Here is a 230686-nt window from a genome sequence, read left to right on the forward strand (position 1 = left end):
CTGACGCCGGTAGAGTACCGACGCCAGTTTGCTTGATGGGGCTTTTTTAACTGTCTACAAAATAGGGGCTTGACCACGAAGTAGACAGGCTTTTTGCTGCAGCATTATTTTACTGTCGAAACACTATATAATGTATCTTGCAGCAGCAGCGCAATGATGGATCGTACAATAATATGAACCAACTACAATACGATATTGATCCAGCCAGCCTTCCATTCATTAAGAGAGCTGGCATCCGAACGAGCTCTGTGCAGACTTGCGAAGTACAGACAGATCAGGAAGTTCGTGCAGGTGAGGCCAACATCTGCTGCACAGGCACAGCACCTGTCAGGGCAAGTTCCAGAATAAGCGGCCATGGTCCGTGGCCGGAAGCGGTATTGATATGCCCCATATGGGGAAGCAGCAGTACAGGCACGCCAAGCTGCTGATAGAACAATGTCTGTACAGGCGAGCAATATTCATCATTGGATGACTGGATAATTAGCGCATCCTCTGCAGCCAGAGTGATCTGCTCCGCTGGAGGCAGCGGGAAAAAGCTGCTGATTTCTTCCAGTGTGGTATCCGCAGCAGGAGGGCAGACAAGCACAGCCTGGCGAACACGGCGAACGGATTCATTTGCAGCGTAATGAAGCCACAGCAGGCAGCCAAGGCTATGGGTAAGTACGATTAATTCCTCTTCCTGCGGAATTGAGGCCATCAGTTCATTCAATTCGCCAAGCCATACTTCCTTGGATGGCAGATCATGATCGGGAAAGCGCGGATAATATACTCTATGACCGCGTTCGATCAGCTGCTGACACAACCAGGTCTGCCAGTGCTCCGGACCACTGCCCCCCAGACCATGCAGTAAAAGATAACTTGTACTCAAATCCATCCACTCCATTTCATTACCAAAAGTATCGATACAGTAGGATTGCAACATGGCTTATTATATTCAACTGGACTGCCTCAAGTCTAATTTAGATCAACAGATAGTTGGAATCTGTTCCTGTATTTGGTAGAATGGTCTTGTCGGCTGCCCAAGTGAGTAACAGCTGAACAACTCCGCAGAAATGAGAGGTAACCAATTGTCTGATGAAGTAATAATGCGAACGTCCCTATTAACTGCAGATGGCAAGCGCAGGCAGACAGCTAATGCGGCTGATGCAACGGGGTTCGTATGTCTTTCTTCATATAGCTATAATGACAATTGGGTGGTTCCATACGGAGTATATGTGATCGATACCTGATATCTCTACAGGGATCGATGAAATGCCGGGTTAACAGGGCATTTATGAACATCCGTACTTTCTTTCGGCTTTTGCGTCTGACAGCCCGATCATTTTGCATACACAGCGATGATATCCGTTTGGCGGAGAACTACACTGTGACAGCAGCATACAGGCTGATACCGGGCATGAGCCGGAAATGGATCATTATAGATATGAATAACAGTACATCTTCTCCTGTATATCAACCGCGAGGCTTCTGCCGTCGCGGTTTTTTTATTGGATTCCGGATGGTTTTCCGGCATATGGAGAGGATGATGACGAATGACGACAATAGCACGCGTACGTAATCTGGCCAAGGATTGGAATGGCAAGATGATTTTTGAACAGGTGAATCTGCAGGTGGAGAGCGAGGAACGTCTCGCTCTGATCGGTCTTAACGGCAGCGGCAAGACGACATTGATTCGCATTCTGATGGGTGAAGAGTATCCGACAGAGGGAACGGTGGAACGCATGCTGCCCCTGGAACACTGGGATTGGATGCGCCAGCAGGAAGATGAGGAAGATATGCAGCAGGAGCGGACCGTCTTGGAAGTGGCCCGGCAGGGCAAGCGGGAGCTGTGGTCGCTGCGTACGGTGCTGGATCACTACGAGCAGCAGCTGAATGATCCAGATATTCTGCAATTTCCCGACCGATATAACGAAGTGCTGGAGCAGTATGGCATGCGGATGGAGCAGTATGAACAGCTGCAGGGATTCCAATGGGAAGTCGAGGTCGAGAAGCAGCTCACACAGATTGGTATCGGCGAGGAACTGTGGACCATGCCGTATAGCAGCCTGAGCGGCGGACAGAAAACAAGGGTACGTCTGGCGGCAGTACTGACGCGGGATACCCGGCTGCTGATTCTCGATGAGCCGACCAATCATCTGGATATCGAGACGATGGAATGGCTGGAGCAGCGTCTTCGTGAATATACCGGCGCCCTGCTGTTTGTCTCGCATGACAGGGAGTTTGTCGATCGTCTGGCGACCTCGGTCTGTGAGCTGACACCTGCCGGGATGACCACTTACAGAGGTGGATACCGTGAATACCGTGCACACAAGGAACAGGAGCTGCGCACCCAGGAAGCGATGTACAAAAAGCAGGAACAGCAGCGCAAGGCACTCGAACAATCGATCCGCCGCTACCGTGATTGGTTCAACAAAGCCCATGATGCCGCTGGTGAACAAAGTGAAGTGAAGATTACGACGAGTTATTACAAAGCCAAAGCCAAGAAAAACATTTCCCGTTATCATGCCAAAGAAAAGGAGCTGGAGCGGTTGGAAGCAGAGCGGGTGGACAAGCCGCGTGAAGGCGATCGGCTGCATTTTGAACTGGAGGCTGGTGAGTTCAAGGGTCATACATTACTGGAGTTCCATGATGTTCATTTTCGTTATTCTTTATCTGGAGAGACTGGTGACGCTCCATCCATTTCCACTGGAGAACCTGAATTATTCGAAGAAACCAAAGCCACACAAGCCAATCCGGCAAAGGATGATCTGCCGCTGAATGCGAATCGTCATCAGGCAGCACAGCTATTTGCAGGGATCAACTTCAGCGTGGAACGTGGTGATCGGCTCGCTGTCACCGGAGCCAATGGCACGGGCAAGACCACGCTGCTGCGGCTAATGTTGGGACAGCTGGAACCGCAGCAGGGAGAGATCCGTCGTCATCCAGCTCTGCAGATTGGCTACTTTTCACAGGAGCTGGAAGATCTGCCGCTGGAGCTGACACTGCTGGATAGCCTGCTGCTTCTGCCTGGCATGACGCGAACAGAGGCACAGACCATTCTGGGCTGCTTTTTGTTTCGACGGGAAGATGTACACAAGGTCATCGGCACACTGAGCATGGGCGAACAATGCCGTGCCGCTTTGATCCGGCTGTATTTTGGAGGAGCCAATCTGCTGATTCTGGATGAGCCGACCAATTATCTGGATATTGCTGCCCAGGAAGTGATCGAGTCGGTACTTCAGAGCTACAGCGGTACGATTGTACTGGTCTCCCATGACCGTATGCTTGTGCGCAAGCTGGCCAATCGCCTGCTCCTATTGGATGGAAAAGGGCAAGGCACTCTTTTCGAGGGCAATATGGAGGAGTATGAACAGTCGATCCGGCGCAGGCAGCAGGAGCAGAATTCCGGCGGCAAGGAGGCCAATGATGAACGGCTGCTGCTGGAGTTCAAGCTGGCGCAGTTAATCGCTTCGGCAGAACAGAATCATCCGGCATCAGCGGCTGCAGACAGAGCCCCTACTATACAGTCGGCACCTCAATCGGACACAGACGCAGCAGATCCATCTGCCGCAGCGACGCAGCGTTCTTCCTCACCGGGTGCCATCACGCCGCTGGAGCAGGAAATCAGGCAGCTGCGGCGTGAGTTGGAACGCTTTAACCGTTGACGGGAGAGAGTGAAGTTTGTACAATAATGAGTATCTATTAGTATCTATTAGTATCTATTAGTATCTATTAGTATCTATTAGTATCTATTAGTATCTATTAGTATCTATTAGTATCTATTAGCATCTATTAGTATCTGTACATGTACATGCATGCAACAATGACATCTGCAACGATGGAGACCAGTAGACAGTACTGCCCTACAGGGAGAGAATGCCATGGATTGAGAGCATTTTCCGGGAACAAGACTGTTGAAATTCACTCCGGAGCAGCTTCCTGAACCGTCTGCCTGTGAACACGATTCCTTTGTCGACTGACAGAGCCTTTATCATGATCATAAGCACAAGGCACAGTAGGGATAGCCGGTCTAACGATCCGTTATCATCGTTTTGAGCGAGAAATGGTAATGATGCCACAGGGCACAGGAGCAAGCTGACGGTTATTGATGTTCAGCTGTATTCCCGTCTGCTGGCTGCATTATGTATTTCTAACAAGGGTGGTACCACGGTCTTTTCGTCCCTTACGGGAGAGAAGGCCTTTTTTTGTTGGTTACAGAGCAAAAGATGGATACAACGAAAGGGGAAAATGGCAATGAGCGAAACGGTTCAAATGAAAGAGCATTTGCTTGCTTTGCAGAAGGAAGCGCTGGAGGTGCTGGAGCAGGTAGCCACACCCAAGGAGCTGGACGAGCTGCGCGTCAAATATTCCGGTAAAAAGGGAGCACTGACCGAGATTTTGCGCGGTATGGGTAAACTGAGTGCGGAAGAGCGTCCGGTTGTCGGACAAATCGCCAACGAAGTACGCGAATCCATTGAGGAAGTGATCAGCCGCAAACAGGCGGAATTCGTCAGAGCAGAGACCAATCAGCGCCTGCAGGCAGAAAAGGTAGACGTTACCCTGCCGGGGCGCCCGATGACACAGGGCAGCATCCATCCGCTGAACAAGGTCATTGAAGAGCTGGAAGATATCTTTATCGGCATGGGCTACCGTGTAGCCGAAGGTCCTCAGGTCGAGACGGATTATTATAACTTTGAAGCGTTGAACCTGCCGCAGAACCATCCGGCACGTGATATGCAGGATTCTTTTTACCTGACGGAAGATCTGCTGATGCGTACACAGACTTCACCGATCCAGATCCGCGCCATGGAAGCCGCCAAAGGCCAGGCGCCGCTGAAAGTGATCTGCCCGGGTGCCGTATATCGCCGCGATGATGACGATGCTACGCATTCCTTCCAGTTCCACCAGATCGAAGGACTGGTGATTGATAAAGGCATTCGTATGAGTGACCTCAAGGGAACACTGCTGCAGTTTGCCCGCGAGATGTTCGGCGAACAGACCGAGATTCGTCTGCGTCCAAGCTTCTTCCCGTTCACAGAGCCGAGTGTCGAGGTCGATGTAACCTTTACCAAAAAGAACGGCGAGCGCATCTGGATCGAGATTCTGGGCTGCGGTATGGTCCATCCGAAAGTACTGGAAATGGGCGGATTTGATCCGGAAGTATACAGTGGATTTGCTTTTGGTATGGGCGTAGAGCGTATCGCTATCCTGAAATACGGTATCGATGATATCCGTCATTTCTACAGCAATGATATGCGTTTCCTGAGCCAGTTCTCCCATCTGTAAGCCTGAAGGTTGAAAGTGCCTGAACAGCAGAGCAGCCGAGTATAATTGCATCGGAGCGCACAATGATTCCATGGATCATGCAAAATTCATGGATCTGCAAAAGGCAGCATGGCGTCGCTAAAAGAATATCAAGCAGCAAACGAATACACATGAAACAAAGCATATAATGTTAAAGGAGTGGACGGACTGTGAAAGTATCAACACAATGGCTGTCTCAGTATGTGTCTCTGGAAGGAGTACACGCAGAGGACCTCGCTGAGCAAATTACCCGTGCCGGGATCGAGATCGACAGTGTGGAACAGCGTAATCAGGGGATTACCGGCGTCGTGGTCGGTTATGTAAAAAGCAAGGAAAAACACCCGGATGCGGATAAACTGAATGTATGTATCGTGGATGCCGGACAGGAAGAAGATCTGCAGATCGTCTGCGGCGCCAAAAACGTCGATGCCGGACAAAAAGTACCTGTAGCGCTGATCGGCGCGAAGCTGCCGGGCGATTTTCATATCAAAAAAGCCAAGCTGCGCGGCGTGCTCTCCCAGGGCATGATCTGTTCTGCCAAAGAGCTGGGTATCAACGACAAGCTGCTGCCCAAGGAACAGCAGGAAGGCATTCTCGTACTGCCGGAACAGACCGAGATCGGTACTCCGGTGGTCGAACTGCTCGGACTGAATGATGAAGTATTAGACTTTGACCTGACACCGAACCGTTCGGACTGCCTGAGCATGATCGGTGCCGCTTATGAAGTAGGGGCGATTCTCGGACGCGAAGTGAGACTGCCGGAAGTGAATGTGGTGGAAGGCGGCGACGCGGCGAGCGATCATATCTCTGTAAGCATCGAAGCCCAGCAGGAATGCAGTCATTTCTCGGCGCGTTATATTAGCGGTATTCAGGTAGCTCCATCCCCGCTGTGGATGCAGAATCGCCTGATCGCTGCCGGCGTTCGCCCGATTAATAACGTGGTCGATATTACCAACTTTGTCATGCTGGAATACGGTCAGCCGCTGCACGCCTACGATGCCGATACATTGAGCGGCGGCGCGATTGAAGTGCGTATGGGTCGTGAAGGCGAAGTACTCAAGACGCTGGATGATCAAGAGCGCAAGCTGGATGAGCGCATGCTCGTTATCGCAAGCGGCGGCAAGGCTGTGGGCCTGGCTGGCGTCATGGGTGGAGCGGATACCGAAGTGACTTCGGGTACTGTGAACATCCTGCTGGAATCGGCTCGCTTCGATGGTGGTACGGTGCGTAAGACTTCCCGTCGTCTGGGACTGCGTTCCGAAGCAAGCCTTCGTTTTGAGAAAGAAGTGGACCCTGCCGCAGTCGTTCCTGCACTGAACCGTGCAGCCGAATTGATCGCCCGTTATGCGCATGGCATGATCCATGAAGGTGTAGTGGAGCAGGTCGTGAAGCAGCCGGAAGAAAAAACGCTTATTTTGTCCCTCAGTAAGGTCAACCGTTACCTCGGTACCGAGCTGTCCATGCTGGAAGTGAAAACGATCTTTGGCCGTCTGCATTTCGCCTGTGGCGATTATGCCCAGGATCAGCTGGAAATCCGTATTCCGACACGCCGCGGCGATATCGAGCGCGATGTGGATCTGATCGAGGAAGTGGCTCGTCTGTACGGCTATGACAATATCCCGACGACAGCGATCGAAGGCGCCACCACACCGGGTGCATTGACCCGTCCGCAGCGTCTGCGCCGTACGATTCGTCGTCTGCTCGTGCATGGTGGCTATAATGAAGTGATCAGCTATTCCTTTACCCATCCGGACAAAAATAAGCTGTTCCCTCAGCTGCGTGGCAGCAACCACGATGTAGCGCTGGCGATGCCGATGAGCGAGGAACGCAGCGTACTGCGTACCGGACTCGTATCCAATATGCTGGAGATTGCTTCGTATAACCGCAATCGCAAGCAGGAGAATCTGGCACTGTTCGAACTCGGCATGGCCTTCTTCAGTGATGAAGAGAAGCTGACCCGCCAGCCGCAGGAAGTGCCGCTGCTCGGACTGCTGCTGACAGGACGCCGTCAGCAGGCACAATGGAATACGGCCAATGATCGCGTCGATTTCTTTGATATCAAAGGGGCATTGGATGGACTGTTTGGCTATCTCGGTCTGCAGGCATCCGTCTCCTATCGTGCCGACCAGCCGGAAGGCTATCATCCGGGACGTTCTGCATCTGTCTATCTGCATACCGGCACACAGGAGCTGCGCATCGGAACGATCGGTCAGATTCATCCGGATATCCAGCGTGAAGCCGATCTGGAAGATACCTATGTGGCCGAGATCGAACTGGCACCACTGTATGACCAGGTGAGTGAGCAGATTACGTACAGTGAACTGCCTCGTTATCCTTCCGTACAGCGCGATATCGCTGTTGTCGTAAACGATGAAGTTCCAGCAGGTGATCTGCTGAATACGATTCGTGAGTCAGCCGGCGAACTGCTGGAATCGGTACAGGTATTCGATGTCTTCAAAGGCGAGCGTCTAGGTGAAGGCAAGAAGAGTGTCGCGATCGCACTGGTCTATCGTCACCAGGAGCATACACTGACCGATGAGGAAGTTACCGGCGTTCATGAGCAGGTGATTGCCCGTCTGGCTGAACAGTTCCAGGCCGAACTTCGCAAATAAGCGAATTCTTCAATAATTGATTTGTAAAATAAAGAATCATCTTACTGTAAAGTAGCAGGAATAATGGAAAGCCACATCGAATTACACGTCGATGTGGCTTTTTTGTTCATACACCTCTAGAATATACACAGGAGCATTTTGCAAATTCATAGATACTGCTTGTACTCACCGCGCTGCACAGCTAAAATGGATGTGCGCAGTTTATGACAGGCAGTGGCTGATCTGTTCTGCCGCACCGCATCATTCCCGGCAGAAGGACGCAGGCTGAGTATACAGCTGCAAAATGTTGACGAGGATGTTCCAGTATCGTCAGCCTTTTTGTGCTTATACCGAATATGGCGATGAATACATGCAATATATTTTGATAATAAAATTGGCGTAAATACGTTAAAATAAACGATAATCAACGTGGACGATGAACCGTCCGGCAAGCAAAGGAGGGCACGACTGTGACAACAAACGACCGAATTCGAGTCACCGTTAACATTTATGGGACTTCATATAAATTAGTTGGCAGCAGTGCCGACTACATGAAATCAGTGGCTCAGTATGTCGATGAGCACATGCACAGCATATCCAAGGCGCACAGCCATCTCGATACGACCAAGCTGGCGATTCTGTCAGCCGTACATATGGCAGAGGAAGCGATCCAGTCCACAACCGACCGTGCCGAACTGGATACGGCGATTGCGGAGCAGCAGCGTCTGGCACACGAGGTGGAGCGTCTGCAGGCTGTCCAGCAGGAGCAGCAGGAGATGATCCGCAAGCTGCAGGAAGAGGCCAGCCAGCAGCAGGCCGAGCGTAAGCAGCTGACTACCAATCTGACGACAGCCGAAAAGGAACTAGCGCAGACCCGCGAGCAGCTGAGCGGCATGCAGCAGCAGAACAAGCAGCTGGATGAACAGAACAAGAAGTATCAGCAATCCGGCCAGGAGCTGCGTCAGCAGCTGGAACAGGCGCAAAAAGCTGCGCAGACCGCCGAAGATCAATACCGTACGATAGAGAAAACCATGCAGGACAAAGTGGAAGAACTGCAGATCGAGATCATGCAGCTGACCGAAAATGAAGAACAGCTCCGGCTGCGCAGTGCAGAGCTCGAAGAGCAGCTGTTCACCCTGCAGCAGGAGCATGATCAGGCGCAGCAGCGCAAAATTGCACTGGAGGAAGATAACGACTTTTTACATGCCCAGCTGGAAGAAGTGCGCTCCAAAAACAGCCAGATGGAAAAAGGAATGGCCGAAGTTCGCGAAGAATCCGAGACCTGGCGTGAGCTGTCCCAGCAGCAGGAAGACGAGCTGAACCAGATTCGCAGCGAATACAAAGTACTCCGACAGCAGCAGGAGGAAGCGGCAGGGCAGCTGACCGAACTAAGCGGACAGCTGGATACCGCACGGGAAGAAGCCGGACAGGTGAAGTCCGAGATCGAATCCTGGCAGCAGCGCTATCAGGAGCTGGAACAGAGCGCCGAACAGATTCGTACCGAATTGTCTGGTCAGTACGAGGATCAGCTGGGCGAGCTGCGTATGCAGCTTACCGAAGCCGAGCAGCGTCGTCAGGAACTGGACGATCAGCTAGCAGCCTATATGCAGCAGCTGGAAGAAGCACGCATTTCACTGACAGAGGCACAGGAAGAAGTATCCACCTGGGAGCAGATGTCCGGCCAGCATGAGCAGGAGATGCAGCAGCTGCAGGTGGAGCTGTCCTCCATCCGTCAGCAGTATGAGGAGCTCCAGGATCAGTTAAATGCACGTGAGCAGCAGCTGGAACAGCTGAACCTGACTACGGCGGAAGTGCGGGAAGAAGCAGCAGTATGGCAGCGCCTGTCCGAGCAGCATGAGGATCAACTGACCCAGCTGAAATTGGAACTGGAGCTGGCACAGCAGCAGCGGGATGAACAGATCAGCCAGCTGGAGGACCAGCTGACCCAGCTGACATTGCAGCGGGATGACCTTGCCGGACAGATCGAACTGCTGCATCTGCAGGTCGAGGAACTGACCACGTCTGCGACCCAATCGCACGAAGAAGCCGATCACTGGCAGCAGAGCTCGGTTCAGCTGGAAGCACAGGTCAACCGACTGACCGAACAGGAACAGCAGCTTCAGCAGCAGTTCACCGCTGCAGGAGAGCAGATTCGCGCGCTGGAAGACCAACTGTCCGGATTGCAAGCCGAATCGGCGCAATATCAGGAAGAGATGAATACATGGCGCGAGCTGTCGACCCAGCAGGAAGAAGAAGTTCGCCATTATCAGCGTGAACTGTCCATGCAGCAGCAGCGGCATACGACATTGTCCGGTCAAATGGCCGAGCAGGAACAGCAGCTGGAGCAGCTGCGCCAGGACACTGCAGATCAACTGGAGCAGCATCGTCAGGAAGCCGCGGAACAGTTGGAGCGGCAGCAGCGGGAAGCTGCAGATCAGCTGGCGGTCGCACGTCAGGAGAACGAACAGTACCAGCAGGAGCTGGAGACCTGGCGCGAGCTGTCCGGACAGCAGGAGCAGCAGACCAAGCAGTTACAATCCGAGCTGGAACACAGCCGTCAGCAGTCCGCAGAGCATATTGCGGTACTGAACGAACGAATTGCAGGGCTGCAGCAGGAGTATCAGCAGCAGGCAGCCCTGCTGGATGAGACCCAGCAGGATGTGGACAGCTGGAACCAGCGATATGCACGTCTGGAAGAAGATTACCGTGCAGCTGTGTTAAATGAGCAGGGCTATATGGAGGAAATCGGACGACTGGAGCAGCAGAGCCAGCAGCTGCGTACCCAGCTGCAGGAATGGCAGTCACGCATGGAGCAGATGGCCGAGCAGCAGCGTCAGCAGGAACAGCAGCTGCATGAACTGGAAGCCAGCGAACAGAGATGGCGCGGCGAGTGTGAACAGCTGCAGACCTCCCAGGAGCAGAAGAGTCAGGAGACGCAGGAAATGATGGATCAGTATGAAATGATGACCCATCAGCTGCGGTTAATTCATGTGGAGCGGGATGCCCAGCTGGAAGAAAAGGAACGGATTCAGCGTGAGCTGGATGTCCTGCGTGAGCAGCATCTGCAGCTTCAGGTAGAGCATAATGAATGGCTGGAACTGATCGAACAGGATCAGAACTAGAATCAGCCCTAGCAGCAAAATAAAACCCCTTGTCTGATTACCGGTCACAATTGGCATTGTGCTGGGTCAGACAAGGGGTTTTGGTGTATTTTCATCGTATGTGCATTATCAGAACAGTCAGTGGAATCTGATCAAGCTTCGTCGACAATCAGCTTGGCTACCATGCTGCTGTGACCGGAGCCGCACATGATGGAGCAGGCCATATCAAATGTGCCGGCTTCCTGCGGAGTTACTGTGATGGAAGAATCACGTGCGTTAAGATTCACATTCAGGGCAGGAATCATCAGACCATGATTCCCCTGTACATTATCAAATACGATCGTGACCGGTTCCCCTTTTTTGACATGGTATTCCGGCTGGTCAAATTGATAGTTGGTCGCTTTGACGACCAGCTGTGCGCCCTGGGCAGTACCGGATGTATTATCGGATGTAGCAACTCCTGTATCAGTAACACCGCTTTGCTGGTGGTTCGCATGTTCGGATGTCTCGCTTTGGCTGCCGCAGGCAGAGGTTAGCAGCATCATCGCGATGGTCATACTGGCAACGATGTATTTTTTCATAAATAATCCCTCCTCATCCTTTCTATCATAGCGCATTCTTCCATGATTTGTCATGCGATGATTTTGTGAAAATTCAGTCACGGTGTATAATAGAATGGAAGCGGATTTTTCGGCAAAGAGCTGGGAATAGCGCTTTGTGAAAGAAGATCGATAGACCGATTATGTTTGTTACAGAGGAGTGTCACCACGTTGAATAATAAAATATTCCATACGATGCAGTATGGTCAAATTTTAGATATGCTGGCCGGTTATGCGGCTACTTCCATCGGCAAGCAGACCGCTCTGTCGCTGGAGCCGGATACCGACCTGGAGTACGTCAAAAAGCTGCTTCAGGCTACCGATGAAGCGGCCACCGTTGATCGGCTCAAAGGAACACCGCCTTTTGGCGGAATTGTAGATATACGTCCTGCAGTCAGCCGTGCCCGGATCGCGGGAACATTAAGCCCGTCCGAGCTGCTCGGCATTGCCAATACGATCATGGGCGGGCGCCGTGCTGCCCGTCATGTGGAAAGTGTCCATGAAGAGAACCCGGTGCCATGGCTGGCAGATCTGATTGAACTGTTATCCGATCAGCGCCCGCTGGAAAAAGCCATTCGTGCCTGTATCGATGACTCGGCTCATGTTATGGATTCAGCGAGCAGCGAGCTGGCGGCGATCCGTCGTGAACTTCGTTCCGGCGAAGTCCGTATCCGGGAGAAACTCGATGGCATGATCCGCTCCCAGACGGTAGCCAAGATGCTGCAGGATCAGCTCGTGACGATCCGTGGCGACCGATTCGTGATTCCGGTCAAAGCCGAGTATCGTTCTTACTTTGGCGGTATCGTACATGACCAATCCGGTTCAGGAGCAACTCTGTTTATCGAGCCCGAAGCTATTGTGGCGATGAACAACAAGCTGCGTGAAGCTCGTCTGCGGGAAGAGCGCGAGATTGAAGTCATTTTGCAGAAGCTTACCGCGCAGGTCGCAGATCAGGCCGAGCTGCTGGGCTATGATGTCGAGACGCTCGCCCAGCTGGATTTTGTTTTTGCCAAAGCGAGACTGGCTCACGCCATGAAATCCAGCCGCCCGATCATGAACGATCGCGGATTCCTCAAACTGAAAAAGGCACGTCACCCGCTCATTCCGATCGAGTATGTGGTACCGACTGATCTCGAGCTGGGCAACACCTATTCCAGCATCATCGTCACCGGTCCCAATACCGGCGGTAAGACAGTTACCCTCAAAACGGTAGGCCTGCTCAGCCTGATGGCCATGTCCGGTCTGTTCATCCCTGCCGACGAAGGCAGCCAGCTCTGCGTATTCGATGCGATCTATGCGGATATTGGAGACGAGCAGAGTATTGAGCAGAACCTCAGTACTTTTTCCAGCCATATGACCAATATTATCTCTATCCTGAAGCAGATGACTCCGAAAAGTCTGGTGCTGTTCGATGAGCTGGGGGCAGGTACAGACCCGGCAGAGGGGTCTGCACTGGCGATCGCTATTCTGGAGCATATTCATGCCCAGGGCTGCCGGATGATTGCGACTACGCATTACAGCGAACTCAAGGCCTATGCCTATGACCGCAAGGGCGTCATCAATGCGAGCATGGAGTTTGACGTGAATACACTGAGTCCGACCTACCGGCTGCTGATTGGTGTACCGGGACGCAGCAATGCGTTTGCGATTGCCGAGCGTCTGGGACTGCCGGGAGCGATACTCGAGCGTGCCCGCGGTGAAGTCGGAGAAGAAGACCAGCGTGTCGAGCAGATGATCGCTTCCCTCGAAACGAATCGTCTGAGCGCCGAAGCGGACCGCAACGAAGCCGCCAAGCTGCGTCAGCAGATGGAGGAGCTGCGTACACGCTATGAACGCGATCTTGCCCGTCTGGAAGAGCAGCGTGACAAGCGTCTCGACAAAGCCGAAGAAGAAGCCCGCCAGATTCTGGCCAAAGCGCGTGCGGAAGCGGATGAAGTGATCAGCTCACTTCGCAAGATGGCGCAGGAAGAAGGCGCTTCGGTCAAGGAGCACCGCCTGATTGCTGCCCGCAGACAGCTCGATGAAGCTGCCCCTGCACAGCGGATCAAGAAGAAAAGTACCGCCAAGCCGGATAAGAAAAACAAACCGATCGGTCCCGGTGATGAAGTCATGGTACACAGCTTCAATCAGCGGGGACATGTGGTGGAGCTGTCCGGTTCCAAGGAAGCAACCGTACAGATGGGCATCATGAAAATGAAGGTGGCGCTGAGCGATCTGGAACTGATCGAATCCGCCAAAGCTGCTGCTCCTCAGCGCAAACAGGTGACTACCGTACAGCGCTCGCGGGACGACAATACACGTTCCGAACTGGATCTGCGCGGTGCCAATGTGGAAGAAGCACTGATCGATGTGGACCGCTTCCTGGATGAGGCATTTCTCGCCAATCTGGGTCAGGTATACATTATTCACGGAAAAGGAACGGGTGTGCTGCGCACCGGGATTCAGGATTACCTGCGTCGTCACAAGCATGTCAAAAGCTTCCGTACCGGTAACTACGGCGAAGGTGGCACAGGTGTCACTGTTGCTGAATTGAAATGATCCGATCTGAAACCATTGTAGATCTCGCACGTATTGACTACGATGATTTGTGGATGATTTCATAACCGGAAGGAGTTACGAAGTGACGTGAAGGATTATATTGATCCCCTGCTGGCACATCCGGTCGGAATGATGATAGGTTATTTTTCTGTCGCGGTGCTGCAGCTAATCGTATTTTTGTGGTGCTTTGAACTAGTGACCCGATATAAATGCTGGGATGAGATCAAGCGCGGCAATATGGCCGCAGCGATGGCTACCGGCGGTAAAATATTCGGTATTTGCAATATTATGCGGTTCTCGATAGAAGCGCACAGTACGGTGTACGAAAGCCTGGGATGGTCACTGATCGGCTTCATGCTGCTGCTGGCAGCGTACTTCTTATTCGAGTTTTTGACCCCAGTATTTAATATCGACCGCGAAATTGCTTCCGATAACCGGGCTATTGGTTTTATTTCCATGATCATATCGATTTCATTATCGTATGTTATCGGAGCGGCAATCTACAATTAATACGGGAATGAACAGGACAGTAAGTCTATCCTCTGTTCGAAATAATAACCAAATGCATAGATGAGGGGAATAAAATAATGGATACAACAGTATGCCCATGGTGTCACAGCGAGATCGTATGGGACCCGGAATTCGGACCGGAAGAGTCCTGCCCCCATTGCGGTAATGAATTGAACGGTTACCGCACGCTGAATATTGACCTGGACGAAGGCGAAGAAGAGGAACAACAATACGAAGCAGCTGTTCGTGCAGCCCAGCAAGAGCAGAAGCCCGAGCGCGAAAGTTCTATCGCTTCCCGGGCGACTACCCTGCTGGATGAAGCGGAGCTGTTCCACCAGCCGAATCTCTCTTCCCTGAAAACGATCGAAAAGTACGGCGATGAGAATTTCAAGATGGTCGATTATGAAGAAAACGTCGAGCGGCTGCTGGACAAGCAGGAAGAGATTCCGCAGTGTCCGCATTGTCAGGAATACATGCTGCTGGCGGGTACGCAGGAGCACGGAGCAAGCGGATTCACACCGAATCAGTCCGCCGGCAAGGAACTGGCTTTCCTGCAGGCTCCGTTCAAGGTGAATGTGTATGTATGCCCGAGCTGCTTCCACGTGCATCAGAGTCTGGGCGAAGAAGAGCGTCTGCGCATGATTGACCATCTGACTCGTCACCAGGACAACAAGTAATCATTTATATTGATAAAAAGTATGAATTAGCCAAACGGCGCCTGCGGCAGCTGATCAGAGGAGATCAGTTAGCCGCAGGTGCCTTTCTATTTGCAGATATGATCAGAGCATCGGTTGATGAAGAGGGCGAAAGTTTGGAAATATGGGTCAGGCTGAACAGCTCCAGCTCTGGCCGGTGAATACCGATAAGCTCACCCGCGTGCAGCAGCGCGGCAATCGGGCTGTAGATGGTACCGTTAAGGCCATAGTTCCACAAAGTAACAATGAAGCATCTACACTCTTTTTATAACGTGCAGATGGTCATATACAGGAGTGGCAGGCGGTCCGGGGGTTGCAGAAGTATACGTTTCGTGTAATATTTAATATTAATCTTTCGCACTTGGAGGCCATACATTTATGAAGGAACTGAGCGAGCTTAAGCTGCAGGTACTTGATCTGTTAAAAGAAGATGCACGGCGCACACCACAGCTGATTTCGACGCTGCTGGGTGTAGAGGAAGCCGAGATTAAACAGGCAATTCAGGAATTGGAAGATGACCATGTTATCGTCAAGTATGCCACTGTCGTCAACTGGAGCAAAGTCGATGAAGAGACCGTTACCGCACTGATCGAAGTACAGATCACACCGGAGCGCGGCCGTGGATTCGAAGGAATTGCAGAGCGCATTTATCTGTATCCGCAGGTGAAATCCGTCTACCTGATGTCCGGCGCCTATGACCTATTGGTCGAAGTGGAAGGCCAGAACCTCAAAGAGGTAGCCAGCTTCGTGTCCGAACGGCTGTCTCCCATTGAGTCCGTACTGTCAACGAAAACTCATTTCATTCTTAAAAAATACAAACAGGATGGCATTATTTTCGAAGAGAATGAAGATGACCAGCGCCTGATTATTTCCCCGTAAAGGAAGAGGACTACTATGATTGTCAACCGTGAACAGCCAGCCGGAGAGCCCAGGTCGATGAATTCGTATCTGTCACCGCTTGTACGTGAAATAAAGCCTTCCGGTATCCGCAAGTTTTTTGATCTGGTAAGTGCCAGCAAGGATATTATTACACTTGGCGTCGGAGAGCCGGATTTCACCACACCATGGCATGTGCGCGAAGCCTGTGTCTACTCGTTGGAGCGCGGGTATACGCGCTATACGTCCAATGCCGGTATGCCGGAGCTGCGTGAAGCGATTGCCGGTTATCTGGAAAATGAATTCAAAACCTCCTATGATCCACAAGACGAGATCCTCGTCACCGTCGGCGGCAGTGAAGCGATTGATCTGGCTTTGCGCGCATTGATCGCACCGGGAGATGAGATTCTGATTCCGGAGCCGTGTTACATTTCCTATTCACCGATCACAGCGATCGGCGGGGGTGTGCCGGTAGGTATCGAAACCTTTGCCAGCGATAACTTCAAGCTGACTGCCGAAGCGCTGGAGAAAAGCATTACACCGCGTTCCAAAATTCTGATTCTCTGTTATCCGAGCAATCCGACAGGAGCGATCATGACGTATGAAGACTGGCTGCCGATTGCCAAAGTGGTGGAAAAGCACGATCTGATCGTTATTTCCGATGAGATTTATGCCGAACTGACCTATGGCACCAAGCATGTCAGCTTTGCTTCTATTCCGGGGATGAAAGACCGCACCATTCTGGTGAGCGGCTTCTCCAAAGCATTTGCCATGACCGGATGGCGGATGGGCTACGCCTGCGGACATCCGGATCTGATCTCGGCCATGCTCAAAATTCACCAGTATACCGTCATGTGTGCACCGGTGATGGGTCAGGTCGCTGCGCTCGAAGCGCTGACGAACGGACTCGGTGAAAAGGACAAGATGGTGGAGTCGTACAACCGGCGCAGACGCTTGATTGTCGAGGGATTCCGTCAGATCGGTCTGGAATGCCATGAGCCGCAGGGAGCCTTTTATGCGTTCCCGAGCATTCAATCCACCGGACTTACTTCGGAGGAATTTGCTCAGCAGCTGCTGTTGGAAGGCCGCGTAGCAGCCGTACCCGGCACCGTATTCGGGCTTGGCGGCGAAGGCTTTATTCGCTGCTCTTATGCTACCTCTGTTGCCCAGCTGAGTGAGGCACTGGAACGGATCGGTTCCTTTGTTGCCAAAATTAAATAATTTCCAGTAATACCAATTGTCACAAAAATATCTTATTATCTCCTTTAGACCAAATTTCTGCTTCCATTTCAGATCACCTGTGCTATAATAGGTCTTCGGAAGCAGGAATTTTATTTTGAAGGAGGTAATTATTTGTATTGTACGGAATATCCGGGTCCGATCTACCGCGGGCTGATGCTCTCGGAAAATCAGACTGTCTGGCCGCAGCAGCCGGAGTCAATCAGAGCCAGACAATTACTTTCCCTGGAAAATGAGATTCGTGTACTCCGCAGCCAGATGGAACAATTATTCATCGAACAGCAGTCGTTCATCGCAGATGATGTACTGGAAGTCAGCATGATGCTGGATCTCAAAATCAATGAATATATGCGACTTACGAATAAGAAACCTTCATTATAGAATCATGTAGAAAGCATAGAAATGGTATAGACCAAGTTATTGCTGATACATACGCAGTTATATTCGAACATATGCCGAAGATCCTGATGCAGGGTCTTCTTTTTTTACGCCGGAAAGCTATGGTATGATGAATTGTAGCTAAGTTGAAGGGGGAACACCCGTGAAGGCATGGACAAAAGGAATCATACTGGCAATCTGTTTGCTTCTGGTCGGCCTGCTGGCTGGTTGTGGAGGCAATCAGCAAAAAGATCCGAACCAGGTCAAAGTGTTCATTATGGGAACAGAAGGATTTCCGCAGGAAATGGCCCAACAGATTCAACAGAAAATCCAGCAGAAGCTGGGCAGCAGCCTGACGGTAACGGTGAGCACGACACCGGTGTATTCACCGGAGAAGCTGGTACTGGAATATGTAGACCATATGGATGATATTATTATTCTGCCGGAAAACGATATGAAATCATATGCGGCAAGTGGAGGGCATCTGGTACTGGATCAGGATTTTGATGCCAAAACCTATGCCAAGGGAGTCACCAAAGGGGCTGCCAATGAAGAAGATACCGATCCAGCCAAGCAAAAAGAGCATCTGTTTGCCATTCCGGTGAATCAGATGGCGGTATTCAAGGAGATCGGTTACACCAAGGATGATCTGTATGCGACCATACCGCTTTTTGCCAATCATGATAATGCAGTCAAAGTACTGAAGGCAATGATTGAATAAGAATAATGATGATACCCTGACGCTGGGATCGTATCGGGTTATTATGCACTCTTCCTGGGAGAATACATTTCCGGGGAAGAGTAGGTTAAATGATGGAACAGGGAGGAACGCTGATGGGCATCTATACACGAACAGGTGATGAAGGGCAGACCTCTGTTATTGGCGGAAGAGTGAGCAAGGATGATATCCGTGTCGAGGCCTATGGTACGATCGACGAATTGAACAGCTTTGTCGGACAGGCGGCTGCACTATCAGAGGGCGAGATATTCGCGGATCTGCGTGAAGATCTGCTGCTGATTCAGCAGGAGCTGTTTGACTGCGGCTCGGATCTGGCCTTTGTCAAACTGAGTGAGAACAAATACAAAGTCCATGAAGAGATGGCGGTACGTCTGGAAGAATGGATCGACCGGTACGAAGTGGAGAATCCGCAGCTGGAGCGTTTTATTTTGCCGGGCGGTCATGCGCTGGCTGCAGCGCTGCATGTATGCCGTACCGTCTGCCGCCGTGCGGAACGGCGTACCGTTACACTTGGTGCAGCCGAGGAAATTAATCCGGCAGTTCGCCAGTATCTGAACAGGCTGTCCGATTATTTCTTTGTCGTAGCCCGTACAGCCAATGTGCGTACCGGTGTAGCCGATATCGAATATGTACGCAGTCAAAAAGTATTTCGCCGCAGCTGAGAGGAACGTGTCACAGGAATGAACAGTGAACAGGAAATACAGAAAATCTATTATGATCCGATCATCTACCGGGTCGAACCGCAGGATGAAGGCATGCTGCTGAAGACCATACTGAATCGGCGCATGGGCGTCTCCCGCAAGCTGACGTCCCGGATCAAGCTGACCGAGCATGGCGTCAAGTTGAATGGAGAGCGTGTCTATGTCGATCATAAGGTCATCGCCGGCGATACGGTCGAGGTGCGCATGGAGCGGGAATCCTCGGATGATATCCTGCCTCAGCCGATGGATTTGGATATTATTTATGAAGATGAGCATCTGCTGATCGTGAATAAAAAGGCGGGTATTATCGTTCATCCGACACATGGTCATTATACGGATACGCTCGCCAATGGAGTCGTCCATTACTGGCAGCAAAAGGGCGAGCAGTTTCGTTTCCGTCCGGTGCATCGTCTTGATCAGGATACGTCGGGTGTGCTGGCAATCGCCAAAAATCCGTACGTACACCAGCATATCTCCGAGCAGATGATCAATGATCAGGTATTCAAGTCGTATCTGGCCTATGTGCATCATCTGCCGCAGCCTGCCGAAGGTCGAATCGAAGGGGCAATTGATCGCGATCCGGATCAGCCGCATGTGCGGATTGTGACGCCGGATGGCTATCACGCGGCTACCCGTTACCGCGTAGTAGAAGCATTTGCGGGGCATGATGCCTCACTTGTCTCTCTGCAGCTGGAGACCGGCCGCACCCACCAGATCCGTGTGCATATGAAGCATATCGGCTGTCCGCTGATTGGCGACCGGATGTACGGGTATGCACCGCCTTTGCCTGCTGCCGAATCAACGACATCCGCAAATGATGAACAATCGATTCCGCTGAAAATAATAGCCGATGCCTCTGCCAATATGGAAGCCGAGCAGGTCGTACCCTCTCAAGCTATACGCAAGCTGGATCAGCTCGCAGGTCGTCAGGCACTGCATGCGTATGAGCTGGGCTTTATTCACCCGGCAAATGGGGAGTATATGACTTTTCAGGCACCACTGCCCGAAGATCTGGCTCTGCTGGATGCCGCTTTGCGTCAATTGGGCTGACCATGTATGGACAGGGTGACCATTTCGTAAAATAAAGATCGGCCTTACAGATATCAAGTTTACGATCAAAGGAGAATTCGTTGTTATGAGTAAATTAACCGTATATCAGTACCCACAGTGCAGCACCTGCCGCAACGCCATTAAATGGCTGCGTGAACAGGGGCATGAACTGAATCTGGTGCATATCGTTGAATCCCCGCCGAGTGCAGAGCATCTGCGCGAACTGGTGGAGCACAGTGAGCTGGAACTGAAAAAGTTCTTCAATACCAGCGGTGAAGTGTACAAATCGATGAGCCTCAAGGACAAATTGCCTGACATGAGTCCCGAGGAGCAGCTGGAACTGCTGTCCCAGAATGGCAAGCTGATCAAGCGTCCGATCGTTACGGATGGCGACCGGGTTACTGTCGGCTTCAAAGCAGACATGTATGAATCCGCCTGGAAAGCATAATTTGGAATAAATATACGGAAAATCTCATACAGAATATCTGTATAAAGATTACGCAGAAGATTTTCCATTTACATGGTTTTCCCAACCAAAAGCTCCTTTCTTTTCTGGAAGGGAGCTTTTGGTTATGTTCGTATTTTAATCGTGAGAGGAGCTAATCCACTGTCCATATTAGCCGAGTACCGGCACGACATGAGAATCCGGAAATTCAGCCGAACAATTGGTTGCTGTGAACAGTTGTACAGTCAGCTGGATATTCGGTATGATATAGTCAAACTGGTTTCATATGTATAGGAGAGAAGACACAATTGACAGAACTTAAAGAACGTAAAATGATGTTAGTCGACGGTATGGCACTGCTGTTCCGCGCGTATTATGCTACTGCCCAGACGGGTTATATCCGCCGCACCCAATCCGGCATTCCGACCAATGCGGTCTATGGATTTGTACGTTATCTGTGGGATGCGGTTCGTCTGTATGAACCGACCCATATCGCCTGCTGCTGGGATCTGGGTACCCAGACTTTTCGCCGTGAGGAATTCGCCGCTTACAAGGGTAACCGGACAGCTGCGCCGGATGATCTGATTCCGCAGTTTGACCTCATTTTGGAAGTGACTGAGAGCATGGGCATTCCGAATCTGAGTGCACCGGGATATGAAGCGGATGATTGCATCGGCACCATTTCCCGCGAGTTGGAGCAGGATATGGAAGTGCTCATCCTGACCGGAGATCATGATATGCTGCAGCTGGTTGATCACCGTACCAGCGTTATTATTATGAAAAAAGGCTACGGCAACTACAGAGTCTACACCCCCGAATCACTGCTGGAAGAAAAGGAACTCACACCCGCACAGATTATCGATATGAAAGCCTTGATGGGCGATGCGAGCGATAACTATCCAGGTGTCAAAGGCATCGGGGAGAAAACGGCCGTGAAGCTCGTCAAGGAATACGGAACAATTGAGGGCATTCTGGAGAATCTGGAGCACCTGACCCCTTCGGTTCGCAAAAAGATCGAAGCGGATCTGGACATGCTGCATCTGTCCCGCCGACTCGCCACGATTCATCGTCATGTCCCGGTCGTCTGCACGCTGGACGAGTGTCTGCTGCTGCTGGATGATGATGCGATTACGACCAAATTCGAAGAGCTGGAGATCAAGAGTCTCTGTTCGATGCTGGGAGTGGGTGTGTTTTAAATGAAAAAGACGCCCGTACTTCTTCCATTCACTCGCAGTACTGTAATGCTGCTCTGTATGGCGCTCATCCTGTCGGTACTGCCATCCGCCTCAACGACTGCGGTCGCTGCCGGATCGTCGACGTTTAAGACATCTGTGCAAAAAGTAACGGCAGCCGGCCGTACGTTTACCGTGCAGACTGTACGTATTCCCAAAGGCACCGCTACAGCCGTCGGACTGGCGGACCGCCAGGTTGGTCGTACCGCTTCGCTGACCTCGATAGCCCGCTCCTATGGAGCCGGCGCTGCAATCAACGGTGCCTTTTTCGAAGCGTACGGTGGTCCGCCGGACCCTTATGGCACGCTGATCTCCGGTGGACGTCTGATCCATCTAGGCCGCTATGGGACAACGATTGGATTTACCAAAGATGGCACGGCGATGATGGACAGTCTGCGCCTCTCGGTCACCGGTACGGTCACTCCGGTACAGGGCAGAAGCTCCAGCTGGTATGCAACCTGGTTTAACCGTACGCCGGGAGCTTCGGCCAGTACGTCGATCGTCTATACGCCGGATCGCGGAGCAACAACCGGATTCAGCGGAGGGGTAGCCGTTACTGTCGTGCAGGGGAAAGTCACCCGTAAAGCGAATAATAAAAATACAGCTATTCCCACAAATGGATATGTCATCGTCTATACCGGCAGTGAGAAGTCGACCGCCGACCGCTTTCAGCCGGGAGCCCGTGTAGAGATGAATATCGAATATCAGGATATGCATGGCAAGGATATTCCATGGCAGGATGTAGTAACAGCTGTCGGCGCAGGTCCACGTCTTGTGGATAATGGCAAGATTACGCTTAACGCTGCAGCCGAAGGATTTCAGGACCCTAAAATTCTGAATGCTTCCGGTGCACGCAGTGGGATCGCCATTATGGCGGACGGTTCCGTTATGATCGCTACGGTGCCGGGAGCAACGATGAAGCAGTGGGCTGCTGTCATGCAGAAGCTCGGTGCCCGGGATGCGATGAATCTTGACGGTGGTGCTTCCTCCGGCATGTATGCCAATGGTCGCACGATCACTGCTGCCGGACGACTGCTCAGCAATACGCTTGTATTTGGCGGCAGCCGCTCGTAACCCATACCGCCCATTAATTGGAATGGTTATTTATAAAAATCGTTATCGATCCAGTCGTGAAACCTACATTCATGACAAGGCTGCCTATCTACCCTGAATATGTAACCTCTAAAAGGTAAAGAAGTAAAGCTCTGCATCGTCTCTGGCTCATACAGCCCCACATGGATCTGACATTTGTCCGACACAGAAAAGGCGTATGATCAGAGACGGACGCAGGCTCATCACAGATGATCCCAAAGGATAAGCAAAGGAGACGCATGAATTTATGAGAAAACTCGGAGCAATCGAAGCAGGCGGTACCAAATTTGTATGCGGTATTGGAACAGAGGATGGACAGATTCTCGAACGTGCCAGCTTCCCTACAGAGACACCGGAGATCACGATGCAGAATGTGGTTTCATTTTTTGAAGGAAAAGGCATTGAAGCGCTGGGGATTGGATCATTCGGTCCGATCGACCCGATTCCGGGCAGCCCGACTTACGGATACATAACAACCACTCCCAAGCCGCACTGGGGACAATTTGATATCGTGGGACATATGAAGCAGCATTTCCCGGTTCCGATGAGCTTTGATACCGATGTAAACGGTGCAGCGCTCGGGGAATATACCTGGGGAGCAGCCAGAGGACTGGACAGCTGCATGTATATTACCGTTGGTACAGGTATCGGTGCAGGTGCAGTAGTGGACGGCAAAATGCTGCATGGACTGTCTCATCCGGAAATGGGACATATTCTCGTTCGCCGTCATCCGGAAGATACCTTTGAAGGCTTCTGTCCGTACCATGGCGACTGCCTGGAAGGCATGGCTGCAGGCCCTGCTATTGAGAAACGCTGGCAAGTCAAAGGTTCCGAATTGACGCCTGATCATCCGGCATGGGAAATGGAAGCCTATTATCTGGCACAGGCGCTGATGAGCTATGTACTGATCCTGTCCCCACAGAAAATCATTATGGGCGGCGGTGTGATGAAGCAGGAGCAGCTGTTCCCTCTGATCCGCCAGAAGCTCCAGAAGCTGCTGAACGGTTATGTGCAGCATCCGAGCCTGCAGGAGAATCTGGATCAGTATATCGTCTCTCCAGGGCTTGGAGACAATGCCGGACTGTGCGGTGCGATAGCACTGGCGAAGCTGGCTCTTGAAGGAGAGGAAGGTGCAGCCGTTGTCTAATTCCAAACCAGGCAAGAAAAAGATGAATCCGGAAATCAAGCGTCAGAAAAATCAGGAACGTCTGGAAAAAGAACGTGTACGCCAGCGGAAAACGATGCGGAATCTGATTATCGGTACAATCGCGGTAATCGCGGTTGTGGTGCTGCTGATCGTTCTGATTCCCAATAACAAAGACACTGCCGGTACGAATGGCAAAGCTCCGACGACATTTGATTATGCCCAGCTTCCGGTCAAAGGCAAAGCCGAGGCTCCGGTCAAAATTGTGGAATTTGGCGATTTCAAATGCCCGATCTGCAAGCAGTATAACGAGCAGATTATTCCCCAGATCGAAAAAGATTACATCAATACCGGTACAGCAGCACTGTACTTCTCTAACTTCCCGTTTATAGCTGAAGATTCCAAGACAGCAGCTCTGGCGGTAGAATCGGTCCATCAGCAGAAGAGCGAAGCATTCTGGCCTTATCTGGATGCAGTCTATGCAAATCAAAAAGACGAGAATACCGAATGGGCAACAACCGATTATCTGGTCGAATTGGCGGAAAAAGCGAATCTTGGTATCGATACGGCCAAGCTGCGTGAAGATATCGAGAAAGAGACTTATGCCAAACAAGTCCAGGCCCAGTATGACAAGGGAGAGGCGCTGCAGATTCCCGGCACGCCGTCGATCTTTATCAATGGTGTACCATACACCGGCGATCTGGGAGACTACAATGCACTCAAGCAGGCGATTGAGCAGGCGAAGACCGCTGCCGGATCGGAGGGATAATCCTGATGCAGACAAGTGGCTTCAAGCCATTTCTGGCAACGTATTATCTCTTTCTCGCCTGGATTATAGCGATTTTGGCGACCGGTGGCAGTCTCTATCTGAGCGATGTACTCAAGTTTGAACCGTGCAAATTATGCTGGTTCCAGCGCATTTTCATGTATCCACAGGTTATCCTGCTGGGGATTGCCGCTTACCGCAGCGATCGCCGCATTGTAAGCTATGCCATGCCGCTGAGCATTATAGGTGGTCTGATTGCTCTGTATCATTATGCAGAAGAACGCATTCCCGCACTGGCCCGTGTGACTCCGTGTACGACAGGAGTTCCCTGCAACCAGTCCTATTTTGAACTGCTCGGCTTTATTACGATTCCATTTATGGCGCTGGTCGCTTTTCTAATCATCACACTGCTGCTGTGGCGCGGCGGTCGCGCTTATGATGAAGTGACTGATCAGGAGCTGGAGTATGATGAGGAATAAAGATATGCGCATTCCGAGCATTGACTGCAGCAGCTTTGAAATCAAACATGTGATTCTCGCATAAGTTGTAAATAGGCAGGTCCCTTTCTATAATCTTAAGTAGAAAGGGACCTTTTTATATATACAGAAATGATATGGAGATATTCCGTAAGGCTGCCATATTTCTGGCTGACAGAATTTATTTTTAGTTTAAATTCTTTGTAAGAGCTTTCAAGATTGAAATATGGTTAATTATTTTAGAGGGTATGTTTATGCAATCCAATGCTGCATGAATATATGAAAGGTATGGCATAACCATCGGAACCAGCATAATCTGAAGCAGCAGTCCAAATCAGAAAGGAGCCAACGGAATGAGAGAAGGAACAACGATCTATACAGTAGAACCATGGACAATTCGTGAGACTTCATATAATCCGCAGTATAACCGCAGAAGTGAGACGGTTTTCACCGTGGCTAACGGATACATTGGAATGAGAGGCCACTTTGAGGAAGGTATGGATGTACCGGAAGTGGATGCACTGAACGGTACATATCTAAATGGATTTTATGATTCGGCGGATATCATCTATGGTGAGGAAGCCTATGGTTACGCACGCAAACGGCAGACGATGCTGAATGTAACCGACAGCAAGATTATCGAGCTGTGGATCGAGGGAGAGCGCTTCAACCTGCTGGCCGGGCGTCTGATCGATTATGAGCGCACCCTGGATATGCAGACCGGCATACTGACTCGCCAGATTACATGGGAGAGCGGGACAGGCAAATGTATCTCCATCCGGATCGAGCGTCTGGTTTCCTTTGCCAACAAGCATGTGGCAATGATTCGTTATACCGTCAAACCGCTGAATTTCTCCGGAGAGATTACACTGGTATCCGCATTGAACGGAGAAGTGCATAATGAAATCTCCGAAGGTGATCCGCGTGCCGGGGCCGCCTTTACCGGACAGGTGCTGAATACAATTGGCAAGCATGAAGAGAGTACCTATATGGCGCTGGAGCAGCGCACGACAGAGACCGAATTCCATCTCTGGTGTGCAGCCGATCACCGGACGAATCGCAAATACAAACTCAAGAGCGAGCAGCAGGAACAGCGTCTGGAGAAGCATTTCACCTTTACACTCAAGCAGGACACGGAAGCGGTGCTGGAGAAAGGGATCGTCTATTACACTTCCAAGGATTATGAGATAGCGCATCTGCCGATTCTGGCAGAGTCCACACTTAAGGATGTGATGAGAGACGGCTTCAAAGCGCTGGCAGAACTGCAAAGACAGCGTCTGGATGAATTCTGGGAAACCGCGGATATTCAGGTGGAAGGCGATGAGATGCTGCAGCAGGGGCTGCGTTTCAATGCTTTCCATCTGTTCCAGTCGGTCGGCCGGGACGGACGTACCAATATCGGTGCCAAAGGGATTACCGGGGAAGGTTATGAAGGTCACTATTTCTGGGATACCGAGACGTACATCATGCCGTTCTTCCTGTATACCCAGCCGGATCTGGCGCATCAGCTGCTGGAATTCCGCTATCATACCCTGCCCAAAGCAAGGGAACGTGCTGTCGAGATGGCCGGCTCGGGTGCACTCTATCCGTGGCGTACAATCGGCGGGGAAGAAGTGTCTGCCTATTATCCGGGCGGAACCGCACAGTATCACATCAATGCGGATGTGGCCCATGCGATCATCCAGTATACCGAAGCGCTGGACGATCAGGAATTCCTGCGTACCAAAGGGTTAGAGATGCTCGTGGAGACCTGCCGATTCTTCATGTCTGCCGGCGACTGGATTCCGGGAAAAGGCTTCTGCATTAACGGAGTCACTGGTCCCGATGAGTATACGGCGATGGTGAACAATAATACCTATACGAACATTATGGTCAAGGACCAGCTGGAATTTACGGCTCGGGAATTGAAGAAATGGTGTGATACTGATCCCGACTCTTATGAAGCGATGATCTGCAGCCCGATGGGACTGACCAATGAAGAGATCGACGTATGGGAACGCGCGGCAGAGTCCATGTACATTCACCGCCAGAGTGGTCTGATCGGGCAGGATGATTCTTTCCTGGACAAAGGGATCTGGGACTTTGAAAATACGCCGCCCGAAAAATATCCACTGCTGCTGCATTTCCATCCGCTCGTTATTTATCGTCATCAGGTGCTCAAGCAGGCCGATCTGATTCTGGCGATGTATCTGATGGGTCACCGGTTTACCAAAATGGAAAAAGTGCGCAACTACGCTTATTACGAGCCGCTGACGACGCATGATTCCTCGCTGTCTGCTGCGATTCATGCGATCATGGCAGCAGAGCTCGGCACAATGGACCCGGCTTATGATTTCTTTATCCAGTCGGCACGGATGGATCTGGATGATTTCCATAGCAATGTCAAAGACGGGATTCACGCCGCTTCCATGGCAGGCAGCTGGCTGACGATTGTTGGCGGGTTTGCCGGGATGCGGCAGTATGGAGGAAGGCTTCATTTTGAACCGAAATTGCCGCCGGGCTGGACACGCTACAGCTTCCGCGTACAGTTCCAGAAGCGTCTGCTGGAGATTACCATAGATGGCAATCTGACGACCTACCGGTTGATTCGCGGAGAACCGCTGATCATTGAGCATTACGGACATGAACGGCTTGTCGCCCTGACCCAGCCGCTCGTTATCAAAAACCGTGCCCTTCGGGCGGTGATCTTTGGTCTGGAAGGGGTGCTGATGCCGATGCCAGAGAAGCAGGATATCTACTTTGGCGGTACACCTGCCCATTCCCTGGAATATGCACCGGAGCCGCTGCCAACGGTAGAACATGAGGAGAATGGAGTACTGGGCAGTGCCGGCAGTCCGTCTTCGGAAGGTAACGGTAAATCAGAGTCCGAGGCAGTGGAGGAGCTGGCCCAATCGGCACCGGATAACGAAGCGGATACCAGCACCGATACGGAAGCGGCAGGCACTTCTGCTCGTTCTTCGGATGAACAGGCATCTATGCATATGGCTGCCGAGCCGTCCCAAGAACAGAACAAGCCGTCCGCGAAGCAGAGCAAATCTGCTCAGCAACCCGCTGAAGAACCGGCGCCTGTACAAGGCGATGATGGTGAGGATAGCGCAATGGATGCCAAGCCGCAGGCAGAATGGGATCCTAATGTACTCAGCAATCCGCTGTCCCATGAATACATTTACCGTGAATATCTGATGCCTGGTGTAGTGGAACTGCTGCAGCAACTCAAGGAGCAAAATGTCACTATTCTGCTGGCGACAGATCGTCCGGACGCCCGGGAGATTATGGATCGCCTCGGTATTGATGACTACTTTGCCTCCATTATTCAGGCACAGGATATTGAACATCCGAAGCCCGATCCGGAAGTATTCGTACTCGCCGCCGAATCCGTCAATATTCATCCGTACCACTGTATGGTAATTGAGGACTCGGCAGACTGCCTGCGCTCGGTTCGTGAAGTGGGTATGAAGACGATTGGTGTCAGCATCCAGCACGTTATTGACCATGCGCATTTCACCGTTGCCAGCCTGACTCACCTGAATGCCGAGACGATGGAGAGATGGATGGAGATTCCATGATCGGCCATACCTTATCCATTTTGCCAATTCATTATATATAACAGGTTACCACTGCGATGTAATCACAATGTAACAACAAAAAAGCTGTCCTGATCCCCGTTAACCGATGGGGCAGGACAGCTTTATTCATTTCAGATCCAGTCTTTTTTGCGGAAAGTGAAGAACATGGTCAGACCGAGAATGATCATGATGCCGATCACCATCGGATAACCGAAATGCCATTTCAGTTCCGGCATGTATTCAAAGTTCATTCCGTATATACCGGTAATCACCGTCAGCGGCATGAATATGGTCGTAATCGCTGTAAACACACGCATAATTTCATTCGCCCGGTTGGCGATACTGGACTGGTAGGCTTCTCGCAAGTTACCCATCAGATCGCGGAAGGTGTCAAACATCTCGGATACTTTGACCGCATTCTCGTAGACGTCACTGAAGTATTTTTGCAGCTGATCGTCGATCAGACGCAGGTCTTTTTTGTTAAGCGTGTTAATGACCTCACGCTGTGGACCGAGCACGCGCTTAAGCCAGAGAATCTCGCCGCGCAGACCGATAATTTCATTCAGATGCGACTTTTTGGTGTTCATCAGGATATTTTCTTCCAGACGCTCGATCTGATCCTCGATTCGGTCACCGACGGTAAAGTAGTTATCCACCACCAGATCGACCAGCAGGTACATGAATTTATCCGGACGGCTGACTTCCTCTTCCCACAAAATCGGCTTAAGTGTCCGCAGTTCGCTGATTTTCTGCCGGGTCACTGTAATAATAAAATGACGCCCCAGGAAGATGTTCAAAGCGCGCAGGAAAATCTCTTCATCATCGAAACGGATGCTGTTAACCACGATAAAGTAATGACTCTCGTAGATTTCAATTTTTGGACGCTGCTCTTCATCGCCCATCATGTCCTCGACCGCCAGATCATGCAGCATAAACAGCGGTTGAAGCAGGATCAGGTCATCAAGACCGGCGTCAATCCAGTAAAATCCTTCGTCAGGAGCCACCAGCGCTTCGTTAATATCTTCAATGAGTGTAAAGTTACCAGCATTCACGTGCCGAATTTTCATATTCCTCTACTCCTTTTTTGGTTAAAGTGAGCAGGAAAATACACGGCAATCATACATACTTATTTAAAGCTTCGCTGTATATGAAAAAAATGCATTTTCAAAAATGGCGCGCTCCTCCGGTATCGTATTGTCGTTCATTTCCTGCAGTTGTGACTTCCTGTACTGCCAGCTCGGCCTCGGGTCGCCTTCCATCTTGAAATTCACCTCTTTGGATTCAAATACTTTTATGAAAAACATGAAAATACGTCAAATACTTGTTAAGTATACCGTGGGGACAGCAGGCTTTCAAGCTTTAAAAACAATCATGCCTGATAACTTATTTATCGGACCAATTCACCCTTGACGATAGATACAAAATTAGTATAAATTATGATATAAGTAATTCGGCTTAACACAATTGAATAAAGCGAATCTTATCAAGAGCAGGTGGAGGGACTAGCCCTATGAAGCCCGGCAACCGGCGGTCATATACCGTACGGTGCTAATTCTAGCAGAGATACAGGTACATCCTACGATGAAGTATCTGGTATCTGCTGACAGATGAGAGAGGCGCTTATAGACGTGAATTCTACGGATATGACCTTTCTCAGTGTGCAAGACAGAGAAAGGTCTTTTTTGCGTATATGGCGCTGATTTCTCAACCCTGCACCTACCCTCATACTACTTACACTGACCCCAAGGAGTGAATCAACATGCCGATCAAAATCCCTGACAGCCTGCCCGCCAAGGAAGTACTGGCCGGAGAAAATATTTTCGTGATGGATGAATCCCATGCGTACCATCAGGATATTCGTCCGCTTAAAATAGCGCTGCTCAATCTGATGCCAACCAAGGAGACGACCGAGACCCAGCTGCTGCGTCTGCTCGGGAACAGTCCGCTGCAGGTAGACATCTATCTGCTGCATACCGAATCCCATACTTCCAAAAATACATCTGCCGAGTACCTGAACACCTTTTACAAAACGTTCCAGGAAGTGAAGCATCTGCGGTTTGACGGATTGATCGTTACCGGTGCGCCGGTAGAGACGCTGGACTTTGAAGATGTGAACTACTGGGAAGAGATTCAGGAGATCTTTGATTGGAGCAAGACCAATGTCACTTCGACCATGCATATCTGTTGGGCCTCGCAGGCGGGATTGTACCACCATTTCGGTATTCCCAAAGTGGACCTGCCGGAGAAATGTTTTGGCGTATTCCCGCATACGCTCAACAAGACCAATGTCAAACTGCTGCGTGGATTCGACGAGTTATACTATGCGCCGCATTCCCGCCATACCGAAGTGCGGCATGAAGATATCGCCAAAGTCGAAGAGCTGGAGATTCTGTCCGAATCCGAAGAAGCCGGTGTGTACATCGTAGCGACGCGCGACGGCAAGCAGATCTTTGTCACCGGTCATTCCGAATACGATCCGCTGTCCCTGAAATGGGAATATGACCGTGATATCGCCAGAGGCATGGATATCGCCGTTCCGAAAAATTATTATCCGAATGATGATCCAACCCGTACTCCGCCGTCCACCTGGCGTGCACATGCCAATCTGCTGTTTGCCAACTGGCTGAATTATTATGTGTACCAGGAGACTCCATATGATCTGGGTAACGAGAAGGCGCAAGTAGGGCAGTATTCCATTTGACGCTGACCTGTTCCCCGGAATAAAAGATATAACCTTTTGGAAATGTTAACTCAATTGGACTTTCCGCATCTACACATTCCTGGGAACTCCAATAACCAATCGCAGTACAGTTATTCATGGCTCATATACCCCAGAGGAGGAAATTACGAATGACGGACCATAATGCAAAGGATTCATCCCTTAATATCGAAAGCCGGCTGGCACAGATCGGCTCTGTGCAGGAGCCGGTAACCGGAGCGATCAACTTTCCCATTTATCAATCTACCGCTTTCCGTCATCCGGCACTCGGCAAGAGTACAGGCTTTGATTATATCCGTACGACCAATCCGACGCGGGCGGTACTGGAACAGGCAGCTGCCGAGCTGGAGTCAGGTGATGCCGGATTTGCCTGTAGTTCCGGTATGGCCGCCTTGCAGACTATTTTCTCCCTGTTCGGACAGGGCGATCATCTGATTGTCTCGCTGGATCTGTATGGAGGAACGTATCGTCTGCTGGAGCGCATTCTGTCCAAGTTCGGCATTACCGCCTCCTACGTGGATACCAATGATCTGGAAGCCATGGATAAGATCCGTCAGGACAATACCCGGGCCGTATTTATCGAGACACCGACCAATCCGCTCATGATGATTACCGATATAGCGGCAGTAGCCGGCTGGGCCAAGCAGCATAATCTGCTGACTGTAGTGGATAATACGCTGCTGTCACCATTTTTCCAGCGTCCGATTGAGCTGGGAGCGGATATCGTTATCCATAGTGCGACCAAGTATCTGGGCGGACACAACGATGTACTGGCCGGTCTGATCATTACCAAAGGCAAGGAATTGTCCGAAGAGATGGCTTTCCTGCACAATTCCATCGGCGCAGTGCTGTCGCCGACAGACTCCTACCAGCTGATGCGCGGAATGAAGACACTGGCTCTGCGTATGGAGCGTCACGAATACAATGCCACAGCGATTGCCACTCACCTGCAGCAGCATCCGCAGATTGCCCAGGTGTACTATCCTGCGCTGCCGGACCACCCGGGCCATGATGTACAGAATCGACAATCGAGCGGCAATACCGGTATTTTCTCTTTTAAAGTGACCGATGCCCGTTATGTGGAACCACTGCTGCGTCATATCAAGCTGATCGCTTTTGCCGAAAGTCTGGGCGGGGTAGAGTCGCTGATGACGTATCCGGCGATCCAGACGCATGCGGATATTCCGCTGGAAATACGTGATGCGATTGGTGTGGATGACCGTCTGCTGCGTTTCTCCGTCGGCATCGAGCATGTGGATGATCTGATCGCGGATCTGGATCAGGCGCTGGAAGCTGCACGTCTTGAAGTGGAAGGAAGGAGCGTGAGCGGATGAGTGGAAATGGGCAGCATAACCATAACCAGCCTGCGTCCTCCGGTCATCCTGCTGCCGGAGCGCAGCAGGCACGCGGATTCGATACGAAGCTGATTCATTTTGGCGGAGAAATCGACCGGGCGACAGGGGCGTCGAGTGTGCCAATTTACCAGGCATCGACCTTTCACCAGGAAGATATTCTGAATCCGCCGCAGCATGATTACAGCCGTTCCGGCAATCCGACACGTCAGGCGCTGGAAGATTACATCGCCCTGCTGGAAGGAGGGACGAACGGATTTGCCTTTGCATCGGGAATGGCAGCGATATCGACCGCATTTTTCCTGCTGTCTGCGGGTGAGCATGTCATCGTCACCGAGGATGTATACGGAGGAACGTATCGTCTGCTGACGACGATTCTCAACCGGATGAATATCGAGATTTCCTTTGTCGATATGACCAATCTGGAACAGGTCAAAGGAGCGCTGCGTCCGAATACGCGCGCCGTCTATATGGAGACCCCTTCCAACCCGACGCTGAAAATTACCGATATTCATGCGGTAACCGAATGGGCGAGAGAGCATCATCTGCTGACGCTGCTGGATAATACGTTTATGACTCCGTATTACCAGCGGCCGATCGAGCTGGGCGTAGATATTGTCCTGCACAGTGCGACCAAGTTCCTCGGTGGTCACAGTGATGTGCTGGCCGGACTCGCCGTGACCCGTACCGAGCAGCTGGGCAAACAGCTCAAGCAGCTGCAGAACAGCTTTGGCAGTGTACTCGGACCGCAGGACTGTTGGCTGCTGATGCGCGGGATGAAGACGCTGGGCGCGAGAATGACCCATTCGGAGAAAAGCACAGCCCGGCTGGCCGAGTGGCTGAGCAAGCGCAGCGATATTACCCGTATCTATTATCCGGGATTGCCGGATCATCCGGGGCATGAAGTGCATGTGAGCCAGTCGACAGGCTTCGGCTCGGTCATTTCCTTTGATGTCGGTTCCGGCGAGCGTGCCAAGCAGGTACTGGACCGGGTGCAGCTGCCGCTCGTAGCAGTGAGTCTGGGGGCCGTCGAGAGCATTCTCTCCTATCCGCCAACGATGTCCCACGCCGCCATGGGTGCAGGTGTCCGGGCAGAACGAGGGATTACCGATGGACTGCTGCGTTTCTCGGTGGGGCTGGAGGATGTGGAAGATTTGATCGCCGATCTGGAGCAGGCGCTGGCGTAGGAGCAGGATGATTCGCAGAATCTTTCTTTAGTGCTACACAGCTTTTTACAGATAAAGAAAGCAGCTATAGGCTGAATGGATAGATGAGTGAATAGATAGATGGTTTACGACAACTCCTGTTGCATACGGGAGTTTTTTCTTTATTGTAGAAACATTTCCGGGAATTTAGATGATGTTTAAATCAGGTGGCAAAGTGCTTACGTATACTTGTGAGCTTACACAATCGCAGTAAGCCTGCTGCTCTGATGATCGGAATTCATATCCAGAGAGCAAGTCAATATGAACATACCGATTTTTAATGTGACAGTCGGTTTCTGGCCTGTACATTCATTTCTCTCATGTATACGCTACCATCGTTTATATTTTATTTCAGCGGGTAATGACCATACGTGAGAACGTTGAATTTGATTAGTAAATACGGAGGGAACTGCATATGACACAGAACAAATATCCTTTTGACGGCTCGATTGTATTGATTACTGGCGCAAGCACAGGGATTGGACGTGCTGTAGCTGTTGCATTTCTGGAGAATGGCGCGAATGTGGTACTCGCTGCGCGCAGTGAAGATAAAATGAAAGAAATCGTGAAAGGTTACAGCGATGACCGATACCTGATCGTACCGACCGATGTGCGCAAGCGTACCGAGGTCGACGCGCTTGTTCAACAAACGGTGGATCATTTTGGTAAGCTGGATGTCGTGATCAGCAACGCCGGTGTATCGGTAGCCGGTCCGATCGAAGAATTGACCGACGAAGACTGGGAAAATATGCGTACGACGAATGTGGATTCACAGGTATATCTGGCACGGGCAGTCGTACCGCATCTGGAAAAATCCCAAGGATCCATTATTGCAACGTCTTCCGTCTCCGGTCTGGCCGGCGATTGGCCGCACCCGGCCTACAATGCGACCAAGGGTGCCATCAGTCTATTTGTACAATCGCTGGCACTGCAGCTCGGTGAGAAAGGCATACGCGTCAATGCGATTGCTCCAGCCTTTACCGTAACTGAAATGACCAAGCCGATGATGGAAGAGGGCGGACAGGAGCTGGTCGAGAAATTCAAGTCCCGTGTGCCGCTGCAGCGAATCGCCGATGCCGAAGATGTGGCACCTGCCTATCTGTTCCTGGCCAGCCCGGATGCACAGTACATTACCGGTGTGATTCTGCCGGTCGATGGCGGTACCATTGCTTCGAACGGCCAGGGCAACTCGCCGCGTGAATTTGGCAATTGATCGGCTGGTGTACGAAATAGATTCTGTTCCTTGTAATAGCAGATCATACCGTTTGAATGAAGCAGGCTGCGCTATAATGATCCAATAGCAGATGCAGCTGCGTATAGCAGGAAGACGCCTTTATTGTGCAGGCGTCTTCCTTTTTTATATAAATAGCAGGTGTATGGCAATCGAAGGCGGAGTATATATGCAAAAAGGATGCCGATGAGTTGGAATCAGACCCTTCCGATTTTGATCCGGTTGCTAGTAGGAAGAAAGCTTCTGTAATATGTTGCGGAAATTGTATTTTTATCGCAAAAATCACCGGACTGTCATTTCCATGCCTATTTTTCAAATGTGAAATATGTTACGATAAGTCATGTCGCTATCGAAATTATTTTAATTTTTAGATATAGCGGGTATATGACATTACTGGAATATGAACAGAACAACATCCAATTTACTTTTCGACATCATACCTTGATGCCTGAAATAGGTTATAGGGAGGCTATAATATGAATACAGTAGATCATATCCTGGAAAAAGCCCTGCAAGGTGGACGTCTGGACCTGGAAGATACTATTGCACTATATGAATCCGATCAGATCGAGAAAATGGGCCATACCGCGAACCAGCTGATGATTCGCAAAAACCCTGATCCGATCACCACTTTTGTTATCGGACGTAACGTCAATTACACCAATGTATGCGACGTATTTTGCCGTTTCTGTGCGTTTTACCGTCGTCCCGGTTCTGCCGAAGGGTATGTACTGCCTGACGAAGTGATCCTGCAAAAGATTCAGGAAACCGAAGATGTAGGCGGCACAGAGATTCTGATGCAGGGCGGCGTGAACCCTGACCTGCCTTTCGAATACTACCTGAATATCCTGCGCAAAATCAAAGAACATTTCCCGAATATCACCATGCATTCCTTCTCCCCGGCAGAGATTATGAAAATGCAGCAGCTGTCCGGCATGTCGATGGAAGATACGATCCGCGCGATTCACGAAGCAGGCCTTGATTCCCTGCCAGGTGGCGGCGGCGAGATTCTGGATGACCGTACCCGCCGCAAAATCAGTCGCCTCAAAGGATCATGGCGCGACTGGATGGACGTGATGCAGACAGCACACAAAGTAGGCATGAATACGACTGCGACGATGGTTATCGGCTTTGGCGAATCCATGGAAGAGCGCGCGCTGCATCTGCTGCGTGTTCGCGAAGCCCAGGATGAATGTATCCAGAACGGCTACGATTCCGAAGGCTTCCTGGCGTTTATCTCCTGGACATTCCAGCCGGATAACACCAATATGAAGGCAGAGAAACAGACGCCGGAGCAGTATCTCAAAAACGTGGCGATCAGCCGCATCGTGCTGGATAACATCAAGCACTTCCAGTCTTCCTGGGTAACAATGGGACCGGAAGTTGGCAAATTGTCGCTGAGCTATGGCTGCGATGACTTTGGCAGCACGATGATGGAAGAAAACGTCGTATCCGCTGCAGGTACAACGCATAAGGTCAATATTGAGCAGACATTGGACATCATTCGTGCAGCAGGCAAAATTCCTGCACAGCGCGATACCAAGTACAATATTCTTAGAGTATTTGACGATGAGAGCCAAAAAATCCAGCGTGATTTTATTATGCAGAACTAATCAGGGAGCAGCTTGATTTCCCTTTCATACAGACAAGACAAAGGCTCTGTAATCCATAATCGGGTTACAGAGCCTTTTTGATAGGGTCCTTAGTTCATTTCATGACATTGTGCTACATTATATATGAAGAACCACCTACTATATAATAGCTGCTCGAAAAGTCCATATGCACATGCGTTTCAAAATTCATCCATCCCGAGGAGGTATAGTAATGAAAATTATGTTCATCTCCGATATCCATGGTTCCCTGTACTGGCTGAACCGTGCGATCGAGAAAGTGGAGCAGGAGAAGCCGGGACAGATCGTTCTGCTCGGCGATTATATGTACCACGGTCCCCGCAATCCGTTGCCTCATGAGTACAATCCGGCCGAAGTGGCCAATACGCTCAATCGCTACCGGCATCAGGTAATTGCCGTGCGGGGCAACTGCGATGCAGAGGTCGATCAGATGCTGCTGCAGTTCCCGATGATGGGCGATTATGTTATCCTTTATCATGAATCCCGCAAAATCTATGTCACTCACGGACATGGCTACAGCATGGAACATCTGCCGCAGCTAAAGCCGGGAGATGTGTTTATCCAGGGGCATACCCATATCCCGGTAGCCGAGCAGCGGGATGGCATCTATTTGCTTAATCCGGGTTCGATCGCTCTGCCCAAAGAAGACTACCCGCATTCCTACGGCATCCTGGAAGGCAGCACATTTACCGTCCGCAGCTTTGAGGAAAAGGTAGTCAAGCAGATTACTTTTGAATAGGAATATCCACTATTCTGTATCCATACACATTCTCTTATCCCCATGTAAAGTAACAATTCGTGCAGAATGCTTGACGCGTATGGATCACACTTTTATAATGATTGAAGCACAGCAATCAAAATGAATACATGAGCAATGACGAAGACACGAGGCATGGAACCGTCCGGTTAGAGAGAGGGAAATCAACACGCTGCAATTTCCTCCCGTGACAGCTATGACCTTACCACTTCCGAGCTATGATGTTGAACCCGGCGATCGATGCTACATAAGTCCGGCAGTAAGCTCCATCGGTTCATCACCGTTACCCGATGCAATGAAGGATTCTGTCCAGCAGCCGCTAGTTTGTTCCTCCAATCATCCCTTTTACATTCCAAAGGAACCGGAGCCGATCAGACGCATACAGCACTGTTACCAGAATCAAATCAGGGTGGAACCACGGGCATATATACTACAACGCTCGTCCCTTTACCGGGACGGGCGTTTTTTGTTGTTTTAATGAATCAAAGAAGTAACTTTCACAAGGAGGAACACTTACCATGGCTATTGAAATCAAATTGCCTGACGGCTCTGTTCGTCAGTATGAAGAAGGAAACAATATCGGAGATGTCGCATCTTCGATCAGCAAAAGTCTGTTCAAAAACGCGGTGGCAGGTAAGCTCGACGGTATCGTCGTTGACCTGAACACTCCTCTGCACAACGGTGCACTGGTCGAGATCGTAACGGCGGACAGCCCGGACGGCCTGGAAGTGATCCGTCACAGTACGGCCCACCTGACAGCACAGGCGGTTAAGCGTCTGTTCGGTGCCAAAGAAGTGAAGCTGGGCGTAGGCCCGGTTATCGAAGATGGCTTCTATTACGATATGGATCTGGAGCATTCCCTGAACCCGGAAGATCTGCAAAAGATCGAGAAGGAAATGGAACGCATCGTAAACGAGAATCTGCCGATCACACGCCGTGAAGTGAGCCGTGCGGAAGCGCTGGAGATTTTCCGTGGACTCGAAGATCCTTACAAAATCGAACTGATCGAGGCACTGCCGGAAGACAGCATCATTACCCTGTATGACCAGGGTGAATTCTTCGACCTGTGCCGTGGACCGCACGTACCTTCCACAGGCAAGCTGAAAGTATTCAAACTGCTGAGCGTAGCCGGTGCTTACTGGCGCGGTGACAGCAAAAATAAAATGCTGCAGCGTATCTACGGAACAGCTTTTAACAAAAAGCCGGAACTGGAACAGCATCTGCATTTCCTGGAAGAAGCCAAGAAACGCGATCACCGCAAACTTGGTAAAGAGCTGGAGATGTTCACATTCTCCTCACTCGTAGGTCAGGGTCTGCCGATCTGGCTGCCAAACGGTGCCAAGCTGCGTCGTACACTCGAACGTTACATCGTCGATCTGGAAGAAAAACTGGGCTACAGCCACGTCTATACGCCGGTACTCGGTAATGTCGAGTTATACAAAACTTCCGGTCACTGGGAGCATTACCAGGAAGATATGTTCCCGGTCATGTCCATGGACAACGAAGAACTCGTACTGCGCCCGATGAACTGCCCGCATCACATGATGGTGTATAAGAGCGATCTGCGCAGCTACCGTGATCTGCCGATCCGTATTGCCGAGCTGGGCATGATGCACCGCTACGAAATGTCCGGCGCGCTGACAGGACTTCATCGTGTACGTGCGATGACACTGAATGATGCGCATCTGTTCGTACGTCCGGATCAGATCAAGGACGAATTCGCCCGTGTTATCCAGCTGATCCAGCAGGTATACAAAGACTTCGGTATCGAAGAATACCGCTTCCGTCTGTCCTACCGCGATCCGCAGGATACCGAGAAATATTTCCCGAACGACGAAATGTGGGAAATGTCTCAGCGTATGCTGCGTGAAGTTGTGGAAGAACTGGAACTGCCGTTCTTCGAAGCCGAAGGCGAAGCGGCATTCTATGGTCCGAAGCTGGACGTGCAGATCCGTACCGCACTGGGCAAAGAAGAGACGCTGTCTACCGTACAGCTGGACTTCCTGCTGCCGGAACGCTTTGAACTGGAATATATCGGAGATGATGGACAGAAACATCGTCCGGTCGTTATTCACCGTGGTGTAATCAGTACAATGGAGCGCTTCACAGCCTTCCTGCTGGAGAACTTTATCGGTGCGCTGCCGCTGTGGCTGTCCCCTGTACAGGCCAAAGTCATTCCGGTATCGACCGCATTTGACGATTATGCACGCAAAGTCGAAGATCAGCTGCGTCTGAGCGGCATTACGGTTGAAGCCGATCTGCGCAACGAGAAGCTTGGCTACAAGATCCGTGAAGCCCAGCTGGAGAAAATCCCTTATATGTTCGTTATTGGTGAGAACGAGATGAACGCAAACAGCGTCTCGGTCCGCAAACGCGGCGAAGGCGATATCGGCACCATGCCACTGGAAGAAGCAGCCAAGCTGCTGAGCCAGCAGATCGCAGACCGTACCATTTTCTAAAATCATTCCTCTTGGTAGTTATCGGTTCGGTTGTGCATTGATTGCCAACAGAGCGGATATACAGTGGGTAGAGAGTCTACGCAACCCCGATCCTGTTATACAGGAATCGGGGTTTTTGCTATGCCGTATCCCCGGTTGCCCTGCAGCAAATTTATCGCACAGCTGTATAACCCATCAGCAGCTGCCAGGCGTCTCGGTCTGCAGACCGAGTACACTTTCATCCTGCTGCCGCTATGATGAAGACGAATTTGCAGGTACACTACGTATAAGACATACAGATTGAGCTGGAATACAGGAAAGTGAGGAACGGATATGAACAGATATATGTTTCGTAAAACCTTCTGGGGATTGTCCCTGATCGGGGTCGGCATTGTTTTCCTCCTGAATCGGATGAATATGATCGAATGGGGTCTCAGTGATGTACTTTACCTGTTATGGCCGTTGATTCTGCTGGAGATCGGCCTGAATGAGCTGCTGTTCAAATGCAAAAAAGACGTCGGCGGCTGGATCATGACCATTCTGGGTGGATATTTCCTCGGACGCAATCTTGGATTTTACGATTACTCGATGGGCGAGATGATCCGCTTCCTGCTGCCGGTATTCCTCGTGGCTGCCGGTGTGAAAATATTGTTTGGCAAAAAGGAAAAGCGTCGTCGCCATGATCAGCATCAGCCGCCGGAGACACCGGAGCCTTCCTACAGCGCACCGCCGCCTCCGCCTGTATCTTCTCCGCTGGACGATCTGTTTAACGAGAAAATGGGCACACCGACACCGCCGGACGCAGAGCCGCGGCAGGGATTCGGACAGCAGTATCAGGAGCCATCCGAGCGGGCATATCGGCACGATCCGGCTTTTCAGGACAAAGGGCCTTATGAACAGAGTACGCCACCGCCTGCATCTTACTATGATTATCCATCTACAGGTGACTGGAAAGAGGATAAGCGCCGTTTCAAAAAGCAGCTCAAACAGCAGATCAGACAGCAAATGAATGGAGCCCGCCAAAATAAGCAGTGGCATCATGAGCAATGGAAGCAGTATCATAAAGGAAGAAGCTGCAGCTCCAGACACCGTCATGCAGAGCAGCGGTCGGGATTTATCGGAGATGTGCATATCGGCAAAGAGTACTTTGAACTCAAACCGCTGAATATCTCGCATTTTATCGGGGATACCATGTTGGACCTGACAAGAGCCCAGATTCCTTATGGCGTGACCCCGGTGACCATTTCCGCTTTTATCGGAGATGTTAAAGTATTTATTCCGAGTGGTGTGGAAGTGGCTTTCAAGGCACAGGGTAATTCCTTTATCGGAGACATGAATATTCTCAGCGATATGACCGAAGGATTTATGAGTCATATCAACAAGGAAACAGCAGATTACGAGTCGGTCGGCAAGCGTGTGGAGATTACAGTGAGTGTATTTATTGGAGATATTGTAATCAGTCGGGTGGGATGATAAGCGATGAGAACAAAATGGTTCAATAACCTGAAATGGGAATTGATTGGATTTTTCGGAATGTTTGGCATTCTGATGTCCAGCATGATCTATCTGGCGCTGAGCCGGAGTTCCAATCTGCAGTATCTGCCGGATAATTCCTTCTATTATTTTGGCGGACTGATCGTGGTCTCGCTTGTCGCCGGATATGTGGCCGGTCAGCGGGTACAGCGGCGAATCGATTATATGCATCTCAAGATGACCCAGGTGGCCAAAGGCAACTTTAACACTCGTATGGGACCGAGTGAAGATGCCTCATTTAACCGTGTACATCAGGAGTTCAATGAGATGATGGGCACGGTTGAACGCAAAATGCATATTTTGCAGCAGCTCGGTGAGCGGGATGTAATGGAGCGTACACGGGAGACAGAGACTGCCGTACTGGAAGAAAGACGGAGAATGGCCAGAGATTTGCATGATTCGGTCAGCCAGCAGCTGTTTGCCATTCATATGTCGGCGTCCTCTCTGCCCAAAGTGCTGGAGCGCAATGAGCAGCAGGCCCGCGCTGTAATGGAGCAGCTGATCCAGATGTCCCAGCTGGCCCAGAAGCAGATGCGTGCGCTGATTACCCAGCTGCGCCCGATGGAACTGGAAGGACGATCCCTGCCCGAAGCGCTGGATGTCTGGTTTCCGGATTACTGCCGTCACAATGGACTCAAGGGCATGCAGGATATTGAACTAAGTGGGGAATTGACTGAGGCCAAGGAGCGTCAGCTTTTTCTCATTATTCAGGAGGCACTCGCCAACATCGTCAAACATGCGGATGCTACGATTGTCAGTCTGTCGCTGCAGGAAGAGCCTCATCATATCGCCCTTCATATTAGTGATGATGGCAAAGGGTTTGATCTGGGCATACACAAGCAGGGTTCCTATGGACTGACCATCATGTCGGAGCGTGCGGAGAAGCTGGGCGGGCAGGCGGAGATTATCAGTACGCCTGGAGCGGGAACGACCATCCGTATCCATATTCCCAAGTTTGATACCAATTCCAGGGGAGTGAATGAGCGTGAACAAGATCAAAATATTGTTGGCTGACGATCATGATATGGTGCGGATGGGGCTGAAAACATATCTGATGCTGGAGGAACAATTTGAAGTAATCGCCGAAGCGGCCAACGGCCAGCAGGTGATCGATCTGCTGGATCAGTATGCAGATACAGAGATGCCGGATCTGATTCTGATGGATATGATGATGCCGGTGATGAATGGTGTTGAAGCGACCCGATGCATTCTCAAGAGCTATCCGCATCTAAAAATCGTCATTTTAACGAGCTTTTTGGAAGACGACATGGTCGTGGAGGCGATTGAAGCGGGAGCAGTTAGTTACATTCTGAAGACCGTCTCTGCCGAAGAGCTGATCTATGCTCTTCAGGGAGCGAGCCGCGGAATGCCAGTCATGACAGGAGACATTTCCCAGGCGCTCACCCGCGGTATTCGCCAGCGCAGTTCTGTGCAGGAAGAAGCTTCCGACCTGACCGGCCGTGAACGTGAAGTGCTTATGCTGATCGCCGAAGGACTCAGCAATAAGGAAATCGCGGAAGAATTACATATCAGCATCAAAACGGTCAAAACGCATGTCAGCAACCTGCTGATGAAGTGCGAACTGGAAGATCGTACCCAGCTGGCCATCTATGCCCATCGCAAAGGATGGGTGACCCAATATTAATAATGCGCCCGTATAATGAAGCATAACAGCCTCTGATCGCGCAAATCGCAGGTATTCCCTCTTTTCCATGAAAATTCAATTATTGACCTTGGATTTATTATCTTTTTAATTGTTTTTAATGTGCAATTAAGGTTAATAAGCGAATATAAGAATGTACCAAGTGAGACATACACGCGGCATTCATATCATGGGAATTTGGGAGGTTATCTTCATGGAAGACAAGAACAGAAATGAATTGAATAACGGCTCGGAATCTGGCAGCCAAAACCAAAATACAGCAAATTCGAACGAAGCGGGCACTAACAATGGACAATCACACTATTATTCCTACGGTCCATTCCAATCCTTTAACAAAGACAAAGAACAGCCGACAGAATCCTATCAGGAATCGGTGCCGGCAGCAAGAGATGTAGAGGTAACTCCTCCTCAGCCTGTACAACCAATCTACAGCTCCGCCCCCGGAAGCAATCATCGCAGCGACAATACAGATCCACTGAACAACATCCATAACAACTACAATGGCAATGGCTACAATGGCAGCGGCGGAGATGCCGGCGGTCGCAAGCCAGCCCAGTTCCAATACAACAAACCGAAAAGCCCCGTAAAAACAGTAGTGGCTTCCGTGCTGGCAGGCATGATCGTCATGACAGCAGGAATGTATGGTGCAGATCGTGCAAATCTGTTCACCCCGGATGCTCCAGCTGTAAGCAGCGCTGCTACAACAACAGCAACGACTCCACCCAGCAGTGGAATTACACAAGCTGCTCTTCCGGCAGGTTCTGCAGATGTGGCGGATGTAGCCAAAACAGCGAGTCCGGCAGTCGTCAAAATCGAGACCTACTCCAATTCCCGCTCCAGCAGTGGGGGCAGCGGCAGTAACCCGTACAGTGATCCGATGTTCCGTTTCTTCTTCGGTGATCAGGGAGAAGGCGGCGGTGGCAATGGTGGAGGCTACGGCGGCAGTGGAAATGGTAGTGGCAGTGGTAACGGCTCATCCAGTTCACTAACACCGCTCGGTATCGGTTCCGGGTTTATTTTCGATAAAACCGGTTATATTCTGACTAATGCCCACGTCGTAGGTGAAGCGAATGTTATTCAGGTAACGCTGGAAAATAACAAAACACCTTATGAAGCCAAACTGATGGGTAAAAGCGATGACCTCGATCTGGCCGTTCTGAAAATTGAACCGACCGAAGGCGAGACCGACTTCCCTTATATCTCCCTCGGCAATTCCGATAATATGACAATCGGCAGCTGGGTAGTGGCAATTGGTAACCCACAGGGATTCGATCATACGGTGACCGCAGGTGTACTGAGTGCAAAAGAACGTGAAATCACTGCCTCCGATGCATCCAATGGTCAGTCAACAAACTACCAACATCTGCTGCAAACCGATGCTTCCATCAACCCTGGTAACTCCGGTGGACCGCTGCTCAATATGAACGGCCAGGTTATCGGTATCAATACTGCGGTGAGCGAGGGAGCACAGGGTATCGGATTTGCGATCCCATCCAATGTAGTATCCCAGGTAGTGGACAAACTCAAAAATGGCAAGGAAATTCCGGCTACACCAGTTCCATTTATCGGAGCTTCTCTGATGACGCTGACTCCGGAGATTTCCCAGCAGCTGGGCATTGATACAACCAGCGGCTCTGTCGTGACCGAAGTACTGTACAGATCTCCTGCCTACCAGGCAGATCTGCGCTCTTATGATGTCATCACCGGAATCAACGGCACCAATTACTCCAACAGCCAGGATCTGATTGCAGCGATCCAGAAGCTGTCGGTAGGGGATACCGTGACCCTGAATATTATTCGTGACGGCAAATCGTCGCAGGTCAAAGTGAAAATCGGCGACCGCAATAACTATGAGAACACCATGAACGGCTCCGGTAGCGGACAATAAGATCAGGGCTTCATACCAAGCAAGCAGGCATATAAACAGGCATTTTGCAGTACCTCATATTTCATGATCCGGATCAATGACTGCATCCGGTAACTATAGATTGGAGGCGGAAGGGATATTCCTTTCCGCCTTTTGTGCGGCTATAGTGTATTTATCCATTCATTGATACAATGGAACTAACTATCGAATAACACAGGATATGCTGCTATAGCCCATAAACCTGTCCGAAGGAGAACAAGCCATGAGACCGACTATTCTAATTATTGATGACGATGAGAAAATTATATCCATGCTCCGCCGGGGCCTGGCTTTTGAAGGGTACGAAGTGCTGACCGCATCCAATGGTGCGGAAGGGTTGAATCAAATGCTGGAAAATGATCCGGCGCTAATGGTATTGGATGTCATGATGCCGCAGGTGGATGGATTCGAAGTGTGCCGCCGCGTACGGGAAGCCGGCAGTTCGGTGCCGATCCTGATGCTGACCGCCAAGGACGAAGTGGAGAACCGGGTCAAGGGACTGGATGCCGGGGCTGATGATTATCTGGTCAAACCGTTCGCACTGGAGGAACTGCTGGCTCGGGTGCGCGCTCTGCTGCGCCGCAAACCGGATACGAACAATCCGAGCAGCAGCCGTCTGACGTTTGAAGATCTGAGTCTCGATCCGGATGCACGCGAAGTGATGCGAGACGGACAACGGCTGGAGCTGACAGCCAAGGAATTTGAACTGCTGCATCTGTTTATGCAGAATCCGAAGCGGGTGCTGTCGCGAGATCTGATTATGGATAAAATATGGGGATATGACTACAGCGGAGAGTCCAATGTGCTGGAAGTCTATATTGCCATGCTCCGCCAGAAAACAGAAGAGCACGGCGGCAAGCGGCTGATTCAGACGATTCGGGGCGCCGGTTATATTCTGAGAAGCAACAGCTGAAGAAAGGACTAACAGTATGTCAATACGCTTAAGACTGACAGTATGGTATTCCGGCATATTAGCGGTGACGTTGATGCTGTTCAGTGTTGCTATATATACCTTTGTTTACTTCAATACGTATCAGGAGCTGCGCAATCGGCTGAATGATCAGATCAGCCGCATACAGGTAGCGGTCAGTATGCCGGATAGCGAGGGGCATGTCGATATGGCCCCTTCGCGCAAAGATTATAACCGCCTGCTGGAGTCGGGGTTCCGAATCAAGCTCGGAAATTATACGGACAGCAGTAAGGATATTTCATATAACGGGGGCTTCCTGGAGATTCCGGCAGCCAACAAAATCCCGGATGACCTCAGACAAATTGACTACAACGGACGTTCCTATCTGGTAGCCTATGCAGGTATTCCCGGTGCGATCGATGACGACGGAAAGGCACAGCTGCTCGGTGTATTGATCATCGCAGCAGACATGACGGATGCTCATCAGCTGTTTGACGACCTGCGGGTGACTCTGATCGTCGGGTCTCTGGCAACGTTGTTTATCGCCTTTACGCTCGGTCTGTTCCTCGCCCGCAAATCGATGGCGCCGATCGGCAAAGTGATCAAGGCAGCCAATCAGATCCAGAACGGCAGAGACCTCAGTGTCCGTATTGATTATGATGGTCCCAACGATGAGATCGGTCAGCTGATCAGCACGGTCAACGGCATGCTCAGCCGGACAGAGACCTTTTACAAAGATCTGGCCGAAGCGTATACCGCGCAGCGCCGGTTCGTATCGGATGCATCGCATGAACTGCGTACACCGCTCACGACGATCCGTGGCAATGTCGATCTGCTGCAAAAGGCATGGAACAAAAAGCCGCATGAAGCGCCTCATCTGGATGAAGAGAGTCTCAAACAAATGTCTATGGAAGCGATCAATGATATTGCAGACGAATCCAAGCGCATGAGCCGGCTCGTAAATGATATGCTGTCCCTGGCGAGAGCCGATGCCGGACAGATGATTGCCAAGGAGAGCTTGCCTGCAGCCGAACTGGTGGAAGAAGTCGTGCGCCGTGCACAGTTTATACCTCATCGTGCCGACTGGCAGCCTGCCGATACGTCGAGCCTGCAGGAATACTTTATTTATGGCAACAAGGACTATTTGCAGCAGATGCTGTTTATCTTTATTGAAAATGCGTTTAAATACACACCTGAGGGTATCGTATCGCTGGATACCGTGTTATACGAAGATCAGATTGGTATCCGTATTACCGACTCCGGGATCGGGATGGATCAGGAAGAAGTACCGCATATTTTTGAACGCTTCTACCGGGCGGATGAGTCGCGCGGTGTAACGCCGGGAACCGGACTGGGATTATCGATCGCCAAATGGATTATCGATGAGCATGAAGGTTCGGTGGAAGTGATCACCGCTAAAGGCAAAGGAACCACATTCGTCATCTGGCTTCCGCTTGCGGCAGTACCGGTGGACGGACAGATTCTCCCGCGTACATTGGCACCGGAAGAAGAGATACTGGAAATACCGGAAATAAACAAGGAAGAAAAGAAATCTTCCAAAAGGGAATTCAGACGCAAGCCGTCGAAACCTGCCAAACCGGAAAAGCCGGAGTAGACATCTTTACCAACTGCAGGGAAGATGCCGATTGGAAGACGGTTCACCTTTCCTGCATACCTATTTATGGAGTATAATGGTGGTATTGCTTGAAGTGAAGCAAACCCCAGAAAGCAGGTGTTAAGCTCATATGGAAATTGTGAAAATTGCGCCACGTGGATACTGTTATGGTGTCGTTGACGCTATGGTGATTGCACAGCAGGCCGCACAGAACCTTGATCTGCCGCGACCGATTTATATACTGGGCATGATTGTGCATAACAGTCATGTGACCAAAGCATTTGAGGATCAGGGCATTATCACACTGGATGGTCCCAACCGGGTAGAGATTCTGGAGCAGGTGGATACCGGTACGGTGATCTTTACCGCCCATGGTGTATCTCCCGAAGTGCGTCGCCTGGCTCGTGAGAAAGGCCTGACAACGGTCGATGCTACCTGTCCGGACGTAACACGTACCCATGATCTGATTCGTGACAAGACAGCTGAAGGCTATCAGGTTATCTATATCGGCAAAAAAGGACACCCCGAACCGGAAGGTGCAATTGGTGTCGCACCGAATGATGTATTCCTGATCGAAAAGGAAGAAGAGATTGAGCAGTTGAATATTTCCGGCGAGCGTATTCTGATTACCAATCAGACAACGATGAGCCAGTGGGATATTCGCATTATTATGAAGAAACTGCTGGAGAAGTTCCCGGGAGCCGAAGTTCATAATGAAATCTGTCTGGCGACTCAGGTCCGTCAGGAAGCGGTCGCCGAGCAGGCAGGACAGGCAGAACTGGTCATCGTCGTCGGTGACCCGCGCAGTAATAACTCCAACCGTCTGGCTCAGGTATCCGAGCAGATCGCCGGTGTAACCGCGTACCGCATCTCCGATATTACCGAGCTGAATCTGGAATGGCTCAAAGGCAAGTCTCGTGTAGCGGTAACGGCAGGAGCTTCCACCCCGACGCCGATCACCAAGGAAGTGATCAGTTATCTGGAGCAGTACGATAATAATGATCCATCGACCTGGGAGATTGTGCGTACGGTGAATCCGAACCGTCTGCTTCCGCCGGTACGCGAGAAAAAAGGCAGAACAACCAATCAGCCGGTACGTCATTAATCGCGGATCGTCCGTTATGAAGTTCATTAATTTGTAAGAAAGAAGTGTCTGTTCTGCAAAAGAACAGGCACTTTTCTTTTATTTTCGGGGCAATTATGTTTAGATAATACGTATAAGTTTTTGCATTATGTAACAGCGTTACTTCTATTTAAATAGGGAATATACCGACTTGACATGAAGGGTAATCTCTTGTATATTTGCTTTAGTGATTAAAAGCTAAAAAGCTTAAAAGCGAACAAGTGTTAAAGTTAGGTGTGAAAGTCTGTCATTAAAGTTATGACAGCCCGCCCGCAGAGCGCTTTAGGCTGTATCTGCGACCTGTCTTACAAGCTGGAGGATTCTATCATAAGCTGTACTTTAGAAGTATCCAGATTATTCAAGTTAGCAAAGAGTCGAAGATATCCGGCTGACTGTCCTGCCGGATCATAGAGCTTGGCCCATCATTAATTTCAAACGAGAAAGGAAGAATATATATGATCGCTATCGTATCCAAACAGGCTGCACGTGAGCAGCTGAATCGCATTGTCGAAGTTATTGAGCAGGAGGGTGTACAGGCGCATGTGTCCCATGCATCCGATCATACGGTGGTCGGCATGATCGGCACGGTCAAGCCTGCGCTGGTAGAGCGTCTGCAGCAGCTACCCGGTGTGGAAAAGGTAGAGAAAGTATCCAAATCGTACAAACTGGCCAGCCGTGAATTTCATCCGGAAAACACGGTAATCCAGATAGGTGATGTCAAAATCGGCGGCGGTGAACTCGTGGTCATGGGCGGTCCGTGCGCAGTCGAATCCGCAGAACAGATCGATGAAATTGCAAGGCTCGTCAAGGCGGCAGGAGGACAGGTGCTGCGCGGCGGTGCGTTTAAACCACGTACCGGACCATACAGCTTCCAGGGAGTCGGCGTTGAAGGATTGATCATGATGGCTGAAGCAGGCAAAAAGCACGGCCTACTGACCATTACGGAAGTGATGACACCGGAATACGTGGATATCTGCGCCGAATACGCCGATATTCTGCAGGTGGGTACACGTAATATGCAGAATTTTGATCTGCTGCGCAAGCTGGGCGAAGTCCGCAAACCGGTACTGCTCAAGCGCGGGTTCAGTGCGACCTATGATGAGCTGCTGAATGCGGCCGAATACATTCTTGCCGGCGGCAATCCGGACGTAATGCTGTGCGAGCGTGGCATACGTACGTTTGAGTCCTACACACGCAATACGCTGGATCTGTCGGCTATCCCTGTCCTGCAGCATCTCAGCCATCTGCCGGTCATTTCCGATCCAAGTCATGGCACCGGACGGCGCGAGCTGGTGGAGCCGATGACCCGCGCTTCCGTAGCTGCCGGCGCAGATGGTCTGATTATTGAGATGCATACGGACCCGGACAACTCCATGACCGGTGACGGTGTGCAGTCCCTTTTCCCGGATCAATTCGCTCGTCTGCTGCGTGAACTGGAACGGCTGTCTCCGATCATTGGCAAGAGCTTTGCCACGCCCAAAGCACCGGCAGAATCGTTTATTCCGCAGCTGCAGCCTTAATCGATAGCTGCATCTATTTCTGTAAGATAAATTAATTGTAAATCAACTCATTTTTAAAAGGCCGGTATCCATCAGGAATCGGTCTTTTTGGCATGGATCTCTCCAGGATTGAGCAGGTGGGAAACGCATGGATTCACCGGCAGCAGCAGAAAATTTAGACGCTGTTGCCAAGTATGATAAAGCCGTGCTGCTGCTGGGGGCAGCGTCGATTGAACCGGAAAATATTAAAAAGCGGTACTTGTAGTTTCCGTGCAGATGAAGTATGATGCCTTTTAAACATTGATTCGACGCGTTAAAGCATGGTGGTAATACAGTATTTCTGGAGCAGAATTGACGAGCCGAATTCTTTTTTGGTAAGCTGTAATGTGTAAGTATATCTTACATTGAATCCAGAAATATCTGACATGGCTATTGACGATGTCAGGTTTTAAGTTTTATAATGACGAAAGAAAAAAAACGAGAAAATGAACATTGTACATCAGAAAAAGTTGTAATGTTCGGAAATTTGGGGAGGAAAGTACAAATGCCGGTAGAAAATGTATTGAAACTCGCACAAGAAAACAATATTGAGTGGTTTGATTTCCGTTTTGTGGATTTGTCTGGACGTGCACACCATATCTCTTTGCCAGCTTCTGAAGTGGATGAGGAGACTTTTGTAAATGGTGTAGCTTTTGATGGTTCTTCCATTCCTGGTTTCCGCGGAATCGAAGAATCGGATATGGTCATGATGCCAGATCCCGAATCCGTATTCGTTGATCCGTTTACCGCTCACCCAACACTGAACGTAATGTGCAATATCTACACACCGGACGGAGATCGCTATGAGCGTGACCCTCGCGGCATTGCTGAGAAAGCAGAAGAGTATCTGCAATCCAGCGGTGTAGGTACGGCGGCGTTCTTTGCCCCTGAATCCGAATTTTTCATCTTCGACGATGTTCGTTATCATAGCGGCATGAATCAATCTACATACTCTGTAGATTCCAACGAAGCTTTCTGGAACAGCAACCGCACTGAAGAAGGCGGCAACATGGGCTTCAAAATCCGTAAAAAAGGCGGATATGTACCTGTAGCTCCGGTAGACTCCCAGCAGGATATCCGCAGTGAAATGTGTCGTCTGCTTGAAGAAGCGGGCCTCAAAATCGAGCGTCATCACCACGAAGTGGCGACTGCCGGCCAGGCGGAGATCAACTTCCGCTTTGACACACTGCGCTGCACAGCAGACAACCTGCTGAAATACAAATACATCGTGCATAACACCGCACAACAATACGGCAAAACAGCAACATTCATGCCGAAGCCGCTGTTTGGCGACAACGGTAGCGGAATGCACGTTCACCAATCGATCTTTGACGGTGACAAGCCGCTGTTCTTCGAAAAAGGCGGCTATGCCAACCTGAGCGAAATGGCACTGCATTACCTGGGCGGTATCCTGTACCATGCTCCGGCCTTGATCGCACTGACCAACCCGAGCACCAACTCGTTCAAACGTCTCGTTCCTGGTTACGAAGCACCGGTTAACCTCGTATTCTCCAAAGGTAACCGTTCTGCAGCGGTGCGTATCCCTATCGCTTCCGTTACACCAAAAGGCTGTCGTATCGAATTCCGTACACCGGATTCCACGGCTAACCCTTACCTGGCCTTCTCCGCGATGCTGATGGCAGGTCTGGATGGCATTAAGAAGAAAATGGACCCTCGTGAACTCGGATACGGTCCTTTTGACAAAAACATCTACGAGCTGTCTGATGAAGACAAAGCAGGCATTCGCAGTGTACCGGCTTCCCTGGAGGAAGCACTGGACGAACTCGAGAAAAACCACGAGTTCCTGACAGAAGGTGGCGTATTCACCAAAGACTTCATCGTCAACTACATTGCCTTCAAACGTGCTGAAGCCAAAGATGTAGCCATCCGTGTACATCCACACGAATTCAGCCTGTACTACGATTGCTAATTCGCTGATTCAATCTATTTCAACTAAACCTTCTGGTTTTAGAATCCTCCGGAACTGCTGCTCCGGAGGATTTTTTAAATGAAATAAATATATGGTCCTACAAAGTACCATAGTGACAAAAGCACTTGCCCGCCCCGGGAATTGCTGATATCATATCGATAATTATCACAAACCTGACATCATCATATTAACGGATTAAAGGTGCAACGCTGAATTGAAAGGGTGGAGAAAAGAGATGACCAAGAGAGCTTATAATTTTAATGCCGGACCGGCTGCGCTGCCGCTGGAAGTGCTGGAACGCGCGCAGAAAGAGTTTGTAGACTATCAGGGTACCGGAATGTCCATCATGGAGATGTCTCACCGTGGTGCCGTCTATGAGGCCGTACATAATGAAGCACAGCAGCGTCTGTTATCTCTGCTGGGTAATCCGGAAGGGTTCAAAGTGTTGTTCTTGCAGGGCGGCGCAAGCACGCAGTTTGCCATGCTGCCGATGAACCTGCTCGGTGAAGGTCAGACAGCCAGCTATGTTGCTACAGGCAGCTGGGCGGACAAGGCGATCAGCGAAGCCAAGCTGATCGGTGAGACGCATGTGGCGGCTTCCTCGGAAGCGCAGAACTATATGCAGATCCCTGCATTGGAAGATATTCAAATCCCCGATAATGCGGCATACCTGCATGTTACTTCCAATGAGACGATCGGCGGTATCCAGTACAAGCAGTTCCCGGATACCGGTAATGTGCCGCTGATCGTGGATATGTCCAGCGATATCTTGAGCCGTCCGCTTGATATGAGTCAGTTCGGTATGATCTATGCCGGTGCTCAGAAGAATCTGGGACCTTCCGGGGTGACTGTTGTGATAGCAAGAGAAGAACTTCTCTCCGATTCACCGAAAAGTATTCCGACCATTATGCGCTACAGCACACATCTCAAAAACAATTCCCTCTATAATACACCGCCTTCCTTTGCCATCTATATGGTCAACGAAGTGCTCAAGTGGATCGAGGAGCAGGGCGGCCTGGAAGGCGTAGCCCGCAATAACAAGCGCAAGGCTTCGCTGATCTATGATGCGATCGATCAGAGCGGCAGCTTCTACAAGGGAGCGGCAGAGACGTCCAGCCGCTCGAATATGAACATTACATTCCGTCTGCCTTCCGAGGAGCTGGACAAGGCGTTTGCCAAGGCTTCGGAACAGGCCGGATTTGTCGGTCTCAAAGGTCACCGCAGCGTTGGCGGTCTGCGTGCCTCGATCTATAATGCGGTTCCATACGCGAGCTGTGAGGCACTGGTGGAATTCATGAAAGATTTCCAAGCGAAAAATAGTTAAGCGGAGCAACTTTTACCTCTATATTTGCGTAAATTAGGTAAAGCCTTCCCGTAAGGGAAGGCTTTTTTAAAAAAAATTCAACTATTTTTTGTCAAAAGCTGTCGCAATTTACCGAGATAGGTTATAATCAAAAAGTACTATGAAATAAGGTGGAAACAGAACTATGGCACTACACATTGTATTGGTGGAACCAGAGATACCAGCTAACACCGGAAATATTGCCAGAACATGCGCAGCTACAGGAATTTACCTGCATCTTGTACGTCCTTTAGGCTTCAGAACAGACGATGCTACTCTAAAAAGAGCAGGTCTCGATTACTGGCATGCTGTCAATATTGAGTATCATGACTCATTTGAAGAAGTACAAAAGACCTATAAAGGACATCGCTTTTTCTATGCAACTACAAAAGCTAAAAACAGATACTCTGATTTTAAGTTTCAAGATGGTGACTTTTTTGTATTTGGCAAAGAAACCAAGGGATTGCCGCCCGAGCTAATCGCAGCTAATCCGGATACTGCCATGAAAATGCCGATGACCGATAATGTACGCTCGCTGAATCTTTCGAATTCGGCAGCCATTATTGTGTATGAGGCGCTTCGTCAACTGGACTTCCCGGGGATGAAGTAATCATAGCTTCCCGGTGAGAAAAGCATGGTTTCTAAAAGAAGTAATAGAAATTAGTAAAAGTTAGCAGGATTCTAGAAGTAAGTGGAGAATATTAAGAAAAGCGAAATTTAGTGAATATATAGCTGATATTCCAAATTTTGTGATTCTTTTATTTTCCCGTTACTTCTGCAACCGGCATTAGCAATAATGCTACAGAATGAATAACAGAGAGGTGTATACTAGTATGAAACCGGCAGGCGTTGTACGTAAAGTAGATCAGTTGGGAAGAATCGTGTTACCAAAATCGCTGCGTAAAAGATATCAGATGAACGAGGGAGATCCGGTCGAGATTCTGGTACAGGGCGATCATATTATTTTGGAGAGATACCGTCCAAAATGTGTATTCTGCGGGTCCATGGAAGAAGTCAGTGAATTCAAAGAGCGCTATATCTGTGCACAGTGCGTGACAGAGATGAATTTGATTCCCAAAAATGCCTAATTCATTTAATGAGTAACATTTATTGTCAGACAGGTTCGGTTAATGGGTCAGACAATAGATACTGACAATCAATGAATAATCATACGGAATAATATAACAGCCCCTGACTTCCTTGATCTGCTGGTGCGCAACCAGTAGATGGGAAGCAGGGGCTGTTGTTATGAACATACATTATTTGAAAAATAAAAAGTTAGTGGCTACCGGACGCAGACTGCCATCGGAAGGACGGTTAACGACTCGCCCGTTCATTATAAGTGAAGTCGAGCCTCCGCCATCCAGGTTGTAGGCATCGGTGACGCCCATCTTGTACAGCTTATCCTGCAGTTCCTTGAGGGTGGCGCCGGAGCTGCCGTTTTCGTTATAACCATCTGCAGCGATGATAATAATCTGATCATCTTTGTATCTGCCGATCACCGTACGAGGGGCACGCAGCGGTGTTTTTTGCCATTTGGCGGGAATAGGGATTTTCTTGCCGTCCTGAATCAGTACAGGCACGAATGATGCGCCAAAGGAAGGGCTGAGTGCATCGAGTTTGGCTTTGCTTGTAAATTTGCCGCCAATCAGCTTGCCTGAATCATTCAGTCCGACAAAAAACAGATCCTTGAAAGTTGCTTCAAAGCCGTTCAGATATCTGCCGTTCAATACGGTCGTACTGAGCGGGTAGCGCTTGCCGCCTGCATCTGCGAATCCTCCGGCATTAACGCCGGCGATTGCACCATACCGCTGTACGGCCGTCAGCGTTGTCTCGGCGCCGCCGTAGGCATCCTTGCCGAGCGTCATTTTCATCGCTTGCGGGTCCTTCAGCTTGACTTTCATGGCGTAGGCTTTGTATGTGCCGGGATTGAGGCGGTACAGTTCAATATTAATTCTATCGCTGTTCACCCGTTCACTTGCGGCTCCCAGTTTGGACGTGATGCGGCGGTTATAGATTTGCTCCGGCCGGGCGGCCTGTTTGGAAGCGGCCTGCACGATGGAGGACATCGCTGTAGTCGTCTTGTTATACAGCCGGGTTGTTTTCTCTATGGAAGCGGAAGTCTGTACAGCGACCTTTTCCGCTTGATCCAGCGTGTTCAGAATGTTGCTGGATTGTTCACTGAGACTGGCCGAAGGCTGGTAGGGCTTTAGGTCCAGTGGAACGGTGACCGATTTGGACTGCAGCAGCATCACGATCAGCATTCCGATAAAGGGAGCAGCTGCCAGCATGAAGAAACGGTTGATGATTTTGACGTTCCGGTTCATTTGAGCAGCTCCATTTTCTTTTGCAGGGTATTGAGCTGCTTTTGTACTTCATTGAGCTGGGTGTACAGTTTATTGCTGTTGTCCGTCTTGCTGCTGGCATTGTCCTTGGTAAAGGTCAGCAGCTCGTTAAAGGACTCCACTTTGCTCTGCAGGGCGTTCATGTCCTTGGACATGTCTTTGAACCGGGCATCATAGTCCTGATGCAGAGCAGCGATCTGGCGCTCGGTGTCCGCTTTGATGGCCGTGATCATCTGCTGCTTCATATGATTGCTGTATAGGTAGGCTGCGGTGGCACCGAGCACGATAATCAATATCCAGAACAACAAAAACCATTTGGCAGAGGACCCTTTTGGCGGCTGGAAACGCGATGATGCACGTGGTCTGCTCTCTGCTTTGGTATCCATTTGAAATCACCTCAATAATACGATTATTTTCAGAACAGAATACATTCTAACATGTACGTTACGACCCGTCTATTTTGCAAAAGAACAGAATATTATGCTCTTTTGTAGAACTTATCGGCGGTATTTACGGCTTTTTTATACTTTAAAAGGAAATAACGAAATATAACTTTATTTGGACATTTCTACCACAGAATGACTGAATAAATGCAAAATATGGCATAAAAAATTATTGTCTGCCAACCGATATGTAACTATACGGTAATAAAAGAAACAAGCATGATGAACAGGAAGGAAGTGTCCAAGTGGAGAGCATTTGGAAGGTTATCATCATCGATAATCATCCGGCATTAATGCTGGGTACCAAACTAATACTGGAAGAAACGGCCGATCTCAGTGTTGTGGCAACGGCCAGTTCCGTTCAGGAGGGTGTAAAGCTTGCAGCACGCATCAAGCCGGATCTGATCCTGCTCGATGACTCGCTGCCCGAGGGTAATGCCGAGCATTATTTGCGTCAGGTCAAGCGCAGCAGTACGGAGAGTCATGTCATTGTACTGACAGGCGATAATAATTTATCCTTATTTGCCGGTCTGATGAGTATGGGCGCAAGCGGCGTATTATCCAAAGAATCTTCACCTGCCCAGCTGCTCCATCTGATTAACGGGCTGAGACAGGGACTGACGGTTATCCCTTTATCCTGGCTGCATCAGGGCGTTGTACCGGTACCGGCCGAAATTCCGACAGACGGTTATTTTGAGCTGTCCCAGATTGAGCATTCCATCATGATTCAAATTACACAAGGGTTTACATACGATAAGATCGCAGAAGTGATCCGTGTAAGCCGGCGTTCTGTCGATAATTATTTGCGTAAAATCTATGATAAGCTCGGCGTAAGCAGCCGTGCACAGGCGATTGAGAAGTATACGCTGTATTCCCATACGGCTTCATTCAAGGGAGCGCTGGAGTCCCATCCAAGTATTGTGGCTGTCGAATCCACCATAACTGTCGAACCGGTGATCAAAGTCGAACGTCCGGGTCCGGTAAAAAAGGTTGCTCTGGATTGAAGTTCGGGTGTATGATCTTGAAAAAGCATCGTACAGGAGGCTGGAACGGTGAAATTCTTATTTGCATCAAGGGTCAGCAATATGCCTTCCTTCTCGGTTCGTTCAGAGGACAGTCGGCAGCGGCGTGAATCATGGATATCCCTCGCCGAAGAACTGCCGGCTGAAGAACTGTTCCCGCTCTCCCAGCTGGGAGAAGCCGCAGGGACGGTATTTTCGGCCGGACCGCGTGTATTGCAGTATGGAGAGGTCGCAGGCTCGCTTGCGCTGCGTGAGTGGCTGCATGCCCGCTGGAAGCATGATCAGCGGTTGACCGTTGATCCGGCCAATATTTTGTTAACGTCAGGAAGTCAGCAGACGATTGATTTGCTGGTACGCATCTATGTGAATAGCGGAGAGACTGTGCTGGTGGAATCTCCGGCGCCGCCCGGCTGTCTGCAGGTACTCCATTTGCAGGGAGCGCGGGTTATTCATGTTGCCTGTGATGAGCAGGGGATGATTCCCGAGAGTCTCGATGAGATGATCCGTATACATCGTCCCAAGCTGCTATTTGTCTCGCCAAACTTTGGCAACCCAACAGGCCGGGTATGGAGTCTGGAACGAAGACAGGCCGTGCTGGCGCTCTGTATGCAGCATGAGCTGTTGATCGCCGAGGATGATGCGTATGGCGATCTGCATTTTGGTTCGGAGCCGGTGAGTTCGTTTCGTCAGCGGTATCCGACCTTGTTCAAGCTGGATCGCGATCAGGGTGGCAACCATGTGCTATATATCGGTTCCTTTAGCAAAACGATTGTGCCGGCTCTGCGGATCGGGTGGGCTGCCGGTGATGAACATCTGATCCAGGTCATGTCTGCGGCCAAGCAGACGGCTGACTGGCAGTCCAGTACGATGAACCAGGCGATCCTGCTGCGTCTGCTGCAGTCCCAGCGCTTTGACTGGGGCAGTCATATTACGATGCTCAACCGCGAATACGATATCCGGCTCAAGCTGATGCTGGAACTGCTCAAGCGTCCCAACTGGCGCGGAACCGAGGTGGAAGTTCCGATCGGTGGCATGTTCCTATGGGCACAGCTGCCGGATCATCTGGATGGCGAAGCATTGCTGAGCCGGGCACTTGAGAAAGGGGTCTCTTTCCTGCCAGGCGCGCGCTGTTATGCCAGCGGCGAAGGCAGCAGTGCGATCCGGCTGAATTTTACCCATCCCGGACGTGATGAACTGCTGCTTGGTATGAATCTGATCTCCGAAGTGATCGCAGAGATGCGGCAGGAGAAGGGGGAAATCGGGTAGCGGATCAGTATGGCCTTGATAAGAGGAGCTTGCACCCTATTCTTCTGTAAATGTGGTTGGATAAACCGGTGATGCAGGGTCAGGTGGCTGCAGAACATGGGCATAATCGAGCAGTGCTTGTCGGCCTGCAGCAGTCAGCCGGTATTGTCCACGGGAAACACGTTCGAACCAAAGGTAATGGTTGTCCTGCAGAATTGCTGCTGCTGTGCCGATACCCGTCGCATCACGCAGCTGGCGCGGCGACAGGGTATCCTGTTCCCCAAAGGCATGCGCTATGCGCAGTGCCTTTTCGCGGTAGGCGGTAATAAGCGGTACGCGTGTGCTGCCGCCCAGATTATAATCTCCGCTGCGCTCGGACAGCTCTTTGAGCAGCCGCTGTTTTCGGCTGCCTTTGCGCGGTGCACGTGTTGTCACTTCCAGGCGTGCAGGCTCACATAAAATTTCGATAAATGGAGATTTGGTTTTATATAACGTTACGGTCAGCAGCCCCAGCCCCAGACGGCGGCAGAGATCAGTCAGATCGCCCCAGCGCTGATTATGCGCTCCTTTTTTGGCGCGGTTGCGCTCGACAGCTACATACACATTGCTACTAAGCTTGAGACGTTCAACTCCCTGCAGCAGCAGCGGAAGGTTGAACGTTTTTTTGATTTCGATAATGAGCGGCTCGGTATCGCCTTCCCGCAGACCTACGAGGTCACAGTGGCGGACTTCACTCTTAATATCATAGCCCTGACGGGCAAAAAAGTCCTTGATCGGTAAATACAATTCGGTCTCGTGCCGTACAGCCATGGTTCCAGTTCTCCTTCGGTTATGCTGCTGAAAGTATACCATATTTAACATACTCTACACTAAGCAGGTCCATTATCCGACGTGAATGACATGTCATATGTTAGTAAATAGAAGATAAAGAAATATTCACACTAAAATCCACTATAATTATACACAGCCCGGAAGTTCGCAGGAACTGGCTGCTTTTGCCCAGATGATTGAACAGGTAGCCCGTGAGCTGGAAGAGCTTCAGCAGACGGAACGCGGTGCCTGATTATCCCGTAATTCCTGCCTAAATAAAGGCCAAAAAAAAGTTTGAGAAAAAAACAGAAGTTCTTTGACTTTTTAAGGTATGAGTGTATAATAGGAAGAGCGTGATTAATTTTATGAACGAAGGTGATTACTCATGAAAAAAGAAGGACATCCTAAATTCCAACAGGCTATTTTCTTGGATCCAAGCTGCGGATATAAGTTCCTGAGTGGAACAACTAAAACTTCCGGCGAAACAATGGAATGGGAAGACGGCAACACTTATCAAGTAATTCGTGTTGATACCAGCTCTGCTTCTCATCCGTTCTACACTGGTAAACAAAGAAACGCAGACGTTGGTGGCCGCGTAGACAAGTTCAACAAAAAATACGGCTTGAAAAACTAAGACGTATTCATTGTGAGCTTATCTTCACAACCATTTGCGTTGTGAACCGTCATAAAAAGCGTACCGATTGCATAATTATTATGCATACCGGTACGCTTTTTTTGTGCTTTTCTTTTATAAATCGTAAACCGGGTGTACATAATTGTCTGCGTATGATTAAAACGAACACCGGCGTATCGCATAAAAGTTTATACTGCGTTTACATTAACCATATACTGTATACAAATTAGACAGATATACTGATCAAGAAACCATTGTATCGTCTTAGATCAGAGGAAAAGTAAATACGGTTTGAAACCGCTTCTGCTGAAAAATGGTCAAAACAGGTGGAGTGAATATCATGATGGAGCTTACTATTCTCGGTGGAGCAGGCGAGCAGAGCCGTTCCAGTTATCTGCTCCGGCAGGAAGATCAGTATTTGCTGCTGGATTGCGGAATGGATATAGCAGAGGAGACCGGTAATTCACCAGATAGACTGAGGCATATAATGTCCAGGCTTCAGGCTGTCTTTTTGTCACATGCTCATGAGGATCATAGCATCGGACTGCCACTGCTGGAGCGTTATGGGTATACCGGTGAAGTATGGACAACACGGGCGACAGTGAGGCAGCTGCCCGTCTGTCTCAAAGCGCTGGAGGAACATCAATATGCGATTGCTGATGGTGGAACGGTATCTCCGCCAGCAGAACAGGAGACGATTGGCAATATTCGTTTCCGCTATCTCGAAGATATCGCGCCCAGAGGCGAATGGACGTGGGTGCATCCGAATATGGAAGTGTGCTGGGGAAGAGCCGGCCATCTGCCTGGTTCCATCTGGGTCGCGGTCAGCTGGTATGGCAAAATGATTCTCTATACCGGTGATTACAGCGCCGAATCCAGACTGCTGGAAGCGGACCGCCCGCTGCATCACTCCCGTATTCTGTCACGCGCCTATCCGGCTCCAGGCAAGATTCCGGATCTGGATCTGGCGATTGTCGATGCGGCGTATGGGGTGGACACGGACCGTCAGGGCAACAAGCTCTCCCAGCTGAATCGTTATATGAAAGAAACACTCAAGCAGGGTGGAGCCATTCTGCTGCCGGTACCTGTGTATGGCAGAGGGCAGGAGCTGATGCTCTGGGCGAGTGAACAGTTTGCCGATATCCCGATTCTGGTCGAATCGGATCTGCTGGATGCGCTGAAGCTGTTCGCTGCCGAGCCGCACTGGCTGAGAGCCGACGGCACAGCACGGATCGAGCAGCTGCTGCGTCATCCTCGCATTTACCGGATGCATGATGATCCTTCCAGGGAAGAGCTGTTTCTGCGCTATCCCCGGTCGATTTTATTTACCGATGATGGCATGATGCAGTCGGTCAAAGCCCAGCAGCATTATACCCGCATCGCCGCAGGACGGGAGAATCGGGTGATTTTTACCGGTGATCTGGCATATGGATCATTCGGCCGGTCACTGCTCATGGACATGGAGCGCAGAGGCTGCCAGATTCATCATGTGCGGTACAAGGTGCATCAGGGACTGCCGGATGTGCGCCAGATGCTGCTGGATCTCAAAAGCCCGCGTACCCTGCTTGTACACGCGACCCGGCCCCGTACGGACGGTCTGGCCCTGCGGCTGCAGCAGGAAGGGTTCCAGCAGGTACATGCGCTGCAGCCGGAAGACCAGCTTTATTTTTAGAAAGTGTATATTAGGGAATGATTAATATTATCCAAAAGACGCATCCTATCTAAATCATGAACATTATCCAAATGGCGCATGCTGTCCGAATGATCAACATTATGCAAATGACGAGTTATACCCAACCGATAAAAGCGTACTGCAGGAATCTTCATCCGTGCAGTACGCTTTTGTTTTGTACAGCGATAATCCCATGTATTATTCATCGTCAGTCAGACAGGCGGCGAATCGGTGGATCAGTCCGGAGTAGTGACGCTCCTTGTTGTAGGCATAATACAGATACCGGCGCTGTTCCAATCCCGGCAGAGCCCGCATCTGCAGACGCTGCTGGCGTACTTCCTCCTCGACGGCCATACGGGAGAGAAAGGCGGCGTAACCGCCGAGCATGACCGAGCGCTTGATCGCTTCGGCCGAATCAAGCTCCAGATACTGCCGGGGCTGCAGGCCGATATCGTTCATCCAGCGATCGCTCAGCTGACGTGTGCTGGACTCGCCGCTGTGCAGTACGAGCCGGCTCTGCTGCAGTACCTGCAGATTCAATTCTTCTTCCCGTGCCAGCGGATGATCCGGGGAGAAGATGGCGACGAGCTGGTCTTCCCCGATCAGTCCCTTGACGAGAGCCGGATGTTCAAAAGGCTCGGTCAGCATAATGCCCAGATCAATCTCGTGATTGATCAGCATCTCGCGAGTGACCGGTGACGTCTGCACTGCAATTGAGACATTCACGCCCGGATGCTGCTGGCTGAACCGGTGGATGACTTCGGGCAGCAGATAAGTAGCCGGTACATAGCTGGCTCCGATCCGCAGCTGTCCCCGTTCGAGCGTGCCGAATTCCTGTACGACTCTTCTGGATTCGGCGGCGAGTGCATTGATTTTGATCGCGTAATGCAGCAGGGCTTTGCCGGGTTCACGCAGCAGTACCTTGCCGCCGCGCGATTCGAAGAGACTCACGCCAAGCTCCTTTTCCAGACTCTTCATATGAAAAGTTACTGTCGGCTGCTTGAGACCCAGCTCATCCGCGACAGCCGTGATTTTCTGGTGCCTGTTCAGCAGTTCCACGATTTGCAGCTTGATCAGATTCATCTTCGTTATCCTCCACTACCCGCCAATCGATTGGACGGGGCGCTATTTTCGCTTCTGTCTCCAATCTAGCATAGATTTATTCGATGACTGTCAAAACGCAGCATAGTTAAAATTGATACTTCGTTTACATTATCCGCATATAATGCGTAAACTACATGGCTATACTGGGTTCAGAGAGCAGTTGTCTGACCATACTGACGGGCTTTATGTACAGTTACGGATACCGTGGACAATGATTCAGAAGGGGAATACATCAATGACAGAAATTACGCTTCAGGGAGTAAGCAAGAGTTATGGCAGCGTGCAGGCGCTGCAGCCAGTAGATTTGACGATTCTTTCCGGTAAATTTACAACGCTGCTCGGACCATCCGGCTGCGGCAAAACAACATTGCTGCGTCTGATTGCCGGATTGGAGACACCGGATACCGGCGAGGTGCTGGTAGATGGCAAACCGATCTTCTCGCAGCAAAAACGGATTAACATGCCTTCTCATCGCCGGGAGTTTGGGATGGTATTTCAGGAGTTTGCCTTGTGGCCGCATATGACAGTCTATGAAAATGTAGCCTTCAGCCTGAAAGCTTCCGGCCGCAAAAAGCAGATCCGTGAATCGGTAGAACGGGCGCTGGAGCAGGTCCGACTGACGGGAATGCAGCAACGGCAACCTCATCAGCTGTCCGGCGGACAGCAGCAGCGGGTCGCCTTTGCCAGAGCGATTGTGATGCAGCCCGGACTGATCCTGTTCGACGAGCCGCTCAGTGCACTGGATGCCCTGCTGAGGGAAGAGATGCGTCATGAGCTGATGGGTCTGGTGCGCGAGCTGGGAATTACGGCTCTGTATGTCACCCATGACCAGACCGAAGCGATGTCGATGTCGGATGAAATTATCGTTATGCAGAGCGGCACCATCCTGCAGCGCGGTACACCGGAAGACATTTACCGGCAGCCTGCCGACCCGTTCGTCGCCCGGTTCATCGGACGATCGAACTGGATCGAGCCTGGACAGTCACTGTTCCGGCCGGAACACGGATGCTGGGAATCGACCCGGGAAGCGGGCGAACATACATACAGCGCCATCATCCGCAGAGTCAGTTATATGGGAGATCGGTACGAGATAGAGATGGACGCCGGACAGGAACGGATCTGGACCGGCTATCATACACAGCGTATGCAGCCCGGCGACGAAGTGCAGATCCATATTGCCCCTCATCATGTATGCAGGGTGAACCATGCAGAGGACGATATCAAGCTGCACAGCGGCCGGCAGCATATTTCCTGAGATGAATATACATTGCTGGTGGTGTTCATACACCAATCATACAGTTGATACATGAAATAAAAGAAAGTAATAACACATGAATTATCACTATTTATTATTCGGGAGGAATCATTCAGATGAAATGGAATCAAACGTGGAAAAAAGCAGGTCTGCTCGCCATCACGGCAGTTATGGGTACAACGCTGGCAGGCTGCGGCGCAGCAGGCAACAGTGTCAGTCAGGCTGCTGACGGCCAAGCAAAAGATAGCGGTACACTGGTCGTGTACAGCGCCGGACCGGAAGGACTCGCCAAAAAGATCGAAGAAGGATTTGAAGCGAAGACCGGCATTCAGGTAGAGATGTTCCAGGGAACGACAGGCAAGATTTTATCCAGAATGGAAGCGGAGAAATCCAATCCGGTTGTTGACGTGGTTGTGCTGGCGTCCCTGCCGTCCATGCAGTCGATGGCCAAGGATGGACTCACCCTTCCTTATGCCGATGCCCCAAACAGCGACAAGCTGGTAAAAGACTGGTCTGATCCAAACGGCAATTATTTTAGCTACAGCGCCTCTGCGCTCGGCATCGTATACAACACCAGCCAGGTGAAAACTCCGCCAACTTCCTGGGCAGATCTCACCAAGCCGGAATGGAAAGACAAAGTCAATATTCCCGATCCATCGCTGTCCGGCTCTGCACTGGACTTTATTACTGGTTATCTGAGTGCCAAAGGGGATAGCGGCTGGTCACTGTTCGAGCAGTACAAACAAAATGGAGTTGCCATGGCAGGAGCCAACCAGGAAGCGCTTGATCCGGTAATTACCGGAGCCAAAGATGTAGTGGCCGCAGGCGTCGACTATATGGCGTACAAAGCCAAAGCGGACGGTGAACCGGTCGATATCGTCTATCCGGCGGAAGGCACGGTAATCAGCCCGCGTCCGGCAGCCATTATCAAGACGACCCAGCATGAGCAGCAGGCCAAGCAGTTTATCGATTATCTGCTGTCCGATGATGCCCAGAAGCTGGTAGCCGGTGCCTATCTGCTGCCTGGACGAACCGATATTCAGGCGGAAAATCGTACGAATCTGGCAGACATTCCAGCCTATCCGGTGAAATGGGACTGGATGGATGAGCATGGTGAGGAAGTCGCGAGCCGTTTTACCGGACTGTATCAATAACACTTATTAATTAATCAACCTGAGGGTGAATAGAATGATCCATTATCGCAAATGGAGTACGGCTGCAGCATTTCTGCTGCTCGCCGTACTCATTGTTTTTCCACTGCTGCTGATTTTCTATACGGCAGTAGAGCGGGACGGGCATATTGATCCCGCTGCTCCGCTGCAGATGTTCGCCAGCAGTAATCTGGCTTCTGTCCTGTTCAACTCACTCTGGCTTGGCGTGCTCGTTATTGTCGTTACGACAATACTGGCGCTGCCGCTCGCCTGGATCATGGCACGTTCGCCGCTCGGCCGGCAGCGCTGGCTGGATGTGGTGCTGCTCATTCCATTTATGACACCGCCTTACATCGGCTCGATGGGCTGGATGCTGTTTATGCAGAAAAATGGGTATATGGAACAGCTGCTGCCTGCATCTGCTGCATGGACGCCTGCCTTTTTCAGTCTGGGTGGCATGGTCATGATTATGAGTCTGCATCTGTTTCCGTTCCTGTATCTGATTCTGCGCAATACGCTGCTGCAGATCAGCGGCAGTATGGAAGAAGCGGCTACCGTGCATGGAGGTTCGCCAGGCTATCGGTTTCGCCGTATTATTTTGCCGCTGCTGCTGTCCAGCTATGCCATGGGCGTACTGCTCATTTTTGTCAAAACGATTGCCGAATTCGGTACACCTGCGACATTCGGACGCCGGATCGGTTACTATGTCATGACTTCGGAGATTCACAAATACATTTCCAGCTGGCCGATCGATTTTGGTAAAGCGACTGCACTGGCTTCCCTGCTGCTGAGTGCCTGTCTGGTCATGTGGTACATACAGAGCATACTGAGCAGCCGATATTCCTACCGGTTAACCGGAGGCAAAGGCTCCCGCCAAAAAGGCTATACCCTGACCGGATGGAAAGGATGGCTGAGCGGGCTGTATATTGCCCTACTGCTGGTCGTCTCGATCGGCATTCCCTATTTCTCGGTAATCACCGCTTCGCTGCTGAAACTGCGCGGTGCAGGCATCGCCGCCGGCAACTGGACGTTCAAGCATTATGCCGAGCTGCTGCAGCCGGGTTCGGACAGCATGGAAGCACTGCTGAACAGCTTCACCCTTTCGCTGGCCGCTTCGACGATTGCTGTTGTACTCGGTACCTTCTTTGCCTTAAAAGTGGACCGCGGACAGCGGGTATCGCAGAAGTGGATCGATCTGTTCAGCCTGATGCCCAATACGGTGCCGGGTATCGTGATTGTCGTCGGTCTGATCCTGTTCTGGAATTCACCCTGGATGCCGGTACCGCTGTACAATTCCTATGGCATGGTCGTGCTGACGTATGTGATTCTGTTCCTTCCGTATACGGTCCAGTATGTCAAAGCCAACTACGGACAGATTGATTCGATTCTGCTGCAGGCAGGAGCGATGTCCGGAGGCAGACCGCTGTATGTATTCCGGCGGATTCTGCTGCCGCTGCTGATCCCCGGCATTATCGCCGGCTGGATGATGACATTTACTATTTCCAATCGTGAGCTGGTCGCTTCCCTATTGATTCTCCCGCCGTCGATGCAGACGTCAGCCACGTATATTTTTGCCCAGTTTGAACAAGGGGCGGTCTCTATGGGGATGGCGATGGCTGTCGTCTCTGTCGGCATTACCACTGTGCTGCTGCTCATTTTGAATGCACTGCCTTCGACACGCGGAGGGCGGCAGGCCTGATGGAACTGACAGTACTCGGCGGTGCGGGAGAACATGGCAGATCGAGTTATCTGCTGACACACGAGCAGCAGCATCTGCTGTTGGATTATGGTGTCAAAAAAGAAGGCGGCGGTGTCTATCCGCTGATGGATCATATGGAGGAGTGGATTGGCGGGCTGCAGGCTGTATTTCTGTCCCATGCGCATGAAGATCACTGTATTGCGCTGCCTGTGCTGTATCGACATGGCTACAAGGGAGACGTATGGACGACCAGAGCGACGGTCAACCAGCTGCCGGTTTATTTTGAAGCCTGGAAGAGATACACCGATAAATGTGCGGCTCCGCGTCCCTATGACGATCAGGACGAGCAGCGCATCCGGTATCGCTATCTGGAGGATGTTATTCCGGCCGGACGCTGGGGTACGCTCCTGCCCGGTCTGGACGTATGCTGGGGGCGATCCGGACACCTGCCGGGTTCCATCTGGATTGCCCTGTCGTGGAAAGGAAAGCGGATCTTTTTCTCCGGCGATTATACGAGTGAATCGCAGCTGCTGGATGCCGATCGCCCGCTGCATCAGGCTCGCAGATTATCCGGAACTCCGTCCGTCCAGGGCATTTTACCGGATCTGGATCTGGCGATTATGGATGCAGCGTATGGAGCCGATCCTGAGCTGCAGCTGAACAAGCTCGCTCAATTAAAAGCGCATATGGATGCAGCCTTAAGCCAGGGAGGTTCGGTATTGCTGCCTGTTCCTCTCTATGGAAGAGGACAGGAGCTGATGCTGTGGGCAAGCGAGCAGTATCCGGATATACCGGTGCTGGTGGAATCGGTCCTGCTGAAAGGCATTGAGCTGTTCGCAGATTACAGCGGCTGGCTGCATCAGGATGCACTGGCCCGGATGGAGCGGGCACTCCATTATCCGAATCTGCACCGGATCGGCAGCGATGAATCGCCTGCCCGGTTGTATAAGCATTACGGTCAGGCCATTGTGCTTGTCACTGACGGGATGATGCAGTCATCGATCGCCCGGCAGCATTATGACTGGCTCGCGGAGGAGGAGCGCAACACCGTTATTCTGACCGGCCATCTGGCTGCGGGTTCCTTTGGCCGCCGGATGCTGGAGCAGTACAGGATGAACCAGAGCGGCTGCGCTGTACATTATGTACGGTACAAAGTACATCAGGGACTGCCGGATGTACGCCAGATGCTGAGTGATCTGAATGATCCGCCCACCGTGCTTGTCCATGCGCCCAAGCCGAGAACGGACAGTCTAGCGCTGCGACTGCAGCAGGAAGGATTCCGGCATATCCATTCGCTGACCCCGTCGGCCAAGCTGAATATTTGAATACAGATGCAGTGCAATGAAGAGAAAAGAGAGAAGAGAAAACCGGAATGGTGCATCAGCGCCGTTTCGGTATTTTTTTGATCTCGTTGTTGCTACCTGTAGTTATAAGGATATTCACCGTAGAATGATAGAACGGTATTGAATAATTGATGGCTGGCATATAGAGATTATGTGGATAATTAATCATTTGGCATAGAAATAATGAATTCCCTTTAATTCGCAGCGGCTACAATGAATTTGCAGGACATGTGTGACACCAATCCATGGACAAGGGGAGAAGAACAACGTGAACAATAATGGGGTACAGGGCTGGAAAAAGACGGTTGCAATATGGGTAAGCAGTACGGTAATGGCAGGCTCATTCATGATGGTACAGCCTTCAGCTCCGGTTGAAGCGGCAGCCAATATGACGCCGGGTTATGAAGTGAAGTTTGTATTGAATCAGAACGTATTAGACCCTGATTCCACCCCGGACGCGGAACTGAGCAGTGCATTTGGACTGCCGGGCAGCGGCCAAAAGATCGCAGTCGAATACTTTGATACGGATGGACAGAACCTGAATGAACAGGGCTGGAATGTGCGCCTGCGCAAAAAAGAAGACAAAAAGAATTATGAAATCACATACAAAAAGCGCTATCCCGTTACCAATGGCGATATTAACGCTGCGCTGACGCTTGCCAATAAAGAAGGCTTTGACGCTGGTGATACCAATTATGAAGCCGAGATCGATTGGGGCTATGGCAAGCAGACGCTGAGCCTGTCCAACGACAAAGATATCAAAACGTCCGACACCAAAGCGACCCTGCCTTCGGAATCCAAAGCACTGGATATGATCCTGGACAAGCTGCCCGGCAAACTGGATGACTGGAAAGGCCAATCTCACTGGGGCAAGCAGCAGCTGGAAGATTCCCGTGCCTATGGTCCGGTAATGGCCAGCAAATACAAAGGCACCTGGAATGGCATCGAAGTTGATGTGGAAGTATGGCCGATCCGCACTGCAGATGGTTCCAGCACAGAGCCAATCGTTGAAATCTCCTTCAAAGCGGATGAGTATGCCGATGCAGCAGCCAACCGCCAGAAATTGATGAATTACCTGAATCAGGAAGGCTGGCTCGTACCGCAGGATTCACTCAAAACCCAGCTTGTCCTGGATCGTTACTGATCAACCAGCGATTGTTCGCAGTACAGATTACTGATGTGACAGCAATCTGTATTGATGGTAATAGGGTTCAACCGATTCATCATGGATTTATATCCAGTTGGATACAGGAAGATAGGCACACAGGAAGATATGGAAAAGCAGGTAGGAATCCCTCAAAAAGGTACCCTGCCTGCTTTTTGCCAATATAACCATATATCTTCCTACTGCTCGGTATACAATTCCCGGGAACCGACAGACTGCACCGGCCGGTGATTGTCAGGGAAAATGGTGGCAAAACGCTGAATCTGTTCGGCGGACAGCTCAATCGGCTGCTCCAGCACGGTCCAGCTCACATGCTCGGTGCAAGGAGGCGTGGTCAGTGAGCCGGTGTAATGAACCGCATGGCGATCCGCTGGCAGCAGCTTGGACAGCTGAATGGGGTCAGCCAAAGGAACTTCCTGCTCGCTTTCATGATCCGGTAGATGACTCCACAGCTGGTCAAAGGCATGGTTATCGCTGCCCGGATGAATGAGGATGCCGAGCACAGCACTTTGTCCGTCTGCGCTTTTATGAACAAGATGCAGTTCCATTTCGGCGTTTTTGCCATCGATCTGATGCTCGCTCGGATGATGGAAATGGAACTGGGCCAACGTATATTTCCGGCCTTCAATCATAATATAGTTATCCTTGTTCTGCACATTGACCTGAATCGTATGTCCGTTATTAATGACGGTCACCGGGGTGGTGCTGTAGTGGATATCAACCGGATGCACGGTGGGGGAAGGCACCAGCCGGGCGTGTTCGATATCAATCGGAGACTGTTCCTGACCGGTACGGCAGGCGGAGAATCCGGTCTCCAGTTCGGCCCAGTGAGCAGGTCCATGTTCCTGATCATACGACCAGTGGGCTGCGGGTGCTGCTGTAGTGGAATCAGCCGCCTGACCCGCAGACTCGGCAGGTACAGATGCAGGAGCAGGATTGGCCTGTCCACAGCCTGCGAGCAGCAGCAGAGCAGCGGATAAAGCAGTGAATTGCCATGTTCGGTTCATTATAATCCTTCTTTCAGCTAAAATAGTCACTATTATATTGTAAAATAATACATATTATGTATCAAATGAGAACAATCACATTTTAGCTTGCAGATATAACAATACCTGCACGATTGGGTATGAAGCCGCGTAACATGCGAATGGAATATGAAATAGAGTAGAGGGAATTACCAGATAGAGATGGAAAATGGTATAAAAAAAGAAGCTCCTCTGCGGAAGGAGCTTCTTTTTGGTGCTTACGGATTAGTAACCGGAGCCTGTAGATGAATTGATCGCACTCATGAATGCTGCACCAAAAATGACAATGAGCAGTACATACAGCACGATACCGATAGCCATCCATACAAGCGCTGCTTTGGCATAGTTGGCTTTGGATGGGTTGGTGCTGCCGCTGAAGCCCCATACAAACAGCATAACAATGTTTACAATTGGAATAGCCATCAGCAGAATCGTGATCATCCAATCCTTGAAGCTTATTACTCCAGTGTTATATCCTGGTTGACCTGGTGGATAGTTGTCTTGTGGCAAATTACTCATGAAAAATACCCCTCTCAATTATGTATATTTTGAAATAAATAATGAGTGATTTATCATAAAAAATGATCTATTCTTGTTGGTTATCTTATTTTACTTAATCGTGTTCTCTCTCTATTGCCAAACTATTCTTTACAAAATGAAAAGGGTAAGCGATACTATAACTAAGTTTGTTGATCGGAATTAAAAGAAAAAAACTGTTAGCTGTACAACCTGTATAAAAACTATTGCAAGTTACTAAAAGTATCTTTATAATGAGACATATTGAAAGATTAACCCATGGAAATTTCAAAGTGAGTTTTCAAGGTTAATAGGAATTTCAAGGCTAATAAGAATGATGATAATTACTAATCGAATAGAGATCTTCGGGGTAAGGTGAAATTCCTGACCGGCGGTGAATGTTGACTATAGTCAGCAGCAGCCCGCGACTCACTGCTGTGTCACACAGCAGCTGACTGATCTGGTGTAAATCCAGAGCCGACGGTAAAGTCCGGATGGGAGAAGATCAATAAATAGGCTTATGCCGGTTTCTTTACTGATGCCGCATACGTTTATTTGATCAAGCCCCCGACTGTCGACTTCTCGATATCGGGGGCTTTCCGCATTAAGATCTCCTATTCAAATTCTAATCATACGAGGAGTTTGAATTATGGAAAATGCCAACGCACGTATTCAATCTGCATCATCTGCCAAACAACGTCATATCAAAAGCGGGTTCTGGCTTGTCTTTATCGGAGCAGCCCTATGGGGGATTGATCCACTGTTCCGTATTATCCTGCTGGATTCCTTTACATCTACCCAGATCGTTCTGCTGGAGCATCTGGTGGCACTGCTGTTCGCCGCACCCATCCTGTGGATCAATCGTCAGGAGCTGCGCGGCCTGAAATGGCAGCATGTCGGTGCGCTGCTGTTCCTGTCGTGGGGCGGCTCGGCGCTGGCGACGGTTCTGTTCACGATGGGACTGGCCCATGGGGATCTGAACGCCGTACTGCTGCTGCAAAAGCTGCAGCCGATCTTTGCCATCGTATTGGCCCGTCTGCTGCTCAAGGAAATGCTGCCGCGAGGATTTGGCTGGCTGTTCGTGCTGGCACTGGGCGGTACGTATCTGCTTACCTTCGGTTTTACAATTCCGATTGGTCATATGGGTGACTTTGCCCAGGTTGGTTCCTTGCTGGCATTGGGCGCGGCTGCACTATGGGGCGGTTCCACCGTTATGGGACGTCTAATGGTCGGTAAAATGAAATACGAAACCGTTACTTCGCTGCGGTTCATTCTGGCGATTCCGCTGCTGCTGTTCATGACGCTGAACGAAAATGCTGCCTGGAGCCTGCCGGCGGGGGCGATTCCAGTGACACTGGTCGTCGTTAATCTGCTTGGTCAGGCGCTGCTGCCCGGTCTGCTCAGTCTGCTCATGTATTACAAAGGGCTGTCGACCACTAAAGCTTCGGTCGCTACACTGGCCGAGCTGAGCTTCCCGATGGTGGGTGTACTGATCAACTGGATCGTCTACCAGCAGCTTGTCACCTGGTCCCAGCTGCTTGGATTCCTGCTCATCTGGGGTGTATTGTTCGTCATCTCCAGACAGCAGCAGCCTTCCGAAGCGAAAAATTCCGTGCCTATGGCTTCCTGATCGGAAAGCTGACCCGTACGAATACTCTGATTCTTATATGAATTACGAATGGATATGATCACCATGCAAAAAGCTCCTGCCTATTCACTGATCCGCATAACGGATAGTGGATGGACAGGAGCTTTTTTTGTTACACAGATCGCTTATTTGCGGCCGTCGGCCGGTACGATATCGAAGAAATCGATCTCGCCGTAGCCGTCTCCTTTGGAGAAGCGGATCGTATGCTTGCCGCGACTCAGCTCAAGCAGCTGGGTGGAGAGTCCCCAGTTTTCCCAGCCTTTATTGGTAATATAAAAAGGCGTCGGTGCAGCGCCATCCACGGACAGCATCAGTGTAGACCAGTCCATTCCTGTCGTGCCGTTGGCGGTACGGGCGGAGAGAATATATTTGCCGTCTGCCGGAATTTTGATCGTGTATTCGGCGTAGCTGTCCGGAAGATCGATATGTCCGGCTTTGGAACCTTTGGAGCCATTTTCGCTGGACGAAGCATAAGCACCGCCGCCAAAGACAGCATTTTCCGCTTCATAGCGGGTATGCTTCGGTTCACCGGAAGGCAGGCTGACCGGGCGGTTGGCGGCTGCAGGCTCGTCCAGATCGGGAGTGCCGTCTCTGTTCCAGTCGAATTCCTGGGCGCGGATCTCCCGGTTCCAGCCGGAGCCATCGAATTTGGCGGCATGATAGATAATCCAGTCTTCACGGCCATCCGGGGAAGTCGTGAGGGAAGCGTGCCCCGGTCCATAGATGCCATTCGCCGAAGCGAATACAGGCTTCTCCCGTTTGGTCCAGGAAGCAGGATTCATCAGATCCTTGCGGGTATCGGCTGTGATGAGGCCGAGGGAATAATCATTGGTCCAGCTGCCGCTGGCTGAGTAGAGCAGGTTGATGGTGCGGCCTTTGATATAGACCTGTGGACCTTCATTGACATTGGGCTGATGATTGGTCTCCCAGTCGTATGTGGGCCGGGCAATCTCTACCCGTTCCGAGCTGATCGTCCATGGGTCGCTCATACGGGCGATGTACAGATGCTGGCTGACATTTTCGGTGCCTTCCCAGCCGGACCAGATATAATACAGCTGATCGCCGATGGCGAACGGGGTACCGTCAATGCCCCAGCGATTGGTCGAATCGGTGAGCTGGCCCTTGTCTGTCCAGGTACCCTGCATCGGATCGGCCGCTGTATTTTCCATAACATACATCCGGTGATTGGCATTGTCGCCGTCATCCTTGGCGTAATACACGTACCAGGCGCCATTCAGATAATGAATCTCAGGCGCCCATACATTTTGTCCACCGGTCGTAATCTCGCGCTTCTCGGCAGCATCCACACCGGTAATGGTGGAGGACTTCCAGATGGTCACGTTATTGCCGGTTGTTTTGGTAAAATAGTAAAATCCGTCGGTATGCTTGTACATCCATGGATCCGCGCCATCCTGCATAATGACAGAGTAGAATTTCTTGGTGGAACTGGATTTGCTGGTATGTTCTCTGTCAGCGGATGCGATTCCGGCGGAACTGCTGCTAAGTATCAATACAGCCATAATAAATAGGAATCCCCCTTTAATAATAAGTCGATACGGTTTCATTCAACAGACCCCTCTCTTCAATTATTAAAACGCTTACATTTAGAACTGTACAGCAGACATTCCTTCTGGAACAGGACAATATTTTGGAAGGATGGACATTCCATTGGAGATTCATGCCTGCTGGATTCCTAAAGCTAGCGGAAACGGTTATACTTCCTTGCCAGCAGGTAGATATGGTGTAGGGGAACAGAGGGCTTTGGACAGAGAGTAGTGAGAAACAAGCAGAGAGAACAGTGGAAAATACCAGCAAGAAAAATGGCGGCAGTGAAGTGCAGTGAAGGAAAAGTGAGGCAGTAATTCACATATTGCAGTAGAGGGAGGGAGCCTATGCGGCAGCAATGGAAAAATTATAAAAATCCCGGCCGCAAGCTGTGGGTACTGGCGGTTGCGGTCGTTGTGCTGCTACTGTTGGCTTACAGTATGTATGCCCTGGAGTCCAACCGCAGGCAGGACACGGTCAGCCAGCTGGCGCTGAAAGGGAATGTTGGAGAGGCCAATGATACGATCCAGATTCATTTCTGGACACCATTTAGCGGCGGGGATATCTCATTTATGCAGGAGCTGGTCCGGCAGTATAACGAGCAGAATACCGACCATATTCAAGTCACGATGAAAAATAACAAGCTGGACGATTATTACACCAAGCTGTCTACAGCGATCGTGACCGAGGAGGCGCCGGATGTGGCTGTAGTCCACGCTTCGATGTATGCACAGTACATTCCGGCCCAATTTATTACGGATATCAGTACGGTATCTACGCAGAGCGGAGTACAGTGGAACCGTTTTAATCCGGCGATACTGAAGCGTACCGTAACGGATGGCAGGCATTATGGTCTTCCGCTGGATACCCATTTCAGCGTACTGTATTACAACAAGAAATGGCTGGAACAGGCTGGCGTATACAAGGATGGTCAGGTCATCATCAAGCCGGGAGAGGAGGGATTTATGGAATTTCTGCAGACGATTCAGCGCAAAGTGCCGGCGGATGTCGCACCGCTGGCTGTGCCCAATGTACGCATTGACTCGCTGTGGCTGTGGTGGTCGCTCTATGCGCAGATGGAAGGTGGAGGAATGCTGTATACGCCGGACGGCAGCAGGGCTTTGCTGAATATGCCGGCTGCACGGCAGTCGCTAGAGCAGGTCGCTTCCCTGTACGATCAGCAGCTGATTCCGCCGGATATCAACAATGCGACGATTCAGTTTGCCCAGGGTAAGGCGGCGCTGCTGTTTTTGGGAGTGTGGTCGATAGGTTCTTTTGAGCAGGTGGAGGGATTGGACTTTGGCGTGATGCCGTTTCCGCAAATTTATGACAAACCGGGTTCCTGGGGAGATGCGCATACGCTCGCTTTTCCGGTGCATAGCGATCAGGACCCACGTCGTCTCGCCGCAGCAGTCAAATTTGCCGAATGGCTGGCCAATCATGGAGCGGTCTGGGGCAAGGCTGGACATGTACCGGCTGTGCGTGATCAGGCGGCATCGGAGTCCTATCTCTCGCTGCCGTACCGCCGGGAATATGCCGGAGCGGCGGATGATGTGGAGTATTTCCCGGAGCATCCCAAGCAGAGTGAAGTGAACGATGCCCTGGTCAATGAACTGGAGAAGCTCTGGTACGGCAAGCAGACGGTCGATCAGATGCTGGATCGTCTGGAGCCTTTGATTAATGGCATTTTAAAGGAGTAAGCGATGAAAAAGTGGCTGGAACGATGGAAAAATATGCGACTCGTCAATCGCCTCATTCTGATGAACACGGTTCTGATCTCGATTCCGCTCATTATCTCTTCCTGGATCAGCAGTATCGGGTATTCCAATTCGATTCAGGCGAATGTGGGCAGATATCAGGCCGATGTGGTACGGGAATTTACAGCAAATACGGATGTCTTTATGAATGAGCTGGTGCTGCTGTCCGTGACACCCTATCAGTCGCCGGAGCTGCTGAATTATCTGGAACAGAGTGGATCGCACAGCCGGGAGATGGATATCTATGAGCAGCGTCTGCTGCTGGAAAGCTTTGTCCGGCGGATTCTGGTCAATGGACGCGTCGATGTAACCGGGGTGTCGCTGTTATCCGATCATGCCCGTTCCTATGTGGAGCTGCCGGACAGTCCCGGACGTTTTGCGGAAGCAGCCGACGAGGAGCGTGTGCTTCCTGTCGGCACAAAGCTGTCGGGCAAAGGATACTTTGCCGCTCCGCATGCGCTGCTGTCGGACAATGGTTCGACATATGAAGTATTCTCGATTATTCGCCAGATCCGCAGTCTGGAAAATGGTCGTCCGCTCGGTACGCTGGTCATCAATGTACCGGAGGAAGCGCTGATTCAGCGGATTCGCAATCTGGAGAGTTCGCAGACCTCCGCATTTGCGATGGTGGATCAGCAGGGGAACTACATTTATCGCAGCAGCGCCTTTGTGCTGACGGATCAGGTGCTTACCGGCTACCGGGGAGAAGGGACGCTGACACTGGACAATGACGGCCAGCCTGTACTGCTGACCTATCAGACCTCTCCGGTAACCGGCTGGACGGTGCTGCAGGCAGTACCGCTGTCCGTACTGCTGCAGGATGCGAGCCGGATCAATCAGCAGATGATCTGGCTGGGCGGTCTCTGTCTGCTATTGTCGGTGCTGCTGTCTGTCATTCACTCGATGCGGATCACCCGTCCGCTCAGCCGGCTGCGTGATTCGATGAAGCTGGTGGAGCGGGGGCAGTTCGATATCGAGCTGCCTGCCCGAAATATGGACGAGATCGGGCATCTGAGCCGGGCTTTTAATATGATGGTCTCTCGTCTCGGACGCCTGACCTACCGGCTGTACGAGACGGAGATCAGGGAAAAGAATGCACAGATTGCTTCGCTGCAGAGCCAGATCAATCCGCATTTTCTGTATAATACGCTCGGTTCAATCAGCATGTATGCCGAGCTGGAGGACAATCGGGAAATTGTACAGATGACCGGTCATCTGAGCGCCCTGCTGCGCTACAGCATCGGCGGTGAGCATACCGACGTGACGATCGCTCAGGAGCTGGAGCATGTACGTGGCTATCTGGCGATCCAGCAGATCCGCTATGGAGAGCGGCTGTCCTATGAAGTGGATGCCCCCGAACAGTGGCTGAACTGTCCTATGATCCGTCTGACCCTGCAGCCGGTAGTGGAAAATGCGATCGTGCATGGACTGGAGCGCGGACGCGGAAATGTGCACATTGTGATCCGTGTATGTCAGGAAGCTGGCAGCGTCAAGATGATGGTACAGGACAACGGACCGGGCATGGAAGAGCATGAGCTTGCCGAGCAGAATGACAAAATGAACAAAGGAGTGCTCCCCGAAGGGCCCGGCGGGCATGGACTGGTCAATGTACATCGCCGTATCGTACTCAAATACGGACAGGCCTATGGCCTGCGTCTGCATAATCTGGAGGAAGGCGGTCTGCAAGTGAGTATTATTGTGCCTGCTGCCCTGCAGATACCGGATGCCAGACAGGCATGAAATCAGTTTCGAATCATCATCAAACCAAAATCGAACAAAATAATTCCATACACGAGGACATGATCATCAAAGAAAGAAAGGGGTACAAAACATGCATAAAGTGCTGGTCGTGGACGACGAGATGATTTTCCGCAAAGGACTTCGCCATCTGATCCAGGGGTTCAATCTGAACTGGGAAGTGTGCGGCGAAGCGAGAGATGGCATGGAGGCGCTGGAGATGATCCGGGAGCAGCAGCCTGATCTGGTCATTACCGATATTCGAATGCCTCGCATGGATGGCATACAGCTGCAGGCAGCGGTGGCCGAGCAGTATCCGGATATCCGCTGTGTGGTGCTCAGCGGATATAATGATTTTGAATATGCGCGCAGCTCCATTCGCAGTGGAGCCCGTGATTATTTATTGAAGCCGGTACAAAAGGATGAACTGTACGCGGCGCTAACCCGGATCGAGGCGGAGCTGGATACCCGTGAAGCGGTCCGCCCGATCAGCAGGCCGTCCGAACAGCTGATGAGGCAGCAGCTGCTGTCCGGTATCGTACACGGACGAATCGCTTATGATGCGGCAGAGCTGCTGGAAGAAGCCGGATTATCCTTTGACGGGAAAAAGGTATACTGTCTAATCGCCCAGCTGGACCGTAGCTCTGTCGCCGAACAACGGTATCATCAGACCGACCCGGAGCTGTTCCTGCTGTATATTCAGCAGTTTGTACGCGAGGTCATTCTGACCGACTGGCCCGGTTATACCTTTATGGAACAGCAGCGGGTCGTGACATTGATCCAGGCCGAGCAGGATGAAGATGCCGAAGTCCGCATCCGTCAGCAGGCCGGTCAGCTGGTTCGTACGATCAAGCGGATGTCCCAGCTGACCATTACGGTCGGTATCGGGCGGGGTGCGATCGATCTGGAATCTGTCCCCCGTTCCTATCGGGAAGCGGAGGTGGCACTGCTGTACCGCCTGACGACCGGAGGGGATCGGGTACTGGTCTATCCCTCCCAGCCGATAGCCGGGCAGTCGGATCATCCGGTACGTCTGCCTGCAGCGGACAGGCACTTTCTGGAGCAGCTGCTGTCCCAGGCGGATGGCGGTCAGCTAAACCGGCAGGTACAGGAATTTATCGATCGGCTCTGCCGCCAGATCAGTCAGCCCCAGATCGTACAGCAGCAGATCAGCCGGATCATGATGGAATGTTACGAGATTGCGCTCGACTACGGTATTGTGGATAGCTGGCTGCAGGGCGGGGATATCGGACAGACACTGCAGGAAGTATGGATGATCAATGACCGGCAGGAGCTGGCGGATTACTGTAGCAGCCAGCTGCAGGCGCTGTATGAACTGATCCGGCACCGGGAAGGTCATGTCACCCATGCGGTGGATCAGGTGGTGCAGTATATGGAGGAGCACTATGCCGAGCCGATTACGCTGGGCCTGATGGCTGAAAAGGTCTATCTGAATGCTTCTTATTTAAGCAGCCTGTTCAAAGCCAGGCTGGGCAAATCCTTTATCGAGGTACTGACGGAAATACGCATTCGCGAGGCGATCCGCAGACTGGTGCATACGGATGAGAAAATATCCGGAATTGCCGTCGAGACGGGCTTTGTGAATATCCGGCATTTTAACCGTGTATTCAAGGCGGAGACGCAGATGACACCCAAGCAGTACCGCGAGCACAGGCGCAGTCTATCCAATCCGGTGTAACCAACAGCAGCTGGAGAGGGAGGATGGCACAGTCTATTTTTCTCACGGGATAGCGGATATATGGATCTGCTGCTCTGAAGGGATATACCCAAATATATGTCCATACCATCGAAAAAAGCGTCATGGTTCAGGACCTCCCTGTATTTTAAGATAGGTAATGTAAGCGCTAGCAATTAGAGAGCGGCGCATCACCCATCTTAAAACATACAGGGAGGTCTTGTAATGAGAAGAAATAAATTCCTATCGACCGGCATGCTGCTGCTGGCGATTATGCTGGTATTATCTGCCTGTGCAGGAGGCAGTCAGCCTTCACAGAGCGCAGAGGGCGGAGAGACCGGCGGCAAGACAAAGATTACGTTCTGGACACCGTTCAGCGGTGGCGATGGTGAGTTCATGACGGCCATGATTGACAAGTTCAATCAGGAAAATAAAGAGATTCAGGTCGAACAGCTGAGCAACCGCTCGGAAGATTATTATACCAAGCTGCAGACTTCCCTGGCGTCGGATCAGGCTCCTGATCTGGCTGTACTGCACTCCTCCCGGATGCCGCAGTTTGTGCCATCCGGCTATGTGACACCGCTGGACGATCTGGCTTCATCCGCCGGCGTCAATTGGGATGAATTTAACCCGACGATTCTGGAGTCGACCATTTATGATAATCAGCATTATTCGATTCCACTCGATACGCATGCGATTGTTATGTATTACAACAAGAAATATCTGGAGCAGGCCGGTGTACTCAAGGACGGCAAGCCCGTATTTGAACAGTCTCCGGAAGGATTCACCGAGTTCCTGACCAAAATCAAAAATGCCGTTCCGGCAGACGTGGCACCGCTCGCTCAGCCAAGTGTACGGATTGACGCCTACTGGATGTTCTGGGGCTTCTACAACCAGCTGACCGGTGGAGGCAAGTTCTACGATGCCAATGGCAAAGCTGAGCTGAATAACCCGCAGGCGCTGGAAGCACTGGAATACGTGAACAGCCTGTATACATCCAAGCTGATTCCGCCCAATGTCAATGATGCCGTCAAACTGTTCCAGGATCAGAAAGCCGCAATAGTCATTACTGGTGTATGGAGTACCGGTGCATTTGAGAATATCAAAGGTCTGGACTTTGGCGTCGTACCGATGCCGCAAATCTATGATCAGCCGGCAACATGGGGTGATTCCCATACTCTGGCACTGCCGAAGCACAGCAAGGAAGACCCTGCCAAGCAGCAGGCCGCACTGACTTTCGCCAACTGGCTCGCCCAGCATGGGGACATGTGGGCCAAAGCCGGTCATATCCCGAGCGTAACCAAGGTGCTGGATTCGCAGGAATTCAAGGATCTGCCATACCGCAGTGACTATGCGAAGTCCGCTGATTTCGTCAAATACTGGCCTCGTAACGAGAAACAGGGTCAGGTCAACGATAATGTAATCAAGGAATTCGAGAAAATGATGGCAGGCAAACAGGACCCGGCGACCACGCTGGAAAAATCCAATGCCGTGATCGATAAAACGACAGGCCAGTAAGGATGCAAAAGGCATAGAGCGGAAAAGGCAGTCGCCGATTCCGCTCTCTCCGCCTGTGCAGCCGTCTCCCTGGCACATAAATCGGATTGGCCCTGACTCGTCATGTCATGGCTGCACCGGATGAACGACAACAGAAAGGGGAATTATAATGGCTGTCAAATCCATTGCACATAAAAAAAGCATAACGAGGGGCAGCAGAGGACTGGCCCGTCAGGGCTGGGTAACCGGTGTGATGATGGTACTGCCGTATACGATATTTTTTCTGCTGTTCTCGTTGTTCCCGATCCTGTACGGGCTGCGGGTCAGCTTTTACGACTGGTCGCTGCTGGGAGACAAGGAGTTTATCGGCTTCCTCAACTATACGACCCTGCTTCAGGATGAAGAGTTTCGCAATAATCTGCTGCACACGGTGCTGTTCACTATTGTCAGCGTACCGCTAATTTGCGGAATCGGGTTGCTGCTGGCTGTGCTGATCCATGGTATCCGGCGGGGACAGGCTTTTTTTCGGGCTGCGGTATTTATGCCGTATGTATTGTCCGTCTCCGTTATTTCCAGCATATGGGTGATTTTCCTTCAGCCATACAGTGGATTGTTCAACCAGATTCTGCGCACACTCGGTCTGATCAACAGTGAAATATTCTGGCTGTCCGAGCCGCTGCTGGCCTGGGCTTCGATTATTATGTCTACAATCTGGTGGACGGTCGGTTTTGTATTTGTACTGTTTCTGGCGGGGCTGCAGGATATTCCGGCGTCCTTTTACGAAGCTGGACAGATCGAAGGGGCGAACCGCTGGCAGACCTTCTGGCATATTACGTTCCCGTCATTGTCGCGTATTACCATTCTGGTCGTGGTTCTGCAGACGATTGCTTCCTTCAAAATATTCGGGCAATCCAAACTGATCACTGGCGGCGGACCGGCAGGCGCGACCAAAACCGTCGTGTTTTCCATTTATGAAAACGGATTCCAGACATTCCAGATGGGTTATGCATCAGCGATTGCCTTTGTGCTGATGATTGTCATTCTGGTCATCTCTGTACTGCAGACACTGGTGCTGCGCAAATTTGAATCATAAGGAGGGAACAGGCAGATGACAACAATGGACCGGGCGTATATGTATGTGAGCCGGATTGTAGCTGTACTGCTGGCAATCTTTTTCCTGATCCCGATTATATGGATGCTGCTGCTGTCATTTACACCCGAAGGTCAGCCGATCTTCGGTGATGGATTTCATTTTTCGTTTACCAACTATGCCAAGGTGCTCAGTCAGGCACCCATCTTTGGCTGGATGGGCAACAGTCTGATCGTCTCGGTCGTTACGACCGCACTCGTGCTGCTGCTGTCTTCCATGGCGGCCTATGCATTCTCACGGATTCGCTTTCCGGGCAGTAAAGTACTGTTTTTCCTGTTTCTGTCTGCGATGATGATCCCGGCGGAAGCGACGCTGATTCCGCTGTACCTGTTCATGAGAGACATCGGTCTGCTCGGTACACGTACTTCGCTGATTCTGCCGGCTGTTGCCGGACCGATGGGGATCTTCATTATGAAGCAGTTCTTCGACGGACTGCCCAAGGATCTGGAAGAAGCCGCCCGTATCGATGGCGCCGGTTTCTTCAAAATCTGGTATCGCATCTTCCTGCCGCTGTCCCGTCCGGCTCTGGCCGCACTCGGCATTTTTACTTTTATCGGGGCATGGAATGATTATGTATGGCCGCTGATCTCGATCTCGGACAAGGCATTCATGACCATCACGCTCGGTCTGCCGATGTTCCAGAGCTCCTATGTGCAGCAGTATGCACTGCCGATGACGGCCAATGCACTGGCTGCCATTCCGGTACTGCTCATATTCCTGCTATTCCAGAAGCAGATCATCAAGGGGATCGCTTTTACAGGCGGCAAAGAAATGTAGCAGGGGCGTGCGGGGGGCAGACTTGTTCTTTCCGCAGCAGATGAACTCAGCAAGAGATTCAGTAAGACACTACCAACTATCCAATTTATAAGGAGGCTGTATGTAATGAACGTATCTGCCGAACAATCCACTGGAAATAACCACTCTGCACCTGCCATACCGAGGCCGGAGTATCCAAGACCGCAGCTAGTACGCGAACAGTGGCTCAATCTGAACGGAGCCTGGGAATTTGCGTTTGATGATCAGCGCAGAGGAGATCGGGAGCGCTGGTATATGTCCGGTCAGGGAGCGTTTGATCGGGAGATTCAGGTGCCGTTTACGTTTCAGAGTGAGCTGAGCGGGATCGGAGAGACCGGTTTTCATGATCTGGTATGGTATCGCAGGCAGCTGGATATTCCGACAGACTGGACGGGGAAAAGAGTGCTGCTGCATTTTGGTGCTGTCGATTACAAGGCGACCGTGTGGGTCAATGGCAAATGGGCAGTATCGCATGAAGGCGGACATACGCCTTTTCAGGCGGATATTACCGATCTGCTGGACGCGCACAATGAAGTGGTCGTGCGGGTGGAGGATTACAGCAAGGACGTTACCCTGCCGAGAGGCAAGCAGTACTGGAAAGAAGACTCTGCCAGCATTTTCTATACCCGGACAACCGGGATCTGGCAGACGGTATGGCTGGAGCCGGTGGAGGAGTGTCATTTGCATCAGGTAAAGTTCACGCCGGATATCGACCGCAATGAGATCGGCATCCGCCTGTTTTACCCGGAAACTTCGCTGCAGCAGATGATTGCTGCCGGCACTTCCCTCACTGCGCGTCTAACGGTATCTTTTGCAGGGGAGATGGTGACGCAGGATGAGTTCCTGGTGACTCATCCCGAGCAGATCCGCTCGATCGGACTGAATGATTTTAACGATCATGGATTGGGACGCTGGTGGACGCCCGAATCGCCGAATCTGTACGATATCCGTCTGGAGCTGCTGCGGGATCAGGTCGTGGTGGACCGGGTGGACAGTTATTTTGGCATGCGCAAGATCTCGATCGAGAATGGCAAGCTGAATCTGAACAATCGTCCGTATTTCCTGCGTCTCGTACTGGATCAAGGGTATTTCCCGGATGGTATCCTGACTGCGCCAACCGACGAGGCGCTGCTGCGGGATATCGAGCTGACCCAGGCGATGGGATTCAACGGGGTGCGCAAGCATCAGAAGATGGAGGACCCGCGCTTTCTGTACTGGTGTGATCGCAAAGGTCTGCTCGTCTGGGGCGAGGCGGCCAATGCTTACAGCTATTCCGAGCAGTATGTCCGCCGCTTCCTCCATGAATGGCAGGAAATTATCGAGCGGGATTACAATCATCCGTCCATTATCGTGTGGGTGCCGATGAATGAGAGCTGGGGCATTCCGAATGTGCAGGTCGATCAGCGTCAGCAGCAGCATGGACTAACGCTGTATCATCTGACCCGTTCCCTCGATCCGACCCGTCCGGTCATTTATAATGACGGCTGGGAGATGATGGATACCGATCTGGTCGCGATTCATGATTATGAATGGCGGGAAGAGGTGCTCACCGAGCGGTATGCGGATGTAAATACGGCTGTAAATGCCATGCCGGGCAGCCGCCGCATCTTCGTAGGCGGTGCCGGTTATAAGGGACAGCCTGTACTGGTGACCGAATTTGGCGGTATTGCCTACAAGAAGAGCGAGTGGGAAGGTTGGGGGTATTCCGGCGCTGATAATGATGAGGATTATCTCAGCCGGCTGCAGGCAGTGATCCGTCCGATGCATCTGTCACCGATTGTGCAGGGTTTCTGCTATACCCAGCTGACCGATGTAGAGCAGGAGATCAATGGCCTGCTGACCTATGATCGTGCACCGAAGGTCCCGCTGGAACAAATCCGGGCGATTGTGATGAACAAGCCAGTTGAACAATAAGGGATGCGAAATGGAAAGACCTGCAGTACCTGTATGATCAGGTGCTGCAGGTCTTTTGCCTTTTCGATTCGGCAAGGAAGAGCGATGACAGATCATTGCGTGAACATGGATACCGGTAAAATGAATCTGCGCAACTTTTATTCTCCCAGCAGAGTATGTACTACCGGAAGCAAATTCATGACAAAGAAGGGATAAGATTGAAAAAGCTCATTGCTGCCTCGATTGCAGCAGGATTGCTGCTCAGCTCCACACCTACATACGCATCACCCGTTAGCATTACCACGCCCGATCAGCAGACGATAAAAGGATCGGATGCACAAATTCGCGAAGGAAGAAAACTGATACCGATCCGCGATCTTGCCAGAGCGATCGATGCCACTCTTGCTGTAGATTCGGTGCATCACAAGGTCACTCTGAAAAAGTGGGGAGAAGTATATACTTTTACAATTGGCAAAGCCAGATATCGCGTAAATAAGGATAACGATCCAACCTCGGAGCTTACTGTACCGTTTCAGCAGATCAAGGGACGTACGTATATCCCTGTCAATTTCCTAATGCCATTGGGGTACCAAATTAGTACCAAAGGCAGTCAGCTGAGTATCCATTCCCCGCTCAGTGAAAAGGACAGACAGACACTGTATCACGGCGATCTTGCTTCAGCCCGGCAGCTGGCGACTGGACTGCTGAGTCAAATACCAAAGCATGGAGAGAAAAAGCTGCTGCAATTGCATTATGACCAAGAATCCGAGAGCGTGGAAAATCATTGTCTCTTTCCTGCTGGAAAAGCACTGCAGTTCTATCACATCACTGCAGACACAGTATCCTTTATCGAGTTTAAAGAAGATTTCCCTGTCATTACATGGCAGGCTCATCTTCCTCAAAATTCCTCCGATGCATTAAAAGATTTTCTGAATTTTAAATTGAAGGATAAATGGGGAAGTGTACCTGTGAAAAATACAGATTATTTGTACAATATGTATAGTTATCTTGGTGACAGCAGTATGTCCATCACCGGAATTGTGAATGCTGATGGAGGTTACAACCGGACCGGATACGAATATGAGGTAGGTGGGGGCGTGACAGATGCGGGTGGGAAACTCTCTTTTGTTATGCCGGGAGAGCAGCGTACGGATTAAGTATCGGATGCACAGACGAAAGTGTGAATAATTTTTATTTTCGATATAAAAAATGGAAGGATATTGGTCCATAGACTTTACGATCAAAGTTCCACCGTCCTAACCAAATACAATCTCTCCAAAAGCCCGGATTACATGCTCCTATAGCATCCGGGCTTTTTCCCTGTTACCCAAAATTTATTTTGATTAAAAAAGGAAATTACAGGGATATTTTGGTAAAATATAAGTAGCCCAGCTATCCCTTTTCAGAGCAAATCATGGGCTGACTACAAACTCAATGTTCACACGGCATACCCGGCAACCAACTCATTCAAAGGAATGGTGAACACATGAATATTAACGCACCGGATCATCCGGTATACCGCCTGGCTGCCATGGAGACGACCGCCGAAGCACTGGAGCAGATGGGTCTGTCCTTTTTTACCGTACGCAAGCAAAAAGAGGCAGATCACTACTATCGTGCCCGGGAAAGTGCCATATCGGCTGATGTGCAAAATTGGCTAAAAAAGCAAGTTGTATACGCTTTCCGTTCATTTCGGCAGGAAAACAGCCGGGAGGAGAGCGAATTTATGGTAAGCGATTATAATTTTGAAGTTCAGAAAAATGATACGCTGGCGATGCTGGAGCTGGATTCCTCCGAAGGAACGGTGGCTGAACGCAAGGAAGGTCTGATCTTTGCGCTGGAGCACCCGGATAGCGGGCTGGAAGATTCCAGCACTCATTTCCAGATGATTCAGATCCAGCTGGAAGACGAGAACATATACTGCTGCTTCTACCGCAAGCCCAAGCGCAGTATCGGTAAAAAGAAATTCGCTTTCAAAAACTCCGGAGAGCTGCAGTTTGCGGACAGTGAACTGCTGGAGATCGGTGGTCCGATCGACTTTTTTATCGTTGAAGATACGATTTTTATATCCAACTTGCGTCCGTTCGAGTATGCTTTTGATTATCAGGATCATATTAACGAGCTGCGGGATGAGAATCTGGAGCGGATCACGGCGCTGCCTTTCTTTGATGGAGAGGAATCCAACCGGGAAGAGTTCGAGGACAGCTGCCGCCAGTACTTCTATTCACGCAGCCTGGCGCAGATTCAGCCGGAGACAATTGAAGTGCTGCAGCGCAATTTTGAAGACCGGTGTGAAGAGCTCAAGCTGATCCGGCGCAAAATGCCGCGTCAGCCCGAACGGGCGGAGGCTTACCGGCGAAAGTACCGTGCATTGTGGGAACTGTATGACTTTATCGATCTGGACAAGCGCAAAATCCGGTTCCATAAGGATCAGGAGCCCAAGACGCTGATCCAGTTCTTTTCCGATAAGATTGTCCAGTCTTTCCTGACCGGAGAATATGGAGTGGCTGTGAGTTACGAGAATTCGGCAGATGAGCCGACTGCATGAGTGATGAGAAGGGGGCCGTATGATGTGGACCAAAAGAGAGCAGGTACTAATGTGGATCACCGCGTATATACCGCTCCTGATCGTCATGTTCAGCGGATTTATTTACCATAACGACCTGCTGCCTGCCGGACTGACCAAGGACAAGCTCGAAGACATGTTCACCCGCTGGTGGGTTGTGGAACTGGTCTTTCTCGTGACCGTCCTGCTCATCTCGCTGGGATTGTACCGGCTGGTCATCTGGTGGCTGCTGCGTGGACTGGAGGAACGGCTCGCCACCCGCACCATCGGCCGGGAAGTGTCGATCCGCCAGTATGAGAAGATTAGCGTCAATGACTATACCTTTTTCCTGCTGACCTTGCTGCTGCCGCAGATTGTTGTCGACTACTCCTCGGTGGTCAATCTGACGGTGTCGATGTTTATCATTATTTTTATTATTACGGTGTATGTAAAGACAGACAGCATCGCGACCTGCCCGCTGTTCTTCGTATCCGGGAGGCAGGTGTATCAGGGAATCATCTCCAATCGGACCCGGGATGAGGAAGAGATCAATCCGGATGTACGCCGCAGCGCCGTACTGATCGTCCGCGAGAAAGACATGAATCTGGATGTCAAATACCGCGCTCAGGTGCTGGTCAGCAATGTCTACATGATCCAACCGTCTGAAAAAGAGCAGGAAGACGTATAGTCTCCTGCTCTTTTTTGATGTAAATGGCCAATCTAGCGTACTTCAATGGCAAATGCTGCGGAAGTATCGCCAAGTGTGTATTCGGTATTTTCCTTGATCCATGAAGCGCTTAAGGCATAGTAATAAGTACCTTTGGCTGCTGGTGCAGCGAAACTGCCATTTTGGAGAGGGATATTTACCGGCTGGTTATTGACGAACTGCTGAACGATTAGCTCATTCGGTGCAGGATCATAAGGATAGCCAACATGGATTATGGTGTTTGCAGGCACAATAGCAGGTTCTTTCCCTGTCATTGCGTCTTGGCCTCCTACACTATCGGCACAGCCCTGGTTCCAGCAGTAAGTGGTCTGCACCCAGGGAATTGCTGTCTTACCGGCTGTGATCGTTGGCGCAGGCGGCTTGTCAGCACTCCAGTCAACCGGAGGATGGCCAGCAGCAGGAGCGATAGCCGGAGGAATAGTAGACTCAAAAAGTCGCGGTACCATAAGCACAGATACAACCACAATAATGGCGGTAATCAGCCAACCTCTTTTTCTCATAGCAACCACCTCAAAGCAATAGACGATACAAATGGAAAAAAGTTACATACACCCGTTCCAACCACATAATGCCATACGCACAGAACGGGGGAAAGGAAATAAAGACAAAGGACGACATTGGAGCCGGGGAATCTACATTTCCTACTAATTCGTAGATTCCCCGGCTCCGCGGGAAGACGTGTCCTTATTCCTTTTCGAAGTGGATGCTGCTCAATCAGGAAATATTATCCACCTGTTATCACTTCATCATGCCTGACTTGATGCGCATAATCAGGCTTTCTGCCCCACCTGCGCCAGATATCGCTCAAAATCAGGCAGCTGATGCTCAATCATCTCTTCCAGAATCTCCACCTGCACCGCCTGATAATCATGCATCGCAATATTGCGGAATCCGACCATGGCTTTGAGATTGCGATTCAGCTCCCGGTCGATCCAGCCGCTCCGATGCAGCAGGTCAAAGGCATCCCGGCTGCTCTGGGGTACGCCCAGCTGCTGTTCTGCGATAATGTGCATCGCCAGATCCAGACAGGCTTCACAGGCACGCTGCAGGTTCAGAATAATCGAATCCTGCCGGGTAAAGTTATACAGATTCTCCGCGTTTCCTGCATACTCTTCATGAATACGCTGAATACAGCGCCGGATTGTGGCGCTTTTGTTCAGATAAATATCCTGGTTCACAGTCATTCCTCCAGATGTATAGTATTGGATCACCGGCTGCCGCCGATCGTTCAGCAGGGCATATTCCGTATAGGCTCTCATCCAGGCCAGCTGCCGTGGCAGCGGTTGTTCTTCATATATCATTTTTCCGGTCGAAGCGATCTGCAGTTGGAACACCGTACTCGCTTCCCTGAAATCGATCAGATCCACATCCCGTCCCAGTTCATCCGCCAGTTCCTGAGCGAGCATGAACCGCTGATAGACAGACAGAGCTGTCCCGGACAGATAGGCGATATCCACATCGCTGTCCGGCCGCATCTGGCTGCGTGCAGCAGAGCCGAGCAGAATAATGGTATCCGCTGCGCACTGCTGCCGGAGGAAGGCGACAATCGATTGCTGCTGGTCATCTGTCAGCCGGGTGGTCATCATGCTTCCTCCTTTGCTGTTGTGCTAATTATCGCAGCAATCAGGCTAATCCATCTCATTGCAGTACGGAGTAGTCCGGCCCGGCAAAAGGTAGATCAGCCACCTGCATATTCTGTGACAATATACCATGAAGCCAGCTTTTATCACAAATGAACCCCGTACCGGCCATCTACAGCTCTCTACTCACGAGCATTGTCAGAAACGGCAATCTATCCTATACTACAGAGTTGTTACTTTGTAACTCCTATGAAATTTTCAGAATATACCGGAATTGCTGTATTTTTCAAATTATAATCCATATCCATCATTCCGGATCAAGACCGATAAAGGAGGAATAGAGTTGCCCGATGAAGTAAGCCCGCCCTCTTCCGGCAGAAGACGTGACAAAGGAAATCAGGCACGGGAGCTCGCCCTGCGTCTGGTAGAACTGTCCGGTGGTGCCGATAATGTGCTCGAAGTGATGCACTGCACTACCCGTATCCGGTTTAAATTAAAAAATCATGATGCCATCCATGAATCTGAGCTTCATCAATTGAAAGAAGTGCAAAATATCAACCGTCAGGCCGGACAGCTGCAAATTATTGTCGGGCCGGAGCTTGTCTACAAAGTACACCGGCAGATCACCCGTCTGCTTCAGGAGCACGAACAGAGCCGCTTGGAACAGCCAGTTGTCGAAGTGCAGCCAAAATCGGAAATCTCCGAACCGCCTACATCGACGGGTGCCCAGCAGGCACATCCGGTTACCAGTCGTCTGATGCAGGCAGCAGCTGTCTTTTCGGATATTCTGCTGCCGATTTTGCCGCTGTTTATCGCAGCGGGTATTTTGCTGGGACTGGTGAGCATTTTGCAGTCTTCCGGCTCGGTGGCACCGGATGCGGTCTGGTTCAGGTTGCTGCAACTGCTGACCAGTTCCGCTTTTCAGGTGATCAGTGTACTGTTTGGCTATCATGCAGCCAAGAGATTTGGCGGTACACCGGCAATCGGTGCGGTGCTTGGTATTGCCATGTCCCGCCCCGATCTGGCGCTGCTGGTCAGTTCCTATGGAACAACGGTGCAGACGGCCGGTACACTGGCGGATCCGCAGTTTAGCTACCAGGGATCAATGATCCCGATTATTCTGGCCGTGCTGGTCATGTCCTGGATCGAGAAGGGACTGCGCCGGATACTGCCGGCATCGGCAGCTACCCTGCTGGCACCGGGCATCAGTCTGGTTGCCGGTGGTGCGCTGGCGATTCTCGCGATTGGTCCGGCAGCGGTCTGGCTTGGCGAATGGGTCGGCCAGCTGCTGAAATACCTGTTTATCTATGGAGGAACATTCTTCGGACTGATCCTGGGCGGCATCTACAGTACGATTGTATTGACCGGTCTGCATCAGGGGATACAGGCAATAGAGGTCGGATTGATCTCCGATCCGCATGTAGGCGTGAACTTCTTGCTGCCGATCTGGTCGATGGCCAATATGGCCCAGGGTGGTGCAGGACTGGCCGTCTACCTGGTCACCCGCAGCAGTGAGCTGCGCAAGGTAGCCCTGTCCGGTTCGATCACGGCTTTTCTCGGGATTACCGAACCGATTGCGCTGGGTGTTAATCTCAAGCTGGGCCGGCCTTTCCTCGGAGCGGCGATCGGGGGAGCGGTAGGCGGCGCCTATGTAGGCTTCCACCACGTCGTGGCCAATTCTTTTGGGCTGACCGGTATTCCGATGCTGGCGTATATTATTCCTTTTGGCGAAGCCAACTTTGTTCATTATATGATCGGTTTTCTGCTGGCCGCAGGAACAGCCTTTGTGGCTGCTCTGCTGCTGGGCGTAGAGAAACCGGCTTTTCGGTACAATATTTCACACTTCATTCGTAAAGTCACAGGAGGACCTTATGAAAATTAAAAAGATTCTCAACAATAATGCCGTGGTCGTCGATGATCATGGCCAGGAAAAGATTGTAATGGGCGGCGGTATCTCTTTTGAAAAAGGGAAAAACGATATCGTGGACACCCAGCGGATCGAGAAAGTATTTATTCTGGAAGATCAGGAGCGCTATGGTTATCTGCAGGAAATGCTGCAAAAGCTGCCTGAAGAAGAGATTGCCGTCTCCGAAAGTATTATTTCCCATGCCGAGCAGGAACTGCAGGTTACCTTTAACGAGCATATTCATATTGCGCTCACCGACCATCTGTCCTTTGCACTGGAGCGGCTGCGCAGCGGTATGGTCATTCACAACACTCTGCTGGAAGAGATCCGGCTGCTGTATCCGGCAGAATTCCGTATTGGCCTGCATGCGAGGGAGTTGATCTCTCGCCGTCTGCAGGTTGATATCCCCGAAGATGAAGTCGGCTATATTGCGATGCATATTCATACGGCCCGTATGAATGCCGGTGCGCAGGCGACGGCGGCAGGCATGGCGGCGATCATGAAGGATATTGTGGAAGAGATTGAGTATATCGTGAATCAGCGACTTGACCGCAAGTCAGCTGCCTATGAACGATTGATGAGCCAGTTGAAAAGTATCCTGCAGGAACATCAGCAGGATCTGGACCCTGAGATTATCCGGATTGCGATCGAGCGGTATGGCACTGTCTATGAGCAGGTGCAGGAGCTGTCCGAACAGATTGACGAGGAATACGGCTATACATTTACAGAGAGTCAGCGTGTATTGATCGCTATTGAAGTAAATCGTCTGCTGGAGAGACTGGGTCATAACACCCGCTAAATGGATAATGTCATGGAAGAGAGATCCATTTTATCAGTGTTATTGGATGGTTAGATCAGATATTTGAAGGTGGAAAGCAAAGGACACAGGTCTATTGCCCCATGCGAATAGTGCAATACACCACCCTGATTTCACCATAATATGGATAAATAGTAGCTGGCGACCAGCCTTGATTACAAAAATGTAAACTTTGAAACAGTGAAAATAAGACCAATAATCGCAGAAAATAATGAAAATTTACAGAAATATCCTTTTGTGTCGGTTTGTAAATTGGTTAATTCAGTCTATAGTGTTCCAATGATTCGCCCTATAGAATAAGTGTCAGCAACAGCATATCCGGGTGTGTTACTGGTAAAGCAGGCAAGACCTAAAAAACTCCGTGAGGAATCCGTGCGGCAATCGCCGTCCGTTCCTTATAGGGATTTTTAGGTCTTTTTTGTGCGCCGACGCAGCCATATTCTCGAATTCAGAAAGGGAGAAGGAACATGAAAATCAAGAATTTTTCCAGAAAAGCAGCTGCCGCTACGATCGCAGCCGCCATGCTTGCAGGGGGGACATCCGCTTTTGCGAGCGGATCAGAACAGGATTACAATGGAGGCGTACAGCCGGCTCCGTCGACACCTGTGATCGAACCGGCATCCGCTGTATTTGAAGATACGTACGGATTCACTCACCTTACACGCTTTGATGCACTGAAAATCGCCAGCCAGCAAGGTCAATCCCAATTTGAGGTACCTGGCTTTGATGTCACCAAGATTCGCAATATCCCTTCCGCCAAAGGCAAGGATGCAAACGGCAATACGATTGATCTGGACGTATGGGACACCTGGCCGCTGCAAAATGCGGACGGCACGGTAGCCAACTATAACGGTTATGAAGTGGTCTTCGGACTGGCGGGCGATCCGAAAGTGTCTTCCGACACCTTCATTTACCTGTTCTACAAAAAAGCAGGCGACCAATCTCTGGATGCCTGGAAAAATGCAGGTCGTGTCTTCAAGGATACCGACAAAATGGTACCGAACGATTCGATCCTGAATAACCAGTCCGAAGAATGGTCCGGTTCGGCGACACTGACCAAAGGAGGCAAAGTCCGCCTGTTCTACACCAACCGTCAGCCATGGGATGCAGACAAAGGATTCTTCGGTAAACAGACCCTGACTACCGCTCAGGTCAATGTATCCGAACCTTCCAATGGAACGCTGCAGGTAAATGGCGTCGAAGATTTCAAATCGATCTTTGATGGCGACGGCAAAATGTACCAAACTGTAGATCAGGCATTCCGTGCAGGAGATTACTCCGATAACCATACTCTCAGAGATCCGCACTATGTAGAAGATAACGGTCATAAATATCTGGTGTTTGAAGCCAATACCGGCTCCGAGACCGGTTACCAGGGCCAATCGATGCTGTCCAACAAAGCCTACTATGGCGGAGATGACAAATTCTTTGAAAGCGAACGGGAGAAGCTCCTGAACAGCCCGGACCGCAACTATATTACAATCGCGAACGGTGCTCTTGGCATCATCGAATTGAATGACGATTATTCCCTCAAAAAAGTCATGAAGCCGCTCATCGCGTCCAACACGGTTACCGATGAGATCGAACGTGCCAACATTTTCAAAATGAAAGGCAAATGGTACCTGTTCACCGATACACGCGGTGCCAAAATGTTCGTCGATGGCGTGGATGACGAAGACATCTACATGCTCGGTTATGTAGCGGATTCCATCGATGGTCCTTACAAGCCGCTCAACGGCAGCGGGCTGGTACTGCACCAGGATCTGAACAAGCGTGATATTACGTGGAACTATGCTCACTTTGCGATTCCACAGGTCAAAGGCAACAAAGTGGTAATTACCAGCTACATGACCAACAGAGGATTCTATACCGATCACCATTCTACGTTTGCACCAAGCTTTGAAGTGATGATCAACGGCAGCCGCACCAAAGTAATGCCAAACAGTACGCTGGAACAGGGTCAGATCACATCCAAATAGGATATGGATTCCATAACCTGACAGAACGATAAGATTGTAAAGTAAGGCAGAGAAGTAAGGCAGAAAAGTCAGCAAACAAAGTTAGAGGGGAAAAGAAAATGTCCGGGTAGGAGCGGCATTTTCTTTTCCTTTATTCATTTTGTTGGAAGCAAGTTAGCCAGCGCATTACGGAACAACAGGGGGAAGATAACCAACACAAGGAGGTGCCGATTTGAACAACAGCAGAACAACATCCAGACGCCGCCGAACACTGGTCATTCTCGGTGTGGTTGGGCTCATTATAGTAGGTGCATTACTCTATTATTTCACACAAAACCGTGCCGCAGGCAGCAGACAGGACAGCCCGCCCGGCACTACACAGCTGACGAACCAGCGAGCCCATTATCATTTTACCGTTCCGGACAAGTGGAAGAATGATCCACAGCGTCCCGTTTATTTCAAAGGAAAATATCATTACTATTATCTCTATAACAAAGACTATCCGAATGGCAATGGCACCGAGTGGCGCCATGCGACCTCTACCGATCTGATCCACTGGAAAGATCAGGGGGTAGCCATTCCCAAATATACGAATAAAAATGGTGATCCATGGTCAGGCTCTGTCGTAGTGGACACCCATAACACAGCCGGCTTTGGCAAAAATGCATTTATCGCAATTCTGACCCAGCCGTCTGCCAATGGCGGAGCACAGGAACAGTATCTGTGGTACAGCAAGAATGGAGGCAAGACATTCACCTCCTACAGCAAAAAGCCGGTTCTCGCGAACCCCGGCAACGCCGACTTCCGCGATCCGAAGATCATCTGGGATTCCCAGTCGAGGCACTGGGTCATGCTGATGGCAGAAGGCAATAAAATCGGCTTTTACACGTCCACCAATCTGAAGAAGTGGAAGTATACGAGCGGATTCCTCACTGAAAATGTCGGTACGCTCGAATGTCCTGACCTGTACCGGATGCAGGCCACGAATGGAGCATACAAATGGGTACTCGGCGCCAGTGCCAACGGCCGCGGAGCAGGGAATCCGAATACGTATGCCTACTGGACCGGCAGTTTTAACGGCAAGAAATTTATTGCCGACCGGCAGGAGCCGAAATGGCTGGATCACGGGTTTGACTGGTATGCCGCAGTAACCTTTGATATCGCCGGCGCTTCCAATCCGTATGAGCAGCGTTATGCACTTGGCTGGATGAACAACTGGGATTATGCCAACAATACGCCTACCTTGAAAGAAGGATTCAACGGCATGGATTCGATCGTCCGCAAAATACGGCTTCGTTTCAACGGTCAATCGTATGATCTGTCTTCCCAGCCGATCGGGGCGATCAGCCAGCTGCCCGCCTCTACCCAGACGTTTCAGCGGATGGAGGTCGAAGGTTCCCGCATACTCAATGCCAGCGGAGCTTCGTATCAGTTGGATGCGGACATCTCCTGGTCCCAGCTGAAGAATGCAGGCCTGCGTCTGCGGGAGTCCGGAGACAAGAGTCGTCATGTTGATGTGGGAGTATTTGTGGAAGGCGCGTATACGTACGTCAACAGAACGTACACCGGTCATCCGGATACGAACGGTACAAGTCTGGAGAGCAGAGCACCGTTCAATACCGACAAGAAAAAAGTCCATTTGAAAGTGCTTGTCGACAAGAACAGTATCGAAGTATTTGTGGATGATGGCACGGTCGCCTACTCCAGCCTTATTTTCCCGAACAAAGATGATCAGGGCATTACCCTGTTCGCAGATGGTGGCAGGGCGATGTTCGAAAATGTAGTGATTCGTCATTTTGATAAGTAATAATGAAAAAGGATGACCCAAACCAGTGAATACATGGTAAGGGTCATCCTTTTTTACTGTTTTATCTGTCGGTAAGATCCGTACAGTCCAATCGCCAGCCTGCTATTTCAGTTCCCTGACCATACGCAGATGAGGAATACCGTCTTCCATAAATTCCTCTGAATCGGCGATGTACCCGAGTCGTTCATAGAATCCACGTGCCTGGGTCTGTCCATGCAGCTTGGCCCGGGTTAATCCATGGCTTAAAGCGATGTTTTCCAGCTCGCGGACGAGCTTTTGACCGATGCCGTATTTGCGGTGGGTATCGACGATGCAGATCCGCTCCAGCTTGGCGATGCCATCCACTTCGCGCAGGCGGGCAGTGCCGACCGGCTGCTCTTTGTCATAAGCGATAATATGCGGAATACCCGCATGGTAGTTATCCCATTCATCGTATTCGTCTGCCAGCGGTACACCCTGTTCATTTACAAATACCATTTTGCGGATAAACAGGCAGTGGTCCAGTTCATATTCGTTTTCTATCTGCTTGATCTGTATATCGGGCATCTTATTCACCTGTCCTTGTTCATTCAAAATAAAATGATGATTCATATTCAATGCTACCATTATATCTAACCGGTACGCATAATTTCTAACCTGTACACGCCTATTCAAACCGAAGAACAGCCGAGGGTCTGAATCAGCAAGCAGTTCCCAATGGTCCCTACCGTTCAAAATGCGGATTCTTTTTTTGCTTGTTTTGGCTTATATTGAGTATAGTGATACATACGCAGTTAAGTCGATTGATGAAGACAGGAAGGTGTGGAATGATGGAAATTATGCTTCAGGAAGCGACGATTCGCCAGCTGCAGCAGGCGATGGAAGCAGGAGAACAGACTTCCGTATCGCTGACAGAATGGTATATGCAGCGCATAGCGGAGATTGATCAGGACGGGCCGATGCTGCGCTCCGTGATCGAGTTGAATCCGGATGCGATCTATATTGCGATGCAGATGGATCAGGAACGGGCGCAGGGACAGATACGCAGTGAACTGCACGGTATCCCGGTTCTCATCAAGGATAATATCAATACCGGAGATCACATGCATACAACCGCCGGCTCGCTGGCATTGTCGGATTCCTTTGCACCGGAAGATGCCTTTCTGGTGAAGAAGCTGCGCGCCGCCGGAGCGGTTATTCTCGGCAAGACCAATCTGACCGAGATGGCCAACTTTATGGCGATCGATATGAAGAACGGTTACAGCTCACGTGGAGGACAGACATTGAATCCCTACGGTCCCGGTCAGCTTGATGTGGGCGGCTCCAGTTCGGGTTCGGGGGCAGCGGTAGCAGCCAATCTGTGCGCAGTCGCTGTCGGTACGGAGACGTCCGGTTCGATTATGAGTCCGTCTGCGAATAACAGTCTGGTCGGAATCAAGCCAACCCTCGGATTGATCAGCCGCACCGGTATTATTCCAATCACCTATACCCAGGACACGGCAGGGCCAATGGCTCGTACCGTAACCGATGCCGCTATCCTGCTCGGCATTCTGGCAGGACAGGATGAACAGGATGCGGCCACCCGCACATCACCTGCGGAAGTGACGGATTACACAGCCAGTCTGGACCCGGAGGGTCTGCATGGTGCGCGGATCGGTATTAACCGGTTCTATGTCAAAGACCTCACTGAAGAAGAACGTACGATTATGGATGCTTCGATCGAAGCAATGCGCCATGCCGGAGCAATCATCATAGAGGATACCAATCTTTCCGAGAGTGCCGAGGAGCCGACCGTGCTGCTGTATGAGTTCAAGTCGGCGCTGAACCGCTATTTGTCGACACTGGGTCCCGGCGCCCCGGTCCGTACACTCAAGGAAATGATCGATTACAATCACCTGCATCACCGGGAGACACTGAAATACGGACAGCAGATTCTGCTATCCGCGGAATACGAGACATCCGGCAGAATGACCGAACCCAAGTATATTCAGCACCGTCTGCAGTACCTGCAAAATGCCCGTGAAAATGGAATCGACCGACTGCTTCGTGAATATCAGCTGGACGCCATTTTCAGTCCGGGATTTACCGATACGCCTGCGGTGGCTGGCTATCCATGTATTATCGTCCCTGCCGGTTACCGCCGCGACGGTATGCCATTTGGTGTTAGCTTTATGGGTACTGCCTACAGTGAATCGGTACTGCTGCGCATCGCTTATGGTTTTGAGCAGGTGGTTCCTGCACGGCGCAGTCCTGTTTTATAAATGAATAATTAATCTTTGTTGTGCATGCTGGCCTGCATAATCTATAACAAATCTATACAACTTATAGCAGCCTGTATAATCTATAATAGTCATACCTAATCTGTATCAGCATATGCAGTTTTGGAGGAAGTGCGTACAATCCTATATGCAAATATGTCGGGACTGGCCTTTACGGGTCAGTCTTTTTTTGTGCTGGAATTCAGACTGGAATTTGTTTTGGAAATTATGCTGGAAATGGGCAAGCGGGATGCAGGCAATAATCATTCGGTGTTCAGGGGATGACTTCATTTCAAATATATTTTTACCAATAAATACAAAAAAATATACGCTTCTATCCGATATGTTAGTTAGGACTGTATATCTCGGCAAACGTTATGAGCGGATTACATTTTCATCAGTATCCACGCATAATTATACAAATCATCGCAGCTATAACCATTTTTATTGGCTTTGCCGAAAAAGTAATATAGTTATTTAGCTAAAATCAAAGAGAACAGACATCAAGGAGGTACTATGAATTTATCCACAGACACACCCGAAAAAATCCACGCTGATCCCTACGAGAAGCTGGCATCCAAGCTCCTTTTGTATACATTGCTCGGTATTCTGATATCCTGTGTGCCGATCTTTATCGGTATCTATGTAACCGGACTGGCGTCACTGGGCATTCTGGTGGGCATGCTGGCGATTGTTGCCGTGATGTGTCCGACGCTTGTATTGTTGTACCGGAAGCTTCATCACTTATCGGTCGGAAAATATTGGATTTCCGGATTTTCATTTATCGTTATTTTCTGTATTCTATGGGTTATTCCATCGGAAGTGGGCTGGGCGGCCATCTATATTTATATCGCGCTGTCCCTGCTGTATCTGGATCGCAAGACGAGCATACTGAGCATTATTTATGCGATTGTTATTGAGATTATCCATGTCATTTTCAATCCGTTCATCAGTTCTTCTTCGCCGATGGATCTGGTCGTTATGTTCGCAGTTACTCTGATGGTGGGTGCGGTAGTGGTAGCGATCTGTATCGTCGGGGAGAAGATGACCAACCATCTGGAAGAACAGCGCGGTCAGCTTGATGAGCTGCTGCAGGAGATTGAGCAGTCTGCTGAGAAGTTGACTGCATTTGGTACCCAGCTGCAGCGCAATGTGCAAGATACAGACCGGATCGGCCGCGAGCTGACAACCGGATTTGGCGAGATTGCCAGCGGTATCGAATCCCAGGCAGGCAGTATCAGTGAGATCAATACTTCCATTCAGCAGTCCGAGAGCTTTATCGATCGGATCGGACAGACAGCCGGAGATATGACAGAACTGGCGGAACGGGCAGCTTCCCTGACCCGTACCGGTAGTGATCAGGTCGAGAATCTGCGCGGCAGTGTAGCTGAAGTCGGCAGTGTGATCGACAACACGTACAGTGCAATGGGCACACTGCGGACGTATGCGGAAGAGATCTCCAATGTATTGCAATCGATTGAGAATATCGCCAGACAGACCAATATGCTGTCCTTTAACGCCGGGATCGAAGCCGCCCGCGCTGGTGAACACGGCAGAGGATTCGCTGTGGTCGCCGAAGAGATTCGCAAGCTGGCGAGTGACTCGCAGCAGGCGACTGTGGACATTACCGATATTCTGACCCGGATTCATCAGCAGACCGAGATTGTATCCGGCGGTATCGGCCAGGGCAAAGATGCCATCGGCAGCATTCGCGTAGCCGCCGAACAGACCGAGAAGCTGTTCAGCAGCATTCTCGATGAGACTGTCGTGGTCTCCAGACGTTCCGTGGATATCGGTTCATCGATCAAGGAATTGATCGAAGCTACCCGCCATTCCGTGATGGAAATGGGTACAATCTCCGCCGTGACCGAACAGTCCAGTGCAGCAGCGAGACAGATTTCGTCCAGCCTGGAGCAGCAAACCGGACGTGTCACCACAATTGCAGACAGCTTCGGTGAGCTGCAGCGCCTGATTGATGCGCTTAATGCTTCACTGGAAAGAACCGTACAGATGGAACAGCATATGACGATTGTGGCAGACGAAGCATAACGCTCGACAGCCAGTTATCCATTCGCATCATTACGAGTTTCTTACGCGTATCTACCATCCTGTGCATAGACAGGTATGGGAAAAAGAAAAATTTTCGACAGGTTTAGATGTATTTCGAATCGTAATCTGCAAAGTACAGAAATAACAAAGACACAAATCTCCAATCAAAAGGCCAAGATCATTGAATGTTCGGATGATCTTGGCCTTTTTGCATTCCTGGAAGTTGAATTTCCAATTTTGGGTCTTTTGTCCAGTTTCTCAACTGGAGGATTGACTAAATATCAATCATGAATGAAGATGAATATACATCCACTCAATACCATTATATGGTTATTATTTACATATGATGGTTCCTCAATTGATGGTTTTGCCAAAGTAGAACGCTTGTCTGAACTGATTCTCTGCCGTATGGTCAACCAATCCAAAGGAGGAATTAGCATGCAGCAATCCGGTGTTTCTGTCGAGCAAATCATTGCCATGATCAGCGAAGTAAAGGAAGATCCTGCCTGTCTGACCCGTCTTAACAGCGATTCCGATATCATTCACGATGCCGGTCTCGACTCTCTCCAGCTTATCCATTTCATCCTGCGTGTAGAAGAGAATTTCGATGTGGAAATTGATTTTGAAGAATTCGATATGGACCATCTCGGTTCCATTGCCATGTTCTGTGATTTTGTAAATAAGGCCCAGTCGGACGAAACGGTGCATCCGATGGAAGCTTGACCCTACATAGCTGTAGGGATGGGGATACAGCATTAGCTGATATCATAAGCAAAAATTAAAACGCTATTACTTTGGAACAGACGTTAGATTTCTGTTATGTATACGCTATCTTTAGGCATGCCCTGATTGATCTACGTTGAAAAAAGAATAGAATTGTCTCTTGGCATCTGGCATCTGGCATCTGGCACCCGGTAACAACGAATCCCATGGAAGAGGTGTTTTCCGTGCAACCAAGAAGTGAAGTGACGATTGACCGCGAAGCCTTTAAGCTGATCAAGCGAACCGTTCGTAATGCCGCCGTATCCTACCGTAACAAGGTCAAGGACCCCACCTACAAGATGCCTATTCCCCAGTCACTCGGCATCAAGCTGACCAACCGCTGCAACCTTCGATGTACGCATTGTTTCCAGTGGAATGAAGACGGCTACCATCACAATATGGAGAAAGCTGAGCAAAATATGGATCTCGATCCGGCGATTTTCAAGCAGCTGCTCGATGATACGAAAAGCGTCAAATCACGCCTTTACTTATGGGGCGGGGAGCCGATGTTCCACCGCCAATTCAGCGAGATTCTCGGACATATACAAAATGACCGGCGTGAAATGACCATCTGTACCAACGGTCTGCTCATCAGCAAGCATCTGGATCAGATTCTGGATCTGTCCGAGAATCTGGAACTGCTGATTGCGGTCGAAGGATTCGAGCGGGAGCATGATCTGATTCGCGGCAAGGGAACGTTCCAGAAGACGATGAAGGAAATCGATCGGCTCGTGGAACTGCGCGACCAGGGCATCTACAAAGGCCGGATTTCTGTCCATGCCGTAATCAACGACAATATGATCGGCCGTATGGCAGAGCTGCTGGAATTTTTTGAATCGAAAAAGCTGGATCTCGTGATGCTCTGCTTCCCTTGGTACATTTCCCGCGAAACGTCTGTCAAAATGGATCATTACTTTGCCGAGAACTTCAGCTGGCTGCGTCAGCTCGATGAGCGTCATATCAGCAGCTGGCATGCGTTTAAATACAAAATCAATCCGGACAAAATGGAAGCGCTGATGGATGATCTGCATCAGATCAATGAACGCGTCTGGAAAATCCGTGTTCGCTACCAGCCTGGACTGGATTATGATGAGATCGACAAGTTTATCCATGGTGAAGAGATGACCAGTCGTTGTTCCAACAACTGTCTGGCGCTTACTTCCCGGACCGATATTACCCCGGATGGCAGCGTGATGCCTTGCAAATTTTTTGCCGAATTTACCGCCGGCAATCTCAAGGAGAAGAGTCTCAAGGAAATATGGGATTCCGAAGAATATGAACAGATCCGCAAAACGATCAACGAAGGCGGTCTGACGCCTGCCTGTTCCAAGTGCAGTGTGCTCTACCTTCATGGTGCGGGTGCCTTGCAGTCGCTCAATTATATCTGACCGGACAGGAGGCAAGAACATGAGCATAAGTGATAAGACGATTCTGCCCCTGCTGAGTGAAGTCCATAATATGCAGCCGGAGCATCTGGAGTTGATGCTCGGCTCCGAACCGTCCGAGGCGGGAGCAGCGACTACAGCCGGCATACTGACGCGGGCGGATAATCATTTTGTAATCAACCACTGCTATTATGGTGCCAAACGGGCCATGCTGAAACAGCGCAATATTCATATGGATGAGACGGATGTGTATTTTCTCAGTAACGGTATTTCCTTTGGCTATAATGGGGATATTCATACCTTTGGTCTGCGTCCGATCCGTGAGATGCTGGCGGAATGGATCTCGCATACCGGGATTGAGCTGGTCTGTATTGATACGGAGTCGGTGCAGCAGGATCAGGCGGATATCCTGCAGGAATGGCACCGCGTATTAAGCCTTGGCAATACCGTGCTGCTGCATGTGAAGACCGAGAATCTGGTCTATAACCCGCTGTATACCGATAATCCGGGCAAAACGCATATGGTACAGCTGTATGGACTGCATCCACAGGAGAATCTCGCTTATGTAGGTGATCATTTCCTGCTCGATTCATCCGGCGCGGTGCTGGGCTACAGCGGTTCGACAAGTCTGTCGGAACTGCTGGAAGGTACCGTCGAATATGCCTATATGAATAATGAAGAAAAAATAACGATGGAGGAGCAGCAGATTGTATCGATCTGCGCGGATCATCTGACAGAATTCCTGAACGGTGAGGATCATGGTTCGCAGGGAGCATGGGGCATCGCCGCTTATCGAAGACTGATCAGGGATATGGAAGAGGTCGCTTTGCTGGATGGTGAAGCTTTTACCGAAGCCTGTGATACGATCTATTATCATTTGCGGATCGAGAGCCTGAGTCATCTGATGCGTTATACCGATCATTTTATCGGCAAGTATCAGCATCTGCTGGGTGATCAGGGACCTCTGCTCCAGCAGGAAATTACCGCACTCAACCAGGATACCAAGCGCCATCTGCTCCAATTGTACAAAATGGGTCTGCAAAAAAGTTCGCACCGGATGGCCGCCTATATTCAGCGCAGTACGGAGCTGATGGACCGGGTCGTTCTGCATCTGTCCAAGCTGCAGCAGGCTGCATCCCGTGTAACAGTCTGATGTATCCATAAATGTAATAGTCGTATCCATGTTATTCATACAGCCTGCTTCCGGAATCACACCTTTTGCCGCGTTCAGCGTCACCGGTGGCCGGAAGCGGGCTGTCTATTCCAAGTGACCGGAAAGGAAGGGATAAGGATGCCGGAACAGAGATCAGCTGCCTCGGGATCACCTGTACTGCATATGGGCACCTTCGAAGCGGAGCTGCACTGGAGGGAGCATAATCTGGCAATTTTGCCAGCGCTGCCCGACAGGGAAGCGGAGAAAATTGTCACAGCGATGGATGAGCTGCTGTTCAGCTTTTGCAAGCCGGGAGATCTGCTGTTGACCCGTTATGCAATGGACTCGGCCCAGCGTGATTATACACGCAGGCTTGGCTTTGATTTTCAGAGCAATACGACGAATCTGCAGCCTGATGAGACGGTACTGCGTACGCCGATTGCTGCCGCTGCGGGTGCTGCGCAGACGATCCGTCCGCAGCAAAGTGCCAGGGAGACATCCCATCCGGTATCGGTATTCCAGCTGCTCTACGAACATGGCAGTGAACTGGCAGATCAGCTGCCGCTGGCATCAGCCAGTCTGTCGCCATTTGCCTGGGTGCCGTATATCAGGGAGGCCAGCCGCCGGTTTGGCATTGACAGCCAGCATCCGCCGCTGGAAATTGTCCGTAAAGTCAATACCAAACGCTATTCCGCCGAAGTCAAACAGCGGCTCGGTCTGGCGAATCCGGGCATTTACGTGACGAGTACCGATCAGCTGGAAGCAGTTGGTCGGGAGCTGCTGGAACAGGGTACCTTTATGATCAAAGATAATTACGGCGTATCGGGCAAAGGCAATATTCATATCGAGTCTCCGGCAATGCTGGCACGTATCGCAGGCAGCATCCGCAAGCAGGAAGGCAAGGGGCGTAATGTGGAGTTTGTACTGGAGCGCTATCTGGCGAAGGAGCGCGATTTCTCCTGCCAGTTTCATATTACCGAGCAGGGGGATATCGAGATTCTGTCGGTGCAGTGGCTGGCCAATTCACAGTTTGCCTACCGGGAATCGCTGTCGCCGGATGCGGATTTTATGGATCTGCTGGAACGGCATCAGTACTTTGAGACGATGGAACAGATCAGCCGGGAATTGTATCAGGACGGCTACTACGGACATGTATGTATCGACTCCATGCTGCTGCAGGATGGCTCTCTCGAGCCGATGGTGGAGATCAATGCCCGCAAGTCCATGAGTCTGATCAAAAACAGTGTTGACCAGTATTTGCGCCAGCATGGACTGCAGGGCAATATGACCAACTACACCGTCTCTCATGACAGCTCATTGTCCCATGAACAGCTGCTGGACGAGCTGCAGCGCAGTCATCTGCTGTTCTACCCGGAAAAGGGACAGGGCATCCTGCCGCTGACCTCGGCCGCTCTATCGGTCAACCAGCCACCGGAACCGGATGGCAAAAAGCACAAAGGCCGTCTCTACCTATCTGTTGTCACCGCTCAGCAGGACACCAAGCAGCAGCTGCTGTATGATCTGGAACAGCTGCTGACCGAGAATGGTCTGCAGATTCTGAATTAGATCGCCGGCAGTACGAGTGCTGCGGTGCTCCCGATATAAATTTTTGGATCGGCAAAAGATCTTGTCAATTACTTCATTGTATTTAAATATTTCATCGAACAGCCTAAGCGTATAGATGCGATCGGAATTTCAATGCAAAGGATGATTCCTATGACAGTAACCATTTTGTGCTCGGGCTTCGGGCTGGGTTTCTATACTCCCGGATTGCTCGTAGAGGCAGGATTCAGACGCCGGGACATTCCGGCGGAAGTGCTTGTTTTTGAAAATGTAATGAACAGCGATCAGCGGGACAAGGTCGACAACAGCCGCAGAGCCTATCATCAAGACTTCTCGGTGGCTCTGATGTCACAGCGGATTCCTCAGGATATCCGCAAAAGCATGGATGAACAGCAGATGGAGCATCTGCTGCACAGCTGGGAGGCGGAGGGGAGGCAGCATTTTATATGCCTGTCCGGACACTGGATCTACCTGCTGGATATGTACAGAGAACGTGTTGGAGCAGACCGGATGCAGGTCGATCTGCTGTATCTGGACGTATCCGACTCGCCATCGTGGCGAAATGTCAAAAAGCGCCTCGGCCAGCTGCATGACAGCTACCGGGAAGTATGGCTGTTCGGCGAACCACAGCAGCCGATGCAGACCTATATCGATATTGCGGACTCCGATCCGGTACTACCATATGAACAGCGGGAACGCAGGCTGCTCGTACATGGCGGCGGCTGGGGAATGGGTACATACCGGGAGCACCTGGATCATCTGGAGCAGGCAGGATATGCGCTGGATATCGTGCTGTACGAAGGCGATGAACTTGGCAATAGTGACCGGGGCCAGCGGTATTACCGGATGGACCCGCAGTGGCGGACATGGAACCGGGATGAGCAGGGCAGACATACCTTTCCCCCGTTTGCCGAATGTACGTCCGGTGAACCGGTAACGTACCGGATTCATGACGATTATCATCTGCTCTGTGAAGTGGAGCGCCGCGTGCTGGCGATTGTGAGCAAGCCGGGCGGCGGGACGCTGGCGGATTCATTTGCTTCCGGGACACCGGTTATCTTTTTGGACCCGTTCGGAGAGCATGAACGTCATAATGCGGAACAGTGGGAGCAGTATGGATACGGGATGACCTACCAGCGCTGGATGAGTGAGTATGGCGGCGATCATCGGATTCTGGAGCAGCTGCATCAGCGCCTGCGTCGTGACCGCAGCCGGCTGCCCGGTTATGTGGATCAATATATCGAACGCTGCACCCTCGAGCCCGCCGGGATAAGGGAGACATCATGATCGACAATCATAATGTGATTCAGCTGCCGGTGCGTACCGATGAATACCTGATGTCCCTGCATTCCCGGCAACAGCAGGAATCATCGGTCCGTCTGGGCATTTTGGGCTGTTCGGGCATCGTCCCGCGCGCAGTGCTGGAGCCGGCTGCCCATGTCTCTGCCATCGAGATTGCCGGAGCCGCCAACCGTACCTATGACAAGGCCCGACAGATGGCGGATCAGTATGGCATCCCGGCTGTGTATGGCACCCTTGACGAACTACTGGACGATGAGCAGCTGGATGCGGTCTATATCGGTCTCAGCAACCGGCTGCACGCCCCCTGGATCAAGCGTGCGCTTGCTGCCGGCAAGCATGTGCTGGTAGAGAAGCCGCTCTGTCTGGACCCCGGTGAACTGGATAATCTGGAAGAAGCATCCGTCCGGTATGGCGTTCATCTGACCGAGGGAGTTATGACCGCCCACCATCCATGGCAGACAGAGCTGCTTCACTTGATACAATCCGGCGCTTATGGAGCGCTGCAGCGTATCCGGACACGCATTACCATTCCTGCCCGGGATGGCCATACCGGTAATTACCGCAGCCAGCCGGAGCAGGGAGGTGGCTGCTTCTGGGATCTGGGCTGCTACTGGCTGCAATTTCTGCAGGCGGTCACCGGAATCGGGGGAGCATCGTTCGATGGAAGATCGGATTTTCAGGGTCCCCATGGCTGTGACTGGACGTTTGAGGCCGAGGCAAAGCTGGCCAACGGTGTTATCGCCGAGGCTTTATTTTCCTTTGAACAGCCTTATGCATCCAGACATATTCTGTACTTTGAACATGCCATCCTGACGATCAATGATTTCTTCCGCTGCAATCTGGGATTCTACCGGTTGAAGTTCAAAGTGATCATGCTCGAGAACGGCGTCGAGACAGGCGAAGTGCGTCAGCATGTATTCGATCCGGTCAATTATTACGTTAATCAGCTGCGCTTTTTCAGTGATGTGGTTCGTGGTCATCAGCCCAATCTTCCATTCACCGACTCCGCAGAACGGATCAGACTGCTGTCGAGCATCTACTCCACAGCCCGCAGTCGGGTCATGATGCCGGAGCTATAGCCATTCGATAGGCAGATGCTCCATGCAGTCAGCAATTCCATAGCCAACACGCAACTGCATATCCATTCGAAGTCAACTGTTTGCGGATAGTGCAGGTGGTACAACAGCAACACGTAACAGGATCGATATATAAATTTATATCAGTTGTTCTTTTCCTATAAAAAAACCGCCTGCTGGCTTCCCGTTTGGAAAGCTGACAGGCGGTTTTGCAAATGAAAGGCAAATATCAGTGATACGGCCCAAGCTCCTGCCAGTTCAGCATCACGAGCGGCTTAGGTCCGAGGGCTTCGGCCGCACAAATCGCCAGCTGATAGTTGGCATCGATCATGATTTTACGGAAATAGCAGATCTGACCGGCATGATCTTCCCAGCTGCCGGAGGAATCCTCTTCCGGCCGTGGGGGACACAGTGTTGCCGTTCCGTTGTCGGCAATCGTGATCGCAAATGAATCGAGCGGTACAGATAGTCCTTTGCCTATATATTTGATGTAGCTTTCTTTCAATGTCCACAACGTGTAAAATAATTGAAGCTGTTGCTGTGGAGGAGCCTTCATCAGCTGCTTGTACTCGGAAGCGGTGAAGAAGCGCTCGGCGATCGTAAAATCAATCGGACGCACCTGTTCAATATCAATGCCGACAGGAACAGTACCATCCGCACAGACAATCCAGTCTCCGGCATGTGAAATATTAAAATAAATATCCGGATACTCTTCCAGATAGGGCTTGCCATAAGCATTTTTGGCGATGGAGACGGAGCCGGCGGACAGATGGTAACGTTCGCGCAAAATATGCAGCAGCAGAGCTTCGCCAATCAAACTGCGCTGGGCATCTTGCTGTCTGTGGAACTTAAGGGAAGCTTGCTTTCTCTCCTCGGATACAGCTTGACGCAGACGTTCCATGCCATCTTCCGGAATCAAGTCGGGCACATATACACCAGTAACGGTAATCAATAGGAGATCCTCACTTTCGGTCAAGCGATTACATATTCCAATCTGCAGGCCCCATAAGGTTTACCGTATTGGGATAGCCTGCTGCAAAATACGTATAACCATATATTGACGAATAATCCAGTCAGCGTCAATATACGCAAAATTGCGATCAAGACAAGCGACGAAAGAATGTTACTTACATACATCTGTTTTAATTAAAATTTAAATGTATTAAGATGAGAATGATTGCTAGGAAGCAACCCGCCCATTTGGGAAAAAGCAGCGAAAGCGATTATGATAGAAACAGTTGATAGGCATAGATGATTCAGGAATAAGGAGGAAATACCGTGTCAGAGATCAAACATTTACCTTACCAGAGTGAAGATAATTATTTCGTACAACTGATTCCCGATGTGCAGTTCACCCGATTCCCGAATGGTTCATCCCTCAAAATGAACATTCTGCGGCCGGTGTCCCATATTCCTCTGCCCCTGATTGTATGGGTAGTAGGAGGCTCATGGGTCGACGTGGATAACTACAAGCATGTGCCTGTATTGTCCGAGCTGGCTGCACAGGGTTATGTCATTGCCTGCATCCAGTACCGGACCGTCAACCGGGCCCCTTTCCCGGCACAGCTGGAAGATGTAAAGACCGCAATCCGCTTCCTGCGCACCCATGCGGAAGAGTATGGTATTGATGCAGAGCATGTTGGCGTATGGGGTCATTCAGCTGGCGGTCATCTGGCTGCACTGGCTGGCGTTACCGGCAGCCAGCCGGAATGGGATGAGCGTGGAGACTGGCAGGGCGTATCCAGTCAGGTGACGGCTGTGGTCGACTTTTGCGGACCGATCGATGTGCAAGCGGATTTCCAGACCGAGTATGAGCTGCCGGTCATCTCTCTGCTGATGGGCGGACCGATCCGGCATATGGCCGATAATGCAGCGCAATCCAATCCGGTGACCCATATTCAGGCAGGAGATGCTGCAGGACTGCCGCCGTTTCTGATCATGCACGGCGATCAGGACGAGATGGTACCGCTGCGGCAGAGCCGTTTCCTGTATGATGCCTTGCTGGAAGCAGGCGCAGAGACGGACATGTATGTGCTGGAAGGTGCACGGCATTCCTCGACCGTGCTGATGGCGCGTCAGGATGTCATGGAGGCGGTCAGCCGCTTTTTCGCAGTTCATCTCAAAGGCTCCTGAGTGAAATTACACAAACATGTCACAAATGACGATATAAGACCATGGCATATGAAAGATTGAGAGGGATCATTAATTGGATAATCACGAATATGACGTTCTCCAAAATTTAATTGCAGAAAATGGAGTATACCGTCCTCTGTTTGAACATCATCCCGATGCTATCTATGTAATGGATCTGGACGGTAATTATATTTATACAAATCCTGCAGTTCTGCGCATCAGCGGATATTCTCTGGAAGAACTGCGCTATATTGATAAAAGGCTGATTTTCGGAGAGGCACGGCTTCATTTCCGTTCACCGTATTTTCAGCAGGTGCTCAAAGGCGGGTCTGTTCAGTATGAGACCGAAATTTATCATAAAGAAGGACATGTGATCATCCTGGATATTACCTATGCCCCGGTAGTCAAAGAAGACCGGGTCATCGGCATATTTGGTGCGGCCAAGGATATTACGTCCCGCAAGCGGGCTGCCGAACAGCTCAAGGCGAGTGAAGAACGTCTCGCCCTGGCTCAGGATATTGCAGGCTTTGGCTGCTGGGACTGGAATCTGGATACACAGCAGCTGACCTGTACGGACAAGTTTTTTGAAATTCTGCGCCTGAATCATCATTCGCCGCAGCTAATGTACCGGCGCTTTCTGGCCAATGTGCATGTGGAAGACCGCAGTGAGGTGAGCGAAGCTTTCCGGCAGGCGATGGAGGAAGGGCAGATTCATGTGGAATGCCGCCTGACCGGACAGTATCACGAAGTTCGCAATGTCTCGATTCGGGGACGCCGGGTCCCTTCGAGGTCCGGCGAATCCCAGCGTATACTCGGCACCATTCAGGATATTACCGAGCAGCGTCTGATGGAGAATCTGATCCGCGAGAGCGAACGACAGTACCGGATGTTGTCCGATACGACGATGGATCTGATCTCTACCCATACGGCAGATGAACAGCTTAACTTTCTGTTCGCTTCTCCTGCCCTGAAAAAGCTGCTCGGGTACGAGGTGGAAGAAATACTCGGGATGAGTGCCAGCAGCTATTATCATCCAGAAGATTATGAAGTGGTGCAGGTGTATCTGCAGTCGATCCTGTATTCACAGGAGCAGCATACGGTAACGTTCCGTTTCCGGCACAAGCAGGGGCATTATATATGGCTGGAGACGAGCGGTACCTACACGCCCAGCAGGATGGACGGGTTCAGCGGTACGGTGGTAGCCGTCTCGAGGGATGTATCGGACCGCAAGTTTGCGGAGCAGCAATTGCTGGAGAGTGAACAGCGGTATAAATCACTGGTGGAGTATAATCCATCCGGGGTCTATTCCTTTGATCTGGAAGGACGGTTATTCAATCTGAATCCGGTCGCCGAAATTCAGAGCGGTTATACGACTGGCATACTGCCACAGATTCACTTTACCGAGCTGATCGATGGAGACAATCAGTCCGCAGCACGGGAACATTTTAACAAGGCCCGCATGGGCATGCCGCAAAATTATGATACTACCCTTGTGCATTCCTCCGGCAACCGGATGGAAGTGAACTTTACCAATGTGCCGATTATTGTCGGCGGTCAAGTGACGGGGGTGTTCGGCATTGCGACGGATGTCACGGAGAACAAGCGATATCTGGAGCAGATCCAGAATATTAGTGAAGAATATAATTTGATTCTGAGCTCTGTATCGGAAGGAATCTTTGGCGTTGATACACAGGGAAGAGGCATCTTTATCAATGCGGCGGCAGCGAGAATGCTGCAGCTTCCGAGAGAGCAATTTATCGGTGTGCCGGTACAGCAATCGCTTGTACAGGCTCGTGCAGACGGGGAAGCCTATGCCTCTGACCAGAATCCGGTAGGGCTGACGATGAGTGATGGTATCTCCCGCCGGGTCACAGAGGACGTCTTTTTCCGGCGAGACGGTTCGAGCTTCTTTGTCTCCTATCAGACCAATGCGCTGTATGACCGTGAGCAGATTATCGGGGTGGTCGTTGTATTCAGTGACCGTACGAATGAGAAAGCCATTATGGAGGCCAAGGAGTCTGCCGAACGGGCAGCTTATGCCAAATCGCAGTTTATCTCCATGATCAGCCACGAGCTGCGTACACCGATGAATGCGATTATCGGCATGTCCGAGCTGGTACAGGATTCGCCGCTGAGTGAAGAGCAGCGGTTCTATATGGATATTATTCGCCAGAACAGCGAAGAACTGATGAGAATGATGGATGATGTGACCGATGTGCATCGGCTGGAGAACGGTAATATCAGACTGGAAGAGCGAGCTTTTAATCTGCATGAACTGGTGGAATCGGTGTATGAGTTCTTTTTGCCGGTGGCGCAGGAGAAGCAGCTGATACTGGAGAAACATATTGATCAGGAAGTACCGCGTCAGGCGCGTGGAGATATGGTGCGCATCAAGCAGGTGCTTGTCAATATTATTGGCAATGCGCTCAAATTTACAGACCGGGGAACGGTCGAGATCTTGGTGGGGGTATCCCATATTTCGAGAGAACATGGCATGCTGGTCAATTTCCGGATTATCGATACCGGGATCGGCATTCCTGCAGACCGCCTTGGAGATCTGTTCCAGTCCTTCTCCCAGGTACATCAGGTAATGAATCGGCAGTATGGCGGTACAGGGCTCGGTTTGTTTATCAGCAAAAATCTGATTGAGCTGATGAACGGCACGATTGGAGTGGAGAGCAGGGAACATGTCGGCTCTACGTTTTATTTTACCCTTCCGCTCAAACTGGTCGAAGACGGAGAATAATCGGATAGGAAGCTACCATGACAGCTGGGCTTCTGACAGCTATGCTAAATTAAAACGGATCTGTGTAAAAGCATAAATCATTACCCGCCGCCGAGAGATACAGTGATGAAGCTGCCGATACGATATACAACAGAAGCAGACAACATCAAAAGGCGCTTATACAGATCACGAGATGATCTGCATAAGCGCCTTTTGGCGTATAATCTGCTGCCGAGAATACGGGTTCAAACAGCGATCAGGCCCGTGTAGCATACATGATGGCGATCGTCTGTGGACCGCAGTGACTGGAAATGACGCAGCCTGCTTCAGTAATGATCACCTGGCGTGCATTGGTCTGTTCCTGCAGTACCGCTTGCATGGTCTTGGCTTCTTCCTCGGCAAAGGAATGAACAACAAAAATCACTTCTTCATCCAGCCGGTCTGCATTGGCAATCGTATTGCGCAGCAGCTGCTCTACCGCCTTGTCCCGCTTACCGCGCACTTTGTAAGCCGGCACCAGCGTTCCCTGAGGCGTCACTTCGATCACCGGCCGGATTTTGAGCAGGCTGCCAATGAGATTCTGCATGCCCGAACAGCGTCCGCCCTTGTACAGATATTCCAGCGAATCAATGGCAAATTCGGTCTCGATGCGTCCTCGCACCTCGGTCAATAGCGTGATAATTTCGGATACGGATGCACCCGACGATGCGGCGCGAACCCCTTTCATGACGAGCAGTCCGATCGAGCTCGACAGATTCAGCGAATCGAGTACGGTGACCCGGCCTTCGTCAAATTCGTCGGCAGCGATACGCGCATTGGCATACGTCGACGACAGGGCAGAGGAGAGGCTGATATAGATAATATCCTGTCCGGATTCGATGACAGGTGTAAAAGCATGTATAAAATCAGCTGGTGAGGGAGCGGACGTCTTGGGCAGCTGACCCTGCTGCTGAACGCGTTGATACAATTCGGCAGGCTTGATATCCACGCCATCACGGTAGACCTGCTCACCGAAAGTCACATAGAGCGGCACAATGCCCACCTGATGTTCCTCCAGCCAGGAAGCTGGCAGATCGCAGGTACTGTCTGCAAAAATACGAATGGAATTCATAACATTCTCCTGTCTTCATGGTTCATAGGCATATTAAAATGCACTGTGAGTTATCACAGCTTGGGCTATTATACCATGACTTGCAGTCTGTCAAAATATGCAGCATGATTCGGACAGAACCTTGCCGGGACAGGCATTCATGATTTCCTCACAAAATAATGATTGCGGATAGGCTATAATAAAACAGATTCCCGTATACTTGCGCGATATGCGATATGCGATATGCGATATGCGATATGCGATGGACATACTTATACGGGATAAATCGGAATTAATCTTACAGGAGGATGAACATGCAGCGTACGTATATTATTACGGGCTCTATTTTGGGCATGATTGGTGTAGGGATAGGAGCTTTTGGTTCTCACATATTGGAGCCGATAATCGGAGCGAGAATAGAGACTTTCCGTACCGGAGTCGAATATCACTTTGTCCATGCGATAGCCATACTGATTACCGCCCTGCTCGCCGGATCGTTCGGTGAATCGGCACTGCTGCGCTGGGCCGCGCGACTGTTTACGGTCGGTGTGATTCTGTTCTCGGGCAGTCTCTATATACTGTGCATCACCGGTGTCAAAGTACTCGGCGCTGTTACGCCGCTGGGCGGCTTGTGCTTTATCGCAGGCTGGATATTACTGGCTGTCGCCGGTGCCAAATACGGCAAAAAAACAGCCTGATTTCTGCCGGCAGACGATAGCAGCAGCCGGGATACACTCGGAAATGGAAAAAAGACATACAGCGTGATGCACATTTGCACTACTGTACCGGTTTCTGCTTCTGCCACGTCCTGTTATTTCATAAATATGCAATGCATCTTAAAAAATCAAAAAGCGCCTAACGGTTTTTTGCCGTAGGCGCTTTTTTGCATTTCTTCCGCTCATTATGCTGATTTATACATGCTGGAAATCATCAATCTCATTCAGTTTGAACGTGTATACCTGTTTCTCATCCACATGATATACGCTGATGGTCTGATCTTCATTATCGAACTTCAGGATGCGGCAGGGGATAGAAAAACGTTCTCCACGGCGGTTAATCGTCAGCCGGATCAGCTGATTTCCCTGAATATAGAGAGACAGCCAACTGGTCATGTCATTCTCGATTTTTTGCTGAAGAACGGCAGCCGATTCGGCATCGGTGCGCTGGACTGGCTTGGCAGGAGGTTCCTGCTGGCGCAAGGCGGTTCTCATCTGTTCTTTCTGTGCTATGGCAACATTAACAGGAGTACTCTGTCTACCCGGTATCTGCGCAGCGGCGTCGATTTTTTTTCCCAATTTGATGCCGGAGACAATTCGGAAGTCTGCCAGTTCCTCCTGATTATTAAGGATTTCCAGCAGCTTTTGAAGAGCAACCGCATTGCTTGGTCCGGTAATCATGAGGTCGACATTGAATATAAACTCGGTGTCATCATTAGTCTGCTGTTTCGTCATATTTCTCCCATCTCGCTTACTTTATCAGATTGGTATTGCCATTCCCCAATAAACTATATCATTTAAATTAAAATATTAATAGGTCTTAAGAGTTAGTTCTTAGGACTAGGAGAATGCGTTGATAATTCTGGTTGTAGGATTGAATGTCCTGTCAGCTACTCACTATATTTATCGGTCAAGTGTCGAAAAATGTTAGATAAATCACAGGGTCAGAAACAAAAATACCGGGGTCTGCTCGGACCCCGGCACTAATGCATACGATGATGAAAATTCCGTTTTATCTCACTCAAATATCTTCATCTAACAACGAATTTCAGTCCTGAAAAAGCTTCGGCAGGTTTTCGGTATAAGAAGGGTATACCAGACCTTTTTCTGTAATAATGGCAGTAACATATTCATTTGGCGTTACATCAAATGCAGGATTGAATACCTTGATATCTTCTGGAGCGGTACGTTTGCCGAATCCTTGGGTAACTTCTTCGGCCGAACGTTCTTCAATCGGAATCTCGGCTCCTGTGGATGTAGACAGATCAATTGTCGACAGCGGGCAGGCTACATAAAAAGGAATATTATGCGCTTTGGCGAGTACCGCCACGCTGTAAGTACCGATTTTGTTGGCAACATCACCGTTGGCTGCAACGCGGTCTGCGCCGACGATAACCGCCTGAATCCAGCCTTTGGACATGACCATGCCTGCCATATTGTCGCACAGCAGCGTCACGTCAATACCTGCCTGCTGAAGCTCAAATGCCGTCAACCTCGCACCCTGCAGTACAGGACGGGTCTCATCGGCATACACTTTCAGCTGAATGCCCTGTTCATGAGCCAGATACATCGGCGCCAGTGCGGTACCGTATTTGGCAGTCGCCAGTCCACCGGCGTTGCAGTGAGTCAGTACACCCATGCCATCTTCGAACAGCGGCAGGGCATGCACTCCGATCATACGGCAGACTTCTTCGTCTTCTTCATGAATGGCGATGGCTTCGGCGAGCAGTCCGGCATGGCGGGACTCGGTTGTTCCTTCCTGCTCGGCGAGCTGGTGGGCACGCTTGTTCATGCGATCCAATGCCCAGAACAGATTGACGGCGGTTGGACGGGACTCCGCCAGATAAGCCGCAGTTTTGAGTACATGCTTGAGCCATGCATCCGCGTCTTCGCCTTTGTACTCCCAGGCGCCCAGTACAACACCATAAGCGGCGGAGATGCCGATCGCCGGTGCTCCGCGTACTTTCATGGAACGAATCCCTTCAAATACCTGCTCCGCAGTGAACAGCTCCAGCATCACAATCTCGTCCGGAAGCAGACGCTGATCCAGCATCAGCAGTTTGTCATCCGCCCAGCGAAGGGACAGCAGCGGTTCAAATGGAGCTTTAACCGGAACATCATTGGATGGAACCTGATTATTCATAATAGAGAATCACTCCCTTGGATAATTAAAAACATTAGAATATAGGATATCGGAAAAGTAGGCTTTTGCACAGTCTTTTTTCTGCTATATTCCATTATAAAACAGAAGCTGCGCCTGCGTTTAAACGATCTTCATCAGTACCCTGTTTCCGGTACCGATTGTTTCGTCCAATGCTCGCACGGGTAAGATGTATGCAGATGAGCCTGACATGTTTATCAATTTCACCAAATTCATAAAAGTGAGGGATAATGATTATGTCTAACATTACAAACGAAAACTCTACTCAAACCAAACGTATTGAAGAACTGTTGAATCTGCAGGTGGCTAACCTGAATGTACTATATGTGAAAATCCACAACTTCCACTGGTATGTCAAAGGCGAGAACTTCTACACGCTGCATATCAAGTTCGAAGAATTGTATAACGAAGTTACCCTGAAAATGGACGAAATCGCTGAGCGTCTGCTGACACTCAAAGGTTCCCCGGCTGCTACAATGAAAGAGTATCTGGAACTGTCCAGTATCCAGGAAGCGAACGGCAGCGAAGATGCACGTACAATGGTACAAACGATCATTGAAGACTTTGCTACTGTATGTGAGCAGTTCCAGGAAACGATCGAACTGGCTGACGAGTCCGGTGACCAACCGACAGCAGATATGCTGATCGCGTTCAAAGCGGATCTGGAGAAACACATGTGGATGCTGCGCTCTTTCTTGGGCTGAGTTCTCTTATAACTAATCATTCAATCAAGAGGATTGAAACAAACCGCAATCTGTCCTATGACAGGTTGCGGTTTTATTTATGGAAATTGTATACATAGTTATTATATAAAAAGGAAATACTATTAAATACATAAAAGTAAAAATATGGTAGTATTTAATAAGGAAAGCTTTTGTATCAAAGAAAGGAGGTAAATAAGGGCCAAGGATCAAGTCAAAAGAAAAATGTAAGCGTAATCATTTGGCGGAAGAATTTTTTATCTCACAATAGTACAAAGGAGAAATGAAAATGAGAGTAAAGGGCTGGTTAAAAAGCATGTCGTTTATACTCCTCTTACCTTTGTTCTTCAGTGTTATGTTACCTTTTGGAGCTGCAAGCGTCAAAGCCTCGATCTCACCTCAGACCGAACCACCACCGGAAGATTTGCACCATAACTGGGTCGAATACCTTAATCTCAGAGGTGGCGGACAGGATACATCTGCACAATGGTCAACGAATAACCAGGCAGATGTATCTTTCTCGTTTGTCATGCAAGGACAGGGTGAATTGACTGTTTCTTATGAAGTTTATGGTTACTATAAACAATGGGTTCCCATGCACTCTGTAACCTTTACAAAATCCGGTAAGTATGATTATAAGATGGGCTATTATCCTAGGTTTCCGGAAGATGTGAGCGACTATCGTGTTACCTACCGACTCAAGGAAACGGATGGACCGGTTAGAGTGTATGGTAATACGACGTTTGATTATTATGACCGTTGGATTCCAACAGGCGGTGGCTGGTAATCGATATTGCCTGTCTGGAATTCCCCGGTCTGCACATGAATTGCTGCTGATCCTTAGGCTGGGGTCAGATCATTGGCTGGCGGAACATAATATACTGTAGATAGGCTGTAAATTATTCTCCAGTGCATACTACATCCAAGCCACTGTTTGCATAAACTGCAAATAGTGGCTTTCATTTGTAACGGAATGCAGTCATTTGTCTTTATTTCTTTTATAATAAAGAAAGATAGGGTAATGGAAAGCTATAGGCGACAGGAGGCTTGCAAAAGATGTATCTGGATAACGGACGTTTTATTGTAGAGGACCAAGACATTTCTGCAATCTATTGTTACCGGGATCGGGATGGTATTTCTTTTGAAGATGGATTTCGCTTCGAAATGCAGATGCAGGATATTGTTATCTATCCAGGCAGCATACATGCTGTCGAACTTCCTGTCGCATTGATCTTCTCTGCGGACGAAAGAATCGAAGAACTGATTCGGGCTGCCATTTACCAAAGTGTTGGATTTATAGAGGAGGAGACTATTTGATGAACAAAAAGGTGATTGCCCTCAAGGAATGGGCATCCGCTATTCGCGCACTGGAAGAAGGCAGACAGATTCTATTGATGCGTAAAGGCGGCATTGTGGAAGAAACACGCCATTTTGAGTTGAAAGAAAATGCTTTTTATCTGTATCCGACCTATGAGCATCAGCGCCGGGAACTGCTTAAGCCGGAATATCAGCATCTGGTCGACGAGTCAATGGCAGACTGGTCGCCGGAGCAGAATACTGCGACCATACGCCTGTATGCCGAAGTAACGGATGATCTGGAAATCTATGATCAGGAGCAGTTAAATCGGCTGCGGGAGACGCATATCTGGACCGATACTTTTGCCGAAGAACGCCTACGCTGGAAAAAGAAAAACCCGCTTCATCTGCTAATCCTGCGGGTATATATAATTGAACGACCGGTGGACATCCCTATAGAGGAGCAGTATATCGGCTGCAAATCGTGGATATCCATACCAAGTGGTTCGGTGACGAGCGAATTGACGCCGGTGCTGGACGCTGCGGAGTTTGAGAGAATGCGATCTGTTGTATTGCAATCGCTGCAGGAACAGAACATTCCAACACATAAAGCTTGACTGAGGCGATCGGTCAGGCTTTTTATTATGGGTTGGGGTGATGCGGGGGAAAGAAGGGTTGAGGGGGCAGGGGCCGCTGCGGGAAGGGATTGTCCGGCTGTCCTCCGGTTAAGAATGGATATTCTGAAATGGGTACAGCGGGAATATCCATTCTTAAATGTCGGCCTGCCGGACAATTCCCTCCCCTCCGCTCCGTGCTCCCTCAAACAATTTTCCTCCGCACAGGGGGATGGGGCAATTTGGAAGAGATTAAAGATTTAAAAGCTTAAAGAAGTAAAGGCTTGTAAAGAATAATTGGTTTGGGATGGATTAACTTGAATTGGGTTGAGAGATTTAATCATGCCCAATAAATATGAATACTTGAGAATTTGTCTTGCAGATTTGCAAATTTCTTTACTATAAAAAGTAAAATGACCAATCTGCACCTAGCGGAGCAATTGGAATCGGACTTCAGCAGCGGAGCGGCCTCATTTAAGAATTGGATATCTCGCGGTAGCGGAAATTCAGGATATCCGATTCTTAATGGAGGGCAGAAGACCGATCCAATTGTGCAGCGAGGTTCCCCGGGAGCGTCGTAGTTTTTCCAACACATGCAGCAACAAAGTCATCGCACACTTTTCCCCACATAATACCTCATGCTGCTCTGGCATGTTCCTGATATTCACGTTAAGATAAGGTGAAAGATATCTGTAGTTCATTGCGGCTATATTGAAATTATTATAAAATACTTGAGAATCGTTGAGAATCAGTTTAGAATAGTTCTAAGGAAGATTTATTCTTAGACTTTATCTAAATGGATGGAATGCTGGGCATTTGATATGCGTGGTTCTGTAGAAAAGGATTTTTGCACAGCAAAAAATCTGGCTATCGGACAATGAGGGGTTTTTCCCTGTTAAGATAAATGTGTGCAGATCAGGTTGCAAATCAGCCTGATGTCCGCAGGAAAAGTCAATCATATGCAGCTTGTTGGCCATGATGCCGGGAAGAGGAGAGCCGCTGTAGAAGAAGGCAACTTACTAATTTGTTGCTTATATTTTTTTGCGGTCAACACCGTTTTACTGGTATGATTTAACAAGTGAACATGGTATTACGATCATTTTTATGAAGCATGCCGATAGACGATACATCAAAATTGATCTATTTGGCTGCTTACTTACTTATTTGGAGGGACGACTATTATGGCAACAAATTTCGTCATTGAAGGTCTGAAAGCAACAATCGAGAACAAGGAAATCCTCAAAGGTGTTAACCTGTCGATGAAAGGCGGAGAAATCCACGCGATCATGGGACCTAACGGTACCGGTAAAAGTACGCTGGCATCCGCACTGATGGGACATCCCAAATATGAAGTGACCGAAGGTACTGTAACACTTGACGGTGAAGATGTACTGGAGATGGAAGTGGACGAGCGCGCACGCGCAGGTCTGTTCCTGGCTATGCAATATCCAAGTGAAATCACGGGTGTAACCAACTCCGACTTCCTGCGCAGTGCAATCAACGCACGCCGTGAAGAAGGTAAAGAAATTTCCCTGATCAAATTCATCCGCCAGATGGAAGGCAGCATGAAAGAACTGGAAATGAACCCTGAGTTCGCTCACCGTTACTTGAACGAAGGTTTCTCCGGTGGTGAGAAAAAACGTAACGAAATCCTGCAAATGATGATGCTGGATCCAAAACTCGTTATTCTTGATGAAATCGACTCCGGTCTGGATATCGATGCTCTGCGTATCGTAGCAGACGGTGTAAATAAAATGCGCAGTGAAGATCGTGGTTTCCTGATCATTACTCACTACCAGCGTCTCCTGAACTACATCACGCCTGACCATGTACACGTTATGATGCAGGGCCGTATTGTGAAATCCGGCGGTCCGGAACTGGCAGCCCGTCTGGAAGCAGAAGGCTATGACTGGGTTAAAGAAGAACTCGGCATCACTGACGAAACTGTAGGTCAAGAAGCGTAAATTACTGTACGGAAGGAGGAGCTACACAATGACATTGCAGACGATACTTCCGCTCAATACGGAAGCTCTCAAATCACTATCCCAACAAAAAAACGAACCGGCCTGGCTGACGGACAGCCGCCTGGGCGCTCTGGAACTCGCTTCCCGGCTCGAACTGCCCAAACCGGAAAAAACGAAAATCGATAAATGGAATCTTGCAGACTATGGTACGTATCAGCCTGTAAGTCCGGTTGCTTCTCTGCAGGAACTGCCTGTAGTGGTAAGCCAGCTGGTCAACGAAGAAGAATCGGCGAACCTGCTCGTTCAAAAAGATTCCGGCGTCATCTACTCCGTTCTGTCGGATGAATTGAAAGCCCAGGGCGTTATTTTCACCGATCTGGAGACAGCAGCACGTGAGCATGGTGACCTGGTACAGGCGCATCTGTCCACCGTTGTCAAAAACGATGAAAACCAGCTGACTGCACTGAGTGCAGCACTGTGGAATGGTGGAGCATTCCTCTATGTTCCTAGAAACGTAGAAGTATCCATCCCGCTGCAGGCTGTATTTGTAACGGAAAATGCAGCAGCAACATTTGCACCGCGCGTGCTTGTAGTTGCCGACACCAACAGCTCTGTAACCTATGTGGACAACTATGTATCCACTGGCGATGCGAGCCGTGTGCATAACGGTATCGTCGAGATCGTAGCCAAAGATGGAGCTAAAGTTCGTTATGCGACGGTTCACCAGCTCGGTCTGAACGTAACGGATATGAGCTACCGTCGTGCAGTAACCGGCAACGATGCATCCATCGAATGGATTATCGGAGAAATGAACGATGGCAACACCGTAACCGATACGGCGACGATTCTCAAAGGCAACGGCTCCACTTCAGATGCAAAAGTTATCGCTGTAGGCTCTGGCGCGCAGCGTCTGAACTACACGACCAAAGCGGTTCACTTTGGCAAAGACTCCACCAGCCAGATGACGACCCGTGCGGTTATGCGTGAAGAAGCCAATGCGATCATTAACGGAATTACCAAGATCGAGAAAGGCGCTACCCGTTCCAACGGTGAGCAGGCAGAGAAAGTGCTGATGCTCAGCCCGAAAGCACGTGGTGACGCCAACCCGATCCTGCTGATTGATGAAGATGATGTTATGGCAGGCCACGCGGCATCGGTAGGTCAGGTTAACCCTGAACAGGTTCATTACCTGATGTCACGCGGTATCTCTCGTGCACAGGCAGAACGACTGATTATTTATGGCTTCCTGGCTCCGGTCGTATCTGATATTCCACTGGAACAGCTGCGTGTTCGTCTGCAGGAACTGGTGGAAAGGAAAGTCGGACAGTGAACGAGCTCATCCGCGAGCAGTTTCCGATTTTACACCAGGAAGTAAACGGACATCCGCTTGTGTATCTGGATAATGCGGCGACTTCACAGAAGCCGCGTGTCGTTCTGGATGCATTGCGTCACTATTATGAATGGGATAATTCCAATGTACACCGTGGTGTGCATACACTGGGAACACGTGCAACCGACGCTTATGAAGGTGCACGCGAGAAGATTGCCCGTTTCATCAATGCTGAACGCAGTGAAGAGATTGTGTTTACCCGTGGTACAACAACAGCGCTCAACCTGGTCGCTTCCTCGTATGGCGGTCCGCGTCTCCAGCCTGGAGACGAGATCGTCGTTACCCCGATGGAGCACCACAGCAACCTGATTCCGTGGCAGCAGCTCGCGCTGCGGACAGGAGCGACGCTGAAATATATCCCACTGCAGCCGGATGGCAATATTGATCTGGCTGATGTGGAAAAAGTCATCAACGATAACACCAAGATTGTCTCGATCGTCTATGTATCCAACGTACTCGGTGTGGTCAATCCGGTGAAGGAAATTGCCGAGATTGCCCACCGTCACGGTGCGATTATGGTCGTGGACGGCGCACAGAGCACACCGCATATGAAAGTGGATATGCAGGATCTGGATTGCGACTTCTACGCATTATCCAGTCATAAAATGTGCGGACCGACCGGATTCGGTGCCTTGTACGGCAAGCGCAAGCTGCTGGCACAGATGGAACCGATCGAATTCGGCGGCGAGATGATCAATGACGTAGGACTGTATGAATCCGACTGGAAAGATGCTCCCTGGAAATTTGAAGGCGGTACGCCGATCATTTCCGGTGCGGTAGGTCTGGGCGCAGCGATCGATTTCCTGTCCGAGATCGGTATGGACAAGATTGAAGAGCATGAAGCCCATCTGGCCAATTATGCAATGGAGCGTATGTCCAAGATTGAGGGTATTAAAATATATGGTCCAGCCAAGCGTAAAGTGGGTATTGTTACTTTCAACCTCGAAGGTGTACATCCTCACGATCTGGCGACGGTCCTGGACACTTACGGGGTAGCCATTCGTGCCGGACATCACTGCTGTCAGCCATTAATGAGATGGCTGGAAGCAAGTTCTACGGCACGCGCAAGCTTTTACCTGTATAATAATGAACAAGACGTGGATAGACTCATTGAAGCGTTGGTTCAGACAAAGGAGTACTTTGGCGATGCAACTTGATGATCTTTACCGCCGCGTGATTATGGATCACTACAAAAATCAACGCAACCGCGGTACATTTGAAGATGGAGCGATGACGGTTGAACTGAATAACCCGACCTGTGGTGACCGCATAACCCTGCAGCTTCAGGTGGAAGACAACAAGGTAGTGGACGCCAAATTCTCGGGAGATGGCTGTTCAATCAGTATGTCATCCGCCTCCATGATGACGGAAGCGATTAAAGGCAAGACGTATGAAGAAGCACTTGAGCTGGCAGACCGTTTCTCCGCCCTCATGAAAGGCGAAGAAGTGGAATTTGCAGAATACGAAGAGATCGAAGCCCTATCCGGAGTCAATAAATTCCCTGCTCGCATTAAGTGTGCCACTCTGGCCTGGAATGCCCTGCGCAAAGGAATCGGCGAAGACAGCTTGAACAATTAAGATAGGGAGGCTACAACAATGGCTAAAAAAGCACCAGAAATGGAAGAATATAAATATGGTTTCCGCGATGAGCACAAATCCATTTTCCAGTCCGGTAAAGGTCTGAACAAGGAAATCGTAATGGAGATTTCCCGCATGAAGAACGAGCCGCAATGGATGCTGGATTTCCGTCTCAAATCACTGGAACAATTCGAGAAAATGCCTATGCCTGAATGGGGCGGCGATCTGAGTGGACTGGACTTCAACGATATCCAGTACTATGTAAAGCCATCCGAAGGACAAGGTAAAACATGGGAAGAAGTACCGACAGAGATCAAGGAAACCTTTGACAAACTCGGTATCCCGGAAGCAGAACAAAAATTCCTGGCTGGTGTATCCGCTCAGTACGAATCTGAAGTTGTATACCACAGCATGCAAAAAGAACTGGAAGACCAGGGCGTAATTTTCATGGATACGGATACTGCACTGCGCGAGCATCCGGAGATCCTGAAAGAATACTTCTCTACGGTTATTCCACCGACAGACAACAAATTCGCAGCACTGAACAGTGCCGTATGGTCCGGCGGAAGCTTCATCTATGTGCCGCCAGGCGTACAATGCGACGTGCCTCTGCAGGCGTACTTCCGCATTAACTCCGAGAACATGGGTCAGTTCGAGCGTACGCTGATCATCGCGGACGAAGGCAGCTTTGTACACTATGTAGAAGGCTGTACAGCCCCGATCTACAGCACCAACTCCCTGCACAGTGCGGTAGTTGAGATCATCTGTAAGAAGGATGCTCGTGTGCGTTATACAACGATCCAGAACTGGGCGCCAAACATCTACAACCTCGTTACCAAACGTGCAGTTGCAGAAGAGAACGCGACTATGGAATGGGTCGATGGTAACATCGGTTCCAAACTGACTATGAAATACCCGGCTGTTGTACTGAAAGGTCGCGGTGCCAAAGGTTCCGTACTGTCGATCGCTGTAGCCGGTAAAGGCCAGCTGCAGGATGCAGGCGCGAAAATGATTCACCTGGCTCCAGATACTACGTCTACAATCGTATCCAAATCGATCAGTAAACATGGCGGTAAAGTAACGTACCGTGGTCTGGCATCATTTGGACGCAACTCCGAAGGTTCCAAGTCCAACATCAAGTGCGATACGCTGATCCTGGACAACGAGTCCACTTCTGATACCATTCCGTACAACGAGATCAAGAATGATAACATTACGCTTGAGCACGAAGCAACGGTATCCAAAGTATCCGAAGATCAGCTGTTCTACCTGATGAGCCGCGGTCTGACTGAAGACGAAGCGACTCAGATGATCGTAATGGGCTTTATCGAGCCATTTACGAAAGAACTGCCGATGGAGTATGCAGTTGAGATGAATAGATTGATCAAGTTCGAGATGGAAGGCAGTATCGGCTAAAACTTTTCAAACCTTGCCGTTAAAAGGGGAATTGTTACTTTTCGGTTAAGAATGTGGAAGTTCGTACCGGTTTTATGCCATTTTAATATTGTTGATTCATGTAGAAGGCGAACTTTTAAGTTCGTCTTCTTTTTTGTTGTAATAAAAGGTAATGACCGGCAAAGTCCTATTCTAAGAATTCAAGTTCAATATTGCTAATGAATAATTCTTTGCAATGTAGATCATCAGTATTTGATACATAAACTCCAATATAATTCTCTGGATATGTAATGATAAATACATTATATGAAAAATTCGAATGAGATAGACTACAAACTTAAAACAAAAATGCCTATAATCCTATTTAGCTCTATGAAGCAAAATAAAAGCTGACTGATCGAAATCAGCCAGCCGAGTTATTACCAAGGTAGTGCGCAACCTTGGTTATATGGAGGACACTTAGGCGGTGTTGCGGCAGAAGTAACAGCAGAGACGGATAATGCCAAGATAGCGGTCAGACCTAAAACGGCTAAATACTTTTTCATATGTAACACCTCTTTCGTTAGATTGGAAATACTATATCAAATAAATATATTTAATGGAAGTATATGTAACTTATGTGTAAGAGAAAATTTCAGTTTTATTGTATTGAGAAAGTATACAGGCATACGTACTAAATATAAGACTCACGAAGCATAGCCATTTCCTCTTCTTTTTTAAGTTGTCAGCTTAGGCAGCACCTGTAGGTAAGTACATGTACTTCAAATGCTGTTTTTATTCTCTTCTTATCCTCCTCATAACACCCGATCCAATAAATTCCCTACCACCGGCATAAAATACTGCAAAACCACCCCTCCCAAGCCTACGGTCAGCACCGTCCCTACACCAATCGGACCACCCAGCATCAATCCCATTATCAGAAACACCATATACACCACCGTCCTCGCCACTAGCATATTTGTCCGAAGCAGCTGCTGCAGCACCAGTGACAACCGGTCAATCGGGATCGCTGCAAAGTTGGTATACAAATACACAGCCGTTCCCAACCCGGTAGTAACCAGCCCCATGCCAAAACAGAGCCAACGGCTGTACCATAATTCAGGCGTCAGTCCATGCTGCAGGATCATCAGCCACATATCTATACCTGCACCGGTCAGCAGTGCAGTGATCATGCCTAGCCATTCGGGTTTTTGTCTCTGAACAACGGCATTCAGGCCAATCAGCATCAGCGCGATGATGATCTCCCAGCTGCCTACCGTTAGTCCTACACGTACAGACAACCCTACCAGCAGCGCATCAAATGGCGATGTGCCAATTTTCGACTGGATCATCAGGGAGATGCCCAGCGCGAGTATCCCTATTCCGAGTACATAAAATATATATTTCAAAGCAATCTGCTCCTTTATCATTAATTTGCTTTGTCATTCATCAATTTTTATTGCAAATGCAACATAAATGAGTTAGATTTAAACTATCTTATTTTTGTTGTATTTGCAATAAAATATTGTATGAACGATGGATAAAGGAGTACAGGATGAGAGAGATTCTACGGGAAATCGGCATGATCGCGCGAGCGCTGGATTCGATCAGTAATATCGAATTCAAGGAATACGACTTGACCAAAGGGCAATATCTGTATCTCGTGCGGATCTGCGAGCAGCCAGGCATTATTCAGGAAAAGCTGGCCGAGATGATCAAGGTGGATCGGACGACCGCTTCGCGAGCGATCCAGAAGCTGGAGACCAGCGGCTTTATCGAGAAAAGAGAAGATCTGCATAACAAAAAGGTCAAAAAGCTGTTCCCCACCGCCAAAGGAGAGCAGGTCTATCCTTTTATCAAGCGGGAAAATGACTATTCCAATTCTGTAGCTCTGGAGGGTTTGTCCGAAGAGGAAACCGAGATGATTCATGAACTTCTCCGAAAAGTCAGACACAACGTGGAGAAAGACTGGGAGTCTGTCAAAAAAGGCCATAAACGAAACTATTAATGCGTCAGTTATTCAACAAGCCAGAGGAGTGTAAAAGGTAACATGAATATCAGTATCAGAAAATGTACAGTGGAAGACGCACAGCAGCTGCAGCAGATCGGTTATGAGACATTTGACGAGACATTCCGGGATCAGAATTCACCCGAAAATATGAATGCCTATCTGGAGAAAGCCTTTGATCTGAATCAGGTACAGCAGGAGCTGTCCAATGCGCTGTCACAGTTCTTTTTTGTATATGTGGGGGATAATCTTGCCGGTTACCTCAAAGTGAACACCGGCGATGCCCAATCCGAGCAGATGGGGGATGAGGCACTGGAGATCGAGCGAATCTATGTACGAAGTTCTTTTCAGAAGCAGGGGATTGGCAAATATCTGTTCGATAAAGCGATAGATATTGCAGTACAGAATGGCAAGCCTACAGTCTGGCTGGGCGTATGGGAGAAAAATGAAAATGCAATTGCCTTTTACCTGCGGCAGGGATTTGTGCAGACAGGGGCGCATTCCTTTTATATGGGAGATGAGGAACAGACCGATTTTATTATGGTCAAAGATCTGTCTGCAGCTGACCATTGAACAGCTGACAGTTAACAGAACAAATAACTAACATAAGCACATGACCAAACAACCCCGTACTTTGCTGCCATGGTGGCCAGGTACGGGGTTGCTGTGTTTGGATTTGCTAATTGGTGCTATGAATGCAGGGAAGAACGTTCTAATCCGATTTTCTAATCAGATTTTGAATTTGGCAATTAATTCATTTAATTCTTCTGCCATAATCCGCAGGTCTTCGGAAGAAGCGGATATGCCGCCGAGGGCTTCACGTTGTCGATGGGATGTCTCGGTTACTTCCGTGGCGCCTTTTCTGGAGACGCCTGCAATCTCGGCCAGTTCGGATACAGAAGAAGAGACTTCTTCGGAGCTGGCAGACATTTGCTCGGTCACAGCCGACATATCTTCGGTCTGGGAAGATACATCACTGATCGCTGTTTCGATTTGCTGGAAAGCTTCACCCGTCTGCTGTGAGAGCTTGATGCCGGCTTCCACTTCACGGATACCATCTTCCATCAGGGATACGGCTTCATCGGTATCCTTTCTCATCAGTCCCAGCGTTCCGGAGATTTGACCGGCTGACTGGGCTGACTGATCGGCCAGCTTGCGCACTTCTTCAGCCACGACCGCAAATCCTCTGCCTTGTTCACCGGCACGAGCCGCTTCAATGGCGGCATTCAATGCCAGCAGGTTGGTCTGGGAAGCAATACCCGAAATCAATTCGGCCATACCTTCCACTTCACGGGAGCGCTGCTGCAGCTGCCGGATACATGTCGCCGAACGATCTACTGCCGCACTGATAGCGGTCATCTGGGTGCCGATCTGGTTGATAGTGCTGCCGCCACCGCCTGCTTTATTTTTCATCTCGGCAGCAGCTTCGGACACTTGATAAGCGGTCTGGGCAATTTCCTGAATGGCTCTGGACATCTCATCCATTACTCTTGCCGTTTCGGCCGCTGCCTGCTCCTGATTCTGGGCGCCACGACTAACCTGTTCAGCGGTATGCAGTACTTCTTCTTGCATACGAACGTTTTGTTCAACATTGCTGGTGAGCGAAGAGGAAGCTTCGGCAGCCTGCTGGGCTTTGCGCTGCACTCCAGCGATGACATTTTTGAGTTCATCGGCCATCTCGGCAAAATTACGGTTCAGTTCGCCAAAATCATCTGTGCGGTCTGCACGGAGCTGCACATTCAGATCTCCTGTACTCATCTGTTTGATGGCGGCAAACAGATCCCGGACCGGCTGCATCATGCGCCGCATAACGAAAAATTGAATAAGCAGGACAACAACGACACAACATATCAAAATAAGCAGGGAGGTGCGCAGTACGGTAGCTGAATTATTTTCAATATCAGCGGCACTGATATCCAGACCCAGTACGGCAATGACTTTACCGGAGTTATCCTTGATCGGCTGCAGAACGCTGGACCAGCTTCCATATATATCGGTGTACACATCGGTACCCATCGGTTCGCCGCTATCGGCGACCTGCTGCATGGCGGCATACATAATCGGAGGGTTCTCGTACAGGGTTCCCGTCCCCATACCCGCTTCGGACAGATGGGTAGGAGAGGCGATAACTGTCTGTTGATTATTTACGATGGCCGCGCTAAATACATAGGCCTGTGCTATATTCGGATTCGTCTTTGAGATTTCATCAAGCAGGGCAGTCATTTCCTTATCAATAGTGCTGCCTGCAACAGGATTTTCGGCAGCTTTTAGAATAAGCGGTGTTCCGATCTGCTCTCTCATGTAAGCCGACACACCAATATACTGTTTGTGCAGATCATTCAAAGCCATCCGTTCCTGAGCAATGACATTGAAAATAGTAAGCATAACACCGACCAACAAGATACCAATCGACATCAGAATGATATTTTTAGCAAAAAAAGTAAGTCTTGTTTTCTTTTTCATTGGTCTCTCCCTTAGTCTGAATGTAGGTTTAACTTATATCCGTATATAATTCTTTCGACAGAATAAACCAATATGTAAATAGAAAATTGAAAATGAATGGATAATATGGAAAAGAAAAAGACCCGCTCATTTCGCGGGTCGGTGTGTGTAAATGATGAATCCCTGACAGTTAAGGGTCAGACAGGAGACGAATCATCTTTATTACAGTGCTGCTGTTCGGTGGCTTATTCAGCTGTAACGGCCCAAGCTGCTCTTTTTCCAGCTGCCTGGCTTTTTCGTTTTGGAAGCGGCTGCGGAGAAAGCGGTATATCCGCCAGAATAAAGGGTACCGGGCTTATAGCCAAAAGCGGCGGACAGTTCTGCGGGGGTGAACTGCTGCTTGCGTTCCATCAGCTGGAGCAGTACAAGGGCAGCGGCACGGGCATCTTCCAGTGCATCGTGATGGTTCAGCTCAATGCCAAAATAGGCTGCCAGATTGTTCAGCCGGTGGGAAGGCAGCTCGTTCAGTATCTTTTTGCTGAGCAGATAGGTACAGTAATACTGAAATGCCGGATAACCGGCACTGGCGGCATCCAGACTGTGACGCAGTACACTCATATCAAAGGCCGCATTGTGGGCGACCACATGTTTATTTTCCAAATAAGGCAGCAGCTCCGGCCACAGTTCGCCAAAGGTCGGTGCATCCTGTACCATGGAGGGGGTAATGTTATGAATGCTAATATTCATGGCATCAAAATGCTGCTGCGGGTTGATCAGCCAGGAGCGTTCGGCCGTGATTACGCCGCCGATGATTTCCACGACCCCGATCGAGCAGGCACTAGCACGGCTGGAGTTGGCGGTCTCAAAGTCAATTGTTACAAAATCCATTCTTTTGTTCATCCTTTCGGAGTCGGTAACCCGGTATCTATTCGAATCGTTACAAAACCGTTGTTGACGAAGACAGGTGTCGACCTGTACCCTTTGATAGGGACAGGATAACCTCTCCCGGAAATTTTACAGCTTCACTGGTATAACCTGCGGCTATCCGGCTCATCTGCCCGGACGAAATGTACTGCCTTACAGACAGTAACAGAAGTTCCCTGAACTATCTATTTTAGTACATATGCATTCCCTATACCAGTCAGTTACAGACAATTTACAAGCAAGGTGGTTAACGGCACATTGAAAAGCAGAAGAAGTGAGACACACAGCAGAAGAAAACGTCGATCCAGTCGTATTCCGATCCTGACCGCCATTATAGCGCTGGTCATCGTAGTAGCGGGAGCGGTCTGGTATATGCAGCATCAGGCTGTCCAGAATGCTGCACAATCCACGGCAGTATCCGGCAAGGGCAGCAATCAGGCAGGAGCGAACAATCCAGCACAGAGCGGCAGTGGCGCAGCAGCGGACAGCAGCGGTCAGATGGGAGACATCCCCGCTCCGGTGGTCGATGAACATTATGATCTGGTGCTCGTCGGCAGTGAGATCGAAGGTATTCTGATGGCCAAGGCTGCTCATGATGAAGGATTGAATGTACTGATTATCGATCCCCGTGACAAGCCTGGCGGTCAGCTGATTCAAGGACAGATGCTAGTACTGGATGAACCGAATAACAACAAAAAGATCAGCCTCGTCCAGGGCGAGATGAAAAAGCTTTACAATGCCTACAACAGCGGCGAGATTCGCAAGGAGTCCGATTTTATCCAATACTATAACCGTTTGATCGAAGGCATTCCGCTCAAAAGCGGCATCACCATCAAGCATATCCAGCAGGCGGAAGTAAGTAACAGGCAGTCCATCGCCAGTCTGACCTACACGGAAAAGGACGGCACCGAGCATACAGTGGACGCCAACTATTTCGTGGAAAATACCGATTATGCCGCGCTATCCTCCCAGTTGGGGGTTACCCGGATTCCGGGAGTAGAATCCATCTTTGGAGGTGGTGACAAGCCAGAGTATATGGCTGCCACCTATATGCTGAAGTTCAAAAATGTGGACTGGCTCGCTCTGCACAGTGCAACGTTGCGGGATTACCCGCTGTCCAATCTGGAAGCCAAATACGGTCCCAACACGTATGTCGATTATGACTTTGGCACCGGATACAGCAAGGTGACGGATACATTCAAGATCAGCGATTCCCAGCTCAAGCTGCGCGGTATCAATTCGACCTACCAGAAGGATGGGGAGGTTATTATCAATGCGCTGCTGATCTATGATGTCGATCCGGCAGACCCCGAATCCGTACGCACTGCTATCGCCAAAGGCAAAGCCGAAGCGCCGCATGTGCTGGAGTTCCTGCGTGAGAATATTCCGGGCTACCGGAATGCCGAGCTGAACGGTTATCCGGAATACCTATATATCCGCGACTACAACCGTTATGAGACGGATTATGTGCTGCAGGCGGAAGATCTGAACAGCAGCAGGATGTTCTGGGACAATGTCAGCATCGGCGGCTACCCGATGGATATCCAGGGAACGAGAGAAGTACCAACCGGCAAGGGCTACGGCAAGCCGGATGCGTACGGTATTCCGCTGCGTTCCTTTGAATTGAAAAATTACGATAATGTATTGGTCGCCGGCAAAAATATCGGAGCATCCATCAAAGCCTACGGCAGCGCCAGAATCACACCGACGACTGCACTTGCAGCCGAGGTAATGGGCATTATCCTTGGCCACGAGAAAGACGGAAAGCGGCTCCGTGAGCTGACCGAGGATGATTTCCGCAGTATCCATGCCTATCTGAAAAAAGATTACCATATTTCACTGAACTGACCCGGTGCAGCCAATGAATCTGCATAGCTGTTCTGCCTAAAAGCAGATTCAAAAGCATCTGTTCAGTTCGGGAACTCAAGAATGTCCCTTATAAATATAAACGCAAAAAAGCTGGCCCTCTTCCGCAGAGAAGCCAGCTTTTTGCAATACCATATGTTCACCAAAATAGATAAATTCATTCCACTTCTCATCGATTCGCACAAAAGCCCATATCGAAAAATAGCTGATAATTTACGGCTATCCTGTCAGGATCAAATAAAGATTTCTTCAATCTCCAGTGTAGACTGAATGGACAGATCCTTGAACCCGTGGTTCGTCTCAATCAGCGGGCGGAAATAGTCTGTCGGATTGGTCATGATGATTCTGCCGGTCTCACCGGAATTAAGACGTACCTTTTTGCCGATCATATTGGGCAGCATGTTGCGAATAAAGGTATGGGCGGCCTCGGCATACAGCTGTCCAAAGCTCATACGGTGAATTTCTTTGAGCACACGCAGCAGCTCCTGCTTGGACTGATAGACCCGGTGGGTCGTCATCGCACTGTATATATCAGCGACTGCTGTAATCCGTGCGTACGGATGAATCTGATCGAGCGTAAGGCCGTTTGGATAACCTTTTCCATCTGCCCGTTCATGGTGCTGCAGGGCGACGATCGCGCTCAATTCATCCCCGGTCGATTCCATAATGATGTCATAACCGTACTGGGCATGTTTTTTCATAATCTCGTATTCTTCAGGTGTCAGCTTGCCCGGTTTGTTGAGAATCTCGGATGGTACTTTGGCTTTGCCGACATCATGCAGGTATCCGGCCCGACCCGCTGCATAGGCTTCTTCCTCGGTATATCCCATCCAGATGGCCAGGTAATAAGATAGCATGCCGACTTGAAGGGAGTGGGTGTACGTATAGTTGTTCGTATCATTCAACACAAACAGGACGGAGACAACATCCTTTTGTGTATGAAGTTCATCCATCAGCGGTTCCAGTACCGCATCCACCTGACTTCCGTCAAATTCGCCGCGGGAAGCAGCATTTAGGAACAGGTTCTGAAATCCTACCAGTGCGGTATCGAACTGCACTTTGGCTTCCGTCAGGGAATGATGGGTTTCGTTATTGTGGGCAATTACAGTTTCTTCAATATCTACATAATCCAGACCATGCTTAAGCAGCTTGCTAATATCATCGGGTTGGAGAATGTGGCCCTTTTGCATCATATGAATACCGAATGTATTGAACGTATCACTGGAAAGCGTGTCCCCCGGCTTCAAATCTGTAACATGCACTCTCAATATGGGCACCTCCATAATCTAAAAATTTAAATTTATCATAACAGGAAAAAAACTTCTCAACAATCCTAATATAGGTAATTTAGCTCAGGATTTAGGTTGAATGGGGTTCCAAGGACCCGTCTGTACGCCTTTCCATTCCGATCCGTCTGCCCAAACTTCCTTTTTCCAGATCGGTACGGTTTCTTTGAGCCGTTCAATAGCAAATCGGCTTGCCGCATAGGCATCATCACGATGAGCGGACGAGACAGCGATAATTACGCTGGTCTCTGCGATACCTACGCTGCCGATTCGATGGCTGATGGCGCAGCGTGCACCGGGCCAGGTGACAGAGATGTGGCTGCCAATCCTTTGAAGCTGTGATAGTGCCATGGGAATATAGGCCTCATACTCCAGATATACGGTCTGCATCTCACCGGTCATTTCGCGGGTGGTACCGATAAAGGCTATCGTTGCTCCATGATTGTTATCGGTCACTTTGGCAATAACTTCTTCTGCCGAGAGAGGATCACTGGTGATAACGTAGAGACCATCGGGGGTCTGTTCGGATGTAGTCGGTCCGGAACCTCCGGACACGGGAGGGATCAGAGCCAGTTCATCGCTTTCCTTAATAATAGTATCGACAGTTGCGTACTCCTGATTAACAGCTGCGAACGAATGACGAATGAAATTTTCCGCATCCGGGTATAGTGTAGATAAAATATCCTTAAGCTGCTGTACAGTGACAGAGGTGCTGCCCTGCGTGGTATCGGTATCCGATGCTGGCGGCACCTCTACAGTAATCTGGGATTCACCGATTTTTTCGGCAAGCCCGGCAAATAATTTAATGGTATACTGCATAAAATAAGCCCTCCATATAGGTATTATTAAAGTCTGGTACAGGCAAGTAAACACAAACTGCTTGATCATCATGGACGATACAGACACATGGGACCCGCCGCTGTGACAGCCGGAAGGTCTCCTGTCTTCATCCTTTTAATATACCAGTATTCAAGCAAAATCCAAACGGTTTGTTAAAGCAATACATCGTACAGCTTACGAAGACACAAGAGGAGGAAGACGAACATGAATACAGAAGCATCCAACGACGTACTGACCATACTGCATACCAATGATATTCACAGCCATTTCGAAAATATGGGCATTCTCGCCGCGATAGCCGGCGATTATACCGACAGACTGGGACGCGATCATGTGCTGCTCGTTGATATCGGCGATCATATGGACCGGATGGCCCTGGAGACCGAAGGCTCGGAAGGTGGGGCCAATATCGATATTATCAATATGACCGGGTATGATGCAGTGACAATTGGCAACAATGAAGGACTTACGTACACTTCGTCGATACTCAATCAGACCTATGCAGGTATTATCTGCCCGGTCGTATGCAGCAATGTGATCGAACATGGGACCGGTATCCCGCCGGTATGGATGAAGACGCATCAGATTATTGAGAAAGGCAGCTGGAAAATTGGCCTGATCGGTGCCACAGCGCCCTATGGAGACTTTTATGATCTGCTGGGCTGGGATGTGAGTGATCCTGCGGCCAGTCTGCGTCCTTTGGTACAGCAGCTGCGTGGCGAAGTCGATCTGCTCGTGATGCTGTCCCATCTGGGATTGTCGGCGGATCAGCGGCTGGCCGAGCAGCTGCCGGATATCGATGTCATTCTGGGCGGTCATAGTCATCATGTACTGGATCGCCCGCTCTGGGTAGGCTCTACGGTGCTCGGCGCAGCCGGCAAGTTCGGCCAGTACATGGGACAGATGACCTGGCAAAAGGATACACTCGGCGGACGTGCCCATCTGCTGGACGGCGGCCTCATCACCATCACGGAGAATATGCCACGCGAGGAGACGGTAGAGGCGGCTATTGTGCTGCATCGCCAGCGTGCAGAGGAACGGATGAGTCGTACGGTAGCGATGCTGGAAGCTCCGCTGGAAATTGATTATGAGCACGAGTCTCCTCTGGGCAATCTGCTCGCTCAGGCGGTACGACGTTATACAGGGGCCGAGCTATCAATCGTTAATGCCGGACAGCTGCTGGATGAACTGCCTGCCGGCGAGATTACAGAGTCGCTCTTGCATCGTCTGTGCCCGTCTCCGATCAATCCGTGCATCACACTGCTGCGGGGCAGCAGTATCCGGCGGGCGCTGGAACAGTCGCTGCTGTCCGAATTTACGCACAAGGCCATTATGGGCTATGGCTTCCGCGGTAAGATTCTGGGCTGTCTCTGCGTGGACGGACTCCGAATCACCTGTGACCTGTCCAGACCGGCATACCAGCGCATCACAGCTCTGGAGCTCCATGGAGATCCGCTGCAGGATGATCGGGAATACAGTGTCGGCTCGCTCGATATGTTTACTTTCCGGATCGGCTATGAATCGCTCAGTGAGAGTGCGGGCGTCACTTATATGCTGTCGGAATTTATCCGGGACCTGCTGCGCAGTGAACTGCAGACGCCGGGAGCAGTGCAGTCCTGTGCCGGACCGCGCTGGTTTATGGTATGATAAACAGGATCTTGTATCGACAATTAGAGCCTGCCTGTACGGCAGCGTTATGATGATACCGATTCAGGGTTAATACATGAGATAAGGTGAAGAACAAATGACAGTAATACACAGAAGTGAATGGCCGCTGAAAGAATTATCCCCGAGTTATGACCCGTGGGACCCGCTGCTGTCGCTTCGCCAGTATGGCAAACATACGCTCACCAGCGTAGAGATGACCGTCACCAATCTGTGCAATATGCGCTGTGAACATTGTGCGGTAGGCGATTCCCTGGTGATGCGTGAGCCGGACATGATTCCGCTGCCGCTGATGCTCAAGCGGCTGGATGAAGTAGAGAATCTCCAGACGATCAGCATTACCGGAGGAGAGCCTACATTCCGCAAGCAGACTGTGGATGAAGTCATTGTACCTTTGCTTCGATATGCGCGTGAGCGTGGAATCCGTTCACAGATCAACTCCAATCTGACGCTGGATATCGGCCGCTACGAGAAGCTGCTGCCGTATCTGGATGTAATGCATATTTCGTTTAACTACACGTCACCCGATGATTTCCATGAAGTGGGATTTGCCAACAGCGGGCATCCGGTTCCGCGCGAGGCTGCTGTGCGCATGTATGACAAAATGATGGAAAACACCCGCCGTTTGAGCGAAGCGGGAATGTTTATTTCCGCAGAATCGATGATTAATTACCGCACTCATCGCAAGCTCCCGGAGATTCATCGTATTATCGGTGAAATGGGCTGCAAGCGTCATGAAGTGCATCCGATGTACGCGGCTGATTTTGCCGCAAGCCTGCCTGTACTGTCCCTGGAAGACTTCCGTGCAGCGATCCATGATCTGCTGGATCACCGGGATCAGGAGATGTGGATGCTGTTTGGCACACTGCCATTCTTCAGCTGCAATCCGGAGACTGCCGATCGTGAGCTCGTCTCCCGCCTGTACCGTGAACGCAATGTAACAGTGCGCAATGATCCGGACGGACGCAACCGGGTTAATGTGAACATGTTTACCGGCGACGTATTTGTCACGGATTTTGCGGCCATTCCTGCCTTTGGCAATATCCATGATCGCAAGCTGGATGATGTGTTTGGCGAATGGAGCAACAATCATCCGCTGAATCAGCAGGTCAACTGTCACTGTGATGCGGCAGCCTGCTGTGGACCGAATCTGCTGGTAGCGGATATGTATTACAAGAACACGGATTTCAAATCACGCAAGGCATTTTTGTAAAGCTGCCGTCTGCCGGTGATGTGAAACTGCTCTCTTAGGTTATACGACCCGGCGAAGGTACCATATATCCGAGAAAAGGGGCGTTCCGGTTGGGGCATGAGTTGGACTTAGGTAATTTATTACTCAATTTAGCATTGGTATTTGTGCTTGTATTTCTGAATGGCTTCTTCGTGGCCGCTGAATTCTCGCTGGTAAAGGTGAGGCATTCCCGACTGACCCAGCTGCAGAGCGAAGGGAACCGACTGGCAGGGTATGCGCTCAAGGTAAACAGCAAGCTGGATGCCTATCTGTCCGCTACCCAGTTCGGGATTACTCTCGCATCTCTCGGTCTCGGATGGATCGGGGAACCGGCCATTTCGGATCTGCTGGTGGAGCCGATCATGTACAAGCTGGGCTTTGCCGATTCGACGATCATTTCAACGGTATCGGTCGTTATCGGCTTTGCCGTGATCACCTTCCTGCATATCGTGCTGGGCGAGCTGGCACCAAAATCGCTGGCGATCCAGCGGACAGATGGAGTATCACTGGCGCTGTCAGGCCCGCTGCTGTTCTTTTACCGTGTATTCTTCCCATTCATCTGGCTGCTCAATATGGCTGCCAACGCAGTGCTGCGTCTGGTGGGCATTGAACCTGCCAGTGAAGCAGATGGAGCCCATTCGGAGGAAGAGATCCGTATCCTGATGAACCAGAGTGCCAAAAGCGGCGTAATGGACGAAGGCGAGATTGAGCTGGTCAACAATATTTTTGAATTTTCCGACCGACTGGCCCGCGAGGTCATGCTGCCCCGTACGGATATGACCTGTCTCTATACGAATCTGTCCCATGAAGAGAATCTGGCGATCATTAATGACACCAAGCATTCGCGCTATCCGGTAGCCGTCGAGGACAAGGACCGAATTATCGGGTTCGTACATATTACGGATGTGCTGCTGTCGCCGGTTAATCAGCCGTATGATCTGGCAGCAATGGCCCGGCCAATCCTGAATGTCCCGGAATCAATGGAGATCAGCCATGTGCTGCAACTGATGCAGAAAAATCATGCCCAGCTGACGCTCGTGGTGGACGAATACGGCGGAACAGCCGGTCTGCTGACAGCTGAAGAGATTCTCGAAGAAATCGTCGGCGATCTGTATGACGAATTCGAGGATGAGCGTCCGGATGTGGAGATGCTGGGTGATATCATTTCCGTAGATGGCCGCATGCTGATTGAGGATGTCAACGAGCTGGCCGGAGTGGAGATCGACGATGATGAGGTCGATTCCATCGGAGGCTGGATGTTCAAGGAACTCGAAGGCGTACCGGAAGTAGGCAAGACGGTCGAAGTGGATGGCGTTATCTTTGAAGTCGCCGAATCGGAGCGTCTGCGTATTATGCGGGTGCATGTGCATCCGCTGCCGAAGACAGAAGATGAAGAATCCGATGAAGAACATAAGGATGATGAGGAGTCCCGTTCCTGAGTGAACCGGAGTACTGCCATAACGGCAGCCGCAGGGTGAAAGTGCAGAATGCTGTCAGCATAATCACACATGGCGGCTGCCGTTAAATTTACATACAGATAAGGGGTATTGGATAATGACGGATGCAACTGCACTGAAAAGGCCGCAAGCGATGATGTTTGATATGGATGGAACGCTGTTTGAGACAGAGACGGTGCTGCTTCCTGCTTATCACAATACGTTTGAGATACTGAGAGAGGAAGGGCTGTACCACGGAGAGACGCCGCCCGATGAGATCATTCTGGGCTGTCTGGGCATGCTGCTGGAGGATATCTGGGCCCGTGTTATGCCGGGGGCGGAGCCGCGTACTATAGCTAGAGCGAACCAGCTGCTGCTGGATCTCCAGCTGGACGGTATGAGAGCTGGTACTTCCCGCCTATATCCGCACGTCATGGAGACGCTCACCTATCTGCATGAACAGGGGGTACGCCTGTTTATCGCCAGCAATGGTCTGGAAGGTTATGTCAAAGGCATTGTGGAAGTGCATGAGATAGGTTCCCTGCTGGAAGGCGTGTACAGTGCCGGAGAATACCAGACAGCCTCCAAAGTCGATCTGGTAGGACTGCTGCTGGACAACCATACTATTGATTCCGCGTGGATGGTCGGTGACCGTTCCTCGGATGTGGAAGCCGGTCTCAAAAATGGGCAGACCGTTATTGGCTGTAATTACGCGGACTTTGGCGATACGAGCGAGCTGGAGGGGGCCGATGTGATTATTACTTCATTTGACCAGCTGCGCCAGCTCTATGACGAAGCCCGATAAGCACAGATCGACCACCTATTTTACATCAGCGCCCAAATCAGTTACCCTGTATAGGACGTGTTTAAGTAATCCTGCCAGAGACCATGTTCTCATGGGCAGACAGGCAAGACAATAATGATTCGGAAAGTGGGAATATACCAATGAATATCTATGACAAAGCACATGAGCTATCCACAGCCATTCGTGACAGCAAAGAAGTATCCGATATTACCGCAGCACTGAAACTGATCGAGAACGATCCGGAAAGCCAGCGCATGCTGGACGACTTCCGTACACGTCAGATGGAAGTACAGCAGCGCATGATGTCCGGCGATATGCCGAACCCGGAAGAGATGGAGCAAATGGAGAAACTGTTCGAGGTGCTGAACCTGAACCTGAATATCCGCCGCCTGTTTGACGCCGAGCAGCGTCTGAGCACCATCATCGAAGACATCAACAAAATTATTACCGACAGCCTGAGCCATCTGTATGGTGGAGCAGCCGAGTAATCTGTTGTAATCTGTCGACAGATAAAGGTATAACAGTGATCTGGTGAATGACCCGGGAGCGGCAGAGAAACATAGCTGAAGATGGAGAGCCATCGAATCTATTAAAGGCAAACCAAAGAACGAGCGTGATCGCCATAAGTGTATGGTGAGATACGCTCGTTTTTTGTGTTATAATAAATGCACATTGATACAGATGCTGGAAGGTGGTGTTACAGTTGCAGGAACATGAGGAATCGATTACAAAGCATGAACAGCTTTTGCAGCATATTGAGAAGCTCAAAATTGGCTCCAAAATCTCTGTCCGCAAGCTGGCCCGGCAGATGGGCGTCAGCGAAGGTACTGCCTATCGTGCAGTCAAGGAAGCGGAGAACATGGGAATTGTCGTAACCCGCGAACGGATCGGTACGGTACGGATCGAGAAGCGTCCGCGCGGAATCTCCGATCAGCTGACCTTTGCCGATGTGGCGGAGATCGTCGAGGGCAAAGTGCTCGGCGGCGGCAGCGGTCTGGACAAGACGCTCGTCAAATATGCGATAGGTGCAATGAAGATGGACGCGATGATGCGTTATGTGGAAGCGGGCAGCCTGCTGATCGTCGGTAACCGTGAGGATGCTCATTCTCTTGCACTGGAACACGGAGCAGCGGTGCTGATTACCGGCGGCTTTGGCACAAGTGTGGAAGTCAAAACACTTGCCGATGAGCGCGGACTGCCGATTATTTCGTCCAGACATGATACATTTACCGTTGCTTCGATGATCAACCGGGCTTTGTTCGACCGGATGATCAAAAAGAAGATCATGCTGGTAGAGGATATTATCGCCGGCAAACCCAAACCCGGTGTGCTCAAGGCATCCAGTACGGCAGCGGACTTTTACGAAGTGGCGGAGAAGACAGGTTATCTGCGCCTTGCCGTCGTCGACGAATGGAACCGTGTCATCGGAATCGTCGGACGCAAGGAGATCGAAGAGCTGCAGGAAGACCAGCCGATCGAGAAAGTGCTGATCCGCAGACCGATTACCGCAACACTCCAGACGTCGTTGGCATCGGCAGCCCAGACAATGATGTGGGAAGGCATTGATTTCCTGCCTATCGTGGACCGAAATCGCAAGCTGATCGGTACGGTCACCCGGCGTGAAGTGCTGCAGGCGATGCGTGATGCCCAGCAGGAGCCGCAGGCGGGCAATGTGGAGACCTTTGACCATCTGATCTGGAACGGATTTGCCGAGGAACGGGATGAAGACGGAGGCATCGTCTATCATGGATTTATCACGCCGCAGATGGCGACCGATCTCGGTAACATTTCGGAAGGCATTCTGATCTCGGTGATGATTCAGGCGGCAGTGCGTACGGCCCGGCTGCTAAGCGGTCATGATTATGTGATCGATAATATTTCGACCTATTTTCTGCGACCGGTGCAGATCGAGGATGCGATCGTGATTCGTCCGATCGTGCTGGAGTCGAGCCGTCGTACCTACAAGCTGGAGATTGAGATCATTTATGAAAATATGCCTGTATCCAAATCGGTGCTGACCCTGCAATCAATCGACCACGGATAAAAAGCGCTGCGCGGAGTAGATATCCGCACAGCGTTTTTGGTTTCATTCTTGGATTCTCCCGTAGAAGACTGTGGATAACGGGCAATTTTTTTTGTGAACACTGCCGGTCCATGGACGGGATATGATAAAATAGTATAGATGAGAATGTATGTTCATTGGTTACTCTACATCAAACGAAGAAAGCAGGGAAGCGTATGACCCCATTTGTGCATTTGCATGTGCATAGTGAATACAGTCTGCTGGACGGGGCTGCGCGTATCCAGGATCTGGTCGCCAGCGCAGCGGCGGCAGGCATGACTTCGCTGGCATTGACGGATCATGGCGTCATGTACGGTGCCATTCCGTTCTACAAAGCCTGCCTGCAGCATGGCATCAAGCCGATTATCGGCTGCGAAGTCTATTACACGGCCGGCTCGCGCAAGGAAAAGGCTGCACGCAAAGATCAGCCGATTCACCATTTGTTATTGCTAGCCAAAAATGAAACAGGCTACCGGAATCTGATGAAGCTCTGCTCGATCGGACATCTGGAAGGCTTTCACTATAAACCGCGTATCGATGCGGAAGTACTGCAGCAGTATCACGAAGGCATCATCTGCCTGAGCGCCTGTCTCGGCGGCGAGATTCCGCAGCATCTGCTGCATGGACAGCCGGACGAAGCGAGAAAGGCGGCTCTTCGCTATCAGCAGATTTTTGGCGAGGACTTTTATATCGAGCTGCAGGATCACGGTCTGGCAGAGCAGAAAAAGGTCACTCCGCTGCTGATCGAACTGGCACGCGAACTGAATATACCGCTCGTCGCTACCAACGATGTGCATTATCTGACCGAAGAGGATGCCAAGACACAGGATGTACTGATCTGTATCGGTACAGGCAAGACGGTCGATGACGAGAGTCGTCTGCGCATCCCGACCAATCAGCTGTATCTCAAAAATGGCGAGCAGATGGCATCGCTGTTCCGCTATGTACCCGAAGCCGTCGAGAATACGGTCGCTATCGCGGACAAATGTCATCTGGAGCTGACCTTTGGCACGTCGCTGCTGCCTTCCTATCATCCGCTGCCGGAAGGCATGAATGCCGGTACCTACCTGGCCCAGCTGTGCCGGGAAGGACTGATTCAGCGTTATGAAGGAACAGAGCTGTGGAACAATCCCGAAGAGCGTCAGCTGCTGGAACAGCGGCTGTCCTACGAACTCTCGGTTATCGGCAATATGGGCTTTGACGATTATTTCCTGATCGTATGGGATTTCATGAATTATGCGCATCGCCAGAATATCGCTACCGGTCCTGGACGGGGATCGTCCGCAGGCAGTCTGGTTGCCTATGTGCTGCATATTACGAATGTCGATCCGATCCGGTACAAGCTGCTGTTTGAACGTTTCCTGAATCCGGACCGGGTGTCCATGCCGGATATCGATATCGATTTCAGCGATCTGCGCCGGGACGAGATGATCGATTATGTCGTCGATAAATATGGTCGTGACCGGGTCGCCCAGATTATTACCTTTGGTACGCTGGCAGCACGGGCAGCCGTACGTGATGTCGGCCGGGCGCTCAATGTGCCTTATGCCGATACCGACCGGGCGGCCAAGCTGATCCCGGCACAGATTGGTGTAACGATCCAGCGTGCACTCGATCAGGTACCGGAACTGAAAGAAAGATATGCCAAATCCGCACCGGTACGCGAGATGATCGATACCGCGCTCAAGGTCGAAGGCATGCCGCGTCATGCATCCACCCATGCTGCCGGTGTCGTCATTTCCAGCGGCCCGCTAACCGATGTGGTGCCTCTGCAGGAAGGCAGCGAACATGCGGTACTGACCCAGTACACGATGGAAAATTTGGAAGCGATCGGCATGCTCAAAATGGACTTTCTCGGTCTGCGGACCTTATCGATTATCGAACGTTGTCTGCAGTGGATCGAAGAACAGACCGGAGAGCAAATAGACTTCAACCGGATTCCATTTGATGATGCGGACACGTACCGAATGCTCAGCCAGGGCGATACAATGGGCGTCTTCCAGCTGGAGTCGCCGGGGATTCGCAGAGTGCTGCGTGATCTGAAGCCAACCGAATTTGAAGATATCGTCTCGGTCAATGCGCTGTACCGTCCGGGTCCGATGGACTTTATCCCCAGATATATCGAAGCCAAGCATGGTCGTGCCGTGCCGGAATATCCGCATGCCGATCTACAGCCGATATTGCAGGATACGTACGGCATTATCGTCTATCAGGAACAGATTATGCAGATTGCTTCGACCATGGCCGGTTTCTCTCTCGGAGAAGCGGATCTGCTGCGCAGAGCCGTGTCCAAGAAGAAGAGAGAGGTGCTCGACCAGGAGCGGGAGCATTTTGTACAGGGCAGTCTCAAGCAGGGTTATACCGAGCAGGATGCCAATGCGGTCTATGATATGATCGTACGATTTGCCGATTATGGCTTCCCGCGTGCCCATGCGACCGCCTATGGTGTACTGGCTTTCCAGACGGCCTATCTGAAGGCGCATTATCCGGTACAGTTTATCGCTTCCATGCTGACTGCCGTTATGGGAACGCATCGTAAAGTAGCGGAATACGTACTGGAATGCCAGCGGGTCGGTGTCGAGGTGCTGCCGCCGGATGTGAATACGAGCGGAATTACCTTTACCCCGGTGTTGGAAGCTGTACCGTCATCGGATGCAGCAGCCGACCACCGACCGGATGATCAGCTGTCACCTGAACGAGCAGAGATGCCGGAAGGCGCACAGCATGCCGGTGGTAAAGTTCTTACAGAAGCCGCGCAGGCAGAACAGCCAGCCGGACATATCCGCTTCGGTCTTGGTGCAGTCAAAAATGTAGGTACCCAGGCGATTAACAGCATCATCAAAGAGCGAGCGGACCGTCCGTTTGACAGCCTGATTGATTTCTGCCGCCGGGTCGATCCCAAGGCCTGCAACAAACGCGTGATTGAGTCGCTGATTCAGGCCGGTGCGTTTGATAATCTGCCGGGGCATCGTGCCCAGCTGCTGCAGATGCTGGACGAGACGATCAAGGAAGCGGCCAAATGGCGCAAGGAGCGCGAGGAGCTGCAGATCGAGATGTTTGACTTTGATCTCGGAGAGAAGCCCAACTGGGAAGTCTCCTATCCGGATGTACCACCATTCACAGCAGGGGAACAGCTGGAATTTGAGCGCGAGCTGCTCGGTCTGTACTTGTCCGGCCATCCCTTGGATGATTACGAACGGGCGATTGAGGAGTCGGGGCTGTCCCGGCTAATGAATCTGCATGAAGCCGAGGATGACAGCATGGTGGCCGTTGCTGGTATGGTCGTCTCGCTCAAGGCAATTACGACCAAGCAGGGCAAAGCGATGGCCTTTATAGAAATGGAAGATCAGATCGAGAAATGCGAGGTTGTCATGTTCCCGGAAGTATGGCGCAAATACCGCGAACTTGTGGACAAAGGCGTTCTGCTCATCGTCCGGGGCCGTCTTCAGCAGCAGGAGGAAGAAAGCTTCAAGCTGCTCGCCGAAGAAGCCGTACCGCTTACTCCGGCAGCAGCCGCAGAGATGGCGGAGAAATCACGCCAGCGGCGCAGCAAGGGATCGGGCAGCAGTACGACTGCCGCACGGCGTCCGGCAGCCACCGCTGCAGACACCGGCAAATCGTCTGCTGCTCCATCATCCCGTCCGCCGTCCCGATCTGCATCCGCAGCCAAAGACGGAGCCGATCCCTCTAGCAGTGGCAAGCCAAGCCAGACCGTATATATCAAAATCACCCGTGAGGCCCAGCAGGCAGGGCGGCTGGAACAGCTCAAGGAACTGCTGTCGAGTCATCCCGGCCAGCTCGGTACGGTACTTTTTTACGAAGAAAGCCAGAAGCTGCTCGATCTGAGCGACAGCTATCGGATCAAGCCTTCACCTGCATTGTTCCAGGAAATGGAACAAATGCTCGGAGAAGGCACCGTAAAAGTCAAGTAGGAAAGTGTCCTGAGGTCCACCGGTTGTGATCGACCGGTGGATTGATTTATTATCTGCGCTCTTTGTTGCGGCAAAAAAGTGTGGTATGGTATCATTATCCCATTATGTGGGCTTAAGTATGTCTATTTTGTGTATTCACTGAGTCCAGCTTGTGTTCGGTATAAATAATAATCATTTATTCAATAAGCAGGGGAATAAGTATACGTCTGAAGAGGTGTAGTTGTGTTTAGAGATTTATTCCAGAAGAAAAAAAAATATGCGACCATTCCTTCACAGCGTTGGAGCAATGAGTCCGCATCAGATGAGCCGTCGCAGGAACGCCCGAAACGGGAAATTCCGGAAGGGTTGATGAACAAGTGCAGCAAGTGCGGCACGATTCATTACAGCAAGGAACTGGAAAAGAACCTGAAAGTCTGCAGCAGCTGCGGCTACCATATGCGCCTGAATGCGATTGAACGAATCGTAATGACGGTTGATGAAGGCAAGTTTACGGAAATGGATGCGGGAATGGAGTCGATCGATCCGCTGAACTTCCCGGGCTATGCCAAAAAGCTGGAGCAGCAAAAGATGAACTCCGGCCTGCGCGATGCTGTTATTACAGGCGAAGGCATGATCGAAGGGCATCCGGTGATGCTCGCGGTGATGAGCTTTGACTTTTTCAGCGGCAGCATGGGTTCGGTAGTCGGGGAGAAAATCACCCGTGTGATCGAAGCAGCGGATGAACGCAATCTGCCGCTGATCATGTTCTCCACTTCCGGGGGTGCCCGTATGCAGGAGAGCATTATTAGTCTGATGCAGATGGCCAAGACGAGTGCGGCACTGTCGCGCTTCCAGGAAAATGGCGGGCTGTACATTTCCGTCATTACCGATCCGACGATGGGCGGCGTGTCGGCGAGCTTCGCCACACTGGGCGATATTATTATCGCTGAGCCGGGAGCCTTGTTTGGCTTTGCCGGACGGATCGTTATTGAACAGACGATCCGCCAGAAGCTGCCGGACAATTTCCAGACTGCAGAGTTCAACCTGGAACATGGACAGCTGGATATGGTTGTTCACCGCAAAGACATGAAGACTATGTTGTCCGATCTGCTGGACTATCATAGCGGGAAAGGGGGATTTTAAGTGGCAGGAGAGATGCCTTTTGAAATGCCTCTCGTTGAATTGCGCAAAAAGATCGACGAGCTGAAGCAGTTCGGTCAGGAAAAAGGAATTGATTTCGCCGATGAAATTAACCGCCTGGAAGAGCGTTACCGCCAGATGGAGAGCGAGATCTATACACATATCAGCCCGGCGCAGAAAATGCACCTGGCTCGCAATCAGCAGCGTCCAACGACGCTGGATCTGATTCCGCTGATTTTTACGGACTTTATTGAGCTGCACGGTGACCGCATGTTCGGCGACGATCTCGCGATTGTCGGCGGACTGGCGCGCCTGGAAGGCAAGCCGGTGACGGTAATCGGCCATCAGCGCGGTAAGGATACCAAGGATAATATCGCCCGTTTCTTCGGCAGTCCTCACCCTGAGGGCTACCGTAAATCGATCCGTCTCATGAAGCAGGCGGAGAAATTTGGCCGTCCAATTATTACGTTTATTGATACCAAGGGTGCGTATCCGGGTAATACAGCAGAAGAGCGCGGTCAGTCTGAAGCGATCGCCCGCAGCCTGTGGGAGATGGCCAGATTGCGTGTGCCTGTCATCTGTGTGGTTATTGGCGAAGGCGGAAGCGGCGGTGCGCTGGCGATCGGCGTAGGTAACCGTGTACTTATGATGGAAAATGCAATCTATTCGGCGATCTCGCCAAATGGTGCAGCCTCCATCCTGTGGAAAGATGCGTCCAAAGCCGATCAGGCTGCCGAAGCGATGAAGATTACAGCAGATGATCTGCTGCTTATGGAAATCATTGAAGGCATTATACCTGAACCGCGCGGCGGCGCTCACAAGGATTACGAAGCGACCGGAGCAGCTCTCAAGGAACATTTGCTGATCCATCTGCAGGAGCTGTCCGGTATGGACGGCGAAGCACTGGTGGAGCAACGCTATCAGAAGTTCCGCAAGATCGGTGAATTTGCGGAAAAACGAGTAAGCAGCACGTTCTTTGGCAATCCGGATGAAAGCGAACGTCTGAACGCCAAGCCGGCAGCAGATGAATTGATGGAGCCGATTGATCATACGACCAAGCAGCTGTCTTCACTGGCAGAACGCCCGGGCGATGAGGAAGCTCCACGCGCTCCGCATCATTAATACAGGCAGTCCAGGCGGAATTTATATGTAATTTACACAGGCATCGTATAATTTACTACAGAGTCTCGAAGATGGCTTATGATGATCCCGGCAGCATCCGCCGACCGGCTTCTTCAACAAGCTGTATACAAAAGCGAGAATTTGTAGTAAATTTGTTTGTTGGGGCTTGTTGTTTCTAACCAGCAGGCTATGTTGGAAAGAGAAAAATAGAGAGACCTTGAAAACGGAGGAAATCGATTATGCGCAAAACGAAGATTGTATGTACGATTGGACCGGCAAGTGAGTCCCTGGAGAACACGAAAAAACTGATCATGGCAGGTATGAACGTATCCCGCCTGAACTTCTCCCACGGTGATTTCGAAGAGCACGGCAACCGTATCAAAAACATCAAGCAAGCCAGTAAGGAACTGGGTAAAACCGTAGCAATCCTGCTGGATACCAAAGGTCCGGAAATCCGTATCGGCAAACTGAAAGAAGAGCCGATTGATCTGGTTCAGGATGAGTACATCACGCTGACTACCGAAGAAATCCTCGGTGACCAGCATCGTCTGACTGTATCTTACCAGGATCTGCCGGGAGACGTGGAAGTAGGTTCCACAATTCTGATCGACGATGGTCTGATCGGTCTGAGTGTAGTACAGGTTCTGGGTACTGAAATCAAGTGCCGTATCGTTAACGGCGGACAAATCAAAGGCCGCAAAGGCGTTAACGTACCGGGCGTGAACATTTCCCTGCCAGGTATTACTGAAAAAGATGCGAACGATATTATTTTCGGTATTGAGCAGGGTGTAGACTTCATCGCTGCTTCCTTCGTACGTAAAGCAAGTGACGTACTGGAAATCCGTAAACTGCTCGAAGAAAAAGGTGCTCCGCACATCCAAATCATCTCCAAAATCGAGAACCAGCAGGGTGTTGACAACCTGGATGAAATCCTGGAAGTATCCGACGGTCTGATGGTAGCCCGTGGTGACCTTGGTGTGGAAATCCCTGCCGAAGAAGTACCACTGGTACAAAAACGCATGATCGAGAAATGTAATCGTGCAGGCAAACCGGTTATCACAGCAACTCAAATGCTGGATTCCATGCAGCGCAACCCTCGTCCGACCCGTGCGGAAGCGAGTGACGTAGCGAACGCAATCTTCGACGGAACCGATGCAATCATGCTGTCCGGTGAAACAGCTGCCGGTAAATATCCGGTAGAATCCGTACTGACCATGTCCCGTATCGCGGAGAAAGCAGAATCCGCATTGAACTACCGTGAAATCTTCCTGAAGCAGAGTCATGCACAACAGACAACTGTAACAGAAGCAATCAGCCAATCGGTAGCAAGCTGTGCGATGGATCTGAACGCAACAGCGATCATCTCTTCCACAGAGTCCGGTCACACGGCACGCGTAGTATCCAAATATCGTCCGCAGGCACCTATCATTGCGGTAACGACCAAAGAACAAACGATGCGTCGTCTGGCTCTGACATGGGGCGTACTGCCAGTTAAAGGTACAGACGCTCATTCGACTGACGAACTGTTCGATATCGCCCTGCAGGGTGGTAAAGATTCCGGTCTGCTCAAAGAAGGCGATCTGGTTGTAATCACAGCCGGCATCCCACTGGGCAAATCCGGTTCGACAAACCTCATCAAAGTAGCACAAATGTCCGCGAAGTAATACGGCATAGTGCTTATATCATACGATGCAAAAAAAGCAGTGGACTCTTCCATTGCTTTTTTTGCTGATTAGCCACAGTTATAACTGCGAAAAGCAGCATAATTAACAGACCGGACATACCATAAACGTAAAACGGACACATAAAAACAGAACAGAGTGGAGGAAGACAGTATGGCCAGAGAGCAACTGCGGCTGCCAAGCGAATGGCATGGAATTTCTTTTCGGGTACGTTATCAGGAGAATGATCCGATGGGGGTCGTGTATCATACCAATTATCTGAACTGGTTTGAGCTGGGACGGACCGAGATGATCCGTGATCTGGGATTTCGTTACCGGGATATGGAAGCGGCGGGTGTGCTGCTGCCGCTGGTGGATGCTTCCCTCAGTTACGGCCGGCCGGCACGGTACGATGACCGCGTCGCCGTCTATACACGTGTCGTCAATTTCTCCAGACTGCGGATCGATTATGAATACCGGATTCATCTGCTTGCTGAGGAGGATGATCATTCCGTTGGTGACGCTTCGGCTGCCGGACCGCGGGTAACCTTTCCGGATGGTGCAGAGCTGCCTGGCGAGCCGCTGACAAACGGTTCAACAAGGCATGTATGGGTGAGCAGGGACTTCGTTCCGGTGCGGCTTGATAAAGTTCTGCCGCCGCTGTATGATTCACTTGTACGGGCTTTGCAATAGGAGAGGAGAGGTACAGGTTGAAGAAATGGATTGCGGCACTCATTATTATTGTGCCACTCCTGGAATGGTACATTTTTCTGCAAATGATTGAATGGATTGGCGGCTGGAATACGCTGATTCTACTCATATTGACCTCGCTGATTGGCTTTGTCATGATGAGGTTTGAAGGACGCAAAGTACTCGAAGACACCCGGGCACTGATCAATGCCGGTCAGCCGCCAGGCCGTAAAATACTGGATGGACTATGCGTATTTATCGGTGGCATCATGCTGGTACTGCCAGGATTTATACTGGACGTTATCGGTTTTACTATCGTGTTTCCGCTGACCCGTCCGCTGTATCGCAATCTGCTGCTCAAGTGGATTGAGAAGCGCATGAAAAAGGGCTCCATTACGATCTATCGGCCATAACGGTCAGCACTGAAAAAGACTTCCCTTGGAATAAAGGAAGTCTTTTTTTGATGTCATGACTTGGTTGGTACATATCCCGTATTTGTTTTGAGTTATGCAACGGGCATATTAGCGAACTCTGCCGTTAACGATATAATTGCGCAGATCGCGGAACACATTGGCCCGGTTGAGTGCAGTGACAAATACAAGGGTAACCGGTCCGATCAGCAGACCGAGCGCGCCGAACAGCTTGAGACCGACAAACATGCTGATCAAGGTGGCAAGCGGGTCGAGTCCCACATTGCTGGCGAGCACCTTGGGTTCCATCATCTGCCGGACAATCAGCACGATTACATACAATACGCTCAGACCGATCCCCAGCCGCAGATCTCCGCTCATAAAGTTATATAGCGCCCACGGAATCATGACGATGCCGACCCCCAGATAGGGCAGCAGATCGACCATGCCAATCAGCAATCCGATCAGCAATGCCGATTGCACATCGAGGATAAACAGTCCGATAATTACGATAATGCCTGTAATGGAAATCAGGATAAACTGCGCCTTGATATAACCGAACAGCGCCTTTTGCAAATCGCTCCAGATCGCGGTGGCAGGCTGGCGGATATTGGAGGGGAACCAGCCGGCGACGATGCGTGTATGCCGCTCCCAGCTGTTGCTGATAAAGAAAGCGGACAGTACCACCACCACGATAATCCAGGCAAAGTTCGGCAGAGCCGTCAGGAAATCAAGTACCATATTCAGCAGGCTGGTGACAATGCCGCTGACCATGCCGGACACGCTCTGGCTGGTCTGGTTCAAGTTGTCATTAATCGTATCCTGATACGGATTTTCCTGCAGAAAAGCACTGATTTCATCGGTGATGGATTGAATCCGATCATTCTGTGTCCAGCCGACCAGCATTTGCCGCCAGCTGTCCACATGCTCATTGAACGTCTCGGTCAGCGTAATTGTCTCCTGCACAAGCCGGGTGACCAGCAGCGACAGCAGGGTAATCAATCCGCCGACATACAGCAGCAGAGAGACCGACACCGCGAGCCAGCGCGGAAATTGCAGCCGACGCTGCAGCAGCCGGATCAGTGGATTCATCGCATAGGCGAACAGCCAGGCCAGCAGCAGCGGATACAGCAGTGGGAACAGATAGCGCACGGCAATGGCGGCAATAATAATAACAACCAGTACCCATAAGCCGCGAAGCAGCCGATTGCGGATCGTAATATTCAAAATAGTCAATCTCCTTGCCGCTCAAATTGTAAAGTATGTAATCCGGTGTCATACCATGATGTTAAACGGCGGGCCAAAGGTTTGAAACGAGCAAAGCAAGATAAACAGCATATATCTTTGTCAGAAAGGCATTTCTTTTTTTGCCGTTTGGCAAATGGTATAATGAGAGGAAAAATGGGGGCTGCCGCATGAAAGCCAAACTGGAAGATGTTGCCCGACTGGCCGGTGTCTCGCCGACCACGGTATCGCGTATGATGAATAACCGGGGATATGTGAGCGAAGCGACCAAAACGAAAGTACGCAGCGCCATGGAGGAACTGAATTATTTTCCCAATGATATCGCACGTTCACTGTTCAACAAACGTACGAATCTGATCGGGCTTATTTTGCCGACTACAGCCAATCCGTTTTTTGGAGAGCTGACTTTTCATATTGAAAATCTGTGTGCCGCTCATGGACTCAAGGTACTGCTGTGCAACAGTCTGAACCGGATCGACAAGGAGGAACAGTATGCCGAGATGCTGATGCGCAATCAGGTGGACGGCATTATCGTCGGTACGCACAACCGCGGCATTCTCAACTACAAACGCTCCAATCTGGCTGTAGTGGCGATCGACCGCTATCTGTCCGAGACGATTCCGGTAGTCAGCTCCGACAACTATGAGGGCGGCAGGCTGGCCACGCAGCGGCTGATTGACCGGGGATGCCGTCATATTCTCCATTTCAACGGACCGGCAGAACTGGAGACGCCTGCACAGCTGCGCCGAAAGGCATTCGAGGATATCACGCAGCAGAATGGATTGCCGCATTATACATATGAGATGGAGCTGCCGCTCGATCGTGAAGACCAGCTGACCGTGATCCGGCGTGCCCTGGATGAGCATCCTCAGGCAGATGGCGTCTTTGCGAGCAATGATATGATCGCCGCCTCGGTTATCCATGAGGCAGGTATCCGCGGTATATGCATTCCGGATGATCTTAAAATAGTCGGCTATGACGGAACAACGGTAACGTCCTCATTTATGCCACAGCTGACGACTATACGCCAGCCGATTGAAGCAATCGCTAATACCGCGATAGATATGCTGCTGCGGGAAATTGAAGGGGAATTTGATGAAACCGCCCGCCAGATCGTGCTGCCTGTCGAGCTGTATGAAGGTACAACGGCCTAAAGCGCTGAGCAGGTGGTTTGGGTTGATTTCAATCATGCCGAATCATTGCTGTGTACGACGAAACAGGAGATAGCGATCTGTGAATTATAAATATAATATGCACAGTTAAAACGTCTTCGAACGAAGGCGTTTTTTTGCTGCTCCATTTATATTTATGTCATCCGGTTGACATATGGAACCGGTTGACATACAATTCTTGCAAGAAAGCACTTACATGAATAAAGGAGCGAGCGCTATGCCTGTATCAAAAAGCCTGTACTGGAAGCTGAGCCTCTACTTTTTCTTCTTTTTCGTATGCTGGTCTTCCAGCTACTCCCTTTTCTCTATCTGGCTTGGACAGGAGATGAAGCTGACGGGAGCACAGAATGGTCTTATTTTCTCTGTAAACGCTATCTTTGCCCTTTGTGCCCAGCCGCTGTACGGCTACATATCCGATAAGATTGGACTACGGCGTAATATTCTGCTGTTTATCAGCCTGCTGCTTGTATTTACAGGACCGTTTTTTGTTTTCATTTATGGCCCGCTGCTGCAGGTCAATATATGGCTGGGAGCTATTGTGGGCGGGTTGTTTTTGAGCGTTGGTTTTCTGGCGGGAGTCGGGGCAATCGAGACGTACGTGGAAAAGGTCAGCCGCAAGTACGGGTTTGAATACGGGCGCTCGCGGATGTGGGGATCGCTTGGCTGGGCGGCAGCCACCTTTTTTGCAGGACAGCTGTTCAACCTGAATCCCAACATCAATTTCTGGATCTCCTCGGTGTCGGCAGTCATTCTCGTCGGGATCATTTTGTCAGTACGGATCGACGTATCGGAAAGCGAGCTGGAAAAGGCGGCTTCTGTCACGCTCAAAGATATCGGCACTTTGTTTACGCTGCGGCCATTCTGGTATTTTATGCTGTATGTGATCGGTGTAGCCTGCGTATACGGTGTATATGATCAGCAGTTTCCGATCTACTACTCCTCGCTGTTCCCGTCTGCCGAGGTGGGCAATCAGGTATATGGATATTTGAATTCCTTTCAGGTGTTTCTGGAGGCCGGTATGATGTTTATGGCTCCGTTCATCGTCAACAAACTCGGTGCCAAAAAGTCACTGATTCTCGCCGGGCTGCTGATGGCTCTGCGTATCGTCGGTTCCGGACTTGTTTTCGAGCCGATCGGAATTTCGGCCGTCAAGCTGATTCATGCACTGGAACTGCCGATTATGCTGATCGCCATTTTCAAATACCTGGCGGCACATTTTGATACACGGTTGTCATCGATTTTGTATCTGGTCGGTTTTCAGTTCGCTTCCCAGGTCGGTCAGGCTGTGCTGTCACCGATTGCCGGCTCGCTATACGACGGCATCGGTTTCCGTTATACCTATCTGGTGATGGGGGCGCTCGTACTGCTGTTCACACTGATCTCGATCTTCACCCTGTTCAATGACAAAAATCAAACGCCCGAGCTCAAAGGCAAGCTCAAACCACAGCAGCTAACCTAAAAAATATATGATTCGCGGGGCTCCCTGTATACCGCCGTCAAGGGTATCATGTGCGGGTCCTAGCGATTACTTTCAAGGAGGAACCATCCATGTCTACATTACACTTCATCCAGCAGGCCGCCGAGGCACTTCAGCTCTCCGCCCAGAAGCTTAATCCGCAGTACCGCCCCGGCTATCATATTGCCGCTCCTGCCAACTGGATCAACGATCCGAACGGACTGGTGCAATTTAACGGGGAATATCATGTCTTTTACCAGCACCATCCGTATGACGAGAACTGGGGACCGATGCACTGGGGTCATGTAAAAAGCACCGATCTTGTTCACTGGGAGCATTGTCCGATTGCGCTGGCACCAGGTGATGAGTACGACCGGGACGGCTGCTTTTCCGGGAGTGCCGTGGATGATAACGGTGTGCTGACGCTTGTCTATACCGGACATCATTATACCGACAAGGCAAAGGATCTGTTTACCCAGAACCAGAATATTGCAGTCAGCCGTGATGGCATTACTTTTGAGAAATACACATCCAATCCGGTTATCGCCGAGCCGCCGGCAGACAGCGCTCATCATTTCCGCGATCCCAAGGTATGGAAGCATGGGGATACCTGGTATATGGTGCTCGGTAATGCTACGCCGGATGGTCATGGACGGGTTATTTTGTACCATTCTCCGGATTTGCGGGAGTGGACGTATGACGGTGTGCTGGCTGCAAGCGATGGTACGCTTGGTTTTATGTGGGAATGTCCCGACTTTTTCGAGCTGGACGGTAGGCATGTGCTTTTGTTCTCGCCGCAGGGCATGGAGCGTGAAGAGGAGCGTTATATGAACCTGTTCCAGACCGGCTATCTCGTTGGCGAGTACGACTATGCAACCAATGACTTCCGGCATGGCGAATTTCGGGAAATGGATTATGGACACGACTTTTATGCGGTGCAGACATTGCTGGACGATCAAGGGCGCCGCATTGCGATCGGCTGGATGGACATGTGGGAGTCGGATATGCCGACCAAGGCACACGGGTGGGCAGGAGCATTGACACTGCCGCGTGTGCTGAATCTGGACAAAGACGGCCGTCTGCTTATGAATCCTGTCCCGGAAATGAATCTGCTGCGCCAGACGCAGCACCAATTGGGAACAGCTTTTACCGTGAACGATCGTCATCATGAAGTGATAACCGAATCCCTACTGGAAATTCGCGCTGTATTTGATCTGACCCACAGTGATGCGGAAAAGGTCGGTCTGACGCTGCACAGCGGAGAGGCTGATGAGACGGTTATCGTCTATGATATCGCTGCTGGTAAATTGACGCTCGACGCTTCCAAATCCGGCAAGTCGCAGGATGGCGTCCGCACAGCTCCGCTGCAGCATGAGGAACTGCTCACCCTGCGCATATTCCTGGATCGTTCTTCCATTGAAGTATTTGCCAACGATGGTCGGGCGACACTGACCAGCCGCATTTATCCGACCGGCGAAGCGACAGGGCTGGATCTATTTGCAGTCGGCGGAGAGACACTTGTGCAGGAATGGACCTGCTGGACGCTTAAGGACGTCTGGAAGGATGCCTACGACAAGAATGAAGAAAGTGAATGATCAGCAGCTCAAATAGAGTGGGTTATGCAGCAGAGCGTATATAATTGTGAGTCTGTTGTCTGGATTCCTCCTTCGCATAGTCTGATAGATAAGGCCCAAATCAATATACTTCAGGCGAGCCGATAGGAATATCCCTGTCGGCTTTACTGCTATGCAGCAGAAGCGAAAATGAATATTGACTGCATAATCACCCATTGTAAATGCTTACAAAAAAATGTTATCTTTCCGATAAAACAATTTAATGTGCCCCCAAAGACTACTTTTGTTCACAACTCCGTCAAAATAAAGTATGATGATATAAGGTTCTTGGAAGGTTAATGGCAGATGTTCGTATCTTTTGTCGGCCATGTGACCCTGTATCCCTGCATCTCGATATTTTCATATTTTTTGCATTTTTTAAAATGTAAATGTTTTCATTTACTAGAGTGAACAAAAAAACTTCAAGAATCGTTCTGCAAAGGAGAGAGTAATATGACAGCTACCAAAGGTTTGGAAGGCGTTGTAGCAGCAAGTTCATCGATCAGCTCGATCGTTGATGGTGTTTTAACTTATCGCGGTTATAACATTGATGATCTGGCCGTTAACGCCAGCTTTGAGGAAGTCGCCTATTTGCTCTGGTTTGGTAAGCTGCCAAATCAGAACGAGCTTGACCAGTTACAAAAGGATCTGGATAAATATGCAGTGCTGCCGGATGCCTTGATTGAGCAAATGAAACTTTATCCTAAAGATATGAATCGCATGGCTGCTCTGCGCAGCGCGATATCCGCTCTGGCTCTGTATGATGAGCAGGCCGATGATATGAGCCGCGAGGCCAATGAACTGAAAGTGATCAAACTGCAGGCACAGCTGCCGGCAATTGTAGCCGCACTCGGCCGTATTGCCGAAGGCCAGGAGCCTGTTGCTCCGCTACAGGGTGTATCGATTGCACATAACTTCCTGTATATGCTGAAAGGCGAACAGCCGGAAGATACAGCAGTAAAAGCACTGGATCAGGCGCTGGTGCTGCATGCCGATCATGAATTGAATGCATCGACATTTGCTGCCCGTGTAACGGTAGCGACACTGTCCGATATGTATTCCGGTATCACTTCCGCTATCGGAGCGCTCAAAGGACCACTGCACGGTGGAGCCAATGAAGCGGTTATGAAAATGCTGGAAGAGATCGGTACGGAAGATCGTCTGGAGAGTTACATCCAGGAACAGCTGGACAACAAGGTGAAAATTATGGGCTTTGGTCACCGTGTATACAAAAACGGCGATCCACGTGCCAAGCACCTGCAGAAAATGTCCCGTGAACTCGGTGAAATGAACAATGATCTGAGTCTGTACAATATGTGTGTCCGGATTGAGGAGATTGTTACCGGAAGCAAAGGGCTCAAGCCGAATGTGGATTTCTATTCCGCTTCCGTGTATACGATGCTGGGTATTCCACGCAATCTGTTTACGCCGATTTTTGCCATCAGCCGGGTGTCCGGATGGGCTGCCCATATTCTGGAGCAGTATGAGAACAACCGTATTATCCGCCCGCGCGCCGAGTATGTAGGACCGAACAATCAGGAATATCGTCCGGTCGGAGAACGCTAATTCTGGACCATCTCATATCCGGTCGAATTCTGTCTGTTGAAACCGGGTTTCCAAATTCTTGTGGCGTCTGCTAAAATAAAGACAGCCGTTAGTGCGTGCACGTCAAGGACAAGAATCACAGAGGCATGAGGATGACCCATACCATAATGCGCTCAGGACGTCCGGACCACCGGGCGGCCGCTTATTGGCGGGTCTGCGGGTTGTTGGACCATGTGCCGACAGCCCTGCTGAAATGCGCTGTGAATCGTACAATGTGCACTACATAGACGGATGGCTGAATGGGGCTGGCGCCCTTGCACTACTTTGCAGTACCGATTGAATCATAGGGATCAACCACAATACTGAGGAGGAGCTTAATCATGCCGAACTTTGAAAAATACGAACTGCCGACTGCCGGTGAGCAGATCAAGATTGAAAATGGAAAACTGCAGGTGCCGAACAATCCGATCATTCCATTTATCGAGGGTGACGGTACGGGACGCGATATCTGGAAAGCTTCTGTACGCGTGCTGGATGCAGCCGTAGAAAAAGCATATGGCGGCTCCAAAAAAATTGCCTGGTACGAAGTATTCGCGGGTGAGAAAGCGTTTAATACATACGGAGAGTGGCTGCCGGCTGATACGCTGGAAGCGATCCGTGAATATATGGTAGCGATCAAAGGACCACTGACTACGCCAATCGGCGGTGGTATCCGTTCCCTGAACGTTGCCCTGCGTCAGGAACTGGATCTGTACGTATGTCTGCGTCCTGTACGTTACTTTGACGGTGTACCTTCTCCGGTAAAACGTCCTGAGCTGGTAAACATGGTTATCTTCCGTGAGAACACCGAGGATATCTATGCAGGTATCGAGTATCAGGAAGGTACTGAAGAAGTGAAGAAAGTACTGGAATTCCTGAAAAATGAAATGGGTGTTAACAAAATCCGCTTCCCGGAAACTTCCGGTATCGGTATCAAACCGGTATCCGAAGAAGGCTCCAAGCGTCTCGTTCGCGCTGCTGTACAATATGCAGTCGATCACGGACGCAAGAGCGTAACGCTCGTACACAAAGGCAACATCATGAAATTTACGGAAGGTGCCTTCAAAAACTGGGGTTACGAAGTGGCTGAAGCTGAATTCGGCGACAAAGTATTCACATGGGCACAATACGATAAAATCAAAGACGAGCAGGGCGCAGATGCTGCCAATGCTGCACAAAAAGAAGCTGAAGACGCTGGCAAAATCATCGTAAAAGATGCTATCGCCGATATCGCGCTGCAGCAGGTACTGACTCGTCCGGCCGAGTTCGACGTAATCGCTACGCTGAACCTGAACGGTGACTATCTGTCCGATGCTCTGGCTGCACAGGTAGGCGGTATCGGTATCGCTCCGGGCGCCAACATCAACTATGTAACAGGTCATGCGATCTTCGAAGCTACGCACGGTACAGCTCCGAAATATGCGGACAAAGACGTAGTTAACCCGGGTTCCGTTATTCTGTCCGGCGTTATGATGCTGGAGCATCTGGGCTGGAACGAAGCGGCTGACCTGATCTACAAAGGTCTGGAAACATCGATCAACAATAAAACTGTAACTTACGACTTCGCGCGTCTGATGGATCAAGCGACAGAAGTGAAATGCTCCGAGTTTGCCGATAAAGTTATCGAAAACATGTAAGGAGATGAACCGATGACAGCGATTAAGCGCAGAAAAATCACCGTAGTGGGCGCCGGATTTACCGGTGCCACAACGGCCCTGATGCTCGCCCAAAAAGAGCTCGGGGACGTCGTACTGGTAGATATTCCACAGCTGGAGAATCCGACTAAGGGAAAAGCGCTTGACATGATGGAAGCAAGTCCTGTTCAGGGATTTGACAGCCATATCAAAGGGACTTCTGATTACAACGATACCAAAGACTCCGATGTCGTAATCATCACGGCAGGAGTAGCACGCAAGCCTGGCATGAGCCGCGACGATCTGGTCAATACCAATGCCGGTATTGTCCGGTCGGTCTGCGAACAGGTCAAGCAGCATGCGCCCGAATCGATCGTGATTATTCTGAGTAATCCGGTGGATGCGATGACGCATGTCGCTTATCAGACACTCGGGTTCCCGAAAAATCGTGTTATCGGACAATCCGGTGTACTCGATACGGCCCGATACTGCACCTTTATCGCGGAAGAATTGAATGTATCGGTCGAAGATGTACGCGGCTTTGTGCTCGGTGGTCACGGGGATGATATGGTACCCCTCGTACGCTATTCCAGCGTAGGCGGTATTCCGATCGATACCCTCATTTCCAGCGAGCGGATCGAAGCGATTGTACAGCGTACCCGTGTAGGCGGCGGAGAGATCGTCAACCTGCTCGGTAACGGCAGTGCATACTATGCGCCCGCAGCTTCGCTCGTACAGATGACTGAAGCGATCCTGAAGGACAAGAAGCGTATTCTGCCGGTGATCGCGTATCTGGAAGGCGAGTACGGTTATGACAATCTGTTCATGGGTATACCGGCGATTCTGGGCGGCGACGGCATCGAGAAGATCTTCGAGCTGGAACTGACCTCCGATGAGAAGGCAGCCCTGGACAAGTCTGCAGAATCCGTACGCAGCGTGATCCAGATCATCGTAGGCTGATCACTGCATCATTCTTATAGTGGCACGATACAAAGGACTGTTTCTTCGTCAATATGACGGGGAAGCAGTCCTTTTGCATAAGGGAAGGTACAGGAAAATTACAGACTTGTTCATCCCTGGTCATGGTCTTGTTCATCTTTTGGACACAACCTGAGTGCAAAACAGTATATTTTTCACAAATCATTCGGTAAAATAATAATGCAGCAACAAGGAAATGAATGACTATTCAGTACAGATGGGGAGGATATGCAGTGATTCAAGTACTCGTATTTTTACACATTCTCGGAGCGCTCTCGACCGGATTCTATCTGGTACTGCCGTTTGTGGCAGGTAAACTGGGCAGCTGGGATGCTTCGTCACAGTCCGGAGCGCTCTCGATCGTGCGTACGCTGAACCGTGTAGCGCAGTTTGGTCTGATCGTGCAGCTGCTGACCGGTGGTTACCTGATGACCCAGGGTACATACAGTATTGCCTGGATGATCGTCGTGGTCGTACTGCTGCTGGCGATTGCAGCCTTTGGCGGCATCATGGGCAAGCCGCTGCGGCTCGCTCTGGCCGATATCCAGCAGAAAAAGGATATCTCCGCACACACTGCCAAAATCCGTTCACTCAGTATCGGACTGGCCGTATGTGTAGCCGTGATCAGCTTCTTTATGGTATACCGCGATATTATCTGATTTATTGAAGTGCAGAGCGTTTTTATAACAAAGAAAATGAATCTGTAAAAGCAAAAATACAACCCTCACAGATCCGTCTGTGGGGGTTGTTTTGCTGGGTGAAAAGGCAAAAAATGCAAAACAATTGTTTAGAGATTTAGAGCATGTGGTAATAATGCAGCGTAGCAGAATGGAGAGCATAAGTGGTTGAACGATAGGAACGTTAATGACACATAAGCGTTGTTTTTGGCCCTATTCTTCATCTGGCACAACCGATTCATAGAGAACAACCTAGATTACTCAAATGATGAGAGGAGAATGAATAATGTCCAACAGACCGGAAAGTTTACCTCCACAACATCAGGAGAAACAACCTGGTATTGAATCCGAAATGACCCCACGTCCACAGTTTGAGGCGCCGGAATACAAGGCTGCCGGCAAACTCGAAGGAAAAGCAGCCATCATTACAGGTGGTGATAGCGGGATTGGTCGCGCTGTCGCTATCTATTTCGCCAAAGAAGGTGCCGATGTAGCAATCCTGTACAAGGATGAGCACAACGATGCCGAAGAAACCAAGGCTCTAGTAGAAAAAGAAGGACGTAAATGCGTAACGATCGCTGGTGATATCGGAGATGAGTCCTTTGCGAAAAGTGCTGTCGAAAAAGCCGTCGCAGAACTGGGCAAACTCGATATTCTGGTGAACAATGCCGCAGAGCAGCATGTCCAGAAGAGTATCGAAGATATCTCCGCGGAGCAGCTGGAACGCACATTCCGCACCAATATCTTCGGAATGTTCTTTATCACCAAGGCAGCGATGCCGCACCTGCATTCAGGCGCATCCATTATCAATACAACATCGATCACTGCCTATCGTGGTGAGCCGGTACTGCTCGATTATTCATCCACCAAAGGAGCAATCCTGTCCTTTACCCGTGCCCTGTCCATGAACCTGGCAGAGAAGGGAATCCGCGTCAATGGTGTAGCTCCAGGCCCAATCTGGACACCACTGATCCCGGCTTCCTTTGATGAAGAAAAAGTAGAAGCATTCGGTCAATCCCAACCGATGAAGCGTCCAGGCCAACCGGAAGAACTCGCTCCAGCCTATGTATATCTGGCAAGCAGCGATTCCTCCTACGTCAGCGGCCAGGTCATCCACGTCAACGGTGGCGAAATCATCAACGGATAATTGGCTGAACAGTTGGCAGAGTGAATCACAGTTACTTTTACAAAAGACCATGATAAGTCCTGTATCGTGCAGGCTGTCATGGTTTTTTTTTGCTGAACTTATTGTGGCAGCTGCCTATTGGAGCATGGACTATATCGGAGCTATAACCATGGTTGTAGCATTAGCTATGATCAGGGCATCAATGACAGTTGCAGTGTTAACTACGATTGGAGGAGCATCAACCACGGTTGGGATGTTAACTACGATTAGACCATCAACCATAGTAGCAGCTTTTATCTTATGCACGCATCACTCTGGGTAGATCATTAATAGCATAGACATAGAGCTGCAAAAGCTTTAAATAGTTAATGAAGGTCGTCCATACTGCAAGCAACCATTAACAAACAAGGGCCTCAATACACTCTTGGGGTATTATAAAAACCTGCCAATGCCTCTCTATTCACGCAACGGAAGAAAGGAAATAAGAGCAACGGACGACCTTTAAGCCTGGAGATCTTCATTTTCTGCACCCATTAAAAGATCTCCAAGCTTAACCGGAGGACGTGCTCTTATTCCTTTCTGGAGTGCATGAACTATACACCTGCCTACCCAATCCCTAATCCATAATTAATATGATAAATCGCACCAGCATATCCACCATAATTGCCAACACTGCTATCCCAGTGCCCGCAAGCTCCCAGCCCAATCGCTTTGTAAAAAAAGTAGCTCCATTCCACAAAATGCACACGTTAAACTTTTTTCGCTGTCAGTTACCATTTTCACCCATACACCCATGATGCATGTGTTATCATAATACATACAACAAAGTGAAAAGGCTGGAGATGAAAGAAATGAGACAATGGTCGGCAGCATTTACCCGCAACTTTGAAAAGTATATGTTCGCGATTATTCCCTGCACGCTGCTGCTCGGATTTGTGTTATCCGACGAACTGATCGCCTTTACGAGCTGGATTCCTTATCTGTTTGCCTATGTCACCTTTGTCATGGGAATTGGTTGCGGGCGCAAGCACTTGCAGGGCGTATTGCAAAAGCCTGCCCCTGTGTTTGTTACGCTGCTGTTCGCCCATGTGGCTGCACCATTGCTCGCTTATGGGCTGGGAGAGCTGATGTTTGGCCATGGTTCGCCGTATACAATTGGCCTGGTGTTGTTCACAGCTATTCCGCTGGGCGTATCGTCGGTACTGTGGGTTAGCATGTCGATGGGCAATGTGGCACTTGCGCTGGCGATGGTCATCGTGGATTCGGCGATTAGCCCGTTTGTCGTGCCGGGATTGATCCAGTGGTTTTTTGGAGCCAATATTCAGTTTGATACACTGGGCATGATTCAGGATCTGATGCTGATTATTGTACTGCCGACGGTGCTCGGCATGATTGTCTATGAGCTATCCAAAGGACGGTTCAAGGAATGGTCGGCTCCGGTCACTCTGCCGATCTCCAAAATCTGCTTTGCTGGTGTGGTACTGCTGAATGCGGCTGCCATTGCGCCCCAGCTCAGTGCCCTGCGCAGCGATCTGGTGCTGGTTATTCCGGCAGTGTTCCTCATTGTGGCACTCTGCTATGGACTCGGTTACGTATGTTCTGGTATACTTCGCGCAAAAGGCAGAGAGCTGCCGGTGACGCTGGCCTATACGTCGGGGATGCGCAATATATCGGTCGGCATGGTCATTGCGATGTCGTACTTTAGCCCGCAGACAGCGGTGCCGGTCGTGCTCGGCATTATGCTTCAGCAGCCGATGGCGACGCTCCAATATTCCATATTTGTGCGTATCGCGAGTTACCGGGGCAAGCAGAAGCTTCAGGAAAGCAAAACATCATAAAAGGAGAGAAGCATGAAACCGTTCCGCGTCCGTCTGACCCTGATTATTATGCTGCTGCTGGGAGTACTCGGTCTGGCAGCAGCCTTTACCATGGGCAAAATCTACAAGGATTCCCATGTGCAGACTCTGGAAGATAATATGCTGCGGGAGATCCGTCTGCTGGAGACCACCTTTGATTTTCGAAATGAAGGGGTGGAAGGCTCGCCTACCGAAGAAGTACTTGATTACTACACGAGTCAGTCGGTAGCGATCAGCAAGCTCACCGACTCCAGAGTGACCTTTATCGAACGGGATGGAACCGTAATCGGGGATTCGCAGAGCGCTCCGCGCAGCATGAATAACCACAGGGATCGCGAAGAGATTATAGCAGCCCAGAGCAATGGACTCGGCAGCGCGATCCGGTACAGCAATACCCTGCAGGAGAATATGCTGTACGTCGCCGCACCTGTACATAAGGCAGGACAGTTTGACGGGTATATCCGTTTGTCCATGAGTCTGCAGGCCGTTGAAAATGGCGTCCGCAGTGCCTGGACGGTCATGGGCATCAGTCTGGCGGTACTGTTCCTCGTCGCGGCACTGGTCAGCTACCGGGTCGCTTCCAGTCTGACCCGTCCACTGGAGCATATCACCCGTGTTGCCAACCGGATCTCACGGCTGGATTATGGAGCACGGGTGAAGCTGGATCGGCAGGACGAGATCGGTGATCTGGGCAAAGCCATCGACAATATGGCAGATAGCCTGGAGATGCAGCTCAAAGTCATTCGTGATAATGAAGACCTGCTGCAGAGCGTATTGGCCAACATGACCGGAGGAATGGTCATGGTCGAGTTTAACGGCAATGTCGCACTGGTGAACCGGTTTGCCGAGGAGATGCTGGGCATTAGCTCCAAGCGCATTATCGGCAAGCCGTATCAGGAGCTCAAGCAGCATTATGAGCTGAGCAAGCTGCTGGGAGAAGGACTGCGCCGCAAGGAGCGTATCCATGATGAACAGACATTGTACAATCCGGAACCTAGGCTGATTGAGATTGACGGCGTACCGATGTTCGAAGACGATGATACATACCGGGGCATGTTGTTCCTGATCCAGGACGTCTCCAATATCCGTCGTCTGGAACGGATGCGCAGCGAATTTGTCGCGAATGTGTCCCATGAACTGAAGACGCCGATCGCTGCGGTCAAAGGATTTGCCGAGACCCTGCTGAGCGGCGGTGTACAGGATGAGCAGACGTCACGCTCTTTCCTGCAAATTATCTATGATGAGAGTGAGCGGCTGAACCGGCTGATCGGCGATATTCTGGAATTGTCCAAAATCGAATCCAAGCGCTCGCCGCTCAACTTTTCTCCGATTCATCTGCAGCCGTTCTTCGATACGATCCGGGAGATGCTCAACTCGTCTGCAGCCAAGAAAAATATTACGATGAACATGAACGTGCCGGAAGAGCTGTTCATGGAAGCGGATGAGGACCGGCTGCGGCAGATCTTTGTAAATCTGATTTCCAATGCGATCAATTACACGCAGGATGGCGGCAAGGTTACGCTGGACGTAAAAGAGATCATGTCTCTGGAAGGACACGAACGTATCCGGTTTGATGTGAGCGATACAGGTATGGGCATCCCACGCAAGGATCTGCCGCGGATCTTCGAACGGTTCTACCGGGTGGACAAGGCGCGTTCGCGCAGTTCAGGCGGAACCGGGCTTGGTCTGTCGATTGTCAAGCATCTGGTCGAGCTGCATCATGGTATAGTCACGGTAGAAAGCGAAGTAAACATCGGCACGACCTTTACCGTGGATCTGCCACTGCTGCAGGAGGATGAAGGCGACTTTTAACTGCCACCTAATCAAATTCAATATTTTTACACTGTGTTAACAAAATCATGATATGCTGGTCAAGGTGGATGAAATGTGAACCCATATGGAGGTTATCATGACTAAACGATTGCTGGTCATTGAAGATGAATCAACGTTGTCCCGACTGTTGTCCTACAACCTGACACAGGAAGGGTATGAAGTTACGGTAGAAGACCATGGCAGTGCCGGTCTGGAACGGGCTCAGAGTGAATCGTTTGAGCTGATCCTGCTGGATCTGATGTTACCGGGAATGTCGGGATTAGATATTTTACGCAAGCTGCGCAGCTCCGGCATACGCACACCTGTCGTTATTTTGACAGCCAAGAATGCGGAGGAAGAAGTTGTCGAAGGTCTCAAAGCCGGCGCCGATGATTATATTACCAAGCCATTCGGCGTATCCGAACTGCTGGCACGTGTGGCGGCGGTACTGCGCCGGGCAACCGGACGTGAAGATCAGCCGGTGGAAGAGAATTCCCAGGAGAGCCGCATTGAACTGGGCGATCTGATGATCTATCCGGACAAGTATGAAGTCGCGCTGGGCATGCAGCAGATCACACTGCGTCCCAAAGAGTTCGAAGTGCTGCTGTATCTGGCACGCAAGCCGGGCGTCGTGATGACACGGGATGATCTGATGAATGCCGTATGGGGATTTGATTATATCGGTGGTCAGCGGACAGTCGATGTACACGTCAGTTCCCTGCGCAAAAAGCTCGAACTTGATCCGGAATCGGTACATATCGATTCGATTCGCGGAGTGGGCTACAAACTCGTCGTACGCAAGAAAACAAGTGCTCCTCATTCCGGTTAAACGGAATGAAGGGCATTTTTTTACATACACCGGAATATCGGATGGAAGACAGGAAGTTTTATACGTGTCATTACATAATCATTCATCAATCCGCAAATTAAATTTACAATCATAGATTAGTCTGAAGAGGAGAAGTGATACCAAAGAACTAAGGGAGACGATACGGTTTGTCTAATCTATTGCTGGAAAAGCCGGAAAGCCAGATACAACCTGAAAATGAGCAGATCAAGGTAAAACACGGCGTGACGGATCAACATACAGAGCAGTCTGTGCTGCTTGAGCACAGCACAAAAACAGCTATACAGGAACCGGATATCATCGAGCCGGAGATACCGGACAGGGACCAAAGTCCTGTTAGAGAACAACAGATGGATACAGGAAGCGGTCGCCCTGAATTGACGCTGCAGCATTACCGGATGATCATTCCCGGTATTACAGCGGATGAGACATGCGGCGTTACCGTACAGCGCTTCCGCAAGGAGGAGCAGCTGCCCTGTATCGCCATATGCAATGAAGCTGGCGAGCCGACAGGCCTGATTATGCGCGAGCAGTTCTACCGGCGCATGGCCAGCCGCTTCGCTACCGAGCTGTATGAAGGGCGTCCGACGAGCCGGTTTACTCGTCCGGATGTACTGAGTATGGACATCCATACCGATGCGGCGACTGCAGTGGATGCGGCTCTGGCACGTGAAGGCGAAGCCTTTTATGAATGTGTACTGCTGACGGAGAACGGACAGCTGGCAGGGGCGATTACGATCCGCGACATGATGGAGTTGTCCCGTCATCTGCAGGCTCTGGCCGAGCAGCAGCGTCTGCAGTCCCTGCGGGAGACCCGTTCCTTTGTCGGACAGATTGAAGAGGCGGTACAGACCGTTACCGGTGCAGCCGGACATACGTCCAGTCAGCTGGAAGCCATCAAGGTCCGGACGGTATCCGGTCACAGCGAGCTGGGTGAGGCGGGAGAGAGCTTCCGGCAGGCACGGCAGCTGGTGAGCCGTCAGCGTCTTCAGACCGAGGAGATGCTGCAGCATACCGTCCAGGCACGCAAAGTGCTGGATGATGTATCCCAGCTGGCCGGTCAGAGCACCATGCTGGCGCTCAATGCTTCGATTGAGGCGGCGCGGGCTGCCCAGGCAGGCAGCGGGTTTGCCGTAGTTGCCGGGGAGATGCGCCATCTGTCCAGCCGGATCACTACCCTGTCTGCGGATGTAACCCGGCTGCTGAACGGGCTGAACGAAATGATTGCACAATCGGCCCAGTACAGTCAGACGACCGAGCAGACGATGGAGCGCAGTCTGACGTCCATCGCCCAGGCCGATCGGCTGTTCGCAGAGATGGCTGCCGGAGCGGATGAGGCTTCCGCCCATGCGGATCAATTGTTGAACAAGGCGGCCGAAGCAGCGCGTCTAACCGCTCTCGTCGCTGCCGGATTGCAGGATTGACAGCTTGCTGGAAGTTTTACATTCCCTTTACAATACGGGAGGTCTCGGTTTACAAATATCACGTATGATGTATAGATGCCAGTCGGAATCATGACCCGTTCATGATTGCCAGGACAAGAGAATCAAGGGAGTGTGACCCTGTGTCAGACATTATTCGCATTGAACAGCTAAATTTATATTATGAGAAGCATCATGCTCTTAAAAATATCGGACTTACTATTCAGGAAAAGGCAGTTACCGCTTTTATCGGGCCGTCCGGCTGCGGTAAATCGACACTGCTGCGCACATTGAACCGAATGAACGACATGATCCCCGGTACACGGATCGAAGGCAAGGTCGAGATTGCCGGTTCCGACATTTACGGAGATGACGTGGAAGTGGAGGACCTGCGCCAGCAGGTCGGTATGGTATTCCAGCAGCCCAATCCTTTCCCAAAATCCATTTATGAAAATGTCGCTTACGGCCCCCGCCTGCAGGGCATCACATCCAAAACAGAACTGAACGAAATCGTGGAACGCAGTCTGCGGCAGTCCGCCCTGTGGGAAGAAGTCAAGGACTATCTCAAAAAGTCGGCACTGAGTCTGTCCGGCGGTCAGCAGCAGCGTCTGTGCATCGCACGTGCGATTGCCAGCCAGCCGGATATCCTGCTGATGGATGAGGCGACTTCCGCTCTTGACCCCATCTCCACTCTCAAAATTGAAGAATTGACGCAAGATCTCAAAAAGGATTACACCATCGTTATGGTTACCCATAACATGCATCAGGCAGCACGGATCTCCGACCAGACAGCCTTTTTCCTGAACGGGGAAGTGGTAGAGTCCACGGATACGACCGAGATGTTCTCGAATCCGACCGATTCCCGTACGGAAGATTACATCTCCGGCCGGTTCGGCTGAGGGCAGCACGCCTTCGCTTGTTGAATAGTTGATCGCTCCAGGCCGGAACCGGAAAGTATCCGTCGGCCGTCTGGGAGCAGAGATCGACCGAACTGTCATAAGCGGTGTAATCTGCATTATTCAACCAGCCTAGAGGAGGATTATGAATGCCTAACCGCAAAGGATTTGATGAAAGTCTCAGTGAACTCCGGCATCTGCTCACCGCCATGGGAGATCACGTAATCGAAGCATTAGAAGATGCGGTAAAGTCATTGCAGACGCTGGATACGGCCAAAGCCAAAAACGTTGTCGAAAATGATTACCGTCTAAATGAAATGGAAGAGAAGATTATGGATATCGGCTCCCGTCTGATTGTGACGCAGCAGCCGGTCGCCAAGGACCTGCGCCGGATTATCGTCGCATTCAAAATCTCCAGTGATCTGGAGCGTATGGGTGATCTGGCGCGCGACGTAGCCAAAGTTACTTTGCGCATGCAGGGCTCCAACTTGATCAAGCCCCTGGTAGATATCCCTCGCATGTCGGATATCGTGATTCAGATGACCCGGGATTCCATTCAGTCTTATCTGGACGAAAATACGGATTTGGCTCACAAAGTAGGGAATGATGATGATCAGGTGGATCATATGTACAGCGGCATGATTCGTGAATTGCACCAGCATATGCTGGAGAATGCCGCCGACGGTCCGCAGGTCATGCTGCTGAACCTGACCGGACGTTATATCGAGCGGATCGCCGATCATGCGACCAATATCGGCGAAAGCGTCGTTTATCTAGTCACCGGAAGTCGTCCAGACCTGAACACCTGACAATTTTATCAGCAACTGCCAAAGCACCGGAACTTATCCGGTGCTTTTGTTTTGGAACGGAGAGCCTTGTGGTATCATAGAATAAGCGATAACATAACCTATTTAACAAGGAAATACCTACTATACATGCATGTTCTGACCACAGGAGGATCTATGGAAAAATTTATGTTAATAGATGGAAATAGTATCATTTACCGTGCCTTTTTTGCGATGCAGCAGCCGATGACCACATCGAGCGGAATGCATACCAATGCGGTATACGGATTTACCAATATGCTGCTGCGGCTGCTGGAAGAGGAGAAGCCGACCCATATCATGGTCGCTTTTGATGCCGGTAAAATCACGTTCCGTCACAGCAACTATCAGGATTACAAGGGAGGACGCCAGAAGACACCACCCGAGCTGTCCGAACAGTTCCCGCTGCTCAAGGATCTGCTGACTGCCTTTGGCATCACCCATTACCAGCTGGAAGGTTATGAAGCGGATGATATTATCGGCACACTGTCCCTGCAGGCGGAGAAAAAAGGCTGTGAAGTGATCGTCATCAGCGGAGACAAGGATATGCTCCAGCTGGCCTCGGATCATGTCAAAGTCGGTCTGACTCGCAAAGGTGTCAGCGATATTGAAGCCTATGGACCTGCCGAGGTGCAGGAGCGTTATGGCCTGACTCCATCTCAGATTATCGATCTCAAGGGATTGATGGGCGACGCTTCCGATAATATTCCCGGCATTCCGGGAGTAGGCGAGAAGACGGCACTGAAGCTGCTGCACCAGTACGGATCGGTAGAGGAAGTGCTGAACAATACCGACCAGCTCAAAGGTAAGATGAAGGAAAAGATCGAGACGCATGCCGATGATGCCCGGATGAGCAAGGAGCTGGCAACCATTTATCGTGAGGTTCCGTTCGATGCGACATGGGACAGTCTCAAATATGAAGGCATCCAGGCAGCAACAGCGGTATCGGCACTGCAAAAGCTCGAATTCAAATCCATTTTGCAGCGTCTTAATCTGTCGGATGCAGCGCCGGATGGCGTGATCGATCATCTGGATCTGGACGAGTCTGCCGGACAGCAGGCTGAAGAGCTGGCGGTTACCGTCATCGGCGAGGGAGAGATCGCCCAGCTGGAAGCGGCGCTGGGTCAGATTGATGTCGTGCATATCGAGAGCCGCGGAGAGAATCCCCATCATGCCAGTCTGGTCGGCATCGTACTCTCTGCACCGGATCAGTATTTCTTCCTGACACCGGAGACGCTCAAAAGCGAAGCGGCTGCTCCTATTCGCAGCTGGCTCGCCGACGAGTCGATTCCGAAGGACGGACATGATTTGCACCGCGCCGATCTGGTGCTGTACTGGGACGATATTCCTTTTGCCGGAGCACGATTCGATATTCAGATTGCCGCCTATCTGCTCGACCCAACCGATTCCGGTCAGAGCCTGAGCGTGCTGGCTGGCCGCAGTGGTCTGCCCCAGCTGCCGGAAGATGATACGATCTTCGGCAAAGGTGCCCGCTATAAAGTGCCGGAAGCCGACATACTGAGCCTGCATCTGGCCCGGAAAACAGCGACGATCCGTCAGCTCGTACCGCTGCAGCGTGAACAGCTGGAGCAAAACGAGATGACCAGCCTGTTCGAGGATCTGGAGATGCCGCTGTCACGCATTCTGGCCGATATGGAAAAGCAGGGCGTCGCCGTCAATACGGATGAACTGCGCGCACTGGGCAAGGAATTTGAAAGCCAGCTGGAGACGCTGGTAAAGCAGATCTATGAGCAGGCAGGTACAGAGTTCAATCTGAATTCACCGAAGCAGCTGGGCGAGATTCTGTTCGATCGTCTGCAGCTGCCGGTGATCAAGAAGACCAAGACCGGCTATTCTACCGACGCCGAGGTGCTGGAGAAACTGGCTCCTTATCATGATGTAGTACAGCATATCCTGATCTATCGCCAGCTGTCCAAGCTGCAATCGACTTATGTGGAAGGTCTGCTTAAGGAGATTCATCCCAAATCCGGCAAGGTGCATACGTACTTCCGCCAGACGATTACAGCGACCGGAAGGCTGTCCAGCCAGTTCCCGAACCTGCAAAATATCCCGATCCGTCTGGAAGAAGGGCGCAAGCTGCGCAAAGTGTTCGTTCCGTCCGTACAGGGCTGGTCGATGCTGGCAGCGGATTATTCGCAGATCGAGCTGCGTGTACTCGCTCATATCTCCGATGATCCGGGATTAAAGGATGCTTTCCTGCATGATATGGATATTCATACCAAGACAGCGATGGACGTATTCGGCGTAGGTCATGAAGAGGTGGACAGCAATATGCGCCGCTCAGCCAAAGCGGTTAATTTTGGTATCGTCTACGGGATCAGTGATTACGGACTGTCTCAGAACCTGGGAATTACGCGGAAGGAAGCGTCGGAATTTATTGCCCAGTACTTTGACGTATTCCAGGGTGTACGCCGCTATATGGATGATATCGTCGACGAAGCCAAGAAGAACGGCTATGTGAAGACGATGCTGGAACGCCGCCGGTATTTGCCGGAGATTCGTTCCTCCAATTTCAATCTGCGTTCCTTTGCCGAACGTACAGCGATGAATACGCCGATCCAGGGAACTGCCGCCGATATTATCAAGCTGGCAATGGTTCATATGGACAAAGCGCTCAAAGACCGCAAGCTCAAGAGCCGCATGCTGCTTCAGGTACATGATGAACTGGTATTTGAAGTGCCGGCGGATGAAATGGAAGAAATGAAGACGCTCGTACCGCAGATCATGAAGGATGCCCTGCAGCTGTCCGTGCCGCTCAAGGCGGATGTCAGCTACGGCTCCAACTGGTACGAAGCCAAGTAAATCATATATCGATTATCAATAAAGGATAGGTGAACCATATGCCTGAATTGCCGGAAGTAGAAACAGTCAGACGCACTCTTAACACCCTGGTCACCGGCAAGCAAATTGAACGGGTTACCGTGTCGCTGCCGCGTATTATCCAGCGGCCGGATGACCCGCAGCAGTTTGCCATGGAGCTGCAGGGACACACCATACAGACCGTTGAACGGCGCGGCAAATTTTTGCGAATCGTAATGGATGGACTGGTCATGGTCTCCCATCTGCGGATGGAAGGACGCTATGGAGTATATGAACAGAATGAACCGGTGGAAAAGCATACCCATGTCATTTTCCACTTTACGGATGGTACGGAATTGAGATACAAGGATGTACGTCAGTTCGGTACGATGCATCTATTCAAAACCGGTGAAGATCTGGAATCCAAGCCGCTGATGCAGCTCGGCCAGGAACCGCTCGACCCAACATTTACAACCGAGCAGTTTATCCGGGTGATCGGCAAGCGCAAGACGATGATCAAACCGGTACTGCTCAATCAGGCGTATGTCGTGGGCATCGGCAATATCTATGTGGATGAAGCCTTGTTTCGTGCCGGTATCCATCCCGAGCGAATCGCCGGTGAACTGAGCGAAGAGCAGCTAATTCGTCTGCATGAAGCGATTGTATCGACACTGACGGACGCGGTCGCTGCCGGCGGATCATCGATCAAGTCCTATGTGAACGGACAGGGCGAGATGGGCATGTTCCAGCACAGCCTCCGTATCTATGGACGCAAGGCACAGCCATGCTATGAATGCGGGACGCTGATAGAGAAGACTGTAGTAGGCGGCAGGGGCACGCACTTTTGCCCGGTCTGCCAGCCTCTTCCGATACGACAGAAACATTGAGGTGACAGCATGAATATTGGATTAACCGGAGGAATCGCCACGGGGAAAAGTTCAGTCTCCGCCTGGCTGGTGCAGCATGGGGCTGCACTGGTTGATGCGGATCTGATCGCACGGGAAGTCATGATGCCAGGTCATCCGGTACTGCAGCAGGTAAGAGAGCGCTTTGGGGAAGAGATGCTGAACGAAGACGGTACGCTGAACCGCAAGCGGCTGGGCGAGCATATTTTCACCCACCCGGAAGAAAGGGTCGCTCTGGAAGGCATTACGCATCCGGCGATTCGTTCGCTCATTCACAGCCGTGTTGCCGAGCTGGAAGCAGCTGATCCACAGCGGCTTGTCATTGCGGATATTCCGCTGCTGCTGGAAGCAAGAGACGCCTACCGGTTCGATGAGATTATGGTTGTGTATGTACCGCGTGATATTCAGCTGCAGCGGCTGATGGCGCGAGATGGCCTGACCGAAGAGCAGGCGGCCCGGCGTCTGGCGGCCCAGATGGATATTGAGGAAAAGAAACGGATCGCGGATATTGTTATCGATAACAGCGGCACGCCGGAAGAAACATGGCAGCAGCTGCAGCAATTTTGGCGGAGTAAGGGATTATCATGAACCAGCTCAGACGAAAAATAGTACGTAAACGGATTCTGCTGCCACTATTTCTGATTGTGCTTGTACTGGTATTGTTCAATACCCGCTGGCTGGCCTGGATCTATCCGATCGAGTTCAAGGAGGAGATCAGGGCGCATGCTTCCGCCTATCAGGTGGACCCTTTTCTGATTGCTTCGATTATCCGGGTGGAGACCAATTTCCAGCCCAGCATGGAGTCGAAGAAAGGCGCTCTTGGCGTCATGCAGTTGATGCCGGATACCGCGCAGTGGGCCATGGACAAGGCGCATCTGGCCAATGTGTCCATGGAGACGATCAAGCATGATGCCGACCCGAATATCGAGATCGGTACCTGGTATCTGGGCAACCTGATGCAGCAGTTTGACGGCAATGAAGTCGCGGTTATCGCAGCCTACAATGCGGGCCCCAGCAAGGTGAAAAGCTGGCTCAGCAGCGGTAAATGGGATGGTACGCTGGATCATGTCAAGGACATTCCCTACGGTGAGACAAGACATTATGTGCAGCGTGTATTATATTATTATAAGCAATATACCAAATTATATGACGCCTTCTGAAATAGATGGAATGAACGGCATAGAGGGAAAGGAAGGTGACACTGGTAGTGAAATGTCCATATTGTGGTCATAACGGAACCAAAGTGCTGGATTCCCGTCCAGCCAACGATAACAAATCCATTCGCCGCAGGCGGGAGTGCGAGAGCTGCAGCCGCCGTTTTACCACTTTCGAGATGGTGGAGGTTACTCCGTTAATCGTGATCAAAAAGGACGGCAGTCGCGAAGAATTCAGCAGAGACAAGCTGCTGCGCGGCCTGATCCGTGCCTGTGAGAAGCGCCCGGTCTCGGTCGATCAGCTCGATGCGATCGTCTCCGAAGTCGAGAAAAGCCTGTATGCAACAGCGCTCGCTGAGGTAGAGAGCCGCGAGGTGGGCGAGCTGGTGATGGAGCAGCTGTATCCGGTCGATGAAGTGGCCTATGTACGTTTTGCCTCGGTATACCGGCAGTTTAAGGACATTAACATGTTCATGAAAGAACTGGAAGGACTGCTGAACGACGATTCCAAGCAGGATAAAAAGCAGTCCAGGGATACTGTCCGTTCCCAGCATGATCGGGAACACGAAGACCAGTAATAACAAACATACCGCTTTCCCTGTGTGGAAAGCAGCACAAATAGCATCACCGCTTTGGGTCTCCGGCAAAGGAGGCAGAGAGCAGTGATGCTATTTGTATATTCTGCATTATTCAGATTAATTTAGCTGTTCAGCGGCTGAGAGAAATTTTGAACCGGTCACCGGCTTTGCCTCCGAATACGATCATTCCTTTTTCAGGCAGCTTCATACTGTGTCCGCCATTGATGATGGAAGAATAGACGATCTGTCCTTTGTCATCATAGACGACAAAGCCTGCTCCGGCAGGAAGAGTTACATTGATCTTCTGTCCGGCTGTTTTTTTGCCGAGCTTCATCCATTTGGCATAGCTGTCTGCCGGTATCGTAAGAGAAGAAGAGCCAGCCGGCAGAGTCGATACAGCGTCTTCGCTAATAAAGGACTGTTCGTTAATTTGCAAATATTCCGTTTTGCCCTGACGGGAGAAGTTCAGGTCAAAGGTGTCGCGTCCGGACATAACCGGAATCTGCATCACATTTACACTGCTGTTTGCATTTTTGATTTTGGTACCCAGTGCATATCCCTGGTTGGTATCCACCTGGATCGTTTTACTGATTTCGGTCGGGATCAGATAGAAGGCGGAATTGATTTTTTCGTCGGTATTGTAATAGGTTTTGCCGTTACGCTGCTGCCAGGCTTTCTTGACGGAGGCGCTGAGCGGCTGCTTGTTCAGCTTTTGCCCGATATACAGAGCCATCTGGGATTGATCCAGTTCCGGGATGTTCAGATAGGCGTTCAGCTTCAGATAGGTGAGGCCGTTTTTCTGACGTTCAAAGCTGGCCAGGGTAGAACCGTCTTCACTGCGGAACTTGCCTTTGCCTGCATAGATATACTGCTGTGCAGGGATCATGCCGGCCATCTGGGCAGCCAGCTTGAACTTGCCGTTTTGAATATGAATATTAAATGTCTCACCCACTACACCATAGGTGCCATTGTACTTTTTCATCTCGGCAGGCATGGCGATTTTGCCAGCGGCAGGGAACTGCTGATCCGGCAAAATACGTGAAATGGTCCCTTTGTCCTTGAGTACATGCAGCAGCACTTCGCTGGCAACCGCTTCATTGTACATCGATGAACCGCCGGACGTTAATACGGCCATGCTCAGTCTTTCTTTTGGCAGGCTGACCAGAGTAGCATGATACATCAGTGTATCTCCGCCTTTGGATACAGCCTTCAAGCCGTAACGGTCAAAGGGAGACAGCTGTACCGAATCCCAGCCCAGGCCATAGTTGAAAATGTTAGAAGTCTCGGATACCCACAGGCCATTACGATATTCCGGCTGATTCATGGCCTGAACCGAAGCGGCAGATAACAGATCCGGCCGCTGCCCGGTCAGTACCTCGGCAAATTTCACTACTTCTTCTGCGGTGGAATATACGCCGCCGGTGCCGATAATATTGGTATTTTCCACCGGCAGCGCTTTGTCTGTCAGTGTGGGGAAGTAGGTTTTCACCAGTCGCTTACGATCAAATGTATCCAGCGGCGTTAGTGTCGATGTCAGCTGCAGAGGCTTGCTGATCCGTTCACGGATAAATTGTGGATAACTTTTGCCGCTGACTTTGGCAACCAGCAGTTCGAGCAGCTGGAAGCTGTCATTGGAATACACGGAAAAAGCGCCCGGATCGGCCTTCAGCGTTTCATTACGCAGCGATGTTAGCAGATGGTCACGGCTGGTCGTATCATTATCGTTAAACAGAATCGTATTGCCATAATGACTACCATACAGCCCGGATGAGTGATTCATCAGCATACGCGGCGTGATCTGCTTGTACCGTTCATCCTTCATTCGGAATTCCGGCAGATAGTCGGTCAGCGGCCGATCGATATCGATTTTCTTCTCATCGGCCAGCATCATGGTGGCTGCTGTCACATACATTTTGCTCGTCGATCCGATCCCGAACATGTCGTTTTTGGTAATCTTGCTGCTGTCGGCACGGCCGGATGTACCTGCGCTGCCGGACAGGGTGATTTTACCGTGATCCATAACGGCATACTGCACACCGGTGACACCGTATTTGTCCAGCAGTACCTGGGAGAGCTCCTGTGCCCGGGAAGAAGTAGCTGCGGTAACAGCCTGGGATTTGGATGCAGAGGCTGCTTTGGTAGTAGTCTGCGCGGCAGATATACTGCTGATCGGCAGCAGTGCCGAAGTTGCGATAACGATGCTCAGCAGGCATTTGCTGAATGATTTTACTTTATTCATGATATTCATCCCTTTCGGTAGGTAATCAGATGTATTCTCATCTGTACACAATCGAAGCATACCGCATACTCGCGCCGGAAAGACCGGAAATGGGCTGAAACGAATATCTTCACCCCTGAACGACAAAAATGAACCAACATCGTAGCCGGTTCATCGTCGGTAATTCGCTATGATGATTCTCTTGTGATCCATCCCAATCTGCTATCATTCTTCATAAAAAGGAAGAACAACCATACTCTCCACCCGGTGATTATGACTCTCAATCGTCATATGGCCGCCGTACTTGTCGCATAGACGGGAGATATTGGTCAGGCCGAGGCCATGATAACCGTCGCCTGGCTTGCTGCTGGTCCAGTCGATATCGGACTGGCTGGAATGATTGGTAATATGGATATACAGCGTCGATTCACTGGAATGAATATTGATGGAGATATACCGGTCATCCGCCAGCCGGATCTGCTTGCTGGCTTCGATCGCATTATCCAGCAGATTGCCGAGTACGACGCACAGATCATAACGCTCAATCCGTACTGCAGGCGAATGCAGCCGCAGACGGGTATCGATTCGAATACCGTTGGACTGCCCGATGCTGAGCGTATTGCTCACCAGTGCATCGATCACCAGATTGCCTGTATTGACCCGGTAATACGCCTGATCGACCCGATTCAGCGTCGTGTGGATATGCTCAATGGCTGCTTCCGGTTCCTGACGGCGAATACATTCCTCGATATAAATCAGGTGCTGATTCGTATCATGGATAATGCGCTTGATATCCTTGAACGTATGCACCGTTTTCTCGTAATTGGCATCCTGGTAATCCATCTGCTGCTGCAAATACACATTCTGATTGAGCAGCCGGAACCGCTCCATCAGCATATCGAACATATAAATGACAAATACATTCAGAAACAGCAGCCCCAGCACCGAGATGACGTAGTAGCTGTTTTGCTGGCTGTAGGCAAACAGCACATTAATCTGCCAGATCGAAATGACCGGTACAATCAGAAACAGCAGATAATAGCGAGGCTGCAGAGCAATACTGCGCCGCCGGCTGATCAACCGGATCAATTGGGAGATCATCAGCATCACCAGAAAACTGAACAGAAGCAGCTTGATCGAGCGAGTATACTGACTTTGCATCAGCTGATAGGGCGTTTCTATCGAATAATCGATCCCGCCAAAAAACAGATGCACACCCATGGAATTGACAATTGTCTGCAGTACCACATAGATAAAGGTAAAGACAAGCAGGGTACCGAGCTGCACCCTGTAGGACAGAGCCAGACTGAGAATCATTACTATGGCCAGCAGAGAGGAGAGGGCGGACGGCATATTGACCAGATAATAGATCAGATGCAGTACCACAAATACGATAATATATGGATACCGGTTTGGTCTGCGGTTCATCCGGCCCAGCACAGCATCAAAATATAATTGTCCCAGCAGCAGCATGGGAACGACAAATAGCAGCACGAGCAGCATATAGCTTATGGGGGTCGGCATCTCAGTTCAGCTCCCTGATCATAAAGCGTGTGCATGCATCCTTGACTTCCTTGACCCGGGAGCGTCCGATCGGCAGCTCCAGACCGTTGGACATCAGCACCTGGTTGCCGGCGAACTTTTTGGCATGACGCATATTGATAATGACTGAACGGTGGATCTGCAGAAAGTTCTGTTCCTTCAGTGCTGCTGCATAGGTAGCGAGTATACCTTTGCTTTCATATGTATCCCGGGCTGTAATAAAATGAAGCTTGTTTTTGAGGGTCAGACTTTTGACCGCTTCGATAGCGATCAGATCATCATGCCGGATCACCAGCTCATCATAGCCTGATTTGATCACCAGCAGCTTGTGTTCCTGGGATTCCCAGTACCGGCAGAGAGAGAGGATTACTTCGTCAAATCGTTCGGACTGCATCGGCTTGATCAAATACTGGAAAGTCATCACATCAAAGCTGTCGACCATGTATTCCGGGTAACTGGTGAGGAAAATAATCTGTTCGTCCCTGTGCTGCCATTCCCGCAGCTTACGCGCCGTCTCGATTCCGCTGCGCCCGGGCATCTCCACATCCAGAATCCAGGCATGAAATGCAGGCTGCTCCTGTTCATAATGCTGCAGCAGCAGCTCACCGGATGCGAATTCTTCAATTATAAATTCAACTCCTGTACGGACCGACAGTGCGGTCAGCAGCTGGCGTACCTGTTCACGCTGCTGGCTGGAATCATCGCAAATCGCCACTCTGTACATGATGGACACCTCCGTTATTGTGTGAATGCTCCGGCTCCAGTGTAGCATGGGGGAGGAACATTCAGCTGCTTCTATTTCCGAACAGCAAAAATCAATCCCTGAACAGCCGAATGACAATAACCAACCAACCGACCGACCAACTGAATGAATGACGTAAAAAACCAGCATGGTATAAAATACTGGGCAGATAGATTGCTATCCTTATCAAGACGCAATCTTTGCAATAAAACATCAAAAAAGCCTGCTTCACCGAAGTGAAACAGGCTTGATATGATAAGGTATGCGGTCGAGAGGACTCGAACCTCCACGGGGGTAAGCCCACACGGACCTGAACCGTGCGCGTCTGCCAATTCCGCCACGACCGCAAAAAATATGTAACTTCCTAATCCTCATGTTGTGCATTCTAGGTGTCAGATAGGAAGTGGTGAACGAATCACCGTAATTAAGAGTATACATCTTTTGAAGAGGAGATGCAAGCATTTTTTGGAAATAAAATTTCCGGTCTGTAAAGTGTAGATTTCCCTTTTTGAGAAAGGTGGAATAATACATTAATGCTTGCTTGATTTATTGTAGCAAATAATAAAATAAGCGTGGAGACCCTGTAACATTAATGAATACAGAAGATTTCCACGCTTAAGTGAGTGAACTATCAGGCTTTGCAAAAAATATTTGTGTTCGAAGCCTATAGATGAAAGCTGAACAACACGGTTTAGCTTTGATCCGCAGAGTATATCTACTTACCGAACATCTATTTTACTTTGCAGACAGCTCGTCGATCAGAGTATCGATCGCATAAGACTTGGCGAGCGGTGTGTCATTGAAGAAACTGTTGTCTACGATATATACGTGATTGGACTGTACAGCGGTCAGCTGCTTCCAGATGGCTCCGTCAGCGGAAGCGGCCATCCGTTTGCTCAGCGCTGCCGCGGTGTCGTTCGGGATACCGGTGGAGATGAACAGGTAATCCGGGTTCATCGATTGCAGCTGCTGCAAAGTTACCGGAGTCGATTCAGCGTCTGTAGTCATGCCTTCCGGTGCTTTGAGCGCCAGATCCTGATACAGCACCTCGCCGACGCCGTTCTGTACATTGTTGTGCAGAATCAGATTATTCTCCTGCATGCTCAGCGCAGCAATAGTGGATGTTCCGACGATCGGTGCCAGCTTGGTCTTGGCTCCGTTGAACTTCTGCTGATAGGCATTCATGAACTGCTTGGCTGCCGTATCATGGTCGAGGAACGTACTGTACATATACAGCTCACTGCGCCAGTCGAGAGTGGGATCGATATAGGCAGTTGGTGCAATCTTGGTGAGTGCATCATAGGTCGCGCGGTCGCCGTTATTGGTAATGATCAGATCCGGCTTCTCGGCGGCGAGCGCGTTCAGATCGAGTTCGCCATTCTGGCCTTCGATCAATGTCAGCTTGTCACGCTGCTCATCGCTGGTGTAGGGAGGGAACACGTAATTGCCTTCGGCAGGCTTAGGAGCCAGTGAGATATCCGAGCCAATCGCGTTCATATAATCCATCGCATACTGGCTGGTGACCGCGATGTTCTTGGCAGCGATTGGTACATTGACCGTACCGTAAGAGTCCCTTACCGGCATTTCCTTAATACCGTTCGGGTTAAAAATATCCGCCCGCGTCTCTTTGGGTTGTCCGCAGGCTGTCAACAAAACGAGGATCAGGGATAACACCAGTCCTGCTCTGATATAAGCTGTTGAATATTTCAAAATAATCCGCCTCTTTTCCGAGTATGCTTGGATATTTGAATAGACATGCAGCAGGCCATATACAGCACCTGTTATTATAAAATACCCAATAACTTTATTATACCAATAGCAGAGGAATGAAAGTCAACGCATTGGCACAACTGTCACCGGCTTGTCACAGAGTACAGGCAGAGCTGTGAAAATAACGGTTGAACAGCGGTGGGATAGCAGCGAAAGCAGTAAGCGAATTACTATTTTAAAAGATAAGCCCATCGACTTTATGATTAAAAAAGCGCATGGAGTGCATGGAACCCAAAGTCTCTTTTCAAACAGCAAAAAAGAACAATGGACACCAGCTTTTACACACTGGATGCGACGAAAACGTAAACAAATCGAAACTGTATTTTCCATCTTAGTCAGTCGTTTCGCTCTTACTTCGATTCGTTCGAAGAGTCTAACGGGATTCAAAACCAATCTATATGGAGTTTTTGCTAGCATGCACTCTCTGGAAAAAGGGTATCATCCCAAATTAGTTAGAACTAGCACCACGGATATAAATAATGTTAATCTTATGTCATTCATTGGCCAATTGCTCTGATATTATTTCTGCTAGGTAGATGAAAGGGGGGATATAGTATTTAAAAAGGAGCTTGGTGTAGTGATGTTGTTGAGTGCCGTTTTGCTTTCAGGGTGTGGTGGATGAGATAAGCCTGAAACAGTTACGCAAGGTGCGGATTATTATCCAAACTAGCGAGGAACAGGCTTAAACAATTATGATATTCATATTGTTAGTGCGAGGATATCCGAGGGTGATTTGGTTGAGGGAAGTACTCGTCCAAGGAATGGTGTTGATATGCAAAATGCGATCATACAAATGTGTATCCATAGATTGGTAAACAGGTCTCAACCTTTATTCCCGCCTACATTTCTCCAAACCACTAGTCATCTCAAAGAAGAAAATATTAATTTTTAGTGGGAGTGTGATTTTTTTGAAGAAAAGTCTTCGACCTGTTATGTACGTTATCCTGATTATTATGCTTACTATATTACTTATTAATTTTTTTAATTCTACGGAGATAAAGAATCGTATGTTCCCTAATACAACATTTAAAAAAGAAGTTATTGAAAAGATTGAAGATAAGGAAATCTCTTATTTGTTGTTAATGGACTGGACTGAAAGTGAGGATGTAGTTACCTTAAGAAATAGGGCGGATATAGATTATATTCTGGATTGTTTAGCTGCTTTAAAGTTAAAAAAAGTGAGTAAATCCCCCGATACTTCTAAAGAAGTTTATTATATTACTATTACGGGTCAAAGGGAAAATTTATTCTCATTGTTTCTATCTGATTCAAAGTATATGTTAATTACTGATTTTAAAAATAATTCTGTTCAACAATATGAAATAGAAAATGATTTTGATCTTAACAAAATTAAGAAGTTTTTTGGAAATGGAAACAAAAACAAAAACAGTCAATCTCTTTGACTGGATCCTTATGAAGGTCTCTTTTTCACTTGGCACCAAGCCTAGTATAGTCCCCGCTACTCCCGATGAAAAGGTTACATAGGTAGGAGTTTGAAAATCAATGATAAAAGCCCCCGAAGTACTCCACTGATTTTTTTTAAATATTCTAGCTATTTCCTTGTCATTTAGTGCTTGTACGTAAGCAAAAGATAAAACCTGTTGTTGTTTTGCTAAGAGAGATTCATAAGCTTGATAAAGTGAATGATCCGTAATGTGATCTTTTAAATTTGGTGGCACAGATTCTGAATTATAAACAGTAAGTAAGACAGATTCTAGGTTTTCATCGTTGTCTAGCGTCAATAGATGTAAAAATAAAAAGTGTTGACTATACTGCTAATTCATGATACATTAAAAGAGTTGTTGAACAAATACATATTACGGGGCCTTAGCTCAGCTGGGAGAGCGCATCGCTGGCAGCGATGAGGTCAGGGGTTCGATCCCCCTAGGCTCCATACATAAAAACCACCACACACAAGGGTAACCAAGTGTATGGTGGTTTTTTGCAGTGTTTAAGTTATGACGCGATCCAGCCTGTTAGTCTCATTACTGGTATAAGCGTACTGTGGCTGCTCCAGCCTGGAACTCCTTACAATAGGAATTGTTCATGACACGATAACAATTCATCCGCCTGGCGGAATAAGGAGCGAAACTATGCAGACACGTAAACTTGGCAATCAGGGATTGGAAGTATCCGCACTCGGACTCGGCACGATGATGATGCCGGATAATGAGGAGTCGATACATACGCTGCAGGGAGCTATCGATCTGGGGGTAACCATGCTGGATACAGCGGATATTTATGGCGGCTTTGAATTTGGACGATACGGAGATAATGAGAAGCTGATCGGCCGTGCACTGCGTGGACGACGCGATAACGTTATCGTCGCGACCAAGTTCGGCATTACCTTTAGCAGTGAAAAGCCCAAGGGCGATGTCGCCTATGTGCGCAAATCTGTCGATGCCAGCCTGTACAGTCTGGGGCTGGATCATATTGATCTGTATTATCAGCATCGTCCGGATGTGTCGGTACCGATTGAAGAGACTGTAGGAGCGATGGCGGATCTGGTCAAAGAAGGCAAGATTCGCTATATCGGTCTATCCGAAGTTTCGCCGGAGCGTATTCGCCGTGCCCATGCCGTTCATCCGCTGTCTGCGATTGAGTCGGAGTATTCACTGTGGAGCCGGGAGACCGAAGATGAGATCCTGCCGCTGACTCGGGAGCTGGGGATCGGATATGTGGCATTCAGCCCGCTGGGACGCGGATTTTTGACGGGACAGATCAAGAGCTTTGACGATCTGCCAGCCGATGACTATCGCCGCATGTACCCCCGTTTTCAGGGAGAGAATTTCAACAAGAATCTTGAGGTTGTTGCTTTGATTGAAGAGATGGCTGCACGTAAAGGCTGCAGCTCGTCCCAGCTGGCACTGGCCTGGCTGTTGTCTCAGGGGGATCAGATTGTACCGATTCCGGGTACCAAGCATCTGGATCGTGTTCGCCAGAATGTGGGTGCACTGGATGTTCATCTGTCTGCAGAAGATCTGGCCGAGATCGAACGGATTTCACCAAAGGGCGTAGCTGCCGGACAGCGATTTACCGAGTTTGAACTGAGCTGGGTAGAGTAATTCGGTTGGCAGGTTCCATGCACCTGTATATGGAATCTATTATGTGGCATTTTATTTTGAGACTGCCGGTCCTTAAAAAAGAAACAGGATTTTCGATCTCCGTGATAGATTGGAAATATAAACTCAATAAGTGTAAAGTATAAATTTAATATCTGTAAAAAGACACCTTTTCGCATCGTTGTGCGAAAAGGTGTCTTTTCTAATGGAGCCTGCTGTTAATGATACAGAGTTATAAAGGCTGCAGGAATTCTTCAACAAACAATTTAATAAATTCCAGTGCTCCATATCCAAAAGCGGCAAACATATAGAGGTAGAAAAGGACAGAATCTCTGACACGGAAATATACACCATAATCCCTGCCACAGTAAGGACATATCCGTGCAACTGCCGAGATGGATTCACCACAAGAGCGGCAATCCATCAAATCGTTTCTTATTCGTATCCCCCCGAGCCAGCGAATGATGCCCCTGATTCGTCTGTATACGCAAATCCACATCACTATGAAGCAGAGAATTGCCATAATAGAAAACATTAAGACAGCAAGACCGGTCAATATTATTCCAAAAACATTATCGAGCGTACTAAAATCCAGATTTTTAAAATCCACCTGACTAAAATCAATACCTACAAAATGACTAATATCCTCGAGCATTATTTCCTCCACCTAAATAATTAAGCTTCTTTCCTACCAACGTTATGCAGCAGTATGTATAATTTGCCTGCTTATTTATTATCGGATGTTGAACTGAAAAATATAATGCAGATCAAAGTACAAAAAAAGCCGGTATCCAAACCCGAAAAGCAGTATACGCAGCCGGAATTAAAACATAAGAATAGCGAATTTACAGTGAACAACAATTTTTAAAATTTAATAAAAGAAAGCGCTTGCTAAAATGCTGGATCGGTGTTATTCTAGCTTTGGGATTGTTACTGAAAAGGCAAAACCCAGTGCATGCAGAGCTAATCATTAGCTATTCGCATGTGTTGGGTTTTGCCTTTTTTGTATATCCTGATTCTCCAATATCCATATCGTTATATGGCAGTCCACCAGAGGGGGACAGTGTGGATGATTATCCAGAAAATCTTTAACAACAATGCAATTATAGCCAGTGATCCGGGCAAGCGGGACTTTGTGGTGATGGGACGGGGCATTGCCTTCAAAAAAAGTGCAGGTGATCCGGTCGACAAGAGTCTGGTCGAGAAGATCTTTGTACTTCAGCAGACTGAAGCATCCGAGAAGTTCAAGGTGCTGCTCGAAGACATTCCGCCGGAATACGTATCGGTCTGCTACGATATTATCGAATACGGCAAAAATAACCTGAATGTGACCTTAAGCGACTATATCTATGTCACGCTCACCGATCATCTGAACAATGCGTTCAAGCTGTACGATGAAGGCATCCGCAACCCCAATCCGCTCAGCTGGGAGATCAAGCGCTTTTATCCCAAGGAATACGGCATCGGCATCAAGGCGTTGGAATTTATTGAATCCATGCTGAACCGCAGGCTTCCTGAGGATGAAGCGGCCAATATCGCTCTGCATCTGGTCAACGCCGAGATTAACAGCTCGGGTACAAGGATGGCGAATGTGGCGGCCCAGGCGGAGAAGATTCAGGATATTCTGAATATTATCAAATATACGTACCGCCTGGAGCTGGATGAACAGTCGATCAGCTATGAGCGATTTATCACGCATCTGAAATTCTTTTTCCAGCGGTTATCCCAGCCGCACAGGCAGGTGCTGGAAGATGACTTCCTGCTCCGGCAGGTGAAGACCAAGTACAAAAAAGCCTATAATTGCATGCTAAAGATCGAGAAGTATCTGGATACCGAGTTGTCCGATGAGGAGAAACTCTACCTGACCATCCATGTCCACCGGGTCACCAATGACACAACTTCATAAAAATTTGGATTGTTACTGGTAATGCAGGCGAAACCAAGATCAGATCGTGCAGGAGTGATACTTCTGCAGGCGGTCTGTCTGGTTTCGCCTTTTTGATATACCAAGCATACTTCGGATACCCCACAAAGGAGGAAGAACGATGAAATACGAACAGCTGGCAAAGGATATTATTCAGAATGTTGGCGGCAGGGACAATGTGAACAGCCTGGCTCACTGCGTGACACGTCTGCGCTTCAAATTAAAAGACGAGAGCAAAGCCAATACCGATGTACTCAAAAATATGGATGGTGTCGTTACGGTCATCCAGAGTGGCGGACAGTATCAGGTCGTCATCGGCAATCATGTATCTGAAGTATATGCGGATGTGAACACCGTCGCCGGATTCAGCGGTGACTCGTCGGCAGCCCCTGATGATTCCGGGGAGAAGGTCAGCCTGTTCAACCGGTTCATCGACATGATCTCCGGCGTATTCGCGCCTACGCTCGGCGTACTGGCAGCGACCGGTATGATCAAGGGTCTGACCGCACTGTTCCTGTCACTGGGCTGGCTCGTCAAAGAGTCCGGCACGTACATTATTCTGAATGCCATCGGTGACTGTCTGTTCTACTTCTTCCCGATCTTCCTCGGTTACACGGCAGCCAAAAAGTTCAACGCCAATATATTTATCGGGATGGCGATCGGTGCGGCGCTGGTCTATCCGACATTAACAGAGGTGGGAAAAGGGACACCGCTGTATACACTGTTCGGGGGGACGCCGTTTGAGTCGCCTGTGCATATTACCTTCCTCGGCATACCGGTTATTCTGATGACCTATTCGTCCAGTGTTATTCCGATTATCGTCTCGGCGTATGTCGGTTCCAAGTTCGAGAATTTCTTCAAGCGTGTGATTCCGAGTGTAGTACGTACGTTTATGGTACCGTTTTGCACACTACTGATCACGATTCCACTGGCATTTCTGATTATCGGTCCGGTAGCGACCTGGGCCGGGCAGCTCGTTGGCGCTGCGATTCTGGGCGTATTTAACCTGAGTCCGATCATTGCCGGACTGCTGCTCGGTGCGTTCTGGCAGGTATTCGTTATTTTCGGTCTGCACTGGGGCTTTGTACCGATTGCGATGAACAACCTGAGCAATCTGGGTTCCGATCCGATTCTTGCAGGCATGTTCGGGGCTTCCTTTGCTCAGACCGGTGTCGTACTGGCTATTCTGATCAAAGCCAAAAGCACCAAGCTCAAATCACTGTCCATCCCGGCGGTTATCTCGGGCATCTTCGGAGTCACCGAACCTGCGATCTACGGAATTACACTGCCGCGCAAAAAGCCGTTCATCCTCAGCTGTATCGGTGGTGCAGTCGGTGGTGCGATCATCGGAGCGATGGGCACCAAAGCATATATTATCGGCGGACTGGGCATCTTCGGTATCCCGTCCTATATCGGTCCCAATGGCATTGACAGCGGATTCTACGGCGCAATTATCGGTATGATCGTCAGCTTTATCGTTGGTTTTGTGCTCATGTTCTTCACCCGTCTGCAGGAAGACGAAGCACCGAATACCGGTAAAAAAGAAACCGGCAGCACTGAGACACTGGTGAAGCAGGAGACCGTATTCAGCCCGCTGAAAGGCGAAGTCATCTCGCTCACCCAGGTCAAGGATGAAGCTTTCTCCACCGGCGCACTCGGCAAAGGCATCGCGATTGAACCAATTGAAGGCAAAGTCTACTCTCCGGTAGACGGGGTACTCACATCTCTGTTCTCCTCCGGTCACGCGATCGGCATCACCAGCAACCACGGCGTCGACATCCTCATCCATGTCGGACAGGACACCGTCAAACTGAAAGGCAAATATTTCACACCCAGAGTCAAACAGGGTGATACCGTCAAAAAAGGCGACCTGCTGATGGAATTCGATGTCGCGGCGATCAGGGAAGCCGGCTACGTGCTCACCACACCGGTCATCATTTCCAACTCGGGCAACTACCTGGATGTTATCGAGACCGACAAGAAAAAGATCAGCTACCAGGAAGACCTGCTGACGGTTGTAATCTAGCACTATCGTCCAATCTCCAAAGCTGTCAGGTTTGAGCTTTAAGTTGAGGTATGAAATAGAAGCTGCAGCTGGTATCCTGCGGTTCATCATCCTTCTTTTGAGTATGTGTATTAACGCTAGGGCTAACGTGGTTATGCATACTTATCGTTATAGCATCATCCACTCCAGAAAGGAATAAGGGCCTGTCCTCCGGTTAAGCCTGGAGATCCTGAATTGTTGTAGAAAATGGGGATCTCCAGGCTTAAAGGTCGGTCAGATCCCTTATTTCCTTTCTTGCGTTTTGCGCATTAAGCATCAAGTGAAATGCATGTGCATAATATGAAATTTGCTTAAAAGTTACTGTTTACGTTTTAGAACCCTCCATACTAATGAACAAGCACAGAGCGCAGGGAAAGGAATCACTCCATAGGCCGACATTTAAGATTGGATATTTACCGCGATCAGCGGTGATTCAGAAATATCCAACCTTAACCGGAGACCGCCGGAGTGATCCTTTCCCGGAGCGGTCTGCCTTGGTTCCTTAACTCCCTCGCCGAACAATTAACATCCGCCAAACAAACCATTATGATCCCGTTAACAAATCACCATTACTATGTAGTATGTACATACGGGCTGACCATGCTGCTGTCATGCAGCTGCAGCCGCTGCGGATGATGTGCCTATCGATCTCAGGTGGGCATATGATTTGGCATGTAACTTTGCAGGGAATATGAGGAGGATTATCGGGAATATGAAAGGGCAAAAAAAGAAAATCATCGGGTTATCTCTATCCTTATCCGTACTGGCCGGTTCGTTGGGCGGAGCGTATGCGCATGCAGCTGAACTGCCATCCAATGTGACACCACCCAAGCCGGAGTGGGGCTATTTTGTCGATAATTACAAAAACAATACAAGCGACAATATGTCGGTCACTTCCAACCCGGCGATTGGCGTATTGTCCGAATTCAACAAGATGTGGAAACCTGGCGCAACCTGGGATTCCGGCACCAAACTGAACAGTGAGCTGCTGGATATGAATATCCAGAAGGTCATTAATACGGCCAAGAAACGTACCGCTGCACAGGAAGAAGCTGCCTATCTGGATGACCGACGCAACCAGAGCTACAGCGTGATCGAAGGTCTGGGATCGCTGACCGACCTGTACCGCGAGCAGGCGGGAGCGACGACGACCATTACGGAAGTTCAAGCGGATGCTACCACCCAAAAGTATGACGATAAAGGTACAAATTCCGGTGACCCTCAATCGGCTCTTGGCGATATCGTCAGTCTGGTCAATACACTGCGCGGCAATTATTCTTCAACGAACCCGGCGAAAAGCTTTTACAATTATAAGCGTCCATTCCGCTGGAGTCCGGAAGCTACAGTCCTTCCAACACTGGTACCTGCGATCAAGGAAGATCCGACGACAGATGGAGGCTATCCGAGCGGCCATACGAATGGTGCCTATCTTGCAGCCTTTGCCATGGCTTATGCCGTGCCTGAACGTTATCAAGAGCTGCTGACACGCGCTTCCGAGCTGGGCAATAACCGCGCGGTATCCGGCATGCATTCGTACTTTGACGTGATGGGCGGTCGTGTGATGGCGACAGCACTCGCTGCATCGATCCTGAATGATCCGGCCAATAAGGAAATCAAGCAGGCTGCCTACGAACAGGCACAGACCAAGCTGCTGACCCAAAAGGGCACAGCCAAAGACCGTTTCAGCGATTACCAAACCAACAAAAAAGACTACAATGAGCGTCTGACCTACGGCTTCCCGCAAGCGTATGCCAAGGACAAGCCGGTGCTTGTACCGAAGGGAGCCGAAGTGCTGCTGGAGACACGCCAGCCGTATTTGGATGCTACGCAGCGCCGCTGGGTACTCGCGACAACAGGTATTCCTGCCGGCTATCCGGTACTGGATGATGCCGAAGGATGGGGCCGCCTGAATCTGTTCGCGGCAGCAGACGGTTATGGTGCATTTGTAAATAATGTAACCGTGAATATGGACGCAGCCAAAGGTGGATTCAACAAGGAAGACACCTGGCGCAATGATATCGCCGGCAAAGGCGGTCTGACCAAAAAAGGTACAGGTACGCTGAATCTGGATGGCAAAAACACCTACACCGGTGACACGCGCCTCATGCAGGGTACACTGGAAGGCGGTACGACAACTGCATTCGGACGCGGCAATGTATCCAACGAAGGCGGCACGCTGGCAGAGAACGCTGCTGGTAAAGTGAAGATCAGTGGCGATTACAAGCAGACCTCCAAAGGTACACTGACCCTGACAATCGGCAGCAAAAATGATGTACTGGCGATCGACGGTTCAGCGATGTACGGCGGCAAGCTGCAGCTGAACTTTACGAACGGATATGTACCGAAAAACAACAGCACGATCATTGTAAGCGACAAATCTCCAAAACACGGCAAATTCGCTTCGGTAAAAGCAGCAGGACTGCCAGCAGGTTACACGGTCAAAGCTGTCTATACGAATGACAGCGTGAAGCTGCAGGTGAAAAAGAAGTAATACGGGTTGTCTGATACAGGCAGGCATGCGGAAAGCGGGAATAGAACTTTTTTTGCATAATAAATGTATCTGTACAGTATACTTTTGCTGACTGCTATAAAAATGAAAATCCGCCAACTGTGACATACACGTTGGCGGATTTTTATTTGCCTGCATTTGGATGCACGAAAGACAGTTATCAGCACCGATATGGATATGATACAATGACAGTATTTCTACCTGTATCTCGATATCGGAAAGGAAGAAACATATGAGTTATGAATATATTACATACACGCTGCAAAGCGGCGACGTCACCTATGACAATGACGCGATCAATACTTCGGTCATTACCGATCTGATTGTGGAATTGGACGATTATATCGTACTGAGTCCTTCCATGCCGCTCGGCAAAAGCATGTATTTGCAGGCTGCCCGGATGGGTGGCGAACATGAGCTGGTGGTGGAGGTGCGTTTGCAGGAAGACGAAGGACATTTCAGGCATTACAGCTGGATCACGAGCGACCGGGCAGAGGTGGTAGGCATATTTCTCGCGTATTGGGGACAGCAGCAGCTGCCGGACTTAAGCGGCTGGCAGGATATTACGGATGAATTTGCCTGACCTGCGCTGCTGCAGCCATGCGTACAGATGGCATGGCAGTGGACCGGTATCGGCTGTTCTCACACCCATCATCGCCCTATCAAAGGAGGAACTATGCGCTACCGGTATACATCGACCCATCTCCTGATTGACAGGGAGGATTCCGTCCTCGCCATTGCCAGCAGAGCGCAGGGGTATGCTTCGCATGACGAACTATCCCGGCATACGCATGTGCTCGCTGCCATGTCACCGGAGGAATTTGATACCCTGGAGCTGGACAATCAGCAGCTGCAGCATGATCCGGCAGCTCCAACCCTGCAGCCTGGCGACCGTCTCTTGGAAAAGGTAAATATGCTGCTCGCGCTGGCAGGCGCTTATGAAGCGGAAGAAGCTGCACCTGTGAGGACGCAAGTGGAAACGCAGATTCTCTATCCCTGGCTGAAAAATTATACGGTCATCCAGTATGTACAGCAGCCTGCGACGACAGAAGTACAAGCGCTGGATTGGCAGGATGTACCGCTTGCCGATGAACAGACGCCTGAAGGCATGACTGCGCTGGCACAGTATTTTGCCGCTCATAGTATGTGGCTGGGAGCGATTTCGCGAATCCGTATTCAGGCGGGACCACCGGAAATGCAGCACATGCTGCACCGCGAAGTGCTGCCTCATTTTGAACATACAAAGCAGCATCTGATTGGTGATCAGGTCGAATCCTTTTCCATGTATCGTCTGTGGCCGCAGTCCAGGGAATGGTTCGAACAGACCTCGACAGCCGCGCTACCGATTGTGCGCGATCTGTACCGGCATCATGATAGTGAGGAATGGTACCGGGATGGCCGCCACGGGATGCTCTATTATCTGGTGGATACAGAGCAGATCGAGCCCTATGATGAGGATGAGCTAGAGCATCTGCGTCAGTTGATCCGCTGCAGTTATCTGGAGCAGGGGGACAGTTATGCAGTAACGCCGCTCGGCTGGCAGCTGGAAGATTCGCTTCGGCACTCTGTGGCGCTGCGCTTTCTGGCTTCAATTACACCATTTGTCCGGCTGTGTGTGGATGGAGGAACAGGACGGATTATCCTGATTGAACTGTTCCAGAGCGAGCCTGCTCATCCTGTGCTGCATCATCCAGAGAACTAAAGGGCCTCTGTCTGCCTTTATAAATAAGGAAGCAGTGTACAAGTGAACTAGCTTATATAGTAAAAATAGTAAGAATATCATAGAAGCAATAAAAAGCGTTCCTGTACATATGCCTGTACAATGGAGCGCTTTTTTGGTGTCTGCTCCTTTAATTGTGCATTTATTTTACTGGGATGTACTCACTTTTTTGTTGATCGATCTGCAGTTGGTTTATCATTTCAGGCTGCGAAGTCGAATAAATATCTGCAACTATATGCCTGTTCATCTTATTTACATTGTGCACAAAATTATTTGCAGAAATAAACTAAAAAATAGCTGTAAGTTGTTGACATTAAATATGGATGCGGTATAATAGTCAAAGAAAGTCAAAGTCAAAACGATTGATCAAACATCAAACAACAACGAAGCGGCTGTATGTCGCTAATGCATCTAATATCTCTAAGCAGGGCAATCTGCATTTGCTGCACCCTGCATCCATTTGACAAAAAAAGTATTCTGATGTTTGATCTGATTTCCCAATCGTTGGTCATTTTGACCATTTGTATGTTAACTATTTATAATCCCATTCTTTTTACAAATTCCAATATGAGTATGATTTAAGAAAGGGGCATTCGTATATGCGTTGTCAAAATTGTAATCAACATGAGGCTACTGTAGGACTGAGCTTCACTGTAAATAATAAATCCGATAAATTGTATCTTTGCCAGCAATGTTACGCCAAAATGAATAACAGCAATCCATTCTCCGGCGGATTCGGTGCTTCCGGCTCGCCATTTGACCAATTATTCAAAGGTTTTATGCAGCAGGGTGGACAGGCAGGCGGCTCCAATGGTCAGCGTGCAGCAACTCGTACGGTAGAACCGCAGCGTGGCAATGGCATTCTGGACCAGCTGGGACGCAATCTGAACGATGCAGCCAGAGACGGCAAGATCGATACCGTCATCGGCCGTGATGAAGAGATTGAACGTGTCATCGAAATCCTGAATCGCCGCAACAAAAACAACCCTGTATTGATCGGTGAACCGGGGGTTGGTAAAACCGCGATTGCCGAAGGTCTGGCACTGCGCATTACTGAGGGACAAGTACCGGCGAAGCTGCTGAACAAGGAAGTCTACTCACTGGATGTAGCTTCACTCGTAGCCGGAACCGGTATCCGCGGTCAATTTGAAGAAAAGGTAAAACAGCTGATCGCCGAGCTGCAGCAGCGTGAGAACATTCTACTCTTTATCGACGAGATTCATCTGCTGGTCGGTGCAGGTTCGGCCGAAGGCTCGATGGATGCCGGCAACATTCTGAAGCCGGTACTGGCCCGCGGTGAACTGCAGGTGATCGGTGCAACCACACTCAAGGAGTACCGTCAAATCGAGAAAGATGCTGCTCTGGAACGCCGCTTCCAGCCGGTTATGGTCGATGAGCCAACCGTGGAAGAAGCGATCGCGATCCTGCAGGGTCTGCGTCCAAAATACGAAGAATATCACGGTGTACGCTACTCCGATGAGACGATCGTTGCCTGCGTACAGCTGTCCAACCGCTACATTCAGGACCGCTTCCTGCCGGACAAAGCGATTGACCTGCTCGACGAATCCGGTGCCAAATTGAACCTGCATGCTTCCGCAGGTGACCAGAGTGAATTGATGGCCCGCATCGAGAAGATCAAAGCCGAGAAAGAACAGGCTACCCGTGAAGAACACTACGAACGTGCAGCCCAGCTGCGCGATGAAGAGACCCAGCTGATGAACCAGCTGAACAGTGGTACTAACAGCTCCGAACCGGTGGAAGTACGCGTCGAGGATATCCAGAATATTATCGAACGCAAAACCGGTATTCCGGTCGGCAAGCTGCAGCAGGATGAACAGAACAAAATGAAAAACCTGTCTGCCCGTCTGGAGACCAAAGTCATCGGTCAGCACGAAGCTGTGGAGAAAGTCGCCAAAGCGGTACGCCGCAGCCGTGCAGGTCTGAAACCGAAAAACAAACCAATCGCTTCCTTCCTGTTCGTCGGACCGACCGGTGTAGGTAAAACCGAGCTGTCCAAGTCACTGGCAGAAGAGCTGTTTGGTCAATCGGATGCAATGATTCGTCTTGATATGAGTGAATATATGGAGAAACACTCCGTGTCCAAACTGATCGGTTCTCCACCAGGATATGTGGGTCATGATGAAGCCGGTCAGCTGACCGAACGTGTACGCCGCAATCCGTACAGCATCATTCTGCTGGATGAGATTGAGAAAGCACACCCTGACGTACAGAATATGTTCCTGCAGGTCATGGATGATGGCCGTCTGACCGACAGCCAAGGCCGTACCGTCAGCTTCAAGGATACCGTCATCATTATGACATCCAACGCCGGTATAACCGAGAAGAAAATTACCGTCGGCTTCTCCGCTGCCAAATCGGAACAGACCAGCTCGATTCTGGAATCGCTCGGTTCGTACTTCCGTCCGGAATTTCTGAACCGGTTCGATGCGATCATTCCATTTGCATCACTCAAAGAAGAAGACCTGGTACAGATCGTCGACAACATGCTCGAAGATATCCAGTTCACACTGATGGAACAGGGCATTACCATGACTGTCTCCGACGATGCGAAGAAAAAACTCGCTCAGCTCGGTTACAATCCTGCCTTTGGTGCTCGTCCGCTGCGTCGTGTGATCCAGCAGCACATCGAAGACAGCATCACCGATCTGGTACTGGACGATGAGAATGTACAGAACATTCAGGTGGATGTACAGGACGATGCGATCCAGGTAGTCAGAGTCTGATAATACTAATTCAATGATGCATCATGCCGACTGCCAGGCTATATAGATGAATAAACAAATTGTATGTGCAATAACAGTTGGGCAGTAACCGTATGATAAACAGAAAAATGCGGAATAACCGCATAGTGAATTAACTCCAAAAACCCTTCCTGCCGGGCAGCATACCCGGCGGGAAGGGTTTTTTACATACCTAGCCTTACGGGCCATGCCAATTACGCTGATCCATAGACATAGACATAGACATAGACATAGACATAGACATTGACGTTGATCTAATCGCGGAATAGCTGGATAAGAAGTGTTCCAGATCATCCAGATAGGCCGGACTGCTAACCTGACGCGGGAAGAAAATCGCTGTCAATACCATTTGCCAGGAAGAATGCACCAGTCTGGAAGGCACCATCGAATGGTCCACGCCCGGAATGACCGTAACCGACAGCAGCTTTTCCGGGATAGATCGACGGTAAAATCGTTCGGTTTCTCTAATATCCACATTGATATCCTCGGTGCCAAGTACCAGATGAACCGGATGATGGAAGTTGCGCAGTTCCTCACTGGCATCGGACTGGAAGTTCATCATAATGAATTTCCAGCGCTCTTCCGAGATGGGATCTTTGGCAGGGGCTATTTTGAGATAATCTGCGTAGGAGGCATGCCGCTGGAGCAGCTTCAGAACCCGCTGATCCTCCTGCTGGACCTGCTGTATCTCCTGCTCGGTGGCACCATCCCGAAGCATTTCCTGCCGGGTATTATAGCGGCCCTGCCGAATCCAGTTGATCGCCGGGGAGACGAGAATGCTAAAAGCGAGAGAAGGTTCTTTGGCGACGACTTTGGGAATGACCCAGCCTGCCTGACTCGCTCCCCAGAGACCGATACGGCTCGGATCGATGGACGGCTGCTTTTTCGCCCACTGGATCGCTGCGACGGTATCATTGGCTCGGTCTTCCATACTTTGCTGCAGCCAGCTGCCTGCAGAGCCGCCGATTCCCCGTTTATCCAGTGAGAGGGAGGCATAACCGGCTGCGGCGAATCGCTCCCATACCGGCCGGTAGAATCCGTCATAGCTGGCATCGATCGGCCCGTCGCCATGGACGAAGACGATCAAGCCCACCGGATGATCCACATGCCTTGGCATGGTGAGGATACCGGTCATTACACCATTTTCAGTAGGCACGGATACTTGCTCCTCGGTCATATCGTAGGAATTCTGAACCAGGAAGATCGCCAGCAGAAGTAACAGGATGGCAGCAATGATGCCTGAGAGCAGGATCAATTGGAGACGTCGATTATGCAAAAAGGTTCACTCCTTTAATCAAATAAATACTACAGACGAATCATCCGTACATGGCATGGTGGATTATGGCTGATCGGGTTTCCAGCCCATATAATGCCAGCCCGGTTCATGCAGCAGCAGCCGGGTCCAGCTGGAATGGGAAGAGATGTGCTGGAAGCCGTCCTTTTCGTATAGATTAATTGCATTGTCATTGTTATAAGAGACATGGAGAGTCAGGCGGTTCCAATCATATGCGGACATATGCTGCCGGGTCCACTGAAGCAGCGAACGGGCGATGCCGCGTCCGCGATAGGCAGCCGCTGTCGCGATATGCTCAATATATCCTTCACCCGGACGCGGAGTATGCTCCAGGGCAGACATACCTGCTGCAAATCGGCACATATTCCAGAAGCCATACTGTCTGCTCAATGAACCGAAATGGGGCAGCGCAGAGTAGACTGCCTGACTGCCGGCATACCACTGCAGGCCGATCACACCGACCATTTGCCCGTCCGCTCGTGCAGCAATCTGCGTACGATTTGCAGCGAGAGCATATGGCGCCCAGGTCTGCATTAGCAGGGCAACGAGCTGCTGTTCATCCAGCCGGACCAGGGAGCCGAATATATCGCCAAAGGAATGGGCCAGAAGTGTACAGACGGCAGGCAGTTCTTCGGACAGACAGGGACTGATGGTTAGAGCAAGCGGGCTGGAAGCACTGGTCATCATGATGGATGATCCTCCAGACTGGCTCGGTCCGCTGTGAGCGGCATTTGCAGTTCATAATGAAGAGTAGCATTGTTGAACAGCGACAGATACGACTTTTCGATCAGAATCAGTGGACCGGCGGGCAGCAGATTCTGCTGCTGCATATGCTGCTCGAACTGCTGGATATGCCGGTGCAGTTCCTCTTCTTCCGTAATCTGAATATGTGCGCACAGGTATGAACCGCCCGCCAATGAGATGGAAGGTGCAGCTGTATAATCGGCTTGCTGATCGCCAGCTTTGCCGTGAACGGTATGGGTCGAAACCGCTTGAACCGGGAAATGGACATGCCCGGCTAGAGCTTGCTGATCCATATAGCAGAGCAGCAGCTGATCCTCCTGCTGGATATAATAAAGATCGGTCTCAAACAGATCCTCCGGATAAGGATTCAGCTGCAGCATCCGGCGGGCGGTGAGCGCTTCTCCATACTGCAGTTCGGTCCATAGGTGAAGCTGTCGCGGCGGGCAGCTGTGAATCCGGTACGGGCTGCTGCCGGAAGCGTAATGCTCTTCATATTCGCCAAGCACATTCGCTGTCAGTTGCTTCAGCTGGGTGAGCTGCGAGATCTGCTGATCCAGCTGCTCCATCGAATCCCGGAGCAGCTGACTGTACTGGTCCGCCGAGAAGGAATCCATACTTTCACGAATCTGCCGAACCGGAACCCCCAGCTTGCGCAGCAGTAAAATATGGGAGAGCCGGTATACTTCATCCGTTCCATACATCCGGTACTGATTGTCAGCGACACAGGCGGGCAGCAGCACCCCCTGTTCTTCAAAATAACGAATCTGATGGGTCGATACATTCATCAGCCGGGCGAGTTCGCTGATGGTGAGGTAGTTATTCATTCGGCTAATACTCCTTTCCATGTCTGACAGGCACTGTACGATGGCAAGATAGGGGTGCAATAAAGAGAGCGTATTCGGCAAAGTCTGGTAAGCAAGATAAGTATGCTGCACAGAGAGATCATTGAGCAGAGACCGGCGGCAGGGCCAGTATGCTGCACTGAGAGACCATTCAACAGAATCCTGTGTCAGAATAAGTACGCTGCAAAAAGAGAATATGCAGTGAAGAAAGTATAAGGAAGAGAGTATACCGTATAGAGAAAGCAGATAGTAATGTTCCGTAGTACTGTTCGGTAGTACTAGCGGGTAGAACCGATTGTTCCCTGTCTTTACTATAAAGCCTGGGTCAGACCCAAGGTCAAGCAGAAAATCAGGATCATTATCATGGGGGCTTGTTTACATCAAAAATGCCCGGCGTCTCTGCTGTAGCAGCAGGGATGCCGGGCATTCCTTTGCATATTGCCAGGTGTATCGATTAGCTGCCGAACTGTGCCTGATGCAGGCGGCTGTAGATTCCGCCGGCTGCGATCAGTTCCTGATGATGTCCCTGTTCGGCGATACCGTCCTGGTTGACGACGATGATCCGGTCTGCATTTTTGATCGTTGCCAGCCGGTGGGCGATAACGAGGGTAGTGCGTCCGACTGCCAGCTCGGAGAGAGACTGCTGGATCGCGGCTTCGGTCTCGGTATCGAGTGCCGATGTGGCTTCATCGAGGATCAGAATCGGCGGATTTTTGAGGAACATGCGAGCGATGGAGAGCCGCTGCTTCTGTCCGCCGGACAGTTTGACGCCGCGCTCGCCGATCACAGTCTCGATACCGTCCGGCATATTGCGGATCACTTCGGACAGATGGGCACGTTCGGCGGCGAGCCAGATTTCATCCAGACTGGCATCCAGTTTGCCGTAGGCAATATTTTCACGGATCGTACCGGAGAAGAGGAATACATCCTGCTGCACAATACCGATCTGGCGGCGCAGCGACTCCAGCTTCATATCCCGTATATCGATGCCGTCGATCGTAATGCTGCCCTCGTCCACTTCATAAAAGCGCGGCAGCAGACTGCAGATCGTCGTCTTCCCCGCACCGGACGGCCCGACAAAAGCAACCGTCTCGCCCGGATGGATCGACAGGCTGATATCGTTGAGAATGGAGCGGTGCGGCTCATAGCCGAAACTGACATGGTTAAACTGGATATTACCTTCCAGATGGGTCACTTCAACCGCATTGGGACGATCCGCGATATCCGGCTCGGTGTCCATAATTTCCAGATAACGCTTGAAGCCGGCGATTCCTTTGGGATAGCTCTCGATCACGGCATTGATTTTCTCGATCGGACGGAAGAAAATATTGGCAAGCAGCTGGAAAGCGACAAACTCCCCGATCTTGATCTGCCCGCTGATAAAGAACCACGCCCCAAAGATCAGCACGAGAATCGTAATCATGCGCATCATCATATAGTTGACGGCCAGACTGCGGGCCATCGTCTTGTAGGCGAGCAGCATGGTGCTGCGGTAACTCTGATTGTCGACTTCGAACAGCTTTTTCTCATGTTCTTCATTGGCAAAAGACTGCACGACCCGGATCCCGCCTACATTGTCCTCGATCCGGGAATTGAAATTACCGACATCCCCGAACAGTCTGCGGTAGGCCGTCGTCATCCGGCCGCCGAAGAAAATAATCACCCAGGCCATAATCGGAATGATGACAAAAGTAATGATCGCCAGCTGGGGATTGATATTGTACATCAGGATAAACGAACCGATCAGCGTCATAATGGCGATGAATACATCTTCCGGACCATGGTGGGCAACTTCGCCAATATTGTTGAGATCATTCGTAATTCGGCCGATGAGATGACCGGTCTTGTGATTGTCAAAAAAGCGGAACGACAGCTTTTGTAATTGTCCAAACAACTTACGCCGCATATCGGTCTCGATATTAACTCCGAGCATATGCCCCCAATAGGTCACGATATACTGCATAAACGTATTCAGTACATAAATACCGAGCAGTGCCAGACTGGCGAGCAGAATCAGATTCCAGTTCTGTCCGGGCAGCAGCTTGTCGATAAACGTATTAACCGCCAGCGGGAATGACAGCTCGAGCAGTCCCGCCAGCACCGCACAGGTAAAGTCGAGAAAGAAAAGTCCTTTGTAGGGACGATAGTAGGCGAAGAAACGCTTCAGAATAATAACCACTCTTTTCTATGTAATTTTCTTGTGCCACAGGCGGCGGCAGATCACGTCCCCATACTGTTTTACGGCTCCGTCGACCGGTTCAAAGCCGCTCATTCACGCGACTGTATCACAGCGCATATAAATATAGTAATCGTTTACAGTCGGACAAGTCCATTGTTTTATCATACCTGCCGGACGGGAAAGCAAAACATCCCTGATATGCCGGAGATGAGCATATCAGGGATGTTACGAATAAATATCTAAATGCGCCGACAAAGTCATGTACTATCGATCCGAACCATTGCATTCCATCTTATCGCAGATGTACTGCTGCCAGAACAGGGTTACGCTGCAGCAGCCGGGCAATTACAGGCGTGGTTCGTGCTGCTTGTTGGTAACCTCATGTGCAGAATAGGTATAAACTTGCTCAAGTTTGCTCGGATGCAGAAAGTATTGCATTGGGCCTGTGTGGATAAATACAGCCAGCAGCACAGCCGCCATTCCGACCATCAGTGCATAAACAATCAAAAATAATCCTTTGAGCCACATCATATATAATTATTCCCCTTTGCGTGTGTAAAATGGAATGCTGTTAATGTATATATCGGCAAAGACATTCCATTTTATACACCAAAACGGAAATAGAATTGGGAATATATGAATTATCGATGGGCAAGGGAAATTGCTGGCATATTTACAGGGGAGCAGGCTTCATATTCGGCTGTACCGCTACTTCAATATGGCGATTGGACACAAAATCAAACAGCCCCAGATCCGTCAGCTTGAGCGTCGGAATCACAGGCAGGGCGAGGAAGGACAGCATCAGGAACGGATTAAAATGCTGGGCAGCGCCGATCTGCAGCAGCGCCTGGTTGAGCTTTTTCATCTGACGATATACTTCTTCATAAGGACGCTCGGATAACAGTCCGCCAATCGACAGCGGCAGGGAAGCGAGTACTTCGTTGCCGGCGACAACGGCCAGGCCGCCATTTACGCTGGTTATATGTTCGATCGCCAGCAGCATCTCTTCATCCGAAGTACCGGCGACAATCAGGTTATGGGAATCATGGGCGACGGTGGAGACGATGGCTCCCCGCTGCAGCCGGAATCCTTTGACAATGCCCAGTCCGATATTGCCGGTCGCCTGGTGGCGCTCCACGACAGCCAGTTTGAGCAGATCATCGGTTGTGGAAGGGGCGAAATAGCCGCCTTTCCGGTCGACCCTATACTGCGCATGATTCGTAACGAGCGAATTGGGGATAATCTCAATCACATTGCACTGGTCACTGTTCAGCGGCAGCACCAGATGATCCAGTGTGACTGGAGCTGTCCGGCAGCGTGACAGCGCAGCAGTACTGCTGCCTGCTGGTACAGATTCTGCTGCTTTATTGCCAAGATCCTGTTCCAGCAGCCTGCCGCCGCGGACAACGCATTTGCCGTTTTTGTATACTTCATGAATAGAGATCTGTTCCAGATCGTCCAGTATGACCAGATCGGCCGTGTAGCCTGGCGTAACAGCACCCCGGTCCCGCAGTCCAAAGCATTCGGCTGTATTGAGCGTCGCCATCTGGATCGCTGTCACCGCCGGCAGACCGTGACGGATCGCCAGCCGGATATTGTGATCGACACTGCCTTCATCCAGCAGGTCATCGATTAGCTTGTCATCCGTAACAAACAGGCAGCGGCGTGAATTGTAGGGCGTAATCACCGGCAAAATGGCTTCCAGATCCTTGGCCGCCGTGCCTTCGCGGATCATTACATACATCCCCAGCTCCAGACGCTGCCGGGCTTCCTGTGCATGAATACATTCATGATCGGTACGAATGCCTGCGGCAGCATAGATGCCCAGCTGCTCAGGAGCAATGCCTGCAGCGTGACCATCCACATATTTGCCCCGGGCATGAGCGGAAGCGATTTTACCAAGCATACCGGCACTTGCACTGGATAGCGCACCAAAATCCATCACTTCCGCCAGCCCGAGCACTCGTGGATGTTCGTAAAGAGGCTCCAAATCCTCCGCTTCCAGACACACAGCACTGCTCTCAAAAGACGTCGCCGGTACGCAGGAAGGCAGCATGACATACTGGTCGACCGGCAGTCCCTCGGATTGCTCCAGCATATAACGAATACCATCGATACCCGCCACACTACCGATCTCATGCGGATCGGTGATCACACTGGTAACTCCGTGCTGAATAACGACTTTGGCAAATTCCTGCGGAGACAGCATGGAGCTCTCAATATGCACATGCCCGTCCATCAGACCGGGAATAATCCATTTACCGGCAGCATCCACGATCTCCCTGCCTTCATAGGTACCAATACCTGCGATAACCCCATCCACGATTGCGATGTCCTGCTGCATCAGCTCACCGGTGAATACATTGACAATCTGTCCGCCCCGGATTACCAGATCGGCAGGAACCCGGTGACTGGCGACATCAATTCTCTTTTGTAGCGCTTCTGCTGTCCATTCCATAGTCTTGTTCACTCCTTGTCTAAAATGAATACAAAAATCCCAATTACGAAAAATGCATGACAAAGAGATGGCAGCATTTTTCGTAATCAGGATTTTACGGCTGCTGGTAGAGACCCCCGGACCGTATTACCGGGGTTATACGAAAGAAAATGGATACAAATTTAATGTATATGGAAATTAAAATTTAGTTTAGAGGAAGAATAGGCAGATAGCAAGTATGAGTTATGTTTTATTACATAAATTAATTTTAAAAGCAGATTATAAAGATTAATTTCATCTATATTATTAATTATGTTAGTTTAATTATACAAATAGGCATTGATATATTATATTTAATGACAAATTAATTAACATGATATACCGGAAGTTCATAATTGACCGTTATAATGAGCCAAATGGACAGGATGAAAGGCGGGGGTCTTATGAGTCTGGAAGCATTAAATGAGCGTGTGCAGCAGGATCTGGCTTATCTGGCATATGGCGGAGCGGATTGGGTACGTCCGGTATATCATCCGGAAGGACATGTATATGATGCTGTCATTATCGGGGGCGGACAGAGTGGGTTGGGAGCGGCTTTTGGCCTGCTGCGTGAGCGGATATCGAATATTCTGGTTATTGACGAGAACCCTGTCGGATTCGAGGGGCCGTGGCAGACATATGCGCGAATGGTTACGCTGCGTACGCCCAAGCATCTGACATCGATCGATCTGGGGATTCCGTCGTTGACGTTCCGTTCCTGGTGGGAGGCTCAGCATGGACCGCAAAGCTGGGAGCAGGTGGACAAGATTCCGCGCGGAGAGTGGATGAACTATCTGCGCTGGTATCGGCAGCTGCTTCGCCTGCCTGTAGCCAATGAAGTTCAGCTGGATTTGATCGAACCGCTAACTCCGGGGCTGCACCGACTGCATATTAGCGGACCGGGAGCACCGAGGGATACGGTACTGGCTCGCAAAGTGATTCTGGCGACAGGCATTCAGGGCGGCGGCGAATGGCATATACCGCCGATGATAACCGAGCGGCTGCCGGGTCATCTGTATGCCCATACTTCGGAACCGATCGATTTTCATCATCTTCGGGGCAAAAGGGTAGCGGTGCTGGGCGGTGGGGCGTCAGCTTTTGACAATGCCAACCATGCGCTGAGCGAAGGAGTGGCTGAAGCCCATGTATTTGTCCGTCGTGAAGTGCTGCCGAGTGTGAATCCGATTCGCCAGATGGAAGTGTCGGGAATGATCGAACGTTTCCATACACTGAGCGATGCCGAGAAATATGCGGTGATCGCCCACTTTTTCAAATTCAATCAGCCGCCGACCAATGATACGTTTGAACGTGCGGCGTCCTGGCCGGGTTTTGAGCTGCATCTGGGATCGCCATGGCTTGGTGTAGAGCCTTGGGGGGAGGGGGCCAGAGTTACGACGCCGCATGGGCAGTATGATTTTGACTTTTTGATTATCAGCACGGGACTGCTCAGTGATCCGGCGCTGCGTCCGGAGCTGAGACTTGTAGCGGATCATATCGCCCGCTGGCAGGATCGTTATGCAGCTGCGTCAGAGATAAGAAATGTGTTGCTCGACGCCCATCCGTATCTCAGTACGGGATTTGCTCTGCAGAGTAAGGACGAGACGGGAGCAGGAATGCTGCATGGACTGTTTGTATTCAACTATTCCGCACTGGCCAGCTGCGGCTTGTCCGCCTCCGCCATTTCCGGGACCAAAAATGCTGTTCCCCGGCTGGTGACAGCGGTAGCCGATCAGCTGTTCCTTGATGACAAGGAACATATTCTGAGCCAGTTCTTCGCCTACGATCAGGAAGAGTTTGTCGGTCGCTGGTCCAAAGTGGTCAACGGATCTTAACTGACAAGCAGGTAAACTGATGACGTTTATAATAATACAAACAAGCAGATCTGCGGGATGCGGATCTGCTTGTTTGTATGTTATGGATAATGTTCTGGAAGTGAAATGCTTATTTGGCTGCGGCTGCATTTCCTATCTATGCAGCATACCACAGCAAAAGGGGATATCCGAAAAGTGCTTTGACGGGCCAATGTTTAACGGGCCAATAATTCACGGTTGTGCTGCTGTACAAGCTTATGCAGTGCAGTAAGCGCGGGATGCTGCAGGATAGCAGAGACGGCAAGCTCTGCGATCGCCTGTGCTCCCTGGACCGAGAAATGGGTATCATCGGCAATGCCGTCCATATAGTTGGGATGCTGTCCCGGCGGTAAATGCATGAACAGCTTCCTCGAACCACTCTCCCCAAGTGTAGCATACAGCTGCTGGGAAGCGGCAAACAGATCGAGCAGTGGTACATCTGCCGCTGCAGCGGTCTGCTTCATCGCTTCCGGGTACACGCCGACCGATAACGGATCAGGAGTTCCATCCGGCAGAAAGCGCCTACGGCTGACCGGCGTCAGCAGTACCGGAATCGCGCCATGCTGTCTGGCGGTATCGATAAATTGGCGCAGATTGCTGCGGTAATCCGTGTCCGGGTCTGTATAGCGGGCGGGATCGGCAGACTTTTCGTCATTATGTCCGAATTGGATCAGCAGATAATCACCGGCCTGCAGGTCTGAGGCGATATGATCCAGCCGACCTTCCGCCAGAAAGGAACGTGTGCTTCTTCCGTTGATCGCCCGGTTGTCCACGGTCACTGCTCCACCAAAATGCTCGGCCATATATTCACCCCAGCCGCTCATCGGCTTCTCGGAAGCGCCTTTGATCGCGGCAGTGGAATCTCCGGCGATGAATAACGTGGGCCGTCTCTGAGCAGCATCCATACCGGGCAGTGTCTGAGTCAATGGAGCAGAGAGATGCCGCTGCAGCCAGTTTGCTGCCAGCTCTGTCCACTGATGACAGTATGGATGCTCCTGTGCCAGACCGAGTCCATGCCGTCCGCTCTCCATAATATGCAGTTCATGCGGAATACGATGGGCAGAGAGCGCCTGGCTGAACAGTAGGCTGTTCTCTACAGGCACGCTGGCATCATCGGCTGTTGCCCAGATAAAAGTAGGCGGCACCGATTCATCCACCTGCTGTTCGGCAGAGAAACGGCTGATCATTCCTGGATGAGGCTGTTCACCGAGAAAATGAAGCCGACTGCCCTGATGTGCATGCGGTTCGCGGAATGTAATGACCGGATAGGACAGCATCAGCAGATGAGGGCGAATGCGGCCCATGACGGCTGTGAGTGCAGCCAGATGACCGCCAGCAGAGAATCCGATCAATCCAATCTGCTCCGGCAGAATACGCCATGCTCCGGCATGCTGCCGGAGCAGCTGCAGCGCTGCTTCGGTCTCCTGCAATCGCTCATCAGGGTCGATTAGCGGGTGAGAAGCGCCAACTGCTGGATCTGTATGTTCGGCAAAGGAGCTGATTCGCCGGGAATCCTCTTTTAGATCCTCGTTCTCTACCGGTGTTTTGATTTCATCTGTCTGCAAGGAAGCACTTTCCGCTTCGGCTCGGGAAATATGATGATGTTCGCTGACACTGCCGGAAGCAGTCAGAGAGTCAAATGTGCTGTACTCCAGCACGGCGGCATGGATCCCGAGTGCATTCAGCCAGCGGGCGACAGGTTCTCCTTCGTGCTCGGCGAGATGGTGATAGCCCCCACCCGGCAGGATCAGCATGCACGGCCGGGGCGCCGCCGATTCGTTCAGATACAGATGCAAAGCAGGAGAAAAAGGGGAATCGATGATTTTATTTACAGGTTGGTCGCTGTAATGATTTATAATGTGTAGCATACTGGAATTGTCCTTTCCGTGCATCGCGGTGAACGATTGGCCGGATGCAAAATGGGATGAAATGAATAAATAACAGATAGTTGGACTAATTTGCTAAAGAAATCCTTAACATCCAGATTATGATAGCGTTATAATGGATACTGATGACTGAACCGATGGAGGGCATGATGAAAAAGGGAACTATGTTTTACAAAATTTTTATTCCTATTCTAGTACTAGGGATCGGTCTGTCCATTAGCTTTGGCATATATATCTACTTCAATACGGTGCAATCGGTTATTGATAGTGTGGCCAACGGCAAGCAGAGTTACATCACACAGATGAGAAATAATCTCGAACAAAAAATACGTACTATTGAATACGCTTTCAATACATATAGTACGACAAGCTCGTTTAGCGAGGTCGTTAACCATCCGATCACGGAAAAGGACTTTATCGCCTACCGTGATGTGAATACCCAGCTGAACTATATTGCCACGATGGGCATGGAGGGCGCCCAGTATTCGCTGATCAGTATCAACCAGAGCTGGCAAATCTCCAATGGTACCCTGTCACATCTCACTGCTGAAGAACGGCAGCAGCTGTACGACGAATATATTGCGGATCAGGACCAAGGATTGTTCTGGGTGAAGACGGACTCGGGACTGCGCTTTGTTAATACACTGCCGGTATTTTCCAAGCAAAAACAGGCGATTGCACTCTCCGATATTTCTCTGGACACGCTGAATCGCAGTCTGAGTACGGAAGATCATGCGCCTATTTTTATCCTGAACAAGCAGGGCAGCCTCATGTATGATACCGGCAAAGCGTCCGACCTGCTAAGTGCGAATCAGCTGAACCAGATTCCATCGATGATCGGTCAGGACCAGAATACGGGCATACTGACCCTGGAACGTGACAAAGGTCCGAAGCTGCAGCTCATTTATGCCAAGTCACCGTACAACAATTGGATTTATTTTACGACTCTGGATCAAAAGGAAATTGCTAGTGCCCTGCAGACGACCAAATATGGACTGATCGCGATGGAGCTGGTACTGATTCTGCTCATTATCGTGGTCGCTTACGGCATTTCGGTTTATTTTACCAAGCCAATCCAGCAGATTACACGCAGCCTGCCCAAGGATGCGCAGCTGACTGCCAAGAACGAGATCGAATGGATCCTGTCGTCCATCGACCATATTCTGACCGAGAAGCAGAGTCTGGAGAGCCTGATTGAAGCCGAACAGCCGCAGCTGGAGACCCAACTGGTCCTGAATCTGTTCCGCAATCGTGTGTCTGCCGCTGAACTGGAGCATCAGTTGAACCGTCTTGGCCACTCCAACGTGGAGGATCAGCAGTATGTAACGATGCTCGCCCAGCTGGATAATGTAGGCAAGCGCGATGCGGCTGACAAGGATGTACTGCTGCTGGCGATCAACAAGATGGCCGAGGAGCTGATCACGCCACAGCAGCGGCTGCTGCCGATTATCCTCAATGATGATACTCAGGCGACGATCCTGATCTTCTCCGGTGTGAACGAGCAGGAAATGCGCAAGCAGATGCTCACCTATGCCAAAGCGATGATTCGCACGGTGCGCGAATATTTGAAGCTGTCGATCAGTATCGGGATCAGTCAATCCTATCCGACCCTGCTGCGCAGCAAGGAAGCGTGTGAGATGAGCAAGCAGGCACTGCATCAACGGCTGAATCTGGGCAAGGAATCGATCATTTTCTATGAAGATATCTCCAATGTGGTCTCCGGTCCGGTACTGCTGCATTATCCGGCCGAGCTGGAATCCCGGTTGTTCGATGCGATTCGGCTCGGAGACGAGGAGCAGGTCTCCCGGACCGTATATCCGCTGATGGCCGAATTCATGAAGAAAAGCCGCAACTCGATGGATCTGGAAGTAATGCTCGTCCGTCTGGTCAACAATCTGATCCAGCTGGAGCAGCTGCTTGGTCTGGAAGTGCTGTTAACGCACGACAATCGTGCCCTGTACCACCGACTGCTCAGCATCCGCAATCCGGAAGAGATTGAGCGTATTCTAATCGAACAGGTTATTTTCCCGATGGTGCGCAGCATGAAGAACAAGACCAATGAGCAGTTCCGTTGCCTGTCCGAGACGATCGCCGAGATTGTCCGCTCCGAATACGATCAGGAGCTGTCGCTGGAAATTATCGGAGACCGGCTGCATTACAACCCGAACTATCTGAGCAGCATTTTCAAAAAGGAATACGGCATTACCTTCAGCGATTATCTGATGAGCTACCGGCTGGAGATGGCCAAGCGCTGGCTCACCGAGACCGATCAGACGATCAAGGAGATCGCTGAGCGCCTGCAGTATCATAATCCCCAGAACTTTATTCGCTCGTTCCGTAAAAAGGAGCAGGTAACGCCAGGAACGTACCGGAAAATGAGACAGAGCATCTGAACAGGCTTAAGCCCTTGGAGCAGACAGAGCGAGCAGCAGCATACATCTAAGATAGCTCAAGAGACAGCATTCCATACCAACAGCAGCTCACCGGAACGCTAAACGACCGTTAAATACACGACATTCCTCAGACATCAGCAATGAATCTACAGCACAGACCAACAAAAGTCTTATGCCTCTGCTTTGCAGAAGATAAGACTTTTTCTTTGGAACCCTTTTCGGTGGATTATCCTTTGACTGCGCCCAGCAGTGCGCCCTTGGTAAAGTGTTTTTGTACAAATGGATAGGCAATCAGCATCGGCACGGTAGCTACGACGATAACAGCCATTTTGATCGTCTGGGCGGGTGGAATAACATCGACCGAGCTTCCTTCGGCCTGCATGCCGCTGGAGACGATAACGATCTGGCGCAGCAGTACCTGAATCGGCCATTTGTTGGAATCATTGAGATACAGAATCGCATTCATGTACGTATTCCAGTAGGTTACGCCATAGAACAGAGAGATTGTCGCAATGGAAGGCAGCGCCAGAGGCAGCATGATTTTGAAAAAGACACCAAAGTCATTGCAGCCATCAATCTTGGCGGATTCTTCCAGACTGTCCGGCAGCGCCTGGAAAAAGTTGCGCATAATGATCAGGTTGAACGCGTTGATTGCGACCGGCAGAATCAGGGACCAGTATGAATCGATCAGGCCGACGCCTTTTACGATCAGGAAGGTAGGGATCATTCCGCCACTGAACAGCATCGAGAAGACGATGATGAAGTTAATCGCATTTCTTCCATATAGATACGTTCGGGACAGGCCGTAAGCCATAAAAGCAGTCAGTGCCATACTCACCAGCGTACCGACCAGTGTCGTGCCGACAGACACGCCCAGCCCTTTAAATATGGTAGGTGTGGACAGGATATAACGGTAGGCATCCAGGGAAAATGTAGTTGGGAACAGGATGAATTTCTTGGAGACGACTTCCTGGGTGGAAGCGAATGAACTGGCAATAACGTTAACAAACGGCAGCAGACAGGCAAGCGCGATTAGAATCAATAAAGTATTATTTACAATCGTAAAAATCTTGCTGCCTATCGTGGTATCTTTTCGTAAAGACTGTTCCATGCGTAATAACCTCCTTAGTAATCGTGTACTCCCTAACTGTAACAATCCCGGCCTGTTCCGTATATAATCCGGGGACGAGATCATGCGCTGCATCTGTGAGAAATGAGGGATGATCATTAGCTCATAATATAATCATCAGCTGAGATGAGAACCAGACAAATCCTTATTTATCAAGGTTTTGCAAACGCTATCAACTGATGATTATATACGGAATGCCCGCACTGCTTTAGTGTGAAAGGCGTAACGTGAATGTCCACTAAGGAGGCTGGTGATCCGGTGAAGATGTCGAATCCAATGAAAGTATCCGATGCTGCCGCACTGAAGCTTGAAGGCACCAAAAAGGCAACCAAGCGCAGAGGGCAGTACGGAATACTTCGTAACAAATTTCTCTATTTAATGATTCTGCCGGGATTTATTTATTTTGTTATTTTTAAGTATTTGCCAATGGGCGGGCTGATTATTTCCTTTCAGGACTACCAGCCGTATCTCGGAATTGCCGACAGCCCATGGGTAGGACTGAAGCATTTTATCCGTTTGTTTACGGAACCGACCTTTTTTATGCTGCTGAGTAATACATTGATTCTGTTCGCGCTGAATATCGTCATCTTTTTCCCGCTGCCGATTATTCTGGCACTGATGCTGAATGAAGTGCGGCACCGTTATTTCAAAAATGCGATCCAGACAATCATCTACATTCCTCACTTTATGTCCTGGGTTATTATCGTATCCATTACCTATGTATTCCTGACTGTAGATGGCGGAGTTATTAATGAAATGCTCGCGGCGATGGGCTTTCAGAAGATCAGCTTCCTGACCTCTCCGGAATGGCTGCGCACGATGTATATGGCACAGATTATCTGGAAAGAGCTTGGCTGGTCGACCATTATCTATCTGGCAGCGATTACGGTCGTGGATACCCAGCTGTATGAAGCGGCCGAGATGGATGGTGCAGGTCGTCTGCGCAAAACCTGGCATGTCACCCTGCCGGCGATTCGTCCGGTTATTATTACCCTGCTGATCCTCAAGATCGGTACCACACTGGATCTTGGATTTGAACATATGTACCTGCTGCTCAATTCACTTAACCGTGAAGTGGCCGAGATTTTTGATACTTACATTTATACGGCAGGTCTGAAAAACGGACAGCTCAGCTTCAGTACCGCGGTCGGTCTGTTCAAGGGACTCGTCGGGCTAATCCTGATCATGATGGCCAACAAGCTCGCCAAGAAATTTGGGGAAGACGGTGTCTATTGATGCCTGCTGCATCCTGTTCATCCGTGCATCACATTAACCTGGAACGATAAGAGAGGGGAATAATGGAATGAAAAAAAGCCAAATAATCGCGATGAAAAAAGTAGCCGCTGTAGTGGTGAGCAGTGCCCTTATATTGACTGCCTGCGGCGGGGAGAATGCTTCTTCCGGCGTCTATGATGCCAATTCCAAAGCCGAAATCAGCTGGCTCAATATTCTGCATACCGCTTCACCGCCAACAGACACCGTGCTGAACAAGCTGGAAGAGAAGACCAACAGTGATATTACGTTCTCCTGGATTCCCGATGCTTCCAAGGAAGAGCGGATCAATACGGCACTGGCGTCCGACTCGCTGTCCGATATCGTAACCCTGACGCTGCTCGATAACTCCTCTGTACGCAATGCGCTCAAATCCGGCATGTTCTGGGAAGTGGAGCCTTATCTCAAGGATTATCCGAATCTGGCCAAAATTCCGCCGGAAACGATCAAATCCGCTTCGATTGGCGGCAAGCTGTACGGCGTTCCTTTCCAAAAAGATCTGGCCCGCAACGGTGTAACGATCCGCAAAGACTGGCTGGACAAGCTGGGGCTGGAAGTGCCCAAAACGACCGATGAACTGATGGCTGTCGCCAAGGCATTTACCGAGCAGGACCCGGATGGCAATGGCGCGAATGATACAACCGGATTCGTTGATCGGAATGATCTGGTATACGGCGCATTCAAGACGCTGAGCTCCTACTTCGGTACACCGAATAACTGGCAGGTGAGCGAAGACGGCAAGATGACACCGGAATTTATGACCGAAGGCTATATGAAGACAATGAATTACATGAAGGATCTGTATGACAAAGGCTATATCAACAAGGACTTTGCCGTAACCGCCAAAACCGACCAGCAGCAGAAATTTGCCCAGGGCAAAGCAGGCATCTACGTGGGCGCGCTGTTTGACAGCAAAAACCTGCTCAACATGTCCAAAGGCGTGCAGGATGATATGGAATTGGTCATGGCCAACGATATTACATCCACCGGCAATGAAAGCGACCGGGCGATCTGGGCGGCAAATAACGGAATTGGCGGCCTGCTCTCCTTCCCGCGCTCCGAAGTCAAAGATGAAGCCGAACTGAAGCGTATCCTCAAATTCGTTAATGATCTACTGGACGAAGATTCCTTTGCACTGATGACCTACGGAATCGAAGGCACTCACTATAAAGTGGATGACAAAGACGCAGCGACCATTACGAATACCGATCTGTGGCAGCAGGAAGTACAGCCTTTTGCTTCCAGTCGACCAAAAGAAAGCGGATACAATATTCATGATGCTGATCCACTCAAGCAAATGGCTGACAAAATGATCGCTGACAATGCCAACTATGCTGTGCTGAATCCTGCTTATGCGCTGGAATCCGAGACCTACAACACCCAGGGCTCCGAGCTGCAAAAAATGATCGTCGATGCCACCTACAAATACATTCTCGGCGAAATCGATGAGAACGGATTCAACCAGGCGATCGAAAGCTGGAAAAGCGCCGGCGGCAGCAGCATCATTTCCGAATATGAAGCATCGTACAAGGCAACCCAATCCTAAATAACAAATCATCTTATGGAGGTCCAAATGACTAATACGCAATGGGCACTAACCACCGCCAGTTCCATTATGGAACGTACTCCCCGGTTGTATGAAGACCGGGGGCATCGTGAAAAATGGTCGTATGACTACGGCGTCATTCTCAAAGGATTCCAGCTGCTCTGGCAGCAGACCGGTGACGCTGCATATTTACAGTTTATCCGCGACAATATGGACCATTTTATCCAGGAAGACGGCAGCATTCTCGGCTACCGCCAGGATGAATATAATATCGATCATATTAACAACGGCAAGCTTTTGTTTCTCCTCTACCGGGAAACCGGGGAGGAGAAGTACCGCCGGGCGGCAGTGCTGCTGCGCGAGCAGCTGCAGAACCATCCGCGTACGTCCGAAGGAGCCTTCTGGCACAAGCAGATCTATCCGTATCAGATCTGGCTGGACGGGCTGTATATGGGTTCACCGTTCTATCTGGAATATCTGCTGACCTTTGAAGACAGTCAGGGTATTGATGACGTGACCCGCCAGTTTATCCTGTGTGAACGCCATACCCGTGATGCGAAGACAGGGCTGCTCTATCACGCCTGGGATGAGCAGAAGGTACAGCCATGGTGCGATCCGCAGACAGGACTGTCCCCGCATTTCTGGGGCCGCTCGCTCGGCTGGTTCAGCATGGCACTGGTGGATGTGCTGGAGATTCTGCCGCCGTCCCATCATGATTATGGAGAATTGACCCGTATTCTGAATGATACGCTGACTGCACTGCGCAGCTATCAGGAGCCGGAGACCGGCGTCTGGTATCAGGTCGTCGACCAGCCGGAGCGCAAGGGCAATTACCGTGAAGCTTCTGCGACTGCAATGATTGCCTACGCCATGGCCAAAGGGATTCGTCTTGGCGTACTGCCCGCCGACTGGCAAACGGCACTGGATCTTGCCTACCATGGCATGATCGACGAATTCGTGCTCACGACCAAAGAAGGCTGGGTCAATCTGAACAAAAACTGCCAGGTTGCCGGTCTCGGCGGCGCCGATCAGCGGGATGGAAGCTTTGCCTACTATATCAGTGAACCGATCGTGACCAATGATCAAAAAGGGCTGGGTGCGTTCCTGCAGGCCTGCACCGAATACGAACTGCTCGGTAAGGGCAAGAGCCATGCTGCTGATCCAGCCAGCGGAGGGACAGCCGATGTCGGTATATAACATAGCGGATTACGGTGCTGCCCGAGATTCCGATAAAATGTCGACCGGCGCCATCACAGCGGCGATCGAAGCAGCCAGCCGGGCCGGCGGCGGAACCGTGCATGTCCCTGCAGGAACATACCGGACCGGAGCGATCCGGATGAAAAGCAATATCGAACTGCATCTCAGTCCGGGAGCGGTGCTGTCCTTCAGTACCGCCCCGGAAGATTATCCAGTCGTCCAGTCGAGATGGGAAGGCGCCAGCAGGGAAGTGTACAGCTCCTGCATTTATGGCGAGCAGCTGGATAATGTATCCATTACAGGCGGCGGATTGCTGGAAGGCAATGGTCAGGCCTGGTGGGACTTGTTCCGTCAGTCTCCCGAGCAGCTGGCGTATCCGCGTCCCAAGCTGATCAGCTTCCACCACTGCCAGCGGCTCACGATCCGGGATGTCCGGCTGCATAATTCACCGAGCTGGACGGTCAATCCGATCTGCTGTTCCAATGTCACCATTGATAATCTGTCTATTCACAATCCTGCCGATTCGCCCAATACAGACGGCATCAATCCGGAATCCTGCTCCAATGTACGGATCAGCAACTGCCATATCGATGTGGGCGATGACTGCGTCACGATCAAGTCGGGAACAGAAGATGCCGCAGAACGTATTGCCTGCGAGAATATTACCGTCACCAACTGTACGATGATGCACGGTCATGGCGGGGTGGTCATCGGCAGCGAAATGAGCGGCGATATCCGCAATGTGGTGATCAGCAACTGTATATTCAAGCAGACTGACCGCGGGATTCGTCTCAAGTCCAGACGCGGTCGCGGCGGGATCGTCGAGGATATTCGCATCAGCAATATTGTGATGGAGGATGTGATCTGTCCGTTTATTATGAATCTGTATTATTTTTGCGGTCCACGCGGCAAGGACAAGTACGTCTGGGACAAGAACCCCTATCCGGTGACCGGGGAGACGCCGCGCTTTCGCCGGATTCATTTTGCCAATATTACGGCACGTCATGTACATGCAGCGGCCGGATTCCTGTACGGACTGGCCGAGCAGTACATATCGGAGATTACATTTGCCAATATCGATATCTCCATGGCGGAGAATGCCACGCCAGGTCGCCCTGCGATGATGGCAGGCATCGAGGAAATGAACAACCGCGGCTTTTACCTCGGCAATGTGCGGGATATCCGCTTCCAGCAGGTGACGATCGAGAATCACGAAGGCCCGGCCTTTTATATTGAAAATGGGGAGTCGGTAGAGATCAGCGACTGCCATTCCCGCAATACAGCGAAGCCGGAACAGCTGGTGCATCAGATCACTACCGAAGTAACCGCAGGAGGGCTGTAGGATGAAAAGCAGGGATCAGCTGCTGACACTGCTGGGTGATCTGCCGGAGCAGTACACGCTGGATAGTGAATTGCTCTGGCAGGAGGAACGGGATGGTTACCGGCTGGAGACACTGCTGCTGGATCTCAATGGCATGGAAAAGGTACCAGCGTACGTGGCGGTTCCTTCCGCAGGGGAGGGGCCTTTTCCATTGGTCATCTTCAATCATTCCCATGGCGGGGATTACACAAACGGCAAGCGCGAATTTCTGCGCAGCAGTCCGTATTTGCAGGAGGCTTCCTTTGCGAAGACACTGACCGGCATGGGCTATGCCGCCTGCTGTATTGATATGTGGTGCTTCAACGAGCGCGGCGGCCGGACCGAGAGCGAGACGGTCAAGGAGATGCTCTGGCAGGGACGTGTGCTGTGGGGCATGATGATCCACGATAATCGCCGGCTGCTCGATTATATGTGCAGCCGGGAGGATATCGATGCTTCGCGGATCGGTACGATCGGCATGTCGATGGGCGGACTGATGGCCTGGTGGCTGGCTGCGCTGGATGAGCGGATCACCGTCACCGTGGATATTTGCGGACAGGTGGATGCCCATACGCTCGTGCAGCGGCGCGGGCTGGATCATCATGGCTTTTATTCGTATGTACCGGGCCTGCTCAAATATTACTCTACGCTCGATATCCAGCAGTGGATCGCCCCGCGTCCGCGGATCAGTCTGGTGGGCCGCAACGACCGGATGTGCCCGATTGATGGAGTGGAGCATCTGGCAAGCGGGCTGCGAAGTGTATATGAGCAGGCAGGACACCCCGAGCACTGGGTTCCTTTTGTCGGCAGCGGCGGACATATGGAGACGGCAGAGATGAGAGCGGCCTGGATGACGTTTTTGCAAAAGCATTTATAGCGTAGAGGATGATCTGTATGTATCAAAGTAGAAGGATGCCTGCATATGCAGAATATCAATAGATCAGAACCGTGCAGGTATGGAAAGGAGAAATGATGGAGATTCTCGTGGGCCGACAGCCATTTTGTGATTATGCGACGATCCAGGCAGCGGTGGATGCGCTGGAAATCTATACAGTTCCTCTGGAAAACAATATTGATATGGATCAATCTCATACATCCATTCCAGCAATGAACAGGAATTTCCCAGCAGATGCCGCAGCCGATCCTCCAGATGATGAAGCGGATAGATCAACAGACCCGTCCATGATGGCGACGACAGAGATGGACACCATCCGCATTCTAGAAGGCATCTATGAGGAGTCTGTGATCATCTATCGCTCCAATCTGCGCATCATCGGCATCGGCAGCGTGGAGATTACGGCCTGCCGGCATGCCCGTGAAAAGGATGAGCAGGGCGTGCCCATCGGTACCTTTGCTACGCCAACCCTGTTTGTAGGAGGTAGCAATCTGCTGCTGGAGAATCTCACGATCAGCAATACGGCCGGGCAGGGAGAAGGGATTGGTCAGGCGGTGGCCGTGTACGCCCATTCTGACCGTACCGTATTCCGGCGCTGTATATTGCGCGGCCATCAGGATACATTATTCACCGGCCCGCTGCCGCCGAGGCCCCGGGAGCGTGCATCATTCGGAGGTATTCCGATTCGTGAGCATCACGCCCGGTATCGGCAGCTGTATGAACATTGTTATATCGAAGGCACGGTTGATTTTATATTTGGCGGGGCGACAGCCTATTTTGACCACTGCCAGATTCACAGCCTGCGTCACTATCGCAATCGTTCCACCTATATCACTGCAGCCTCTACACCACAGGATCAGCCCTACGGCTATGTGCTGTACCGCTGTTATCTGACCGGCGAGCGGGATATCGCACCCGTCTATCTGGGGCGGCCGTGGCGGGAGTATGCGCGCACTGTTCTGGTGGAATGCAGACTGGGTGATCATATTCATCCGGCAGGCTGGCATAACTGGGATCAGCCGGCCAATGAACAGACCGTCACGTATCAGGAATATGACCCTATCCATGCAGAGCAGCTTCGTGCCGATCGGGCAGGCTGGGCCGACTGCCTGACCGATGGAGCCGATCAGTGGACTAGAGAGCATGTATTTGCCGGAACCTCATTCTGGAATTTCCGAAATCAGGAAGGAAGTGCCTTATGAAAGCAGCAGACACCGCCGTCACACCCACATCCCGGCAGATGATCACCAATCCGATTCTGCGCGGCTTTAACCCGGACCCTTGTATTCTGCGAGTGGAAGATACTTATTACATCGTGGTCTCGTCATTTGAATGGCTCCCCGGTGTCAGGGTATATGAGTCCGTTGATCTGGTGAACTGGACATACTGCACGGATATTTTGACCGATCAGGTGGACCTCAGGGGCAATCCCAAAAACTGCAGCATCTGGGCGCCCCAGCTGAGTTACCGGGATGATCGGTTCTATCTGCTCTATACTGATGTGAAAAGCACCAAGCGTCCTTTCAAGGATGATCATAACTATCTGATCACCGCCCCGGATATTCATGGACCGTGGTCCGAGCCGGTCTATCTGAACAGCAGCGGATTTGACCCATCATTATTTCATGACGATGATGGACGGAAATGGCTGCTCAACGCGCTGTGGGATTACCGGATTACCGAAGGCAACAAGTCCAGCGGCATCGTCATTCAGGAGTATGATTCTACCAAGGGTACGTTGATCGGCGATCCGGTCAAGCTGTTCGACTGCACCCCACTCAAGAAAACGGAAGCTCCGCATATCTATAAAAGGAACGGTTACTACTATCTGATTACGGCCGAGGGCGGGACAGGCACTGGACATGCCGTGACGGTAGCACGTTCACGGGAACTGCTCGGTCCGTATGAAGTCGACCCGCATAATCCGATGATGACCTCCAGCGGCCATCCGGAATGGCCGCTGCAGTGTGCCGGTCATGGCAGTCTGGTGGAGACGCATGATGGAGAGTGGTATATGGCGCATCTGTGTACTCGTCCGCTGGAAGGGCAGTATGCGATTCTCGGCAGGGAGACTGCGCTGCAGCAGGTATACTGGGATGAGGAAGGGTGGCTGCGGCTGACCGGCGGCGGTTCTCTGCCTCAGCTGCAGGTAGCGGCGCCAGTCGGTTATAACCGGGACGCATCAACTGGAAAGGATGGACTGGATAAATTAGCAGTCGGTTCAACCCTTCACAATGAGCAGCTGGCAGCGGAAGAAATATCATCCGGCAGAGCTGCCTCAGCGTATACAGGATGGACATTTGAGGATTCATTTCATGGGGAACGATTGCGGCCGGAGTGGAATACACTGCGCATTCTGGCTGATGAGAGCTGGTGCTCCCTGACTGCAAGGCCAGGCTATCTGCGGCTGACCGCTGGTGAGTCGGTGCAGACGCTGTTCCATCATCATCTGCTTGCCCTGCGCCAGCAGGACCGGCACTTCCGGGCAGAGACTGCGCTGGATTATGAACCGGAATTGTATTTGCAGATGGCCGGGCTGCTGCTGTATCTGAATGAAGATAACTATCTCTATGCCTATGTGAGCCGGGAGGATAGTCGCAAAGTCATCCGCCTGATGAAATGCGCAGCTGATCAGTTCAGTCTGATTCCCGAATGCATTGTCATTCCCGAGCAGGGTATGATTCATCTGGCGGTGGAAGTCCATGAGACCACGGCGCAGTTCTACTATGCTGCCGGGGCGGCAGAAGACCGGCCTGACTGGCAGCCACTGCATGGACCGGAGAATATCAGCTTCCTGTCCGGAGGATTTACCGGCAATTTCATAGGCATCGCCGCCCATGATATGTACCAGTTCAGAGGCAGCCATGCGGACTTCAGCTATTTCCGCTATCAAGGACAGGACCGCTAAATAGTCAGTGAAACTTCTCCAGGCACACCTTATCCGCAGGTATGCCTTTTTGATATGAAATATGGAATTGTGGGCAACTGCCCGTATAGAATAGGGTAAATAAACATCATAAGTGTAACCTTTATCGGGTTGGGATCGTCTTACCTGGAATACACCTGTCTGTACGTACGTGCATCACAATACGTTCAGGAACAGTCACAGAGGAGGAAACAGAATGAAAATGAACCGATTATATACGATAGGTCTGCCTGCCCTGCTGCTGAGTGCAGCACTAAGTGCCTGCAGCGGCAATGCGACAGCCCCGCCTGCACCGACGCCTGCATCCAATTCCGGTACAGCAGACCCTGCAGCAGCGACCGAAGAAACCGGCAACACCGGCGGTGAGCAAGCGGGAGAATCGGGTATGGATGTCCAGCAGGAGAATAGTGAGGCGGCTTCGACAGATCGTCCGCAGCAGCGCTCTACCGAGATGCTGATCAAGGGTGAACCAAGCAAGCATAATGCTGCACTGACAGAGGGCGAAGGTTACTCGCTGTATGTATATGAAGAGATGCAGCTGCAGAACAACCGTCTGTCCCTCAAATCCAACCCGCAATATTATGCAGAAATCGAACCGCTGCCAGCTGACTTCAATTTGGATCAACTGCGCAAACAGGGCAAGCAGGAACTGTCCAAGACTGGAGAAGTACAGGAATTCAGCGGCGATACGGTTGGTGAACCATTGACCGGTGCACAGCTATTCCTGCAATCCGGCAATGAACAGCTGCTGCAGAGCTATGTCGTCTGGGAACCGAAAGGAGAGACCGGATACATTTTCCATATTCATCAGCCAAGAGGGGGAGAGGGCGGACTGTTTAACCCGCTGGCCTATGATTCTCTCGCCAGCATTCAGGCAAAGTAATCCAAGCCGGTTGGAGCTGCCCTTCTTTCCTGCACGGAGTTATTCCGGATAGCAGCAAACTGAAGCACAACACCAGTGTTCTACCCATATCGTTATCATGTATCGTTATCGTGCAATACCGCCGGCGGCTTTGACCGTTGGCTTTTTTGTGTATAAAAAGCTATGCATTATAAGGATAAATGCCGATAAATAAAGCGTAATGTGTAAGTTATTTCCTCATGTTCAAAATTGTGAACGAAAAAAGTCGAAACGTGAAACTTTTTGAATTATTTTGAAGGAGAGTGATTGTTTTTTGTCAAGTTTGTGGTAGTATTAAAAGCAGTTGGAGGAATGAATATGCTTACAGAGGAACGCTACAACCTGATTATAGAGCGCTTACAGGAACGCGGTATCGTAAAATTACAGGAGCTTGTCGATGTATTGGGCGCCTCAGAGTCTACGATACGGCGCGATTTGATCGATCTGGAGGGTCGTCAGCTGCTTAAGCGTATCCATGGCGGAGCCACACTGCTGAATCAGAAAAGCCAGGAACCCGGCATGGAAGAAAAAACATTCACAAACGTTCACGAGAAGAGTATAATTGCCCGGTTGGCTGCTCGTGAGATTGAAGATGGCGAATGCATCTATCTGGATGCAGGTACGACGACACTGGCGATTATTCCTTATATCGAAGCCAAGGATGTCACCGTCGTAACCAATGGCCTGTCTCACGTGGAAGCGCTTGTCAGCAAGCGGATTCGCAGCTATCTGCTCGGCGGTATGATGAAGATGCATACCAAAGCAGTTATCGGCAGTATGGCTTTGCAAAATATAGATAACTTCCGGTTTGATAAATGCTTTTTGGGAGCAAACGGAGTAGACGCGGAGATGGGCTATACCACGCCTGACCCGGAGGAAGCGATGATCAAGCGCCGTGCTCACGAACTGGCTGCACATACTTACGTGCTGGCGGATTCAAGCAAGATCGGGGAAGTGACCTTTGCCAAACTGCTGGATCTGGATGATGCAGTGCTGATTACCGAATCGGTACCGGAACATTCACGCCCGTCTATTTCGAACAAAACTAAAATAATCGAGGGATAACTATGATATACACAGTGACACTCAACCCTTCTATCGATTACATCGTGGAAGTGGACGAACTCAAGCTCGGAGATCTGAACCGGATGAAGCGTGACCTGAAGCTTCCCGGCGGAAAAGGAATCAACGTATCCCGTATCCTCAATCAGCTTGGTGCGGACAATACAGCAATCGGATTCCTCGGCGGATTCACCGGTCGTTATATCGAGGACAAGCTGCAGGAAGATTCCATCAAGACGGACTTTGTTACCATTGCCGATGATACACGGATCAATGTAAAGCTTAAGCACGGCGACGAGACCGAGATCAACGGCCTGGGCCCGGCGATTACAACAGCCGAAGCCGATCAGCTGGTCGGCAAACTGTCCGGTCTGAGCAATGGTGATGTACTGGTGCTCTCCGGCAGCGTACCTCCATCACTGGGCGGAGATTTCTATGATCGCCTGATCGATGTATGCCATAGCAAAGGTGCCGAATTCGTGATCGATACGACCGGCAAAGCACTGTTGGAAGCCCTGCCGCACGCCCCGCTGCTGGTGAAGCCAAATCATCATGAGCTGGCCGAACTGTTCAATGTCACGATCAACACACGTGAAGAGATCGTTACCTACGGACGCAAGCTGCTGGAAATGGGAGCCCAAAACGTACTGATCTCGATGGCAGGCGAAGGCGCATTGTTCATTACCGCAGATGAGGTCTATCATGCCAATGTTCCAAGAGGACAGGTGAAGAACTCTGTCGGTGCTGGAGATTCCATGATCGGCGGCTTTGTCGGTACGCTTGTACTGAACGGAGATTCGCTGGAAGCTTTCCGTACCGGTGTAGCTTCCGGTAGCGCAACCGCATTTTCCGATGATCTCGCAGATCGTGCCAAGATCGAGGAGCTGCTGCCGCAGGTAAGCATTAACCGGGTCTAATCCCATTCTGCGGCAGAGCGGCTTCGTAATCCATCTGTCTGCAGAGAGCGTATAGAGCCATACAGTATCATCTGGATTTCATTTAAACATTTAAATAGTAAAAGTATCCAATTCACATCTTCCGCCGCCTGTACAGCGGCAGGAGATGATTGACATTAAGGGAGTGTACACAATGAGAATTACAGACCTGATGATCAAAGAGGTTATGATCATGGATTTGCAGGCGGTGACCAAGGAAGCAGCCATTGACGAGCTGATCGCCAGCCTGACATCCAGCGGCCGTATTAACGATCCGATCCTGTTCAAGGAAATGATCCTGAAGCGCGAGGGAGAGTCCAGCACCGGTATCGGCGGCGGAATCGCCATGCCTCACGCCAAGACCAAAGCGGTAAACGAACCTACCGTTGTATTTGCCAAAAGTCCACGAGGCGTTGATTATGACTCCCTGGATGGCGAACCGGCTCATCTGTTCTTCATGATCGCAGCTCCGGAAGGTGCAGCCAATACCCATCTGCGTACGCTGGCAGCACTGTCCAAGCTGCTCATTGATAGCGATTTCATCGCTCAACTGATGAAAACTCAGACACCGGATGAAGTATCTGCCCTGTTCGACGAAAAGCAGGCGGAAGCCGATGCCAAAGAAGAAGCGAAAAAAGCAGCCAAAGCGGCAAAAGAAGCCGAAGCTGCCAAAGCAAGTGAACAGCAAAAGGAAAATGCACGCGAGCAGCAGGCAAACGAGATGCTGACAGGCAATGCGGCCAGCCAGCCATTCGTCGTAGCGGTAACCGCTTGTCCTACCGGCATTGCGCATACCTTTATGGCTGAAGATGCACTGATCAAAAAAGCCCAGGAAATGGGCGTAGAGATCCGCGTAGAGACCAACGGTTCCGAAGGCGCACAAAACGTGCTGACCGAAGATGAGATCCGCCGTGCGAGCGGTGTTATCGTAGCCGCTGACAAAAAGGTCGAAATGGACCGCTTTGACGGCAAGCCTGTACTGCAAAGACCGGTAAGTGACGGTATCCGCAAAACGGAAGAACTGATCACCAAAGCAATGAAAGGCGATGCACCAACCTATCGCAGCGCTGGCGGCAAATCTTCCGGTGAAGCTGGAGCATCCCAGGAGAAAACAAGCGTCGGCAGCAAAATTTATAAAGACCTGATGAATGGTATCTCCCACATGCTGCCGTTCGTTGTCGGCGGTGGTATCCTGCTGGCGATCTCCTTCCTGATCGAACAGACAGCCGGTGAGAGCAGCCCGCTCTTCCAGCTGCTGCAGACAATCGGCGGCGGACAGGGTGCATTCTTCTTCCTGATTCCGATCCTGGCTGGTTTTATCGCGATGAGTATTGGTGATCGTCCGGCACTCATGCCTGGTATGGTCGGAGGTCTGATGGCGGTTAACTCCAATGCCGGTTTCCTTGGCGGTCTGGCTGCCGGTTTCCTGGCTGGTTATGTCGTTATCGGTCTGCGCAAGCTGCTGGCCGGTCTGCCCAAAGCGATTGACGGATTAAAACCGATTCTGCTGTACCCTGTACTGGGTCTGCTCGTTACCGGTACAATCATGTACTACTTCTTTGACCCGATCTTTGGTGGAATTAACACATGGCTCGTCGATGTACTGAACAACCTGGGTACCGGTAATGCGATTATTCTCGGTCTGATCCTGGGCGGTATGATGTCTATCGATATGGGTGGTCCTTTTAACAAGGCAGCCTATGCGTTTGCAATCGGTGTGTTCACTTCCAGCGGCAACACCAACGGTATGATGATGGCAGCGGTTATGGCAGGCGGTATGGTGCCTCCACTGGCAATCGCCCTGTCGACCACATTCTTCAAAAACAAATTCACCGAACAGGAACGCAAGTCCGGTGTAACCAACTATGTACTCGGTTTATCCTTCATTACTGAAGGTGCGATTCCATTCGCGGCAGCAGATCCGCTGCGTGTACTGACTTCCTGTATTCTCGGCTCTGCCGTAGCAGGCGGCCTGACTCAGTTCTGGCACATCAACCTGCCGGCACCGCACGGTGGTATTTTCGTAGCGGCTCTGGCGAATAATGGCAGCGGCAGTGTACTGATGGCTGCCATGCTGTTCCTACTGGCCGTTATCATCGGTGCGGTCATCTCTGCACTGGTGCTCGGTATCTGGAAAAAGCCAGTTCAGCAAAAACTCGTTGAAAATCAGAAAAAAGCGGCTTAACCGCTACCAATAAAGACCAGCGTAACCGCTGTAAATAGAATCTCCCGCTTGCCTGTATCCGTCTGGATAGGAGGTAGCGGGAGATTTTTTTGTACACTTGTATTTTCGACTGCAAAGTAATGCAGGAAATTTTGATTTTATTTTCATCGATGTAGACAAACATTCAGCTCAATAAGCACTCCAGTAATATAAAAAATACCGCCTGTCCATGCTGGTGATAAATGCTAAGTAAATGATCATTGTAAGAATACAAGGCAGCTTAAGATATAAAACTTAACAAAACGCAATGTAAACCAAGAAATAGGATTAAAATAATATCCGTCCCTATATATCCCTATCCAGTCGGCATGGCACGACAAAATACCTCCAAATCTCTCCTGTTAGGCATGGAGGAGAATTGGAGGTGTGGGTGGTTGTATATTGCTATATGTCATAACAATTCATCATAGACAGCTTGTGTAACAGCCCCTGTCAACCGTCTCGTTACCCGATTGGATCGGCAAGGAATCTACCAGCAAGGCTGCTTATGCTGTTGTTTCTTCTGTAGTCTCTTCAGCAGTCTGTCCCTGTGGAGCTACGCGGATAATAACCGCGGTAGGCTCGGTCAGTACTTCGATGCCTTCGTGAAGTTCCAGATCGGATACGAGCAGGCTGTCGCCGATGTTCATGCCGCTGATATCCACTTCAAAGGAGCTGAGCAGATTATCAGGCATACAACGAGTCTCGATCTCATACAGTTCGGTTTGCAGGCTTCCGCCGGCTTTGACGCCTGCTGGTTCGCCAACGAAATGAATAGTCACCATGGAATCCATGCTGGCGTTCATGTTCAGCTGGTGAAAATCCACATGAATGATTTTGTTGGTCAGAGCATCACGCTGGATGTTCTGGATAACAACCGGCTTGCTGCCAATTTCCGGAATGCTGGCATTCAGGATTGCATGGCCGTTTTCCTTGATCGCGAGCAGCAGAGCTTTTTCGCCGACACTTACAGGGCGGCTGCCAAAGTCTTTGCCGTATACGACAGCAGGAATATTGCCTTCTTTTCGCAGGTTTTTGTTTTGTGATTTCTGTTCATGTGTACGTGCATTTAGTTCGATTAGATTACTCATTTAATTGCCTCCTGGGTATGTTGCAAAAGTGTATTTTGGTAAATAAAATGCCCATAAAAAAAGACGGACTTAGAGATGTGTTCATCGTTCCAATCCGTCGTTCGAAATATTTGAATAGGTATGTGTATGACTCCTTTAAGCTTAACACAGGTTCTCATATTGTCAATTTTTATTACATTATGGGTGAAAAATATTATCTTGATTGTTTACATAATATTGAATGTGAATTGGCTTTGTTACAGTCAAATGTCAAGTTCTGATAAAAGGGGACTGAACCTGAATCAGGGTTCCGAAAATATAGTATTCTACTATACGACTTATACGATCATGCACCGCAGATAAATATTACAACAATTAGGAAAGGCTCAACTGATGTTTAGGATGAGATTAGAATAGGAGCCCCACATCTGTCTGCGATACACGGTACACTTTGACTGTATCTGCAAAGCTGGATCAGTCTGCATGCGGGAAAGTTCCGATATTCGGATGACTACAATAATTGAATTGATCCACGATTATAGGGCAGATTGCTTCAGGAAGTTTTTGACTGCAGTCGTTTCTTTGCCCCCGGACTGTTCGATTAGATCCAGATAAGCTTGCAGCTGGGTCAGCAGTTTGCTGTTTTTGATCTGTTCAGCCGTTTTGCTGCTCAGTATGCGCTGGTAGGCAGTACGGGCTTCCGGATCAATTGTCAGCGTACCATACTGAAACAGTGGCGTATTGTCGGACCCATGAAATACATACATTTTGCCGCGGTCATACCACTCCTGGACAGCTTTTTTGCGGTTGGAGGAAGAGTACGTATTCAGGAATTTTTCCATCGCCAGCGTACGGTTCAGCAGTTCATCCCAGCCGATAATAATTCCGGCGTCTTCGCTGGTGGGCTGCTCGGTTTCGGCAGCCATAATATTAATATAGTCACGGATATCCGATTTGATATACGGGTTGAATACCTGGAAGCTTTTATAATCGACAACCGGATGATACATACCTTCGGTAGTTTCCAGCTTGTATCCCATATCGGCCAGATCCTGCAGCACGATCCGGTTGTCCAATCCTTTGACCAGGCCTGCAGCAGTGCGCATGCTCATGCCTGGTTTGTAGATGTTATGAATCGCTTGCTGAAGATCGGTTCTGCTGATTCGATCCATAGCGGTTAACCAATGATTGTTGTAGGCATTCTCCAACTTCAGAACGGCAAGTGTCGCCCGGGATGGAGTGAATTCATCGATCCGGTTGACCAGTGTGGCCCGTGCCCATCCGAGAGTCGCCGGTTTTTGCAGCCGCTGGACAAATAAATTGTAGGAACTCTGCGCCTGGCTGGTCTGCACGGCTGTCGCTGCTTGTGCCTGCTTGATCGGCAGCAGAGAGGATGGGACAGCGGTAATACTGGTGCCCAGCAGTACAGCCGTTAAGCCGATGAGAATTAATCGGCGAGGAGATTGCTGTTTAATCGGATGGATGGGCGTTTTTTTTGACATAGGAATCATACAATAAGCCTCCTTGGAAATTCTTCGTTACCTTCTGCTTACATACTCAGACGCGATCCTTTCATGAAAAGTTACGTTTTGATCCCGGCAAGTACTATAAGGATAGCGGGCAGAGTACCTTTCATATGGCCTGCGTCACTGCCATTTTTAATTATTATAAAAATATAAAATACACTTTTACTCAAAAAATGCAAAAGGAGAGGCAGTATGAGGAGCAAAGAATATTTCCTCTTTTCATGACCGTTTGTGATTGAACGTTTCCGTTTGACTCAAGCGTAGATAAAAATAATCTTTTACCCCGCTTAAAATCCTGTAAATATAAAGGCTTTTGAGGACGATATAGAATGTACGGTGATCCGTGTGACAAAAGGATTTTAAAAACAAAAATAATGTTATTGACAGGTAATGAAAGCGCTATTATAATCATAATCAATCAAGGATGATCACAAATGATCAAATGTAATCAATGAGCGTATACACCAGGATCACCCTCGATACCATGGGCTATGATTATATATTGAAAGAGCAGACAGGCGGTGATGTCCCTGTGCTTTTCGAGGAAGAACGAAAGCATAAGATAGTTGAATATGTATACAAAAATCATCGGGCATCCGTACAGGAACTGGGAGAGACTTTTGAAGTATCCGATTCAACGATCCGGCGTGACCTCAAGGAACTCGAAGATGCAAGACTGCTAAAAAGGACGCATGGCGGAGCGGTTTCCCTGCAGAGTGTGAACTTCGAGCCGAATATGGTGGACAAGGAAGACTCCTACCGGGAAGAAAAAGAACGTATCGCTCGAAGGGCAGCCGAGATGATCAATCAGGGAGACACCATTTTGCTGGATTCAGGGACCACTACATTGCCGCTGGCAAGGGAGCTAAGGCACCGCTCAGGCATTCGGGTCATCACCAATTCGGTGATTGTACTGGGGGAATTAAAAGATTGCCGCAATATCGAGCTGTCGATCATCGGCGGTCTGCTGAGACCGGATACACAGGCATTTGTAGGGCCGATGGCAGAGCGGGCACTGGATATGGTACGGGTCGACAAAGCCTTTATGGCAACCAACGGTCTGGATATCCGGGAAGGGATTACTACTCCGAATCTGACCGAAGCAGCGATCAAGCGCAAGATGATCGATATTGCCAAGCAGGTGATTCTGCTGGCGGATCACAGCAAGCTGGGTGGTGTTGCCTATGCCAAATTTGCCGACCTGACGGATATTGATTATTGCATTACCGACGGGGGAGCATCGGCTCAGACCGTAAATGAGCTGCGCAAACTGGGGATGGATACGATTGTCGTCTGAGACATTCAATTAACAACTAATTTGTAAACGCTCCATTAACAGGTTTCATGTGTCCATGAATGATATGAACAGAAGGGGATATGAACATGAAGAAATTACTGGCTGTTACCGCTTGTCCGACGGGTATTGCTCACACGTATATGGCCGCAGAATCGCTGGCCAAAGCGGCTAGAGAACGGGATATCGAGATCAAGGTGGAGACGCGCGGCGCTGTAGGTGTAGAGAATGGACTCACTGCTCAGGAGATTGCCGAAGCACATGCCATTATCGTAGCGGCAGATACCGATGTGGATGAAGAACGTTTCGCCGGCAAACCGATTGTACGCGTACCGGTCGCTCAGGGAATTAAAATTCCGGGTGAGCTGATCACACGCGCACTGAATATGGAAGCTTCCAACGGTACAGCCCCTGTTCGAACAGAAGAAGTAATTGGCGGCGGCAAGCAGCAGAATATGTTTTACAAGCATCTTATGAACGGTGTATCCAATATGCTGCCGCTCGTTATCGCCGGTGGATTGATTATCGCTTTTTCCTTCCTGTTTGCCTTTACCAAAGGCGGAGTGGATCAGGTGGAAGGTTCGTTCGGAGCCGCATTATCCACTATTGGCGGCGCTTCGATGGGATTGATGGTTGTCATCCTGTCCGGATTCATTTCCTTCTCGATCGCCGGTAAGCCGGGTCTGGCGCCGGGTCTCGTCGGCGGGGTACTGGCCAAGGATATGGGCGCAGGCTTTATCGGTGGCATCATTGCCGGTTTTATCGCTGGTTATGTAGCACACTGGCTGATCAAGCATATCAAAATGCCCAAAAACTTTGAAGGTCTTAAACCGATTCTGATCGTTCCGGTATTGTCTGTTCTGATTATCGGTCTGCTGATGGTCTACATTATCGGTGAACCGATTCAGTGGATTCTGGCGCAGCTGACGGAATGGCTGACCAATATGGGAGCAGGTAACGCTGTACTGCTCGGTGCCATTCTCGGTGCCATGATGGCACTCGATATGGGTGGTCCTTTTAACAAAACGGCGTATACGTTTGCAGTAGGTCTGCTGGGAGCATCGATCTTCACTCCAATGGCAGCTGTTATGGCAGCAGGAATGACGCCTCCGCTGGGAATCTGGCTCGCTACGATGATCGCCAAGAATCGTTTTACCAAAGAAGAGCGCGAAGCCGGTAAAGTTGCTTCCGTACTCGGGTTGTCCTTTATTACCGAAGGTGCCATTCCTTTTGGTGCCGCAGATCCAATCCGGATCATTCCGGCCTTTATGGTCGGTTCGGCAGTAGCCGGCGGTCTGTCGATGCTGTTCGGTAGCGGTTTGCATGCACCGCATGGCGGCGCGTTTGTACTGTTCATCCCGAATGCTATTGATAACCTGGGCTACTATGTTCTGTCCATCGCAATTGGTACGATCGTGACAGCACTGATGGTACTGCTGCTCAAACGCAAAGCAACAGCCTAAGTCAAATGGAACAAAGGGACAGCCGGCATATAAGCTACATTTAATACTCTATCCATTGTTCGAAAAGACAGCCTCATTAAGGGGCTGTCTTTTTTTGTTGGTCGCTCTGCTGCAGGTTCAGGGTTTATTCACTTAACAAGCTGTTTAATGATGAATGTAGCTGTACACCAGTTCGTTAGGTAC

The 230686-nt window shown here is 50.4% G+C and carries 180 protein-coding genes, 2 tRNA genes, 1 pseudogene and 3 riboswitches; of the genes and pseudogenes, 143 read left to right on the forward strand and 40 right to left on the reverse strand.

Features of this window, described 5'->3' with window-relative positions:
• Positions 1 to 274: 274 nt before the first annotated feature.
• Positions 275 to 868, reverse strand: a complete 594-nt coding sequence (locus WH45_RS16175) for an RBBP9/YdeN family alpha/beta hydrolase (protein WP_052723816.1) — start codon at positions 866 to 868, stop codon at positions 275 to 277.
• Positions 869 to 1532: 664 nt separating this feature from the next.
• Between WH45_RS16175 and WH45_RS16180 the strand changes: the two genes are divergently transcribed.
• The 4 genes from WH45_RS16180 (at position 1533) to zapA (ending at position 10996) form a co-directional block, all read left to right on the forward strand.
• On the forward strand, positions 1533 to 3644 hold the full coding sequence (locus tag WH45_RS16180; protein ID WP_046215473.1) for an ABC-F family ATP-binding cassette domain-containing protein: 2112 nt from the start codon (positions 1533 to 1535) through the stop codon (positions 3642 to 3644).
• Positions 3645 to 4251: 607 nt separating this feature from the next.
• Positions 4252 to 5265, forward strand: coding sequence for a phenylalanine--tRNA ligase subunit alpha (gene pheS, locus WH45_RS16185; protein ID WP_046215660.1), 1014 nt, complete (start codon positions 4252 to 4254; stop codon positions 5263 to 5265).
• Between the two features lie 188 nt (positions 5266 to 5453).
• Positions 5454 to 7895, forward strand: coding sequence for a phenylalanine--tRNA ligase subunit beta (gene pheT, locus WH45_RS16190; RefSeq protein ID WP_046215474.1), 2442 nt, complete (start codon positions 5454 to 5456; stop codon positions 7893 to 7895).
• A gap of 449 nt (positions 7896 to 8344) precedes the next feature.
• The gene (zapA, locus tag WH45_RS16195) at positions 8345 to 10996 is read left to right on the forward strand and encodes a cell division protein ZapA (protein ID WP_082096897.1); all 2652 of its coding nucleotides are present in this window, start codon (positions 8345 to 8347) and stop codon (positions 10994 to 10996) included.
• Positions 10997 to 11127: 131 nt separating this feature from the next.
• Here zapA and WH45_RS16200 read toward each other — a convergent pair whose 3' ends face one another.
• A complete protein-coding gene (locus tag WH45_RS16200) occupies positions 11128 to 11556 on the reverse strand; it encodes a cupredoxin domain-containing protein (protein ID WP_046215476.1) in 429 nt (142 codons plus the stop codon).
• Positions 11557 to 11745: 189 nt separating this feature from the next.
• Here WH45_RS16200 and WH45_RS16205 point away from each other — a divergent pair, with 189 nt between their 5' ends.
• From WH45_RS16205 to WH45_RS16280, 16 genes are all read left to right on the forward strand, one after another.
• Positions 11746 to 14112: an endonuclease MutS2 gene (locus tag WH45_RS16205; protein WP_046215477.1), complete on the forward strand. Its 2367-nt coding sequence runs from the start codon at positions 11746 to 11748 to the stop codon at positions 14110 to 14112.
• 87 nt (positions 14113 to 14199) lie between these two features.
• Positions 14200 to 14622 (forward strand): DUF350 domain-containing protein, encoded by a 423-nt coding sequence (locus WH45_RS16210; protein ID WP_046215478.1) that lies wholly within the window; start codon positions 14200 to 14202, stop codon positions 14620 to 14622.
• A gap of 77 nt (positions 14623 to 14699) precedes the next feature.
• Complete coding sequence (locus WH45_RS16215; protein ID WP_046215479.1) at positions 14700 to 15299, forward strand: hypothetical protein; 600 nt, start codon at positions 14700 to 14702, stop codon at positions 15297 to 15299.
• A gap of 396 nt (positions 15300 to 15695) precedes the next feature.
• Complete coding sequence (locus WH45_RS16220; RefSeq protein WP_046215480.1) at positions 15696 to 16196, forward strand: Lrp/AsnC family transcriptional regulator; 501 nt, start codon at positions 15696 to 15698, stop codon at positions 16194 to 16196.
• Positions 16197 to 16211: 15 nt separating this feature from the next.
• Entirely contained in the window at positions 16212 to 17414 is a 1203-nt protein-coding gene (locus tag WH45_RS16225; RefSeq protein WP_046215481.1) for an aminotransferase class I/II-fold pyridoxal phosphate-dependent enzyme, read from the forward strand.
• Between the two features lie 132 nt (positions 17415 to 17546).
• The gene (locus tag WH45_RS16230; RefSeq protein ID WP_046215482.1) at positions 17547 to 17813 is read left to right on the forward strand and encodes an aspartyl-phosphate phosphatase Spo0E family protein; all 267 of its coding nucleotides are present in this window, start codon (positions 17547 to 17549) and stop codon (positions 17811 to 17813) included.
• Positions 17814 to 17973: 160 nt separating this feature from the next.
• Positions 17974 to 18531 (forward strand): hypothetical protein, encoded by a 558-nt coding sequence (locus WH45_RS16235; protein WP_046215483.1) that lies wholly within the window; start codon positions 17974 to 17976, stop codon positions 18529 to 18531.
• 113 nt (positions 18532 to 18644) lie between these two features.
• The gene (locus WH45_RS16240; RefSeq protein WP_046215661.1) at positions 18645 to 19211 is read left to right on the forward strand and encodes a cob(I)yrinic acid a,c-diamide adenosyltransferase; all 567 of its coding nucleotides are present in this window, start codon (positions 18645 to 18647) and stop codon (positions 19209 to 19211) included.
• Between the two features lie 18 nt (positions 19212 to 19229).
• Positions 19230 to 20300: an RluA family pseudouridine synthase gene (locus tag WH45_RS16245; RefSeq protein ID WP_046215484.1), complete on the forward strand. Its 1071-nt coding sequence runs from the start codon at positions 19230 to 19232 to the stop codon at positions 20298 to 20300.
• Positions 20301 to 20385: 85 nt separating this feature from the next.
• The gene (locus tag WH45_RS16250; RefSeq protein WP_046215485.1) at positions 20386 to 20748 is read left to right on the forward strand and encodes an arsenate reductase family protein; all 363 of its coding nucleotides are present in this window, start codon (positions 20386 to 20388) and stop codon (positions 20746 to 20748) included.
• Between the two features lie 329 nt (positions 20749 to 21077).
• Positions 21078 to 21941 carry a 5'-3' exonuclease gene (locus WH45_RS16255; protein ID WP_046215662.1) on the forward strand — a complete coding sequence of 288 codons (864 nt, stop codon included), beginning with the start codon at positions 21078 to 21080 and terminating at the stop codon, positions 21939 to 21941.
• A complete protein-coding gene (locus WH45_RS16260; RefSeq protein WP_046215486.1) occupies positions 21942 to 23051 on the forward strand; it encodes a phosphodiester glycosidase family protein in 1110 nt (369 codons plus the stop codon). It abuts the gene before it with no gap.
• Positions 23052 to 23316: 265 nt separating this feature from the next.
• Positions 23317 to 24216, forward strand: coding sequence for an ROK family protein (locus WH45_RS16265; protein WP_046215487.1), 900 nt, complete (start codon positions 23317 to 23319; stop codon positions 24214 to 24216).
• Positions 24200 to 24982: a DsbA family protein gene (locus tag WH45_RS16270; RefSeq protein ID WP_052723817.1), complete on the forward strand. Its 783-nt coding sequence runs from the start codon at positions 24200 to 24202 to the stop codon at positions 24980 to 24982. Before WH45_RS16265 ends, WH45_RS16270 begins: the two co-directional genes overlap by 17 nt.
• A 5-nt stretch (positions 24983 to 24987) precedes the next feature.
• Entirely contained in the window at positions 24988 to 25458 is a 471-nt protein-coding gene (locus tag WH45_RS16275) for a disulfide oxidoreductase (protein WP_046215488.1), read from the forward strand.
• Between the two features lie 350 nt (positions 25459 to 25808).
• Positions 25809 to 29021, forward strand: coding sequence for an HAD-IA family hydrolase (locus WH45_RS16280; RefSeq protein WP_046215489.1), 3213 nt, complete (start codon positions 25809 to 25811; stop codon positions 29019 to 29021).
• A 131-nt stretch (positions 29022 to 29152) separates the two neighbouring features.
• On the opposite strand, the gene corA is transcribed toward WH45_RS16280, so the two are convergent.
• A complete protein-coding gene (gene corA, locus WH45_RS16285) occupies positions 29153 to 30088 on the reverse strand; it encodes a magnesium/cobalt transporter CorA (protein WP_046215490.1) in 936 nt (311 codons plus the stop codon).
• Positions 30089 to 30498: 410 nt separating this feature from the next.
• Positions 30499 to 30635, forward strand: a riboswitch (SAM riboswitch).
• 145 nt (positions 30636 to 30780) lie between these two features.
• Between corA and metA the strand changes: the two genes are divergently transcribed.
• The 19 genes from metA to WH45_RS16380 all read left to right on the forward strand — a co-directional run bounded on the left by metA (position 30781) and on the right by WH45_RS16380 (position 55002).
• Positions 30781 to 31722, forward strand: coding sequence for a homoserine O-acetyltransferase MetA (gene metA, locus WH45_RS16290; protein ID WP_046215491.1), 942 nt, complete (start codon positions 30781 to 30783; stop codon positions 31720 to 31722).
• 149 nt (positions 31723 to 31871) lie between these two features.
• Positions 31872 to 33074, forward strand: coding sequence for a PLP-dependent transferase (locus tag WH45_RS16295; protein WP_046215492.1), 1203 nt, complete (start codon positions 31872 to 31874; stop codon positions 33072 to 33074).
• Positions 33071 to 34279: an aminotransferase class I/II-fold pyridoxal phosphate-dependent enzyme gene (locus WH45_RS16300; RefSeq protein WP_046215493.1), complete on the forward strand. Its 1209-nt coding sequence runs from the start codon at positions 33071 to 33073 to the stop codon at positions 34277 to 34279. Before WH45_RS16295 ends, WH45_RS16300 begins: the two co-directional genes overlap by 4 nt.
• Before the next feature lie 433 nt (positions 34280 to 34712).
• On the forward strand, positions 34713 to 35510 hold the full coding sequence (locus tag WH45_RS16305; RefSeq protein ID WP_046215494.1) for a meso-2,3-butanediol dehydrogenase: 798 nt from the start codon (positions 34713 to 34715) through the stop codon (positions 35508 to 35510).
• 494 nt (positions 35511 to 36004) lie between these two features.
• Positions 36005 to 37141 (forward strand): cyclic dehypoxanthinyl futalosine synthase, encoded by a 1137-nt coding sequence (mqnC, locus tag WH45_RS16310; RefSeq protein ID WP_046215495.1) that lies wholly within the window; start codon positions 36005 to 36007, stop codon positions 37139 to 37141.
• Positions 37142 to 37352: 211 nt separating this feature from the next.
• A complete protein-coding gene (yfcE, locus tag WH45_RS16315) occupies positions 37353 to 37898 on the forward strand; it encodes a phosphodiesterase (protein WP_046215496.1) in 546 nt (181 codons plus the stop codon).
• 536 nt (positions 37899 to 38434) lie between these two features.
• Entirely contained in the window at positions 38435 to 40375 is a 1941-nt protein-coding gene (gene thrS / locus WH45_RS16320) for a threonine--tRNA ligase (protein ID WP_046215497.1), read from the forward strand.
• Positions 40376 to 40687: 312 nt separating this feature from the next.
• Positions 40688 to 41827, forward strand: a complete 1140-nt coding sequence (liaF, locus tag WH45_RS22925) for a cell wall-active antibiotics response protein LiaF (RefSeq protein ID WP_052723818.1) — start codon at positions 40688 to 40690, stop codon at positions 41825 to 41827.
• Positions 41828 to 41833: 6 nt separating this feature from the next.
• On the forward strand, positions 41834 to 42901 hold the full coding sequence (locus tag WH45_RS16330) for a sensor histidine kinase (RefSeq protein WP_046215498.1): 1068 nt from the start codon (positions 41834 to 41836) through the stop codon (positions 42899 to 42901).
• Positions 42867 to 43532 carry a response regulator gene (locus WH45_RS16335; RefSeq protein ID WP_046215499.1) on the forward strand — a complete coding sequence of 222 codons (666 nt, stop codon included), beginning with the start codon at positions 42867 to 42869 and terminating at the stop codon, positions 43530 to 43532. The genes WH45_RS16330 and WH45_RS16335 overlap by 35 nt, the downstream gene beginning before the upstream one ends.
• Positions 43533 to 43743: 211 nt before the next feature.
• On the forward strand, positions 43744 to 45438 hold the full coding sequence (locus WH45_RS16340; protein ID WP_046215500.1) for a S1C family serine protease: 1695 nt from the start codon (positions 43744 to 43746) through the stop codon (positions 45436 to 45438).
• Between the two features lie 241 nt (positions 45439 to 45679).
• Positions 45680 to 46369, forward strand: a complete 690-nt coding sequence (locus WH45_RS16345) for a response regulator transcription factor (protein ID WP_046215501.1) — start codon at positions 45680 to 45682, stop codon at positions 46367 to 46369.
• Positions 46370 to 46385: 16 nt separating this feature from the next.
• Complete coding sequence (locus tag WH45_RS16350; RefSeq protein WP_046215502.1) at positions 46386 to 47981, forward strand: sensor histidine kinase; 1596 nt, start codon at positions 46386 to 46388, stop codon at positions 47979 to 47981.
• A 130-nt stretch (positions 47982 to 48111) separates the two neighbouring features.
• A complete protein-coding gene (locus WH45_RS16355; RefSeq protein WP_046215503.1) occupies positions 48112 to 49086 on the forward strand; it encodes a 4-hydroxy-3-methylbut-2-enyl diphosphate reductase in 975 nt (324 codons plus the stop codon).
• Positions 49087 to 49559: 473 nt separating this feature from the next.
• Positions 49560 to 50624 carry a 3-deoxy-7-phosphoheptulonate synthase gene (gene aroF, locus WH45_RS16360; RefSeq protein WP_046215504.1) on the forward strand — a complete coding sequence of 355 codons (1065 nt, stop codon included), beginning with the start codon at positions 49560 to 49562 and terminating at the stop codon, positions 50622 to 50624.
• Between the two features lie 523 nt (positions 50625 to 51147).
• Positions 51148 to 52572: a type I glutamate--ammonia ligase gene (glnA, locus tag WH45_RS16365; protein WP_046215505.1), complete on the forward strand. Its 1425-nt coding sequence runs from the start codon at positions 51148 to 51150 to the stop codon at positions 52570 to 52572.
• Positions 52573 to 52807: 235 nt separating this feature from the next.
• On the forward strand, positions 52808 to 53896 hold the full coding sequence (gene serC / locus WH45_RS16370; RefSeq protein WP_046215506.1) for a 3-phosphoserine/phosphohydroxythreonine transaminase: 1089 nt from the start codon (positions 52808 to 52810) through the stop codon (positions 53894 to 53896).
• A gap of 163 nt (positions 53897 to 54059) precedes the next feature.
• On the forward strand, positions 54060 to 54524 hold the full coding sequence (gene trmL, locus WH45_RS16375) for a tRNA (uridine(34)/cytosine(34)/5-carboxymethylaminomethyluridine(34)-2'-O)-methyltransferase TrmL (RefSeq protein ID WP_046215507.1): 465 nt from the start codon (positions 54060 to 54062) through the stop codon (positions 54522 to 54524).
• 223 nt (positions 54525 to 54747) lie between these two features.
• On the forward strand, positions 54748 to 55002 hold the full coding sequence (locus tag WH45_RS16380; RefSeq protein ID WP_046215508.1) for an AbrB/MazE/SpoVT family DNA-binding domain-containing protein: 255 nt from the start codon (positions 54748 to 54750) through the stop codon (positions 55000 to 55002).
• A 171-nt stretch (positions 55003 to 55173) separates the two neighbouring features.
• Here WH45_RS16380 and WH45_RS16385 read toward each other — a convergent pair whose 3' ends face one another.
• On the reverse strand, positions 55174 to 56241 hold the full coding sequence (locus WH45_RS16385) for a phosphodiester glycosidase family protein (protein ID WP_046215509.1): 1068 nt from the start codon (positions 56239 to 56241) through the stop codon (positions 55174 to 55176).
• Complete coding sequence (locus tag WH45_RS16390) at positions 56238 to 56645, reverse strand: hypothetical protein (RefSeq protein WP_046215510.1); 408 nt, start codon at positions 56643 to 56645, stop codon at positions 56238 to 56240. Before WH45_RS16390 ends, WH45_RS16385 begins: the two co-directional genes overlap by 4 nt.
• A gap of 302 nt (positions 56646 to 56947) precedes the next feature.
• Between WH45_RS16390 and WH45_RS16395 the strand changes: the two genes are divergently transcribed.
• Both WH45_RS16395 and WH45_RS16400 read left to right on the forward strand, forming a co-directional pair.
• Positions 56948 to 57706 carry a response regulator transcription factor gene (locus WH45_RS16395; RefSeq protein WP_052723819.1) on the forward strand — a complete coding sequence of 253 codons (759 nt, stop codon included), beginning with the start codon at positions 56948 to 56950 and terminating at the stop codon, positions 57704 to 57706.
• A 48-nt stretch (positions 57707 to 57754) separates the two neighbouring features.
• Entirely contained in the window at positions 57755 to 58990 is a 1236-nt protein-coding gene (locus tag WH45_RS16400; RefSeq protein WP_046215511.1) for an aminotransferase-like domain-containing protein, read from the forward strand.
• A gap of 36 nt (positions 58991 to 59026) precedes the next feature.
• On the opposite strand, the gene WH45_RS16405 is transcribed toward WH45_RS16400, so the two are convergent.
• The gene (locus WH45_RS16405; protein WP_046215512.1) at positions 59027 to 59779 is read right to left on the reverse strand and encodes a DUF2161 family putative PD-(D/E)XK-type phosphodiesterase; all 753 of its coding nucleotides are present in this window, start codon (positions 59777 to 59779) and stop codon (positions 59027 to 59029) included.
• 385 nt (positions 59780 to 60164) lie between these two features.
• On the opposite strand from WH45_RS16405, the gene WH45_RS16410 reads away from it, so the two are divergent.
• Together WH45_RS16410 and WH45_RS16415 are read left to right on the forward strand one after the other, a co-directional pair.
• Positions 60165 to 60413 (forward strand): type B 50S ribosomal protein L31, encoded by a 249-nt coding sequence (locus tag WH45_RS16410; protein ID WP_017811312.1) that lies wholly within the window; start codon positions 60165 to 60167, stop codon positions 60411 to 60413.
• Positions 60414 to 60753: 340 nt separating this feature from the next.
• The gene (locus tag WH45_RS16415; RefSeq protein ID WP_046215513.1) at positions 60754 to 62085 is read left to right on the forward strand and encodes an MBL fold metallo-hydrolase; all 1332 of its coding nucleotides are present in this window, start codon (positions 60754 to 60756) and stop codon (positions 62083 to 62085) included.
• Positions 62086 to 62283: 198 nt separating this feature from the next.
• Here the strand turns inward: WH45_RS16415 and WH45_RS16420 are convergent, their stop codons facing one another.
• On the reverse strand, positions 62284 to 63168 hold the full coding sequence (locus tag WH45_RS16420) for a LysR substrate-binding domain-containing protein (RefSeq protein WP_046215514.1): 885 nt from the start codon (positions 63166 to 63168) through the stop codon (positions 62284 to 62286).
• A gap of 256 nt (positions 63169 to 63424) precedes the next feature.
• Between WH45_RS16420 and WH45_RS16425 the strand changes: the two genes are divergently transcribed.
• The 5 genes from WH45_RS16425 to WH45_RS16445 all read left to right on the forward strand — a co-directional run bounded on the left by WH45_RS16425 (position 63425) and on the right by WH45_RS16445 (position 69781).
• Positions 63425 to 64444, forward strand: coding sequence for an ABC transporter ATP-binding protein (locus WH45_RS16425; RefSeq protein WP_046215515.1), 1020 nt, complete (start codon positions 63425 to 63427; stop codon positions 64442 to 64444).
• Positions 64445 to 64560: 116 nt separating this feature from the next.
• Complete coding sequence (locus WH45_RS16430; protein ID WP_046215516.1) at positions 64561 to 65598, forward strand: ABC transporter substrate-binding protein; 1038 nt, start codon at positions 64561 to 64563, stop codon at positions 65596 to 65598.
• A gap of 34 nt (positions 65599 to 65632) precedes the next feature.
• Positions 65633 to 67294: an ABC transporter permease gene (locus tag WH45_RS16435; protein WP_046215517.1), complete on the forward strand. Its 1662-nt coding sequence runs from the start codon at positions 65633 to 65635 to the stop codon at positions 67292 to 67294.
• Positions 67294 to 68619, forward strand: coding sequence for an MBL fold metallo-hydrolase (locus tag WH45_RS16440; RefSeq protein ID WP_046215518.1), 1326 nt, complete (start codon positions 67294 to 67296; stop codon positions 68617 to 68619). Before WH45_RS16435 ends, WH45_RS16440 begins: the two co-directional genes overlap by 1 nt.
• A gap of 349 nt (positions 68620 to 68968) precedes the next feature.
• A complete protein-coding gene (locus WH45_RS16445) occupies positions 68969 to 69781 on the forward strand; it encodes a CYTH domain-containing protein (protein WP_046215666.1) in 813 nt (270 codons plus the stop codon).
• Between the two features lie 200 nt (positions 69782 to 69981).
• On the opposite strand, the gene WH45_RS16450 is transcribed toward WH45_RS16445, so the two are convergent.
• Positions 69982 to 70809 carry a carbonic anhydrase gene (locus tag WH45_RS16450; RefSeq protein WP_052723820.1) on the reverse strand — a complete coding sequence of 276 codons (828 nt, stop codon included), beginning with the start codon at positions 70807 to 70809 and terminating at the stop codon, positions 69982 to 69984.
• A 243-nt stretch (positions 70810 to 71052) separates the two neighbouring features.
• On the reverse strand, positions 71053 to 71346 hold the full coding sequence (locus tag WH45_RS16455) for a hypothetical protein (protein ID WP_046215519.1): 294 nt from the start codon (positions 71344 to 71346) through the stop codon (positions 71053 to 71055).
• A 354-nt stretch (positions 71347 to 71700) separates the two neighbouring features.
• A riboswitch (FMN riboswitch) is annotated at positions 71701 to 71853 on the forward strand.
• A gap of 139 nt (positions 71854 to 71992) precedes the next feature.
• Between WH45_RS16455 and WH45_RS16460 the strand changes: the two genes are divergently transcribed.
• Positions 71993 to 72973 (forward strand): DMT family transporter, encoded by a 981-nt coding sequence (locus tag WH45_RS16460; protein WP_046215520.1) that lies wholly within the window; start codon positions 71993 to 71995, stop codon positions 72971 to 72973.
• Positions 72974 to 73116: 143 nt separating this feature from the next.
• Here WH45_RS16460 and WH45_RS16465 read toward each other — a convergent pair whose 3' ends face one another.
• Positions 73117 to 74511: a family 43 glycosylhydrolase gene (locus WH45_RS16465; protein ID WP_052723821.1), complete on the reverse strand. Its 1395-nt coding sequence runs from the start codon at positions 74509 to 74511 to the stop codon at positions 73117 to 73119.
• Positions 74512 to 74883: 372 nt separating this feature from the next.
• Between WH45_RS16465 and WH45_RS16470 the strand changes: the two genes are divergently transcribed.
• The 10 genes from WH45_RS16470 to WH45_RS16515 all read left to right on the forward strand — a co-directional run bounded on the left by WH45_RS16470 (position 74884) and on the right by WH45_RS16515 (position 88294).
• Positions 74884 to 76236 (forward strand): extracellular solute-binding protein, encoded by a 1353-nt coding sequence (locus tag WH45_RS16470; protein WP_052723822.1) that lies wholly within the window; start codon positions 74884 to 74886, stop codon positions 76234 to 76236.
• A 3-nt stretch (positions 76237 to 76239) separates the two neighbouring features.
• Positions 76240 to 78033, forward strand: coding sequence for a cache domain-containing sensor histidine kinase (locus tag WH45_RS16475; protein ID WP_046215521.1), 1794 nt, complete (start codon positions 76240 to 76242; stop codon positions 78031 to 78033).
• A gap of 91 nt (positions 78034 to 78124) precedes the next feature.
• Positions 78125 to 79729 carry a response regulator gene (locus WH45_RS16480; protein WP_046215522.1) on the forward strand — a complete coding sequence of 535 codons (1605 nt, stop codon included), beginning with the start codon at positions 78125 to 78127 and terminating at the stop codon, positions 79727 to 79729.
• Positions 79730 to 79951: 222 nt separating this feature from the next.
• Positions 79952 to 81244 carry an ABC transporter substrate-binding protein gene (locus WH45_RS16485; protein ID WP_046215523.1) on the forward strand — a complete coding sequence of 431 codons (1293 nt, stop codon included), beginning with the start codon at positions 79952 to 79954 and terminating at the stop codon, positions 81242 to 81244.
• 148 nt (positions 81245 to 81392) lie between these two features.
• On the forward strand, positions 81393 to 82316 hold the full coding sequence (locus WH45_RS16490) for a carbohydrate ABC transporter permease (protein ID WP_200897734.1): 924 nt from the start codon (positions 81393 to 81395) through the stop codon (positions 82314 to 82316).
• Between the two features lie 15 nt (positions 82317 to 82331).
• Entirely contained in the window at positions 82332 to 83150 is an 819-nt protein-coding gene (locus tag WH45_RS16495) for a carbohydrate ABC transporter permease (protein WP_046215524.1), read from the forward strand.
• A 105-nt stretch (positions 83151 to 83255) separates the two neighbouring features.
• Entirely contained in the window at positions 83256 to 85082 is a 1827-nt protein-coding gene (locus WH45_RS16500; RefSeq protein WP_046215525.1) for a glycoside hydrolase family 2 protein, read from the forward strand.
• A 197-nt stretch (positions 85083 to 85279) separates the two neighbouring features.
• Positions 85280 to 86218, forward strand: a complete 939-nt coding sequence (locus tag WH45_RS16505) for a copper amine oxidase N-terminal domain-containing protein (protein ID WP_046215526.1) — start codon at positions 85280 to 85282, stop codon at positions 86216 to 86218.
• Between the two features lie 329 nt (positions 86219 to 86547).
• Positions 86548 to 87609, forward strand: a complete 1062-nt coding sequence (locus WH45_RS16510) for a Kiwa anti-phage protein KwaB-like domain-containing protein (protein WP_046215527.1) — start codon at positions 86548 to 86550, stop codon at positions 87607 to 87609.
• 19 nt (positions 87610 to 87628) lie between these two features.
• Positions 87629 to 88294 carry a hypothetical protein gene (locus tag WH45_RS16515; RefSeq protein WP_052723823.1) on the forward strand — a complete coding sequence of 222 codons (666 nt, stop codon included), beginning with the start codon at positions 87629 to 87631 and terminating at the stop codon, positions 88292 to 88294.
• A gap of 32 nt (positions 88295 to 88326) precedes the next feature.
• On the opposite strand, the gene WH45_RS22930 is transcribed toward WH45_RS16515, so the two are convergent.
• The 3 genes and pseudogenes from WH45_RS22930 to mntA form a co-directional block, all read right to left on the reverse strand.
• On the reverse strand, positions 88327 to 88833 hold the full coding sequence (locus tag WH45_RS22930) for a hypothetical protein (RefSeq protein ID WP_052723824.1): 507 nt from the start codon (positions 88831 to 88833) through the stop codon (positions 88327 to 88329).
• 270 nt (positions 88834 to 89103) lie between these two features.
• Positions 89104 to 89511 carry a type VII toxin-antitoxin system HepT family RNase toxin gene (hepT, locus tag WH45_RS23780; RefSeq protein WP_152663585.1) on the reverse strand — a complete coding sequence of 136 codons (408 nt, stop codon included), beginning with the start codon at positions 89509 to 89511 and terminating at the stop codon, positions 89104 to 89106.
• Between the two features lie 51 nt (positions 89512 to 89562).
• Positions 89563 to 89919 (reverse strand): annotated as a pseudogene (gene mntA, locus WH45_RS23785) (type VII toxin-antitoxin system MntA family adenylyltransferase antitoxin); the annotation flags it as partial.
• 337 nt (positions 89920 to 90256) lie between these two features.
• Here mntA and WH45_RS16530 point away from each other — a divergent pair.
• The 4 genes from WH45_RS16530 to WH45_RS16545 all read left to right on the forward strand — a co-directional run bounded on the left by WH45_RS16530 (position 90257) and on the right by WH45_RS16545 (position 96401).
• Positions 90257 to 91795 carry a PTS transporter subunit EIIC gene (locus WH45_RS16530; RefSeq protein ID WP_052723825.1) on the forward strand — a complete coding sequence of 513 codons (1539 nt, stop codon included), beginning with the start codon at positions 90257 to 90259 and terminating at the stop codon, positions 91793 to 91795.
• The gene (locus tag WH45_RS16535) at positions 91785 to 92618 is read left to right on the forward strand and encodes a PRD domain-containing protein (RefSeq protein WP_046215529.1); all 834 of its coding nucleotides are present in this window, start codon (positions 91785 to 91787) and stop codon (positions 92616 to 92618) included. The genes WH45_RS16530 and WH45_RS16535 overlap by 11 nt, the downstream gene beginning before the upstream one ends.
• Positions 92619 to 93103: 485 nt before the next feature.
• Entirely contained in the window at positions 93104 to 94615 is a 1512-nt protein-coding gene (locus WH45_RS16540) for a glycoside hydrolase family 68 protein (protein WP_046215530.1), read from the forward strand.
• A 211-nt stretch (positions 94616 to 94826) separates the two neighbouring features.
• The gene (locus WH45_RS16545; protein WP_046215531.1) at positions 94827 to 96401 is read left to right on the forward strand and encodes a glycoside hydrolase family 32 protein; all 1575 of its coding nucleotides are present in this window, start codon (positions 94827 to 94829) and stop codon (positions 96399 to 96401) included.
• Positions 96402 to 96503: 102 nt separating this feature from the next.
• Here the strand turns inward: WH45_RS16545 and WH45_RS16550 are convergent, their stop codons facing one another.
• Positions 96504 to 96992, reverse strand: a complete 489-nt coding sequence (locus tag WH45_RS16550) for a GNAT family N-acetyltransferase (protein WP_235338401.1) — start codon at positions 96990 to 96992, stop codon at positions 96504 to 96506.
• Positions 96993 to 97210: 218 nt separating this feature from the next.
• Here WH45_RS16550 and WH45_RS16555 point away from each other — a divergent pair, with 218 nt between their 5' ends.
• The 9 genes from WH45_RS16555 (at position 97211) to WH45_RS16590 (ending at position 107931) form a co-directional block, all read left to right on the forward strand.
• On the forward strand, positions 97211 to 98641 hold the full coding sequence (locus WH45_RS16555) for an amidase (RefSeq protein ID WP_046215675.1): 1431 nt from the start codon (positions 97211 to 97213) through the stop codon (positions 98639 to 98641).
• A gap of 129 nt (positions 98642 to 98770) precedes the next feature.
• Positions 98771 to 98923 carry a hypothetical protein gene (locus WH45_RS23610; RefSeq protein ID WP_156075161.1) on the forward strand — a complete coding sequence of 51 codons (153 nt, stop codon included), beginning with the start codon at positions 98771 to 98773 and terminating at the stop codon, positions 98921 to 98923.
• Positions 98924 to 99154: 231 nt separating this feature from the next.
• Entirely contained in the window at positions 99155 to 100687 is a 1533-nt protein-coding gene (locus tag WH45_RS16560) for a methyl-accepting chemotaxis protein (RefSeq protein ID WP_052723826.1), read from the forward strand.
• Positions 100688 to 101125: 438 nt separating this feature from the next.
• Positions 101126 to 101410 carry an acyl carrier protein gene (locus WH45_RS16565; protein WP_046215677.1) on the forward strand — a complete coding sequence of 95 codons (285 nt, stop codon included), beginning with the start codon at positions 101126 to 101128 and terminating at the stop codon, positions 101408 to 101410.
• A gap of 224 nt (positions 101411 to 101634) precedes the next feature.
• Positions 101635 to 102837: a radical SAM/SPASM domain-containing protein gene (locus tag WH45_RS16570; protein ID WP_046215532.1), complete on the forward strand. Its 1203-nt coding sequence runs from the start codon at positions 101635 to 101637 to the stop codon at positions 102835 to 102837.
• 19 nt (positions 102838 to 102856) lie between these two features.
• On the forward strand, positions 102857 to 103987 hold the full coding sequence (locus WH45_RS16575) for a BtrH N-terminal domain-containing protein (RefSeq protein WP_046215533.1): 1131 nt from the start codon (positions 102857 to 102859) through the stop codon (positions 103985 to 103987).
• Positions 103988 to 104125: 138 nt separating this feature from the next.
• Positions 104126 to 105553: an ATP-grasp domain-containing protein gene (locus tag WH45_RS16580; protein WP_046215534.1), complete on the forward strand. Its 1428-nt coding sequence runs from the start codon at positions 104126 to 104128 to the stop codon at positions 105551 to 105553.
• Between the two features lie 150 nt (positions 105554 to 105703).
• Positions 105704 to 106837 (forward strand): UDP-glucuronosyltransferase, encoded by a 1134-nt coding sequence (locus WH45_RS16585; protein ID WP_082096906.1) that lies wholly within the window; start codon positions 105704 to 105706, stop codon positions 106835 to 106837.
• Positions 106834 to 107931, forward strand: coding sequence for a Gfo/Idh/MocA family protein (locus WH45_RS16590; RefSeq protein WP_235338402.1), 1098 nt, complete (start codon positions 106834 to 106836; stop codon positions 107929 to 107931). The genes WH45_RS16585 and WH45_RS16590 overlap by 4 nt, the downstream gene beginning before the upstream one ends.
• 226 nt (positions 107932 to 108157) lie before the next feature.
• Here the strand turns inward: WH45_RS16590 and WH45_RS16595 are convergent, their stop codons facing one another.
• The gene (locus WH45_RS16595; RefSeq protein WP_052723827.1) at positions 108158 to 108880 is read right to left on the reverse strand and encodes a 4'-phosphopantetheinyl transferase family protein; all 723 of its coding nucleotides are present in this window, start codon (positions 108878 to 108880) and stop codon (positions 108158 to 108160) included.
• A gap of 326 nt (positions 108881 to 109206) precedes the next feature.
• Here WH45_RS16595 and WH45_RS16600 point away from each other — a divergent pair, with 326 nt between their 5' ends.
• Positions 109207 to 110061, forward strand: a complete 855-nt coding sequence (locus tag WH45_RS16600) for an alpha/beta hydrolase (protein ID WP_046215536.1) — start codon at positions 109207 to 109209, stop codon at positions 110059 to 110061.
• A 73-nt stretch (positions 110062 to 110134) separates the two neighbouring features.
• On the forward strand, positions 110135 to 112807 hold the full coding sequence (locus tag WH45_RS16605; RefSeq protein WP_052723828.1) for a PAS domain S-box protein: 2673 nt from the start codon (positions 110135 to 110137) through the stop codon (positions 112805 to 112807).
• Between the two features lie 235 nt (positions 112808 to 113042).
• On the opposite strand, the gene WH45_RS16610 is transcribed toward WH45_RS16605, so the two are convergent.
• Positions 113043 to 113897: a DegV family protein gene (locus WH45_RS16610; protein WP_046215537.1), complete on the reverse strand. Its 855-nt coding sequence runs from the start codon at positions 113895 to 113897 to the stop codon at positions 113043 to 113045.
• A 293-nt stretch (positions 113898 to 114190) separates the two neighbouring features.
• Between WH45_RS16610 and WH45_RS16615 the strand changes: the two genes are divergently transcribed.
• Positions 114191 to 114574 (forward strand): DUF423 domain-containing protein, encoded by a 384-nt coding sequence (locus tag WH45_RS16615; protein WP_046215538.1) that lies wholly within the window; start codon positions 114191 to 114193, stop codon positions 114572 to 114574.
• Between the two features lie 213 nt (positions 114575 to 114787).
• On the opposite strand, the gene WH45_RS16620 is transcribed toward WH45_RS16615, so the two are convergent.
• Both WH45_RS16620 and mtnA read right to left on the reverse strand, forming a co-directional pair.
• A complete protein-coding gene (locus tag WH45_RS16620; protein ID WP_046215539.1) occupies positions 114788 to 115327 on the reverse strand; it encodes a hypothetical protein in 540 nt (179 codons plus the stop codon).
• Between the two features lie 313 nt (positions 115328 to 115640).
• The gene (gene mtnA / locus WH45_RS16625) at positions 115641 to 116735 is read right to left on the reverse strand and encodes an S-methyl-5-thioribose-1-phosphate isomerase (RefSeq protein ID WP_046215540.1); all 1095 of its coding nucleotides are present in this window, start codon (positions 116733 to 116735) and stop codon (positions 115641 to 115643) included.
• A 254-nt stretch (positions 116736 to 116989) separates the two neighbouring features.
• On the opposite strand from mtnA, the gene WH45_RS16630 reads away from it, so the two are divergent.
• The 9 genes from WH45_RS16630 to sufB all read left to right on the forward strand — a co-directional run bounded on the left by WH45_RS16630 (position 116990) and on the right by sufB (position 125712).
• On the forward strand, positions 116990 to 117457 hold the full coding sequence (locus tag WH45_RS16630; protein ID WP_046215541.1) for a Dps family protein: 468 nt from the start codon (positions 116990 to 116992) through the stop codon (positions 117455 to 117457).
• Positions 117458 to 117743: 286 nt separating this feature from the next.
• Positions 117744 to 118241: a hypothetical protein gene (locus WH45_RS16635; RefSeq protein ID WP_046215542.1), complete on the forward strand. Its 498-nt coding sequence runs from the start codon at positions 117744 to 117746 to the stop codon at positions 118239 to 118241.
• A gap of 269 nt (positions 118242 to 118510) precedes the next feature.
• The gene (locus WH45_RS16640; protein WP_046215543.1) at positions 118511 to 118771 is read left to right on the forward strand and encodes a hypothetical protein; all 261 of its coding nucleotides are present in this window, start codon (positions 118511 to 118513) and stop codon (positions 118769 to 118771) included.
• Complete coding sequence (locus tag WH45_RS16645) at positions 118771 to 119367, forward strand: DUF1802 family protein (protein WP_046215544.1); 597 nt, start codon at positions 118771 to 118773, stop codon at positions 119365 to 119367. Before WH45_RS16640 ends, WH45_RS16645 begins: the two co-directional genes overlap by 1 nt.
• 1178 nt (positions 119368 to 120545) lie before the next feature.
• Positions 120546 to 121328, forward strand: a complete 783-nt coding sequence (sufC, locus tag WH45_RS16650; protein ID WP_046215545.1) for a Fe-S cluster assembly ATPase SufC — start codon at positions 120546 to 120548, stop codon at positions 121326 to 121328.
• A 28-nt stretch (positions 121329 to 121356) separates the two neighbouring features.
• Positions 121357 to 122658: a Fe-S cluster assembly protein SufD gene (sufD, locus tag WH45_RS16655; RefSeq protein ID WP_046215546.1), complete on the forward strand. Its 1302-nt coding sequence runs from the start codon at positions 121357 to 121359 to the stop codon at positions 122656 to 122658.
• Positions 122655 to 123875 carry a cysteine desulfurase gene (locus tag WH45_RS16660; protein WP_046215547.1) on the forward strand — a complete coding sequence of 407 codons (1221 nt, stop codon included), beginning with the start codon at positions 122655 to 122657 and terminating at the stop codon, positions 123873 to 123875. The genes sufD and WH45_RS16660 overlap by 4 nt, the downstream gene beginning before the upstream one ends.
• A complete protein-coding gene (gene sufU / locus WH45_RS16665; protein ID WP_046215548.1) occupies positions 123865 to 124296 on the forward strand; it encodes a Fe-S cluster assembly sulfur transfer protein SufU in 432 nt (143 codons plus the stop codon). The genes WH45_RS16660 and sufU overlap by 11 nt, the downstream gene beginning before the upstream one ends.
• A gap of 18 nt (positions 124297 to 124314) precedes the next feature.
• A complete protein-coding gene (gene sufB, locus WH45_RS16670; protein WP_046215549.1) occupies positions 124315 to 125712 on the forward strand; it encodes a Fe-S cluster assembly protein SufB in 1398 nt (465 codons plus the stop codon).
• A 773-nt stretch (positions 125713 to 126485) separates the two neighbouring features.
• On the opposite strand, the gene WH45_RS16675 is transcribed toward sufB, so the two are convergent.
• Positions 126486 to 127079, reverse strand: coding sequence for a YczE/YyaS/YitT family protein (locus tag WH45_RS16675; RefSeq protein WP_046215550.1), 594 nt, complete (start codon positions 127077 to 127079; stop codon positions 126486 to 126488).
• A gap of 146 nt (positions 127080 to 127225) precedes the next feature.
• On the opposite strand from WH45_RS16675, the gene WH45_RS16680 reads away from it, so the two are divergent.
• Entirely contained in the window at positions 127226 to 127678 is a 453-nt protein-coding gene (locus WH45_RS16680) for a MarR family winged helix-turn-helix transcriptional regulator (protein ID WP_046215551.1), read from the forward strand.
• A 42-nt stretch (positions 127679 to 127720) separates the two neighbouring features.
• On the forward strand, positions 127721 to 128251 hold the full coding sequence (locus WH45_RS16685; RefSeq protein WP_046215552.1) for a spermidine/spermine N(1)-acetyltransferase: 531 nt from the start codon (positions 127721 to 127723) through the stop codon (positions 128249 to 128251).
• A gap of 156 nt (positions 128252 to 128407) precedes the next feature.
• Here the strand turns inward: WH45_RS16685 and WH45_RS16690 are convergent, their stop codons facing one another.
• On the reverse strand, positions 128408 to 130141 hold the full coding sequence (locus tag WH45_RS16690; protein ID WP_235338403.1) for a methyl-accepting chemotaxis protein: 1734 nt from the start codon (positions 130139 to 130141) through the stop codon (positions 128408 to 128410).
• 228 nt (positions 130142 to 130369) lie between these two features.
• Complete coding sequence (locus WH45_RS16695) at positions 130370 to 131008, reverse strand: 3'-5' exonuclease (protein ID WP_046215553.1); 639 nt, start codon at positions 131006 to 131008, stop codon at positions 130370 to 130372.
• A gap of 294 nt (positions 131009 to 131302) precedes the next feature.
• On the opposite strand from WH45_RS16695, the gene WH45_RS16700 reads away from it, so the two are divergent.
• A complete protein-coding gene (locus tag WH45_RS16700; RefSeq protein WP_324292940.1) occupies positions 131303 to 132892 on the forward strand; it encodes an FAD-dependent oxidoreductase in 1590 nt (529 codons plus the stop codon).
• Between the two features lie 251 nt (positions 132893 to 133143).
• On the opposite strand, the gene WH45_RS16705 is transcribed toward WH45_RS16700, so the two are convergent.
• Entirely contained in the window at positions 133144 to 134178 is a 1035-nt protein-coding gene (locus WH45_RS16705) for an HD-GYP domain-containing protein (protein WP_046215554.1), read from the reverse strand.
• Positions 134179 to 134262: 84 nt separating this feature from the next.
• On the reverse strand, positions 134263 to 135015 hold the full coding sequence (locus tag WH45_RS16710; protein ID WP_046215555.1) for a molybdenum cofactor biosynthesis protein: 753 nt from the start codon (positions 135013 to 135015) through the stop codon (positions 134263 to 134265).
• A 225-nt stretch (positions 135016 to 135240) separates the two neighbouring features.
• Here WH45_RS16710 and WH45_RS16715 point away from each other — a divergent pair, with 225 nt between their 5' ends.
• The 12 genes from WH45_RS16715 (at position 135241) to WH45_RS16770 (ending at position 151172) form a co-directional block, all read left to right on the forward strand.
• On the forward strand, positions 135241 to 136683 hold the full coding sequence (locus tag WH45_RS16715) for a bifunctional metallophosphatase/5'-nucleotidase (RefSeq protein WP_046215556.1): 1443 nt from the start codon (positions 135241 to 135243) through the stop codon (positions 136681 to 136683).
• Between the two features lie 97 nt (positions 136684 to 136780).
• Positions 136781 to 137914: a radical SAM/CxCxxxxC motif protein YfkAB gene (gene yfkAB, locus WH45_RS16720; RefSeq protein WP_046215557.1), complete on the forward strand. Its 1134-nt coding sequence runs from the start codon at positions 136781 to 136783 to the stop codon at positions 137912 to 137914.
• Positions 137915 to 138003: 89 nt separating this feature from the next.
• Positions 138004 to 139371, forward strand: coding sequence for a hemolysin family protein (locus WH45_RS16725; protein WP_046215558.1), 1368 nt, complete (start codon positions 138004 to 138006; stop codon positions 139369 to 139371).
• 115 nt (positions 139372 to 139486) lie between these two features.
• On the forward strand, positions 139487 to 140173 hold the full coding sequence (locus WH45_RS16730) for an HAD hydrolase-like protein (protein ID WP_046215559.1): 687 nt from the start codon (positions 139487 to 139489) through the stop codon (positions 140171 to 140173).
• A 140-nt stretch (positions 140174 to 140313) separates the two neighbouring features.
• A complete protein-coding gene (locus WH45_RS16735; RefSeq protein WP_046215560.1) occupies positions 140314 to 140661 on the forward strand; it encodes a YlbF/YmcA family competence regulator in 348 nt (115 codons plus the stop codon).
• A gap of 215 nt (positions 140662 to 140876) precedes the next feature.
• Positions 140877 to 142217: a DRTGG domain-containing protein gene (locus tag WH45_RS16740; RefSeq protein ID WP_046215561.1), complete on the forward strand. Its 1341-nt coding sequence runs from the start codon at positions 140877 to 140879 to the stop codon at positions 142215 to 142217.
• Positions 142218 to 142411: 194 nt separating this feature from the next.
• Entirely contained in the window at positions 142412 to 146167 is a 3756-nt protein-coding gene (locus WH45_RS16745; protein ID WP_046215562.1) for a DNA polymerase III subunit alpha, read from the forward strand.
• Between the two features lie 222 nt (positions 146168 to 146389).
• Positions 146390 to 147289, forward strand: coding sequence for an acetyl-CoA carboxylase, carboxyltransferase subunit beta (gene accD, locus WH45_RS16750; RefSeq protein ID WP_046215563.1), 900 nt, complete (start codon positions 146390 to 146392; stop codon positions 147287 to 147289).
• The gene (locus WH45_RS16755; RefSeq protein WP_046215564.1) at positions 147290 to 148408 is read left to right on the forward strand and encodes an acetyl-CoA carboxylase carboxyltransferase subunit alpha; all 1119 of its coding nucleotides are present in this window, start codon (positions 147290 to 147292) and stop codon (positions 148406 to 148408) included.
• Positions 148409 to 148647: 239 nt separating this feature from the next.
• Entirely contained in the window at positions 148648 to 150072 is a 1425-nt protein-coding gene (gene pyk, locus WH45_RS16760; protein WP_046215565.1) for a pyruvate kinase, read from the forward strand.
• Between the two features lie 171 nt (positions 150073 to 150243).
• A complete protein-coding gene (locus WH45_RS16765) occupies positions 150244 to 150762 on the forward strand; it encodes an acyl-CoA thioesterase (RefSeq protein WP_046215566.1) in 519 nt (172 codons plus the stop codon).
• A gap of 17 nt (positions 150763 to 150779) precedes the next feature.
• Positions 150780 to 151172, forward strand: a complete 393-nt coding sequence (locus tag WH45_RS16770; RefSeq protein ID WP_046215567.1) for an FxsA family protein — start codon at positions 150780 to 150782, stop codon at positions 151170 to 151172.
• 108 nt (positions 151173 to 151280) lie between these two features.
• On the opposite strand, the gene ytvI is transcribed toward WH45_RS16770, so the two are convergent.
• Positions 151281 to 152396, reverse strand: coding sequence for a sporulation integral membrane protein YtvI (gene ytvI / locus WH45_RS16775; protein WP_046215568.1), 1116 nt, complete (start codon positions 152394 to 152396; stop codon positions 151281 to 151283).
• A gap of 188 nt (positions 152397 to 152584) precedes the next feature.
• Here ytvI and WH45_RS16780 point away from each other — a divergent pair, with 188 nt between their 5' ends.
• The 19 genes from WH45_RS16780 (at position 152585) to nrdR (ending at position 175767) form a co-directional block, all read left to right on the forward strand.
• Positions 152585 to 153568 carry a LacI family DNA-binding transcriptional regulator gene (locus WH45_RS16780; RefSeq protein ID WP_046215569.1) on the forward strand — a complete coding sequence of 328 codons (984 nt, stop codon included), beginning with the start codon at positions 152585 to 152587 and terminating at the stop codon, positions 153566 to 153568.
• Positions 153569 to 153803: 235 nt separating this feature from the next.
• Entirely contained in the window at positions 153804 to 155045 is a 1242-nt protein-coding gene (locus WH45_RS16785) for an MFS transporter (RefSeq protein WP_046215570.1), read from the forward strand.
• An 89-nt stretch (positions 155046 to 155134) separates the two neighbouring features.
• Positions 155135 to 156637: a glycoside hydrolase family 32 protein gene (locus WH45_RS16790; protein ID WP_046215571.1), complete on the forward strand. Its 1503-nt coding sequence runs from the start codon at positions 155135 to 155137 to the stop codon at positions 156635 to 156637.
• 471 nt (positions 156638 to 157108) lie between these two features.
• Entirely contained in the window at positions 157109 to 158221 is a 1113-nt protein-coding gene (locus tag WH45_RS16795) for a citrate/2-methylcitrate synthase (RefSeq protein ID WP_046215572.1), read from the forward strand.
• Between the two features lie 359 nt (positions 158222 to 158580).
• Positions 158581 to 159876: an NADP-dependent isocitrate dehydrogenase gene (gene icd / locus WH45_RS16800; protein WP_046215573.1), complete on the forward strand. Its 1296-nt coding sequence runs from the start codon at positions 158581 to 158583 to the stop codon at positions 159874 to 159876.
• 12 nt (positions 159877 to 159888) lie between these two features.
• Positions 159889 to 160833, forward strand: a complete 945-nt coding sequence (gene mdh / locus WH45_RS16805; protein ID WP_046215574.1) for a malate dehydrogenase — start codon at positions 159889 to 159891, stop codon at positions 160831 to 160833.
• 251 nt (positions 160834 to 161084) lie between these two features.
• Positions 161085 to 161510 carry a hypothetical protein gene (locus tag WH45_RS16810; protein WP_046215575.1) on the forward strand — a complete coding sequence of 142 codons (426 nt, stop codon included), beginning with the start codon at positions 161085 to 161087 and terminating at the stop codon, positions 161508 to 161510.
• 304 nt (positions 161511 to 161814) lie between these two features.
• Positions 161815 to 162675, forward strand: a complete 861-nt coding sequence (locus tag WH45_RS16815) for an SDR family oxidoreductase (protein ID WP_046215576.1) — start codon at positions 161815 to 161817, stop codon at positions 162673 to 162675.
• 830 nt (positions 162676 to 163505) lie between these two features.
• A complete protein-coding gene (locus WH45_RS16820) occupies positions 163506 to 164492 on the forward strand; it encodes a bile acid:sodium symporter family protein (RefSeq protein ID WP_046215577.1) in 987 nt (328 codons plus the stop codon).
• Positions 164493 to 164504: 12 nt separating this feature from the next.
• A complete protein-coding gene (pnpS, locus tag WH45_RS16825) occupies positions 164505 to 166322 on the forward strand; it encodes a two-component system histidine kinase PnpS (protein ID WP_046215578.1) in 1818 nt (605 codons plus the stop codon).
• 97 nt (positions 166323 to 166419) lie between these two features.
• Positions 166420 to 167151, forward strand: a complete 732-nt coding sequence (locus WH45_RS16830) for a response regulator transcription factor (protein WP_046215579.1) — start codon at positions 166420 to 166422, stop codon at positions 167149 to 167151.
• 167 nt (positions 167152 to 167318) lie between these two features.
• Positions 167319 to 168593 carry a methyl-accepting chemotaxis protein gene (locus WH45_RS16835; protein WP_046215580.1) on the forward strand — a complete coding sequence of 425 codons (1275 nt, stop codon included), beginning with the start codon at positions 167319 to 167321 and terminating at the stop codon, positions 168591 to 168593.
• Positions 168594 to 168694: 101 nt separating this feature from the next.
• Positions 168695 to 169489 (forward strand): phosphate ABC transporter ATP-binding protein PstB, encoded by a 795-nt coding sequence (gene pstB, locus WH45_RS16840; RefSeq protein WP_082096908.1) that lies wholly within the window; start codon positions 168695 to 168697, stop codon positions 169487 to 169489.
• 146 nt (positions 169490 to 169635) lie between these two features.
• Positions 169636 to 170295 carry a phosphate signaling complex protein PhoU gene (phoU, locus tag WH45_RS16845; RefSeq protein WP_046215582.1) on the forward strand — a complete coding sequence of 220 codons (660 nt, stop codon included), beginning with the start codon at positions 169636 to 169638 and terminating at the stop codon, positions 170293 to 170295.
• Positions 170296 to 170448: 153 nt separating this feature from the next.
• On the forward strand, positions 170449 to 173133 hold the full coding sequence (gene polA, locus WH45_RS16850) for a DNA polymerase I (RefSeq protein WP_046215583.1): 2685 nt from the start codon (positions 170449 to 170451) through the stop codon (positions 173131 to 173133).
• Positions 173134 to 173171: 38 nt separating this feature from the next.
• Positions 173172 to 174017: a DNA-formamidopyrimidine glycosylase gene (gene mutM, locus WH45_RS16855; RefSeq protein WP_046215584.1), complete on the forward strand. Its 846-nt coding sequence runs from the start codon at positions 173172 to 173174 to the stop codon at positions 174015 to 174017.
• Positions 174018 to 174026: 9 nt separating this feature from the next.
• Positions 174027 to 174623, forward strand: coding sequence for a dephospho-CoA kinase (coaE, locus tag WH45_RS16860; protein WP_046215585.1), 597 nt, complete (start codon positions 174027 to 174029; stop codon positions 174621 to 174623).
• Positions 174620 to 175195 carry a lytic transglycosylase domain-containing protein gene (locus WH45_RS16865; protein WP_046215586.1) on the forward strand — a complete coding sequence of 192 codons (576 nt, stop codon included), beginning with the start codon at positions 174620 to 174622 and terminating at the stop codon, positions 175193 to 175195. Before coaE ends, WH45_RS16865 begins: the two co-directional genes overlap by 4 nt.
• A 47-nt stretch (positions 175196 to 175242) precedes the next feature.
• On the forward strand, positions 175243 to 175767 hold the full coding sequence (nrdR, locus tag WH45_RS16870) for a transcriptional regulator NrdR (protein WP_046215587.1): 525 nt from the start codon (positions 175243 to 175245) through the stop codon (positions 175765 to 175767).
• Positions 175768 to 175897: 130 nt separating this feature from the next.
• Here nrdR and WH45_RS16875 read toward each other — a convergent pair whose 3' ends face one another.
• From WH45_RS16875 to WH45_RS16895, 5 genes are all read right to left on the reverse strand, one after another.
• Complete coding sequence (locus WH45_RS16875; protein ID WP_235338404.1) at positions 175898 to 178006, reverse strand: serine hydrolase domain-containing protein; 2109 nt, start codon at positions 178004 to 178006, stop codon at positions 175898 to 175900.
• 204 nt (positions 178007 to 178210) lie between these two features.
• Positions 178211 to 179509, reverse strand: coding sequence for a sensor histidine kinase (locus WH45_RS16880; protein ID WP_046215589.1), 1299 nt, complete (start codon positions 179507 to 179509; stop codon positions 178211 to 178213).
• Position 179510: 1 nt separating this feature from the next.
• Complete coding sequence (locus WH45_RS16885) at positions 179511 to 180251, reverse strand: LytR/AlgR family response regulator transcription factor (protein ID WP_046215590.1); 741 nt, start codon at positions 180249 to 180251, stop codon at positions 179511 to 179513.
• Between the two features lie 281 nt (positions 180252 to 180532).
• Positions 180533 to 180616, reverse strand: a tRNA-Leu gene (locus WH45_RS16890).
• A 388-nt stretch (positions 180617 to 181004) separates the two neighbouring features.
• Positions 181005 to 181979 carry an ABC transporter substrate-binding protein gene (locus WH45_RS16895; RefSeq protein ID WP_046215591.1) on the reverse strand — a complete coding sequence of 325 codons (975 nt, stop codon included), beginning with the start codon at positions 181977 to 181979 and terminating at the stop codon, positions 181005 to 181007.
• A gap of 175 nt (positions 181980 to 182154) precedes the next feature.
• Here WH45_RS16895 and WH45_RS24240 point away from each other — a divergent pair, with 175 nt between their 5' ends.
• The 4 genes from WH45_RS24240 (at position 182155) to WH45_RS16915 (ending at position 185104) form a co-directional block, all read left to right on the forward strand.
• Complete coding sequence (locus tag WH45_RS24240) at positions 182155 to 182556, forward strand: transposase (protein ID WP_152663583.1); 402 nt, start codon at positions 182155 to 182157, stop codon at positions 182554 to 182556.
• A 490-nt stretch (positions 182557 to 183046) separates the two neighbouring features.
• Positions 183047 to 183442 carry a hypothetical protein gene (locus WH45_RS16905; protein WP_152663584.1) on the forward strand — a complete coding sequence of 132 codons (396 nt, stop codon included), beginning with the start codon at positions 183047 to 183049 and terminating at the stop codon, positions 183440 to 183442.
• Between the two features lie 418 nt (positions 183443 to 183860).
• Positions 183861 to 183933: transfer RNA gene (locus tag WH45_RS16910), tRNA-Ala, on the forward strand.
• Positions 183934 to 184132: 199 nt separating this feature from the next.
• Positions 184133 to 185104 carry an aldo/keto reductase gene (locus tag WH45_RS16915; protein ID WP_046215594.1) on the forward strand — a complete coding sequence of 324 codons (972 nt, stop codon included), beginning with the start codon at positions 184133 to 184135 and terminating at the stop codon, positions 185102 to 185104.
• A gap of 229 nt (positions 185105 to 185333) precedes the next feature.
• Here WH45_RS16915 and WH45_RS16920 read toward each other — a convergent pair whose 3' ends face one another.
• A complete protein-coding gene (locus WH45_RS16920; protein WP_046215595.1) occupies positions 185334 to 185756 on the reverse strand; it encodes a zinc ribbon domain-containing protein in 423 nt (140 codons plus the stop codon).
• Positions 185757 to 186170: 414 nt separating this feature from the next.
• On the opposite strand from WH45_RS16920, the gene licT reads away from it, so the two are divergent.
• From licT to WH45_RS16950, 6 genes are all read left to right on the forward strand, one after another.
• Positions 186171 to 187007: a BglG family transcription antiterminator LicT gene (licT, locus tag WH45_RS16925; RefSeq protein WP_046215596.1), complete on the forward strand. Its 837-nt coding sequence runs from the start codon at positions 186171 to 186173 to the stop codon at positions 187005 to 187007.
• A 139-nt stretch (positions 187008 to 187146) separates the two neighbouring features.
• A complete protein-coding gene (locus tag WH45_RS16930) occupies positions 187147 to 189051 on the forward strand; it encodes a beta-glucoside-specific PTS transporter subunit IIABC (protein WP_046215597.1) in 1905 nt (634 codons plus the stop codon).
• Positions 189052 to 189781: 730 nt separating this feature from the next.
• A complete protein-coding gene (locus tag WH45_RS16935) occupies positions 189782 to 191560 on the forward strand; it encodes an acid phosphatase (RefSeq protein WP_046215598.1) in 1779 nt (592 codons plus the stop codon).
• Positions 191561 to 191810: 250 nt separating this feature from the next.
• Positions 191811 to 192161: a hypothetical protein gene (locus tag WH45_RS16940; protein ID WP_046215599.1), complete on the forward strand. Its 351-nt coding sequence runs from the start codon at positions 191811 to 191813 to the stop codon at positions 192159 to 192161.
• 93 nt (positions 192162 to 192254) lie between these two features.
• Positions 192255 to 193280, forward strand: coding sequence for a hypothetical protein (locus tag WH45_RS16945; protein ID WP_046215600.1), 1026 nt, complete (start codon positions 192255 to 192257; stop codon positions 193278 to 193280).
• Between the two features lie 617 nt (positions 193281 to 193897).
• A complete protein-coding gene (locus tag WH45_RS16950; RefSeq protein WP_046215601.1) occupies positions 193898 to 196042 on the forward strand; it encodes an ATP-dependent Clp protease ATP-binding subunit in 2145 nt (714 codons plus the stop codon).
• Positions 196043 to 196238: 196 nt separating this feature from the next.
• On the opposite strand, the gene WH45_RS16955 is transcribed toward WH45_RS16950, so the two are convergent.
• The 6 genes from WH45_RS16955 to ade form a co-directional block, all read right to left on the reverse strand.
• Complete coding sequence (locus WH45_RS16955) at positions 196239 to 197336, reverse strand: alpha/beta hydrolase family protein (RefSeq protein ID WP_046215602.1); 1098 nt, start codon at positions 197334 to 197336, stop codon at positions 196239 to 196241.
• 63 nt (positions 197337 to 197399) lie between these two features.
• Complete coding sequence (locus WH45_RS22935; protein WP_052723829.1) at positions 197400 to 198041, reverse strand: GNAT family N-acetyltransferase; 642 nt, start codon at positions 198039 to 198041, stop codon at positions 197400 to 197402.
• Entirely contained in the window at positions 198038 to 198922 is an 885-nt protein-coding gene (locus WH45_RS16965; RefSeq protein WP_046215603.1) for a helix-turn-helix domain-containing protein, read from the reverse strand. The genes WH45_RS22935 and WH45_RS16965 overlap by 4 nt, the downstream gene beginning before the upstream one ends.
• A gap of 472 nt (positions 198923 to 199394) precedes the next feature.
• Positions 199395 to 201110 carry an ABC transporter ATP-binding protein gene (locus WH45_RS16970; protein WP_046215684.1) on the reverse strand — a complete coding sequence of 572 codons (1716 nt, stop codon included), beginning with the start codon at positions 201108 to 201110 and terminating at the stop codon, positions 199395 to 199397.
• Positions 201111 to 201464: 354 nt separating this feature from the next.
• Entirely contained in the window at positions 201465 to 201650 is a 186-nt protein-coding gene (locus WH45_RS16975; RefSeq protein WP_046215604.1) for a hypothetical protein, read from the reverse strand.
• A gap of 142 nt (positions 201651 to 201792) precedes the next feature.
• Positions 201793 to 203577 (reverse strand): adenine deaminase, encoded by a 1785-nt coding sequence (gene ade, locus WH45_RS16980; RefSeq protein WP_046215605.1) that lies wholly within the window; start codon positions 203575 to 203577, stop codon positions 201793 to 201795.
• A 63-nt stretch (positions 203578 to 203640) separates the two neighbouring features.
• Positions 203641 to 203740, reverse strand: a riboswitch (purine riboswitch).
• A 259-nt stretch (positions 203741 to 203999) separates the two neighbouring features.
• Here ade and WH45_RS16985 point away from each other — a divergent pair.
• On the forward strand, positions 204000 to 205427 hold the full coding sequence (locus tag WH45_RS16985; protein WP_046215606.1) for an NAD(P)-binding domain-containing protein: 1428 nt from the start codon (positions 204000 to 204002) through the stop codon (positions 205425 to 205427).
• Between the two features lie 194 nt (positions 205428 to 205621).
• On the opposite strand, the gene WH45_RS22940 is transcribed toward WH45_RS16985, so the two are convergent.
• Complete coding sequence (locus WH45_RS22940) at positions 205622 to 207313, reverse strand: GDSL-type esterase/lipase family protein (protein WP_052723830.1); 1692 nt, start codon at positions 207311 to 207313, stop codon at positions 205622 to 205624.
• A 167-nt stretch (positions 207314 to 207480) separates the two neighbouring features.
• Between WH45_RS22940 and WH45_RS16995 the strand changes: the two genes are divergently transcribed.
• The gene (locus tag WH45_RS16995) at positions 207481 to 209724 is read left to right on the forward strand and encodes a helix-turn-helix domain-containing protein (protein ID WP_046215607.1); all 2244 of its coding nucleotides are present in this window, start codon (positions 207481 to 207483) and stop codon (positions 209722 to 209724) included.
• A gap of 226 nt (positions 209725 to 209950) precedes the next feature.
• Here the strand turns inward: WH45_RS16995 and WH45_RS17000 are convergent, their stop codons facing one another.
• A complete protein-coding gene (locus WH45_RS17000) occupies positions 209951 to 210835 on the reverse strand; it encodes a carbohydrate ABC transporter permease (RefSeq protein WP_046215608.1) in 885 nt (294 codons plus the stop codon).
• A 396-nt stretch (positions 210836 to 211231) separates the two neighbouring features.
• Here WH45_RS17000 and WH45_RS17005 point away from each other — a divergent pair, with 396 nt between their 5' ends.
• The 11 genes from WH45_RS17005 to WH45_RS17055 all read left to right on the forward strand — a co-directional run bounded on the left by WH45_RS17005 (position 211232) and on the right by WH45_RS17055 (position 225132).
• A complete protein-coding gene (locus WH45_RS17005; RefSeq protein ID WP_407668039.1) occupies positions 211232 to 212089 on the forward strand; it encodes an ABC transporter permease in 858 nt (285 codons plus the stop codon).
• Positions 212090 to 212156: 67 nt separating this feature from the next.
• On the forward strand, positions 212157 to 213671 hold the full coding sequence (locus tag WH45_RS17010) for an extracellular solute-binding protein (RefSeq protein WP_046215610.1): 1515 nt from the start codon (positions 212157 to 212159) through the stop codon (positions 213669 to 213671).
• Between the two features lie 27 nt (positions 213672 to 213698).
• Positions 213699 to 214868: a glycoside hydrolase family 88/105 protein gene (locus WH45_RS17015; RefSeq protein ID WP_046215611.1), complete on the forward strand. Its 1170-nt coding sequence runs from the start codon at positions 213699 to 213701 to the stop codon at positions 214866 to 214868.
• On the forward strand, positions 214855 to 216210 hold the full coding sequence (locus WH45_RS17020; RefSeq protein WP_046215612.1) for a glycoside hydrolase family 28 protein: 1356 nt from the start codon (positions 214855 to 214857) through the stop codon (positions 216208 to 216210). Before WH45_RS17015 ends, WH45_RS17020 begins: the two co-directional genes overlap by 14 nt.
• Before the next feature lies 1 nt (position 216211).
• Entirely contained in the window at positions 216212 to 217105 is an 894-nt protein-coding gene (locus WH45_RS17025; RefSeq protein WP_046215613.1) for a dienelactone hydrolase family protein, read from the forward strand.
• 95 nt (positions 217106 to 217200) lie between these two features.
• Positions 217201 to 218325, forward strand: a complete 1125-nt coding sequence (locus WH45_RS17030; protein ID WP_082096911.1) for a pectinesterase family protein — start codon at positions 217201 to 217203, stop codon at positions 218323 to 218325.
• Positions 218322 to 220031 (forward strand): glycoside hydrolase family 43 protein, encoded by a 1710-nt coding sequence (locus tag WH45_RS17035; RefSeq protein WP_235338406.1) that lies wholly within the window; start codon positions 218322 to 218324, stop codon positions 220029 to 220031. Before WH45_RS17030 ends, WH45_RS17035 begins: the two co-directional genes overlap by 4 nt.
• Positions 220032 to 220245: 214 nt before the next feature.
• Positions 220246 to 220932: a hypothetical protein gene (locus tag WH45_RS17040; protein ID WP_052723831.1), complete on the forward strand. Its 687-nt coding sequence runs from the start codon at positions 220246 to 220248 to the stop codon at positions 220930 to 220932.
• Positions 220933 to 221268: 336 nt separating this feature from the next.
• Complete coding sequence (locus WH45_RS17045) at positions 221269 to 222015, forward strand: DeoR/GlpR family DNA-binding transcription regulator (protein WP_046215614.1); 747 nt, start codon at positions 221269 to 221271, stop codon at positions 222013 to 222015.
• Positions 222016 to 222017: 2 nt separating this feature from the next.
• Positions 222018 to 222929, forward strand: a complete 912-nt coding sequence (pfkB, locus tag WH45_RS17050; RefSeq protein WP_046215615.1) for a 1-phosphofructokinase — start codon at positions 222018 to 222020, stop codon at positions 222927 to 222929.
• A gap of 172 nt (positions 222930 to 223101) precedes the next feature.
• A complete protein-coding gene (locus WH45_RS17055; RefSeq protein ID WP_046215616.1) occupies positions 223102 to 225132 on the forward strand; it encodes a PTS fructose transporter subunit IIABC in 2031 nt (676 codons plus the stop codon).
• Between the two features lie 524 nt (positions 225133 to 225656).
• On the opposite strand, the gene WH45_RS17060 is transcribed toward WH45_RS17055, so the two are convergent.
• Together WH45_RS17060 and WH45_RS17065 are read right to left on the reverse strand one after the other, a co-directional pair.
• Positions 225657 to 226241 carry a 50S ribosomal protein L25 gene (locus WH45_RS17060; RefSeq protein WP_046215617.1) on the reverse strand — a complete coding sequence of 195 codons (585 nt, stop codon included), beginning with the start codon at positions 226239 to 226241 and terminating at the stop codon, positions 225657 to 225659.
• Between the two features lie 515 nt (positions 226242 to 226756).
• Positions 226757 to 227731, reverse strand: coding sequence for a hypothetical protein (locus WH45_RS17065; RefSeq protein ID WP_046215618.1), 975 nt, complete (start codon positions 227729 to 227731; stop codon positions 226757 to 226759).
• 499 nt (positions 227732 to 228230) lie between these two features.
• Between WH45_RS17065 and WH45_RS17070 the strand changes: the two genes are divergently transcribed.
• Both WH45_RS17070 and WH45_RS17075 read left to right on the forward strand, forming a co-directional pair.
• Complete coding sequence (locus WH45_RS17070; protein WP_235338407.1) at positions 228231 to 229043, forward strand: DeoR/GlpR family DNA-binding transcription regulator; 813 nt, start codon at positions 228231 to 228233, stop codon at positions 229041 to 229043.
• Between the two features lie 86 nt (positions 229044 to 229129).
• Complete coding sequence (locus WH45_RS17075) at positions 229130 to 230503, forward strand: PTS fructose transporter subunit IIC (protein WP_046215619.1); 1374 nt, start codon at positions 229130 to 229132, stop codon at positions 230501 to 230503.
• Positions 230504 to 230686: the final 183 nt, after the last annotated feature.

The organism is Paenibacillus wulumuqiensis (genome assembly GCF_000971965.1).
In the GTDB taxonomy this organism is placed as follows: Bacteria; Bacillota; Bacilli; order Paenibacillales; family Paenibacillaceae; genus Saccharibacillus; species Saccharibacillus wulumuqiensis.

Bases quoted from the DNA above. Each gene is read 5' to 3' on its own strand.
- WH45_RS16560 (WP_052723826.1), top strand. From the start codon at position 99,155: ATGAATTTATCCACAGACACACCCGAAAAAATCCACGCTGATCCCTAC.
- WH45_RS16265 (WP_046215487.1), top strand. From the start codon at position 23,317: ATGAGAAAACTCGGAGCAATCGAAGCAGGCGGTACCAAATTTGTATGC.
- WH45_RS16795 (WP_046215572.1), top strand. From the start codon at position 157,109: ATGACAGCTACCAAAGGTTTGGAAGGCGTTGTAGCAGCAAGTTCATCG.
- sufU (WP_046215548.1), top strand. From the start codon at position 123,865: ATGCAACTTGATGATCTTTACCGCCGCGTGATTATGGATCACTACAAA.
- WH45_RS16440 (WP_046215518.1), top strand. From the start codon at position 67,294: ATGGAACTGACAGTACTCGGCGGTGCGGGAGAACATGGCAGATCGAGT.
- WH45_RS16390 (WP_046215510.1), bottom strand. From the start codon at position 56,645: ATGGATACCAAAGCAGAGAGCAGACCACGTGCATCATCGCGTTTCCAG.
- WH45_RS16865 (WP_046215586.1), top strand. From the start codon at position 174,620: ATGAACCAGCTCAGACGAAAAATAGTACGTAAACGGATTCTGCTGCCA.
- WH45_RS16915 (WP_046215594.1), top strand. From the start codon at position 184,133: ATGCAGACACGTAAACTTGGCAATCAGGGATTGGAAGTATCCGCACTC.
- icd (WP_046215573.1), top strand. From the start codon at position 158,581: ATGCCGAACTTTGAAAAATACGAACTGCCGACTGCCGGTGAGCAGATC.
- WH45_RS16640 (WP_046215543.1), top strand. From the start codon at position 118,511: ATGTATCTGGATAACGGACGTTTTATTGTAGAGGACCAAGACATTTCT.
- coaE (WP_046215585.1), top strand. From the start codon at position 174,027: ATGAATATTGGATTAACCGGAGGAATCGCCACGGGGAAAAGTTCAGTC.
- WH45_RS16730 (WP_046215559.1), top strand. From the start codon at position 139,487: ATGACGGATGCAACTGCACTGAAAAGGCCGCAAGCGATGATGTTTGAT.
- pnpS (WP_046215578.1), top strand. From the start codon at position 164,505: ATGAAACCGTTCCGCGTCCGTCTGACCCTGATTATTATGCTGCTGCTG.
- WH45_RS17010 (WP_046215610.1), top strand. From the start codon at position 212,157: ATGAAAAAAAGCCAAATAATCGCGATGAAAAAAGTAGCCGCTGTAGTG.
- WH45_RS16645 (WP_046215544.1), top strand. From the start codon at position 118,771: ATGAACAAAAAGGTGATTGCCCTCAAGGAATGGGCATCCGCTATTCGC.
- WH45_RS17055 (WP_046215616.1), top strand. From the start codon at position 223,102: ATGAGAATTACAGACCTGATGATCAAAGAGGTTATGATCATGGATTTG.
- mdh (WP_046215574.1), top strand. From the start codon at position 159,889: ATGACAGCGATTAAGCGCAGAAAAATCACCGTAGTGGGCGCCGGATTT.
- WH45_RS16950 (WP_046215601.1), top strand. From the start codon at position 193,898: ATGCGTTGTCAAAATTGTAATCAACATGAGGCTACTGTAGGACTGAGC.
- pyk (WP_046215565.1), top strand. From the start codon at position 148,648: ATGCGCAAAACGAAGATTGTATGTACGATTGGACCGGCAAGTGAGTCC.
- WH45_RS16565 (WP_046215677.1), top strand. From the start codon at position 101,126: ATGCAGCAATCCGGTGTTTCTGTCGAGCAAATCATTGCCATGATCAGC.
- aroF (WP_046215504.1), top strand. From the start codon at position 49,560: ATGATCGCTATCGTATCCAAACAGGCTGCACGTGAGCAGCTGAATCGC.
- WH45_RS16710 (WP_046215555.1), bottom strand. From the start codon at position 135,015: ATGCAGTATACCATTAAATTATTTGCCGGGCTTGCCGAAAAAATCGGT.
- WH45_RS16385 (WP_046215509.1), bottom strand. From the start codon at position 56,241: ATGAACCGGAACGTCAAAATCATCAACCGTTTCTTCATGCTGGCAGCT.
- WH45_RS16305 (WP_046215494.1), top strand. From the start codon at position 34,713: ATGACACAGAACAAATATCCTTTTGACGGCTCGATTGTATTGATTACT.
- yfcE (WP_046215496.1), top strand. From the start codon at position 37,353: ATGAAAATTATGTTCATCTCCGATATCCATGGTTCCCTGTACTGGCTG.
- WH45_RS17005 (WP_407668039.1), top strand. From the start codon at position 211,232: ATGATTCTGCCGGGATTTATTTATTTTGTTATTTTTAAGTATTTGCCA.
- WH45_RS16830 (WP_046215579.1), top strand. From the start codon at position 166,420: ATGACTAAACGATTGCTGGTCATTGAAGATGAATCAACGTTGTCCCGA.
- WH45_RS16280 (WP_046215489.1), top strand. From the start codon at position 25,809: ATGAGAGAAGGAACAACGATCTATACAGTAGAACCATGGACAATTCGT.
- WH45_RS17060 (WP_046215617.1), bottom strand. From the start codon at position 226,241: ATGAGTAATCTAATCGAACTAAATGCACGTACACATGAACAGAAATCA.
- WH45_RS16335 (WP_046215499.1), top strand. From the start codon at position 42,867: ATGAGCGTGAACAAGATCAAAATATTGTTGGCTGACGATCATGATATG.
- WH45_RS17000 (WP_046215608.1), bottom strand. From the start codon at position 210,835: ATGGAACAGTCTTTACGAAAAGATACCACGATAGGCAGCAAGATTTTT.
- WH45_RS16680 (WP_046215551.1), top strand. From the start codon at position 127,226: ATGAGAGAGATTCTACGGGAAATCGGCATGATCGCGCGAGCGCTGGAT.
- WH45_RS16780 (WP_046215569.1), top strand. From the start codon at position 152,585: ATGAAAGCCAAACTGGAAGATGTTGCCCGACTGGCCGGTGTCTCGCCG.
- WH45_RS16445 (WP_046215666.1), top strand. From the start codon at position 68,969: ATGGCAGGCTCATTCATGATGGTACAGCCTTCAGCTCCGGTTGAAGCG.
- glnA (WP_046215505.1), top strand. From the start codon at position 51,148: ATGCCGGTAGAAAATGTATTGAAACTCGCACAAGAAAACAATATTGAG.
- WH45_RS16580 (WP_046215534.1), top strand. From the start codon at position 104,126: ATGCCGGAACAGAGATCAGCTGCCTCGGGATCACCTGTACTGCATATG.
- ade (WP_046215605.1), bottom strand. From the start codon at position 203,577: ATGGAATGGACAGCAGAAGCGCTACAAAAGAGAATTGATGTCGCCAGT.
- WH45_RS16905 (WP_152663584.1), top strand. From the start codon at position 183,047: ATGTTCCCTAATACAACATTTAAAAAAGAAGTTATTGAAAAGATTGAA.
- pheS (WP_046215660.1), top strand. From the start codon at position 4,252: ATGAAAGAGCATTTGCTTGCTTTGCAGAAGGAAGCGCTGGAGGTGCTG.
- WH45_RS16745 (WP_046215562.1), top strand. From the start codon at position 142,412: ATGACCCCATTTGTGCATTTGCATGTGCATAGTGAATACAGTCTGCTG.
- WH45_RS16920 (WP_046215595.1), bottom strand. From the start codon at position 185,756: ATGCTCGAGGATATTAGTCATTTTGTAGGTATTGATTTTAGTCAGGTG.
- WH45_RS16225 (WP_046215481.1), top strand. From the start codon at position 16,212: ATGATTGTCAACCGTGAACAGCCAGCCGGAGAGCCCAGGTCGATGAAT.
- WH45_RS16405 (WP_046215512.1), bottom strand. From the start codon at position 59,779: ATGGCTGTACGGCACGAGACCGAATTGTATTTACCGATCAAGGACTTT.
- WH45_RS17070 (WP_235338407.1), top strand. From the start codon at position 228,231: ATGGGCTATGATTATATATTGAAAGAGCAGACAGGCGGTGATGTCCCT.
- WH45_RS16635 (WP_046215542.1), top strand. From the start codon at position 117,744: ATGAGAGTAAAGGGCTGGTTAAAAAGCATGTCGTTTATACTCCTCTTA.
- pfkB (WP_046215615.1), top strand. From the start codon at position 222,018: ATGATATACACAGTGACACTCAACCCTTCTATCGATTACATCGTGGAA.
- WH45_RS16200 (WP_046215476.1), bottom strand. From the start codon at position 11,556: ATGAAAAAATACATCGTTGCCAGTATGACCATCGCGATGATGCTGCTA.
- WH45_RS17035 (WP_235338406.1), top strand. From the start codon at position 218,322: ATGAAAGCAGCAGACACCGCCGTCACACCCACATCCCGGCAGATGATC.
- WH45_RS16610 (WP_046215537.1), bottom strand. From the start codon at position 113,897: ATGAATTCCATTCGTATTTTTGCAGACAGTACCTGCGATCTGCCAGCT.
- sufC (WP_046215545.1), top strand. From the start codon at position 120,546: ATGGCAACAAATTTCGTCATTGAAGGTCTGAAAGCAACAATCGAGAAC.
- WH45_RS16465 (WP_052723821.1), bottom strand. From the start codon at position 74,511: ATGGCTGTATTGATACTTAGCAGCAGTTCCGCCGGAATCGCATCCGCT.
- WH45_RS16820 (WP_046215577.1), top strand. From the start codon at position 163,506: ATGAGACAATGGTCGGCAGCATTTACCCGCAACTTTGAAAAGTATATG.
- WH45_RS16785 (WP_046215570.1), top strand. From the start codon at position 153,804: ATGCCTGTATCAAAAAGCCTGTACTGGAAGCTGAGCCTCTACTTTTTC.
- WH45_RS16350 (WP_046215502.1), top strand. From the start codon at position 46,386: ATGTCAATACGCTTAAGACTGACAGTATGGTATTCCGGCATATTAGCG.
- WH45_RS16355 (WP_046215503.1), top strand. From the start codon at position 48,112: ATGGAAATTGTGAAAATTGCGCCACGTGGATACTGTTATGGTGTCGTT.
- WH45_RS16550 (WP_235338401.1), bottom strand. From the start codon at position 96,992: ATGAATCATCATTTTATTTTGAATGAACAAGGACAGGTGAATAAGATG.
- thrS (WP_046215497.1), top strand. From the start codon at position 38,435: ATGGCTATTGAAATCAAATTGCCTGACGGCTCTGTTCGTCAGTATGAA.
- WH45_RS16535 (WP_046215529.1), top strand. From the start codon at position 91,785: ATGAAAATTAAAAAGATTCTCAACAATAATGCCGTGGTCGTCGATGAT.
- WH45_RS16575 (WP_046215533.1), top strand. From the start codon at position 102,857: ATGAGCATAAGTGATAAGACGATTCTGCCCCTGCTGAGTGAAGTCCAT.
- WH45_RS17015 (WP_046215611.1), top strand. From the start codon at position 213,699: ATGACTAATACGCAATGGGCACTAACCACCGCCAGTTCCATTATGGAA.
- WH45_RS22940 (WP_052723830.1), bottom strand. From the start codon at position 207,313: ATGCTACACATTATAAATCATTACAGCGACCAACCTGTAAATAAAATC.
- WH45_RS16245 (WP_046215484.1), top strand. From the start codon at position 19,230: ATGAACAGTGAACAGGAAATACAGAAAATCTATTATGATCCGATCATC.
- mtnA (WP_046215540.1), bottom strand. From the start codon at position 116,735: ATGAATAATCAGGTTCCATCCAATGATGTTCCGGTTAAAGCTCCATTT.
- WH45_RS16460 (WP_046215520.1), top strand. From the start codon at position 71,993: ATGGAAAATGCCAACGCACGTATTCAATCTGCATCATCTGCCAAACAA.
- WH45_RS17025 (WP_046215613.1), top strand. From the start codon at position 216,212: ATGAAAAGCAGGGATCAGCTGCTGACACTGCTGGGTGATCTGCCGGAG.
- WH45_RS16875 (WP_235338404.1), bottom strand. From the start codon at position 178,006: ATGAATAAAGTAAAATCATTCAGCAAATGCCTGCTGAGCATCGTTATC.
- WH45_RS16940 (WP_046215599.1), top strand. From the start codon at position 191,811: ATGAGTTATGAATATATTACATACACGCTGCAAAGCGGCGACGTCACC.
- WH45_RS17030 (WP_082096911.1), top strand. From the start codon at position 217,201: ATGGAGATTCTCGTGGGCCGACAGCCATTTTGTGATTATGCGACGATC.
- WH45_RS16215 (WP_046215479.1), top strand. From the start codon at position 14,700: ATGGATACAACAGTATGCCCATGGTGTCACAGCGAGATCGTATGGGAC.
- phoU (WP_046215582.1), top strand. From the start codon at position 169,636: ATGCCTAACCGCAAAGGATTTGATGAAAGTCTCAGTGAACTCCGGCAT.
- WH45_RS16585 (WP_082096906.1), top strand. From the start codon at position 105,704: ATGACAGTAACCATTTTGTGCTCGGGCTTCGGGCTGGGTTTCTATACT.
- corA (WP_046215490.1), bottom strand. From the start codon at position 30,088: ATGAAAATTCGGCACGTGAATGCTGGTAACTTTACACTCATTGAAGAT.
- WH45_RS16510 (WP_046215527.1), top strand. From the start codon at position 86,548: ATGAATATTAACGCACCGGATCATCCGGTATACCGCCTGGCTGCCATG.
- WH45_RS16975 (WP_046215604.1), bottom strand. From the start codon at position 201,650: ATGATGTGGCTCAAAGGATTATTTTTGATTGTTTATGCACTGATGGTC.
- WH45_RS16180 (WP_046215473.1), top strand. From the start codon at position 1,533: ATGACGACAATAGCACGCGTACGTAATCTGGCCAAGGATTGGAATGGC.
- WH45_RS16630 (WP_046215541.1), top strand. From the start codon at position 116,990: ATGTCTAACATTACAAACGAAAACTCTACTCAAACCAAACGTATTGAA.
- WH45_RS16540 (WP_046215530.1), top strand. From the start codon at position 93,104: ATGAAAATCAAGAATTTTTCCAGAAAAGCAGCTGCCGCTACGATCGCA.
- WH45_RS16555 (WP_046215675.1), top strand. From the start codon at position 97,211: ATGGAAATTATGCTTCAGGAAGCGACGATTCGCCAGCTGCAGCAGGCG.
- WH45_RS16415 (WP_046215513.1), top strand. From the start codon at position 60,754: ATGATGGAGCTTACTATTCTCGGTGGAGCAGGCGAGCAGAGCCGTTCC.
- WH45_RS16220 (WP_046215480.1), top strand. From the start codon at position 15,696: ATGAAGGAACTGAGCGAGCTTAAGCTGCAGGTACTTGATCTGTTAAAA.
- WH45_RS16420 (WP_046215514.1), bottom strand. From the start codon at position 63,168: ATGAATCTGATCAAGCTGCAAATCGTGGAACTGCTGAACAGGCACCAG.
- WH45_RS16470 (WP_052723822.1), top strand. From the start codon at position 74,884: ATGCGGCAGCAATGGAAAAATTATAAAAATCCCGGCCGCAAGCTGTGG.
- WH45_RS16995 (WP_046215607.1), top strand. From the start codon at position 207,481: ATGAAAAAGGGAACTATGTTTTACAAAATTTTTATTCCTATTCTAGTA.
- WH45_RS16590 (WP_235338402.1), top strand. From the start codon at position 106,834: ATGATCGACAATCATAATGTGATTCAGCTGCCGGTGCGTACCGATGAA.
- WH45_RS16790 (WP_046215571.1), top strand. From the start codon at position 155,135: ATGTCTACATTACACTTCATCCAGCAGGCCGCCGAGGCACTTCAGCTC.
- liaF (WP_052723818.1), top strand. From the start codon at position 40,688: ATGAACAGATATATGTTTCGTAAAACCTTCTGGGGATTGTCCCTGATC.
- WH45_RS16380 (WP_046215508.1), top strand. From the start codon at position 54,748: ATGAAACCGGCAGGCGTTGTACGTAAAGTAGATCAGTTGGGAAGAATC.
- WH45_RS16410 (WP_017811312.1), top strand. From the start codon at position 60,165: ATGAAAAAAGAAGGACATCCTAAATTCCAACAGGCTATTTTCTTGGAT.
- metA (WP_046215491.1), top strand. From the start codon at position 30,781: ATGCCGATCAAAATCCCTGACAGCCTGCCCGCCAAGGAAGTACTGGCC.
- WH45_RS16880 (WP_046215589.1), bottom strand. From the start codon at position 179,509: ATGCCGACCCCCATAAGCTATATGCTGCTCGTGCTGCTATTTGTCGTT.
- WH45_RS16690 (WP_235338403.1), bottom strand. From the start codon at position 130,141: ATGAAAAAGAAAACAAGACTTACTTTTTTTGCTAAAAATATCATTCTG.
- WH45_RS16435 (WP_046215517.1), top strand. From the start codon at position 65,633: ATGATCCATTATCGCAAATGGAGTACGGCTGCAGCATTTCTGCTGCTC.
- WH45_RS16340 (WP_046215500.1), top strand. From the start codon at position 43,744: ATGGAAGACAAGAACAGAAATGAATTGAATAACGGCTCGGAATCTGGC.
- WH45_RS16935 (WP_046215598.1), top strand. From the start codon at position 189,782: ATGAAAGGGCAAAAAAAGAAAATCATCGGGTTATCTCTATCCTTATCC.
- WH45_RS16295 (WP_046215492.1), top strand. From the start codon at position 31,872: ATGACGGACCATAATGCAAAGGATTCATCCCTTAATATCGAAAGCCGG.
- WH45_RS16455 (WP_046215519.1), bottom strand. From the start codon at position 71,346: ATGAGTAATTTGCCACAAGACAACTATCCACCAGGTCAACCAGGATAT.
- WH45_RS16250 (WP_046215485.1), top strand. From the start codon at position 20,386: ATGAGTAAATTAACCGTATATCAGTACCCACAGTGCAGCACCTGCCGC.
- WH45_RS16495 (WP_046215524.1), top strand. From the start codon at position 82,332: ATGACAACAATGGACCGGGCGTATATGTATGTGAGCCGGATTGTAGCT.
- sufD (WP_046215546.1), top strand. From the start codon at position 121,357: ATGACATTGCAGACGATACTTCCGCTCAATACGGAAGCTCTCAAATCA.
- WH45_RS16945 (WP_046215600.1), top strand. From the start codon at position 192,255: ATGCGCTACCGGTATACATCGACCCATCTCCTGATTGACAGGGAGGAT.
- WH45_RS17075 (WP_046215619.1), top strand. From the start codon at position 229,130: ATGAAGAAATTACTGGCTGTTACCGCTTGTCCGACGGGTATTGCTCAC.
- mutM (WP_046215584.1), top strand. From the start codon at position 173,172: ATGCCTGAATTGCCGGAAGTAGAAACAGTCAGACGCACTCTTAACACC.
- mqnC (WP_046215495.1), top strand. From the start codon at position 36,005: ATGAATACAGTAGATCATATCCTGGAAAAAGCCCTGCAAGGTGGACGT.
- WH45_RS16255 (WP_046215662.1), top strand. From the start codon at position 21,078: ATGATGTTAGTCGACGGTATGGCACTGCTGTTCCGCGCGTATTATGCT.
- WH45_RS16490 (WP_200897734.1), top strand. From the start codon at position 81,393: ATGGCTGTCAAATCCATTGCACATAAAAAAAGCATAACGAGGGGCAGC.
- WH45_RS22935 (WP_052723829.1), bottom strand. From the start codon at position 198,041: ATGATGACCAGTGCTTCCAGCCCGCTTGCTCTAACCATCAGTCCCTGT.
- WH45_RS17040 (WP_052723831.1), top strand. From the start codon at position 220,246: ATGAAAATGAACCGATTATATACGATAGGTCTGCCTGCCCTGCTGCTG.
- WH45_RS16715 (WP_046215556.1), top strand. From the start codon at position 135,241: ATGAATACAGAAGCATCCAACGACGTACTGACCATACTGCATACCAAT.
- pstB (WP_082096908.1), top strand. From the start codon at position 168,695: ATGATTGCCAGGACAAGAGAATCAAGGGAGTGTGACCCTGTGTCAGAC.
- WH45_RS16260 (WP_046215486.1), top strand. From the start codon at position 21,942: ATGAAAAAGACGCCCGTACTTCTTCCATTCACTCGCAGTACTGTAATG.
- WH45_RS17065 (WP_046215618.1), bottom strand. From the start codon at position 227,731: ATGATTCCTATGTCAAAAAAAACGCCCATCCATCCGATTAAACAGCAA.
- WH45_RS16450 (WP_052723820.1), bottom strand. From the start codon at position 70,809: ATGAACCGAACATGGCAATTCACTGCTTTATCCGCTGCTCTGCTGCTG.
- WH45_RS22930 (WP_052723824.1), bottom strand. From the start codon at position 88,833: ATGAGAAAAAGAGGTTGGCTGATTACCGCCATTATTGTGGTTGTATCT.
- WH45_RS16765 (WP_046215566.1), top strand. From the start codon at position 150,244: ATGGCCAGAGAGCAACTGCGGCTGCCAAGCGAATGGCATGGAATTTCT.
- WH45_RS16485 (WP_046215523.1), top strand. From the start codon at position 79,952: ATGAGAAGAAATAAATTCCTATCGACCGGCATGCTGCTGCTGGCGATT.
- WH45_RS16430 (WP_046215516.1), top strand. From the start codon at position 64,561: ATGAAATGGAATCAAACGTGGAAAAAAGCAGGTCTGCTCGCCATCACG.
- yfkAB (WP_046215557.1), top strand. From the start codon at position 136,781: ATGACAGTAATACACAGAAGTGAATGGCCGCTGAAAGAATTATCCCCG.
- WH45_RS16345 (WP_046215501.1), top strand. From the start codon at position 45,680: ATGAGACCGACTATTCTAATTATTGATGACGATGAGAAAATTATATCC.
- WH45_RS16735 (WP_046215560.1), top strand. From the start codon at position 140,314: ATGAATATCTATGACAAAGCACATGAGCTATCCACAGCCATTCGTGAC.
- WH45_RS16685 (WP_046215552.1), top strand. From the start codon at position 127,721: ATGAATATCAGTATCAGAAAATGTACAGTGGAAGACGCACAGCAGCTG.
- serC (WP_046215506.1), top strand. From the start codon at position 52,808: ATGACCAAGAGAGCTTATAATTTTAATGCCGGACCGGCTGCGCTGCCG.
- WH45_RS16815 (WP_046215576.1), top strand. From the start codon at position 161,815: ATGTCCAACAGACCGGAAAGTTTACCTCCACAACATCAGGAGAAACAA.
- WH45_RS16475 (WP_046215521.1), top strand. From the start codon at position 76,240: ATGAAAAAGTGGCTGGAACGATGGAAAAATATGCGACTCGTCAATCGC.
- WH45_RS16300 (WP_046215493.1), top strand. From the start codon at position 33,071: ATGAGTGGAAATGGGCAGCATAACCATAACCAGCCTGCGTCCTCCGGT.
- WH45_RS16695 (WP_046215553.1), bottom strand. From the start codon at position 131,008: ATGGATTTTGTAACAATTGACTTTGAGACCGCCAACTCCAGCCGTGCT.
- sufB (WP_046215549.1), top strand. From the start codon at position 124,315: ATGGCTAAAAAAGCACCAGAAATGGAAGAATATAAATATGGTTTCCGC.
- WH45_RS17045 (WP_046215614.1), top strand. From the start codon at position 221,269: ATGCTTACAGAGGAACGCTACAACCTGATTATAGAGCGCTTACAGGAA.
- WH45_RS16480 (WP_046215522.1), top strand. From the start codon at position 78,125: ATGCATAAAGTGCTGGTCGTGGACGACGAGATGATTTTCCGCAAAGGA.
- trmL (WP_046215507.1), top strand. From the start codon at position 54,060: ATGGCACTACACATTGTATTGGTGGAACCAGAGATACCAGCTAACACC.
- WH45_RS16515 (WP_052723823.1), top strand. From the start codon at position 87,629: ATGATGTGGACCAAAAGAGAGCAGGTACTAATGTGGATCACCGCGTAT.
- WH45_RS16965 (WP_046215603.1), bottom strand. From the start codon at position 198,922: ATGAATAACTACCTCACCATCAGCGAACTCGCCCGGCTGATGAATGTA.
- WH45_RS16985 (WP_046215606.1), top strand. From the start codon at position 204,000: ATGAGTCTGGAAGCATTAAATGAGCGTGTGCAGCAGGATCTGGCTTAT.
- WH45_RS16615 (WP_046215538.1), top strand. From the start codon at position 114,191: ATGCAGCGTACGTATATTATTACGGGCTCTATTTTGGGCATGATTGGT.
- WH45_RS16885 (WP_046215590.1), bottom strand. From the start codon at position 180,251: ATGTACAGAGTGGCGATTTGCGATGATTCCAGCCAGCAGCGTGAACAG.
- WH45_RS16275 (WP_046215488.1), top strand. From the start codon at position 24,988: ATGCAGACAAGTGGCTTCAAGCCATTTCTGGCAACGTATTATCTCTTT.
- WH45_RS16500 (WP_046215525.1), top strand. From the start codon at position 83,256: ATGAACGTATCTGCCGAACAATCCACTGGAAATAACCACTCTGCACCT.
- WH45_RS17020 (WP_046215612.1), top strand. From the start codon at position 214,855: ATGTCGGTATATAACATAGCGGATTACGGTGCTGCCCGAGATTCCGAT.
- licT (WP_046215596.1), top strand. From the start codon at position 186,171: ATGATTATCCAGAAAATCTTTAACAACAATGCAATTATAGCCAGTGAT.
- WH45_RS16330 (WP_046215498.1), top strand. From the start codon at position 41,834: ATGAGAACAAAATGGTTCAATAACCTGAAATGGGAATTGATTGGATTT.
- WH45_RS16620 (WP_046215539.1), bottom strand. From the start codon at position 115,327: ATGACGAAACAGCAGACTAATGATGACACCGAGTTTATATTCAATGTC.
- WH45_RS16240 (WP_046215661.1), top strand. From the start codon at position 18,645: ATGGGCATCTATACACGAACAGGTGATGAAGGGCAGACCTCTGTTATT.
- WH45_RS16930 (WP_046215597.1), top strand. From the start codon at position 187,147: ATGAAATACGAACAGCTGGCAAAGGATATTATTCAGAATGTTGGCGGC.
- polA (WP_046215583.1), top strand. From the start codon at position 170,449: ATGGAAAAATTTATGTTAATAGATGGAAATAGTATCATTTACCGTGCC.
- WH45_RS16425 (WP_046215515.1), top strand. From the start codon at position 63,425: ATGACAGAAATTACGCTTCAGGGAGTAAGCAAGAGTTATGGCAGCGTG.